General features: G+C 49.8%; 200 protein-coding genes, 6 pseudogenes and 2 riboswitches (2 of these 208 running past the window's edge). Of the genes and pseudogenes, 42 read left to right on the top strand and 164 right to left on the bottom strand.

All coding sequences use genetic code 11. From position 1 onward, the window contains the following. Together J2T14_RS23305 and J2T14_RS23300 are read right to left on the bottom strand one after the other, a co-directional pair. Nucleotides 1–286, bottom strand: partial view of a FecCD family ABC transporter permease gene (locus tag J2T14_RS23305; protein WP_307474642.1) — the 5' end (the start) only. The gene continues 719 nt to the left of window position 1, outside the view; only the first 286 of its 1,005 coding nucleotides appear in the window; the start codon lies at nt 284–286; its stop codon lies beyond the left edge, outside the window. A gap of 137 nt (nt 287–423) precedes the next feature. Beyond that, nucleotides 424–2,055 carry an AraC family transcriptional regulator gene (locus J2T14_RS23300; RefSeq protein WP_307474640.1) on the bottom strand — a complete coding sequence of 544 codons (1,632 nt, stop codon included), beginning with the start codon at nt 2,053–2,055 and terminating at the stop codon, nt 424–426. A 182-nt stretch (nt 2,056–2,237) separates the two neighbouring features. Here J2T14_RS23300 and J2T14_RS23295 point away from each other — a divergent pair, with 182 nt between their 5' ends. The 4 genes from J2T14_RS23295 (at nt 2,238) to J2T14_RS23280 (ending at nt 7,459) form a co-directional block, all read left to right on the top strand. Then, nucleotides 2,238–3,953 (top strand): GMC oxidoreductase, encoded by a 1,716-nt coding sequence (locus tag J2T14_RS23295; protein ID WP_307474638.1) that lies wholly within the window; start codon nt 2,238–2,240, stop codon nt 3,951–3,953. Between the two features lie 200 nt (nt 3,954–4,153). Continuing rightward, nucleotides 4,154–5,044: an SDR family oxidoreductase gene (locus tag J2T14_RS23290; RefSeq protein ID WP_307474636.1), complete on the top strand. Its 891-nt coding sequence runs from the start codon at nt 4,154–4,156 to the stop codon at nt 5,042–5,044. 42 nt (nt 5,045–5,086) lie between these two features. Next, nucleotides 5,087–5,758, top strand: coding sequence for a ThuA domain-containing protein (locus J2T14_RS23285; protein ID WP_307474634.1), 672 nt, complete (start codon nt 5,087–5,089; stop codon nt 5,756–5,758). Nucleotides 5,759–5,797: 39 nt separating this feature from the next. Next, nucleotides 5,798–7,459: a GMC oxidoreductase gene (locus J2T14_RS23280; RefSeq protein WP_307474632.1), complete on the top strand. Its 1,662-nt coding sequence runs from the start codon at nt 5,798–5,800 to the stop codon at nt 7,457–7,459. Nucleotides 7,460–7,528: 69 nt separating this feature from the next. Here the strand turns inward: J2T14_RS23280 and J2T14_RS23275 are convergent, their stop codons facing one another. From J2T14_RS23275 to J2T14_RS23255, 5 genes are all read right to left on the bottom strand, one after another. Further along, nucleotides 7,529–8,671, bottom strand: a complete 1,143-nt coding sequence (locus tag J2T14_RS23275; RefSeq protein WP_307474630.1) for an ABC transporter permease — start codon at nt 8,669–8,671, stop codon at nt 7,529–7,531. Then, nucleotides 8,671–9,765, bottom strand: a complete 1,095-nt coding sequence (locus J2T14_RS23270) for an ABC transporter permease (protein ID WP_307474628.1) — start codon at nt 9,763–9,765, stop codon at nt 8,671–8,673. Before J2T14_RS23270 ends, J2T14_RS23275 begins: the two co-directional genes overlap by 1 nt. Nucleotides 9,766–9,804: 39 nt before the next feature. After that, nucleotides 9,805–10,743 carry an ABC transporter ATP-binding protein gene (locus tag J2T14_RS23265; RefSeq protein ID WP_307474625.1) on the bottom strand — a complete coding sequence of 313 codons (939 nt, stop codon included), beginning with the start codon at nt 10,741–10,743 and terminating at the stop codon, nt 9,805–9,807. A 122-nt stretch (nt 10,744–10,865) separates the two neighbouring features. After that, nucleotides 10,866–11,993 carry a histidine kinase gene (locus J2T14_RS23260; RefSeq protein WP_307474622.1) on the bottom strand — a complete coding sequence of 376 codons (1,128 nt, stop codon included), beginning with the start codon at nt 11,991–11,993 and terminating at the stop codon, nt 10,866–10,868. Then, nucleotides 11,993–12,631, bottom strand: coding sequence for a response regulator transcription factor (locus tag J2T14_RS23255; RefSeq protein ID WP_307205880.1), 639 nt, complete (start codon nt 12,629–12,631; stop codon nt 11,993–11,995). Before J2T14_RS23255 ends, J2T14_RS23260 begins: the two co-directional genes overlap by 1 nt. 184 nt (nt 12,632–12,815) lie before the next feature. Here J2T14_RS23255 and J2T14_RS23250 point away from each other — a divergent pair, with 184 nt between their 5' ends. After that, entirely contained in the window at nt 12,816–12,974 is a 159-nt protein-coding gene (locus J2T14_RS23250; RefSeq protein ID WP_307205882.1) for a hypothetical protein, read from the top strand. Nucleotides 12,975–13,085: 111 nt separating this feature from the next. Here J2T14_RS23250 and J2T14_RS23245 read toward each other — a convergent pair whose 3' ends face one another. Both J2T14_RS23245 and J2T14_RS23240 read right to left on the bottom strand, forming a co-directional pair. Then, nucleotides 13,086–13,316, bottom strand: a complete 231-nt coding sequence (locus J2T14_RS23245) for a substrate-binding domain-containing protein (protein ID WP_307474620.1) — start codon at nt 13,314–13,316, stop codon at nt 13,086–13,088. Then, complete coding sequence (locus tag J2T14_RS23240; RefSeq protein ID WP_307474618.1) at nt 13,313–13,552, bottom strand: hypothetical protein; 240 nt, start codon at nt 13,550–13,552, stop codon at nt 13,313–13,315. The genes J2T14_RS23245 and J2T14_RS23240 overlap by 4 nt, the downstream gene beginning before the upstream one ends. Nucleotides 13,553–13,582: 30 nt before the next feature. On the opposite strand from J2T14_RS23240, the gene J2T14_RS23235 reads away from it, so the two are divergent. Next, the gene (locus tag J2T14_RS23235; RefSeq protein WP_307474616.1) at nt 13,583–13,843 is read left to right on the top strand and encodes an alpha-glucosidase C-terminal domain-containing protein; all 261 of its coding nucleotides are present in this window, start codon (nt 13,583–13,585) and stop codon (nt 13,841–13,843) included. Between the two features lie 126 nt (nt 13,844–13,969). On the opposite strand, the pseudogene J2T14_RS23230 reads toward J2T14_RS23235, so the two are convergent. The 3 genes and pseudogenes from J2T14_RS23230 to J2T14_RS23220 all read right to left on the bottom strand — a co-directional run. Further along, nucleotides 13,970–14,143, bottom strand: a pseudogene (locus J2T14_RS23230) (small acid-soluble spore protein H); the annotation flags it as partial. A gap of 122 nt (nt 14,144–14,265) precedes the next feature. Further along, nucleotides 14,266–14,964 (bottom strand): SDR family oxidoreductase, encoded by a 699-nt coding sequence (locus tag J2T14_RS23225; RefSeq protein WP_307474614.1) that lies wholly within the window; start codon nt 14,962–14,964, stop codon nt 14,266–14,268. 300 nt (nt 14,965–15,264) lie between these two features. Then, complete coding sequence (locus J2T14_RS23220) at nt 15,265–15,843, bottom strand: TetR/AcrR family transcriptional regulator (protein ID WP_307474610.1); 579 nt, start codon at nt 15,841–15,843, stop codon at nt 15,265–15,267. Nucleotides 15,844–16,129: 286 nt separating this feature from the next. Here J2T14_RS23220 and J2T14_RS23215 point away from each other — a divergent pair, with 286 nt between their 5' ends. Next, the gene (locus J2T14_RS23215) at nt 16,130–16,894 is read left to right on the top strand and encodes an SDR family oxidoreductase (RefSeq protein ID WP_307474608.1); all 765 of its coding nucleotides are present in this window, start codon (nt 16,130–16,132) and stop codon (nt 16,892–16,894) included. Nucleotides 16,895–16,941: 47 nt separating this feature from the next. Here J2T14_RS23215 and J2T14_RS23210 read toward each other — a convergent pair whose 3' ends face one another. From J2T14_RS23210 to J2T14_RS23200, 3 genes are all read right to left on the bottom strand, one after another. Next, on the bottom strand, nt 16,942–17,520 hold the full coding sequence (locus J2T14_RS23210; RefSeq protein WP_307474605.1) for a GNAT family N-acetyltransferase: 579 nt from the start codon (nt 17,518–17,520) through the stop codon (nt 16,942–16,944). Between the two features lie 98 nt (nt 17,521–17,618). Next, nucleotides 17,619–18,401, bottom strand: coding sequence for an SDR family oxidoreductase (locus J2T14_RS23205; protein WP_307474603.1), 783 nt, complete (start codon nt 18,399–18,401; stop codon nt 17,619–17,621). Between the two features lie 315 nt (nt 18,402–18,716). Further along, nucleotides 18,717–19,130 carry a VOC family protein gene (locus J2T14_RS23200; protein ID WP_307474601.1) on the bottom strand — a complete coding sequence of 138 codons (414 nt, stop codon included), beginning with the start codon at nt 19,128–19,130 and terminating at the stop codon, nt 18,717–18,719. Nucleotides 19,131–19,331: 201 nt separating this feature from the next. On the opposite strand from J2T14_RS23200, the gene J2T14_RS23195 reads away from it, so the two are divergent. Further along, nucleotides 19,332–20,024, top strand: a complete 693-nt coding sequence (locus tag J2T14_RS23195) for a diphthine--ammonia ligase (RefSeq protein WP_307474599.1) — start codon at nt 19,332–19,334, stop codon at nt 20,022–20,024. Between the two features lie 416 nt (nt 20,025–20,440). Here J2T14_RS23195 and J2T14_RS23190 read toward each other — a convergent pair whose 3' ends face one another. The 3 genes from J2T14_RS23190 to J2T14_RS23180 form a co-directional block, all read right to left on the bottom strand. Further along, a complete protein-coding gene (locus J2T14_RS23190; RefSeq protein ID WP_307474597.1) occupies nt 20,441–21,694 on the bottom strand; it encodes an FAD-binding protein in 1,254 nt (417 codons plus the stop codon). A 433-nt stretch (nt 21,695–22,127) separates the two neighbouring features. Continuing rightward, nucleotides 22,128–22,436 carry a sulfurtransferase gene (locus J2T14_RS23185; protein WP_307474595.1) on the bottom strand — a complete coding sequence of 103 codons (309 nt, stop codon included), beginning with the start codon at nt 22,434–22,436 and terminating at the stop codon, nt 22,128–22,130. A 14-nt stretch (nt 22,437–22,450) separates the two neighbouring features. Next, nucleotides 22,451–22,618 (bottom strand): hypothetical protein, encoded by a 168-nt coding sequence (locus tag J2T14_RS23180; RefSeq protein ID WP_307474593.1) that lies wholly within the window; start codon nt 22,616–22,618, stop codon nt 22,451–22,453. 160 nt (nt 22,619–22,778) lie between these two features. On the opposite strand from J2T14_RS23180, the gene J2T14_RS23175 reads away from it, so the two are divergent. Then, complete coding sequence (locus tag J2T14_RS23175; protein WP_307474591.1) at nt 22,779–24,566, top strand: family 43 glycosylhydrolase; 1,788 nt, start codon at nt 22,779–22,781, stop codon at nt 24,564–24,566. Nucleotides 24,567–24,583: 17 nt separating this feature from the next. Here the strand turns inward: J2T14_RS23175 and J2T14_RS23170 are convergent, their stop codons facing one another. The 16 genes from J2T14_RS23170 to J2T14_RS23095 all read right to left on the bottom strand — a co-directional run bounded on the left by J2T14_RS23170 (nt 24,584) and on the right by J2T14_RS23095 (nt 44,374). After that, nucleotides 24,584–25,489, bottom strand: coding sequence for a hypothetical protein (locus tag J2T14_RS23170; protein ID WP_307474589.1), 906 nt, complete (start codon nt 25,487–25,489; stop codon nt 24,584–24,586). 320 nt (nt 25,490–25,809) lie between these two features. Further along, on the bottom strand, nt 25,810–27,480 hold the full coding sequence (locus J2T14_RS23165) for an ABC transporter substrate-binding protein (RefSeq protein WP_307474588.1): 1,671 nt from the start codon (nt 27,478–27,480) through the stop codon (nt 25,810–25,812). A gap of 42 nt (nt 27,481–27,522) precedes the next feature. Then, entirely contained in the window at nt 27,523–28,422 is a 900-nt protein-coding gene (locus J2T14_RS23160) for a carbohydrate ABC transporter permease (RefSeq protein ID WP_307474586.1), read from the bottom strand. A 14-nt stretch (nt 28,423–28,436) separates the two neighbouring features. Beyond that, a complete protein-coding gene (locus tag J2T14_RS23155) occupies nt 28,437–29,402 on the bottom strand; it encodes an ABC transporter permease (protein ID WP_307474584.1) in 966 nt (321 codons plus the stop codon). 282 nt (nt 29,403–29,684) lie between these two features. Continuing rightward, nucleotides 29,685–31,973, bottom strand: a complete 2,289-nt coding sequence (locus J2T14_RS23150) for an AraC family transcriptional regulator (protein ID WP_307474582.1) — start codon at nt 31,971–31,973, stop codon at nt 29,685–29,687. Nucleotides 31,974–32,186: 213 nt separating this feature from the next. Then, nucleotides 32,187–32,561: a YciI family protein gene (locus J2T14_RS23145; protein ID WP_307205921.1), complete on the bottom strand. Its 375-nt coding sequence runs from the start codon at nt 32,559–32,561 to the stop codon at nt 32,187–32,189. Nucleotides 32,562–32,642: 81 nt separating this feature from the next. Then, a complete protein-coding gene (locus J2T14_RS23140; protein ID WP_307474580.1) occupies nt 32,643–34,214 on the bottom strand; it encodes an ABC-F family ATP-binding cassette domain-containing protein in 1,572 nt (523 codons plus the stop codon). A gap of 194 nt (nt 34,215–34,408) precedes the next feature. Next, the gene (locus tag J2T14_RS23135; RefSeq protein WP_307474835.1) at nt 34,409–35,416 is read right to left on the bottom strand and encodes a FecCD family ABC transporter permease; all 1,008 of its coding nucleotides are present in this window, start codon (nt 35,414–35,416) and stop codon (nt 34,409–34,411) included. Next, nucleotides 35,416–36,423, bottom strand: a complete 1,008-nt coding sequence (locus J2T14_RS23130) for a FecCD family ABC transporter permease (protein WP_307474579.1) — start codon at nt 36,421–36,423, stop codon at nt 35,416–35,418. The genes J2T14_RS23135 and J2T14_RS23130 overlap by 1 nt, the downstream gene beginning before the upstream one ends. Before the next feature lie 111 nt (nt 36,424–36,534). After that, nucleotides 36,535–37,494, bottom strand: a complete 960-nt coding sequence (locus tag J2T14_RS23125) for an iron-hydroxamate ABC transporter substrate-binding protein (RefSeq protein WP_307474833.1) — start codon at nt 37,492–37,494, stop codon at nt 36,535–36,537. A 291-nt stretch (nt 37,495–37,785) separates the two neighbouring features. Further along, nucleotides 37,786–39,126, bottom strand: a complete 1,341-nt coding sequence (locus J2T14_RS23120; RefSeq protein WP_307474577.1) for a glycoside hydrolase family 30 protein — start codon at nt 39,124–39,126, stop codon at nt 37,786–37,788. A gap of 82 nt (nt 39,127–39,208) precedes the next feature. Further along, complete coding sequence (locus J2T14_RS23115) at nt 39,209–40,852, bottom strand: sugar ABC transporter substrate-binding protein (protein WP_307474575.1); 1,644 nt, start codon at nt 40,850–40,852, stop codon at nt 39,209–39,211. Between the two features lie 81 nt (nt 40,853–40,933). Next, nucleotides 40,934–41,821, bottom strand: coding sequence for a carbohydrate ABC transporter permease (locus tag J2T14_RS23110; protein ID WP_307474573.1), 888 nt, complete (start codon nt 41,819–41,821; stop codon nt 40,934–40,936). A 23-nt stretch (nt 41,822–41,844) separates the two neighbouring features. Then, nucleotides 41,845–42,744 carry an ABC transporter permease gene (locus J2T14_RS23105; RefSeq protein WP_373458194.1) on the bottom strand — a complete coding sequence of 300 codons (900 nt, stop codon included), beginning with the start codon at nt 42,742–42,744 and terminating at the stop codon, nt 41,845–41,847. Between the two features lie 175 nt (nt 42,745–42,919). After that, the gene (locus J2T14_RS23100; RefSeq protein WP_307474569.1) at nt 42,920–43,933 is read right to left on the bottom strand and encodes a LacI family DNA-binding transcriptional regulator; all 1,014 of its coding nucleotides are present in this window, start codon (nt 43,931–43,933) and stop codon (nt 42,920–42,922) included. A 75-nt stretch (nt 43,934–44,008) separates the two neighbouring features. After that, entirely contained in the window at nt 44,009–44,374 is a 366-nt protein-coding gene (locus tag J2T14_RS23095; protein ID WP_307205932.1) for a winged helix-turn-helix transcriptional regulator, read from the bottom strand. Nucleotides 44,375–44,491: 117 nt separating this feature from the next. Between J2T14_RS23095 and J2T14_RS23090 the strand changes: the two genes are divergently transcribed. After that, entirely contained in the window at nt 44,492–45,505 is a 1,014-nt protein-coding gene (locus J2T14_RS23090) for a zinc-dependent alcohol dehydrogenase family protein (protein WP_307474567.1), read from the top strand. A 72-nt stretch (nt 45,506–45,577) separates the two neighbouring features. Here the strand turns inward: J2T14_RS23090 and J2T14_RS23085 are convergent, their stop codons facing one another. Continuing rightward, nucleotides 45,578–46,195 carry a DUF1349 domain-containing protein gene (locus tag J2T14_RS23085; RefSeq protein WP_307474565.1) on the bottom strand — a complete coding sequence of 206 codons (618 nt, stop codon included), beginning with the start codon at nt 46,193–46,195 and terminating at the stop codon, nt 45,578–45,580. A gap of 428 nt (nt 46,196–46,623) precedes the next feature. Here J2T14_RS23085 and J2T14_RS23080 point away from each other — a divergent pair, with 428 nt between their 5' ends. Beyond that, nucleotides 46,624–47,190 carry a GNAT family N-acetyltransferase gene (locus J2T14_RS23080; protein ID WP_307474831.1) on the top strand — a complete coding sequence of 189 codons (567 nt, stop codon included), beginning with the start codon at nt 46,624–46,626 and terminating at the stop codon, nt 47,188–47,190. Between the two features lie 79 nt (nt 47,191–47,269). On the opposite strand, the gene J2T14_RS23075 is transcribed toward J2T14_RS23080, so the two are convergent. Then, the gene (locus J2T14_RS23075; RefSeq protein WP_307474562.1) at nt 47,270–48,619 is read right to left on the bottom strand and encodes an aminotransferase-like domain-containing protein; all 1,350 of its coding nucleotides are present in this window, start codon (nt 48,617–48,619) and stop codon (nt 47,270–47,272) included. A gap of 150 nt (nt 48,620–48,769) precedes the next feature. Here J2T14_RS23075 and J2T14_RS23070 point away from each other — a divergent pair, with 150 nt between their 5' ends. Then, nucleotides 48,770–49,429, top strand: coding sequence for a nitroreductase family protein (locus J2T14_RS23070; RefSeq protein ID WP_307474560.1), 660 nt, complete (start codon nt 48,770–48,772; stop codon nt 49,427–49,429). A 138-nt stretch (nt 49,430–49,567) separates the two neighbouring features. Here J2T14_RS23070 and J2T14_RS23065 read toward each other — a convergent pair whose 3' ends face one another. The 3 genes from J2T14_RS23065 to J2T14_RS23055 form a co-directional block, all read right to left on the bottom strand. Further along, a complete protein-coding gene (locus J2T14_RS23065) occupies nt 49,568–50,320 on the bottom strand; it encodes a DUF975 family protein (RefSeq protein WP_307474558.1) in 753 nt (250 codons plus the stop codon). A gap of 105 nt (nt 50,321–50,425) precedes the next feature. After that, nucleotides 50,426–51,928 carry a response regulator gene (locus tag J2T14_RS23060; RefSeq protein ID WP_307474556.1) on the bottom strand — a complete coding sequence of 501 codons (1,503 nt, stop codon included), beginning with the start codon at nt 51,926–51,928 and terminating at the stop codon, nt 50,426–50,428. 19 nt (nt 51,929–51,947) lie between these two features. Beyond that, the gene (locus J2T14_RS23055; protein WP_307474554.1) at nt 51,948–53,708 is read right to left on the bottom strand and encodes a sensor histidine kinase; all 1,761 of its coding nucleotides are present in this window, start codon (nt 53,706–53,708) and stop codon (nt 51,948–51,950) included. A 224-nt stretch (nt 53,709–53,932) separates the two neighbouring features. Between J2T14_RS23055 and J2T14_RS23050 the strand changes: the two genes are divergently transcribed. From J2T14_RS23050 to J2T14_RS23040, 3 genes are all read left to right on the top strand, one after another. Next, nucleotides 53,933–55,249, top strand: coding sequence for an ABC transporter substrate-binding protein (locus tag J2T14_RS23050; RefSeq protein ID WP_307474552.1), 1,317 nt, complete (start codon nt 53,933–53,935; stop codon nt 55,247–55,249). Between the two features lie 105 nt (nt 55,250–55,354). Further along, nucleotides 55,355–56,230, top strand: a complete 876-nt coding sequence (locus J2T14_RS23045) for a carbohydrate ABC transporter permease (protein WP_307474550.1) — start codon at nt 55,355–55,357, stop codon at nt 56,228–56,230. Beyond that, nucleotides 56,230–57,060 carry a carbohydrate ABC transporter permease gene (locus J2T14_RS23040; RefSeq protein WP_307474547.1) on the top strand — a complete coding sequence of 277 codons (831 nt, stop codon included), beginning with the start codon at nt 56,230–56,232 and terminating at the stop codon, nt 57,058–57,060. Before J2T14_RS23045 ends, J2T14_RS23040 begins: the two co-directional genes overlap by 1 nt. A gap of 61 nt (nt 57,061–57,121) precedes the next feature. Here J2T14_RS23040 and J2T14_RS23035 read toward each other — a convergent pair whose 3' ends face one another. The 5 genes from J2T14_RS23035 to J2T14_RS23015 are packed head-to-tail and all read right to left on the bottom strand — an operon-like array spanning nt 57,122 to nt 63,017. Then, nucleotides 57,122–58,831, bottom strand: coding sequence for an ABC transporter permease (locus J2T14_RS23035; protein ID WP_307474545.1), 1,710 nt, complete (start codon nt 58,829–58,831; stop codon nt 57,122–57,124). A gap of 16 nt (nt 58,832–58,847) precedes the next feature. Beyond that, complete coding sequence (locus J2T14_RS23030; protein ID WP_307474543.1) at nt 58,848–59,855, bottom strand: ABC transporter ATP-binding protein; 1,008 nt, start codon at nt 59,853–59,855, stop codon at nt 58,848–58,850. An 8-nt stretch (nt 59,856–59,863) separates the two neighbouring features. Then, a complete protein-coding gene (locus J2T14_RS23025; protein ID WP_307474541.1) occupies nt 59,864–60,976 on the bottom strand; it encodes an extracellular solute-binding protein in 1,113 nt (370 codons plus the stop codon). Nucleotides 60,977–61,028: 52 nt separating this feature from the next. Then, nucleotides 61,029–61,847: an MBL fold metallo-hydrolase gene (locus J2T14_RS23020; RefSeq protein WP_307474538.1), complete on the bottom strand. Its 819-nt coding sequence runs from the start codon at nt 61,845–61,847 to the stop codon at nt 61,029–61,031. Between the two features lie 24 nt (nt 61,848–61,871). After that, complete coding sequence (locus J2T14_RS23015) at nt 61,872–63,017, bottom strand: GntR family transcriptional regulator (RefSeq protein WP_307474536.1); 1,146 nt, start codon at nt 63,015–63,017, stop codon at nt 61,872–61,874. 306 nt (nt 63,018–63,323) lie between these two features. Here J2T14_RS23015 and J2T14_RS23010 point away from each other — a divergent pair, with 306 nt between their 5' ends. After that, nucleotides 63,324–64,445, top strand: a complete 1,122-nt coding sequence (locus J2T14_RS23010; protein ID WP_307474534.1) for a metallophosphoesterase — start codon at nt 63,324–63,326, stop codon at nt 64,443–64,445. A 75-nt stretch (nt 64,446–64,520) separates the two neighbouring features. Here the strand turns inward: J2T14_RS23010 and J2T14_RS23005 are convergent, their stop codons facing one another. Next, on the bottom strand, nt 64,521–65,246 hold the full coding sequence (locus J2T14_RS23005; RefSeq protein WP_307474829.1) for a 3-ketoacyl-ACP reductase: 726 nt from the start codon (nt 65,244–65,246) through the stop codon (nt 64,521–64,523). Between the two features lie 209 nt (nt 65,247–65,455). Between J2T14_RS23005 and J2T14_RS23000 the strand changes: the two genes are divergently transcribed. Further along, nucleotides 65,456–66,400 (top strand): alpha/beta hydrolase, encoded by a 945-nt coding sequence (locus tag J2T14_RS23000; RefSeq protein WP_307474532.1) that lies wholly within the window; start codon nt 65,456–65,458, stop codon nt 66,398–66,400. A gap of 168 nt (nt 66,401–66,568) precedes the next feature. Here the strand turns inward: J2T14_RS23000 and J2T14_RS22995 are convergent, their stop codons facing one another. The 9 genes from J2T14_RS22995 to J2T14_RS22955 all read right to left on the bottom strand — a co-directional run bounded on the left by J2T14_RS22995 (nt 66,569) and on the right by J2T14_RS22955 (nt 75,517). Next, entirely contained in the window at nt 66,569–67,033 is a 465-nt protein-coding gene (locus J2T14_RS22995) for a hypothetical protein (RefSeq protein WP_307474530.1), read from the bottom strand. Between the two features lie 281 nt (nt 67,034–67,314). Beyond that, on the bottom strand, nt 67,315–68,562 hold the full coding sequence (locus J2T14_RS22990; RefSeq protein WP_307474528.1) for an acyltransferase family protein: 1,248 nt from the start codon (nt 68,560–68,562) through the stop codon (nt 67,315–67,317). A 330-nt stretch (nt 68,563–68,892) separates the two neighbouring features. Next, nucleotides 68,893–69,972, bottom strand: coding sequence for a CHAP domain-containing protein (locus J2T14_RS22985; protein ID WP_307474526.1), 1,080 nt, complete (start codon nt 69,970–69,972; stop codon nt 68,893–68,895). Between the two features lie 16 nt (nt 69,973–69,988). After that, nucleotides 69,989–70,465, bottom strand: a complete 477-nt coding sequence (locus tag J2T14_RS22980) for a GNAT family N-acetyltransferase (RefSeq protein ID WP_307205957.1) — start codon at nt 70,463–70,465, stop codon at nt 69,989–69,991. 305 nt (nt 70,466–70,770) lie between these two features. Continuing rightward, nucleotides 70,771–71,757, bottom strand: a complete 987-nt coding sequence (locus J2T14_RS22975) for a BtrH N-terminal domain-containing protein (protein ID WP_307474524.1) — start codon at nt 71,755–71,757, stop codon at nt 70,771–70,773. Further along, nucleotides 71,750–72,313 carry a PadR family transcriptional regulator gene (locus tag J2T14_RS22970; RefSeq protein WP_307474522.1) on the bottom strand — a complete coding sequence of 188 codons (564 nt, stop codon included), beginning with the start codon at nt 72,311–72,313 and terminating at the stop codon, nt 71,750–71,752. Before J2T14_RS22970 ends, J2T14_RS22975 begins: the two co-directional genes overlap by 8 nt. A gap of 287 nt (nt 72,314–72,600) precedes the next feature. Next, the gene (locus J2T14_RS22965) at nt 72,601–73,602 is read right to left on the bottom strand and encodes a hypothetical protein (RefSeq protein ID WP_307205961.1); all 1,002 of its coding nucleotides are present in this window, start codon (nt 73,600–73,602) and stop codon (nt 72,601–72,603) included. Beyond that, nucleotides 73,602–74,387, bottom strand: a complete 786-nt coding sequence (locus tag J2T14_RS22960; RefSeq protein ID WP_307205962.1) for an RNA polymerase sigma factor — start codon at nt 74,385–74,387, stop codon at nt 73,602–73,604. Before J2T14_RS22960 ends, J2T14_RS22965 begins: the two co-directional genes overlap by 1 nt. A gap of 275 nt (nt 74,388–74,662) precedes the next feature. After that, nucleotides 74,663–75,517, bottom strand: coding sequence for an aminoglycoside 6-adenylyltransferase (locus J2T14_RS22955; RefSeq protein ID WP_307205964.1), 855 nt, complete (start codon nt 75,515–75,517; stop codon nt 74,663–74,665). Nucleotides 75,518–76,025: 508 nt separating this feature from the next. Here J2T14_RS22955 and J2T14_RS22950 point away from each other — a divergent pair. Further along, nucleotides 76,026–79,091: an RCC1 domain-containing protein gene (locus J2T14_RS22950; RefSeq protein WP_307205965.1), complete on the top strand. Its 3,066-nt coding sequence runs from the start codon at nt 76,026–76,028 to the stop codon at nt 79,089–79,091. Between the two features lie 625 nt (nt 79,092–79,716). Here the strand turns inward: J2T14_RS22950 and J2T14_RS30970 are convergent. Then, the gene (locus J2T14_RS30970) at nt 79,717–79,863 is read right to left on the bottom strand and encodes a LysR family transcriptional regulator (protein ID WP_373458187.1); all 147 of its coding nucleotides are present in this window, start codon (nt 79,861–79,863) and stop codon (nt 79,717–79,719) included. Between the two features lie 43 nt (nt 79,864–79,906). On the opposite strand from J2T14_RS30970, the gene J2T14_RS30965 reads away from it, so the two are divergent. Then, nucleotides 79,907–80,278 (top strand): ABC-2 family transporter protein, encoded by a 372-nt coding sequence (locus J2T14_RS30965; protein WP_373458193.1) that lies wholly within the window; start codon nt 79,907–79,909, stop codon nt 80,276–80,278. Between the two features lie 580 nt (nt 80,279–80,858). Here J2T14_RS30965 and J2T14_RS22945 read toward each other — a convergent pair. Then, complete coding sequence (locus J2T14_RS22945; RefSeq protein WP_307474519.1) at nt 80,859–81,080, bottom strand: hypothetical protein; 222 nt, start codon at nt 81,078–81,080, stop codon at nt 80,859–80,861. 171 nt (nt 81,081–81,251) lie between these two features. Here J2T14_RS22945 and J2T14_RS22940 point away from each other — a divergent pair, with 171 nt between their 5' ends. Beyond that, the gene (locus J2T14_RS22940) at nt 81,252–81,572 is read left to right on the top strand and encodes a hypothetical protein (protein WP_307474517.1); all 321 of its coding nucleotides are present in this window, start codon (nt 81,252–81,254) and stop codon (nt 81,570–81,572) included. A gap of 194 nt (nt 81,573–81,766) precedes the next feature. Here the strand turns inward: J2T14_RS22940 and J2T14_RS30960 are convergent. From J2T14_RS30960 to J2T14_RS22830, 23 genes and pseudogenes are all read right to left on the bottom strand, one after another. Further along, nucleotides 81,767–81,852: pseudogene (locus J2T14_RS30960) on the bottom strand (spore germination protein); the annotation flags it as partial. A gap of 55 nt (nt 81,853–81,907) precedes the next feature. Continuing rightward, nucleotides 81,908–82,789, bottom strand: a complete 882-nt coding sequence (locus tag J2T14_RS22935) for a carbohydrate ABC transporter permease (RefSeq protein WP_307205967.1) — start codon at nt 82,787–82,789, stop codon at nt 81,908–81,910. Between the two features lie 23 nt (nt 82,790–82,812). Further along, the gene (locus J2T14_RS22930) at nt 82,813–83,739 is read right to left on the bottom strand and encodes an ABC transporter permease (RefSeq protein WP_307206181.1); all 927 of its coding nucleotides are present in this window, start codon (nt 83,737–83,739) and stop codon (nt 82,813–82,815) included. Nucleotides 83,740–83,846: 107 nt separating this feature from the next. Continuing rightward, a complete protein-coding gene (locus J2T14_RS22925) occupies nt 83,847–85,388 on the bottom strand; it encodes an extracellular solute-binding protein (protein WP_307474515.1) in 1,542 nt (513 codons plus the stop codon). Between the two features lie 223 nt (nt 85,389–85,611). After that, nucleotides 85,612–92,067 (bottom strand): pectinesterase family protein, encoded by a 6,456-nt coding sequence (locus J2T14_RS22920; RefSeq protein ID WP_307474513.1) that lies wholly within the window; start codon nt 92,065–92,067, stop codon nt 85,612–85,614. A gap of 90 nt (nt 92,068–92,157) precedes the next feature. After that, nucleotides 92,158–98,070 (bottom strand): pectinesterase family protein, encoded by a 5,913-nt coding sequence (locus J2T14_RS22915; protein ID WP_307474510.1) that lies wholly within the window; start codon nt 98,068–98,070, stop codon nt 92,158–92,160. A gap of 324 nt (nt 98,071–98,394) precedes the next feature. Then, a complete protein-coding gene (locus tag J2T14_RS22910; protein ID WP_307474508.1) occupies nt 98,395–99,897 on the bottom strand; it encodes an extracellular solute-binding protein in 1,503 nt (500 codons plus the stop codon). Beyond that, a complete protein-coding gene (locus J2T14_RS22905) occupies nt 99,894–102,209 on the bottom strand; it encodes an AraC family transcriptional regulator (RefSeq protein ID WP_307474507.1) in 2,316 nt (771 codons plus the stop codon). The genes J2T14_RS22910 and J2T14_RS22905 overlap by 4 nt, the downstream gene beginning before the upstream one ends. A gap of 410 nt (nt 102,210–102,619) precedes the next feature. Continuing rightward, complete coding sequence (locus tag J2T14_RS22900; protein ID WP_307474505.1) at nt 102,620–103,033, bottom strand: DUF1801 domain-containing protein; 414 nt, start codon at nt 103,031–103,033, stop codon at nt 102,620–102,622. Continuing rightward, nucleotides 103,026–103,637, bottom strand: a complete 612-nt coding sequence (locus J2T14_RS22895; protein WP_307474503.1) for a GyrI-like domain-containing protein — start codon at nt 103,635–103,637, stop codon at nt 103,026–103,028. The genes J2T14_RS22900 and J2T14_RS22895 overlap by 8 nt, the downstream gene beginning before the upstream one ends. A gap of 64 nt (nt 103,638–103,701) precedes the next feature. Continuing rightward, nucleotides 103,702–104,655, bottom strand: coding sequence for a helix-turn-helix transcriptional regulator (locus tag J2T14_RS22890; RefSeq protein ID WP_307474501.1), 954 nt, complete (start codon nt 104,653–104,655; stop codon nt 103,702–103,704). A 107-nt stretch (nt 104,656–104,762) separates the two neighbouring features. Then, entirely contained in the window at nt 104,763–106,487 is a 1,725-nt protein-coding gene (locus J2T14_RS22885) for an RCC1 domain-containing protein (RefSeq protein ID WP_307474499.1), read from the bottom strand. Between the two features lie 315 nt (nt 106,488–106,802). Continuing rightward, complete coding sequence (locus J2T14_RS22880; protein WP_307474497.1) at nt 106,803–107,924, bottom strand: TolB family protein; 1,122 nt, start codon at nt 107,922–107,924, stop codon at nt 106,803–106,805. Nucleotides 107,925–108,004: 80 nt separating this feature from the next. After that, nucleotides 108,005–109,462 carry a sensor histidine kinase gene (locus tag J2T14_RS22875; protein ID WP_307474495.1) on the bottom strand — a complete coding sequence of 486 codons (1,458 nt, stop codon included), beginning with the start codon at nt 109,460–109,462 and terminating at the stop codon, nt 108,005–108,007. Then, the gene (locus tag J2T14_RS22870) at nt 109,452–110,147 is read right to left on the bottom strand and encodes a response regulator transcription factor (RefSeq protein WP_307474492.1); all 696 of its coding nucleotides are present in this window, start codon (nt 110,145–110,147) and stop codon (nt 109,452–109,454) included. The genes J2T14_RS22875 and J2T14_RS22870 overlap by 11 nt, the downstream gene beginning before the upstream one ends. A 458-nt stretch (nt 110,148–110,605) precedes the next feature. Further along, nucleotides 110,606–111,451, bottom strand: a complete 846-nt coding sequence (locus J2T14_RS22865; RefSeq protein ID WP_307474490.1) for a sulfurtransferase — start codon at nt 111,449–111,451, stop codon at nt 110,606–110,608. A 322-nt stretch (nt 111,452–111,773) separates the two neighbouring features. Then, a complete protein-coding gene (locus J2T14_RS22860) occupies nt 111,774–113,027 on the bottom strand; it encodes a molybdopterin-dependent oxidoreductase (protein WP_307474487.1) in 1,254 nt (417 codons plus the stop codon). Next, on the bottom strand, nt 113,024–114,112 hold the full coding sequence (locus tag J2T14_RS22855; RefSeq protein ID WP_307474485.1) for a sensor histidine kinase: 1,089 nt from the start codon (nt 114,110–114,112) through the stop codon (nt 113,024–113,026). The genes J2T14_RS22860 and J2T14_RS22855 overlap by 4 nt, the downstream gene beginning before the upstream one ends. After that, nucleotides 114,109–114,846 (bottom strand): response regulator transcription factor, encoded by a 738-nt coding sequence (locus J2T14_RS22850; RefSeq protein WP_307474483.1) that lies wholly within the window; start codon nt 114,844–114,846, stop codon nt 114,109–114,111. The genes J2T14_RS22855 and J2T14_RS22850 overlap by 4 nt, the downstream gene beginning before the upstream one ends. Nucleotides 114,847–114,954: 108 nt before the next feature. Then, entirely contained in the window at nt 114,955–115,266 is a 312-nt protein-coding gene (locus J2T14_RS22845; RefSeq protein ID WP_307474481.1) for a hypothetical protein, read from the bottom strand. A 408-nt stretch (nt 115,267–115,674) separates the two neighbouring features. Then, a complete protein-coding gene (locus J2T14_RS22840) occupies nt 115,675–118,728 on the bottom strand; it encodes a glycoside hydrolase family 2 TIM barrel-domain containing protein (protein WP_307474479.1) in 3,054 nt (1,017 codons plus the stop codon). A gap of 15 nt (nt 118,729–118,743) precedes the next feature. Beyond that, nucleotides 118,744–120,636 carry a DUF2264 domain-containing protein gene (locus tag J2T14_RS22835; protein ID WP_373458186.1) on the bottom strand — a complete coding sequence of 631 codons (1,893 nt, stop codon included), beginning with the start codon at nt 120,634–120,636 and terminating at the stop codon, nt 118,744–118,746. Between the two features lie 30 nt (nt 120,637–120,666). Next, nucleotides 120,667–121,794, bottom strand: a complete 1,128-nt coding sequence (locus J2T14_RS22830) for a glycoside hydrolase family 88 protein (protein WP_373458185.1) — start codon at nt 121,792–121,794, stop codon at nt 120,667–120,669. A gap of 342 nt (nt 121,795–122,136) precedes the next feature. Here J2T14_RS22830 and J2T14_RS22825 point away from each other — a divergent pair, with 342 nt between their 5' ends. Then, nucleotides 122,137–124,371 carry a helix-turn-helix domain-containing protein gene (locus tag J2T14_RS22825; RefSeq protein WP_307474477.1) on the top strand — a complete coding sequence of 745 codons (2,235 nt, stop codon included), beginning with the start codon at nt 122,137–122,139 and terminating at the stop codon, nt 124,369–124,371. A 77-nt stretch (nt 124,372–124,448) separates the two neighbouring features. Here J2T14_RS22825 and J2T14_RS22820 read toward each other — a convergent pair whose 3' ends face one another. The 9 genes from J2T14_RS22820 to J2T14_RS22780 all read right to left on the bottom strand — a co-directional run bounded on the left by J2T14_RS22820 (nt 124,449) and on the right by J2T14_RS22780 (nt 135,677). Continuing rightward, nucleotides 124,449–126,281, bottom strand: coding sequence for an AbfB domain-containing protein (locus J2T14_RS22820; RefSeq protein ID WP_307474475.1), 1,833 nt, complete (start codon nt 126,279–126,281; stop codon nt 124,449–124,451). A 326-nt stretch (nt 126,282–126,607) separates the two neighbouring features. Continuing rightward, nucleotides 126,608–128,188, bottom strand: a complete 1,581-nt coding sequence (locus J2T14_RS22815; protein ID WP_307205998.1) for an extracellular solute-binding protein — start codon at nt 128,186–128,188, stop codon at nt 126,608–126,610. Nucleotides 128,189–128,258: 70 nt separating this feature from the next. Continuing rightward, on the bottom strand, nt 128,259–129,152 hold the full coding sequence (locus J2T14_RS22810) for a carbohydrate ABC transporter permease (protein WP_307474473.1): 894 nt from the start codon (nt 129,150–129,152) through the stop codon (nt 128,259–128,261). Nucleotides 129,153–129,164: 12 nt separating this feature from the next. Beyond that, the gene (locus J2T14_RS22805) at nt 129,165–130,088 is read right to left on the bottom strand and encodes an ABC transporter permease (protein WP_307474471.1); all 924 of its coding nucleotides are present in this window, start codon (nt 130,086–130,088) and stop codon (nt 129,165–129,167) included. 599 nt (nt 130,089–130,687) lie between these two features. Beyond that, a complete protein-coding gene (locus tag J2T14_RS22800; protein ID WP_307474469.1) occupies nt 130,688–131,011 on the bottom strand; it encodes an SUKH-3 domain-containing protein in 324 nt (107 codons plus the stop codon). Between the two features lie 26 nt (nt 131,012–131,037). Continuing rightward, nucleotides 131,038–131,478, bottom strand: a complete 441-nt coding sequence (locus tag J2T14_RS22795; RefSeq protein ID WP_307474467.1) for a hypothetical protein — start codon at nt 131,476–131,478, stop codon at nt 131,038–131,040. A gap of 265 nt (nt 131,479–131,743) precedes the next feature. Then, entirely contained in the window at nt 131,744–132,322 is a 579-nt protein-coding gene (locus tag J2T14_RS22790; protein WP_307206003.1) for a hypothetical protein, read from the bottom strand. Nucleotides 132,323–132,653: 331 nt separating this feature from the next. After that, on the bottom strand, nt 132,654–134,822 hold the full coding sequence (locus tag J2T14_RS22785) for an S-layer homology domain-containing protein (protein WP_307474465.1): 2,169 nt from the start codon (nt 134,820–134,822) through the stop codon (nt 132,654–132,656). Between the two features lie 144 nt (nt 134,823–134,966). After that, nucleotides 134,967–135,042, bottom strand: a riboswitch (cyclic di-GMP riboswitch). Between the two features lie 182 nt (nt 135,043–135,224). After that, the gene (locus J2T14_RS22780) at nt 135,225–135,677 is read right to left on the bottom strand and encodes a hypothetical protein (protein ID WP_307474463.1); all 453 of its coding nucleotides are present in this window, start codon (nt 135,675–135,677) and stop codon (nt 135,225–135,227) included. 293 nt (nt 135,678–135,970) lie between these two features. On the opposite strand from J2T14_RS22780, the pseudogene J2T14_RS22775 reads away from it, so the two are divergent. Further along, nucleotides 135,971–136,259 (top strand): annotated as a pseudogene (locus J2T14_RS22775) (IS66 family transposase); the annotation flags it as partial. Between the two features lie 320 nt (nt 136,260–136,579). On the opposite strand, the gene J2T14_RS22770 reads toward J2T14_RS22775, so the two are convergent. Next, nucleotides 136,580–137,521 carry a zinc-binding dehydrogenase gene (locus J2T14_RS22770; protein WP_307474461.1) on the bottom strand — a complete coding sequence of 314 codons (942 nt, stop codon included), beginning with the start codon at nt 137,519–137,521 and terminating at the stop codon, nt 136,580–136,582. Between the two features lie 143 nt (nt 137,522–137,664). Between J2T14_RS22770 and J2T14_RS22765 the strand changes: the two genes are divergently transcribed. From J2T14_RS22765 to J2T14_RS22750, 4 genes are all read left to right on the top strand, one after another. Beyond that, nucleotides 137,665–138,585 (top strand): MmyB family transcriptional regulator, encoded by a 921-nt coding sequence (locus J2T14_RS22765; protein WP_307474459.1) that lies wholly within the window; start codon nt 137,665–137,667, stop codon nt 138,583–138,585. A 102-nt stretch (nt 138,586–138,687) separates the two neighbouring features. Next, nucleotides 138,688–139,113: a DMT family transporter gene (locus J2T14_RS22760; protein ID WP_307474457.1), complete on the top strand. Its 426-nt coding sequence runs from the start codon at nt 138,688–138,690 to the stop codon at nt 139,111–139,113. Nucleotides 139,114–139,166: 53 nt separating this feature from the next. Continuing rightward, the gene (locus tag J2T14_RS22755; RefSeq protein WP_307474455.1) at nt 139,167–139,865 is read left to right on the top strand and encodes a Crp/Fnr family transcriptional regulator; all 699 of its coding nucleotides are present in this window, start codon (nt 139,167–139,169) and stop codon (nt 139,863–139,865) included. A gap of 81 nt (nt 139,866–139,946) precedes the next feature. Next, nucleotides 139,947–140,405, top strand: coding sequence for a DMT family transporter (locus tag J2T14_RS22750; RefSeq protein WP_307474453.1), 459 nt, complete (start codon nt 139,947–139,949; stop codon nt 140,403–140,405). A 191-nt stretch (nt 140,406–140,596) separates the two neighbouring features. Here the strand turns inward: J2T14_RS22750 and J2T14_RS22745 are convergent, their stop codons facing one another. The 16 genes and pseudogenes from J2T14_RS22745 to J2T14_RS22675 all read right to left on the bottom strand — a co-directional run bounded on the left by J2T14_RS22745 (nt 140,597) and on the right by J2T14_RS22675 (nt 151,685). After that, nucleotides 140,597–140,734: a hypothetical protein gene (locus J2T14_RS22745; protein WP_307474824.1), complete on the bottom strand. Its 138-nt coding sequence runs from the start codon at nt 140,732–140,734 to the stop codon at nt 140,597–140,599. Nucleotides 140,735–140,742: 8 nt separating this feature from the next. Further along, a complete protein-coding gene (locus J2T14_RS22740) occupies nt 140,743–140,889 on the bottom strand; it encodes an RHS repeat domain-containing protein (protein WP_307474451.1) in 147 nt (48 codons plus the stop codon). Between the two features lie 629 nt (nt 140,890–141,518). Continuing rightward, nucleotides 141,519–142,634 carry a sensor histidine kinase gene (locus J2T14_RS22735; RefSeq protein ID WP_307474449.1) on the bottom strand — a complete coding sequence of 372 codons (1,116 nt, stop codon included), beginning with the start codon at nt 142,632–142,634 and terminating at the stop codon, nt 141,519–141,521. Nucleotides 142,635–142,840: 206 nt separating this feature from the next. Next, nucleotides 142,841–143,274: pseudogene (locus J2T14_RS22730) on the bottom strand (IS66 family transposase); the annotation flags it as partial. A 107-nt stretch (nt 143,275–143,381) separates the two neighbouring features. Then, on the bottom strand, nt 143,382–143,927 hold the full coding sequence (locus tag J2T14_RS22725; RefSeq protein WP_307474447.1) for a hypothetical protein: 546 nt from the start codon (nt 143,925–143,927) through the stop codon (nt 143,382–143,384). 11 nt (nt 143,928–143,938) lie between these two features. After that, nucleotides 143,939–144,166: a hypothetical protein gene (locus J2T14_RS22720; protein ID WP_307474445.1), complete on the bottom strand. Its 228-nt coding sequence runs from the start codon at nt 144,164–144,166 to the stop codon at nt 143,939–143,941. 20 nt (nt 144,167–144,186) lie between these two features. Beyond that, nucleotides 144,187–144,360 carry a CDI toxin immunity protein gene (locus J2T14_RS31095; protein WP_444939714.1) on the bottom strand — a complete coding sequence of 58 codons (174 nt, stop codon included), beginning with the start codon at nt 144,358–144,360 and terminating at the stop codon, nt 144,187–144,189. Nucleotides 144,361–144,600: 240 nt separating this feature from the next. Further along, nucleotides 144,601–144,966 (bottom strand): Imm8 family immunity protein, encoded by a 366-nt coding sequence (locus tag J2T14_RS22715; protein WP_307474443.1) that lies wholly within the window; start codon nt 144,964–144,966, stop codon nt 144,601–144,603. A 29-nt stretch (nt 144,967–144,995) separates the two neighbouring features. Beyond that, complete coding sequence (gene tnpC, locus J2T14_RS22710; RefSeq protein ID WP_307474441.1) at nt 144,996–145,841, bottom strand: IS66 family transposase; 846 nt, start codon at nt 145,839–145,841, stop codon at nt 144,996–144,998. A 20-nt stretch (nt 145,842–145,861) separates the two neighbouring features. Then, nucleotides 145,862–146,155, bottom strand: a complete 294-nt coding sequence (locus J2T14_RS22705; RefSeq protein WP_307474439.1) for a transposase — start codon at nt 146,153–146,155, stop codon at nt 145,862–145,864. A 71-nt stretch (nt 146,156–146,226) separates the two neighbouring features. Beyond that, nucleotides 146,227–146,580 carry an IS66 family insertion sequence element accessory protein TnpB gene (tnpB, locus tag J2T14_RS22700; protein WP_307474437.1) on the bottom strand — a complete coding sequence of 118 codons (354 nt, stop codon included), beginning with the start codon at nt 146,578–146,580 and terminating at the stop codon, nt 146,227–146,229. Next, nucleotides 146,574–146,909 (bottom strand): IS66 family insertion sequence element accessory protein TnpA, encoded by a 336-nt coding sequence (gene tnpA, locus J2T14_RS22695; RefSeq protein ID WP_307206008.1) that lies wholly within the window; start codon nt 146,907–146,909, stop codon nt 146,574–146,576. Before tnpA ends, tnpB begins: the two co-directional genes overlap by 7 nt. Nucleotides 146,910–147,194: 285 nt before the next feature. Beyond that, complete coding sequence (locus tag J2T14_RS22690) at nt 147,195–147,416, bottom strand: hypothetical protein (RefSeq protein ID WP_307206009.1); 222 nt, start codon at nt 147,414–147,416, stop codon at nt 147,195–147,197. After that, the gene (locus tag J2T14_RS22685; protein ID WP_307474435.1) at nt 147,416–149,230 is read right to left on the bottom strand and encodes a glycohydrolase toxin TNT-related protein; all 1,815 of its coding nucleotides are present in this window, start codon (nt 149,228–149,230) and stop codon (nt 147,416–147,418) included. The genes J2T14_RS22690 and J2T14_RS22685 overlap by 1 nt, the downstream gene beginning before the upstream one ends. Before the next feature lie 284 nt (nt 149,231–149,514). Beyond that, complete coding sequence (locus J2T14_RS22680; RefSeq protein WP_307474433.1) at nt 149,515–149,835, bottom strand: hypothetical protein; 321 nt, start codon at nt 149,833–149,835, stop codon at nt 149,515–149,517. A gap of 14 nt (nt 149,836–149,849) precedes the next feature. Further along, entirely contained in the window at nt 149,850–151,685 is a 1,836-nt protein-coding gene (locus J2T14_RS22675) for an RHS repeat domain-containing protein (RefSeq protein ID WP_307474430.1), read from the bottom strand. A gap of 26 nt (nt 151,686–151,711) precedes the next feature. On the opposite strand from J2T14_RS22675, the pseudogene J2T14_RS30955 reads away from it, so the two are divergent. Next, nucleotides 151,712–151,825 (top strand): annotated as a pseudogene (locus J2T14_RS30955) (RHS repeat-associated core domain-containing protein); the annotation flags it as partial. On the opposite strand, the gene J2T14_RS22670 reads toward J2T14_RS30955, so the two are convergent. From J2T14_RS22670 to J2T14_RS22645, 6 genes are all read right to left on the bottom strand, one after another. Further along, entirely contained in the window at nt 151,797–151,997 is a 201-nt protein-coding gene (locus tag J2T14_RS22670) for a hypothetical protein (protein ID WP_307206011.1), read from the bottom strand. The pseudogene J2T14_RS30955 and the gene J2T14_RS22670 overlap by 29 nt on opposite strands. 449 nt (nt 151,998–152,446) lie before the next feature. Beyond that, a complete protein-coding gene (locus J2T14_RS22665) occupies nt 152,447–152,965 on the bottom strand; it encodes a hypothetical protein (RefSeq protein ID WP_307474428.1) in 519 nt (172 codons plus the stop codon). 284 nt (nt 152,966–153,249) lie between these two features. Then, on the bottom strand, nt 153,250–153,828 hold the full coding sequence (locus J2T14_RS22660; protein WP_307474425.1) for a hypothetical protein: 579 nt from the start codon (nt 153,826–153,828) through the stop codon (nt 153,250–153,252). A gap of 115 nt (nt 153,829–153,943) precedes the next feature. Continuing rightward, nucleotides 153,944–154,267, bottom strand: coding sequence for a hypothetical protein (locus J2T14_RS22655; protein WP_307474424.1), 324 nt, complete (start codon nt 154,265–154,267; stop codon nt 153,944–153,946). A 497-nt stretch (nt 154,268–154,764) separates the two neighbouring features. Then, nucleotides 154,765–155,598, bottom strand: a complete 834-nt coding sequence (locus tag J2T14_RS22650) for a hypothetical protein (RefSeq protein WP_307474422.1) — start codon at nt 155,596–155,598, stop codon at nt 154,765–154,767. A 12-nt stretch (nt 155,599–155,610) separates the two neighbouring features. Next, entirely contained in the window at nt 155,611–156,873 is a 1,263-nt protein-coding gene (locus J2T14_RS22645; RefSeq protein ID WP_307474420.1) for an RHS repeat-associated core domain-containing protein, read from the bottom strand. Nucleotides 156,874–156,960: 87 nt separating this feature from the next. Here J2T14_RS22645 and J2T14_RS22640 point away from each other — a divergent pair. Next, a pseudogene (locus J2T14_RS22640) lies at nt 156,961–157,134 on the top strand (helix-turn-helix domain-containing protein); the annotation flags it as partial. 280 nt (nt 157,135–157,414) lie between these two features. Here the strand turns inward: J2T14_RS22640 and J2T14_RS22635 are convergent. From J2T14_RS22635 to J2T14_RS22620, 4 genes are all read right to left on the bottom strand, one after another. Next, nucleotides 157,415–158,248, bottom strand: a complete 834-nt coding sequence (locus J2T14_RS22635) for a hypothetical protein (RefSeq protein WP_307206017.1) — start codon at nt 158,246–158,248, stop codon at nt 157,415–157,417. A gap of 143 nt (nt 158,249–158,391) precedes the next feature. Further along, entirely contained in the window at nt 158,392–162,633 is a 4,242-nt protein-coding gene (locus J2T14_RS22630; RefSeq protein WP_307474418.1) for an RHS repeat-associated core domain-containing protein, read from the bottom strand. Nucleotides 162,634–162,884: 251 nt separating this feature from the next. Continuing rightward, nucleotides 162,885–163,814 (bottom strand): hypothetical protein, encoded by a 930-nt coding sequence (locus tag J2T14_RS22625; RefSeq protein ID WP_307206019.1) that lies wholly within the window; start codon nt 163,812–163,814, stop codon nt 162,885–162,887. 158 nt (nt 163,815–163,972) lie between these two features. Beyond that, complete coding sequence (locus J2T14_RS22620; RefSeq protein ID WP_307206020.1) at nt 163,973–165,157, bottom strand: RHS repeat-associated core domain-containing protein; 1,185 nt, start codon at nt 165,155–165,157, stop codon at nt 163,973–163,975. Nucleotides 165,158–165,160: 3 nt separating this feature from the next. On the opposite strand from J2T14_RS22620, the gene J2T14_RS22615 reads away from it, so the two are divergent. Next, nucleotides 165,161–165,415: a hypothetical protein gene (locus tag J2T14_RS22615; protein ID WP_307206021.1), complete on the top strand. Its 255-nt coding sequence runs from the start codon at nt 165,161–165,163 to the stop codon at nt 165,413–165,415. A gap of 80 nt (nt 165,416–165,495) precedes the next feature. On the opposite strand, the gene J2T14_RS22610 is transcribed toward J2T14_RS22615, so the two are convergent. From J2T14_RS22610 to J2T14_RS22545, 14 genes are all read right to left on the bottom strand, one after another. Next, complete coding sequence (locus J2T14_RS22610; RefSeq protein WP_307206022.1) at nt 165,496–165,813, bottom strand: hypothetical protein; 318 nt, start codon at nt 165,811–165,813, stop codon at nt 165,496–165,498. Between the two features lie 37 nt (nt 165,814–165,850). Then, the gene (locus J2T14_RS22605) at nt 165,851–166,054 is read right to left on the bottom strand and encodes an RHS repeat domain-containing protein (protein WP_307206023.1); all 204 of its coding nucleotides are present in this window, start codon (nt 166,052–166,054) and stop codon (nt 165,851–165,853) included. Then, the gene (locus J2T14_RS22600; protein WP_307206024.1) at nt 166,021–166,347 is read right to left on the bottom strand and encodes a hypothetical protein; all 327 of its coding nucleotides are present in this window, start codon (nt 166,345–166,347) and stop codon (nt 166,021–166,023) included. The genes J2T14_RS22605 and J2T14_RS22600 overlap by 34 nt, the downstream gene beginning before the upstream one ends. A gap of 705 nt (nt 166,348–167,052) precedes the next feature. Then, a complete protein-coding gene (locus J2T14_RS22595) occupies nt 167,053–167,466 on the bottom strand; it encodes a hypothetical protein (RefSeq protein WP_307206025.1) in 414 nt (137 codons plus the stop codon). Between the two features lie 10 nt (nt 167,467–167,476). Then, nucleotides 167,477–175,519 carry an RHS repeat-associated core domain-containing protein gene (locus J2T14_RS22590; RefSeq protein WP_307474415.1) on the bottom strand — a complete coding sequence of 2,681 codons (8,043 nt, stop codon included), beginning with the start codon at nt 175,517–175,519 and terminating at the stop codon, nt 167,477–167,479. 99 nt (nt 175,520–175,618) lie between these two features. Next, nucleotides 175,619–175,694, bottom strand: a riboswitch (cyclic di-GMP riboswitch). A 132-nt stretch (nt 175,695–175,826) separates the two neighbouring features. After that, complete coding sequence (map, locus tag J2T14_RS22585) at nt 175,827–176,576, bottom strand: type I methionyl aminopeptidase (protein ID WP_307206030.1); 750 nt, start codon at nt 176,574–176,576, stop codon at nt 175,827–175,829. 884 nt (nt 176,577–177,460) lie between these two features. Continuing rightward, the gene (locus J2T14_RS22580) at nt 177,461–177,649 is read right to left on the bottom strand and encodes a hypothetical protein (RefSeq protein WP_307206031.1); all 189 of its coding nucleotides are present in this window, start codon (nt 177,647–177,649) and stop codon (nt 177,461–177,463) included. Nucleotides 177,650–177,828: 179 nt separating this feature from the next. Continuing rightward, nucleotides 177,829–178,047 carry a hypothetical protein gene (locus J2T14_RS22575; protein ID WP_307206032.1) on the bottom strand — a complete coding sequence of 73 codons (219 nt, stop codon included), beginning with the start codon at nt 178,045–178,047 and terminating at the stop codon, nt 177,829–177,831. A 137-nt stretch (nt 178,048–178,184) separates the two neighbouring features. After that, entirely contained in the window at nt 178,185–178,613 is a 429-nt protein-coding gene (locus tag J2T14_RS22570) for a PaaI family thioesterase (protein ID WP_307206033.1), read from the bottom strand. 5 nt (nt 178,614–178,618) lie between these two features. Beyond that, nucleotides 178,619–180,451, bottom strand: coding sequence for a long-chain-fatty-acid--CoA ligase (locus J2T14_RS22565; RefSeq protein ID WP_307474413.1), 1,833 nt, complete (start codon nt 180,449–180,451; stop codon nt 178,619–178,621). Between the two features lie 15 nt (nt 180,452–180,466). Beyond that, the gene (locus J2T14_RS22560) at nt 180,467–182,269 is read right to left on the bottom strand and encodes an acyl-CoA dehydrogenase family protein (RefSeq protein WP_307474411.1); all 1,803 of its coding nucleotides are present in this window, start codon (nt 182,267–182,269) and stop codon (nt 180,467–180,469) included. A 31-nt stretch (nt 182,270–182,300) separates the two neighbouring features. After that, nucleotides 182,301–183,524, bottom strand: a complete 1,224-nt coding sequence (locus tag J2T14_RS22555) for an acetyl-CoA C-acyltransferase (protein ID WP_307474409.1) — start codon at nt 183,522–183,524, stop codon at nt 182,301–182,303. Nucleotides 183,525–183,564: 40 nt separating this feature from the next. Beyond that, nucleotides 183,565–185,988 (bottom strand): 3-hydroxyacyl-CoA dehydrogenase/enoyl-CoA hydratase family protein, encoded by a 2,424-nt coding sequence (locus tag J2T14_RS22550; protein WP_307474407.1) that lies wholly within the window; start codon nt 185,986–185,988, stop codon nt 183,565–183,567. Between the two features lie 48 nt (nt 185,989–186,036). Further along, nucleotides 186,037–188,277 carry a (Fe-S)-binding protein gene (locus J2T14_RS22545; protein ID WP_307474405.1) on the bottom strand — a complete coding sequence of 747 codons (2,241 nt, stop codon included), beginning with the start codon at nt 188,275–188,277 and terminating at the stop codon, nt 186,037–186,039. Between the two features lie 299 nt (nt 188,278–188,576). On the opposite strand from J2T14_RS22545, the gene J2T14_RS22540 reads away from it, so the two are divergent. Together J2T14_RS22540 and J2T14_RS22535 are read left to right on the top strand one after the other, a co-directional pair. Then, nucleotides 188,577–189,446, top strand: a complete 870-nt coding sequence (locus tag J2T14_RS22540) for an electron transfer flavoprotein subunit beta/FixA family protein (protein WP_307474822.1) — start codon at nt 188,577–188,579, stop codon at nt 189,444–189,446. A 318-nt stretch (nt 189,447–189,764) separates the two neighbouring features. Then, nucleotides 189,765–190,760 carry an electron transfer flavoprotein subunit alpha/FixB family protein gene (locus tag J2T14_RS22535; protein WP_307474403.1) on the top strand — a complete coding sequence of 332 codons (996 nt, stop codon included), beginning with the start codon at nt 189,765–189,767 and terminating at the stop codon, nt 190,758–190,760. 803 nt (nt 190,761–191,563) lie between these two features. Here J2T14_RS22535 and J2T14_RS22530 read toward each other — a convergent pair. From J2T14_RS22530 to J2T14_RS22505, 6 genes are all read right to left on the bottom strand, one after another. Next, nucleotides 191,564–192,235, bottom strand: a complete 672-nt coding sequence (locus tag J2T14_RS22530) for an SOS response-associated peptidase (RefSeq protein ID WP_307206040.1) — start codon at nt 192,233–192,235, stop codon at nt 191,564–191,566. 76 nt (nt 192,236–192,311) lie between these two features. Further along, on the bottom strand, nt 192,312–193,163 hold the full coding sequence (locus tag J2T14_RS22525) for an AraC family transcriptional regulator (protein WP_307206041.1): 852 nt from the start codon (nt 193,161–193,163) through the stop codon (nt 192,312–192,314). A 146-nt stretch (nt 193,164–193,309) separates the two neighbouring features. Beyond that, on the bottom strand, nt 193,310–193,981 hold the full coding sequence (locus J2T14_RS22520) for a hypothetical protein (RefSeq protein ID WP_307474401.1): 672 nt from the start codon (nt 193,979–193,981) through the stop codon (nt 193,310–193,312). Nucleotides 193,982–194,005: 24 nt separating this feature from the next. Next, complete coding sequence (locus J2T14_RS22515) at nt 194,006–194,458, bottom strand: flavodoxin (protein WP_307474398.1); 453 nt, start codon at nt 194,456–194,458, stop codon at nt 194,006–194,008. 23 nt (nt 194,459–194,481) lie between these two features. After that, the gene (locus tag J2T14_RS22510; RefSeq protein WP_307474396.1) at nt 194,482–195,285 is read right to left on the bottom strand and encodes a hypothetical protein; all 804 of its coding nucleotides are present in this window, start codon (nt 195,283–195,285) and stop codon (nt 194,482–194,484) included. Between the two features lie 40 nt (nt 195,286–195,325). Then, nucleotides 195,326–195,484, bottom strand: a complete 159-nt coding sequence (locus J2T14_RS22505) for a hypothetical protein (protein ID WP_307474394.1) — start codon at nt 195,482–195,484, stop codon at nt 195,326–195,328. Between the two features lie 684 nt (nt 195,485–196,168). On the opposite strand from J2T14_RS22505, the gene J2T14_RS22500 reads away from it, so the two are divergent. Beyond that, a complete protein-coding gene (locus tag J2T14_RS22500) occupies nt 196,169–196,747 on the top strand; it encodes an exosporium glycoprotein BclB-related protein (RefSeq protein ID WP_307474392.1) in 579 nt (192 codons plus the stop codon). A gap of 70 nt (nt 196,748–196,817) precedes the next feature. Here the strand turns inward: J2T14_RS22500 and J2T14_RS22495 are convergent, their stop codons facing one another. Beyond that, nucleotides 196,818–197,381, bottom strand: coding sequence for a hypothetical protein (locus J2T14_RS22495; protein ID WP_307474390.1), 564 nt, complete (start codon nt 197,379–197,381; stop codon nt 196,818–196,820). A 117-nt stretch (nt 197,382–197,498) separates the two neighbouring features. Between J2T14_RS22495 and ilvA the strand changes: the two genes are divergently transcribed. Then, the gene (gene ilvA, locus J2T14_RS22490) at nt 197,499–198,767 is read left to right on the top strand and encodes a threonine ammonia-lyase IlvA (protein ID WP_307474388.1); all 1,269 of its coding nucleotides are present in this window, start codon (nt 197,499–197,501) and stop codon (nt 198,765–198,767) included. Nucleotides 198,768–198,816: 49 nt separating this feature from the next. Here the strand turns inward: ilvA and J2T14_RS22485 are convergent, their stop codons facing one another. Further along, nucleotides 198,817–199,794: an aldo/keto reductase gene (locus tag J2T14_RS22485; RefSeq protein ID WP_307474386.1), complete on the bottom strand. Its 978-nt coding sequence runs from the start codon at nt 199,792–199,794 to the stop codon at nt 198,817–198,819. Nucleotides 199,795–199,926: 132 nt separating this feature from the next. On the opposite strand from J2T14_RS22485, the gene J2T14_RS22480 reads away from it, so the two are divergent. The 6 genes from J2T14_RS22480 to J2T14_RS22455 all read left to right on the top strand — a co-directional run bounded on the left by J2T14_RS22480 (nt 199,927) and on the right by J2T14_RS22455 (nt 203,847). Beyond that, nucleotides 199,927–201,096 carry an MGDG synthase family glycosyltransferase gene (locus J2T14_RS22480; RefSeq protein ID WP_307474384.1) on the top strand — a complete coding sequence of 390 codons (1,170 nt, stop codon included), beginning with the start codon at nt 199,927–199,929 and terminating at the stop codon, nt 201,094–201,096. 16 nt (nt 201,097–201,112) lie between these two features. After that, nucleotides 201,113–202,306 (top strand): MFS transporter, encoded by a 1,194-nt coding sequence (locus tag J2T14_RS22475; RefSeq protein ID WP_307474382.1) that lies wholly within the window; start codon nt 201,113–201,115, stop codon nt 202,304–202,306. 14 nt (nt 202,307–202,320) lie between these two features. Next, a complete protein-coding gene (locus tag J2T14_RS22470) occupies nt 202,321–202,929 on the top strand; it encodes a TVP38/TMEM64 family protein (RefSeq protein ID WP_307206052.1) in 609 nt (202 codons plus the stop codon). Between the two features lie 11 nt (nt 202,930–202,940). Then, the gene (locus J2T14_RS22465) at nt 202,941–203,306 is read left to right on the top strand and encodes a hypothetical protein (protein ID WP_307474380.1); all 366 of its coding nucleotides are present in this window, start codon (nt 202,941–202,943) and stop codon (nt 203,304–203,306) included. A gap of 79 nt (nt 203,307–203,385) precedes the next feature. Then, nucleotides 203,386–203,529, top strand: a complete 144-nt coding sequence (locus J2T14_RS22460; protein ID WP_307206054.1) for a hypothetical protein — start codon at nt 203,386–203,388, stop codon at nt 203,527–203,529. Between the two features lie 24 nt (nt 203,530–203,553). Then, entirely contained in the window at nt 203,554–203,847 is a 294-nt protein-coding gene (locus J2T14_RS22455; RefSeq protein WP_307206055.1) for a transposase, read from the top strand. 58 nt (nt 203,848–203,905) lie between these two features. On the opposite strand, the gene J2T14_RS22450 is transcribed toward J2T14_RS22455, so the two are convergent. The 3 genes from J2T14_RS22450 to J2T14_RS22440 form a co-directional block, all read right to left on the bottom strand. Further along, a complete protein-coding gene (locus J2T14_RS22450) occupies nt 203,906–204,946 on the bottom strand; it encodes an FUSC family protein (protein WP_307474377.1) in 1,041 nt (346 codons plus the stop codon). Beyond that, entirely contained in the window at nt 204,943–206,058 is a 1,116-nt protein-coding gene (locus J2T14_RS22445; RefSeq protein ID WP_307474375.1) for a DNA alkylation repair protein, read from the bottom strand. Before J2T14_RS22445 ends, J2T14_RS22450 begins: the two co-directional genes overlap by 4 nt. Nucleotides 206,059–206,223: 165 nt before the next feature. Further along, entirely contained in the window at nt 206,224–206,994 is a 771-nt protein-coding gene (locus J2T14_RS22440; RefSeq protein WP_307474373.1) for a sporulation protein, read from the bottom strand. A 261-nt stretch (nt 206,995–207,255) separates the two neighbouring features. On the opposite strand from J2T14_RS22440, the gene mscL reads away from it, so the two are divergent. From mscL to J2T14_RS22425, 3 genes are all read left to right on the top strand, one after another. Continuing rightward, nucleotides 207,256–207,696: a large conductance mechanosensitive channel protein MscL gene (mscL, locus tag J2T14_RS22435; protein WP_373458192.1), complete on the top strand. Its 441-nt coding sequence runs from the start codon at nt 207,256–207,258 to the stop codon at nt 207,694–207,696. Then, nucleotides 207,689–208,324, top strand: coding sequence for an NUDIX hydrolase (locus J2T14_RS22430; protein ID WP_307474369.1), 636 nt, complete (start codon nt 207,689–207,691; stop codon nt 208,322–208,324). The genes mscL and J2T14_RS22430 overlap by 8 nt, the downstream gene beginning before the upstream one ends. Before the next feature lie 187 nt (nt 208,325–208,511). Continuing rightward, entirely contained in the window at nt 208,512–208,892 is a 381-nt protein-coding gene (locus tag J2T14_RS22425) for a hypothetical protein (protein ID WP_307474367.1), read from the top strand. A 285-nt stretch (nt 208,893–209,177) separates the two neighbouring features. On the opposite strand, the gene J2T14_RS22420 is transcribed toward J2T14_RS22425, so the two are convergent. The 24 genes from J2T14_RS22420 to J2T14_RS22305 all read right to left on the bottom strand — a co-directional run. Then, entirely contained in the window at nt 209,178–209,585 is a 408-nt protein-coding gene (locus J2T14_RS22420) for a hypothetical protein (protein ID WP_307474365.1), read from the bottom strand. A gap of 172 nt (nt 209,586–209,757) precedes the next feature. Then, entirely contained in the window at nt 209,758–210,531 is a 774-nt protein-coding gene (locus J2T14_RS22415) for a DUF3800 domain-containing protein (RefSeq protein WP_307474363.1), read from the bottom strand. Nucleotides 210,532–210,777: 246 nt separating this feature from the next. After that, entirely contained in the window at nt 210,778–211,632 is an 855-nt protein-coding gene (locus tag J2T14_RS22410; RefSeq protein ID WP_307474360.1) for an N-acetylmuramoyl-L-alanine amidase, read from the bottom strand. Nucleotides 211,633–211,644: 12 nt separating this feature from the next. Then, the gene (locus J2T14_RS22405; RefSeq protein ID WP_307474358.1) at nt 211,645–212,214 is read right to left on the bottom strand and encodes a hypothetical protein; all 570 of its coding nucleotides are present in this window, start codon (nt 212,212–212,214) and stop codon (nt 211,645–211,647) included. A gap of 552 nt (nt 212,215–212,766) precedes the next feature. Beyond that, nucleotides 212,767–213,000, bottom strand: a complete 234-nt coding sequence (locus tag J2T14_RS22400; protein WP_307474355.1) for a hypothetical protein — start codon at nt 212,998–213,000, stop codon at nt 212,767–212,769. 3 nt (nt 213,001–213,003) lie between these two features. Beyond that, entirely contained in the window at nt 213,004–217,380 is a 4,377-nt protein-coding gene (locus J2T14_RS22395; protein WP_307474354.1) for a hypothetical protein, read from the bottom strand. Between the two features lie 141 nt (nt 217,381–217,521). After that, complete coding sequence (locus J2T14_RS30950) at nt 217,522–217,755, bottom strand: transglycosylase SLT domain-containing protein (protein WP_373458191.1); 234 nt, start codon at nt 217,753–217,755, stop codon at nt 217,522–217,524. A gap of 152 nt (nt 217,756–217,907) precedes the next feature. Next, nucleotides 217,908–219,284, bottom strand: coding sequence for a hypothetical protein (locus J2T14_RS22385; protein WP_307474352.1), 1,377 nt, complete (start codon nt 219,282–219,284; stop codon nt 217,908–217,910). Nucleotides 219,285–219,319: 35 nt separating this feature from the next. Then, complete coding sequence (locus J2T14_RS22380; RefSeq protein ID WP_307474351.1) at nt 219,320–219,880, bottom strand: hypothetical protein; 561 nt, start codon at nt 219,878–219,880, stop codon at nt 219,320–219,322. 59 nt (nt 219,881–219,939) lie between these two features. Then, nucleotides 219,940–220,737 carry a hypothetical protein gene (locus tag J2T14_RS22375; protein WP_307474349.1) on the bottom strand — a complete coding sequence of 266 codons (798 nt, stop codon included), beginning with the start codon at nt 220,735–220,737 and terminating at the stop codon, nt 219,940–219,942. 9 nt (nt 220,738–220,746) lie between these two features. Beyond that, nucleotides 220,747–222,051, bottom strand: a complete 1,305-nt coding sequence (locus J2T14_RS22370) for a hypothetical protein (protein ID WP_307474347.1) — start codon at nt 222,049–222,051, stop codon at nt 220,747–220,749. Between the two features lie 154 nt (nt 222,052–222,205). Beyond that, nucleotides 222,206–223,834, bottom strand: coding sequence for a right-handed parallel beta-helix repeat-containing protein (locus tag J2T14_RS22365; protein ID WP_307474345.1), 1,629 nt, complete (start codon nt 223,832–223,834; stop codon nt 222,206–222,208). Between the two features lie 2 nt (nt 223,835–223,836). Continuing rightward, nucleotides 223,837–224,406, bottom strand: a complete 570-nt coding sequence (locus J2T14_RS22360) for a phage adaptor protein (RefSeq protein ID WP_307474343.1) — start codon at nt 224,404–224,406, stop codon at nt 223,837–223,839. 8 nt (nt 224,407–224,414) lie between these two features. Beyond that, nucleotides 224,415–224,651: a spike base protein, RCAP_Rcc01079 family gene (locus J2T14_RS22355; RefSeq protein WP_307474341.1), complete on the bottom strand. Its 237-nt coding sequence runs from the start codon at nt 224,649–224,651 to the stop codon at nt 224,415–224,417. Beyond that, complete coding sequence (locus J2T14_RS22350) at nt 224,651–224,908, bottom strand: hypothetical protein (RefSeq protein WP_307474339.1); 258 nt, start codon at nt 224,906–224,908, stop codon at nt 224,651–224,653. Before J2T14_RS22350 ends, J2T14_RS22355 begins: the two co-directional genes overlap by 1 nt. 31 nt (nt 224,909–224,939) lie before the next feature. Continuing rightward, on the bottom strand, nt 224,940–225,119 hold the full coding sequence (locus J2T14_RS22345) for a hypothetical protein (protein ID WP_307474337.1): 180 nt from the start codon (nt 225,117–225,119) through the stop codon (nt 224,940–224,942). Between the two features lie 7 nt (nt 225,120–225,126). After that, nucleotides 225,127–225,447 carry a hypothetical protein gene (locus J2T14_RS22340; protein ID WP_307474335.1) on the bottom strand — a complete coding sequence of 107 codons (321 nt, stop codon included), beginning with the start codon at nt 225,445–225,447 and terminating at the stop codon, nt 225,127–225,129. Between the two features lie 12 nt (nt 225,448–225,459). Next, nucleotides 225,460–226,476 carry a phage major capsid protein gene (locus J2T14_RS22335; protein ID WP_307474333.1) on the bottom strand — a complete coding sequence of 339 codons (1,017 nt, stop codon included), beginning with the start codon at nt 226,474–226,476 and terminating at the stop codon, nt 225,460–225,462. Nucleotides 226,477–226,491: 15 nt separating this feature from the next. After that, nucleotides 226,492–226,887 (bottom strand): hypothetical protein, encoded by a 396-nt coding sequence (locus tag J2T14_RS22330; RefSeq protein ID WP_307474331.1) that lies wholly within the window; start codon nt 226,885–226,887, stop codon nt 226,492–226,494. 11 nt (nt 226,888–226,898) lie between these two features. Continuing rightward, complete coding sequence (locus tag J2T14_RS22325) at nt 226,899–227,696, bottom strand: hypothetical protein (protein WP_307474329.1); 798 nt, start codon at nt 227,694–227,696, stop codon at nt 226,899–226,901. Nucleotides 227,697–227,757: 61 nt separating this feature from the next. Further along, on the bottom strand, nt 227,758–227,889 hold the full coding sequence (locus J2T14_RS22320) for a hypothetical protein (RefSeq protein ID WP_307474327.1): 132 nt from the start codon (nt 227,887–227,889) through the stop codon (nt 227,758–227,760). Between the two features lie 69 nt (nt 227,890–227,958). Then, on the bottom strand, nt 227,959–228,168 hold the full coding sequence (locus J2T14_RS22315) for a hypothetical protein (protein ID WP_307474325.1): 210 nt from the start codon (nt 228,166–228,168) through the stop codon (nt 227,959–227,961). A 2-nt stretch (nt 228,169–228,170) separates the two neighbouring features. Beyond that, nucleotides 228,171–230,168, bottom strand: coding sequence for a hypothetical protein (locus J2T14_RS22310; RefSeq protein WP_307474323.1), 1,998 nt, complete (start codon nt 230,166–230,168; stop codon nt 228,171–228,173). 1 nt (nt 230,169) lies between these two features. After that, a protein-coding gene (locus J2T14_RS22305; protein WP_307474321.1) for a PBSX family phage terminase large subunit crosses the window boundary here: on the bottom strand, nt 230,170–230,686 show its 3' portion. It continues 992 nt past the right edge of the window; 517 of the gene's 1,509 nt are visible here — the last part of the coding sequence; its start codon lies beyond the right edge, outside the window; it ends in the stop codon at nt 230,170–230,172.

The following is a 230,686-nucleotide window of genomic DNA, read 5'->3' as shown; positions in this document are numbered from 1 at the left end:
GAATCCCCGTATCCGCCATTGGATTGCGTGTAACGCCCTGCATCAATGCCCCGGCCGCTGCAAAAGCCATACCCGTCAATACCGCTCCAAGCACTCGGGGCAATCGGTACACTTGCACGATCTGATGTGCCGTGTCGTCCTTATCGTATTGAAAGATCGCCGTCCACACCGATTGCAGCGTAAGCTCCTTGGCGCCGAAAGAGATGGCTGCGAACATGGATAACAGTAACGCCGCAAATGCAACCAAAAACCAAATAACTACGCGCCATCGTTGCCTATCATTCATCCGTTTCGCGATATTCTCCATTTCTAATCGATAATATTGATAATCATTATCACTGTATTATTATAACTTACCCTTCCTTATCGTCCATGACATATTCCAATCTCCGCTCATGGATAAATCAAAGATTCCGTATGAGATTACGAACGGCTCATCATTTCGGCTCCGGCAAGCAAACATGCAGCCTGTTCCAGCTGACGTTCGACCATCTGGGGAGCGTAAACAATCCATTGTTCCCAATCGACTAAAAAAACGTTGCCGCTCCGCACAGCCGAATGCTTCATCCAGCCCGGATCCGACCTCATCCACTGCCGCACCCGCTTGCGATCGTCGCTTGTCTCCACGGCGACGAATAAATAATCGGCTTCGTAATGTTCGATTTCATGCGGATCGATAGCCGTCCAATTAAATCCCATTCCGGCCGGATACAGATTGAGTTGTTCTTGAATCCTTACAGGTGGCTTTAGCTTGAGCGATCGATAAAAAACATGACCGATATTGCGGGCTCCGTACATGCGAAGCCCCATCGCTCTTGCCGAACAAACCGCAACGGTAGCACCGCCGAGTTCCCTCTGAAACTGAAGCCGCAGCTGCTCCGATTTTTCCTCATACCGCTCCAACCATTTATTCGCTTCCTCTGTCCGATGGACGAGCTCGGCAATCTCGAATAAATGAGAGTAAATATCTTTCGTATTCCATGGGATCGATACGATCGGAGCGATGTCGTTAATGTTTTCCAGCGCTTTCTGATAAACATTATCCTTGCACAATATCAGGTCCGGCTTTACATTCATGAAAGCCTCTCTGCTTATTTCCCATAGCTCTGACCTATGCCGCGGAAGAACCATCGCTTGCGACGCATGCGGCTGAATGCCCTGGAACTGCGCAGCGCAAGGCTGTATGCCAAGCGTAAGCAGATGATCCGTATAAGGATATGAAAGCGAGACGATGCGCAAATCCTTTTTTTGCATAAACAGGGTAGGCGAATAACCGCTCGTTTCCTTAAAGCGGCGGCTAAAATAAAACTCATCCCCATAACCGACATCGGAAGCGATGTCCCGGATCGTCTTATCGGTCTGCAGCATCATTTCTTTTGCTTTATTGACTCTCAAATGCGTAAGAAAAGAGACTGGCGTTTTGCCCAACCTACGTTTGAACAGTTGCGAGTAATAGGTCGGATGCAGCTCGGCGATTTCGGCGAGCTTGTCTACCCGAATCTCTTCGCGGTAATGGCTGTGCATATAGTGGATCGTCTGCTTCAGACGGTCCTCGATGTCGTTCATCGCGACCGGCGCAGCCTGCTGCAAAATCCCTCTAAGCAGATCGTATAAAAATTGCTGACCCATAAATCGGCTATGCGATTGTACACGCTTGCCTTCGGTGACCAGCAAATAAAAGTATCGTTTAAACTGACTTATGCTTGATCGTATCTGACCTTGGATCGGAAAATCGGTTTCCCTGCGAAAGACGCGTTCAGTGTCTCCTTGGTTCATTGAACGAAAAATATCGAAAGTCAACCAGTGCAGCTCCGATTGAGTTGAATGGCTTTTTTGCAGCTTTAAGCGCGTACCCGGAAGAAAGAGATGCATCGAATGGCGCTCTAGCTCGGCTTCCAACCCGTCAAGCCTCATTCCCACTTGTCCCTTGGCTATGAATAAAAGCGTATGATGCGCCAAGGGCCGGCTTTCATCCGACCATTCCGGCAACTCGTTATCTATTCGCGCTTCGAATAGCTCGAATATCGCATCGTTTAGAAATTGCTCCCCACCCAATCCGGCTGCACCCCTCTGCTTCATTTTACGCGATTAAGTCATCATAAGAATTATTTCCTTATTGTAGTCAATTCAGACTACCCCCGCAATCCCCTGCCACTGCTTGTTCAGGTATAAAAAGGCCGCTTCCAGCATTATTGTAACAATATGAATCGCGATTTGCGCGTTTAAGCCGGATGGGAGTGGTTGTATTGAAAATATGGGTTGCCAACAGGAATGAAACGCTTAGAACCATCGCAAATATAAACCAATTATCCCTTGACGAGCTTATGTTACTTAATCCCGATGTTGAGCACCCTGATCGGGACATTACCGGTAGACCGATCTATCTTCCTTCCATTACCGAATCCAATAGCGAAAGCCAACCGAGGGAGGAATTAGACAGCGGGCTTGCAGGACTTAGCGGACTCCCGGCTTGCCCGGTCGTACCGGGTCCGACTCTTAGCAATTGGATTCCTCTTACACCGATTGAACAGATGGCCGAGCAGGAATACGATGTTCTGATTATCGGCACCGGAGCCGGCGGAGGAGCTGTCCTTTGGAGATTATGCGAGCAATGGAAACGGGAAGGGAAACGGATTGGGATCATTGATAGGGGAGATCAGGTTATACCGACGCATGCACGCAATTTGGCCACGATGAACCAAGAGCGCCTCGTGGCTTATTTTAATTACTTATCCAACCCCTTGCCGGGCTCTATGCCCGAATATCCGGGCGCCAGGCAGCTATTTGCATTAGGAGGCAGAACGTTATTTTGGTATGCCTTTTCACCTCGTTTGAGCGAGTGGGATTTGGCTAGATGGCCTGTGCCCGTTGCTGAAATGGAAAGCTATTACGGCGTGGCGGAACAGGTTATGAATGTAACCGGATCTTTTGCCGAAGGCTCTTCGTTCACGGAAATTTTGCTGGAACGGTTGTGGATGCGCGGTTATTCCAAAGCGGCGCCCCTTCCGGTCGCTGCCGATATCGTACCTCAATCGTTCGGACAGTTGCATACCGATACGTTTACCAGCTCGATATCCCTGCTTGCCAGAGCACTGAATCAGAGGCCTTTCGATTTGGCCATCAACGCGCGCGCCGTTCAAATTCTCCATGAAGACGGAAATGTCAACGGCGTCAAGGTCGTTTCCCCCGATAGAACGGCTCACACCCTGAGGGCCAAAACCGTCGTGCTGAGCGCGAGCACCTTCGAAACGCCGCGTTTGCTGCTGTATTCGGGATTCCAACAACCGGCGCTGGGACATTATCTGACGAATCAATCCTTCGTGCAAGCGACGGGAAGCATAAGCACGGTCGACTTCCCATTCCCTTGGGGCCCCCTGAACATCATGATCCCGCAAAAACCGGAAACTCCGTACTCCGTGCTAATGACCGGCCCGGAAGCTTTCTATTGGTATCCCGTAACCTTGGAAAGACCGTTAACCGGCGAAACAACGGTCAACTTCTACGGTTACGGCAAAGTCGAACCTAGATACGAGAATCGGGTCACCCTGAATCCGTACAAAGTAGACGAGTACGGCATCCCTGAAATTCAGGTGCATTTTTCCTTGAACGAAAACGATTGGGACGTCGTTCGCCAAATGACGGCCGGGATCAGGCGCATTGCCAGAGATTCAGGCGTGCGTCTGGTTTCCCAAAACGGCAGGCCGCCCATCTGCATGACCCCTCTTGGAGATTTGCATCATGATTCGGGTACATGCCGAATCGGGGATGACCCCGCTACGTCAGTTGCCGATCCAAACGGGCAAATTCGCGGCGTCTCCGGCCTCTATGTGGCCGACAACAGCGCTTTGCCTTATATCGGAGCCGAAAATCAGACTTTGACAACGATTGCGCTCGCCATTCGAACGGCGGACCACATCGTTCGGCGTCATGGGAGTCCAACTGTTGTAGACTAACTCTTTTCAATTGCCGCCCGGTACAGTAAACGGCCCTCAGTGAACGATATGCGGTATTTGCCTAAGGCCGCCTCCGAATCGCCGCTTCATCGATATGCTTCTGCAGGCTAATCACATCCAACCGATTCCGAGCATAGTGTAAACGGTAATCGGCATTCGCCCATTCCGGGCAGACTCATTATCCCCAAGGGGGGCGGAAAATGCAAAAGAATTTCGGAAGCTATACGAAATGCGAGGAAATCCCAATAGCTCACCCGCCGCAGTATCAGCCGCAGCAGCCGGGCATCGAGTCTATCATGGTTCCACGACCGATATCCGAGAAACCTTCCTACACCGGGTCCGGCAAGCTGCTTGGCAAAGCGGCTATTATTACCGGCGGCGACAGCGGCATTGGAAGGGCCATAGCCTATGCCTTTGCCAAAGAAGGAGCGGATATCGCTATCGCTTATTATAACGAGCATGGCGATGCCAAAGAGACGCAGACCCGGGTGGAGCAATTAGGGCGGCGTTGTCTGACGATTGCCGGGGACATCGGCGACGAGGGCTTCTGCAAATCGGTAGTGGAGCAAACGATGCGCAGCTTCGGACGAATCGACACGGTCATCAACAATGCGGCTGTCCAAATTTATCAGACCAGTATCGAATGCATTACCCGAGAGCAACTGGAGTTGACGTTCAGAACGAATATATTTGCCATGTTTTATCTGGTCAAAGCGGCTCTCCCCTATTTAAAGCCCGGCAGTACGATCATTAATACGAGTTCCGAAACCGCGACGGAAGGATTTCGCGATCTGATCGATTATTCCGCTACCAAAGGCGCAATCAGCACTTTTACAAGGTCGTTGTCCCTGTCGCTCACCGCACGAGGAATCCGCGTCAATGCCGTTGCTCCCGGGACGACCTGGACGCCGCTTATTCCGGCATCGTTGCCGCCGAAATACTATATGTCCTCCGGCTACGACTCGCTCCTGAAACGAAGCGCGCAGCCGGCGGAACTGGCGCCGGCTTATGTATATTTGGCATCCGACGATTCCTCCTATGTCGTCGGTCAGGTCATCCATGTCAACGGGGGCTCTAGTTTCGGTTCTTAGATTTATTCGAGCGGTAAGGAGTGTCTGGAAAGGAAGAACTTTATGAAGAACAAAGCTTATGTCCGAAAGAAAGCTTTAATTATTCAAGGCGGTTACGAGCCTCATCATCCCCGCGAAGTGGCCGAGGTGCTCGCGGCGTTGCTGGTCCGGGAAAACTTCGAGGTCGAAATATCGGATACGCTCGGTATATTGGACGACCGGGAGAAGCTGATGCGAATGGATCTGATCGTTCCCGTATGGACGGTGGGATCGCTCACCCCCGCACAGCTGCGCAATCTCTTGGACGCGGTGAGCGGCGGAACCGGTCTTGCCGGGATGCACGGCGGCATGGGAGACGCTTTCCGCTGCGAGATCGAGTATATGCTGATGGTGGGCGGTCAATTCGTCGGTCATCCCGGAGGGGCCGGCATTACGTATGAGGTTCGCATTTGCAGCCGGGATAACCCGATCACGGCGGGCATCGGCAATTTTGTCGTCACAACCGAGCAGTATTATATGATTGTCGATCCGGCCAACGTCGTTCTGGCGGCCACCTGCTTCCCGCGCGCACACTTTCCGGAAGTTTGGAGACCCGTGTCTATGCCGGTCGTATGGATTAAGCAATACGGGAGAGGCCGGGTGTTCTTCAATGCTTTGGGGCACTCTCTCGATATCGTCGCCAGGCCGGAGGTGCTGACGCTTATGCAGCGGGGAATGGCTTGGGCGGCACGTTGACCGGGCCGGTCCCAAAGTCGTTCGAAAGGAAGTGATCTCTTGAGAATTTGTATTGCGAGCGACGGACATACTTTGCGAGCAATCGCGGACTTATACCAGATGCCGCTTGACGAAGTGACAGCACTCAATCCGCATATAGCAGAGCCTGACCGGAACATTGGCGGCAGCGCGGTAAATCTCCCCCCTCTGCATAGAGACAATAGGGAAAGGCTTTACATCCCCCCCGATTGCCAGCCAGCTCCTGAACCTGAAACCGGCTATCTCGACCAATGGATTCCGCTTACGCCGCTTGAAGACATGGAACGCACCGATTATGACGTCCTGATCGTCGGAACCGGCGCCGGAGGCAGCGCCGTACTCTGGCGGCTATGCGAGCAGCTCCGCGCCAAAGGCAAGCGGATCGGCATCGTGGATGCGGGCGGCCTTCTGCTGCCGACGCATGCCCAGAACCTCCCGACGATCAATGTGAAGCGTTACGTGCAGTTATTTACGAATCCCAAATTATCGATCCCGATCGGCAAGCGAATCCCGGACTTCCCTGCCGCGACACTGCTTCATGCGCTTGGAGGGAGAACCCTATTCTGGTCCGGCGTCTCACCGCGCATGCACCCTTCGGTCATTTCGCAGTGGCCGGTTTCGTTAAAGGAAATGAACTATTACTATAACATTGCCGAAGAAATTATGAAGATTTCCAGGGCGTATACGGAAGGCTCTGCGCTGACGCAGCAGCTTGTCAAACGTCTTCGGGAAGGCGGATATACCGAAGCTTCGGGCTTTCCGCTCGCTGCGGACACTTCCCCGACCCGTTACGGGCGCGTACAATCCAATGTTTTTTTCAGCGCCATGAATTTTTTCGGCTACTCCTTGAATCTTAGACCGTTCGATCTTGCCGTCAATGCGTATGCGACCAAAGTGCTGTCTCAGGGCGGAAAGGTTGCAGGAGTAGAAGTGAAATGCCGTAACCAAAGATCGTATTTTCTCCAGGCAAGGAATGTCGTCATTTCGGCAGGCGCGCTGGAAACGCCTCAGCTTCTGCTTCATTCCGGCATTCAAGGCGGCGCGGTCGGCCACTATTTGACCAACCATTCCTTTCTTATAGCGCACGGACTGATGGATAGGGAGAATTTTCCGGAGCAGATGGGTACGCTTGGCGTATTGATTCCCCAGACGGAAGGACAGCCTTTTCAAATTCAGCTTTACGGACCCGGTGAATATTTCTGGTACAGCTACGAGGAGCAGCCGCTGCGCAAAGATGTGGGCGTCCGATTCGAAGGCTTCGGAATCGTGGAATCGCGGTATGAAAATAGAGTATATTTGGACCCGAATCGGCTGAACGAATACGGCGTTCCGGAGATTCAGATCGACTTCTCCTACAGCGATAGAGACCGGGAAATCATAGAGGTGACGGCCCGGGCAATCGAGCGGGTATCCGATATCATTGAGGCGCCTCTGCTTACGGAGAATGGCCGTTCGGATCTGTGCCTTATGCCCGCGGGACAAGACAATCATGTATCCGGAACTTGCAGAATGAGCGTGAATCCCGCCTTGGGCGGTACGGACCCTTATGGCGAAGTATTCGGCATATCCGGCTTGTTCGTGGCCGATAATAGCGTTCTTCCCCCTATCGGCGCGTCCAATCCGACGCTTACGACGGTGGCACTGGCCATGCGTACCGCAGACTATTTGACGTTGCGGCTGTGATCCAGCGCTATCCGATCCAATTGCTAAACCCTTGACTTAAGTCGATGAATTCGACGATCGAGCTGGCCATTAAATAAACGAGTGCAACTCTTTGTTCCTTCCGAACTTGTAAGCGGCCGTCAGCGACAGGGCGAGCGCAAAGGCTAACAAGATGGCTAAGTTCAGCAGCACATCGGAGTCTCCCTGCTGCAGCCGGCTGACCGTGTCGAGCAGCCAGAACTGCGGGAGAAACTGGGCGATTTGCTGCATGAATGCCGGCATTGACGCGATCGGGAATAAGCAGCCGGCAAGCAGGCTGGTCGGAATGATGACCATCGTCTGAATGCCGTTCGCCGCCGCCCCGCTAGTAGAGAACGCCACGATTGTCAAAGACAAGCCAACCGCCACAAAGGAGAACAGTCCTAGCAGCAGGAACAGCTGCATGATCGGTATGCCGGACTCCATATGGAACAATCGGGTCATGACCGCCAGCGTCACAACAATTTGAATCAACATGACGAAGACGTTCACAATGACATTAGCCCCTACATAGGCACGGCCTGTGATCGGCGCGGCGAACAGTCGGAATAAGGTGCGATTTTCTTTCTCCTTCAGAATCATTGACGACAGATTGACGGCCGAGAACAACATGAGCATGACCAAGTAGCCTACGCTTTGCGACGATTGGCGATGCGAAACGGAGCGGTCCTCCACCTGATTGGTCGCAAGGTCAAATTCCGCATGAAGGAAGCTTTTGTACAGCTCGTCAAACTTTTCCTGATCACCGCCGGACGCACGGCCAATGGAGACCAAATTTCCGATGTAGGCATTCGCATACGTTTTGATATAGGGTGTTACCTGCGAGCCTTGAACAGAGGCTAAGGTGACGTTCGCCGGCCCGCTTGTGAGCAGACTATCTGCGAAACCGTTCGGCACAGTAAATGCGGTTTCTATCGCTCCCCTCCGTAAGAGGCCTTCTACCTCTTCCGCCTGAATCGCCTGCACTTCCACCTGTTCGAGCTTACCGATATACGTCACCAGATCTGCGGATACCTCCTCGCCGCTATCGAGATTAAGGACCCCGACCTTCAACGGAGGTTGATCGGCATTGCTATAGATGGATAAGGACAGCAGGATACCGAAGATCGGCAGACATAAGTACAACAACATCATTTTGTAGTTCTTGACCGTGTTCAGCGCCATTCGGCGAACGAGCCAATTCATCTCTTTCATTAAAGCCCCTCCCGTCTTCTCATAAGCACGATTGCCAGGGCGAGCAGCAGCACTGAGCACCCTATATTGAGCAGCATAGCCGGCGGAGCAGCCTCCAGTTTGCCCGCATAAATGATTTGCAGAATAGCGTCATTGGACCAGTGCAGCGGCGAATACGCGGAGAGGGCGTACATGAGACCCGAAGTCGCTTCGACCGGCGTATAAGCTCCTCCTACAAACGCCGCCACTTGAATGATCATCATCAGGACGCTGCCGGCTGCATTGCCCCTCAGGCAATAACCAACGGCGAGTCCGAGGCTGAGCGCCAATACGAGCTCGCTGAATAGGACCAGGAAAACAAGCCATAGATTCTCGCCCCAATTCGCGCCGAACATGTACTTGCTGAGCAACACGATAATGACGACGAAAATCGCATTTAGAACAAACGATCCGGCGATCTTGCCGGCAAAGATTTCACCCTTCGTAACCGGCGACGCCAATAGGCGAATAGCGGTATGCCCGCTTCTCTCCGTTTCGATGAGCTGCCCCGCCGTTAAGGCGCTATAGAGGATAATCATCGTTGTCACGGCCACGGCAAAATAGTCCAAGCTGCCAGGCTTGCTCCCCGTATCGACCGTCGTGTCGGCTACGTAATTGCCGTCTGCACCTGGAATGCCGCTCTCGATGAAAGTCAGCTTGTAACGATCCGTCAGCGGGGTCAACAACCCTTGAACGATGCCGTTCTCCATCGTCCTGCCGCTGTTGCCGTAATAGCTGATTCCTTCGCCTGCGACCCGTGCATAGCCCGTATACAGGCCGTTTTGCACATCCTTCTTCATGTCAGCTTCCGTACCGTCTGCTGCCTCCTCAAAGGTGATGCCGGAAGCTTCGCCTTCCAGAAGCAAAGATTCCCATTTTTCTTCTTCCGCCCCGCTAACCCCATCGAAGCTATAAATGACGCGTATCGGCTCAACCTTCACGGTTGCCTGAAAATTGCCGGACAGCGCCGTCCCCAAAATAAGCATCAGCAGAACGGGTGTCGCCAGCATGAACAGCAGCATTTTGACATCCCTGAGCACCTTCAATTCTTTCCCGGCGATCCGCAATAGATTCATTACTTCTGCCCCCTTCCTCTGTCGTCATAAACCGCTGCCCTATTCATCGCGCAGCGTGCGGCCGGTCAAGGTCAGAAACACCGTTTCGAGACTCGGCTCCTGCGCTTCGACGCCGCGAATTTCCACGCCGCTCGCCACGAGCAACTGGATGATTCTATTTAAATTATTGATCTCAACCGCGGAGCTGATATTGATCGACTGTTCCGCAGCTTCGACCGCGTTCACGCCAACGATGCTCTTCAACTGATCCAACGGGACACCTTCGGTCGAGCGAACGGCAATGCTGATGCTCTTCTGATTCGTAATAATCGCCTTCAGCTCGGCCTTCGTCCCTTCCGCAATGATCTTCCCATGATCGATAATCGCGATTCGCGAGCAGATTTCCTCGACTTCTTCCATGTAATGGCTCGTATAAATGATCGTACTGCCCATGCGATTCAGCTTCTTGACCGAGTTCAGGATATAGCTGCGCGATTGCGGATCGATCCCTACCGTCGGCTCATCCATGATGATCAGCTTCGGCTTGTGGGCAATCGCGCAGGCGATATTCAGCCTTCGCTTCATTCCCCCCGAGAAGTTCTTCGGGAAGCCCCCTTGCCGATCCTCAAGACCAACGAATTCCAGCGCTTCGACCACGCTTCGCTTCAGCTCCGCCCCTCGTAATCCGTATAACCCGGCGAAAAAGTGAACATTCTCATAGGCGGTCATATTTTCATAGATCGCCAAATCCTGCGGCACGAAGCCGATCGCCCCCTTCGCAAACCTGCCGTGCTTGGCGATATTCCGGCCCATGATCGTGATCTCGCCTTTCGTCGCGGAAAGCAAGGAGGCCGCGATCTGAATCGTCGTGCTTTTGCCTGCCCCGTTCGGTCCCAAGAAGCCGAATATTTCTCCCTCCTGCACCGACAGCGACAAATGATCCACGGCCGTATAGTCGCCGAATTTTTTCGTTAACTGATTGATTTCCAGTACATTCACCGTTGTTTCACCCTCCCGTTAACTCCGTTTCTTATGTTCTAATCGTACAAAAAAAGGACGTCCTTGCAGAAGTGCACAAGTTCATCCTTCTCCCCTGAGATTGTTCATGTCTTCTTTATCCTTCATGGGGTATACGGCATTAACGTCGTCACCGAAAAGCCACGCGATCCGTCGACGATGATCTTCCCGCCTACGGCCGCCGTCCTCTCTTCCATGCCAACGATGCCGATTCCCTTCACGATCTTCGTATGTCCCCGGCCGTTGTCGGCGACAGTAGCCTTGATTAGGGTGGGCAATACCTGCACATGAATCGACACGGCGGTAGCCTCGGCGTACTTCATCGTATTGGTGAGCGCCTCTTTCGTATTTTCCTGAATGATTCTCCAATGAATCGGGGTGATGAAATCGATATTCCCCTCATAGGAGAACGCCGTCCGGATCGGATGCTTGGCCGAAAACTCATCGACGAACAATTTCATCCGGTTGACGCCCATCTGTTCCGTTGGCGGCTTCATCCTCTTCAGATCGAACCGGATGCTCTCGATGCCTTCCTTCGAGATATGAATGGCATTGTCCAGCAGCAGCGACGACTTGTCCGGGTCGGTCCGGATTAGGCGCTTCGCCGCTTCCATCTGAATGAGCGCGCTGGTCATGGCATGTCCGATGTTATCATGGATGTCTTGGGACAACCGGTTGCGTTCCTCCAACTTAACCGTATATTCGCTTTGCCGCAGAAACTCATTGTTTTCCTGCAGCTTGACGTGCAGTCGTTCAAGCTCGCCGCGCATTCGTTCCAGCTCGGAACGCTGTCCGCGAAGCTTGCTGCCGTAACGATTTAGCACCATAAAGTAAATGAGCGCCACTGCCGCAATGAGCAGGTAGAGAAACATCAGGTCCCGAGGGATCAGTGCCAACGGGATCAGCATCAGAAGGAAAGAAGCTACCCCTCGTTTGCCTGCAACGACGGACGAGAGTTCGAACAGATGAGCCGGCAGCAGCAGAATCATCATCGGAAAATCCGGATATGAGGCGATAACGACTCCAATGGACAATACCGCAATGGCGGGACGAAGGCTCTCTTTTCGCAAAAGATAGAACAGCAGGTTCGTACAAAGATAGATTAATATGGCTAAAATAAACCAAGGCGTTACGCTTGATTCGGGTAATAGCGATTGGCCTGCCGCAAAAACGAGCAAAGCGGCTTTAAAGCCGATTTCAGGTAGCTCCGATGGCTCTCTTCGTTCGCTCATCAGGTCAATTCTCCGGTTAAATAGTAAATGGCGATTTGCGTGCGATGCGTGAGACCTGTTTTGCTTAATATCGAAGTAATGTGATTGGCGATCGTGCCCTCGGAAATGAAAATCTGTTTGGAAATTTCTTTGTTTGTCTTCCCCTTGGCGATCAGCGCCATGATATCCAATTCCCTCTCCGTGAAGAGGTTCTTGTCGATCACGGGGTGCCGGGTTCCTCCCGGAACCTCCGATTTCAACTTATCCAATACCGAGTCCTGAAGGACGTTATGGCCGTGGTACACCGTTCTAATGGCGTCGCAGATTCGCTCGGGATCGTTATTTTTCAGCAAATAGCCTTTGGCTCCGTATGTAATGGCATCTCTTATATATTCGTCATCGTCGAAAGTCGTTAAGATGAGCGGCCTTGCCGCTGTCCGCTCGGCGATCAACCGGGTCGCTTCCACTCCGTTCATCTCCGGCATCCGTACGTCCAGCAGAGCCACGTCGACCTCATGACGCTCGCAGTAGGATACCGCCTCCAGCCCGTTCTGAACCGTCGCCACGACCTCGAAGCCTTCGAACGTCGTTAAAATAATTTTCATTCCTTCGCGAATGAAGGAATTGTCGTCGGCTATTAGAACTTTAATATTCGGCATTAAGTCATCCCCTTCCATCCTCCCATTATTATGCTATAGGATGGCTGATAACGCTATAATCCTTGGGGATGTTTCAACTTGGCCGCAACGGTTTATTAATAATCAAGCGGACGTCGCTTGGGCTATCCGAAAGCAGATATCTTATCAGCAGTCGTTCGCAAATCCTAAGCAAAGAGGTGTCGTTATGAGTCAGACAAAAACTTCTTTTTACACGGGTGAGCAGGTCGATCAAGCAGGAGAATACATTTGCGAGGCAGGCAGGCGCACCGCACTGAAAGAAGGGGACAAATTCCCGTATTGTCCCGTGACCGGCCTCGATACGAATTGGTATTTGGCGAATTAATCGACTTTTCCGGTACGCTGCCATACGCACGCAAAGAACGGCCCGCAGGCATCTGGAATGCCTGCGGGCCGTATTCGTTCTACTTATGTTCGTCGATGCACCGAAATGGTATTACGAGCGTACGGACTGGCGCCAGACAATGGAGGCCCCTATCTTGACGGTGTCCCGGTTGACATTGCCTTTGATCAGCTCCAACAGCTCCTTGGCCGCCAGAAACCCGCTTTCGTAACGCGGAATTTTGATCGTGGTCAATCCCGCCAGCGCAGCCGCATCCGAATCGTCGAAGCCCGTAATGGAAATGTTATGCGGGACGGATATTTGATGCTCTTCGAAAGCTTTCATCGCTCCGACCGCCATATTATCGTGGCGCACACAAGCACTTCCGGATATTCATTGCTGAGGATCATCAGCTTGGCCGCTTGATAACCGCTCTTCTCGCGGTAATTCCCGTGATAGTAGTAAGTTTGATCAAAAGCGATTCCGTTCGCTTGAAGCGTGTCCGCGAAAGCGGAGAATCTCTCCGTATTGTCGAGCAAGCCTTGGCAGATGTCAGCTCCGTTTATTATTACTATAAACAACTTATCGCATTAAGAAAAAGCAATGAGGTCATGATATACGGTCAGTTCGAAACTTACTTGGATCAGCATGAGCAGATTTACGCGTATACAAGAACGCTCGGAGAAGAAAGCTGGCTGGTGCTTCTTAACATATCGGAGCAGCCTGCGGCCTGCAACATTGCCGACTGCGGCGCGGAGAAGCTGGGCGACATCGTCATCGGCAATAATGCCGATAGAACCAATCGGGAAACAATCATAGAGATGCTGCCTTACGAGGCAATTGTATATCGCGTATTAAAGCGAGGTTTATAAACCGCAAGCGGGACACCTTCGTTAAGGTGTCCCGCTTGCGGTTTTTTTGCACGTATTGCGGTACTAAGTATCGCTTTCAACCCTGCAGGCGACTTGCTCGACATCCATAGCCACTTGCGAAGAGGGTTCGGACAGGCTTCGCAAGGGAACTTCTTGTTCTTGCTCGGGTTGGCCGAGGGGATAGATTCTGGCTGTCTCATTCTCTTCATTCACATGCTGGATATAAATGCGAACCCCGTTGTATTCCACGTTCTCCATGGTCGGCGAAGCCGCAATTTCCCGAGCCCGTTGGACGTTCATCCTTCTAGCCTCCTCTGCTTCTTTTCATTACCAATTACATTGTGCGCGTATGAGGCGTGATCTATTCAGGCGTACAATTTTCAGTTGTACGCCGTTTTTTACTGTTTATTTCTAGTTTCCAATTAGGACAGATGTGGATATAACGCGGATACACCACCGGCAAAACCGCTTTGGATATTTCTGCTCACGTCATCGGCAACAATTTCATAGCTGTCGGCTTCTAATCCATCAATAGCAATTTTCGCGATATCCGCAGGATTGGACTTGGAAACTTCTAAGCCCGACGTCATGTCCGTCTCCATATAGCCCACATGCAATCCAGCTACTCTCACCTTCTGAGGATATAGATTTAAACGCAAGTCGTTCGTCAAAGCCCACTCTGCCGCCTTTGCAGCCGTATAACCACCAACAGCTCCCGAACTAAACCAAGATAATGCGGAAAGAATATTCAGAATCGATCCTCCACCGTTATTTGCCAGTATCGGTGCAAAAGCACGAACCATGGAAAGCGTGCCAAAGAAATGCGTATTAAACTCCAACTGTATTTGATCGAGATCACCGTCCAGCAAAGACGCGCCTGTAGACGATCCTGCGTTGTTGATCAAAAGCGTAACGTCCTTAGCTGCCAAAGCGGCTGCTGCTACCTCTTGAGGGTTTGTAATATCAAGCTTTACAGGTATTGCACCGGGAATGTCAATGGATTCCGGATTTCTTGAGCCGGCATAAACCTTAGCCCCTCTGGATAGAAGTTCAAGCGTAAGATAACGGCCAAGGCCTCGGTTCGCGCCGGTAACAAATGCGACTTGTTCTGAAATTTTCATTTTTTTTGCTCCTTTTATGATTTGATTTTGGTATAACAAAACGGGAAAACCGCACATGTAACGATTTAACGATTTTCTTAAGGAGGAGTTTTGGGAACAGGCAAGTCCGGTATACGGGAATGACCATTCTAGAAAACGCATAAGAATGAGCCATTCATGGAGAAACTTTGAGCAAGGCAAGACTTATATATGAGAACAATCATTCTAGAAACGGTATAAGCAATGATATCTTCTTAGGAATAAGCTTCACTGCAGCTCGGGCCTACTCATTTAAGAACGATCATCCTAAGGATAAGATAATTACTTATCTAAAAGCTTGATGGATAAATTGGCTATTCGCTGCAGTTTTTCTTTGGGAGTGGAGGTTCTTGTCATTACCCTTAACCCAACACATACCGTATGCAGATGTTCCGCCAGTTCGCCGGCATCGGTATTTGAGGTGAATTCTCCATCCTGCTGCCCCCATAGAATAATATCCTTGAGCAACTGCTCCGATAGTGTGAACGATTCAGTGGACTTTAAATCCACATCGGCATCGCGCATTGCCAATTCCACCGCCGAATTCACCATTAAACAGCCTGAAGGCGAGTCCTCTTCACCATCTATCATGAAACTAAAAATCAACTGAAGAGCCTCCGCTGCAGTCTTGGAGCGTTTAACTTCTCCCGTAAGCCCAGCATTGACTTTATCGCGGAACCGATCCATAGCTTTCAGAAACAGCGTATGTTTGTCGCCAAATGTGTCATACAAACTTCTGCGATGGATTCCCATATGCTCGACCAGATCAGTCAAGGATGTCTTCTCATAACCTTGTTCCCAAAAGAGCTTCATCGCCTTATCCAACACTACGTTCTCTTCGAATTCTTTGCTTCTTGCCATTCTTTGTTCCTCCTCCCATCGTCAATATAACATATTGAGAACGATCGGTAAAGAAAGTGGACGCATTTTCTTTGTTTTGACTGCTTTTACTTCTTGATCGCAGTTAATTCGTACAAATCTTGCAATACGCAGCGGCCAAGCTCGAATTTTATTTTAACATCCCCCTGCAAAAAGACCGTCTACCACCATACTAGCCATTTTTCCCGCTTCGAATACGACAGCAACATCTCAAAATCCCTTCTATGTTAAAACTTAAAGTGAAAGAAGAAGAGGAGCTGATGAGAAAATGAATAAGCTGAATGGAAAAGTTGCGCTCGTTACGGGAGCAAGCCGGGGAATTGGGCGCGCCATTGCATTGCGTTTGGCGCAAGAAGGCGCTATGGTCGCCGTTCACTATGGCAGAAGCATGGATGCCGCCGAGGAAGTCGTTCGTTTGATCGAGCAAAATGGAGGAGCGGCTTTCGCGCTCGGCAAAGAGCTTGGCGGTTCAAAGGATATCAAGGCGCTGTACGACGCGTTAGACGACGCGTTGGTTCAACGTACGGGCGACTATCAATTTGATATTCTCGTCAATAACGCGGGGATCGGTCTCGTGACCTCTATCGAGGAAACAACGGAAGACGTTTTGAACGATATTCTAAACGTTAATGTCAAGGCACCGTTCTTCCTCATTCAGCAGTCGCTTCCGAGACTCCGGGATGAAGGCCGCATTATTAACCTCTCTTCTGCTGTCACACGGATTTCGCTGCCTAGCATTCCGGCTTACAGCATGACCAAGGGAGCGATCAATACGCTAACGCTTTCCCTAGCCAATCAATTAGGTCCTCGCGGCATTACGATTAATGCCATCCAACCCGGGTTCGTCGCCACGGACATGAATGCCCCGATGCTGCAGGATCCGGCGTCTCATCAATTCGGCGCCGATTACTCGATTTTCGGCAGATGGGGCCAACCGGCGGATATCGCGGATATCGCTTCCTTCCTAGCTTCCCCGGACAGCCGATGGATTACGGGACAATGCATCGATGCAAGCGGGGGCTCGCATTTGTAAAAATCCGCAAAGAAAGAGGCTTTGCCAAAGGCAAGCCTCTTTTTTTACTAAAACTCCGCGCCTCGGACTTTGGAGAATACGATGGTATCTCTTATTATGCCGTTCACGTCGCACTTATCGCTCCGAAGAATGCCTTCCTTCGTAAATCCTAAACGTTCCGCAACGCGAGCACTCCGTATATTTCGGGCGTCGCAACGAATTTCAATTCTATTCGCTTGCAATTCATCTATTGCAAACCTTGTTATTCCCTCAACCGCTTCCGTCATGTATCCCTGTCCGCTAAAGAGCGTATTGACCCAATAGCCGATTTCAAACTTTCTTGCTTCCCAGTCTATCCGATGCAGACCGCTGCTTCCAATAAACTGACCGGTCGTCTTATGGATCAGATAGAGCCTTAAGTCCGATCGTTCCAGAAAATGAACTCGTCCTTGTCGCGAGATGATCTCCGAATCCTCTACCGAAGGAATCTGCTTCGCCCAGAGCATCCAAGGACGCAGTTCATCTATACTCTGTTTGACTGCCTCGTTGACCATTGCCCCGTCTTCCCAAAGGGGAGCGCGAATGATTAATCGTTTCGTTTCAAAACTCTCGGGTATTTGCAATAAAATAGGATCCGGACCTTTCATGGCTACCCCTCCATCAGGAATATATTCCCTATACTATAGAGCATGGGAATTTTTCCTTCAAGCTTAAAGTGGAGGATGGCCCCGCCCCCGCCCGGTTTCTACAGCAGCGTCTCCGCGCCGTCTATGTAGATTTCCGTTCCCGAGATATGACTGGATTGCTGAGAGGCTAGGAACAGGACAAGATCCGCTACCTGCTCCGGTTGGCCCGGACCGTGTTCCAGCGGCTGGCTGCCTTCCGGATATTCAACGGGAATGGTGATTTTGTCGACCTGCTTCGTACGCTCCGTACTTTCGCCGATATTGGTTTCAATAGCTCCCGGACAAATAACGTTGACGCGGATTTTGTAACGGGCCAGCTCCAAAGCGGCCATCTTGGCGAAAGCGACCTGGCCGGCCTTCGATGCGCTGTACGCCGACATGCCGAATCCGGAGAACTTCCGGCTTCCGTTGATCGAGCTCGTTATAATGATGCTGCCGCCGGCTTGTTTCATATGCGGAATGGCGTATTTGACGGTCAGGAACGTTCCTTTCAAATTGATGGACAACGTCTCGTCCCATGCCTCCGGCGTTAAATCCTCGATCGGGGAAAGCGTACCGTTAATGCCTGCGTTGGCGAATACGACGTCGATCCGTCCGAAGCGCTCGATGACAGACTGAACCGCTTGTTCAACCCGCTTCGGATCCGACACGTCTACGTCAAGGAATAACGATTCCCCGCCTAACTCGTGAATAGCCTTCTCCGCTTCTTCGGTTCGGTCGTCGTTCAAATCGAAGAGGCAGATGCCGGCCCCGTTCCGGGCCAAATGCAGCGCCGCTGCACGGCCTATACCCGAACCCGCTCCCGTAATGACCGCTACCTTGCCTTTCAATAACTCGCTCATACTCGTTGCCTCCTTGGATATCCGAATATAAACCGTTATACCCTTCTTTTGATCGCCGTAATCAAATAATAAGAGAAAGAGTACACCTTAGGTTATTGAGCTTTCCAAGTGAGGCTAGACAGGCTGTTGGATTTTCGAATTAACTTTGTACAAGAAGAGAAAGTTGGCGGGCTATGCTTAATGGTAGCCCGCAAGGACTGCCCGGCCCGCCTGGCGAACCGAGACCGGGGACACCAAGCCATGATTTAAACAAAACGATTCCATGCTTTGCCGCAAACCGTAAAATAGCCACCTGCGTCCGGAAGCTGCATGTTCTTACTCTTCATGCTGGGCAGTAGGGTTGATAGCAAAGAGAGAATGAATGTTACCGTCAGGATCCGCAAAAAATCCCGTTGTGTGCCCCCAAGACATGGACTTCGGCTCCGTAATCGAGGTGGCTCCCTTCGAGACAATATCATGATAGATATCGCGCACAGCTTCTGGCGATTCACATTGAAAATTAAGTTCAAAGGCTTGCCCCCTGCGTTCCTCTACAAAGGAATAATGCCCGTTCGTATTATCAGCCATTAGTGGCTTGGAACAAATCGCGAGACGAATGCCGTCATTTACGAATTCAACATAATGACTTTCCTCCATAACGACTTTAAATCCAAGCACATCACGATAAAAGCCGGCCAACCGGGAGACATCATTCGACAATACGGTTATCCCTTCTAATTGAACCCTCATCCATGCAACTCTCCTTTGTCATTGTTATGATTGCTCCAGATCATTACGGAACGCTTCCCCCCGCATGCAACCATTTATTTCTACTATTTGGAAGTAACCTCAATCATAGGGTAGATACGTTCCTCTGTAAACCTATTTTGTTGTTCCGAAGCAAGTCGTGGTACAATTCACAGAGCATAGTAACAAAGGAGAACGATAGGAATGAAAGAAATCGTGAACTGGAAAGACGGCGCTCATGGGCGTAAATTTATAGCTTCTTTTAGCGGGGGAAAAGACAGCGTCCTGGCGCTGTATAAATCAATGAAGGTTGGAGAGCCGATCGGACTCATCGTTATGATGGAGGAAGAAGGGAAACGTTCCAGATCCCATGGAATGCCCCCGGAGCTTATCCACGCCCAAGCTGAATCTATCGGCTTGCCCGTTTATACCGCGGCTGCAAGTTGGGACGACTATGAAAACAAATTTATGCTCCTTCTAGAACAAGCAAAGCGTCAAGGCGCAGAAGTGTTGGTCACAGGAGACTTGGATATGCCTGTTGAAGGCTGCTGGCATGACAAGGTTACCCAAAATGCCGGCCTGAAGCTAGGAATGCCCCTATGGGAAATGGATCATCATGAAGCTGTCCAAGAGTTTATAGATCTCGGTTTTATATCCACTCTGGTCACCGTAAATCTATCGCTGGGGATGCGGGAAGAAGATCTAGGACGAACGTTAACTCACGACTACATAAAGGAACTGCAAGCTCGCGGCATTGACCCGTGCGGAGAAGGCGGCGAGTTCCATACGACCGTAATCGACGGCCCTATCTTCAAGCATCCTATTCCTGTTCGCAAAGGCAACATAGTCAAGAACGGCGATTATGCCTTTTTGCCTTTGGAGCTGCTAGGCACTTAAAGAAGGTAACCTTGAATTGAAATGCTCATTTCGAAGTTACAACAACAAAGCCAGAAACCTCAGACGGTGAGGATTTCTGGCCATCAATAGGTAACTTTGTTGACTCCATGTTAACTCCACTCACGCACACTTAGAGTGTTGACTTCAATGTGAAAGTGCTGAACAGTCGTAAAGACCAGAGTCCTCAGTTTAGCGAGGTCAGTACACATCATAGTGTAAGATTGTTGACTCCATGTTGACCTCAAACCCGCGTCCGACGCGGCCTTTCGCTCTTACTCTTCTCCCGTCGCGATCGGATTCTCCTCATTACTAATCCAATCGCTCCAATTGTGGAATTGGATACGGTTCACCGCGCTGGCTATAACTCCAAGTTTTAAAACCATCCTTTGCCTGATTGCCTCATATCCTTCTCTTCTTTACCACAGATATAAATCCAAGAACGAATTACGGAACTTTCCCTGCGGATCGCAGCTAGCTGCGAGAATTTGGAAATCAAGGCGCTTCTCATAGAGCGACTTCAATCGCTCAGGCGCCATTGTGAACAGCTTACCCCAGTGCGGGCGCACCTCATATGGCTCGAGCGCTGCTTCTATGATCGGCAACACACGCTCAACCGCCTCATAATACGGCTTCCATGTAAAATGAATTCCGATAGAATCCCGGTTGTAGCTTGGACTCATCCACATCTGATCGGAGGCAATTGTACGTACTTCCGAAATATATAGATGCGGAGCGATATGCTCACGAATCTTGTAAATCGCCTCTAACGCAGCGTAGGCGTGGCTTCGCGGCACAAAGTACTCGCTTTGCAGCTCCTCCCCTGCACTTGGAGTAAACTCCATCCGAAAATGCGGCAGCCGCTCGTGCCAAGGCCCCCTTTTCCCTAGTTGCTCACTGCATGGCTCTGCAGAAATACCCGGTACGGGATGCAATGGCGCAGTAGCCCTTGTCGCCCCGTAGAAGTCATCCTCAACAAACGCATCATCCTCACTGGCGAGACGTTTCAACCACACCTGATTAAAGTGATCACTGCTCCAATCTGTAAATAGGCTGACGCTGTACGCACTCGAGAAAACATCGTCGAAATGGCTTTCCAGCCTTGATAAAGCCAGATTCTCAAACAGCTGTTGGCTAATTTCAAAGCTCGGCACGATGTCTAGTGTCAGCTTCGACACGATGCCTAGCGCTCCGAGAGCGACGATGGCTCCATCTGCTTCCAGCTGTTCACCGCGTGTATAAATAACCGCTTCTCCGCTTGAAGTTACAATCTCGACGGAGCGTACAGCGGTAGCGAGAATGCCATTCCGGTCCCCCGAACCATGCGTACCCGTTGCACATGCGCCAGCAATCGTAATGTGCGGAAGAGAAGCCAAATTATGCAGCCCATAATTGTTTGCATGCAAATAACGAGCCAACTCTCCGTACCGGATGCCGCCTTCCACCGTGACGGTCCCGCGGGAACGGTCAAGCTCCAATACTTGATTCATCTTCTTCAGGGAAAGCAGACTGCCGGGCGTATCGGCAATGCTGTTGAACGAGTGACGCGAACCAAGCGCTCTGACTTTATGGCGTTTCTCCACCCATTCCTGGAGCTGCTCCATTCGCTCAGGCTCGAACAGCTCCGCGGCGCTGTATCTGTAATTCCCCGCCCAATTGCGTGCCTCTTCCATCGTACTTTTCACTCCATTCCACGTTGTGCTATGCTAAACGTAATTCCTTCTAGAACTTGCCCTTCAGTCCATAAAAAAAACAGAACCACGACATCCCTCTCGCCGGGCTCTGTATTTTAATTCGCTTTCTACTCCCTTAACCCTCCCCCACCGCAATCGGATTTTCACCGTAACAGATCCAATCACTCCAGCTGTAACATAACTTATGGTAGGGTTCGCCGTAACATACATTGAGCGAAGTTTGAAGGGCACTCAACCGAGTGCCCTTCGTAATTTAGAATAGATGATGTTGTCTTGCAGTACGTCACTATTGATCTTTGTAGACCAATGAAAATAGCTTGTACAATTGGGTTCGTTAAGACTATCCACGACTTTCTGTAATATGGGCTGTAAAAGGCGTAAGCGATTCGTTGAGTCCTGTAAAACTCTTTAGTTACCTCTCGCGGTCGATCGGCTCGACTTCACCGCGGTAGCGCGGAGCTTCCCGCGAGTCGATGAACGTCGTCCCCCCACTGCCGAGCAGTTCCTTCACCTCGTCCATTTCAACCAGCATGCTGTGCTGCACCGTAGCAATGAAAGTCGCTGGCTGCGCCTCTCCCCGATCGGACGATACCGGCAGACCTTGCTTCGCCCAAGCCGAGATGCCCTCATCCAGCACATAGACCTGCTCATGCCCTAAATACTTCAGTAACCACCATAGCCGGGAAGCCATCGCTCCGCCTTGATCGTCATAAGTGACCACAATCGAATCGTTGCTTATTTCGCCCGGCCGAACGTAACCGTCATTGCAAAAATATCCGGAAGCGGATGGCGTCCGCCATGCTCCTCGACCTCGCCGGACAACTCCTTCTCCAGATCCATATAGACGGCCCCCAGAATATGCGACTCCTCATAGGCTCTGCGCCCCGCATCGGGATCGTCCAATCGGAAACGGCAATCCGCGATGACGAGATTCGGTTCTCCCCTATTCTCCTGTTTGCCAGATTGTGGCTTGGCGGGCGATAATAACTACGTCAGGCACTTATCGAACCGTTCGAAATTCGAAAATGTTCATCATCATCATCGTCATGGAGGTCATTCCTAAATGAGTCATGCACACCTGTACGCCTACATTCAGCTGGGAGATTCCAATCGAAAGTCGGCCCTCTGCCTGGCAGCCAAGAAGCTAGGGCAGCTTGTGCCGCTTAATGAAGGCCAGCCTGTTCTGTTTCCTCTGCAAGGGACGAAAAAGTTAGGCTCGCCCGTCCTGTTCCGGAAGCCGGACGGCAAGCTCGGCCTTGCGGCAGCCGATCATGACGGCTCCGAATACATCTTCGTCTACGATTGCGGCGAGGACTGGACTTTCGTTAACGAGCGTTACATACGCGTCAACGCCTCGGGCATTCCCGTAAGGGATCTGTCCGTATCCTATGACAAGGAGTTCCAAATATACAGACTTATGTGGTCGGACGGAACCGATGGCTACATGGCTGCAACGGAGGACTGGGAACAATTCAGCGAACCCGCGGGGTCGGATTATACGAAATCGCGGTCCGACATAACGGTCGAAGAAGCCGTGCAAGCATCCCGAATTGCGATTAGCGATTTGGAATATGCCGCGTTCCTCCGCCGATACAATAAGCCGCATAACGCCGGAATAACCGAGGTTTTCCCGGACCTTGCAGCACCCTCCGGTTCAAGCCTTCAACAACTTGGCCTGCCGGGTCAAGTAACAGCAACGTACAGCGACGGATCGGTCAAAAAGCTGGCCGTGACATGGGATGCGACTGGCGTCGACTTCGACAAGCCGGGTACGTACCCGCTTACCGGCCGCATCCGGCAACCGCAATATCCGAACCCGTTCATTAGAGAGAGAGCCGATCCGTATATCATCCATGATGCCGAGTCCGGCTACTACTACTTCACGGCGTCCTATCCCACCTATGGGCATGACGGCAACAACGAAGTTCAGCCGGACGGATACGACCGCATCGTGATCAGACGGGCCCGCACGATTGAAGGACTGGCATCGGCCGAGGAAACGGAAGTATGGAACGAAGAAAACTCAAGCGTCAACCATCGGTATATTTGGGCGCCGGAGCTGCACAACATTCAGGGCAAATGGTATATCTTGTGCACGGCCGGCGTCAGCGTGGACAATGTGTGGTCCATTCGCCCGATCTTTATCCCCTGCCATGGGGACGTGATGGATCCTGCCGCCTGGTCGCGCGACGGGCACTGGGCCGTTAACGAAACGAACGACGGCTCGTTCGGCACGTTTTCTCTGGATATGACTTATTTCGAACATCGCGGCACGCATTACGTCATTTGGGCGGAGAAGCCCGCCGGCTCCAGGCTGTACATGGCCACGATCGATCCCGGCCAACCATGGCGGCTGACAAGCCGAAGAATAGAGCTCTCCACGCCGGATTATGCCTGGGAGCAGGCACATGGCGACCAAATCGACGAAGGGCCTGCCGTGATCAAACAGGCGGGACGCATACTCGTCTTCTTCTCCGCCGGTACCGTCGATGCCAACTATTGCATGGGCTATCTGCACGCGGACGAGGATGCCGATCTGATGAATCTGGACAGTTGGACGAAGCACCCGTATCCGGTACTGTCCACCTGCGATTTCTCGGACGGGCAGCAGGGTCCCGGCCACAACTCGTTTACGGTCGATGAGCTGGGCAACGCCGTCTTGTGCTACCACGCCCGTACGGAGGGCGAGCCCGGCGACGGCGGGCTGAATGATCCGGGCCGGCATGCGCGGGTCAAATCGGTCCATTTCGCCCATGACGCCAGACCGATCCTCCATATGCGTGCTGAGGATGAGCTTCATCCCGCTTATGCCGACATCGCCTTCTCCGTCAAAATCATGGAGGCGGAATGAACGCTGGGTGTCGGGAACTAGACTACCTCTTCTATCGCCGCTTGGTATAACAAGTTGCCTTCACGGAACAAAACGCGGTTTTTGCGAAAATCTTGCGAATCCGGTTTAATCGGGTTCGCTTGCCCATTCGCAAAACGAATCTTATGCCCTTTGGTCAAGCTCCCGGGCTTTTCGTTCTTTTTGAGAATAAATGTTCCATGCTTCCCGTAACCCGCGTCGAATAGAAAGTGATAGCCATCCGTACTGAAGCCCGAGGAACCGGAAATCTCGGGATTCATAAAGGTAACCTTGGCCTGCCGAGGGCCGCTCGAGATGCAGCCAAGCGAGAAGTCGGTATAATAATAAAACCAAATCTCCTTCTCGTTAACGACATTAAGCGCATAGCAATCGGCAATGTCCGCCGCACGGTTTTCATAGATTTTGTTTCCGTGCTCATCCCAAGCCAGAAGGCCGCTTGCGCCAATGGGATCATCCCATCCGTAATTCCCGAATACGCCTTCGTCGAAGTAACTCGTCCAGATCGTGCCCTTCTCCGATACCTGCACGCTCTGAATCCCGTCTCCAAGCAGGAACTCTCGAACGCTATTCCCTTCATAATCGTAAACTTTGGCGTTCAGGTCATACTTTCCGGTTCTATAATAAGAGCATCGAGCCCCGACAAGCAGCAGATGATTCTGCAGCGGCTGTACGTAATGATAATGGAAATGCTGTCTGGGAATGACCGCTTCTTCGATTCTTTCATCTTCAACGATCAGCACCTTATAGGTATATGTTTTGTTTATAGCGGCCCGTTCCGGGATCTGGTTAATCAGCAGCACATATACGCGGCCATCCGCTCCGAACTGCGTTGAGATAACCTTGAATCCCTCTGTATACTCAGAAATATCGGCAAAAGGCTGCAACGTCACCGTTTTAGTTAACATTCTTCTTCCCCCTATTCGTTAAATACAACACCGTTCTCCGTAGTTGTTAACTGTATTATGACGGATCAGAACGGCGACTAACATGGCGAAAGTATGGCGAGGTACATAGAGACATAAAGAAAAAAAACACCCAATTGGGTGCCTAGAGAGCAGTGGCGCTGGCCATACGCACCGCGGACTACTTGACGTCCCGGCTGTGATGATCCAATAAAACAGGCCGGCTACCTCTCGAAAAAAAGAGCGCTGCCGGCCTTCTTTAGCAACCTCGTATCAAAAGCCCCTGCGAGACGCAGAGGCTTCGGAAGTCGTTTCGTTAGCCGTTAGTTGAATTTGCCCGCATCGATCGCGGCTTGTTTCTCATCCAGAATCTCTTGATAGCCCGATTCGAGATATGTTTTCTTAGCAGCCTCATAGGTTGCATCGAACTGGTCGGTCGGCGCGAGGACGACCTTCACGTACAGCTCTTGGAAGAGCGAGTTCAGATCGGCCTTGTATTCGCTGACTTTCTCCAGCACGACGCCGAACATAGCGTCCGGCGTGCGATATTCCGCCGTTTGCTCGTAATATTTCAATAGATCCTCAGCCAAATATTCATAGCCTGCAGGCGCCCAGTTGCGCAGATAAGCTTTGCGGGTTACGGCAGGATCGGCATATTGCGGAACTTCGATGACGAGTGCCCAGTAATCCTTGTTGTTGTTCTGCGACAGGACGGATTCGCCTTTGAAATCCGCGTTTTTCACGGCAATCCCCTCGCCGTCGAGCGTATAGTTCTGACCTTCAACGCCGTTCTGCAGGAAGAACAGGTTCTCCGGCTGGCTCATCCATTCGAGGTACATCCAGACCGCCGCGCGTTCCATTTCCGTGGATTCGTAGTTGATGCCCATGATGAAGCCGAAAGGCCAGTACGCGCGTCCTTGCGGCTTATATCCTTCCGGAGTGCCGGCCGTCGGAGGCAGAACAGCGAATTGCGCATCCGGATTGTTCTTAAGGGTCGCATCGATGACATCCGTATTGCTGGCCAGGTAAACGCCGTAAGTGCCGGTCTTGCCCGCAACGAATTCAGCCTTGATTTTGCCGTCATCGTTACGCAGATAGAATTCCTTGTCGATCAGGCCGTTATTGTACTGATAGTTCAAGTTGCGCAAGTAGCGCTCGCTTGCGGGAGTCGTCAGATCCGCTACGCCGAGATCGGAATAAAGCGCGCGTTCTTTCGCGTCGATCGGCCAATCGCGGAAGGCATAGCTGTAGTTGTAGTTATTTTGCAGCAAGCTGCCGCCGCCTGCTCCGAGTCCGGCTTCTTTCCATTTCGTCAGCATCTCGTTGTACTTCTCAAGGGAGGTCAGATCCTCCACTTTCATGCCGACCTTCTCCACCCAGTCTTTGCGAATCAACGTCGTATAGTTATCCGCAGACGGGCGGGCAGCGAAGAAAAATACATTTTTGCCGTCTACCTTGCCGTATTGTTCGATTGTCCCGCTCATGTTTTTCCAGTAGGTAGGAGCGTAATTGGCGATCTCCTCATAATTCAGCGTCTGCATGACGTCTTCGCTGTAGTATGCAAGCGCTTGCGGCATATCGTAATGGAAGAGGATATCCGGCGCCTTATGGGAGGCCAGCAGCTGCTCGAAGTCCGTGACCTCGCTGCTGCGGGTAATCGGGATAAACTTCACGTTTACGTTGTACTTGTCGCCGAATTCCTTCTGAATCCAGCGCGTATAGTAGTTGTCGGTTACATTCCAGCCCTCGAATGCACGTTCATAGACCGGAATTTCGAGATTGACCTTCTCGGGGAAGCCTTTAGAGTAATCGGCAAAGCTGCCTTCAGCGCCGCCTTCCGGGGCATTGGTTGCGGAATTCGTCGCAGACGGAGCATTTGTCGCGCCGTTGGTCCCCTTCGAATTGCCGTTATTGCCATCCGAGCAGCCCGCAAGAAGCGTGGCTCCCATAACTAAAGTCATCAACAAGGATGCGAAGACTTTCCTTTTGCTCATCTCTTATTCCCCCATTATTGTAATTTCGACTTGGGTTCCCTATTACTCTTTGACGGCTCCAAGCATAACGCCCTGGACAAAATACTTCTGAATAAACGGATAGACGCATAAGATCGGCAACGTTGCGAATACAACGCATGAAGCTTTAAGCACCTCCGGGTTGCTCAGCTGCACTTGCGTCGCCTCCAGCTGGAAGCTCTCGCTGGCCTGAATGACAAGATAATACAGCTTCAGCTGCAGCGGCCGCATATCTACATTTTGCTTAATATAGAACAGGGCGTCTTGGTAAGTGTTCCAGCGCCCGACCGCGTAGAAGAGAGCCAAGGTTGCCATGATCGGTTTGGACAGCGGGAGTACGATATTCACGAGAATGCGGAAGTGTCCGGCGCCGTCGATCCGCGCCGATTCCTCCAGGCTGACCGGAATGCTGCTGGAGAGGGCCGTTTTCATAATCAACAGGTTGAAGGCGCTGAATGCCGGAGGCAAAATAATCGACCACATGCTGTCCAACAAACCCAGATTGTTGATCAACATGTATTCCGGAATGATCCCGCCGTGAAAGTACAACGTGAACATAAAGATAACGGTCAGCGCCGTTCGGCCCTTCAATTGCGGGCGGGATAAAGGGTAGGCCGCGCAAATCGTGATGATCATGCCTATAATCGTGAAGAGCACCGTCACGACAATCGATACATACAACGACCGCAGAATGCTCTCGTCTTGGAGAATTTTTTTGTACGCCTCAATGGTGGCGCCTTGCGGCCAGAGAAACACTTTATTCGCGATCACATAAGCGTCATTGCTAAGGGACTTCGACACGACATGAACGAACGGCAGCAAGCAGACCAGCGAGGAGATGATCAGAGAGAGGCGGATCAGCACATCCCAGATATCAAAGCTTTTTTTACGATGCATGGCAAGCGTGCCATTGGATGTTTTCATGGTTCGCCTCCTTTCTATAACAATCCGTCTTCGCCGAGCCTCTTGGCAATACGATCAGCGAGCAGCACCAGCGCTAGCCCGATGAGCGCCTGGAACAACCCGAGCGCCGTCGCGCGGCTGAAGTTGCCGCTCTCGATCCCCCATCGGTAGACCAGTACCGGGATCGTGGTGGTATATTCCGTAGTGGCCTTATTCTGCAGGGCAAATACCCGCTCGAACGAGCCCTCCATCACCTTGCCCAGGTTCATGATCAGCAAGGTTACAATCGTAACGCGGATGGACGGCAGCGTGACATTCCACACCTTCCTCCACCGCCCCGCGCCATCGACGATGGCCGCTTCGTACATCTCGGGGTTGATGCTGCTGATCGAAGCCAAGTAGATGATTGTGCCCCAGCCCATGCTTTGCCAGACTCCGATAGCCAAATAACTGAACAGCCAATGCGTGTCCTCCTGCAGGAACGGGACACGATTCCATCCCATCAATTCGAATAGATTATTGACCGCGCCGCTCCCTTGGCCAAGCAGCTGGTAAGCGATCGAACCGATAATAATCCAGGACAGGAAATGCGGCAGATACAGCAGCGTTTGATTCACGCGTTTGAATTTGACGCCTTTGATCTCGTTGAGAAGCAGCGCAAGCACAATCGGCATTGTGAAACTAAATATAAGGTCGAGGCTGTTGAGCATCAACGTGTTGCGGACAGCGCGGATAAAGTCGGGTTTATCGAATATCTCTTGGAAGATTTGAAAACCCACCCAGTCGCTGCCCCAGAACCCCCTTGCGATCTTATAATCCTTAAAGGCTAGCACGAGCCCCGACATCGGCGCGTATTTGAAAACGCCGACAAAAGACAGTGGAATCAGAAGAAGTAAGTACAGCTGCCAGTCCCGCCGAAGATAATGGGTCATTCTCCGGTTACCCTTATTGTGTTTCTTTAAAGCGATTTCATTTTCAAGTGAAGCGCTTTCAACTTTCATCGTCTCACCTCCTCCGCATTAGGGCTTCCACGGCCGACTGTTTTGTTCAGACATTGGCGGGGTTATGCCTGCATCATATCCTCCCGTCATCCGATCCGTAAATCATGACTATTGATTCCATCCGTCATTTTTGATTTTCCCGTGTTATTACGCGGGATTTGAGACGTAATAATCAATTCCGATTGGCATAAGCAAAAATGGAGCAGTCTCCGTTGGTCCTTAGGGACCGAAAGATCAGCTCCATATCTCCATATCACTTTCTTGTCGTTCTCCGTAAGCGGATTACATCGATTCGGGTTCCGATGTTCTTCCGTGCTTCAATGCCTTGTAGCTGCTAGGCGGCATGCCCTCGTACTTGCGAAAAAAACGATTGAAGCTTTGGACATTGCCGTAGCCGACCTCGAAGGCGATCTGGCCGATGTTAAGCTTGGATTCCAGCAGCAGTTGTTTCGCCTTCTCGATTCGCAGCTGATTGGTGTAGTCGATCAGGCTTTTGCCCGATAGCTCGTACACGATCTTGCGCATATAGGAATAGCTGATGCCGATATCCTTCGCCATTTCTTCAAACACAATCTCTTCGCTGAAATTCTCTTCAAGGTAACGAATGATTCGCTCTCCGTAGTTGACTTCGCTTGCGCTGCGTGTAAAGTACTGAACAATCTCGCCGAAGAAGTCGTGCAAATATTGTTCCAGCTCGTCAAGCGTATCAAAGGAAGCAATGGCGGAATAAATATTTCCACGTCTCGCAAAGAAACGCGAAGTGCTGATATTGTTCTCCCTAAGATGCCTGATCGTAACGCCTACCAATTGGGTATAGATGAACAAGATATTGTCGTAGGAGATGTACTCGACCGACTGGATCTCGCCTCGAATGAGCTCCAGCTCTTTCATAATGCTGCCCTGATCCCCGATGTCCAGAAAATTAAGAATACGCCTCTCGCTGTTCGTTGGATAAATATACTTTTTACTCTGATCGGCTTCCTGCCTCCAGTAGGTAATGCCTCCGCTGCCTTCAATCATGCGATGCTTGATGACTTCCATCGCTTCGGCCACCCGATCGGCGATCATATCGTTTTCCGTCGCCTGGCTGCTGACCCCAATGGTTACGGAGTGGCCGAGCAGCTCCGCCGCTGAGTCCCTGATCATGGCAAGCGTCCGATCGATACCTTCGCAATGGCTTTCAAGCTCCGATGGACCATAATTGATAACGATAGCGAAGCAGCCTTCGCCATGATAGACGCTTCGTGCGTGAATCCCGTCCGTGAACAGGCTCTCGCATTTCCCTATGAGCAAATAGCGATGGTAATTACGGGTCTCCGGATTGGTCTTGCTCACATACCGCCTATACTGATCGATCGAAACAATGGCGACAACGTAATAGGGGTTCGGAAACATCTCGGCGATCTGTTTGGTCACTTCGCCCCTAAGCAAGTTGTGGATCGCGAGGCTGCGGGTATCCTGTTCCCGTTCATGCAGCAGCTTGTAGAGCCCTTCCTCCTCGTCTTGCATTCGTCTGAACGCCGCGTCAAGGAACACAAGCTCATTCTTGTTCCCTATAACTAGATTTTTACTGCGAGCACGGACGGCCCGAACCAGCTCCCGCAGAGGTCTCGACAGCCAGGTCGCGAGCAAGACGGTCAGCACGGTGCCTGCGACGATAATCATGACCGTAAGAACAATAATGTTGCTCTGCAAGGAGTGGGTCTTGGTCATCAGTTCGTCCATGGAATAAATGTTAACATTCCACCACCCGAACTGCGGTGAACGGGACCACGTGTAGATCAGACGCTCGCCCCTAGCCTCATGAAACGAATAACCCTCTTTCGAGCTATTCTCCAGTATCCCTTCAATGTGTGGCTGCTGTCTCCCGTCTGTAAGCAACAAGCTCTTGTCATTGTGCGAGATAATCGCGCCATCCGATCCCATGAGAAGATAATCATGTTTGCCCGGCTCCGAGGTGCGAAGGTAATCCCCGATTTGACTTTCCCGGATGTTGACGACTAAGAACCCGCGTGTCGTGGTCAATAGACGGTTCAGAGGAAGCACATACGAAACAACGTTTACCCCCGAGTCCAGTCTGCGCGGATACCATACGCCGCTGATCCCTCTTCTGCCGACAAACGCTTCCTCCGTCCAATCGATCGATTCATATCGCTCCAACATCGTAATGCCCTTGTCGGTCGAAATCACGTAATCCGAGTCTTCTAAATAGAAGTAAGAGGAATAAACGCCATTCACCCTGTGATTCAAGTTAAGCAGCTCCAGCAGCACGGCCTGCGCTTTGTTGACATTGCTATAATTGCCGTTAAGCTCATCGAAGGTCTCGAAATTACGAATGCGATCGAAGATGTTAGTGGCCGCAAGGCGCACCGCATCCTGAGCCAAATTGTTCAGCGCATTTTCATTGAGCTTGCGGTTTGCGTTCAACCCCGCCAATGAAGATTCCGCGATCGCGCTCTCTGAATTTTGCAGAATCTGCCCGCCGCTATACCAAGTCAGGATGGCCATCGGAATGGCCATGACGCAGAACAGAATCAGCGCCAGCTGCAGCATCATCGGGATTCGTTTCATGGTTTCTCTCCCTCTCCCCTTCATAAAAGCGCTTACAAAAAATCATTCAAGTGTATGCGTCACTCGAATATTCTTAGTACCCGGACCGTCTATCTAAAGACATTCTAACTGTAAGGACTGGAATTTAAAAGAAATTTTTGTCATTAGTTCCAGCTTGTCATATATAAATACAATAACAAAAAGCCGCAGTGCGCGGCTTTTCGACTCCATTAACTATTCCATTTTCTCAAAGTAATGGATCGGGCGAATCTCAATGCCCCACCCGAACTGCTCGCCCGCTGCCACCTGCGTAGTCGGATGCAAGGAAGCGATTTGGATCGCTTCTTCCATGTCCCTCGCCTCGATGAGGAACACGCTGCCGATCCACTCCTTCGTTTCGGTAAAAGGACCATCAATAACGGACACTTTCCCGTTCACCCGTCGCATGCTTTTGGTTTCCAAGGAGAGTCCCGCATCGATAACCACTTGATTGCTTTTGTAGAATTGCTCAAGATGGGGCTGACATTCGCCCATAACGGCGTCGATCTCCTCTTTGGGACGGGCATCCATTTTCTCTGGATCTAAATAACCTAAACACAAGAATTTCATTTTGAAATCTCCTTTCGAAGGGTATTATTCCTGCCTCTATAAAGACAACGAACGGCACCCAACAAAATCGACACATCTTCCCTAAAGATTTTGTTCGCTTATACCCAATACAGGGTCAAAGCTCAGCATTTTCGTCCCGATTTTGTCGATGAAGAACCGATCATGGCTTACCGTAACGACGGCGCCGGGAAAATGGATCAACGCCTGCTCCATGACCTGTATGCTCGTTAGATCCAAGTGGTTGGTCGGCTCATCCAATATAATGACCGCCGCGCCGGAGAGAAGGCATTTAGCAAGCGCGACCCTTGCCTTTTGCCCACCGGAAAGATTGCCGATGGCTTTGCTTAGATCCATCTCCGAGAATTGCAGCATGGATAAGAACTTGTTCACCTTTTTGCGGGGTGCGTCCAGACCTAAACCGTACGTATTGACCGCATGGCTAACGGTATCCTTCGGATCAAGCTCCTCCCACATCCGGTTGAAATAGGCGTAGCCGACGCCTTTCTCCCAGGTCACCTCGCCGGACTCGGGTTTTTCCTGTCCCGTAAGCACCTTAATAAGCGTCGATTTCCCGCTACCGTTAGGGCCCACGATGACTAATCGGTCTTCCTTCTGAATATCGAAGCTGACGTTCCCGAAGATCGTCCGCTCGCCGTAGGTCTGTCCGATGTTCTTCACTTCGCACAACTTATCCGGAAAACGCAGCTTTTCGTAAATATCGGTGATCAGCACGTTCACGGGATGCGGCTCGATCCGCTTCTTGTTGTCTGCCAGTTGACGGGAAAGCCGGTCCTTCGACGTCTTCTTGCTCGCGCGGCTGTCAATCGCTTCGGATTCCATGAGCAGAAGCTCTTCCTCCCACTCGAACTGGCGATCCAGCTCTTTCTTGCGCATTTTCTTTTTGCGGACGTAATCGGTATAATTGCCTTCGTATTCCTGAAAATGATAGTTCTCGATCTCGATCGTTCGCGTAACCACTTTGTCTATAAACTGCCTGTCATGCGACACTAGAATCATAGCCCCATTGAACCGATACAGCCACTGTTCCAGCCACGTTATCCCTTCAATATCCAGATAGTTCGTTGGCTCGTCAAGCAAGACGACATCAGGCAGCTCGATTAACATCTTAGCCAAAGCCGCGCGGTTGCGCCAGCCTCCCGACAATTCGTCAATAGGCTGATTGCGGGATCTATCGTTGAACCCCAGCTTCGTAAGAACCGTGTTAATCTCGACGGAAACGTTCCAGCCGTCCAAATGCTCCATTTGTTCAAAAAGCTCCGCTTGTCTCGCAAGCAGCCGCTCCATCTCGCCATCATCGGTGACTAGACCCAGCTTTTCCCCTACTTCCTGCAGCTCGCGTTCGATAATCGCAACCTGCTCGAAGCACATCTCCAGCTCTTGTTGAACCGACAGGCTGCCCGTCATTTCCGAGAATTGAGAGAAGTAACCTATTCTAACCTTCGGATCTATATCCACTTTTCCGGACGTAGGCTCTTCTTTACCCATGATCAGCCTGAACACCGTCGACTTACCGGCACCGTTCCGACCGATAAGGCCGATGCGCTCTCCTTGGCTCACGCGAAAATAGATATCGCGAAAGATCATGGACTCTTCATACTTCTTAGTAACATTCTCCAAACGAATTACGCTCATAGCTATCAAATCACCCTTCTAACTCCGTCAGTCTACCGTGATTATACCATTAGAGCTCCGAACTAATCTCATCTCTATCCTAATCTCATAGAGGTAGCGGCCATGCTGATCGCACTAAACGTCAAAATGCCACTCCAAGCCGGAGTGGCATTCTTAACGGAACCTCCAATGTTGTGATGCACCCACCGCCCCGACTACTTCTTTAATAGAAGATACAAGAAGTAAGGCCCGCCGATGAGCGCGACCATAATGCCTGCCGGAATGCCGGACGGATCGACGAGATTGCGCCCAACGGTATCGGCGAATAAGAGCAGCCAGCCTCCCATCAGGACGGCGATAGGAACGTAATATTGATGGCGGCGCCCTACGATCGCTTTGGCGATATGGGGGGCCATCAAGCCGACGAACGCGATTCCCCCGGTGACGGATACCGCAGCGGCGGCAAGAGCGACGGCAGTCCCGAGCAGCAGCAGCCGGTTCCGGTTGATGGAGACGCCGGCCCCTACGGCAACCGCTTCGTCCATCGACAGCAGGTTAAGAGCGTTCGACTTGTACAGCGTGAACGGGAGCAGGATGGCAAGCCACGGCAGCAGCGCCCATACGAACGGCCAGTCCGCTCCCCAAATGTTGCCCGCCAGCCACTGCGCGATAAAATCGACCTTCCGATGATCGGCGGAGGAGATCAGGACGATCATTAGGCCGGACAAAGCGAGCGCGAAGCCCACGCCAACGAGCACGAGCTTAACAGGCTGCAGCCCTTTCCCTTTGGAATAGGAGAACATGTAGATGAGTGCAGCCGTAAGCAACGCTCCTAAGAATGCGACAATCGGAAGCATATAAGCGAAAGACTTCGGATCGAGCGGCGCATATAGGAAAAATACCGCTATCGCCACGCCGGCTCCCGCGTTGATGCCGATGATGCCGGGATCGGCCAAGTCGTTCCGCGTAATTCCCTGCAGGATTGCGCCGGACAGCGCTAGAGCCATGCCGGCCAGCAGCGTCACGGCGATACGCGGCAAACGGATGGAGAACAGCACGAGATTTTCCTTGTTGGTGCCGTGCCCGAACAACGTCTGAAACAGCCGATTGATGGACAGCGCCCCTGAGCCTAAACTCATTCCGACAATGATCGTCGCTGCGATGAGCAGCAGCATGACCGCGAAGACGATCATTTGTTTTTGAACCTTCGCGTTCGAGTTCATCACAGCGTCTTCACTCCTTTACGAACAACGAACAAGAAGAACGGGAGTCCGAGGATAGCCATGATCGCCACAACCGGCGTCTCGAATGGCGCATAGAGCGTTCGGCCAAGCGTATCCGCCATCAGCATGAAGGTCGCTCCCCAGATCGCCGACATCGGAATGACCGCGCGATAATCGGTCCCGAACAGCGCTCTTACGATATGAGGAATCATCATCCCGATGAACGCCATGTTTCCGACGAGCGCGACGGAGGCTCCGGCCAGCAAAATAATCATGATATACAATACCGTTTTGACGTATGCCTTGCGAATGCCTAAACCCACGGCGGCTTCTTCGTTCAAGCTTAAAATCGTAAGCGACTTGGACATGGTCATTGCAACGAGAATAGCAACGACGATGACAGGACTCATCGCTTGAACCTGTCCCCACGTCGTGCCGATTAGCCCCCCCGATGTCCACATCGTCACGTCTTTGGACGTCTTGGATAGGAGACTGATGCCGTCCGACACGGCATACAGAAACGCGGACACCGCCGAGCCGGCCAGCACGATCCGGAATGGAGACATGCCGCCTTTCCTCACCGAGCCGATGCCGATAACGAGGAACATGCCGAGCGCGGCCCCGATGAAGCAGACGAGCATGATCCCGACATAATTCATCTCGGGCAAAACGGCGATAGCCAGAGCCAGTGATGCGTTTGCTCCGGCGGTTAGACCGAGAAGCCCGGGATCTGCAAGCGGATTGCGCGTCAAGCCTTGCATGATCGCGCCGGCTACCGCAAGCGCGGCGCCCACAAGCACGGCTGCCACTTCCCGCGGATAACGAATTTCCCGGAGCATCGCGATTTTATCGTTGTCCCCGCCTTGGTTAGCCAAAATTAACCAAAGCTCGCGCAAGGATACATCCTTGGCGCCGAGCAGCATCGCAAGTGCGAACATAGCTGCGAGCGCCGCCAAGCTGATTATGATTTTGAGGGCAAAAGACTTAGGCTTCCGGCTGCCGCTCATATTGCCATTCCTCCTTCAAGGTCATAACGGGCGCGAAGAAGGCCGAGACAGCCTCCATTTCAATCGAGGCAACTCGGCCTTCTTCACCAGCCCGTGCGATAACGCGAACGCTTATTTCAAGAAACCTTCTTTGAAGATGTTCAGCAAATACTCGAGTGTCATCGGATCGCTGTAAGAGGAAGCTTCCGTGTCGATCTCGATAACATGATCGTTTTGGACTGCCGGAATTTTCGTCCAAGTATCGGATTGCATGAACGAATTGTCTCCCGTGGCGCTTCTGCTAAGAACGATATAATCGCCGGCATAGTCGCTAAGAACTTCAGTGGAAAGCGTATAGTAGCCAGGTCCTTGAGCGTCGGCTTTTACCTTCTCCGGCATGTTCAGACCCATTGCCTGATACAGAATTTCCGTTCCGCGAGCCCAAGCATTGCCGAACACGTAGAAGCTTTTCGAATCCGTCTCGAATACCGAAACCGTTGCGTTCTCGCCGATTTTCGCTTTAATTTCTTCGCCGGCTTCTGCGGCACGCTTCGTGAAATCGTCAATCCACGCTTGCGCTTCCTGCTCCTTGTTCAGCAGCTTGCCGATTTCGAGCTGTTGCGTCAAGTAATCCAGTTTGCCCCAAGTATAAACGACGGTAGGCGCAATTTCCTTCATCTTGTCGATATTTTTGTTATGCGTGCCGGCGATGATCAAATCCGGCTCCAGCTCGATGATTTTCTCAAGACTATCCTCGGATACAACTTCTACCCCGGCCAGCTTCTCCGTGAAGTGCGGGCTCTTATTCGTCCACTCGTCCACGCCGACGATCGTCCCTCCCAGCGCAAGGATATTCGGCGCGTTCGTCAGAGCGACGATACGCTTCGGGCTAGCCGGCACTTCTACCGGACCGAGCTCGGATTCATACGTGATCGTACCTGTATCGGCAGCCGGAGCTTCAGTTGCAGGAGTTTCGCTCGCAGCTGGGCTATTGCCCGGCGAGGACGCATTGTTGTTCGCGTTATTGCCCCCGCAAGCACTGATCATGACACACATCAAAACGATAAATGGAAGAAGCAGCTTTCTATTCATCATAAGACCCCTTTAATTGATATTGATTATCATACTCACATGTAGAATCATATATCGATATTCAAAGGATGTCAACAAATCGAAATGCGTCAAATTCATGAACAAACACCGTCACTGAAAGGGAAAAACCCGTTAGTGCGAAAATCCAACATAGCCCACCACCACCATTCATTCCGCCCGAAGTTACTGCGAAAATCCAAAATAGCAGCCAGTGGTTAGCTGCATACCCGCACAGAAGGGCTGTCCCCTAAGCCAATGGCTTTGGGGACAGCCCTTTATCCGAACGCATACCTATTTCTTCATCATAACCGTAACCGCGCTTTTCGGCTCCATACCGATGCCGATCGGCTGCCGATCTCCCGGCAGCTCCAAATCGATATTCACCGAACTCTCGCCATCATTGAACAGAACCACTGCGATCGAGCCGTCCGTATTTCTGAAAGAAACGGATCGAACGCTTTCTTCGCTGGAGGAGCAGCCTAGCCGCACCGCTTTGGGACGGATGACTTTACTGAAATGCGCCAGCGCATAGTAATCCAGCGTATACGTAAGCTCCTTGGTTCCTTGATCGATCCTCACGATACCGCGGCAGGTGCTTCGGCCGAAGCCCGGCACGGCCGGTCCGTTGTTCTCGTCGAGCGCCATGTTCCACAGCACGTACGATTTGCTGTAATTTCTTAAAATCTCGATGCCCGTCCGCATGACGTTGGAGAACGCTTGCTCGAACGGCGGAATCCACTCGCCTCCGGAGCCTTCCGTGAAATGCACTTCTTTGCCCGGAAAAGCATCGTAGATCTCGGTTTGTGCCGACGGCTTGCCGCCGTACCAGTGCCAAGCTACGCCGTCCACCTCGTCCACCGCTTGCTCCAGCACCGTGCGCGGATAGTCCGGCTTATCCCAGTTATGGTCATAGCACAGTATCTTCGTATTTAATTGATGCTTGACGAATTGCGGCTTCAAATGATTTTTAATAAAATCGCTTTGCGACTCCGGCAGCATAATCATGCCGGGGTAATGCACCGGCGAATACAGCGCCTCATTCTGCGGAGTGACGGCATAGATCGCTAGACCGTTCGCGGCATATGCCTCGATGTAACGGACGAAATAGCTCGCGTATGCCGAATAATATTCCGGCTTCAGCTCCCCGCCGATCATCGAGCCGCTTGTCTTCATCCAGCCCGGCGGGCTCCATGGCGAAGCCATCAGCTTCACGTCCGGATTGAGACGGACAGCCTCGGCCAGAAGCGGAATAATGTCCGCTTCGTCGTGCGCAATCGAGAATCTCTCGAGCCGTACATCGGTTTCGCCTTCCGGCAAATCATTGTAGCTGTAGAAATCCCGCGCATAATCGGAGGCTCCCATCGGATTCCGCAATACCGACAAGCCAATCCCGTCCTCCGCGTCGAACAACTTCTTCATGAGCTCCGCACGCTGCTCCGGCTCAAGCACCTGATTGATCAAATACGCGGCGGAGTCCGTAAAAGAAGCCCCGAACCCGTCCATCTCCTGATAGGTTTGGCTGTCGTCCACCGTAATCTTGCTTGTGACCGCCTCCGGAAACCGGGGTAATTGCTGCACGTTTTTCGATACGAACAATTCTTTTTCGCTTTTCGACTGATACAAGCTCAGCATGATGTTTCCCTCCTATGTCTACCGATCCCAAGTTGTCTCATCTTTTGTTTGCCCGGGACATCCTATCCGTCGTTGCCGGCCCCTATTCCAGGCCCAGCTTTTCTTTGTTCGCTTTCATTTTTTCATTGCGGATCTCGACGATTTTTTCCCAGCTGTTGTCGTCTAAGAACTTCTTGTATTCGTTCAGGACGCTTTCGAAACCGGCGTCATCCTTCGCGCGGATCATGCTCACGAGCGAGGAGTTCCATTTCGTATTGTTCGCGCTAAGCGCGCGCGCTTCCGGCGTGCCTTGATCCGGATTGATGTTCTCCAGAATGAAATGCGGCTTCAGCTTGCCCTTGCCCCATTCCTGCATCTGCTTGATCGCCTCCGGGAATGCGTCTCCGCTCAGCGCCTTGTGGCGGTCATGTCCGAAGAACATAAATTCGCCCATCCGGAATTCTTTCTTGAACTTATCCGGATTGCTCTGTTGAAGCTCCTTCACCGCCGGCAGCAGCGCTACCGTTCCGTCCGCGTTCTTCTGGTACGTCTCGCCCTCGATGCCGTAGTTCATCAGCATTTGGCCTTCTTCGCTGAGCAAATACGTGAACACTTGGATCGCTTTCGCCGGATCCTTCGCTTTCTTCGTAATAAAGCTGATCATCCAGCCGGTAATGCCCGATTGATTCAGCGTCGGAGCGTTGCCCTTCGTGCTTTGCGGGCCGTCGATCGCGATGTATTCCTTGCCCCTGTTGCCGCTGAAGAAAATTTGCAGATTGCCGCCTTGCTGCGGAGTTCCGTCGAGCAGCATCGTAGCGTATTTGCCCGCTTTCACCTTCTCCTCGAATGCCGTGCTGTCATCGGCAAAGCTATCGTCGCTGATCAAACCGTCGCGGTGTACCCTATTCAACGTTTTTAACCATGCTAAATAATCCTCGTCCAGGTTGCGGTTATAGAAACCGCCGTCCGCATCCTCAAGAGGCACGCCGATAAAGTCCTGCAGCGTATCGCCAAGCGAGCCTGTTCCTTCGCCGATCGAGTTGAAGCCGAATGGAATGAGCTCAGGGAATTTCTGTTTAATGTCCTTCAGCACGGACTCGAATTGCTCCGTCGTGCCCATAGCAGGCTGACCCAACGCTTCGTACACGTCCTTGCGGACAATGAATGCCGTTTTGGCAGGGATGTTGCCGCTGTTGTAGTCGTCTTGAGTGTTGGAGTAGTTCGGATAGCCGTATGTATTGCCGTCCTGTAGCTTGAACCAGTTCAGCGTATCCTGCGCCGCTACTTTATTGAAATACGGATCATATTTCTCCGCGAGTTCGTTAAGCGGAAGCGCCCATGTCGCAGCCTTCTGCACGATCGGAGAGTTCGAATCGAAGGTCGTTATCAAATCGGGCATGTCGCCGCCGGCAAAGAACGTGTTCAGCTTCGTGTCGTCGCCGGTAATGAACTTAATGTTAATGTTCAAATCTTCTTTGATTTTTTTCGTGACGACATCGTTGCCGAAATCGGTGTTCCACCAATCTGCATTGACATACCAGGTCAGATCCGTCGGCTCTTCCTTGCTGTCCAGCTGCCAAGCCGGCTTCTCCGCGTCCGGCGCGTAGCGGCCTTCAATCGAGGCTAAATCCTTGGAGCCGCCGGAATCCCCGCCCTTTGAGCAGCCGGATACGACCAGTACAATCGCCATCATAGCGGCAATAAACGCAAATCCTGTTTTCGCAAAGCCTTTGTTCAACTTCAACATGTTGTTGCCCTCCTTCGAATTCATGCATTTTGTGTAATGCCCTTGCTCAGATCCCCTCTTGAACGCCTCTTGCCTGCTCTTCTACTCTTTCACCGCCCCCAGCATCATGCCAGAGATAAAGTACCTTTGAAGTATTGGATACATCACAACAATCGGCAGCGTCGTAATGACGATCGTTGCTAGTTGGACCCCTTTTGTAGCCGTCTCGATAACAGCCGAGCCCCCGACATTTTGCATCGATTGGGTTTGCGACTGCACGATGATCTCATACAGCTTCATCTGCAGCGGATAAAGCCATTGATCGGTGACGTACAATTTCGTTGTCATGAAATCATTCCATTGCCCGACGCCGTTGAACAATACGATAGTCGCCATAGCCGGCATGGATAGCGGGATGAAGATGCTTAAGAAAATACGCCAATCGCCCGCTCCGTCGATTTTCGCCGATTCCTCCAACGAGTCCGGCACGTTTCTGAAAAAATTCATGAGAACGATTACATCGTAAAAGCTCAAAAGAGCCGGAATAATATAAACCCAGAAGCTGTTCAACAAACCAAGCGATTTGATCAGCAAGTAAGTCGGAATCATGCCCCCGGAGAAAAACATCGTAATGACGCCCAGCGCGACATAGAACTTGCGGCCGCGAAGCTTGCTCTTGCTGAGGGCGTAGCCGACCATGGCGCAGAAGAACACATGGGTAACGACTCCGATGACGGTTTTGGAAACCGAAATGAAGAACGATTGCCAAATGGTCGAATCCCGAAACACCGCCCGGTAGTTTTCAAACGAAAATTCCGTCGGCCAAAAAATAAAGCCGCCCTCGGCAAGCGCCCTGCCCGAGCTAAACGACGACACGATGACGTTCCACAACGGAACAACGATCAGGATCGTAATAACGACCAGCAAACATATATTAACCGCGTCGAAAACTCGACTGTCCCAATCTCCTCTAACTGCTTTCGTATTCAAAGCGAAACCTCCCCCCAAGATGCCTATAGCACGGATTGATTGTCATTCAATTTGCTCGTAATGCGATTGGCCGTCACTAGCAGAATGACGGATACGATCGAAACGCCAAGCCCGACAGCGGTTGCGTAAGAGAAATCGCCCTGCGTCATACCCATGCGGTACACGTACGAGTTAATGACCTCCGCTTTCTCCCGGTTTTGGGAGTTCATCAGTACCAGCGTCTGATCCAAATTCGAGCCCAACAGACCGCTTACGGTCAAAATCAGATTCAAGCTAATGATGCTCTTCATGTTCGGAATCGTAATATTCCAAATTTGTCTGAGCCGATTGGCTCCATCGATTTTGGCCGCTTCGTAATAGGTCGGATCGATCTTGGCCATGATCGCCAAATACAGAATCGTTCCCCAGCCCGCCTCTTTCCAAATGTCCGACAACGTTGCAATGAACCAATATTTATTGGGGTCGAGCAAAATATTGCTAGGCTGCGAGATGATGCCTAAGCCAAGCAAGATCTGATTGAACAAGCCCGTTGTCGAGAACCACGTAATCAGCATCCCGCCGAGCACGATCCAGGATAGGAAATGCGGCAAATACGAAATCGTTTGCACGAACTTCTTGAAACGTCCGAGGCTCAGCTCGTAGATCATAATGGACAGAATAATCGGAATGATAAAGCCGATGCCCAGCTTCAGGAAGCTGATTCCCAGCGTATTGATGACGGAGTCCCAGAAATATTTGTCCGACATAATAATCTTGAAGTTGTCCAAGCCTACCCAAGGCGCGGAATCCAGCGTATCGATGACGGTATAGTTTTTGAAAGCGATCGATAAGCCGTAAATCGGGATGTAGCAAAAAATAAACATAAATACGATGCCCGGAAGGATCATGGATTGAAGCTCCCGCTGCCGCCAGAAATCGACCATGAACCCTTTTACTCTGATATACACTCTGTTCTGCCTCCTCCACATAAAATGAAATCGTTATCAAAAAACGTTTTTATTTTTGCCGAGAACTCCCCGGTGACTGTTTGGCCAAAAATAATGGCGCCCAGGAAGCCTTCAGCATTACGTTACGTTACACGCGGACAGAGCCGCAGCCTTACTTATTCCGATCCCGTTTTATATGACTCGAGCCGCGAACGACGAGCTCGCCCTGCAGCATCTGGATTTTGCCTTGCTCCTTGTTCTGGATCATTCGAACAAGATGCGCGATGACCATATGGCCTTGCCGCGCGATCTGGTTGCGCACCGTTGTGAGCGGCGGCGTGAAATACTGCGCGATATCGATATCGTCAAACCCTACGACGCTAATATCATGCGGTACCTCGTAGCCCTCGGACTTCAGGGCGCGTATCGCGCCGATCGCGCTCAAGTCGTTACCGGCCAGGAACGCGTCAGGAACCTTGGCGGAATGCTTATGAATACAGGCTTTCACCGCATTATAGGAGCTTTCTTCTTCGAAGTAGCCATGCAAAATATAGTCCTCGTCGATCGGATATTGATGGTCGCGCAGCGCTGCCAAATAACCTTTCTTCCGCTGAACGCTGTCGAACATCGTATCCACGCCGGAAATAAACGCAATTTTCCGATGCCCGAGACTGATTAAGTATTGGGTTGCTTCATAGCCGGCGTTATAGGAATCAAAAGTGATGCTGCCCATCGTCTCGTCCTGCACGTTGCGGTCGAGGAACACCGCTTTGATCTTGTCCGCCTTCATCGCGGCAATGTCGTTCTCGTCGATCTTCAGTTCTTCGAAAATAATGACTCCGTCGACCCGTCCGCCAAGAATATTGCTCATAATGACCTGCTTATCCTTCGTCACGAATACGTTCAAGCCGTATCCCAGACGATCGCATTCGCGCGACATGGCTTCAACAAGCGTATAGAAATACGGTCCGGCGACGCTGGTCGTAAAGAAGCCCAGCATCTTCGTCGTCCCCGACTTTAACAACTTGCCGTTCAAGTTCGGCACGTAATTCAAACGCTTCGCAACGTTCAGCACATGCTGCTTCGTCTCCGGATTCAAGACATCCACGTCATTTAAAGCGTTAGAAACCGTCGAGATGGACACACCAGCCTCTCTAGCGACGTCTTTAATGGTCACTTTCCCCATAATTAGCTTCTTCCTTTACAATAAAAACGTTTTTATGCTTTTCAATTTAGCATAAAAACGTTTTTAACACAATAGTTATTTTTCTTCTCTTATGTCGTACTCTTCTCTGGAAATCTTGACCTGAGGATAGTTCGTCCTAGCCCATTCCTTTAACATCCTAAGCTGCGGAATCAACGATTCTCCTAGCGGTGTCAACGTATATTCAACGACCGGCGGAACCGTAGGAGTAACCTTTCGGCTGACTAATCCGTCCCGTTCCAGCTGCTTCAAGGTTTGGGTCAGCATTTTTTGCGATATTCCCTCTATGCGTCTCTTGATCTCCCCGTACCGGATCGTACCGTCCTCCAGGGCATAGATGACCAGCGCCGTCCACTTATTCGAAATAATTTCGAGCACATGCGTATAGCTGCAGATCGACAGGGATATGTCCGAGGTTTTCATACTTAACCACCCTCCTTGCGCACCTTGAGGTTCGTTAACCACCTTAAAGTGCCGTCTTACTAGATTTTAGAGCATGATTTATTATATGTCTATTCCACCGTAAGGAGAGATGTATAAATGAAAGCCTATGTTATTCAAGGAGGCTTTGGTCTTGATCATATTGTAGAGGTCGATCGCGCGATTCCGAGTCCTGCGCGGAACGAAGTGCTTATTCGAATGAAAGCCGTATCGCTTAATTCGCGGGATCTCGGGGTGATTGACGGGTATTATAACCCAAACTTGAACACGCCTCTTATCCCTGTTTCCGACGGAGTCGGCGAAATCGTCGCTCTGGGGGAAGAAGCGACAAAGTTTCAACTCGGAGAGCGCGTGAGCGGGATCTTTACGCAGAGCTGGAAAACGGGCGAAGCCACGCAAGAAAACTGGGTTTCTACGCTGGGCAGCCCTCTCGACGGTTTACTTGCAGAATACGTCGTGCTGCCTGAGGAGGGACTGGTTCGCGTTCCCGAACATCTGACCGATGCCGAAGCGGCAACCCTTCCATGCGCCGGCGTAACGGCTTGGCATGCAATCGTGGAAGAAGGCAAAGTAAAAGCGGGCGATACCGTTGTCGTTCAAGGCACGGGCGGCGTCTCCTTATTCGCCCTTCAATTCGCCAAGCTGCAGGGCGCCAGAGTTATCGTGACTTCCAGCAGCGACGAGAAGCTCGAGCAGGCAAAAGCGCTTGGCGGAGATTTCGGCATCAATTACAAGCAGAAGATGGATTGGGATCAAGCCGTTTTGGATTACACGGAAGGGCACGGGGCCGATCATATCGTCGATCTGGGGGGCGGAGCCACCCTTAACCGTTCTCTTTCCGCATTGAAGGTGGGCGGGCAAATCAGTATAGTCGGCATTTTAACGGGGGCCAGCGTCGAGGGCTTGGACATTATCCCTGCGATCATCAGAAAGGCGAGACTGCAGGCTATTAACGTCGGAAGTCGTACAATGTTTGAAAACATGAACGCCGCTGTCTCGCATCACCGCTTGCACCCGGTCGTTGATCGAGTATTCCCTTTCTCGCAAGCATTGCAGGCTCTTCAGTATATGGCCAGCGGTTCGTATTTCGGGAAGATTTGCATCGTGTTTTAATATAGTTAACCATCCTGAATCGCACCCCTTAGAATGGATAAAATTCTAGGGGGCGCACTTGGATATTCCATGCTAATTGCCGGCTGTTACTGTACGAATATCTCCTGAAGATGCCGCTGCAATCGCGAGCTGCTCGAACCTCGCCTGGCATCCGTCGCTGATCGGCGCTTGGGCCGCAACGCCTACTTTAATTTCCTCGGGGCAGTCCATTCCGAAATATCGGACCAGCTTCCAATGCTCCCCATCGAGCGAATAATGGAAGGCAAAACAATTTCCGGAACGCGCTGCTCTCAAATAAGGCTGCTTAACCTCTACCGGACTGGAAACGCAGTCGTCCGAGGTGTTTCTGGTGACAACGCTCAGAATGGAAGGCTGATCATCAAAAAATTCGAAGCATACTTTGGCCCAATTGCGGTCATCGGCCATAATCATCAGGCAACCGGAGTCGTACTGCTGATTCATCTCTACGCCGACGCGGGTTACAACGCTGAAATCGCCTTTTTGCAGCGTATATAGATAGGGAGCGGAAGCTTTGCGGGTTTCTCCGGATGGATCGATGAAAAAATCCGCAATTGCAGGCGCAGCGACCGATAAGCTGCCATCCGCTTGAAAAGTCCAATGGCTTGGTTCGTTTATCCAGTGCAAATTCGAAGATAGCGTTTTCTCATAACAGCCCTCAAATAAGTTCATCGTATCCGCTCCTATTAAGTAGTTTATTTCGCTTTAGTTCTCCGACACCATTTAAATATACAACAACGTTCCAATTTGATCCAACTCGATCATATTGACTGCTTGAACGCACATAACTATAATTAAGGTCATCTAACCCTAAGGAGAGATTTGTTGTTCTTAACCCAATAGTCTTATAACGAGTTGCAGAAGCCAACATCCATAGTCGAATCGACTGTGTGATTTGGGTTGTATTTCTCTACTCTACAATTGGTAAAGAACAGCGGAGATCTTTAAAGCCTGGGGTGGGTCTTATATCCTTTGCGCCATGGCGCATCCGGATCCTATTCTTCCAATAGGCGGCAAATGAACTCATGTTCATTTGCCGTTTTTTTCATGGCTTGCCGTTTCATGCGGGTAGCAAAGAATATGATCCGGGAAATCGGAAAATGCAGTGCTGCGGAAAGTCCCAAATCGAAAAAGAAGGAACGGTGAATGAACCCTTGAAATTAGAAACCAAACGGCTGGTTATGCACACCATCGACCTCCCCCTCATCGAGGCAGCGGCTCGGAGGGATACGCAGGCCATAGAAGCCATAGGATTTAAAACGAATGGCGAATGGCCTACCCCGGATTTTTATGAAGCGATCCCCTATTTTCGTGAGCTCCTGGTACGAAATCAAGGAACAAGAGGATTCGATTCCTGGATCATGGTAGCGAAAGATACGCAAGAAATCGTTGGAGGCATCGGCTTTCTGGGCGATCCCGATCCGAACGGCATCATCGAAATCGGTTTTGCTACCAATGAAAGTCACCGCCGCAAAGGATATTGCAACGAGGCCGCGCACGCACTGCTGAATTGGGCTTCGGGACAGGAGAACGTCCAGCGTATCGTCGCCAGATGCGAACCCGGCAATATCGGGTCTGCCGCCGTTTTAACGAAATTGGGTTTCCGCTTGGATCGCAAGGACGCGCAATATGAGTATTGGAATTACGAACCCGACAATCGGCATTAAAGCGCTGACTCGCAAATGGGTGTCGTTGGGTATCTAATCGCTGAAAAAGCCCGCTTTCTGTGCGGGCTTTTTGTCGATTTTAAGATGGGAACTTGACTTCCTGCCTTACTTCTTCAACAATGCTCCGAACCCCTTCCTCGATTTGCTCCGGCTGTACCCGCGAGATGCTGATCCGCAAAAACTTTTCCCGTTCCCTGTAATCCGATAGATAAAATCGCTTGCCGGAGACGACAATGATATTTTTTGCCGCAAGTCGCTCTATCAAGCGTTCCAGATTGACCGCCTGCGGCAGCTTGAACTGAACGTACACACCGGAACGAACATCCGAAACTTCGAGTAATCCTGCATCGTTATGCCGCCGCACCGCCTCGTTCAGAACGTGAATCCGCGAAGCATATTGACTGGATATTTTGCGTTTGTGCCGCTCGTACATACCATTTTTTATATACACTTCGAGCGCCGCCTGGGAAAGCTGCGAGGTATCCGCGTATCTTTTGTATTCGCAGAACGACACCATCAGCTTTTCCGGCAAAACGACGGCGCCGAGCCTGAGACCCGGAAATATGATTTTTGAGAAGCTTTTTAAATAAACGACATGCGACGTACCGTTATAAGAGTAAATGGGGTCGATGCCCGCTTCTTCGCCCAAATCGGCCATGTAATCGTCCTCTACGACGTATATATCATATTTGCTTGCCAGACGGGCGATCGTTTTCCTCTCGTTCGCGCTGTACGAGGTGCCGAGCGGGCTATGGTACCTAGACATGGTGTAGAAAAACTTGATTCCGCCATGTCTGAATTTCTCCTCCAATTCCCGTAAATCGATGCCTGTCGTCGAACGCGCGATTCCGCATACCGGAATGCCCTCCGCCTCAAGAAACCGCATATAAATATCATAGCTCGGCTGTTCGACTAGGATAACCGAATTTCCGTTCGGAAACGGCATTTTAGCCAATATTTCGAGCGCTTGGTTGGCACCTGCCGTTACGATGATCCTCTCCGCTTTGGCAAACACTTGATCTCCGGCCAAATGAGAAACGAGAGTATGACGAAGCGTTTCCATGCCTTTCGAATCGCCGCAGGTGAACAAGTCGAATTTGTAAATGTCTAAAGCTTTGTTCAAGCAGTGCTGGAAATCCAGATACGGAAACACGCTCGGATCCGGTGACGAGGAGGCAAAATCTATCGTCTTGCTCTCCGTTAAGTTAGACCGATTCCCCTGCTTTTCCACCACGTAATAACCGCTTTGAGCAATCGAGTAAATGGCGTGGCGTTTCTCCAATTCAGCATATGCCCGCGTAATCGTGCTGACGCTGCAGTCATACAGCTTGGCGGCATCTCGGACGGACGGAAGCTTTTGACCCGAAACGAATTGTCCTTCATTGATTTTTCGGTCTATATCGGAGAGAATATCCAAATATTTTTTCATTTCGCCCCCTCGCTTTCTATTGCTCATTATATAAGACTCGTGAAAGTGTTACGATACAGTTTGGAAAAAACGCTATGGTTGCGCATCGTGTATTGGATTAACATGTATTTACAACCACACAATAGAAGTATTCAAAGGAGTCGATCGAGAATGTCATCCTCTATTCATACCGATTTTCTCTCCCTATTCCGTGAACGTCATTCCGTCAGATATTTTGATGCATCGTACAAACTCAGCGAACAAGAAATCAAGGAGCTTTTGGAAGTCGCGGGCGCTGCCCCGTCGTCATGGAACCTTCAACACTGGAAGTTCATCGCCTTTACCGAGGCGACAGCCAAGGAAAAGCTGCTTCCTATCGCGAATGGTCAGAATCAAATCGTGGACTCTTCCGTTACCGTCGCCATACTCGGGGACTTGGAGGCCAATCGGAATGCCGAAACCGTATACGGGCCCGTCATTCGGTCCGGACTAGAGGATTCTTACGCAGGCTACACTTCCCATCAAATCCTGTTCGCTCAAATCGAAGAGGCTTATGCGGCAAGCGAATCTTCCTCCTATCGGCGCGACGAAGCCATTCGCAACGCATCGCTGGCGGCTATGCAGCTTATGCTGGCCGCGAAAGCGAAAGATCTCGACTCGGGTCCGATGGTCGGCTTCGATGCCGACGCCTTCGTCAAAGCGTTCAATGTCCCGCCGCGTTATGTTCCGGTCCTGCTCGTAGCCATTGGCAAGGCGGCTAAACCTGCCCGGCCTACCTCCCGCTTCCCGGTAGAGCAAACAATCATCTGGAACGGGTTTGAGTCCGATTGACCATATCTTTCAGGAGCGGAAGAAAAGCTCTTGAATGGAGAACCCGAAGAGGGCTGCGACAGCCTGCCCTACGGCAACCTGTCGCAGCCCCCAAACCCTGTCGTTGCGGACACCGCGATAACGGCAGGTGTACTTGATTTAAAGGACAGGTATCCGTTTGAGCCTCAGTTCTTCTACGGTTGTCAGACCGTCCTTCAGCGCCTGTTCACGTAACCGCAAGTAAAGCTCCGCCTTCGTGGCATTGATATAGGGCATCACAAACAAGACGCCGATGAAGAATACCAACAGGCCGAGAAGGATCCAGCCGAGAAAGCTTAGATCAAGCACGAATATGCGAAACTTATGTCCCCGAGTCATTTGCTTGCTTAAATCCACCGCGCGCCTGTAGCCAATGTTAGGGTTGTCCGCCAAAATGAACGGTACCATGCTGTATGCGTAAGATTTTACGATGCCCGGGATGATGAGGAGCAGAAACCATAAGAAGTTCAGAAAACCTCTCCAGAGCATCGATTTCACGATATCCCAATATCTTTGCTTGTTAAACGCAAAGCCTAAATGGTTGAGATTCACCTCATGTTCCGCCGATTGCTTGAAGTAACGCATCGAACCAACCTCAAGGGGAAAACAGAGAAAGATACGAAACGCAAGCGCGAACACAAAAACAACAATAAAAACGATTATTGCGATAGCAAGGAAAGGCGCCAGGGCTTCCCAATCCACGTCCATGCCGGAGGGGCCGGAGGAACCGGATGATCCAAAGTTTAAGTTAAAGCTCGGAGGGCTGCCGCCCCCACCGACGAATACCAGTATAATACTGACCAAAAAAGCCTTCCAATACGATGTTCGCAGCACCTCTTTAGCTTTTCGTTTTAGTTCACTACGGTCCCACATTGCGATCCCTCTCCCCATGTATACTTCGTCTTCCAGATTAGTAACCATAGATAATATAATACGAAAATCTGCGAATCATTCGTATAATCGTACTATTATGCGCCTTCACGTTTGTGAACGAAGCTTTTCCTTGTACTCGGTCGGGCTGCAGCCTGCATATTCCTTGAAAACACGGGAGAAATAGTGCTGATCGCTAAACGAAAGCGCATCGGACACTTCCTTTACCATTAGCTCCGGCTTGGCTTCCATCAGTCTGCAGGCTTCCTCGATTTTTAACTGCATGTAATAGTGCACAAAGGTGCTGTTCGTATACCGCTTAATAATGCGGCTAATATAGGACGGACTGACATGGAACTTCTGGGCCAAATCGGCAATAGAGAGCTGCGAATATTTGTGAAGCAGCACATAGCCGTTAATTTGCGCGAACAGCTCCTCTCCGCTTTTTCGATTGCGGGCATGGAGCAGTTCAAAGCTTTTCTCCGACCACTTGAGCAGTTCGGAGCTGAAATGGGAGTAGCTTTCCGGCTCGAACATATTCGGAATGTCTGCCGCAAGATTCATCCGCTCTTCCAACTCATCCTCGGGCAATGCTTGAATAAATGCGTTTGTTAATTCGTTCAGCAAATCCTCAAGCTCCCCTATTCGTCTGTTCTCCGTTTGCCACTTTTGCAATTGCTCGGCGAGCTTTAAGGTAAATCGCTCCTTCTGACGCTGATGGATCATATCTATGAAATCTCTGATGAGAGCTTTGTTATCCCAGCGTTGCTGCACGATAGGGAAATCGGTGTCAAGAAGCACGGAAGCCGTAAGGTTAAGCTCGTTATCAAGCTTCCGACCGTATTGCTCGCAGTGCGGCCCCATTTTGTCCCGTTCAACGGTTTGGAAGCTGCCTGCCATTGATAAGTGGACACCGATCTCAAGCAGACGGCTGCGGACGGCATTCATCCAGGCAGCGGCCGTAGGGAATTTTTCTTTGACCGCCTTTTGCAGCAGCACGATAAAGCGATTGGATGCGTTTAACGGGAGCACCCGGCATTTATAAGGGGCGCTTGCAGCAGACAGCTCGTTCTGCAGCAGCTGGGCGTGCCATTTATCGGCTCCTTCCGTAAAAGGCTGCTTGCCAAGCACAAATAAAAAGCTGATCTGCTCAAGGGGATCGGAGCTAAGCTCGAAGGCGTGCAAGTAAGCCGGATCAACCATCCCGCGGAGCGGTTCCAGCTCGCTCCTCTTGTCTTTCTTCAGTTGGTCGATCATGCGCTCCATGACCTCCAGAAGCTGGGGACGCTCCACAGGCTTTAGAAGGTAGTCGAATACTTGTAAATTAAGCGCCTTGCGCGTATATTCGAAGTCACTGTAGCTGCTGATGAGCAGCACTTTAAGCTGCGGATGCAGCAGCTTGGCTTGTTCGATCAGCGCCAGCCCGTCGAGCTTCGGCATCCGGATGTCGGTTAACAGGATATCCACCGGATGTTCATGCAAATAGTCCAGCGCCTCCTCGCCATTGTAGGCGGTCGCGACAACCCGAATCTCCAGCTGGGACGATTCAAGCAGCGCCTTAATGTTGCGCAAGATCGGCTTGCTGTCCTCTGCAATAATCGCCGTAAACATGGCTTCCTCTCCCTCCCGCTTAATAGAAGTCCTTCGTCAGGGATCCGATAATTTGTATGGTTGTGCCCCGCCATTCATCGGTATTGTTGTAAATGTTGAAAAAGAGGCGGTTTTTGTACATCAGCTTAAGCCGATTCACCGTATTAACCACTCCCATATTTCCAAAGCCCGACTTGTGCAGGTGCAGTTCATGCGTTCTTTCATCGGAATTATCGATGTTGTCCATGATTTCCTTTATTTTATCCGCTGCTATGCCTTCCCCATTATCGCTAATTTCAATAGCCCACACGCCATTGTACAGTTTGACGCGAATTTGAATCCGCCATGGCGGATCGGCATTGTCGAAAGCGTGCTCGATGCAATTCTCGACAAAGGGCTGAATGACGAGACGCGGCAGCTGAATGAGCTTGGCCGATTCATCGGCAATAATCTCCCACTCCAGATCGTCCTCGTAATTGTGCTGAACGAGCGACAAGTAATGTCTGGTATGCTCTAGTTCTTCTTCCAGCGTGACATGCTCATAGGGAGAAGACACAATGTAGCGCAGGCTGTCGGACAAATGCTTGCACATATCGGATACCGCATTGTTCTTGCCCTCCTGCGCAGCGATGCTGATCAAGTAGAGAACGTTATGAATAAAGTGCGGCGCGATTTGCGCTTGCAGCGCCGAGTTGCGCGCTTTCACCTCTTCATGAAGCGCGAGCTTCTCGCGTTCGATCGATTGCTGAAGCCTGTCAAGCAGCTCCTGGAAGGATTCGTTCAGCGCGATCAGCTCATTGTTATGAGCACGATTATCCACTTTAATGTTCAGATTGCCGTACTGAATCCGGGAAATTTGGCTGCGCAGCTTGCGAATCGGGAGCAGCAGATTTTTGCTGGACAAATAAATATAGGCGAAAGAAAACAGCATTAAGGCCGTGAATAGCAGAATCGATAGATATTTGACCGAATTGACCGGTCCGAGAACATCCTGGCGCGGCGTTACGACATAGGTTGTCCAGCCCGTGCTTAGCGACGTGCGGTAGGCAATATAATTTCGGGAGTGATCCATATACATGCCGCTGTTTTCATCGCTGGCCGTCATCAGCTTTGGCTGCTCGCTGCCCGTTTTGGCGCCGCTGGAGCTCGAGATGACTTGCTTATCTTGATCGATGATATAGATGTCGCCGGTAGCGATGTCCCTGGTCGGCATTTGCAGATAAGACTTGTCCAGCTCGATTGTCAAATAACCGAAGGTTTGCCCGTTTTGGTTAATAATAGCACGCGTAAAGATCGTCTTGCCGGACGGTTGTTTGCTTAGCATATAACTGCTTTGAAGCATAGACATGGCGTCTGAGTATTCGTTCATATAGGCTTCGACGGAAGGCGCATCCGAAAGGAGACCGATGTAGGAAGCGATGGCTTTGCCGTCGAGATTATAGATCGTCATATCCCTGATGTTCATGCTCGGCCCGATGGCCTCGAACATCATCGCCTTCAGCTCGCGGCTTTGCTTCAAGCCTTCGATGGTGTAGGTCGACTTGTATCCCGCGGATAAAGTATCGAAAATTCGCCTGTTGGATAAAATACGGTGCGATAGCTGATTTTGGCTATTGATATATTCGTCAAGCTGATTGCTTATATTGGCTGCGGTGAGCAGCTTTTCGTTTTCGTTTCGTTCCTTAAGCGGCTTGATTACCAGCCAGTTAACGTAGGCAAGAAAGCAGCAAAGCACGATTAGGAGCAGCACCAGAAAGGTCAGGAAAACCTTGGTTTGCAGGCTTGCGCGAAAAGCGAACAAACCTCTCCTCTTTTGTAAAAACCTCAAAATGATCACCCCAGCCGTCATTAATGCTCCTACTTTACCATTACGCCTCTCGGATGAACAAGCTTAAAGTTAGTTCAGAATATTACACATGGATTGTAAATGGGGATCATGTACCTTGCCTGATCCAGGCCCTATAATCAATCCTGTAAGCAGCTATCTCATGCACGCGGCTACAAACGCACAGAGGGGGAATTACATTGAAAACAAAAACTAAAAAAATGACAGTAAGCATCGTTACGGCATTACTGGCGGTATCGCTCGCAGCCTGCGGTGCGAACAACTTAAGCAACAATGAATCCGGCAACACCGGAAACGGCGGCAAAGGCGAGAAGGTAACGATCGAGCTGGCGATTTCCAAAAGCTCGCAGGATTCAGCGTTCGTAGCGCAATCGCTGCTCGACGAGTTCGAGGCGGCAACCAATATAAAGGTTAATCTTCAACTGCTTCCGGCAGAGCAAACGACAACCGTGCTGCAAACGAAGCTTGCCGTCGATGAAACGCCGGATATTGTCCAATATAACCTGGCAAGCGCAACGACCGACTTGAACCTGGAGCGCAATTTCGAGATTCTTGACAACGAGCCTTGGGTAAGCCGGATTCTGAACAAAGACGTATTGTCGGCTTACGGCCACGTATACAGCTTCCACGTTAGTCAAGATACGGGGATGCAAGGCGTTGTCTACAACAAGGATATGTTCAAGGAATTGGGCCTCGAAATCCCTAAAACCTTCGAAGAGTTCCTCGCCGTGTGCGAAGCGATCAAAGCAAGCGGCGTAACACCGGTATTTATGCCGTTCAAGGATGCATGGGCGGCGAACATTTGGCCGGCGGCAGCATTTGCCGACTATGCCGCGAAAAACGATCCAACGCTGTTCGACGACTTGAACGGCAACAAAAGAAAATGGACCGACGTGCCTGAATTCGAGAAATTTTTGGACCAGCAATACCAAGTGTACAAAAAAGGCTACACGAACGCGGATATTTTGAGCGACAGCTACGACATGGCCGTAGGCAAATTCCTGAACAAGGAAGTTGCGATGATGTTCATGGGCGACTGGCTGATCGAAAGCGTCAGCAAGCAAGACCCGTCTCTGAGCCTTGGCTTGTTCGCGATTCCTTCCGATCAAGATGCCAAACTTGGCGCAAGCCCGCTTGGCGGACAGCTGTTCATTCCTAAAAAAGCGAAACATATGGCTGAAGCGAAAAAATTCCTCGAATATATCGCATCGAAGGAAGTCGCGCAGAAGATCGTTGATCAGCAAGCCTATGTATCCAACTTGAACGACGTCACGACGCCCGAGCTTCCGGCTTACAAGCAGGAGATTGTCGACAACTACATTACGCCTAAGCTGACGACTTTGACGACCGACGCTTTCATGCTGGTTGACCGCAGCGAGCTTTACAGAAGCTTGCAGGATGAATTCACTGGCGCAAAAACGCCGAAGCAAGTGCTGGAAGCATGGAACACGAAATTTGCCGAGCTTATGAAGGATAAAGGCGTAGAAGGCTTCTAAGCTGGAACGTTCATTCATAATGGAGGAAATGCTGCTGCCGCTGCCCGTTAGCGGCGGCAGTTTGCGCTTAATGATCAAAAATATAGACGCTTGGTGGGATGTGCGATGTTGAAACGATCCAAAAGCATGTATGCCTACTATCTGGTCTGGCCCGCATTGCTTATCTATTCCGTGTTTTTCGTAGTACCGGCCATTATCGGCTTCTACTATTCCTTCACCGATTGGCGGCTTGACCGCGACACGATCACGTATATCGGCTGGGATAATTTCAAAAGAATTTTTTCGGATGAAACGCTTCTGCTCGCCATGAAAAACACGCTTATTTTTGCAATCGTAACCGTAATCGGCAAAAACGTTCTCGCCATAGCGCTCGCGGTTGCTCTGAACATGCGCCTAAAAACGCGAAATTTTCTTCGAGCGATCTTCTATTCGCCGTCGATTCTGAGCGTCCTTGTCATCAGTATCGTATTCACTCCGATGCTGCGCACGGAGGGCATGATTAACCGGATGTTCGAGACGATCGGCCTCGGCTCTTTCAGCCAGGCTTGGTTGACCGATCCTTCTATCGTTATTTGGACGGTTGCAGCCGTATCCATCTGGCAGCACACGGGCTTCCAAATGGCGATTTATTTGGCCGGGCTTCAATCCATCTCCAAAGAATATTACGAGGCGGCCACGATCGACGGAGCCGGTTTGTGGAAAAGCTTCATCCATATAACGCTGCCGCTCCTGCTGCCCGCTATCAACATTAACCTGATGCTCACGCTCATCGGCGGCCTGAAAGTATTCTCCGAGGTATTCGTCCTGACGGGCGGCGGCCCCGGCAATGCTTCGCAAGTCGTCGGAACGATTATATTGCGGGCGTTCGGCGAAGGCAGCTGGGGACTTGGCACGGCGATCAATACGCTGCTTTTCATTATCGTTACCATTATTTCGATTCCGCTTCTGATCTTTATGCGGCGCAAGGAGGTTGCTGAATAATGATCTTCAAACGCAAGCTGGCGCTGCGCAACTATGCGGTGGAAATCTTTCTGCTTATCGCTTCTCTAGCCATTATTTTGCCTCTGCTGATGATGATCTTCGGCTCTTTCATGACAAGCGCGGAGGTAACGAAGTTTACGATCAGGCTGCCTGACAAATGGCTGTTCTCCAACTACGTGAAAGTATTCCAGGAGGGCGGGCTGGGCAGGGCGTTCCTGAACGGTATCGTCATAACCGGCGTTTCCTCCATTCTGAATATCGTGACCTCCTCCGCGGCGGCCTTCATTCTGGCCCGCAGGGAGAGCAAGCTGTCGAGCTACTTGTACCTGTTCTTCTTCATGGGGCTGATCGCTCCGATGTCGACGATAACGACGATTCGCGTCGTGCAATGGATGGGCTTCTATGGCAGCGTGACTAGCGTCATCTTTATCTATGCTGCCCTTAATACGGCTTTCAGCATGTTCCTGTACAGCGGGTTTATCAAATCGATACCGAAGGTGCTCGATGAGGTGGCGTTTCTGGAGGGAGCGAATTTGTTCTCGGTCTTCTTCCGCATTATTACGCCGTTGATCGTACCGGTCAACGCAACGGTCGCCATCATGGTATTTATGTCCGTATGGAACGACATCACGATTCCGCTCTATTTCCTGACGGACAGCTCTACGTGGACGATGCCGTTGTCCGTATACAATTTCTACGGCAAATACAGCCGCGACTGGAACCTGATCTTCGCCGATCTGGTCATGACCTCGCTGCCGGTGCTCATCCTGTATCTGTTCGCCCAGAAGTATATCGTAAGCGGTCTGACAGCAGGAGCAGTCAAAGGTTGATTTCATATGCAATAACCCCGCTTCCTTGGAGGCGGGGTTATTCGTACCAATGAAACGCTCTCTAAACCCTGCTTTTTCTTCCATAAACCAAATATAACGTAATCGCGGACATGATCATCAAGATAACGGAATAGACCAACGTTAACGCTTTGGTGTCGGCCAGAGCCTGCGTATCCGTACTGTTCTTGATTACGATGCCAAGCGGCTGGTACAAAGGATGATAAAGGAACACGGTAAGATCGTAATCCGCCAATATACCGTTGAAATTCAAAGCAAGAACGGCAAGCGTTGACGGGAGTATAATGGGCAACAATACTTTTCTGAACGTATAGAACGTTTTGGCGCCCAAATTTTTCGCCGCATCCTCCAGATTGCCGTCCAGACTGAAGAAGGACGCCTTCACCATTCGGAGGGTAAATGGGATGTGCACGATGACATAAGCAAGAAACAGCATCCAAACCGTCCCCACTAAGATCGAATTTCCGATAATAAATCTTGGCGTATTAAACGTTACGATCAGGCCGATCGCGATTAATGTCGAAGGCAGCATCCAAGGGATCAACAGCGAATACTCCAACGCGAATGTCCACTTGTTCTTGTACTTATGCAAAATTCGCGAAGCCGCCAAGGCCAACGCAACAACGGTGACCGATGCCGCGGCCGCGTAAACGATGCTGACAAGATATGGCTTAAACGCCGACATGTCGGAGAACACCGTCATGTAATTGCTCAAGGAGAAGCTGCCAAGGCTGAGCGTTGCCGTTGATATGCTGTGCGCATCCGTGAACGAAAAGACGACAATAAGTACAACCGGAATGATATAAAGGAGAAACAGGCAGTACGCCGCGATATGCGCGGCAATGTTTCCGAACCTATTGTTGATTTTCTGCTTGACCATCTCCGATTTCACTTTGGAAACGGACATGAAATTCCCTTTCCGTTCGAACCGGATCATAATGGTTAACAGCACCAATGTGGCCAGGCCTAGAATGAGCGCCAGCAGCGCGGCTAAATCTCGGGAAGACACGCTGTTCGAAAAAGTGAGGATCATCGGCGTAATCGTTTGAAACTCGGCCCCGCCCAGGATCAGAGGAGCGGACGTTGCCGCGAGGCCCGTCAGGAAGATCAGAATCGTCAGCGCGAACATCGTAGGCTTCAAGACCGGCAGAACAACCCTCCATAAAATATAAAAGGTTGATGCGCACATGTTTTTCGCCGCTTCCACGGTTTGAAAATCGATTTTGCGAATCGCATTGCTTAGAAACAGGACATGGTTGGACGTGCAGGCAAAGGTCATGACGAATAGAACGGCCCAGTAGCCGTGAAACCACGTCGGATCAAAGGCAGGAAACAAACCAACCAACAGCTTGGTCATGAAGCCCGTTTCGCCATAAACGAATTTATACCCGGACACTAGAACGACGCCGCTATAGATCAGGGTCGTAAAATAGCCAAGCCTTAAAATCTTCGCGCCTTTGATATCGAAATACTCCGAGATCAGCACCAGGGCAACACCAACGATATTCACCGTAAAAACAAGGGACACGGCAAGTATAAAGCTGTTATACAAGCTCCTCATCGCGCGTTCGGACGACAGCAGCTTCTCCGCCGCCTCGAGCGAAAAATTGCCGTCCTTAAAGAAGATTTCATAATAGATATTGATGTTCGGATAGATCAGAAAGGCAACGACAAACCAAGCGATCAGACCGTATAACGCAAGCGAGGTCGGATTGACGGATGTTAGCCTTTTCTTCGTTTTAATTGCAATCAACCCGCTTCCTCCTTCCCTAGTACTGCAGAATATCGCTGGTCTTGATATAGATATCAATCTCGTCTCCGACGTTATGCCGGGCAAATCCGCTTTCCTTCTCGATGGTCTTGAGTTCTCCCCCGCCGGCTACCTCGATGACGTATTTGCTGTACAATCCGTAAAACTCCTGATCCGCGATAGTCCCCTTCAATTGCACGGCATCTGCCCCCGGAAGAGGATGCAAGCTCACTTTTTCGTTACGGATATAGGCTATTTTGTTAGGATCGATAGCGTCCTTCAATCGGCTGTTTTGGATCATCTGCCGATCAATCTTATTGATATCGCCAATAAAATTGCATACGAATTCCGTCTTGGATTGATTATAAACTTGCTCGGGAGTATCGACTTGTTCTACGATTCCATTGTTGAATACGGCGATACGGTCGGATAAGGTCAACGCTTCTTCCTGATCATGGGTGACGTAGATCGTCGTAATCCCGAACTTCTTTTGAAGACTTTTCAACTCGTTTCGCAATTGCACCCTTAGCTTGGCGTCCAGATTGGATAAAGGTTCGTCCAGAGCAAGAATGCTCGGCTTTAGAATCAGCGCTCTCGCGATAGCAACGCGTTGCTGCTGGCCGCCGGACAATTCCGATACTTTCTTGAATAGCTGATCCTCCTTCAAATCCACCTTCCGGGCAATGTCCCTCACTTCGCGGTCTATTTCTTCCTTCGAGGCCTTCTTGACGCGCATGCCGAAGGCTATATTCTCATACACGTTCATCGTCGGAAACAGCGCATAACTTTGGAATACCATGCCGATCCCTCTTTTTTCGATGGGCACATGGGTAATGTCCTTGTCTCTTAACCTGATCTGTCCGCTCGTAGGATTGATAAATCCGACCAAACCGCGAAGAATCGTCGTTTTCCCGCAGCCGGACGGACCGAGGAAAGTAAAAAATTCGCCTTCTTCGATATGCAGATTGAGGTTCTTGATCGCATGGAAATCACCGAACTTTATTTGAATATCGTTAAATGTTATCATAGCTGCCTCTATTGCATGATCTGCAATTCGATTTTCTCCACCCATTGTCCGATGTTGTCGGCAATGAAGCCCCAATCCAAAGGCTGTGCTTTCAAACTCGCATACAATTCCTTCACGGACTCATTGGCTTGCTCGGCTGCTTTCGTATTCGCGGGCATGGAGTTGAACTGAGCGGCGAATTCTCCTTGGACTTCGGACGTTCCCATCCACTCGACGAACCGCTTTGCCGTTTCAAGCTTCTTGGTTCCGTTCACGATCGCCGCGTGCTCCACGATCATAGGAACGCCGATTTCCGGACTTACGGTGCCCGCCTTCACTTTATACTGCTCTTCCTTGCTGCCGAGCGTACCGGAAACGACCGCTCCAAGCGGAGTCTTGCCGCTTGCCAGATTGGCGTAGAAATCTTCGCCTTCGACCGCTCTCACTCCGTTGTCGAACAATTGCTTCACTTCATTCCAGCCTTCTTCGGAAATGCCGAGGTCGCCGTTCGAATCCTGGTGTCTGGTCAGTATGCCGGCTACGACGAGCTGCGGCGTAATTTGTCCGAGCAAAGTAGGCGCTTCGTATTTGCCTTTGAACGCTTCGTTTTTGTACAGATCCGTCCAATCCTTAGGCGCGGTTTCGGCCGTGAATTGTTCCGGATTGTAGCCAAGCAGAATCGCTTGCTTCACAAGACCATGATAGAAGCCTTCGGGATCGTTCAAGCCCGTCTCCACTTCTCCGGCCCACTGCGGCACATGTTGAATCAGAACGTTTTCCTTCTTCAAGGTTTCATAGAGCATATTGTTCAAGCCGTATACGACGTCCGCAATCGGATTGTTCTTCTCCGCGATCAACCGGCTCGTCAGATTGGCGCCGCCCGCTCCGACGATTTCAATCTCGAAGCCGGCGCTTTTCGCTTTCTCGATCAGCCATTCGCCGCGGCCGTCGGAGTTCGCGTTCGTGTAGACAATCAGCTTCTCGTTCTTAACCGGTTCTTCGGCTGCCGGTTCCGACGTTGCCGGCGTGTTGGACGATGAGGTATTGTTCTCGGCATTACTGTTCGTATTGCCCCCGCCGCAAGCCGAAACGACTAGACACAGAATCAACAACAAGGATAGGCTTACCATTTTTTTCATCATTCTCTTTAACACTCCTTTAGGTTATAGGTTGATGGCTTTCGTATCCGTATTTCTAGATGTAAACGATTAATCCGTCATGGGCGACCACGATTCCCGCAGGTTTGAAAATGTCTTCGAATTCATCATGAAGCAGTTTGGAATTATGGCTGAAATGCGTAACGATGATGTGCCCTTCCTCTTTCAAAATGTTTTCTTTCCGAAATTCACGCTGAGCCTCCAGCACAGTCTCTATGCACATATGATTGCGGTCCCGGGATTTTCCCGTGTAGCCATGCGTGCAGTCGAGGATGGCGCAATCCACCTGTTTCCCCTTCAGCCATGCCCACGTAGCTTCCGGAAACCAGCCCGAATCATGTCCATACAGCAGCTTTTTGCCCTCCTTCTCGATCACGTACAACAGGCAGGTTTCCATGCTGTCATGATCCGCGAGCAGCGGTGTAACCCGTGCATCGCCCACCGTTATCGTCTCGTAGGGACGCAGCAGATGAAAGTCGAATCTTTCTCCCGCAAATCGGCCGATGGCGACTCGCGTATGGTACATCACCGCATCGTTCCCGTAGATATGCAGAGGATGCTGAAGCTCGTGCGCGATTCCCGTTCTCCGGCACTCCAAATCATAAGCGTTGAAATGATCGGAATGCGTATGGGTAACAAGCAGATGCTCGATAGCGCCCAAATCAATGTCGTCGCGAAGCGCCTGCATATACGAATCCGGCGAATAGTCGAACTTGATGACATCGTCTATGATGGCCGAGCTCCGCGTACGTATGTTTTTTCCTCCAAGCTTCCGGGCTTTGAGGCAATGCTCGCAGCGGCAGAACGCATTCGGAAAACCTTCTGCGGCCGCGGTTCCAAGAAAATGTATTTTCATCTTTGCTCCACCTGTCCATCCGTCCTAACGAACGGATTTCCTCTCTACGATCGTTGTTTGAATTTTTATGGTAATTTGTTTTTCAAGCGAATGATTCACGCGCTTCATAAGCAGGTTGAAGGCCGATTGGGCAAGCTGCCCGGTATCTTGTCTGACCGTTGTCAGGGGAATCGGGCTTAACGCCGATAATTGGATATCGGAGAACCCGACAATCGAAAGCTTGTCAGGAACGGAAATCCCCATGCTCAAGGCTGTATTCAAGGTTGAAATGGCAATATGATCATCCCCGCACAAAAGGGCTGTCATTTGCGGATTGTCATGCATGAAAGTTTCCTGTTCAGGGTCACTCTCGTTAATGCGTCTTGTATCGCAGGGCACGCTCCTGAAATGGATATATTGGTTTTTGACAGGAATCGCATGGTCGAGCAGCGATTGAATGTAACCTTGATACCGTTCCTCCCTGCTGGTAATGTTATCGATCGCGTTCGACGTGTATCCGATTTCCCGGTGCCCCTTCTCGATCAAATACTTGGTCATCTGGTAAGAACCCAAATAATGGTCATGATACACGCAATCAATCTGTACTTCGCGAAATATTCGGTCAATAATAACGATCGGAAACTGTTGCAGCTTTAATCTCAGCACCTGGTCGCTGCATGTCTTGCGTCCTTGGGGAAATAAAATAATGCCGCTTATCCCGCCTTCCACAAGCCTCTGCAGGCAACGATCCTCGTCTTCCTTATCCTTGCTTATTTTCAGAATAAGATCGGAATCGTGCTTTCGCGCTTCGCTTTCGGCCGCCGCGATTATTTTTGATGTGTAATCAGATAGATGCGGCACGATGAGTGCGATCTGCTTGTTCTGCTTCTCTTCTTTTGGAAGCGCTTTACTTTCTGGTGGCAGCGCTCCGATATTCGACGCTCCTCCGTCCTGCTGACCGGAAAGGAAGGTCCCTCTTCTTGGCAATCGGTACACCAGCCCCTGATCGGCCAGTCGCTCCAACGCCAGCTTGCTCGTCATTCGGCTGACGCCGAACAGCTTCGCAAGCTCGCCTTCCGAAGGGACGGGATCATGCGGCTGAAGCCTGCGGTTCTCGATGATGCCTAACACCTTATCGGCAATTTGCAGGTACAGTTGATTCGATTTCTTTGGCGCATGCGCATTTTTCATCTAAGGTTATCCCTCGTTTTTATCAAAATCATAGACTGCAGCGGCTACAACAATCGCCCCCTAATGATTAGTCTACAAAGAGCGTAATTTATGTCACTGACATATTCAATGACATACTCGTTAAGATTGTGTAAATCGGCGTTTTATTTCGGAATTTTTATTTATATCGCCCCTATCTATATCAGTGATATAACCCGCCGGATGAACGCTCATTCCACTACCCGCCACGGCACCAATCAGGAGGTTCGTACGTATGAATTGAAGTTCGAGGTATAATTGAAGGCAGCATAATAAAAGGAGGACCACATGTTTATCATCATCGGGCTCTTATTTCTCGCTTTGTACGCCCTTATCGTATTCTACATCGGTTGGAGCGGTTGGGCGTGGATGAAGCCGGCGGTATCGCGCAGGTTCCGGCTATTCTATATCGTTGCGCTCGTTTTTTTGGCATGTTCTCTCTTTCTCTCCAGAATGGTAGAGGGTTCCGCTATTTTGAGCGTCATCGGCAGCTATTGGCTCGCTCTGTTCAGCTTATTGATCATGCTCCTGCCGCTCGTTCACCTTACGGTCTGGCTGACGAGGCTGACTCGGCTGCCGCGCCATTCCATCCAGAAATGGTCGGGAATCGCCACTTTGATTCTGCTGGCCGGTCTCCTCGGTTATGGCAGCTTCAATGCTTATAGTCCGACAGTACGATCCTATGACATACATATCGATAAGGTTGGCCCGGAGAACGGCGAACTTCATATCGTGATGGCGTCCGATATGCATTTTAGCTATTTATCGGGAAAAAACCATGCGGAACGGATGGTCGAGGAAATAAACGCGCTGGAGCCGGACATCGTGTTGTTCCCTGGCGATATTGTGGATGACGATATTGTGCCTTATAAGGACAAAGGCATCGGCGATATTTTATCGGAGATCGAAGCTCCTCTCGGAGTCTTCGCCTCATTGGGTAATCATGACCGGTTCAAAGGCGAGACGGAGGAGTTAATCGGGCTTATCGAGGAAAGCGGAGTCGGAGTGCTTTATGACGAAACGATCCAGGTTGGAGACTGGCTCACGCTAGTCGGACGGAAAGATTACAGCGATACGGAGAGAGCGGAGCTGTCTAGCTTAACGGAAGACATCGATCGCTCGAGGCCGGTCATTATGCTGGAACATCAACCGGTCGAGTTCGATATCGCGAAGGATCAAGGCATCGACTTGATGGTATCCGGTCATACCCATCACGGACAGATCGCGCCAGGCCATTTAATAACCGATAGGTTGTTTGAAAATGATTGGGGCCACTTGCAGAAAGGGTCGCTGCATTCCATTGTATCCTCCGGCTACGGCTTCTGGGGCCCGCCGATCCGCATCGGATCGAGGGCGGAAATCGTGTCCATACATGTCCGTTTCTCCAATTCGGAAAGTAAGCGCAACTAGAAAGGACAACCCGGATACCCGGGTTGTCCTTTTTTGCGCTTGGCAGCGACTCCGAGTCGGGGTTATGCAACATTATCAATATGGATTTGTTGCGATAAAGCTTGCGGTTTTCACATAAATACGCGGATTTAATCTCAACTGATTGACGATGATTTCCGCAATGTCTTCCGGCTGCATAAATTTTGAATCATTGTTTTCTTTAATCAAATTTAAATCAAGCGCCAAATCCGTTGCAACCGTGCTTGGGTTTAAAGCCGATACGCGAATGTTGTTGCGGCGAACTTCCTGCGCGAGGGATTCCGTAAAACCGATCACCGCAAACTTCGACGCGCTATAAGCGCTTGAGGTAGCCGCACCGCTTAATCCGCTAGTGGAAGAAATATTGATAATATCTCCGCCGTTTTTCTGGATCAATTGCGGCAGCACCGCACGCGTCGCATAGTATGTGCCGAGCAAATTCGTATCGATGATACGTCTCCATTCTTCCGGATCCATTTCCAAAACCGTACCGAATGTCGCAATCCCCGCATTATTGATCAGAATGTCAGCAGAGCCTAGTTCGTTTTTTATGGCTTCGATCGCTGCTTCCACTTGCTCTTTGGATGAGACATCAGCGACTGCATAGGCTGCTTTAACGCCTAGACCTTCCAATTCGGCGGCAACTTGTCGTAAAGCAGCTTCATTTCTGGCAAGCAAACCAACGTTTACTCCTTCTTTTGCCAATGCGATAGCCGTTGCCTTACCGATTCCTCTTGCCGCACCGGTTACAATTGCTACTTTGCCTTTTAACGATTGTGCCATTGTAAGCAGCTCCTCTCCAATCTCTATTTTCTTACTGATTATACTACGGCGGGATGCAGCAATAAAACAAGAAGAGTAAACTGGTCCCCATACTCCGGACACTTTGAAAAGTTCCGATTGCAATTTACCAGAAAAGAAGGGGCATACATTTTTACTTTGAAGAATAAGTGAATTAGCAAATCATGTACGATCTGAAGGGGGGCTGCTTTATGAAACATCTTGTCAAAGCAATCGTGTTAGTGGCAATTTATTTGCTCTTTCTAACCAGCTGTTCAGGATCATCCGTACCTCAGACGGAAAACGACGAATCAGGTAACGATCCAACCGTTGAAGCGGTTGCCCGAACCCCGGAACCACCGGTCTCGAGCTCGAAGGTTGAGCAAATCCAAATCGACAGCCAAGCATTGGGCAAAGAGATGCATGCAACCGTTTATCTGCCTCCCGATTACAGCCCGGATTTCCGGTATCCGGTGCTCTACTTATTCCACGGTTACGGGGGCAGCCATGGCGACTACTTTACCTATCTCCATCTCGATGCCGTTGCCGACCGTCTCCTTCAGGAGGGCCTGATTCACCCGCTCATCATGGTTGCGCCGGAATACAGGAACAGCTTCGGCGTCAACTCCAAGCCGGGCGAAGGCAATGATCCCGGAAGTGTAAGCATCGGCCCCTATGAGGACTATCTGATTCAAGAGATTATTCCCTTTATAGATACCCATTACAGCACGCAAGCTTCCAAAGCGGGCAGGTATATTGGGGGCATATCAATGGGAGGTTACGCCTCCTTGTATCTCGGGCTCACTCACCATGAGTTATTCAGCAAGATCGGAGCACACAGCGCCGCTTTGTGGACCTATACTTCCAGCGACCTGTTTACCGATCAACGGGATTGGCTTTATTCGGATGAACGTTTGCGTTCCCTTCGGGATCCTTTTATACTGGCTGCTCCCGAAAATCTGAAGGAAATGAAGATCTACCTGGATGCGGGTAAGGGCGATGCTCTTGCGGAGAAGGATTACGAGTTCTATACGCTTCTAAAAAACAACAATGCCGTCGTCACTTGGGCAACCGCTCCCGGAGGGCATGATGCAGCTTATTGGACCGGACAGTTGGAAGCCTATTTAGGTTTTTATGCGGGCATCAGCAGAAAATAAAGTATTAGACCGGATGTCTTTATTCTATGCTTCTGTTTGAATAGATTTATCGTCAGATTCCATAATTAAGTTTTAGACTCATCGTAGAAAAAGAAACAGCGACAGCCAAGGACGAGAAAAGTCCTAGACTGTCGCTATTTCATTGAGCTAACGTCTCCCGTTTAGTGCTTACCAAGGAGTGTCAGAAGCTTTCATTATAACTTGTCCTTTTGGCACACCTGTTCCACCGTAAACAGTCACTGTGTAAGTGCCTGAAGGAACAAGTGGATTATAATCATTATTTATAAAATTTACTCCTACTCCATCTGCTGCAACGGTTTTATTAAAGATAATTGTACCCTTAGTATTATGCTTTACTTCAACTCTAAAAGCTGTTGTCCCTGTATTTTTTACATACATATTAATATGTGGATATCCAATCTGTATTGTCCATGAAGTACTTGGGTCTGCTTTAGTATTATTTAATAAATCCCAGTTTAGTGTACTGGGTTGGAGTGCCATAGGAACAATAACTGCCTCAGTTCCTTTTGTGGATGCTGTAGAGCCATTTGCCGAAACAGCACTAGCAGCTCCAGTAATAAGAGAAATAGATAATACACTAGTACCAATAATCTTCATAAATTTGTTTGTCATTCTCTTAACTTCCTCTCAATATAATTTTATATTTTTTTAACACGAAAAGCATCATAACACAATTAGTTTAATTCTACCAAATAACCTATATTAAGACATTTGACGACATTTAAGAATGATGTTTTCTGAGTAATAGGAACTAATTTTACCTTAAGTTTTTCAAAAAAACCTCTTTAGATCGATAATCATACATTATTAGACGAAATTATATAACAATATACCTATATTTTGAATACAAAAATAGGTAATGTACCAACAAAAAAAACGCAGAATTGTTGGTTTCAACGCTGCATTTTTGATGAAGTCATATTTTTCTCAACTTTTCGAGCTAGTTTTAATGCACCTTGATCGGTCATATTTTTCTCAACTTTTCGAGCTAGTTTTAATGCGCCTTGATCGATATATTTCATATAATAATGCGACAAAATAAATAAGGGCACCATGGAAACCAGAAACGTAATTGCATAGGCAAGATTGTAACTAAAATAATGAATTACCTTACTAAACAGAAACGCGGAGAACGTATTTAGAAAAGTGAAATGGATGAGGTAAAGGGAAAATGAAATCTGTCCTAAATAAACAAAAGGTTTCCATCCAAACACCTGCTGCAACACTTTTAAACGAAGTAGAGCAAATAAAATCATAGCAGAACCAAGAGTTCGCGCAAGAAGTCGTGGATCAATGTTAAATTGAATCCATTGATTGATCATTTTTGTCCAGACTTCTATAGGTTCGTACATAGTCCCCATTAATGAAGTATAAGGCGCTGAACCTAAGTAAATCCCAATTAAAAGCACAAGTACTGCCGTTATTTTGCTTTGTATCCATTTGTGCTTAAGCAAATCGGCAAGCAGCATTCCCCACAAAAAAGCGACAAAATAGGTTTGAATCAACGTAATGGATAAGACCACATACACAATCCATCTTTTTTTCACTCGTCCAAATAAAGCAAGAAAACCGAAAATTAAAAAAGAACCTAATAGCTCATAGCCCATTGTCCAAAGGACTGGATTGTAAGGATGCGCTTCAAAACGGAAAAAAGGATCAAAAATAGCAGCCTTAATAACGGTATATATATTTGTATCTAAAGCGTAGTAGTTCTTTTTCATATCCGTCCATGTTGTTCCCCATATTTCTTGGAGATGAAAGGCATTCGTAATAATTGCTAGATACACAAGCAATACGGATACCGCTGCAGGCATGGCGAGGCGAATGTACCTTCGTATGACGCTGGAATGCAACAATTTTTCGAAGGTTTCACTATCGAGCTCTTTTTCAAACATTTTGATACTGAGCACATAACCACTTAGCACAAAAAACAAACAAACGGCAAATTGACCATTATAAAATAAATTAATCGGAGAATGACCGTACCAGATATCCCATTTAAAATGAGCTTGTTGCGGTCTTCCATTTAACGCAGCTGGATAAAACACTTGTATGTAGTGCGAAATAACCACGGCAAATGCCGCGAGGCCCCTAATGCCATCCAAATAGAATAGCTTCTTTTCAAATGTCTCTTTTGTCATTTTTATACCTCATCTTCCATTAATGAGGTTAATTATAACATGCGGGGCTACGCGAATAATGCGTCTAAGTACCTCATTGTCGAATACCTGATATTCAGCTTTAGGAAGTACACCACTAAGTGTTTGATAATTCTTTACATGGCTATTTCAGCTAAAATCAAATAAAGCAAAGCTTCATTTTCAGTCCATTCCGTAAAACGAATATTGATCGCATCGGCTATGCTCCGTGCATAAAAAAATACATCGCCGTGGGCTTTTGACCCACTGGGCGATGTATGTATTAGATGCATTTCTTACGAGACATTCCCCAGCGCTTTATGAAATGCATCCTTAAATAATCGGACTATAGTCGCCGTCAAAATGATAGGTATAGTCGTTGTCGATTCGGATATATCCGAGTATGCAATGCCACCTATCCCTGTTAAAAACGCTAGAGTAGTTTTGATTATCTCTGTTACCTTCAGCAACCCATATTTCTTCCTCATTGCAAGCCAAAATGATCCCAATATGATCGTGTGAGTCATCGGATAGCAGCTTTTCATAAATGACGATATCGCCTCGCTGCGGAGTAAACCCTTCCTGCCCGTCATAACCTAAAAATCCGGTTTCGGCCAACTGAGCCCACTCTAACCAAGCGCCTACGCCAGCGAACCGACAATTACCGTTAGGATATCGAATCGGCATAAGAAATCCGGCTTCCCAACAACAATGATATACGAAAGCAGCGCACCAACTGTTCTGCAATCCTCTATAGATTGCTGCATCCGGCCAATACTTGCAGACTCCCCGATATTGTCGATCTCCTGGCACCCCAACGATGTTGGATCCCGCCAACGTCTCCGCAATGTCGGCTAATTTACTGCGTCTGCCCGTGTCCTGTTGATCCCCTGCGTCGCCACCAAGGGTATATTCTTTTTCCGGTAACTCAAACGGAATTGCCAACTCATGAACCATATTTTGAAGTCTGAGGGCATCCTGCGGCGTAACGTCGCGGCCCGTATCTTGAAAGAAACATTGCAATATGCAGGCATCCTTGACGACTTCCCCAAACGGACCATGAGTCCTATTTCTCTCCTCTTGATAGAAAATCGCCTGCAAGATTGTAATCTGCTCTTCTTTGGTTAAGATATTCATGTCTCTTAACAGCGGCCTCACCGCCTCGGAGCTATTGGGGCCAGGGAAAACAGGAATGCCCGTTTTATAGAAGTAATAGTTGTGAAGCAGCCCCGCGATCGCCGCGAGTTCCTGATTTAGGTTACGTTTCATCGCGAGCATCGAAGCAAAAGCAGACACCCCGTACAAATGTGCACATGCCTCTTGTTTCCAAGTCTCGCAAGGGATTGACATAATCATATCCTGAACAACGAAGCGAACGCTATCTAGCCTCGTATTCCTTCTCTCACCGTTCAACCTGTTCTCCTCCCATTTAGAGACTCAATACGGTTATAGACTCGTTGTTGAAATCTTCCCCATTGTCACGGAAGCCGAAGCTTTCATAAAGCTTTTTGGCATTGACGTTATCGTGTTTATAAGGGATCCAGCAATAATGTGCCGGCCCTGCCGGAAAGGTACGGATAAATTCCAGGATTTTTGTCATAGCTTCCCGACCGTAGCCCCGGTTCTGGTATTGCTTGTCAATCATCAGTCGCATGATGCAATAATTGTCAACTGCGATTGACGGTTCATCGTATCCGGTGATTCCATATGCCAACATAACAAAACCGACCGGCTGTTCATCCGCGTAAATGGCAAACGGAAATGGATGCCCCCCGTTGGTTGCAAGGACATAACACGAGGCCACGCTAGACAGATTGGACGCAACAAAGCTGCGCTGTTCGTCTGCAACCTCTAGGTTAAATATGGCACGTCGGTTTCCCAGCGTGATTTTTCTGAGCGTAATCATGCTAGGCTCTTCCTCTCATTAAACGTAATTGCGCCGCGGTCGCTTATATAACATACAATTTACACAAAAAAAGATATAGACTTATGTTGAATTTTTTTATAGACTATTATGTATCCATGGCTTTTTTAAGGATTACATATAAATGTCCTGTCCGTCTTGATTTGATTTATAGATTTCAAAATTAATCTAATCGCGCAGCCGCCAAACTCTGGCGGCTTTTTTTTGGATTTTAGGCATAAAAAATACATCGCCCAAGGCACGCAGCCCACATGGCGATGTATTTATTTGTGAATCCAAATAAAAAATCAAATGGTCAATAACAACTCCATGGCTACACGTTCCTTATCCGCAACCTCGAGCAACAGCTCGGAAACCTGGTTCAGCTCCTGATGGTTTCCCCTTTTTCCTGCATGGTCGATCATAGAAGAAACGCTTGACCACATCGGAGCGATTTCCTTAAACAACGAGTATGCCTGTTCTACTTTTGACTCTCCAAACAGATCCACGCATTCTTTAAGAAAATCCCGGTATAGATTTCGAAACAAAGCCCCGCCGGTTTCCGCTCTTTCCATTAATAAAGCAGTCAAGCCTAAATCTTTCTCAAGATCTTTGCTTCTAGATGGCCACTTCAGAACTTCACGGCTCATTTTTTTTATCCCTTGATTCCCTAAATTGCGAATGGGCGGATTTAAATAGTTATGTGCATTTTGGGTTATGGATGCTCGTATAGCGGGTATAAGCGGCGGAAGGGTATCTATCGATTCTATCGTAAAGGAGCGATTCCTGGAGCTCATTGGTCCCTTTGCGTTTCTAGCCATGGCCAAATGGGTCAAACGGGTCTTTAGCAGTCCACCCTGTTGTCTTGTATCCGCCATGTAGGCGTATTCGGCATCCGCGCCATATATTACCGCATAGTGGGCTGCAAAGTGCACTTTGTTCGTGAAATAATCCAAATAATAAGAGTCTAATTTAAGTCCAACCGGAATTCCGAGTTCTATGGAACTCCGTACATTCTGCCACGCCTTCTGGGCGGACGAGCTCTCTTGTATCCTGATGGTTAAGTTGAGCCGGGATGCGATGCAAGCAGTCAGCTCATCCGGCTTAACTCTCCCTCCAATGAAAGGAAAGTTCATGTTCTTCGAATCCCAATAAATGAATCCCAAGCCTTGCCCTAATCCGAATAACATCGGCTCGGATAGCCGAACTCCAGCAAATTGAAGCAAGTTGCCCATTGTTGTCGTCTCGCAATGTTCCCCTTGAAAAGGAACGAAACCTTCAATGATTCTAGACATGTTCCTTCGTCTCCTCCACCAATTCATTGATTATATCGTTGACGAACGTTTGCTCACTCTCAATAAGACTCATCGGGTGAAGAAAAAGCGCCCTTACGTAAAGCGGTAATCGAGCGCCGCCTTGCAATTCGTACATCTTCTGTACATTTTTTAATGTCTCTCCAAGAAAATCCAGCCGTTTTTGCAAAGCTTCAATGGCTTCCCCTTTTTTAATATAAGGTAAAGCGGCGAGCCCGAGATCAAACCGGTTATCGCGCTCTCGCGAAGACGATAGGCTGACGATGGCTTCATGTTTTAGAGTTGTCATACCCATTTCCGTTATGGCAAATCGGGTCGGCATAGGTCCCTTCCCGGATTTTTCGGCGAATTCCTCGTGCTCGATCAATTCTTTATTGCTTAACTTCTTCAAACCTGCGTAAATGGAAGTCGTACCGATATTGGCCCATTCCCTGTAGCCACGCTGATCGATTAACTTATTGATGTCATAACCCGAGATTTGATTACGTTCCGCGATAATTTGCAACAGCATAAATTCAACATTCGAAAGTTGATTCATGAATAGACCCCTCGCCTTTAATATTACATATGTACAATATAACATCAGTGAAATATTAGGTCAATGTCGAGAATGCGGGCTTCTTGTTTGCAAGCTGTTGAATGAAAAAAGGGCCGCCACAGTTCATACACCCATAACCCGTTAATGACTTCAAGCATAAAAAATACATCGCCCAAGGCACTTAGCCTACATGGCGATGTATTTAAAACTTTCATACTAGTGGATCGGGAAACAAGCTATAATGCCTTTGTTTGCAGACGGTTGTCATTTGTTTGCAGCAGTAAATTTCAACTCATACTGTCCTTCGCTTCCTGCTCGAGCAGCTCTAGCATTCGCGCAAGCAGCGCAACACCCTCGGTCTCCGCTTCTTTTGCTTCCCTTAGCAGAGAGATTGCCCGGTTCGCCTCCGCATCGTTTCCAGGCTCGCCACCGTGCGGGAATGGGAACATATCGCGCATCATCGACAGGTTGCCCGCAACAATGGCATACTGATCTGCGGCTTGGCAAGCCAATTGACGCAGCGGTTCATCCCCATGCTCCTTCCAACCGCTTGCCAACTCCTGAAGGAACTGCACGGCGAACTCGCGCGCATCGCATACTTTCCCTGTATTGACGGCATTGCCGAACGGACTGGCAGCTCTCCGCTCAAAGGCGTGTATCCAGGCATCGAACGCGGCCAATCCGTTGTAATGTCCCGCACTCTCGTTCTCATGGAACTGCTGTACATGCGCATGTTCGAGTGCTAGCTTCAGCGCGCCCCTGAGCATCGTTCGACGATCGATGGGCTTCGAGTCCATGATCGTAAGCAAATACAGCTCCGTCACCTCGCCGCGACCCAACTTCTCGTACGGCAGTTCGCCATCCCGACGAACATCGCGGCATTGCAGCATACGGGTCTCATCATCATAACCGTAGATGACACCCCATTCGGGTATGAACAAGTCCCAGCTTAATGCCGGGATGCCTGCGTCCAGACTCGTCTGGATCATCTCTAGCGCCGTTTCGAGCTCCTCCGGTGTCGGCGCGATATGATTTTGCCTGCCAGTCGTACGGACGATATACCCCAGATTGCGTAAAGCTTCCGCATGCCGCAGCTGCCAATCGAAAAAGGAGTAGCTGCCTACCTCTACCTCCTCGCGATCGATGATGATGCGGAACGCATGAGCGGTAAAGCCCATAACATCCGTGTGGGACAACCCCTTTTTATCGGTATATTGTATCATGCTGTAAATACTCTCGGTGTCGGTATTGCGGCTCCACGTAAAATCACTTCTTGGACTTCCAGCCATTACTCATCATCCTTCCATGCGATACGAACACAAGGCGGAGCCAGCAGCTTGCGCTTCAGCTTGCCGAGTGCCCTTCGCTTCTCAATATACATACTGACGTGGACACGGAGTCTTTCATGCTGCACCTTCATCCGGGCACGGGATATGCTGTTGTAAATACTGGCAACTGAAGTATCGAGAAGCGCAGCGATGTCCTGGGGCGGCAGTTGGTCCAGGAAAAACCGTTCAAACACGTTCTTCTCGCGACTCGTCAGGCAATGCAGCAGGCTTCGGATGCCGTCGATCAGTTCCTTACGCAGTAAAGCGGAAGTTGGGTCAGACGCCTGCCGAGCTGACTCGAGCGTACTTAAGCCGAGACGGAACAAGACATCGTCGATATCCCAATGTTCCTTCTCCCTGTGTGCGGAGAGGACAGCCATAGCATGGCACGCATTTGTTGGTGCTGTCCTGCGATTCGGGAAACCCGTCCAGACTGTGAACGGCAGTTCCTTGCCGTGGGGTCCTCCCCGGCGCAGCTTCATGTACGCCTCATTGCGTACGATCCGCGATAACCATGGGGCGAAGCGCCTCTCATCCACCAGCGATCCAAGCTTGAGGAATGCCTTCACCAGCGCTTCCTGCACGATATCCTCGGCCATATGCGAATCCCGGGTCAGCGTTTGTGCAACGCCAATCGCTCTTGCCCGATGCCGACGCACCAACTCGCCGAAAGCGTCCGGATCGCCTTCCCTTGCCCTGGCCACAAGCTCCTGATCGGGCTTTGGCTGCTTTTCCGCTTGCAACATGACTCCCTCCTTTAGTCCACATAGGTTAGATGCCGCAGCTTCGGAATTTCTAACTGGAATTACTCAATCCATGTGGAAGCGTCATGCCTTTTTTTGTGGCATGGACGTTCAACTTCAGCCTGACCCGACGCCCATACAGGAGCTGATTTGCCAAACCAGCATCCCACGCGGCCTCTCGGCTCTTACTCTTCCCCCCACAGCCACCCGGAAGGGTGGAATAGACCTGGCAACAGGGCTGTTTGCAGCCTTGTTGGTGGTTGTTGGCAAACCGCAAGTTACGCGCCCAAACGTCGCTCCTTCAACCAACTCCGAATATTGACAACCAATTGTTCCGGATAGGTAAACCCATATGTATTCGCTACTTCTGAAGAGAGTCGGTTGAATAACTCAAAAGTTACGATTAACGCTTCCCAGCTTTTATTTTGATCGTATCCCCCGAACGATTGCTTCAAATCGGCAATTACGCCCTGCTCGGCCCATTGATCCACAAATTTTCCCGCATGCCATGTATCGTATTGCGAACCGTGAATGGATTTGGCGTGCCATTCGATCATCTGAAGCAACATTTGCTTGCAATCCTCATCCCTTTGGTAAGCGATCCACATTTCGCCGCGTAATATTTGCTTCGCCACGTATATACAGCCAAATCCAAATATATTTACGACTTGTAAAAAGGCTGCTTCGGTAATCGGTTGAACCTCAAACTCTGCTGTGTTTTTAGGGAGTAACCGTTGACCTCTCCCTGTTTTGTCCAGAAGAATTCTAGCCCCTCGCTGAAAGCCTTGAGGAATCCGATCGTTCTCGATTAAGCTCTCCAATTCTGAAACATGGCGAAATAAGAAGTCGACTTGTAACGCTTGGTCAAAGAGAACAAGTTTTTCCGGGTCTCCTCCAGCAGTGCGAAATACAAAGTTTGTCCAAACCTCACCAATATCAAGCAACCATTCATCGGTTCGAAAATAGTAATCCGGATTAGAGGCGAAGATAACCACATCCAAATCGGAAAACTCATCGAACGGCTTGTTAATCCTCGCTCTTGATCCCATGACATAAATCGTCATGATCTCGCTGTTAAGGTTGCCCCAGTCATATATTCGCTCTTCAAGCATCTCATAAGATATTATCGTCATTATGAATTTCTCCCCTCCCAAGATTCCAACTCAAATAAGACAAGTATAGGACTGTATAATAAATACTGCCTCTGTCTGAGGATGTATCTTACTTCCTGCATTCACTGTTCCGTTCCCAATGGCTGCACTGTGGCCGACTCCGGATTATTATGTAATCAACTCCGAACGATAATGAACCAAAACAAGCTATAAAAGCTATAAAGCTCCTTGTCTCTTGTCATCATTGCCCTCGTTAAGGAGCCTGGGCGCAGGAAATCCGCTTCGTATTTCTTTTCTTTGTTTTTCCCTTTAGGTTGTGCAGACGCACTCGTATTCCAATGGGTCTTGTGAACTGGCGGCTCGTTAACTATCGTCCCTGGCCTGAAAGGAAGGTCATCAAAATACTCAACACTCATAACGGAAATAAAATTGTTGAGCATTCGACATGGAATAAGTTACTATTAATGTGGGAAAAACGGCCTATCTTTGCCTAATTCGACATCTAATTCATAATAAAGGAGCTTCTCCAATGATTCGAAAGCGTTACAAAACCGTACTGCTTACCCTACTACTCGCCGTTATGTGCGTTACCTCGATAGATGTGAAGGGAAGCGCTGCGGCTCCTCAGGCAACGATCGGGATTAAACGAATCGTAACCTATCACAATTCAGCCTATGCCCTCGACGACAACGGTAAGTTATTCGCTTGGGGTAACTTTCACACAAGGGCAACCAATGAGCCGAGACGCGTTGATAACTGGTTTGAAGGCAAAAGAATTGCCGACATTGCGGTTAATGAACGAGGCTTATTTATTTTACTGTCAGACGGCACGCTTTGGACTCGCAGTGTTGACGTCTATTCCAAAATTCTACCTGCGCAGGTGGCCGGTATAAGCGGTATTACCTCCATTACGGCATCGGATTTAATCCTCTATGCTCAGGATACCGAAGGTTTCGTATGGACTGTCGGAACTCCGCCGCCGAATTTCAAATTAACCGCTCGCAAACGCAGCGCGATCATTCCCGATCTCGCTAAGATCGTTGACGGCTATGCGATTAAAACAGACGGTACCGTGTGGGACCTCGGCGAACAGGGCATGGACGAGCCCGCTCAAATACCGGGATTGACGGAAGTCGCCGATATCGCTAGCGCATTCCACGGTTCGATATACGCGGTAAAATCTGACGGTACGCTATGGGCATGGGGCGGGAAAATATACAACCCCATGGAACTAAGATCGGAAGATGAATTTCAGGAAATGCCGGTTCAAATCGAAGGTGTATCCAACATTCAAGATATTGCCTTAGGCAATGAGCATGGGCTGCTTCTTAAGCGCGACGGAACGGTCTGGACGTGGGGCGCGAACAACAACTATCAACTCGGTAATAGTCAGCAGAAGAATTCCGCCAAGCCGGTTCAAGTTCAATCGCTGCAAGGCATACAGAGCATCGTTTCCGGCCAATGGGCCGACCATTCTTTCGGCATTGATCGTAAAGGGAACGTATGGGCATGGGGAAGCAATGAGTACGGCCAAATCGGCGCGGATCTGAAAGCGGGGCGTGTCGCAAGCGCGCAGACGATATTTTTCCCCCGCGTGGTAGATGGCTCGATCAAGTTCGACAAGGTGAGTTATATGGTCGACGGCGCTGGCGTGTACGATGCGGCCGACAACGACAAAGGCCTCATCATCGCATCAAATGAGAAGGTCCTGCTCATCTCGAAGGATTATGGGCAAACCTGGACGAAGAAGCCCGTGCCTGTTAAGGCTTACTACCACAACCTCGAATACATCAGCCAGAATCAAACGTTCTATTACACGCCGTTCAATGCGGCCAAGCAAGTTACAATGTGGTCGAAAGACGGCCTAAGCTGGTCACCGCTTAAGCTCCAAGGAGCGGATGGCGCCACTTTGGAGATGACGAGCATTCGATGGCTTAATGGTCAGTATCTGCTTACGGGCACGGATGCGAATGCGGATTGGGATTACAGCACCTACGTTCTAGCCTCTAAGGACGGCATCAATTGGAAGCAGCTTGCCGAAGTGCCGATCGGGAACATGGATAATGTACTATGGAACGGCAAACAATATGTCGGTTTAGCGGGGGGCTATTCTTATTACGGAGCTCCGAAATCAAGAAATCAATTTCGCTTAAGCGCGGACACGAGCGGCGAGTTGATTGTGTACACTTCTCCCGATCTGAATACCTGGACCATGCAATCGGGCTCGATCAAATCCTTAAACTATACCGACCCTTTCTTCAACCCGAAGTTTCTTCGCCCGACTTACTTTGCGGAGCTGTATGAAATCAAGACTGACCGAACGATCGTATTGCATGATGATTCCGGCAACATCCTTGAGTCGAAGGACGGCATTACCTTCAAGATAACAAGAAAAGAGCCGCTCTTCATCGGATCTTCCTTGTCGGAGATTTTCTGGAACGGCTCGCAATATCTCATGTATTTGGAATATAACAACTTCGGTTATGTCCTCACCTCCAAGGACAAGATCAAGTGGACGAAGAAGAAAATCCCGAACATTCCGCGAGCAATCAATGTGCATAAGGTCGGCAATCGGTTCGTGGCATTCGGCTTCATGGGAATTGCGGTTTCCAAGGACGGCTTAGAGTGGAAAATCACCTCTTCACCTCCTCAGAGTATCGCAGCCTTCGACGTCATTAAGAACAATGGGCTCTTCATTGCGGTCGGCTCGCAGTCGAAAGACACCGGCGCCTACAACATCAAGAATATCCCTGCCGTTCAAACGAGCAAAGACGGATCCAGCTGGAAAACCGTATTCGCCGCAGATGTGTCCACGCGAGTAAGCGCAGAAATCCGATCCGTGGCAACGAGCGGCAAAAGATATGTTGCCGTTGGCGAACAACATTCATACACGTCTCTGGACGGGGCTAAGTGGACAGCGAACAAAATGCCTTCAGGCATCGATTTTCAGAAAGTCGTTTGGTCCGGTAACAAATATGTCGCATATGGATATGCAATGTCTACGAATGGCGCAGTAGTCGCGTCTAAGGTATTTTTCTCCGCAGATGGGGTGAAATGGACGGAAGCGTATAAGACATCCGGCTATTTGAGAGATATTGCCGCTCATAACGGCACCGTGGTCGCCGTCGGCAGGACTAGCAAAAATCAAGCTTTGGCCGTCTCCTCTTCCGATCTGAAGAAGTGGAAGGAAAGCCAGTTCGCCAACAGCCCCGATATCAAAGTTTGGGACAGCAGCAACGTTCCACATGGATTTACTAACGTTCAGTGGACCAAAGATCGCTTCCTCGTGATGTCGGCAGATATGTATTCGTCCAAAGACGGCGTCACTTGGTCCATTGAAAAAAGCGATTACAGCAAGTACACGAGATACAGTCCCTACGAGTATCTCGGCGGCCATATCATGTGGACCGGACAGGAATATCGACTTTATCATGTCAATTCGATCGGCATATCGACTGACTTGAAGTCGTGGGTATTCTATGAAATCGACTTGGGCGAGAGCTTGGAGCATCTGATCATGAACGACTCGGAGATGATCGGCTTCGGCTCTGAACACAGCATGTTTCGGATTAGAAGTGCCGCTTCGCGTCCTTGATCGCGTAATGGCTTGTGATCCGGAGGAATGCTGGCAATGTACCAGACCTGTACGTGACGTTGATAGATATTCAATCGGAGGAATAGCATCCGCAGCTTTGGGACAGCATGGTATTGACTTTACTGTGAACTAGATAGCTGCTCGAAAATCGAAACAGGCTCCTTCTGCAACACCAATTACTAATAGTAAAGGCCAGAATCCTAGCACGAGGAATTCTGGCCTTCTTTAAGTTTCGAGTGTAGGCTCGTTGCATTACGTATGAAAGCAGATGCGGCTGGTTATTATTTAGCAAACTCCAAAGAAGAACTGATCAAACATTGTAATGAGAGCACCTAAACGCTTTGTTTTAAACGAATTGCTCCTTTACTTTACTAATAAACAATTCGAATAGAATCTTGCATCTGGAGCTGGATGTTGGGAAACTCTTGATGGAATTCAATCATGACGGGTGTCAATAGTTCATCCAAATCACACGGTAGTACTCCCAAAACTAATTTTTCCGCGCTGCATCGTGCTCAAGTCGTTAATCGCATCATGAGCATAGTCCAAGTTTCTGAAAATTCGGCTACACTGTTCGTAAAGAATCTGTCCCGCTTCTGTTATTGCAATTCGCTTGCCCATACGATCAAACAGAGGCGTCCCGATTTTCCTCCTCTAACGCTTTGATTTGCTTACTTAAAGTCAGCTGTGCAATGTTTAGAAGTTCCGCCGCTTTCGTGAAATGCAACTGCGATTCTTTTTCAAACGGTAATTCATGGATATAACATAACACTCCCTTCTAGGTTCTTATTACATACACTCGGAATTGATCGCACATAGCCTTCATTGTACTAACGGTTATCGGAGGCACACTCATTCAGGCGGCCATAATCGTCATCTCAGCGTCCAGTGCGTTCTGGATCGTTCGCTCCGGAACGATCGTTGACATTGCAATCTATACGATCCGCAGCTTCATAAACTACCCGATCAGCATTTATGGAAAATCGATTCAACTGCTGCTTACTTTCGTCATTCCTTACGCATTCGTTAACTTTTATCCTGCGGCAGCGTTTTTGGACAAACTGGAGAGCGGGACGATGGCAGGCTTCTATGCGTATAGCTCAATCATCGTTGGCGCACTGCTCTTTGCGCTTGCATGCTGGGTTTTCAACCGTGGTGTGCTGCGCTATGACAGCTCAGGCTCTTAACGGTTTGGACTGCTTTTGAAGCTTTCCAAGGTTGGTATGACATGGCAAGCCAGCGTCCACGTCTCTCCGCACACGCTCCGGCATTTCAAGAACGGCTAGTATTTTCAGAGAGCAAGTGTTGATACCTTGTTGACTTGAACCCTAAGAGTACATCGCCTAAGGCATAGGACCCATATGGCGGTGTTGTATCCAAATCTTATATCCGGTTATATGCCTTTCAGTTCTTACTCCTCGCTCGGAACTCCAATCGCTCCGGCTGCCGGATTTGCTTCTACAATCCCATTGTTATTCCAAGCCTATTACACTGTAGTTATCGTTACACGATTAACTTATGGTACGGTTCTCCAAATCATCTAAGAGCGAATAGCTCATATATATAACAATTGTTAGAATCGAGGTGAATGCATGAGGATTTGGGTGGCCGGGGAAACAGAACCATTAGAAGTAAGAGTCAACGCCTTGCCGGTCCCCGTGTGCCCGATAGCTCAACCTGGCAAGCTTCTCTACCAATGGGTACCCTCCATATCCTTATTATTGGTACCGGAATCGGCGGTGCCGCCGCGCTATGGAGATTCTACGATCAATTGGGCAACGGCTCCCTCATAATTACGGTCCTTGCTCTTAATAAATACGATGTTTTATCCGGAGACATCACCTTTACGTCGGTGACGCTCCGTTCGTTGGTCAGAATCTGAACGGCTCTGGCATTAACGGCCAAATCAAAGCTTCCAAGACGAAGAGCTTTCCAGAAATACACGTTGGAGCCGTTGCAGTTTATAACTTCAAGTAATAATTCCGACACAGGGTGACCTCCCTGCCAAAGCCGTCTGAGCAGATGCTGATTAAAGGGCGAGCTATACCGGTTTACATGCATGGCCTGCTCTGCGATATGGTAATACGGCTCGATCTCTTTGTAGGTGATCGGCCAGTCAGCAAATTCAAAAGGAGGAATCCGAGGTGTGGTACCCTAGGCATGGTATCTCTATTGATTCCACAAGTGAAGCATCGTCCTTATCAGTTTAAAATTGGAGGAACGAAGACGTACTTTGAGTTCGATGTCTCCGGCAGAATCGTTCCACGATTTGACAATTACGTCTACTTGGATCCAAGCAGAAGGGATGAATACGGTATTCCAAACATCCAGGTGAATTTCTCCTATAATGAGAACGATAAAGCAGTTATGGCGCAAATGATTCAGGCTACCCATCAAGTCGCTTCCGTCATGAAAATGATTTTACCCTGCATCCGGCAGACCGGCGATATGCATCTGGCTTCCGGGGGCGGAGAACCATGATGCCGGAACATCCCGTATGGGGGATGCTGCCTCAACATCGGCATCCGGTCTTTACATGGCGGACAACAGTCTTATTCCCTCATTCGGCCCGGTTAATCCGACATTGACTACTGGAGCATTGGCCATACGTACAGCTGACCATATCGTTAAGCAATTGAATAAGAGATTCATTTAGAAAAACTACTATAATCATATCCTATCGTTTGACCGATTGGCCTCGGCAGACGAATTCCAGCTTCCCGTAATATTCTATTGTTATTTCCATCGGAAGAGCTTCAACTCATGTCTGCTTTTTGATTGGACTCACAATCAGTATCCTTTCGCAGATCAGGAAACTACCCTTTAATCGAACCAAGCAGCGCGCCTTTGGCGAAGTGCTTTTGCAGGAACGGGTATACAAGCAGGATCGGCAGAGTAGCCACAACGATAACAGCCATCTTCACCGTCTGCTCCGGCGGACGCGAGGCGAAGTCGTCCATACTTGACGTGTCTCCCGCTAGTCCGCTTGACAAAACGACAATTTGACGCAGAATAACCTGGATCGGCCATTTGCCGGCATCAGTAAGATATAAGATCGCAGTAATGTAGGTGTTCCAATAGGTTACCGCATAAAACAGCGAAATCGTCGCGATTGCCGGCATAGACAGCGGAATGACGATGCGGAAAAGGATGCCCCAATCGCTTGCCCCGTCGATCTTCGCCGACTCCTCAAGGCCCTCGGGGAGGTTCTGGAAAAAGTTGCGCATAATGATCAGGTTAAATGCGTTAATGGCTGTCGGAACGACCATCGCTGCATACGAATCAATAAGCCCCATCGACTTGACGACCAGAAATGTCGGAATGATGCCGCCGCTGAACAGCATCGTGAACACCACCACAAACATGATAGGGCGGCGCCCAGTTAAATCTCTGCGAGACAACCCGTAAGCCATCAGCGCAGTTAAGAACATACTGAACAACGTCCCCCCTGCGGTTACGCCTATTGATGTAGCCAAACCTGTCAAGACGGTATTCGTCGAGAAAATGTAACGGTAAGCTTCCAGTGACCAAGTCGTCGGAACCAGTACCAATTGCTTCGTTGCCAGCTCGCCGGCCGTCGTGAATGAACCGGCAATGACATGAATAAAGGGCAGGAATGTAACTAAGGCGATGACCAATAGCAGCGAGTAGTTCACAACATTGAATATGCGGCTGCCGATCGTTTTATCTTGCACCATGATGACTCCACCTTCTTCATAAATTAATAAATGCCTTCTTCGCCCGCCTTCTTTGACAGCCAATTTGCAGATATAACCAAAATGAGACCAACAATAGACTTGAAGAAGCCTACCGCCGTACTGTAGCTGAATTGCCCTTGCCGTAAACCGGCCGTAAATACGTAAGTATCGAATATCTCCGCTACCTCGCGATTCATGGAGTTTAAAAGGAGATAAATATGTTCGAATCCAAGTTCCAGCACGTCCCCGATCTTCAGAATCAACAGCACTACGATAACGCTGCGAATGGAAGGCAGTGTAATGTGCCAGATTTGACGCAACCGGCTTGCGCCGTCTATCCGGGCCGCTTCGTACAACCCCGGGTCAATGGCTGCCATAGCCGCCAAATAGATGATGGTGCCCCAGCCTGCTTCTCTCCAAATGATCTGAAGCACATACATGGGCCGGAACCATTCCGTGCTCATTAAGAAATTCACTTTCTCGAAGCCCATCATTACGAACAGTTCGTTTATGATCCCTCTGTCCATAGACAGCATGACAAAGGAGATCGAAACGATGATAACCCAAGACATGAAATGCGGGATATATACCACGGTTTGTACAACGCGCTTAAATATATTGATGCGCACCTCATTCAACATCAAAGCGAGAATAATCGGAACCGGAAAGTAAAACAAAAGATTAAGAAAAAACAACAGAAGCGTATTTCTCAAGATCGTGACAAACATCTGATCGGCAAATAACCGTTCAAAGTGCTTCCAGCCTACCCATGGGCTGTTCCATATTCCGTTGTAAGGCTGATAATCCTGAAAGGCGATTACAAGGCCGCCCATCGGAATGTATTTAAAAATGACGAAGAAAAGAAAGCCGGGAAGAATCATCATATACAAAGCCCGGTTTTTTATAAATCTTCTCCTTAATTCCGGTCTTTGCTTTTCTTTGACGACCATCTCGCTCAAAGCGGCTGTATCACGCATGGTTTCTCTCCCTTTCTGTACAGAAAATGTGGAGGCTGTCAGATGTTTACCGGCAGCCTCCGTCATTTTATAAACGACCTTTATTGCGCTGCAGCGTAAGAAGCGTTGAACTCATCAATAATCTTCTGACCGCCTTGCTTCAACCATTGATCCACAGCAGCCTGGAAGCCGGCCTCGTCGATATTGCCGAGCATGTAATTGTAGGTGGCGTCTTTAATAAGCTCTTGCAAGCGCGCTCCATCCTGATTGAACGCTGCCGAATCAAGCGCCACTGCCGGGTCGTGAATCAAATAGTTGTCGTTATCCTTTATAAGCTCCTCCGCTTTCGCTGGAAGAGGCTCGCGCTTTAGGTCGAGGAAGCCTTCGATTGTGGATATTCCGCCGATTTGCATCGACAAATACGGCTTTACCTCGCGTTCAAACGTTGCGCGTTCACTGATGTCGACGGCCATGCCGTCTTCAACCGTATAGTGCGTGCCCTCAATGCCCCATCGGGTCAGGTTCGCCATTTCTGCACTCATCATCTGATCGTAGAATCCAAGAATGCCTCTCAGCTCTTCCTCCGTTTTAACGGCCGATTTAGGGAAGAGCACGACCGCGCCATATCCCGGAATCGCCCAGACCCCATACTCTTTGCCTGGGGCCGCAACCCGGTTTTGGACGTCAAGCAGCCCACTCGGGTTGAGTTCGGCAATTTTCGGTTGCAAGGCGTTAACATCGCCCAAGGATCCGACATATACGCCTGCCTTGCCCGAAATGATCAAGTTATGTTGATCCGCCTTGACTGTAACCGGAAAGTCTTGATTCATGTAACCCGCGCTATGCAAGCGCTTAAAGAGATTCATCGTGTCCATGTATTCCGGCGTCATAAATTCAGGCACAAGCTTGCCGTCCCGGACCCCCCAATTGTTCGGCGTGCCGAACCAGGAAGCGACCGTCTTGAATGCGCCGTATATGAGGTCGTTTCGGTCCGCAAGACCGATCGTATCGTTCTTGTTGTTGCCGTCCGGATCCTCTTTCGTAAACCTCTCCAGCATGGTGAAAAATTCATCGGTCGTCGTCGGCGCTTCTATTCCAAGCTTATCTGCCCAGTCTTTCCGATAAATGATACCTTGGCGGGACAGTGGACGCTCTTGGTACAGCGCATAAATCTTGCCGTCTACCGAAGTATTCTTCAATACGTCAGGGCTAAGCTTGCTCAAGTTCGGGTAGTCTTGCAGCATAGGGCCAATCTCCCAGAACTGATCGTTGCGAATCGCATCGCGAAGCAAATTAAGGTTCCCGACATACGTCGCTTTCGGAAGCGTGTTAGTTGCGAATGAAGCGTTTATCTTCTCTTCATAGCTGTCTGTCGGCACCCATTGAATATCAAGCTCCGTATTCGTTGCCTCCTCGATCATTTTTTCGATCGTCGGATCCGGAACATCCGTTGTTTGAAGATTCGCCATCATTGTAATTTTTAAGGGCTCTTTCTTCGTATCCTCCGGCGCCTTCGTCGCGTCTCCCGCCGTATTCTGGCTGGCTGTCGGCGTTACCTGATTGCCTGCATTTCCCGAACACCCGGCCATCACTGCAACAGCTGTAACGACTGCCAGTACAGTGCTGACTTTTTTCTTTGGCATTTGTTCGACCTCCGTTTTCATTTAATAATTTTGTTTGCACCATCAGCATAGACTGATTGCGTTTTGTACGTATATAACCCGAAAATAACCAGTCCAGCCGAACAAGCTGTTTTGCCTATAATCCCGCTATTTTATAACCTTCAGTTAACCAGCGCTGTGCCGAATATAACCAGCAGAATGAGCCGGGCACGGCCGCTGTGGCGACAATACCCGGTCTCCAGCATTATTTGTTATGTGGTACCGTAATCTCAACAGTAGCAGTAGATTGGTTTCCTGCAACATCCGTAATCGTATAAGTTATCAGATAGATGCGTCCTTGCCCTTTGCCGGATCGCTCGGCGCTCAACTGAAACTCTGTATCTAAGGTTCCGATGTCGGCACCTACGATATCTCCCTCTGTATTCCCATCGCCTAAACCGTCGTCCGGTTCATTGCTTGTAATCGAGGTCAGCACAATCGTACTGACGCCGGAGCCTTCATCTTGCCCATTGGCGCCGATCGTTACGGTCACCAGCTTGTGGTTCTCTGGCCATAAAGTCTGTGTGCTCGGAACCAATGTCAAGACCGGCGCAATCTTATCGATGTTGGCGACAATCGCCGTTGCCGTTCCCGCGTTTCCTGCTTCATCCACAAACTCAAAGGTAAAGCTGCCGTTTTCCGTGAATGTGTAGCTGCTTGAACCGCCATTGTTCGTAATCGTCACAGCTTCGTTTGGCGTGATGGTCGCTACGACATCCTGATTGGTAGGCGCAGTTGTGCTGTGCTCCACTGTTGCCGTCGGTGCGACATTGTCGATGTTGGAGACAATCGCCGTTGCCGTCCCCACATTTCCTGCTCCATCCACAAATTCAAAGGTAAAGCTGCCGTTTTCCGTGAATGTGTAGCTGCTTGAACCGCCATTGTTGGTAATCGTCACAGCCTCGCTTGATGTGACGGTCGCTACGACATCCTGATTGGTAGGCGCAGTTGTGCTGTACTCCACTGTTGCCGTCGATGCGACATTGTCGATGTTGGCGACAATCGCCGTTGCCGTTCCCACATTTCCTGCTCCATCCACAAACTCAAAGGTAAAGCTGCCGTTTTCCGTGAATGTGTAGCTGCTTGAACCGCCATTGTTGGTAATCGTCACAGCTTCGCTTGGCGTGATGGTCGCTACGACATCCTGATTGGTAGGCTCAGTTGTGCTGTACTCCACTGTTGCCGTCGGTGCGACATTGTCGATGTGACCGGTGAAAAGATCATTTTCAACGTTCACCTCTTGTACGAGCACCCACATAAAATATAGTGCTTTGGCCGCTTTCGCTCTTACAACGATATTCTTCGGCTCAAGCTCTGTGCCGTTAACCATTTTGCCTCTCGCGATTCCTTTCTCTGACCGAATGAGACCCAATTCATAAGCATCCTTAACCTTGTCGGCCAATTCCGGCGATAGATCTGCTGTATCCGTAAGCTGCTCGTAGGAAACGAGCGGATAGTACATGACGCCTTTGGCGCCGGCATCCAGATTCGGATCATACTCCGGACTGCCAGGCACTGCGGTCGTGCCGTTGTAATCCGTCATATACTTCGTCTTTGTTGTGCCAAACCTCGCGCGATAGGCATCGCTCAGAATAGCGCCCATCACCTCACGGGTAAGCTTTCCGTTCGGATATCCCGACAACATCGATGAATCCACGTCCATTATCGCGCTGATAGCTGCAACAAATTCGCCCACCATCATATCTGCATCGGGATTAAAGTTGCCACTCGGATCCTTGTGCATAACGCCAATCTGCAGCAATTTCTCAATCTGGTTCCGATAATATGCACCCGCACCTGTCGTAGTATCGCCCGCCATTTCACGGAACACGTCCGCCCAATCGCCCGTTGCGATGGCCGTCTTGACGTCTTGTTTCAGATACGAAGCAATATTCGCCGCTTTCGGGTCGCCTGCGGATCCTATGCCCGTGATTTCCGTAACAATGATTCGAGCAAATTGTTTCGCAAGGGCTTCTTTATAATGCGTTCCGTCTATTTTGTTCGACGGATGACCGTTAGCGTAGCTTCCATCGTTGGTTTTGCCCGGAGTTTCCCCCGATTCGATGGACATGACGATCGCGGTCGTCGCTTCGACTCCGATGGCGTTGTAATATTTGATGCTTTCCGCGTTCAGATCAATCAGGGTGACTCCCAACTCTTCAGCTGCCTCTTTCATAATATCCGGGAACAGTCTGTTCTTGAAGGAGTTCGTATAGACATGTCCCGGCTGCACAGCGCCGTTGACTCTGGACATCGGCGTAATCAGTACAGGAATCATGCCGCGAGCCCGGATGGCAGGAATGTACACATCCTTGATATAGGTTTCGTACATCTCTTCCGTAGCGCCTCTGCCGAATCTGCTGTTCTCATCCGTACTTTCGTCGTTATGTCCGAACTGAACCAATACATAGTCTCCGACTTTACCCGTCATGAGTATGTCGTTGAACCGGCCTTCCGTATATGCGCTCTTGAACGAACGTCCGCCCATAGAATAGTTAACGACATTGACCTTGCTCAGGTCGAACATATTGTCAAATACCTGACCCCAGCCGCTCATCGGCGTTTCGTCAAAGGTGTAGGATTTGACCGTGGAATCCCCGAGCGTATATATCGTCGGAAGCGTTCCAGCCTGGCGCGGTTGCGGCGCGATCGGCGTAAGAACGATTTCCTGCACACCGACAGGCGTATTCACTTTGTTCGGTTCAATCTCGATATCAATGAAGTTCTGGCCGTTTACATAGTTGTAGGTCCATTCGTTACCGCTTGCAGTAATGAAATTACGGATAGGCACCAGCTTGGCTGCATCCCAGAATCCGCCTTTCAGAATCCGGCTCGTCTCCATACCCGATACCGATACGGTCGTATTCGCCGCATTGGAGGTCGTTTTGACATTAACCTGGTACGCCCCCGGAGGAGCCTGTATCCGAAATGCCATGCCATAATGGTTGTAGTTCGTACTCGACTCGTCAGTAAATTGCGGCTCGCTAATGACAAATCCGGTTCCGTCAGAAGTAATTTGAGCCGTATGCACTTGTCTAGCCGGCATCGCGCTGGTCTCCTGAATAAATCCATAACCAACCGAAGAGTTGTACAGCGGCACTCCGTTATCATAGACCACTGATGTGTATCCGTCTTTGGCCATGTTGGTAAAATTAAATTTGTAGGATGTCTGTTCCTCGACCTGATTCGGTAAGTTCTGAACAAAAGCAGCGATCGCCATCAGATCCTGAATATCGATTTTACCGTCCAAATTGATATCTCCCGCTTTGACCAAATCCCATTCGGAATCGGCAGATGATTTGCCATAATGATTCGTGACCCATCCGATATCCGCGACATTGATATCTCCGTCCTGGTTCACGTCCATCGGATCGTAATCGATATTGACGGCGTTGTTGAATGCTTGAATCGCCTGATTCAGCTCAAGGGCGGCCTGATCGATCTCCTCCTGTGTCGATGCTTCGTTGTTCTGGGCCGCCTTGGCGGCCTGGATCGCCGATTGAAGAATTGCCACCGTTCCGGACGGATACTGCCCTGCGCCCGTTCCTTCCACTGCGGCAAGGGCTGCAGCTTCAGCATTGACAATCAGGGAATGAAGAAGCGATTTATCCGAATTCCCGACCGGGCCTGACGGAACTTGTTTAACGACTTGTCCGGGCAGGGCACTGATTAACGCCGGATCCCAACCGTCCGAACCGGCCAATATTCGCTGCGGCGTATACCCATTTGCCTCATCAGCAGTAAATTGTCGGGTCCAGCTGAACCTCATCTTCGCATTGGCTCCCGGCCCGGTGCTGTTGTATTCCCCGTACCTGGCCGTCTCTTCGTTGCTGGCATTGCCCCAGTTGTCCCAACCGACGGCTTTGATGTGGGCATCCATCCAGGTGTTGATGTATTTGACATTCGCGTATGGCCTCCAAGGTCTGCCCAGATCGGCGGTTCTGTCCGTTGCGCTGATATTGGCATCTATATCCCAGGAGGAATCCCAGGTTCCTACCGTCACGGACGATTTTAAAGCAGACGTGCCTCTTGTTAACCTGGAGTTCAAGAACACATAACCGAATTCAGAAGTCGCATCCGTTGAAGCCGCTGTAACATGTCCTCCTGCTTTGCCGACGAATTTGATCTCCGAGCTTTCGAAGACTGCCTTCGCATTGCCGAAGATATAATCCCCATCGCCCTCAATAATAACGTTCTTAAAGTACTGTCTGCCGTTGCCCGCATATAGCGTGTCTTGAAAGCCAAGAACCTTTAGGTTCGTGAATACAGCGCGGTCTCCTGTTGCAGACAACGCAATCGCCGGAGCAACCACTGTTCTTGGAAACGCTGTATTTTGAATCGTCAAGCTGTCCGCCGTGAAATGGGCTCCTGTCACGCTGACCGAGTAGCTTTTGCCTGTGCCCAAAATGAGCGTTCCTGCTGGCAAGGTGGAGCAGAAGCCCTGAGCCGACGGTGATCCGGTCGGGTCCTCCTTGCAGGCATAGTCGTCGTAGGTCAGCACTGTGCCGTCGCGGCTTTCGCCGACAAAGCTGACATAAGGCTTGTTGACCAGAATCTTCTCCTTATACACGCCGTTCTTGATGTAAATAACGGTCCTGACCGTATTGTTCGACGGGATGGCATTTACCGCATCCTGAACGGCCGTGAAATCTCCCGTGCCGTCCTTCGCAACGACGATCATCGGCGCAGGCGTAGCAATGGCCGGTATAGTGGACGCGCCTTCTCCTTTCGCATTCGTTGCCGATACGATATAGTAATAGGTCGTGCCGTTCACCGCCGTATTATCGACAGCGGCCGTTTCGGTCAAGCCTGCACTCCAAACGGTGTACGGTCCGGCATAGGAGACCGCTCTCTTCACCGTATAGGAAGCAGCCCCCGGAACAGCATCCCACTTCAATTCCACCTTCCTGTCGCCTGGCTTGACGGTCAATCCGCCCGGGGCGGCAGGCGCTCCTGCCGTTATGGAGGCTGGCGAGGCGGCAACTTGCAAAGAGTTCATGCTTTCCATCCGTCCGTCGGAAGCGGAGACCACATAATAATAGGTCATGCCGTTCACTGCCGTCCCGTCCGTATATTCGGTCGGAACGACGTTCGCTGCGATCGTTGCGTACGGACCTCCGGAAATCGCACTGCGCTTCACTGTGTAATGGACAGCACCGCTGACAGGCTCCCATAGTAGCGATACCTGAGAATCGGAGACTGTGGCGGCGACCTTCGCAGGCGACGCAAACGGAGCAGTCGGTTTCGCCATAACAGGCGCACTATCGTCGCCCGGCGTTCCGTCGGGCGCTTGGCTTGCCAACGTATAATAATAAGCCGTACCGTTCGTTAATCCCGAATCATAATAGCTCGTTTGCGTGTAAGGCAAAGTGCTTGAAACCGTTGTGTAGGGTCCTTCTGAAGACAGGCTTCGCTTCAGCGTATACTGGCTTGCGCTTGAAACCTGGTTCCAGGAGATGCTTGCCGCCGAATCGCGGGCAACAACGGCGATGTTCGCCGGAGGCGGAGGAAGCGCCGCCGATGCGGTAGGCGTTACGGATTGCTCCACGGAATCGCTATTGCCGAATGTATTGACCGCGCTAATCTTATAGTAATAGGTCGTCTCATTCGTTACGGTCGCGTCGTAATAATCCAATTGCGACACCGGAATTTCCGATGCAATTGTCGTATACGGTCCTCCGGATGTCGTGCTGCGTTGAATCGAATACGATTCAGCATTCTTCGCGGCGCTCCATAACAATTTCACTTTGGAGTCGTAAGGCGTAAGGCTTTCCCAGACAGGCACATCCGGCAGCGTATTCGCCTTGTATACAATAATGTTATCCAACAAAAGATTTTGTGCCGTCGTGCCGCCGGTAGTTGCCAGATAAGATTTGGCAACCGCATAATCCGTCGACGCATCGCCGAGCGTCCTCATCGAGAACGGCTGGCCCTCCAGCTTGCCAAGCATCGTTCCATCGCTCGCCATGGTAACATAGTAGTCGACACGAAGCGTGGCGAAGTTGACAACCGCTTTCAGATGGTACCATACCCCGTTCGCAACTTTGTTCGCCGTAATATTGGTATAGACTCCGGTACTGTCTCTCCATGCAATATTTGCGCCTTTAAGGTCGACTTGAAAGAGCGTATCCGACGAACGGTTCTCATCATTGATCCCGCCGGACAATGTCAGGACCGTTCGGCCGCGGCTAATATCGTTCGTTCCGTTCGGGACGGTCGTATCTCCGAAGAAATACATATCCTGCTCGATCGTCAGGATGCCATCTTTCACATTATCCCCCAACGGTTTGGTGACGGCCGTGTAACCGCTGCCGTCGCCGACGGTTTGACTAAGGTGGTTTTTGCCGTCCAAGTCCCTCAGCAATAGAGCATCGGATGTAACGGCTTCCCCTCCGTCCATTCCCGATTGGCTGATGCCGACCGAACTGTTTGCGCCCGTAACCGTAGGCTTGTATCCCGCTACCGTCGTCGCAGGGCTTGTCGTTTTCGTCACCGTTGCATCGGTTACTCCATTAAAGTCATCGTTGATTAATGCGGTATTCCCGGTTGGCACGGACACGGCAGCCGATACTTTGCTACCTGTAAGAGGGAAGGACGCAAATATTATAAGTACGGACAACGCAATTATTAGCAATCTTTTCGATCGTTTCAATCTTTTCAATCGTTCCACTTCCTTCCTTATTGTGTGACACCGCGCGCGAGGCTCCCAGCGCGCGGTGTGCATAGTGCCATTCGAATCCATCAGACCCGCTTAGTTGGCAGAAGGAACAACTTGTATCACGGGTTGAACGGTCTGCAACACGGTGAAACTTTGAGCCGCCCCGTTAGAGGCTTTGAAGGAAGTGAAATCAAGCGGCGCTGCAACCGCAACCGAGACCGGCTTCGCTTGAAACTTCAACTCGATGAGTTCGCCGCCCGACGTGACCGCTCCGGCCGATCCCAGACTGGTTGCGATAATCCTGACCCGGCCAGGAACGTCCGTCTTCTGAGCCATTATCCGGAAATCCGATTTGAGCGAATGGGCGGAGACGAATTCAACAGCGTCCGTTCCGAACTGCAGCGTGAAATCAACTGCATACACTGACGTGTATGGAGAGGACGATACATGACTTAATCCAACCCGGTAACTGAACTCCTGCCCCGATGATACTTCCGCAGGTCCGTCAAGTGTTGCCACCGGGAAGTCGGCAAGAATTCCCGTTTGCCCGCTGATGGATACATAGATGCTTCCTTGAGCGCCGCTGCCGTCTTTGGCAGTTGCGACAACCTTGACGATTCCGTTATTTTTCGCAGTAAGCAGTCCGTCCGCAGTAATCATCGCCTTGCTCGTGGGCGTAACTCCGTTTATCTCAAACACTCCCCAAGCAACCGCCGGGTTTGCCGCATTGCCCGGAAGAACCGATGCCTTCAAAGACAGCGAGCCATTCTTCGACGTGATCGCATTCATTCCGCCCGTCGCGAAAACCGAGATGGAGGATACCCGTACGACGGCAATCGGAGCAGTGTCAATCATTCCAATAGACTCTTTCGGATTCCAACCATCGGAACCGCCAAGTGTGGACTCTATCGTATATTGAGCCGCTTCCTCCGCTGTCAATTGCGTCGACCAGTTGACCCGTCCGGCCGGGCCTGCTCCCGGACCGTAACTCGCGTATTCGGATAAGCGAGCGGTCTTCGAACGGCCGTCAACCCATTCGTTCCACCCCGTAGGCCGGATATGCTCCCCAAGGTAGTTATTGATGTACGTTGAGCTACCGTAATCCCTCCATGGTCTGCCGAGGTCTACCGTTCCGGCAGGCGCATCTGCGCTGGCAGTCAGTTGATTGTTGATAAACACGTATCCCGGCTGATCCTTTTCCGTGGATGGCGCCGTGACATAGCCGGGGCCAACGCTGTGAATGATGTTATTCTCGAAAACGATCGCAGAGTCTCCGAAAATAAAGTCCACGGTCCCTTCAATATGGCTGTCAACAAAATATTGCCGTCCCCTATTGGTCTCCAGCGTATCCTGGTAGCCCAACAGCTTCACGTTGCGGTAAATCCCCCGATCGCCTTCCGCATAAAGCGCGACGGCTTGCCCCGCAGTCCGTCCGGCATCGTTCCGAACCGTCATATTTTCCATCGTAAAGTCGGTTCCCTGCACCCTTAGCGTATAGCTGTTGCTTGTACCGAGCGGATTCCCGTCGGGGCCGATTGTACTTGCGGAATCTCCATTGACCAGAACGGTCTCTTCCCTGCTTTCCCCGATCATCGTGATCCTGTTCTTCGTCGAGGGAATAAGCACCTTCTCGTTATAAATCCCGTTCTTCACTTTGATGATCGTAAGCTTCGTGCTGTTGTCCGGAACGGCATTGATCGCATCCCCTATTGTGGTGAATTGCCCGCTTCCGTCTTTGGCTACAATAAGCAATGTGCCCGGTACTGTCTTCACCGGCAAGGAATGATAGCTCATGCCTTTATTATTGCTTGCCGCAACTGCGTAATAATAAGCGGTGTCATTGGCCAGACCTTGATCGGTGAACGATAATCCTGTCACCTGATCGGCGATCACCGAGTACGGACCGTTCTTGTCCGTTGCGCGAACCACTTGATAATCTGCAGCCCCGCTGACCGCATTCCACGACAACTGAACCTCCGAATCGCTCGGGTCCGCCTTGACGCCAACCGGCACACCCGGCTGGCCGATATTCAATACGGGACGAGCCGCTGCAACGCCGGATTCCAAGCCGATACCCGACTCGTTAGCGCCAGATACTTTGTAATAATAAGGTTGACCGTTCACGACTTTCGTGTCGGTGTAATTCGTTCCAGATAAATGTTCAGCGACAATCGTATAGGGACCCTCTATGTCCGTGGCACGTTTCAGCAAGTAATGGTCGGCTTCCGCTGCAGACGTCCAATTTAGCGTTACTTTGGCGTTGCCCCCCTCCGCTGTCAAGCCAGGCGTACCAATATGCGCTAAGGCAGCACCGCTCGCAGGAGCCGAGTCAACGCTCTCTCCCGCTACATTCGTAGCCGTTACAGTGAAATATTGGGTTGCGCCATTCGACACGCCGCCCGCCCGGTAAGCGGTTTCCGTAATATTGGAAGCAACGACCTCGTAAGGCCCCGCAGGGTCGGCCGCCTTCTTCACGGTGTAAAAATTCACGTTGTCCACGGCGTTCCAGCTCAAATCCAACTGCGAATCCCGGCTTTTCAATCTTAGTTCTGCAGGTGCGGCAGGCTTTGGAGCGGATGCCGACGGGGTGACTTGCACCTGGTTGGAATTGGCGGATTCGCCGCCGACACCGCTCGCCGTAACGACATAGAAGTACGTTGTCTCATTCGATACGGTGTTATCGATAAATGAAGATTCCAGCCATTCGGATTGGATGGTTGCATAAGGGCCTCCATCCGTTTCGCTTCGCTTCACGTTGTAAGAGGCCGCCCCTTCTACAACAGGCCATTTCAACTCGACAGCCCCATTGCCCTGCACTGCCTTTACTCCTGAAGGAGCGGCAACCGGCTCTATATACACCTTCACGTTATCCCAATAGGGGCTTCCCGTTCCGGTGCCCGGCGTGGAGAAATGAATGCGGCCGATGCCCTTTGCCTGCGTATCCGAAAGCGCCGTGCTCTCGAAATCAATTTCCGGCGTCACCGAAGGAACGCCATCCACATAAATCTTTGCTTTACCCGTGAGAACATTCGCTTCGATCTTGATATGGATCCATTGGTTGATTGCCGGCTGCTCATTCGTCACCTTGATGTACGTTCCGCGATGGTTGACGACAAATACATTCGTGCTCTCACCGGCCGGTTTACGAATTTCCAAGGACAACGGCGTTCTGGCGCCGTCTTGCGTTTGCAGTTGTAGCAAGCCGGCAGAGCCGATGACCCTCTCCTGCATGTAATCCGCTTCGACAATAACAGTGCCCTTCTGCGGTGCAAAGGTTTTCGCGGCTCTGGTGTTTACCGTACCCATGTCAAAAATCTGCATCGCTTGACTCGAGCCGTTTCCTGTACTCGCCGCTGGTACTGATTGAGCAATCAATTTATTCGTTTCCGTTGCCGGGTTCGGACTAATCAGCGTATAACCTGCCGGTATTTCTCCAATCGCATCTGACTCGAAATCGTCGTCTACGAGCCGTATGGTCTCAGCAGCCCCGGTTGGGGTCACGCTGACCTCCGTCGAATCGAAGCTTTCGCCGCCCGCGTTTACCGCCGTAACGACATAGAAATACGTTTTGCCTGCTATCAGGTTTGTATCGGTAAAAGACGGGGACGTCACGTTGGACGCGATCGTCGTATATGGCCCGCCGGGAACATCGCTTCGCTTAATGTTATAACCGGTAGCCACGCTCACCGGCGACCAGCCGAGCACCGCGCTCTTATCTCCTGCTGTTGCTTCCAACGCCTGCGGAGGCGTCGGGAAATCTGCCGCCAGCGCATGAAGCTCCACCCCGCTGAACAGAGACGTGTTGTATTTATTCACATCGTCTTCCTTTTTGCCGGCGTCCGCCGCCAAACCGATATAGACCGTTTCGGACATCGGCAAGTCGATGGCGGCAACCTGCTTCCAGGTCGTCTTGTCTGCGGATATCAGTCCTGTCAGCTGGTTTCCGATCCGGACAAGCTTCACCCAATAAGGCACCGAAATGAATTCATCCGGCTCCACCCTTACAGATTGACCGCCTGCGGCCTGGCGGCTGATCATGACGCCTTTCCTGCCGAATTTCACATAAGGTATCGCAAGCGTGGCCATATTGGAGGAAGGGTCCAACGTTTCGCGAATCATGACCCCCGCTTTCGCGTTGTCATCCGTTGCCGTAACACGATCGATTCGGGCGATGATTTCACCGTTGCCTGTTAGCGTCTGATACGCGAAGTGAAACGCATCGGCAGTACTGCCCGATATATTCGCGCCAGGGTCGCCGCCGATTCGCCCGGCAGACTTGACCGTTACCGTCTGCGCGTCGCCTTCCAGCTGCGTATGGCCTGGGATGCCGACAGAACCTATATCCTGCGATTGCCACGGATCGATTGGGCCTGTTCGGTTGACGTGGACGGCCACATTGTCCGACTGCGTCGACAATCCGGCATTGTCCGTAGCGCGAACGACCAGGTAATGGGTGCCGTCGGTTACGTTATTCCATTCGAAGCTGTACGGAGCCATTGTATCCTCCGCTATTGCAATACCGTCAACAATCAATTCCACTTTGGCAATCCCGTCGTTGTCGGAGGCGACAGCGTCCACCGTTATATGGCTCCCCTCATCTGTCAATGTGTTGGTAACGGGAGAAGTGATCGAGACAATCGGATTATCCGTATTTTTGTTATCGGCGTTTCCTTTCACGATTAAGTCGTGTAGATATACCTCCAGATTCGTATACCCTTCCGGAGATAAATTCGTCAGGTTTCGGTCGCCCGGATCAGCCGGGGATAAGCCGTTTGCCAATTCCCAGGCGTCATCCATGCCGTCATGGTCCTGATCAACCACGGTAGAGACGACCGTTGGATAATCGGGATACCCCCCCACCTCAAGCGGCGAGTTGATGTGCTGTCCGGTTCGGTTCTTCACATCCTGAACGACCCGGGCGTCGATCGCGTCGCGCTTCGGCAAAGCAGCTCCCGCACTTGCGAGTACACGATGGTATGCGTCTTGAGCGGATACAGGTACGTATCCGCCCTCCACCTGCACAGGCTGAGACAGCTTCGAGGCGGAGTCCTGCACGACGGGCACGCCAAGCCAGTTGTCTGCGGTGACGGCAGCGTCGCCATCCATAATGTTTCCGCTTACATACATTTGGCTGGACGGGCTGACTTCACTGAATATGACGTTGCGCACATTATAGTAAGAGTTCGGACCATATTTATAATAGTTATTATTCAAATTGTACTGCCCCTTGCCGCCGCCATAGGCTGAAAAAAGGCCCCAATTGTAAATCACGTTGTTGGTAGACTCCATGATGTCATACACAGGGTCGCCCCCCGAGAATCTCGGGTTGCGGCTCAGATTATGCGCAATGAGGTTGTTAAGAAAGCTGGCATGATTTCCGCCCCAAATGCCGGCATAGCCGTGACGTCCCTTCTCGTGAGAGCTCATCAGCATGCTTTCCTCGATGATCGACCACTGAACCGTCGTATTGTAATTGTTGTAAAGACTGAGCACCTCATCAACAGACCAACTGAAGGAGCTGTGATCGATGATGATGTTTTTGCGATCGCGCAAGCCGAAAGCATCGTCCTCGCTTGGTACGCGGTCGCCCAAGCGGAAACGCATATACCTGATAATGACATTATCCGCTTCCACAACCGTTGTGTAATCGGTTACCGTAATGCCGTCTCCGGGTGCGGTCTGCCCTGCGATGGTCAAGTTTGAGCCCGCTATTCTCAGTTTCTCCTTCAAGCGGATCGTTCCACCGACGCGGAAGACGACCGTCCGGTTGCCCTGGCTTACCCCATCCCGCAGCGATCCGGGAATCGGCGTTTCGCTGCTCTTGTAATCCTCAAGCGTAGTCACTTCATATACCTCTTGACCGCGCCCTCCAGTTACATATTTGCCCCCGCCTTCAGCGCCCGGGAATGCCGGCAGCGAATCGTTTGCCGCCTGAATGGTAGCGCTTACAGGAAACAAAGCTGCAAGTAAAGATACAATAAGAATACATGACAACCATTTCTTCATAAAATACCTCCCTTATCAAAAATACCTCCAAAAAAACTATTTATATAAACCAGAATTGTTCGCGAATCAGAGCTCATAGAACAATCCTGACAACATTCACCTTTCCTTTCATCTCCTATTTGTCTTCGAGTACGATTATGGGTCAGAATCATAATGGCAAGCTATACCTTATGGTTAACCTCTTTATGAATTCCGGCGATTTGCAGCCCAATAGCCTTCAAGCAACTTCATATGCCGCAAACAAATTAATGCCATTCATCTTCCAAAGTGAACAGAAAAACACCCTGCAGGCCTTTACCAGAACCCGCAGGGTGTGAAAACTTCTTATTTTCCTTTCTGGCGGTACGCTTCCTCATACTCCCGAATCAACTTATCGCCGCCGGACTTCCGCCATTTGTCGATTCCGTTTTTCCAGCCTTCCTCATCCAGCTTTCCGATAATAAATTTGGTCTGCGTGTCCATGATCATGATCTCCAGCTCCCTCCCTCGTTCGGCATAAGTGTCCGAATTCAGCGTTAGCGCAGGATTAGACACGATATACGCTTCGTTCTCCTTGTGAATCTTCTGGTTTTTGCGGAACAGCTCCGGCTGCAGAACCGGCTCTAAGAGCGGATTATGGTCTCCGAGGAACGGAAGCGTATCGCGATAAGGCTTAACTTCCGCAAGAAACAAGTTGCGATCGATGAAATCGGCATATTCGCCTCGATCCGTCCAATGCCTGCCTTCGATACCTTTGGAGAGTAGAGCTTGCATAGGCATCTCCAACAAGGCGTCGAGGAAGCTCAGTATCTGCTTCACTTCTTCTTCGGTACGAACCGAATCCTTGGGGATCGCCAGGAAGCCGGCATTCCCGCTTTCCCCCGGCAACCTGATTCCGTCCGGGCCCATGAGCGGTGCCACGTCGACCACAGCGGAAGGAACTGTATTGTTCAGCTTGTCCTGCCAGGTCTGGGCGTACCCGCCAACGATCTGAATGCCGGCACGGCCTCCATTGTAGAGTTTCACCGAATCGGCAGTACCTACTATCGCAAAATCCTCATTGATCAGCTTTTCCTGATAAAGCCGTCTAAACAGCTTCATTGTCTCAAAATACGGCTCGGTCATAAAATCCGGAGTAAAGCGTCCATCCTCCACCATCCATTTGGTAGGCGCTCCCTGAGATACGGCGATCCGGGTCAGCGTGGAATATATGTCCATATTGTATTGTTTGTCCAAAGCCATCCCATACGTATCGTTCACTCCGTTCCCATCTGGATCATTCAGCGTGAGTGCTCGCACAACCTTATACCAATCATCCAACGTAACCGGCGGTTCAAGCCCCAATTTGTCAAACCAATCCTTGCGGTATTGAACGGAAGCGCGGCCAAGCTCGCGGAACAGCGGTATACCGTATATCTTCCCATCGATAGAGATGTTGTCATAATGCATGGGGCTAGGGGCCGACAAATTGTGGTAGCCATTAAGCAACGGGCCTAATTCCCAGAACTGTCCCGCCTTCAATGTAGCAATAATGGTCGGAGTATAATCGAGTTTGATCAGCTTCGGAAGCTCTCCCGAAGCAATCATCAGCTTCACCTTTTCCTCATAAGCGGAATACGGAATCCATTGAATCTGCAATTCCGTATTCGTAAACGCCTCGATCGCCTGCTTAATTTGGGTGTTTTGGGGGGTAGTCTCCCCTGACAGACTGACCGCCATGGATAAGAAGTAAGCTTTTTCATCATTGTTTTTCTCATTGTAAGCTTCGCCGTGGCTTTTCCACCCGCAAGCGGTTAACGAAATGACAAGCATGAGCATGCCGAGCATACAGACGGAATAACGTTTCATTCGGTACTCCCCTTCATAATCTTTTCCCGATATTGCCCCGGCGTCATATCATACAGCTTTCGAAAGGTTCGTATGAATGCACTTATATTTTTGTATTGGAGCTGCTCCCCGATTTCAGAGATCTTCTTATCTGTTGTTTCCAGCATGACTTTGGCCATCCTCATGCGGTATTCCGATAAATAATCGCTGAACGTCATACCGATTTCCCGCTTGAAAACCCGGCTTAGATAAACCGGATGATAGTTAAGCTCCTGGGCGTAGGATTCCAATGAGATTTCCTGATCGTAATTTTCCTGAATCATCCTTACAATCCTGTCTGCGATCTTAATATACGTCGTTTCCGATTTTTCCGACAACACCTGAATCATCGGCGCGAACAGCACAGACTCGAACCAATGCACAATCTCATCCCTTGTCTGAAGGTACATAAGCCGTTTCACCGCGCCTTCGTCCTGCAGTACCTTTTTCAATGAAATTCCCTGATCCTGCAAAATGTAAAGCAGCCGCGAGACCAGCTGCATCAATAACAATTGATGCTCGTGCAAGTAACCGTCCTTGGGCAGCAGCGCATCCAGATATTGCCGAAAAATCTCCGAGACATTGTTCGGCTGCATCTCGCGGAGAGAATAAACAAGTCTCTCCTCCAACACTTTAAGATGGGAATGTTCATAGTGATCGACTCCGTGATTATTCTCAACATCCTCATAGTGTACAATAATATCCGGACCCAGGCTGATTCTGGTTTTAAGTGCCGACAAGCTTTCCCCGTAGGCTTTAACCGTATCCGTAAGCATACGATAAGGCTTGCTGATGCCAATACTGACCTGAAGATGCAAATATTCCCAGGAATTTCTTTTAATGCGCTCCGCTGCTTCGTACAATACACGCTTCACCTCTGCAGGGTCCGTCTTATCCGCAACGACGATCGTCACCTGAGTTTGATTCAGTATGATTGGCGTGAAGCGGCTGGAAGGCGGCAGCACCTCTTCGGCAATATTGTTGACGGCGTACAGCAGCAGTTCGCGATCCTCCTCCTCATACCGGGTATCCTGCAGATTATCGATCTGAAGCGCAAATACACCCAGATATGCCCATCCTGTCGGCAAGCCATTCAGGGCCGACCGGTAAAAAAAATCGTTCTCCGATATTTGGTCTGTAAACAGCTTAAGCACAAAAAATTCCTTCAGATGGCCTAAATGACCAAGCAGCTGCTGTTCCACCTGATCTCTTGAGAAAGCCAACGACTGCAAGCTGACTTTGATGAATTCAAGCTCATCGTTTCTAGGCGTTGACGGATGCATCTGCACATTACGGCCAAGACCTCTGGCAATATCCTGAAGACGCTGAATCGGACGATACATCCGCCGGCTGCCAAACAATGCGACCGCAAGGACCATCAACAATACGGATGCGCATACAATCATGGTCAGTTTTGCAATTTTTCTACTTTCCTTCGTTAGTTCCCCTATCGAAACAACCGAAACATAGGTCCATCCGTTATAGCCGGAGGAGCGGTATATGACAGCCTCCTCCTCACCGCCGGTTTGCATGCTAAACAGTCCCAGCCGCTCTTCCGGCTCCGATTCCAGCCGCTTGGCGACGGCAGCGTTAATTTCATCGTATCCCCCGGACTCTCCCGCTGCTGCTCCCACTATTTTCGTTCCCGTATGATCCAAAATATAATACCGATCCGAGGGATTCGAGGATGAGAGCGCTTCCCAAATGTCCGATGCTGCAATCCGAATGACAACAAGTCCTTGCGGCTTATCGGTCTGCGGGAGAATCGGAATTTTATGCACAAGAGAAATGGTTTCCTTCGGAACAGCCATGTCATCGCCGCCGGCTATCACCGATCCCGTATACCATTGAATACTTCTCGTCACCTTGGCGTAATCAAGGAATTCACTTGCATGGTTAAGAGAATCCAAGGATTTCAAACCATTGAGGTCTAATGCCCATTTGTGCTGAAGATTAATTAGATAAGCCTCCGTGATGACAACATCGCTGGATTGCAAGTTATAAAGCTCAACGGACAATTTGCGTATTTGCTCGAAGTCTGTTACGGTGTAGGATTCGTCCATCGATGCTTCCACAATAGAAGAATTTGCAAACTGCGTCGCGGATTTCTCAACAGACTTCAGCATTTGTTCCACACTCAGCTGAGTCTGGGCCAGCAGATGCATATTTCCCTCTTTCACCTTATCCACTATATCCCCAGATGCGATCGAATAAGAAAGGATACCGACGAGCACTGCCGGAAGCACCCCTATTAAAAGGCTGAAAGACAGCAATCGAAGCAAATACTTGCTCACGCAATTCCCCCTTCTGCTTTTCAACACTGATGTCAAGCCGTTTACTGGAACTTTCCTACATTCTTTTACTTTCAGTATACATTTGATCACACAAATTTCACAGCAAATATCAGTGTTTCTTTTAGAATATTCGGCCAATTCGGGACATGACGAGGGCTTGGAGCATCTGATCTTGAACGACTCGGAGATGATGGGCTTCGGCTCTGATCACAGCATGTTTCGGATTAGGACTGCCGCTTCGCGTCCAACTTGATGAGTTTACGATGTAACCACTTTCGTAAAGCCAATTGTTGACTTCGCGTTGGTTTCGGCGCACATTAAAAACAGAGCATCGGCATCTCTCTCGCCGTGCTCTGTTTTTTACTTTGCGTATCGCTATGCATTTTCTCGGCTCTCCTTACGTACCTTTATTACAATCCAAGCATTGGAAGTTGTTTTCGGGAATGATAAGTGAGAGACAATGAAATGCATTGTTTTAACTCATCTATTGGTATTTCCTCGTTATCACCGAACACAATTGCCCGATTGCCTTCAAAGTTGAATATATCACTAAAAACTTCCTTGAATGTAGCAACAAGCGTTGTGTTACAGTTAAAATACATTGCATACCGTTGTGGATTTGACTCTTTCCAAGCTATTCTGATCGTGCTTCCACGTTTTGCGATATAGCTAGGCTCACCCCATTTCAGGGTCTCTTTCAGGTGATCAATGCCTTCTATTTCCAATGCTGTATCCAGAATCAATTGGCGTAGAAACAACAACCTCTGTTGAATATGGTCCGGATAATGCTCGAACACGGCTGCTACCTTAGCGTTTTCAATCACACCTATGCTGATCAGCCCTTTCCTGCTGGCGTATGGCGATATATATTTCCACTTGCCCGTCGTTCGGATCGATATTCGGGCCATAATACTCAAAATCGCCTGTGAACGCCCGATCATTGCCGGGCTGTTGCGACCATTGCCAAATATCGGCCCAAGCCCGCTGCACCACCGCTATAATCGGTCCCCGCTCCGTGACGAATACCGCGTATTTCGCGGAGGGAACTGTGAACGTCGAGAGGGACTCGGGATATTGCCCCTGCATATTGTCCCGTACATGTACGCCGACCAACACTTCATATTGTCCGGCATCGCCTTTTTCATAGTTGAAGTAACAGCTATAAAAGCCAGATTGTTGTAAATGAAGAGCCGGATGTTCGCCAATATTGTGCGAGTGGAATTGTTCAAAAAGCTTGCCAATTTTGCCTTCGCCGCCTAATTCTGCTGCATTTGTCGTGACGGCGCTAATTCCGGCCAGCGTGAAAGTTGGAAGTTCCTCGATACGGGCAGGTTCCATTCTTATGCGATTTGCCGCATCTGCGGTCAGCGAGCTTTCAGATGGAGTCGCACTGTTGTGCGCCATTGATTTGAATTCGTTCTGTTTCATCCCTAATCATTCTCCTTATAGTTGAATGAGTTTAGTATAAAACATCAAACTTGACAACTATTTGTCATGTTGGTTTATCAATTCTATATATTTTTGCAGCTTGTTCTGCGCGACTAGCGATGATCTCACGCAGATGGAGAGGCTCAAGCACCTCTGCATGGTGACCCAAGCCGAGAATGAATCTATACAACCATTCATCTTCCGGGTACGCCTTCCTCACTTGCCAGCTACCGTCATCCAAGGGCACAAGCTCCTCGATGCCAAACCATTCCTCCGCTAAATGACGAGAGTCAGCACGGAAACGTAAGACGAATTCTGTCGCCTTTGACGGACTGCTCGGACTCTGACCAGTGGTACCCTCTTGCATTGGCAACTCTCTTCGAATGAATGTCCTCTCCGGAACGATCTCCAGCTCTTTCATTCTTTTCAGTTTGAATAACCGGAACTGCTCTTTCGTCTGGCAATAGGCTTTCAGATACCATTGTCTCCCTTTCATGATGAGCATATGCGGCTCTACAATTCGGTGTGTTACAACACCTTCGGCATTGGAATAGATGAATCCCGCTATTCGGCAGCTATCTACCGCTTCTTTTAATAGTTGCAGTTTAGGGCGCAGCCTCTCGTTGCCATCCCAGGGCGAATAGTCAATCAGCACACGGCTGGCTTTATGCTGGAATTCTTCGGAGTATTGGGGCGGGACAACGCTGTTGATTTTCTCCATTAGATGTCGATGCTGCTCGTTGCCATATGAGGTAGAGATGCTGCGCAGGGCGGTGAAGATGGCAGCGAGCTCGTCGTTGGTCAGCACGTTGCGGTCCAAGCGGTATCCTTCCGCCAGCCCGATGCCTCCGTTCGTTCCCTGGTAGGTGACGATCGGAATTCCGGCCCCATTAATGGCTTCGATATCCCGGTATATCGTCCGTACGGACACTTCGAACCGCTCTGCGAGCTCCTTGGCCTGCACCATACGACGGTTCAGCAGCAAAATAATGATGGATAAGAGTCTTTCCAGTTTCATAGTATGTACCCTCCATCACAATGGATAAGTAATTGCAAAACACTCAGACATACACTTTTACTGGATAATATTTCAATAGCTACAAATGATTATATCATGCCAGTAGCCTATGCCTCCTGGACCCTCACACGTACAGGCTTCTTCATTGACATAAAAGCGCTAGTACCAACCACCCACACAATTCCAGATTCATCTATTGCGTATATTTCAGATGACGTTGTGACGATATCTTGAATCCGGATATGCTCCAAATGCGATTCGGGTATGAAATCTAAATCTGTCTTTTTCATATGAAATCTTGTCTTTTGAAGCCATTCGATTGCCTCTTTATCGCCTACAATGGTTCTGTTTCCTTCCCCAAGCCGATAAAGAGGAGAAGCATGCTTCATCGTATAATATCCATCTTCTCCCGGCTGGTCGTGATCGAGGAAAAAGCTGCAAAGCTCTCCTGTTTGAAACAACACGAAGATTCTGAATGTCGTTTTGGCAATTTTCTTTACATTCTCAAGTAATTTGGTCGGGGCATACCTTTCCTCGTAGTAACTGTCGCTGATGTGAGCGCCCGAACCTCCCCATGCATACAAGTCTCCGTTTTCCGTTACGGCATATACGAAATGATGAGCCTGCACCGCTTGAACGACTTGCTCGAATTCTTTCCGAGGCAGTTCGGGCGATAAGCCGCGCCCTTGCTCATTCCTCCATACGTAAAGATCACCGTTATCGGTAATGGCGTGAACCGAATATCCGTCGCTATCAACGATTTTCACATTCTTCAAGATACAATCGCTTTTGCCATCCGTGATTTTGCCTAGTTGATCGTATGCATTTTTCCCGAAGCCGTAGAGTTCTCCTGAATTCGATATTGCAAATGCATCATACGCCGTTACATGAATGCTTCTAACCTCATCGCGAAGGAGCACAAAATCGTCGCTATTCCATGTCCGGCCATAGCTATATAACTTTCCGGAATTCTGCAAGAAATAGGCATCTCGTGATTTTACACCTATGTCCTTTACGCCTTGCAAGAGCAATTTTTGCGGCGTTGGAGTTCCATGCGGCGAATGCTCGCCCCAGCCAATTAAATCGCCTTTATCGTTGATCGCATACGCCGAATAGCTCCCCATCGCAACTTCGACGATGTGATCCAATATCTTTGCCGGCTTGTTCCTATTTTTAATAGAGTCATCACCCAGAACACCGTAGCTTTTCGAGCCCCAAGTGTAAAGTTCCTGGTCTTTCGTCACCATTGCCATCGTTAAGGAGCCTGGGCGCAGGAAATCCGCTTCGTATTTCTTTTCTTTGTTTTTCCCCTTAGGTTGCGGAGAAGTACTCGAATTCCAAGGGGTTTTGTGCACGGGCAGCTCGTTAACTATCGTCTCTGGTCTGAAAGGAAGGTTGAATTGAATTTGCAGATACTCGCAAAGATCCCATAGATCGAGCTCTTTGCATACCCAGTCCAACTCTTTCGCATTCATACTTATGCTTACAACTTCTTTTAACTTCTCTGCTTGAGGCCGTTTTCTTCTTAATCCGTACCCTTCTAATGCGGCACCTTGAATCAAAGAAGTGATTTTTTTGCCTGCTTGCAGCAAATGGATTTCCAGAACATCATCATCGAAATACTCAACGCTCATAACGGGAAAATGAATGTCCTTCGAAAGCTTCTTGGCCGCTAGAAACGTAGTTCCCCATTGCAGTGAATCGCTATAAATGCTAATCCATCCGGGAGAACGTTTACTGATTTGAATCTCTTCGAGGGTCGTTTGCAACATTGAGATTTCTTCAACGATTTCTTCTGCACGAATATGTATGCTTCCAAATTTGGAGCCCATCAGAATGATCCCCTTCCCATGTTAAAAAGTATATTCAATTAAGTGTTGAGTTTACTAGCCGAACGATCAGTCTGATAATCGTCCTTATACAGCAACAATTACTTATAGGAAAGGCCGGAGGAACTCCGGCCTTCTTTGTGTTATTTCTTAGGGTCAGGTTCGTTGTCGTCATTGTATTGTCGCCCTAGATGATGAAGGGATGTCGTTCCCTACCGCCAAGCCAAAGAGCTTGGTCTGCGGCACGCCAGCGCCATTGATTCTAAAGAGAGAGGCGTGGGCAGGAAGTACAGCTATGTCACGCCTATCGATGTTATATTATGGTTGTAAGGAAGTATGAATCTCGACGACGCTGCTGTCGTAGCTGTTGCCGTTCCATACCGTGTAGGACAGTTCGTTGCCTGAAAGGCTCCACGAAGAACTCACGGCGTTCTCGACGTCGGCTGCGATACGGGTCGCTTCATCGGACAGAAGATCGTGGACGTACAAGCCTTTGACCGTCGCGCCGCTTACCTCCGCTTGCATACTGTATGCGATCAGCCGTTGATCCGCCGACCAGGAAATTCCGCCAAGCTCCGCTCCTTCCGCGATCGTCTTCGCGTTCCCTCCATCCAGATCGCACAGCACAAGCTTCACCCTTGAGCCTTCGTATTGCTTCACCAGCAACTGGTTGCCGTCAGGCGAAGGAATGACGCTGCTCACGGAACCGAGCCCCGTATCTTTGGTCTCCTTGGTATCCAGATTGAGCACCTTCAGCGCTTCATCCGCATTGGTGTTGTAGTAGACGCTGCTGCCGAGCTTGGCTACGATAATCAGTGCGCCTTCGTTTAATTCGTCAAGAGCGGCGATAACGCCATTCGTGGTTGCCGTGTAAGCTCCGCCTGCATAAGAAGCACCGATGATGTTACCATCATCCGCCCATCTAGCGCTCATGGCTCCTCCGATGGGTTCGCCGGCCAGGCCGAACGACATCAGCGTTTCCAGGTTCATGACATAATAAGCGGGATCACCGAGCGTATACTCCTGATAGATGAGATGCTTTTTGTCCGGAGACAAGCTGGCGCCTCCCAAGAACACGTTCTCCTGTTCCTTCAGCGGCACGAGCTCGCCCGTCTTCAGATTGACTCGGTACAAGCTACGCGGATAGGAATCCGCCAGTTCCTCCAGCTTCATCTTCGCCAATGATTCGTTCTCCTTGGATACAATGACCGTATCCTCGTCCAGCCAGCCGAATATCTCCACCTTCTCGTACCGCTTGATGCCGCCCACCGTAATAGCCGGTCCGGCCGCCGGCTTCTTGCTTTCGTTATCAATGACTGTGATGGTTTTCCCCGGCTCCCGAATAACCTCGCGATTTCCTCCGTTATCTCCGCTGCAAGCGGTGATGGTTATCAGTAATGCGGGGACGCATGCCATAATGGCTATTTTTCTTCTGTTCAATGTGATCGCCTCCTTGATGCTTACAATACCAACCGAATGTTGCGAATGAACGAAGAGTTGTTTCCAAGTTGTAAACAATCTTATCGAGATTGAGTCGGGAACGTCATTCTGAACGTCGTGCCGTTGCCATCCGACTTCACGATGGAGATGCTGCCTCCCTGCGTCTCGGCATACCGCTTCGCCAGCGACAGCCCAAGTCCAGCACCGCCATGCTCCCTGGATCTGTTCCTATCCACCGTGTAGAACGCTCTAAAAATCTTATCCGTGACCTCGGCCGGAACGCCGATCCCCGTGTCGGATATTTCGATGACGACCTCATTGTCCCTGACGAAGTTGCTTACGCGGATGCAGCCGTCCGTCTTGTTATATTTGATGGCGTTGTCCAGCAGGTTCGCAAGCACGATATTCATATAATCCTTATCGGCTTCCATGTAGGCTTCGTGCAAATCCGTCTCCAACGCGAGGCCGAACTTGTCCATTTTCCCCTTTAGGCTGTCCAGCACCGACTCAATCGTTCCCCGTACCTCGAGCCTTTCCTTGTTATACTCAAAATCGTATTTCTCCATCGCGGACAATTGCAGCACCTTCTCCACCATTTCGTAGAGCCTCTGCGTCTCTCCGGCGATATGGGTTTTGGCCGTGGCCAACAGCTCCTCGTCATCGGGATACATGTCGAGCAGATCGAGGTAGGCTTTAATGGAAGTCAGCGGCGTCTTGAACTCATGAGTGACATTGCCGATGAACTCCTTCTGCTGCCGATCCAGCTCCGATAGCTTGCGAACCGCAAGCGCCAGCTTCTCCCGCTCCTCGTCCTTATCTCGCATCGTGGCCATGAGACGTTCGCTCATGGCGGCAATGCCTGCGCCGAGCTCCCCGATCTCGTCCCTCCGCTTCATGTCCGGCGTCGCGAACTGTCCCTCCCGGATACGGCCTACCGTATCGTTCAGCTTAATGATGCTGAGGGCGAAGGAGTTGAAAAACAAGTATGCCAAGAGGAAGCTGAGCACGAACACGCCCGCTCCGATATAGATGAACAATCGCTTGATCTCATTGTAAAAGGCTTGATGATCACGAAGGGAATAATAGAATTGGACAACGCCGACCTGCTCGCCCCCCGCGCGCAGCGGGGTTAAATAATACATGGACTCCCCTTCCACCAAATAAGCGATCTTGTTCTCCAGCGCATACGCCAGCGTCTGCTTGATGCTGCCAGATGGAGGAACCGCGGCCCTCCTCCCTATGACGGCGCCGCTCCCATCGTACAGGACGACGGGCTGCCCGCTAATCAGTTCCAGTTGCTCGCCGAACGCCACACCTTTGGTCTCCATGAACGTCTGGGGAACTTTATTGGATTGCTCCATTATGGATTGGATGAAATAGACGTTCGCCGTTTCGGCTTGCTGAGCGAGGAGCCCCTCCGCCTGCACGCGCTGATTCCGTTCGATTCCCTGCAAGACCAGCAGGCTGAGTACGAATACCGTGAGCAACAGAAGGCCGGCGAGGAACAGGCTGAACTTCAGCTTGATGCTAATTCTCACCGTTTCCTCCGGACGCCCTGTAGCCGATGCCATGGACGGTTTGGATGGTGTCGCCATAGTCGGGTCCCAACTTCTTGCGCAGCCGCTGCACATGAATATCTACCGTACGCGTACCTCCGTAATAATCCATCCCCCACACCAGGTCCAGCAATTGTTCTCTCTCGTACACTCTGTCGGGATTGGCTGCCAGCAGCGCCATCAGATCGAATTCCTTGGGCGTCAGCTCCAGCTTGCGTTCTCCCGCCATAACCGTTCTTCTAGCGACGTGCACCTTCACTCCGCCTAGCCGAACCTCATTCGGCTCCTTCTTCTCTCCGGCGGCCTGTATTCTTCTAAGCAAGGACTTGAGCCGCGCGAGCAGCTCCCGCATGTCGAAAGGCTTGGTCATATAGTCGTCGGCCCCAAGCTCCAGCCCGAGCACCTTATTCACGATGTCTTCCTTGGCCGTCAGCATGATTACGCCGATTCCACCTTTGTCCTGCACCTTCTTCAGCACGTCATAGCCGTCCATGCCGGGCAGCATCACATCGAGAATGATGGCGTCGGGACGAGTCTCGCCAAGACGCTTCGCGGCGGTATCCCCGCGATCGATGACTTCCACCGCGTAACCTTCGCGCTTCAAGGCATAGGAGATCGCTTCCGAGATCGCTTTTTCGTCTTCGATGACCATGATCTTTGCTTGCATTGCATTCACACCTGCCCTATGTCGTTATCGTTGCTTCAATTATAAGCGCTTTCCGGCTGGAACCAAAATCCAATCTTGCAGAGTATCGTTACGTGTGTAATTACGTTTGGCAGGACAGACGCTTACAACGGCTTCAGAAGCCATGGCCACGGCGACGGTGCGTATCACGATATCAGCGAATTCTACGAGCTGCTGAACCTGATGGGCGACACCACTGCGCTTATCGACGCCATGTACTTGATGCGTCAATATCAGCTTATTTTAATGAGAAATAGAATTACACAGAGTGTGTCGAGAAGAGGGAACTGTTACGATAACGCAGCACGCTTCAGAGCTTCCTGAAAAAATTTTCAGGCGGCTGAATTTGCTCCGTGTTGACTTTAGACACTTTTAAGTACAGCGCAAAGAGTACATCGCCACATGAGCGATGTACTCCAAGACACATACTAATATGCTGTTTAAGCCTTTTCCTCTCCCCCAACCGCCACCGGATTCCCCTCATAAGAGATCCAATCGCTCCAGCTCCCCGCATACAACCGTACTTTGCTAAAACCCGCCTCCTGCAGTGCGATGACGTTAGGCGTTGCAGTCACGCCCGAGCCGCAGTAGACGATGAGGTCGCGGTCGCGGTCCAGATCGGCGAAGCGCTCCGCTTGTGCGGCCGTATCCTTCCAGATGCCCGCTTCTGTAAGGCCATCCTTCCAGAAGCGGTTGATCGCGCCGGGTATGTGGCCAGCTGCCTTGTCCAGCGGCTCGACCTCGCCCCGGTAACGCGGCGCTTCGCGCGAATCAATCAGCGTCACGCGCTCGTCTCCGAGCAGCTCCTTCACCTCATCCATCTCTACAAGCATTGCATGCTGAACCGTCGCGAGGAATTTCGCGGGAATAAGCACCTTCTGCTCGGATGAGACAGGGAAGCCCGCGTTGACCCAAGCCGTGAAACCTTCGTCCATGACAAATACCTGCTCGTGCCCAAGGTACTTGAGCAGCCACCACAGTCGGGACGCCATCGCGCCTCCCTGATCGTCGTAAGCGACGACGCGCGATTCGTTGCCGATGCCGACGCGGCTGAGCGTGACCGTAAGGTCGAAATTATCCGGCAATGGATGCCGTCCGCCATGCTCTTCGACGGGAGCGGACAGATCCTTCTCCAAATCCAAATATACGGCTCCCGGGATATGCGATGTTTCATATAATTCACGGCCGGCATCCGGCTTGCCCATAAGGAAGCGGCAGTCCACGATCACGATATCCGGCTCGTACATGCGAGCCAGCAGCCATTTTGAAGAAACGATATTGTTCATTCTACATTCCGCCTTCCATCATCCGATTCATGGGTCCTATTATACCAAACAACAAGAAGGGCTGCCTCTATAGGCTACGAGATCCCCTACAAATTTTGTTCCGTTATCCCAAATATAGGGTCAAAGCTCAGCATTTTCGTCCCGATCTTGTCTATGAAGAACCGATCATGGCTTACCGTGACGACGGCGCCGGGAAAATGCTTCTGTCTTATTGTATGGTAAAACCGTTGTTCATCGTCTTTCCCTATTCCCGATAAGCGCTCGGCTTGCTTCATTTCATTCGTTGTTTATGTAAAAGGATACCTAAAAGCAGCAGTTCCCTCTACACCCAAGCATCGTTGGAATAACCCCGCTGCTCCCAATACCCGACATGCTCGCCTTCAATCAGCTCGATCCGGTTCAGCCATTTGACCGACTTGTACGCGTACATCTTCGGTACGATCAGCCGAACCGGGCCGCCGAGGTCGCTCGGGATCGGCTTGCCGTCATGCATGACCGCGACGAGCACGTCATCCATATCGGCTTGTTCAAGCGTGAGCGTATCTGTGTATACGCCGTCGCCTGAGTAGAACTTCACAGTTCGGGCGGACGCCTTCACCCCTGCTTGCTTCAGCAGATCCTTCAGCTTGATGCCCTCCCATGTATTCTTGTACACCGACCAGCCCGTCACGCAGTGGAAGTCGCTCACTTGCACCTCACGCTTCAGCGCAACGAACTGCTTCCAGTCCCACTTGCTGGATTTCTCGACTAGCCCGTCAATCGTGAACGACCAGTTCTCGTTCGTAAAAGTCGGGATCGGCGTGACCGTGTATACGCGGAATTGTCCTTGCGCTCCCCCGCCGAGCGGCGGCGACGATGCCGGGAGCGGCTGCGGGGCGGGAACGAGGCTGTTCGCATCGTTCTCGATCAGCTTGTCGAGCGTCTGACTGCCGCCGACTCCAAGGTTGCCTAGCGAATCTCCGACCCACTTCAGGAAGGACGGCCCGATCGTGACGGCAAGCCCCGCGCCGATAGCGCCTCGAATGAACGACCGGCGCGTATACACCGGCTGAGGCGCAGCAGGATGAAGAGCATCCTTATCGGCATTACGCTCATCTCCCCGCTTAACCGTCCGCCGATTCGGCTCCTTGAGCCATTTGACCCGAGTGAGCGAGTGATAAATGATGTACGGCAGCCCGATCCAAGTAAGCAGATCATGCACGACCAACGCGACGTTCGAGACGCGCGGCCCGACCGCCCGGAACTGCCACAGCAGCACGCCGGACAAAAACCAGCCGAGCAGAAGCCCCAGCACGATCAGCACATTGGCTCGCTGGGCGGGCTTATCCTTAAGCTGCTTCCAATGCTTGCCTGCCAACAACAGGTAATACAGCACGGGCATAATCGAGGCGATGCCTACGACGATATGCAGCCACTTGATCCATACTCGGCCTTCGCCAAGAATACCGCGCCAGAAGCCGCCCACCAAGACGAGTCCCGTAAGCGCCAAAATAACGACGATCCATCCGTTCCACGCATGCAGCGATACGAGCTTTTTGCCGAATCCTTTGCGCAGCCTCTCTAATATGCCACTCACAGGGTCTCCACCTCGATTCGGGTATTTTCAGGCATAACCGATCTTTCATCCGCTTTACGAACCGTAAACCAGAACCTGCTGCCTTGCCCGTTAGCTTGCTCTACGCCGATCTGTCCGAGGTACTGCTCCACGAGCAGCTTCGCAATCGACAATCCCAAACCCGCCCCCCCGCCTTCGCGGCTGCGGGAGCGGTCCAAGCGGTAGAAGCGTTCGAAGATGCGCTCTCGCTCTCGCTGCGGAACGCCTTCCCCTTCATCCGTAACGGTAAAGCGAACAAAGCCGTCGCCCCGCTCTTCTGATTCTATTCGAATAATACCTTCATGAGGGGAATGCCTTACCGCATTTTCGATCATATTTTGAAGGACTCTCTGCAAATGCCGCTCCAGCATGTAAACTTTAAGCGAGTGCTCCGGAAGAAGCACGCGCAGCTGCAAGGACTTCTTCTCGAGCTGCAAGGTAAATCGCGGAAGCAGTTCTACGAGAACATCCTCTGCCACCGCCGGCGAGTATGCAGTGTCTTGCTGCGCGCCTGCGTCCAGTGTCGATAGCTCGAATAAATCTTGAATGAGATCCCCAAGCCGTACGGTTTCCGAACGAATGGTCGATAAATAACGTCGATAAGTCGTTTCATCTTCGATTACGCCATCCTCGAGCGCCTCGGCATACGATTGCATAGAAGCGAGCGGGGTGCGAAGATCATGGGCCATATTGGCGACCAGCTCCCTCTGAGCGGACTCGGCCGCCTTCACTTGCCGGAAGCTTTGCTCCAGGCTGACGCCCATCCGATTGAATTGCTCGGCCAGTTGTTTGAATTCCAACAATCCCGTATCCGCGACCCGCGCTTCCAGATCCCCTGCGGCAATCCGGCCCGCGCCTTCTCCTATGCGCCTAACGGATGCTTCGAGCGGTCTGACGAGCACGAAGAATAACCCGGAAGATACGATACCCGCTCCGACCGTAGCAAGCGCAAGCCAGATGAGCTGCTCCTTGGTCACAAGCATGTATTGAAAAAAGACGAGCAGCAAAAGGATGATGAAAGCGATACTGATCGTGTTTGCCAGTATTAAATAGGATCGCAGCTTCATGAGAGGAATCCTTTTCCGTCCAGCTTATATCCAATGCCCCATACCGTCTTGATCCAGCTTGGATCGGACGGATTCGGTTCGATCTTCTCCCTCAACCGGCGTACATGAACCGTGACGGTTGTCATATCTCCTTCATAGGCAACGTCCCATACGTGATTAAGCAGTTGACTTCGGGAAAACACTTTTCCCGGATAGGCCGCCAGCAGCTGCAGCAGATCGAACTCTTTGGCCGTCAGCTCAACGTTTCTCCCGGCAATCTCTACCCTTCGCTCCGAAGGAAAGATCGATAACCCATCGAAGCGCAGCGCCTCCCGAAGCTGCTCCGCATCCTTTTTTCCATCCCTGAGAGCGGCAGCTTCGTGATCCCTATAGCCCGTTCGCCTTAAAATATTTTTGACTCGGAGCACCAGCTCTCTCGGACTGAAGGGCTTGGTCATATAATCGTCGGCTCCCATCGTAAGACCGAGCAGCCGATCCGGCTCCTCCCCGCGAGCCGTCAGCAATATAATCGGCGTATCCTCTGTCTGGCGAATCGTATCGCAAACCTCAAGCCCGTCTATCTTCGGCATCATCAAATCGAGCACCAGCAGATCCGGTCGATGCTCGCGCCACAGGTTAAGAGCCTCCTCGCCGTCGGATGCAACATAAACTGTGTTGCCCTCGCGTTCGAGATAACGCCGGCACACATCCGTTATATTTCGTTCATCATCGGCCACGACAATGCGAGCGCTCATGCCGATCCCCCCGTTCCTTCTTGCATCTTCCTTCTATTATAACGCCAATCGGCGACGCATTCGACTAGCTTGCAAAACAATCCCCCGCCAGTCAGCGAGGGACGTTTCCTACATTTTGTTGTCTTCCTTCATCTCGTCTTCCTTCATCTCGTCTTCCATCATGCCTTCATCCTTCTTGCCTTCTTCCATCATGCTGTCGTCCTTCATTTCCTTCTCTTCCATCATGCTATCTTCTTTCATTTCTCCTTCATCCATCTTCTCTTCTTCCATCATGCCGTCATCCTTCATTTCCTCATCGTTCATGCTGTCCTTCATTTCCGTGGCCGGCTTCTCGTTCATCATCTCGTTGTCATTCGAATTGCATGCGGAAAGCAGAAGCATCAAACCTGTAACAAGCACAACCCCGTACCTTTTCTTCATTTCGTTTCCCCCTTAGTCAAATGAACTAGCCTACTAATCGAAGCTTAAACGTTAAAGCTAACTATCCAAGAACGATCGTCTTGCGAAAGGATTATAAAAAGCTTACGAAAGTATGAACTCACCATCGTCCCACCTGTTTCACAGCTGTGTTTGAAATAGAGGGAATTTCTCCAGTTATTTATTGGAAATAGAACCGTTGGGTAGAATAACGGGAATTCCTCATGTTAATTTCACCGATATCACCCACCCTATTGAAAACCGAAGATATTAACTGGAGAAATTCCATTTATTTCGTTTGACGCTATTTAACGTATGTCGATTGGTCAGTCATAGAAAAAAACTGTTCCCATCGCACCATACACGCGACAGAAACAGTCTCTTCCCTTAAACCCATACAGTAGTGCTAACCTATGCGTTATACTTCGACAACGTAAACTCAAACACCATATCCCGATTCGCCGGAATCAAATACTCGTCATGAACGGGCGCGCCCCAGCTGTCATCGCCACCGACGCCCATTTGTCTTCCCGCAACGGTTACGACCGTATAGTGAACGTCCGGCAGCTCCCATGCGTGGGCGGCATTTTCAAGCTCGAAAGCCGTGTACGGCGACAGCGTGCATTCGACCGGCGCTTTCGGATCGGCATTCAGCTTCAAGCCCGCGCCGGTAGCATCGGTAATCGATAAGCGCCGAACACCCGTCCGGTTGCCCGACTCCTGCGGTACGAGGTAGCTGGAAGGCAGCTCGTCCACCCGCCGTTCGAACACGCCAAGACGTGCGCCGAACGCGCGATCGATATAGTTTTCTTCCGGTCCCATGGCATACCACTCGGAGCGGTTATAGTCAGCCGGTATTTTAAAAGATAACGCGAAGATCGGCAAATTCGGCAAGCCTTCGGCGCCGATATACTGCGAACGGACGCGCAGGCTTCCATCCGCGAATACCGTATAGGCCACGCTCACCTTTACTTCCGGGTGGATACTGAACGTATATTCGTAAGCAACCGTCGCCGTGTCGGCGGCATCCTTCGTCAGCTCCACCTTCACACAGCGGCGCGCCAAGCTCGCGGCATACCAAGCCCCTGCTTGGAAGCCTTGGTTATACCCTTTGTCGTTATCCGTTGTCGCCCGCCAGAACAGCGGCATCGGAGGCGCAGAGATCAGCTCTCGGCCATCGCCGTACCGCAATGATACAAGCGAGCCCGCCTGCTTCGAGAATATCATCGCGAAGCCTTCGCCGGAAACTCCGATGTTGACGTCGCCCTCGATAACGGTAACCTCCCCGGAAGCCTGCCCCGCAACAACCGATGGCTCCACAACGTAGACATGCTGCCCGAATGCGACTTCATGTCCGGCTTCTGCCCACAGACTACCTTCTGTCAATAGAAGCGACGCATGGATGCAATATTCGCCTGGCGCGGCATCCGCTCCCTCTGGAAATTCCAAGGTAATCATGCCCGACTGCTGTGCAGTTACAACCGCATTACTGGATCCGGCAAACACTTCCGTGCCGTCCCGATACAGGCGGTACTGCAGACTCAAGCCTTCGGTACTCTCGAACAGGTTCTCGTTCCGAACGGCGACCGCATCTCGCGCCACTACGAGCTTCACGTTTTGATACAGGAACTTAACCTCCTGCATCTTCGGCGTTTCCTTCCGATCGGCAAACACGATGCCATTGCCGCAGAAGCTGTAGTCGGTTGGACGATCATCGAAGTCTCCGCCGTACGCTAAGTACTCCTCGCCGTACCGGTTCTTCTTGACGAGCGCTTGATCGATATAATCCCAGATGAAGCCACCCTGATACATCGGGTACTTGCTCTCCAGCTCCGTGTATTTGTGCAACCCCCCTACGGAGTTGCCCATCGCGTGCATGTACTCGCAGCTGATGTAAGGCTTGGCCGGGTCCCCTTGCAAATAAGCTTCGATATCCGCCGGCCTCGCGTACATGCGGCTTTCCATATCGCTCGTATCGTCGAACGCCCGATTGTGGAACACGCCCTCGTAGTGCACCAAGCGGCTTGGGTCCGCCTCGCGGAAATAGTTAGATACGTTAAGGATGACCTCGCCTGCATACGACTCGTTGCCGCATGACCAGATGAGAATGGACGGATGGTTTTTGTCCCGCTCCAGCATCGACACCGCGCGGTCCATGACGATCGGCTGCCATTCCGGCTTATCGCCCGGCACGTTCCACGAAGGCTCGACCGCCCCCATCTTCTGCCAGGAGCCATGCGATTCCAGGTTCATCTCGTCAATAACGTAAACACCGTATTCGTCGCACAGCTCGTACCATAACGTCTGATTCGGATAATGCGACGTACGCACGGCGTTAATGTTATTGCGCTTCAGCGTCGCAATGTCCCAGAGCATATCCTCCTTCGTCACGACCCTGCCGCTGCGGCAGTTGAACTCATGGCGGTTAACGCCCTTAAATACGATTCGCTTGCCGTTTAAGCACATTAACCGATCGATCGTCTCGAACCGGCGGAAGCCGGCCTTCTGCACAATCGCCTCTGCCAACTCACCCTCCGCGTTCAGTACCGAAATACAAACCCGATATAAATAAGGTTTCTCCGCGCTCCATAGCTGCACTTCTCCCGCAGAAGCATTCAATGTCAACGAACCATTCTCGAAATGTCCCGATACGGCAGCCACCGGCTGGCCCGCCGCATCCTTCAGCTCTACTCGCGCCTGCGCCGCCGGATGCACCTTGTCCATCAGCCGCAAATCCACGGTTAAGCTGCCCTGCGAATAGGAATCGTCCAGCTCCGCACGAACGCGCACATCTTGTACATGCAGTTCAGGAATCGTATACAAGTACACATCGCGGAAAATACCCGAGAACCGCCAGAAATCCTGATCCTCCAGCCAGCTGCCCGTGCTCCGCTGATACACCTCGACGGCAAGCTTGTTCTCCCCCTCGCGCACATGTGGCGTCAGCTCGAACTCCGACGGCGTGAAGCTGTCCTCCGCGTAGCCAACGAACTCGCCGTTCATCCAGACGTAGAAGGCCGACTCGACGCCTTGGAACGAAATGTACACCGGATGCCCCTTCATATTCGCAGGCAGCTCGAACGTCTTCACATAGCTGCCGACCGGGTTCACCTTCGGAAGCTCGGGAGGACGTACGCCATCCAGTCCGTCCCACGGGTACATCGTATTGACATATTGCGGCGAGCCGAAGCCCTGAAGCTGAATATGACCCGGCACCACAATGTCCGGCCACCCCGAGTGATCGTAATTTACGTCATAAAATAAAGCTTCTCTCGCTTCCGCTCTGTCCGAATAGCTGAACTTCCAGCTTCCGTTTAGCTCATGCCGAAGCGCCATCGGCTCACCTGCTTCCGCTTCCTCCATCGTGCGGTAGTAGCGGTGATCCGAGTGGGCATCGAGCCGGTTCACGCGAAATACGCCCACATCGCCGAGCCATTCATAGCTTGCTTTCATTCCTGTTTTCATTCCTGCTCCCATTGCTTACGCTTCAATCCTCTCTATGCCAACATTCGTCAGTTTGTAAATGCTCTGTCCGCCTATATGCACGTCAAAGCTATCATTCTCCAAAACGACCCGAGGCGCCTGTTCCCAATCCTCGGTACAATTGTCCCGCTCGTCTCCGGGATTTCCGTATATGCCTGTCGCCATCCAATGGACGCCCGGCTGCAAGCTGGCCGTCACTGTCGGAATAACCGTCCGCGCATACATCACATTCGTATTCGCGTTCGGATGAACAAGCTCGGCTTGCCCGCCGCCATAGAGCAGTCGAATGCCGCTCGCCCCCCGAGCCGATACGGCCAGCGCTCCGCCCTCACCCTTGCTCTCTTGCAGCGTTCGTTTCCCTTTCCGATCTTCAACGCCGAGCGCATACCCGCCGTCGGCGGCGTCCAAATACCTGCTAGACGCGATGCGATGGATACGCACATGCCAAGGCGCTCCGACGACGAGCCACGTCCGTACCTCGACGTCGTGCCACGGCTTCCATACGGTATGAATAACGCCATCCCCGATCGTCGACCGCTCCGCTTTCCGCTTCACCCGGTAGATACGATCGCCTTCGCTAAGCGCAAGAATCGAATCGTACGCGCCCTGCGCAAGCCCCCACTCCGCCCGCGGCACGCTGAAGCCGAACCGATTGGAATACGCGAACTTTTCGTATTTGGCCGCCGTATGCGTATGCTCGTTCGTCGAAGGATGCCCCGCATTGAAGGCGACAATATGATCGCTCGCTTCCTGCCTCTGAATGATCAGATGAGGCGATTGCTGCACGGAGCGCTCGCCCAGCTCCGGCAGCGGCAGCTCCTCCGCCTGCCAGAACGGATGCTCCTCCGGCAGCGCCAGCGGCAGGAACGTCTTGAAGGCCCAGTATGGCGATCCCGGCGCATTGTAATTTTCCGCCATGACGAGATTCGGATACGCGTACCCGATCGACAGTCTGCCGTCCGCCTCGAAGATCGGCTGGGCGAACCACCAGCGCAGATGCCGAAGCACAATGCCCTTCATGACGCCATAAGGAAACACCTCCACGCCTGCATAAGCAAGCACGCTCCAGAAGGCCGCCTGCGAGAACCGGTACGTCAGGCTTCGTCCGTACGGCAGCGCGGAGCCGTCGCCCGCGAACCAGTAGATAAAGTCCTTCGCGAACGCCGCCGCCCTTTCCTTATACAACGCCGCCCGCTTCGGATCCTCCTCCCCCATCCAATCGGCGTAGATCAAGCCGTAATAGTGGATGGCGAAAGGCCCATAGTAGTCGCAATGCCCGCCGATGCCGTCCGAATACCAGCCGTCGGACAAGTAGAACTCGTCGATCCGATCCAGATTCGCGTCCATTTGCTCCCGGTCATACGGCAGACCAAGCTTCTTGAAGCCCAGATTGACCATAACGAGAAAGAAGAGCCAGTTGCAGTCGTAAACGGTGCGCCCGTTAATCTGGTTGAACCAATCATAGAACCGCCCCTTCTCCACCTCGCTCAACGGCTGCCACACTTGCTCCGGCGCAAGCGCCATCGCAAGTCCGAAGGATGCCATCTCCACCAGCTTCTGATCGTAATCGTTCACGACTCCCCAATATTCCGCATGCCCGGGATTCGTTCCGTTCCTGATTCCTTCCCTGTAGATGTCCCACAAAGCGGAATCGCCGCCTCCGGAAGCCAGCGGCGCAAGTCCCCACAACACGCGCGAGAAGCCTTCCATCTCCGCGGTTTCGCTCGTGCAGCCCGAGCCGGTCTCCCCCAGTTTCAGATGCGCCTTGCCCTCGCTGTAATAAGGAACAAGCGGCTCGCACAGCTGACGCATCGCTTCCTGCATATCCGCTCTCGTCGCGAGCGGATTGGATGCGATCGGCAATTGAGCCGATTTTTTCCCCATGCTCATGTTCACTTCTCTCCTCTCCCTAACTGCTCTCTACCAGAACAGCTGCTCATGTCCGTTCAATTGCGCGATTCCTTCGGCGAAGAAATAGTCGCCGTAGATAAGCGGCACATCGATGTTTCGGCCTTCCGGATAATGGCTCGTCCCGTGCAGGATCAGCCCTTCCTCATCGCTCCGGTCCCATGCTCCGTAATTCGTATACAGCGAATAAAGCATACGCTCCCCCGCGTTATAATAAAGCGAACGTTCCTCTTCCTTGACCAGCCTTGCGAGCAGCAGCAGTCCCGAAGCCGCGCAAGCTCCGGCAGAGGAATCACGGTACTTGACGACCTCCGGCGGCGTCCTGAAATCCCAATGCGGCACATGGTCCTCCGGCAAATTCGCGATGAAGAAATGTGCCACGCGCTTCGCCGCGTGCAGGTAACGTTCCTCCCTCGTGTATTGGTAGGCCAAGCTCATGCCGTACAATGCCCATGCCGCGCCTCGCGACCATGCGGAATCGGCCGCATAGCCTTGGCCGCCGTTCACGCCCAGACGTTCTCCGTTCACCGGATCGAAAATAACGACATGGTTGACCGAACCGTCTGGACGGATGAAATGCTCCAGCACCGTATCGGCATGCTCTACCGCCATATGCTTGTAGCGCGGATCGCTCGTCGTTTCCGTCGCCCATTGCAGCAGCGGCAGATTCATCATGCAATCGATAATCGCCCAACCTTCATTCCGGTCGCCGGGCCTCCAAGGATTCCAAGCGCGTATGAACTTGCCTTGTACGTTGAAGCGCCCTCCGAGCAAATTCGCCGCTAGCAGTCCGCGCCGCCGAGCTTTCTCGTCACCCAGCAGCTTATATCTTGCCACGCTTGTCAGCGTCCACATAAATCCGATATCGTGATCCAACCTTTCATAATCTAGAATGACGCCGTCCAGCTGATCCTCGCATGATTCCGCCAGCTCCCGCAGCCGCTCGTCCTTCGTCTCCCGATATACGAGCCAGAGCAGCCCCGGCCAGAACCCCGCCGTCCACCATGAAGCCGGCTCGAGCTTATACGTCCCGTCAACGCTCGCATGGGGAAATCCATCGCGTATCCGCAAGCTGGTGCTTGCGACCTTCTTCGTAATCCGCGACCACGCTTCCGCGTGCCACTCCATAATCGTTTCCATTGCGTCTCCTCCGCTCCAATCTTTTTCTATTGCATCCTCTCTCCATTAAGTTTAAAATCTAAAGCTTCACTGCTCTATAGAAACATGCTGTACTAAGTGTACAAACTTGCGGTTTTCATGTGAAAGGTTGTGTGTATCGTGCAATATAAACCATATTCCTGGCCGGATAAACCCTTTTCGCACAATTGTTCACTCTTAACTGCTTTGTTCACGGAAGGAAGCAGCATTTATGCACAAAGTAGAGAACGGTCTACTACCGTATGCCCCCTGCACAGGCTATAATTGAGCAGAAATGTACACCTTGGTGCAATGGAACAATATAGAGATTAAGGGGGAAATTCATTGCGTTTGAACATGATTAGAAGGAACGGGAAATTATACGTCCGGCTGCTGCTTGGGATCACACTTAGCATCGTCTTGGTGCTGCTGATCAGCTCATCCGTGTATTATTTCTCTTTCACAGGCATACTCCAAGACAAAGCGTATGAGTCCGATCTCAGCAATCTAAGGCAGACGGGACAAGCCGTAGCCAACACGACGGAGAGCGCGCAATCGGTAGCTTTCCAAATTTATCGCAACAGCGCAATTGCCAAAGTCTTGTATTATCAAAATCCGAATGCCTTTGACGCGCAAGCCGTCATGATCGACCTTAACAACTACTTGGCTACCATGCCTTATATCCAGTCCATATACGTATATAATCCTTCCGAGGATCGCTTCTATATATCCGCGCAAGAGGGCCAAAGCGGCATTCTTAAAGGAAACGAAGTCAACGATACGGGCATTATGGAAATACTGGACCATTATCAGGAGTATAAGCCGTTCGCCCCGATCCCAAGAATTATCAAGGCGGACAATCCCGAGATGGAGGATATGGGCGTCTATACCTATCTATGCTACGATGCCATCAGCTCCAACAAACAAATGAATTCTGCCGTAGTCGTCAACATTTCGGCTTCCTGGATCAATCGCGAGCTGGCAAGCAAAACGAATGAAAGCACCTCGCGCACGCTGCTCGTGGACGACCGGGATATCGTGCGTTCCGTAAGCGATCTCAAGCCTTTGCAGCTTAGCGATCAAGACCTATCGCTCATCAGGAGCGAGCTTGGAGAACCGAATGCCAGATACACGATAGCCGACTTTGAAGGGGTCAAATCTTTAATCTCGCGCACCTCTTCCGATCAATATGACTGGCACTACGTCCGCATATCGCCATATGACGAAATCGTCAAGGAAATGAAGTCGGTACGGGTAACTACGCTGCTGATCGCCTCTTCTGTACTGCTAGCGGGGTTGTTCCTGTCTTGGCTGCTCTCCCGCTACTTGTACGTGCCGATCAACAAAATCGAGAGCCGCATGGCGGATCTCGAATCCGAGCGAAGGAACAGCAGCTATACGATACGCCAGAACATTTTGCACAAGCTCGTTCAAATTCAAGAGTTCGATCCCCAGGTGCAGCTTGACAAGCTGAAAAGGGCCGATATCTCGTTCGATTTCACGAAGCCCTATCAGCTCGCATATCTGCGCATCGATCAATTCGAGAAATTGAAAAAAAACAATTCCAAAGATCTGCTGACCTACAAATTCGCCATCATGAATATTGCGACGGAAATATGCTCCAAGCACTTCCGTGTCGATTCGATCGAGCTGGAGGACGATAGCATCCTGATGCTGCTCAACGTCGTAGACCATTCCTTGTCGGAATCCGAGCCGCTTCATGCGATGCTCGGCGAAGTGCAGGCTGCCTGCTTGGAGTACATTCATATCGGCATATCCATCGCGGTAACGCCGGTCACCGATAACCCGCACCAGCTGCACGCGATGTACAAGCAAGCGAAGGAAGCTTCTTACCACCGTTTCTTCCAAGGCAGAAGCGCGATAATCGAGACGGAGTCGCTTCCGTTCACCGAAGTCAGCTACTCCTTCCCGGTCGGCAAGGAGAAACGGATGATCGATGCCCTGGTCGCGGGCAAGATCGATGAAGCCAAGTCGTTGTTCGCGGAAATCATCGGCGAGACCGCTCCGTATCCGATTCGCATCGTCCATTCGGCGGCTACGCATATAACTGTCTCGCTTGGCAATATGCTGAAGGAAATCGAGCGGAACGGATCGCTGCAGCTGGGCTTCAACGCGGAGCTGGCCGTGCCGAGGATCGAGGATTTCGAAACGCTGGAAGAGATGACGGACGCATACTATGCATTCTTCGATTTATTGAAATCCAAGCTCGTCGAGAAACGCAGCGGCAAACAAGAGGATCTCATACGGAAAATCACGCACCTTATTGAAACCCGCTTCACTGATCCGAACCTCAGTCTTAACTATGTGGCCGACGAGCTGAACATGTCTTCCTATCACATCAGCCGCGTCTACCGTCAGCAGACGCTGACAACGATCGTTGATATGATCAATCATGTCCGCATGGAGAACGCGAAGGAACTCCTGACGACGACCGAATGCTCCGTATCCGATATCGCCGAGAAGACCGGCTATGCGAGCAGCTCGTACTTCCATCGCATGTTCAAGAAGATATACGGCGTCACGCCGTCGGAATTCAGAAACGCGCATGCCAAGAAATAGCGCCGCAATAAAGCGCGGCAGCCTGAGGCGGAATCAATCCGCAGAGGCTGCCGCGCTTTTATTTTGCCTGCTTCCGATTATTGCACGCTAAAGGTAGCATCGCTCTTCTCGGTCGCTGTCGAGATTGAGTCAATTCTCAAGTTATAGCTGGAATGCCTAATGTACCGGGTAGGAAAGTTGTAGGATTGGAACGAAAACTTGCCGCTGTCCGCAAGCCCCGCTACTTTGTAGAACGTTGCGTCGGCAGCGAAGGCGCCTCCCGTGTTCGTCTGCGCAACCAACGCATAGTTATAGTGTCTTAAGAAAATCCCGGGATTGCTTTTCAATTGGAAGGAAACGCCCGCAGGGTCTGCCAAGCCGGGAACCATGATCCACTCGGAATTCGCGAGAGTCGGATTTTCCACAATCTTGGCGTTGCCGGCGTCATTGGCGATATATCTCGTCGGGAAGTTATGCGACGTCCATCTCGTCGTCACCGCAGCAGTCGCTGGAGTGCCATATATCTTGGCCTCCCAAAGTCTTGGCGTATACCAGTTGCCGGGGTTATTCCACAGATCGGCGTTCACCATATTAATCCGTACATACCGTGCCGTTGCATAGAGCGAATCCGTAGTAAAGCCGTAAGTCGTATTGCTCGTGCGATCAAGCGCTACCGTCCAATTCACATTGTCGAGGCTCGTCTCGATCTTGTATTGGTAGAAGCCTTCGGAGCCGTTCATCATCCACCAGGAAAGATTAACCGTCTTGATCGTATAGTTCGATCCGAGGTCAACCTGCCACCAGTGCGGCCATGTTACGCTTGTGCCGACCCATTCCGTCTGGTAATTGCCGTCATTCGCATAGCTTGCCGGATTGGTGCCTAATGCGGACTGGGCCGTTGCCGGCTTGCCTTGGGAGATGAGCGTGCCGTTGGATACGCCGGATACGGCCCCCGTAGCGGTATCTATGCTGATTTTCTCGTAATAATCCATCGAGGCCGTCGTACCGTTCAACGTCAGAGGAAGCCACACGTATCTGGAATCGCCTAGGGCGCTTGGATTCCAGCGATCTCCCACATAGATGTAGGAGGTCGTGCCGCTGCCCTGCACCGTTAGGATAAAGGCCGATTGAGAATAGAAGGTGGAGGAGTTGCCTATCGGCTGCAGCGCCGACCAAGGTCCGTTCAGACTCGTAGCCGTCGAATATTTCGCTTGGTTCGGATACCAGCCCGACGCGCCGGAAGTAATCAAGTAATAGATGGAGCCTTTCTTCACGATCGCCGGCGCTTCCCTGTGGTCGCCCTCGTATATCATATTCATCTCGGAGTCAATCGCCAAGTAGTCGGAGGTCAGCTTGTAAATTCTGAGATTGTAGTTGTTGTCGGAAGAGGAGATAAGGTAGGCTGTGCCGTCCGTATCCTTGAAGATCGTCATATCTCTGGACTGCATGCCGTTCGGTTGGAAGCTGCCATGGTAGGTGAACGGTCCAGTCGGCGATGAGGATGACGCAACCGCTACCCGTGCAAGCGAATAGTCCGTTCCGTTCTCGTAATGTCCCCACAGAACGTATTTGCCGGTCGCCACGTTATAGATCACTTTAGGACGTTCGATCTTGGAGCTGGCAAGCTCCGGGGCGGATGCCGTAGTGAGAGCATTGCTTTGGAATGTCCAATTCTTCAGGTCGGTCGAGGAATAGATCGCAACAGCCTTGAGATTAGCACTGTTGTGGATCTTATCCTCGCCATACCAATAATAAGTCGATCCGACCTGAAGAATCGAGCCGGCATGCGCTTGCAGCGAAGCGCCGCTCGTGTCCTTCCAAGGCGTTCCGTTTGTAATGGTTTGCGCTGCAGCTTCAGTGGAGATCGTGCCAAAGTTAAAGATACTAGCAGCAAAAGCGAGGGTTAACAATAATTTGAACACCTTACTCACAACAAATCATCTCCTCTTGGTTTGTAACTGACTCAGCATCAATAGCCGAAGACTTATGTAAGCGTCTTCAAAAATAGCGACACTCCTTTCTTCCCATATTTGTGCAAGCGATTCCTTACATCTATATAGCTACCATAAGCGCGCAAGCAATAACAGTGAACAATCCATGTATCCATGAACAAATCGTAAAACGCCGGGTTGAACAAATCCTATTGCGTTGTAAAAAGCGCAACGGCGTGTGAGGATGGTGTAGTTGACCCATAAAATAAGGGCTGCCCCCAGGTTCATAACCTTATGGGACAGCCCTTCAACTTGATTAATTGCTATTATTGAATACCTGCTTCAGTGAGATAAGCCAGCCATTGCTTCTTGTAGCCCTCTTGAATTTTCTCAAGACCGGCTTGCTTCGCTTTCTCCATGAAAGTATTCAATCCTGCTTCCACGTCTGCCACTTGACCGGCCATCAGAGGGAACAGATATTGTTTCTCCACTTGCTCAAGAGCCGCTCTCTCTGCTTGATATTCCGTGTAGTCTTCTGCAAAGCCAGTGTAAATATCCGGTACTTGAATTTTGTCCAGCTCGTCAAAAATCGCTTTCACGCCGTCATAGCTTGGCTCGAACAACATGAATTCCGGATTACGCCATGCCCAGCCTTGCATGCCTTCACGAGGGAAGCCGTTCGTATTCGCGTCGCCAACCATTTTGTAGTGGCCGTCTTCTACCGTATAGTTTGTACCTTCGAAGCCATATTGCGTAAGCAAGTTATAACGTTTGTCCGTTACGAGCTTCTCGTAGAACGCAAGCGCTCGCTCCGCGTTGTCGCTGCTCTTCGGAACGGCAAAGCCATTGTGGATCGGGTGAACCGGCGTCGCGTAGCCGTTCGTGCGGCCGTAAGGCGTGTAGCCCAGCTCCCAATCCGGATGAAGCGACTTCATTTGGCTCATCGTATTGTTATAACGAGTCGGGTTGTCGCCGATCATAGCGGCTGCCGTTCCGTTAGTCAGCTTGTCTTGGTTCGTATCTTTTTCGTTCAGCTCGTTTTTGGAGAAGTAGCCTTTGTCCGCCCAGCTTTTGAATCGTTTCAAATCTTCCAGATGCTCAGGCGAGCCCCAATATGCCGTAACTTCGCCCGGTTTTTGGTACGTAGCGAATACGCCGTAAGGCATAGGACCGACGATTTTGCGCTCAAAGTCCAGATAGGAATCGGACAACGTCTGGTCGATCGCACCGCCGAGCGCTAATGGCTGCATCGAAGGCTCGTTTTGCTTAATGCCTTCCATATAAGCCTCGAAAGTCTCGATATTTACAGGAGTCGGAAGGTCGTATTTTTTACGCAGATCCTCGCGCCACACGAAGCCGTTGGTTACGTATTCTTTGTAAGTAGCTGGGACTGTGTAGATTTTACCGTCGATGCGAACCGCATCCCACATATCCTTCGGCACGAACGAGTTAAGCGCCGGAGCCGCTGTTGGAAGCAATGGTTCAAGATCCAGGAATGCGCCCTTCTTCGCGTATTGCTGATATTGCGTCCATTCCGCCGTGAAGATCAAGTCGACGTCTTGGCCTGTGGAGAGCAGCAGCTTGTACTTCTGATCCCAGTCCGTCCAAGTCGTGAAGTTGAACTTAACGGTCGCGTTCAAATCTTCTAGCGCCATTTTATTAATCTCTGCTTCGACCTTAGGCAAGTCCTTCGGCGCGTTGCCGAGCATGTAGAACTGCAGTTCCACCTTCTTGGATGTGTCGATGCCCGTTTTTTCGCCGCCCTCTGTGGCTGCCTCTGTCGGACTTGGATTGTTCGTAGCTGCATTGCCATTGTTGTTGCCGTTGCTGCTGCAAGCGGCCATTGTTGATAGGAGCAATACAGATGAAAGCATAATGCCTGCCGCTTTTTTCGATTTTCCTAACATGTGAATCCTCCCTTTTCATGTGTACTATCTATGTTAGCCGATATTTGGCGACCCAAACAACGGTTCTAACCTAACCTTTGACCGCGCCAATCGTTAAGCCTTTGACGAAGTAACGCTGGATGAACGGATACAGCAGCAAGATCGGTCCCGTAACGACGATAGCCATGGCCATCTTCATCGATTCGGTCGGAACGCCGTCCGCCAACACGATGCCCGCGCCCGCTCCAATGTTGCTCAAGAATGCGGAAGTATTGATGATGTTATATAAGTAGAATTGAAGCTGGTAATTCGCTGCGTCGTTAATGTACATCGCCGACGAGAACCAGTCGTTCCAATAGTGAAGCGCAAGAAACAAGCCTACGGTTGCCAGTCCAGGAATTGCGAGCGGCAATACGATTCGGTAATAGATCAAGAAGTCGTTGGCCCCGTCGATCTTGGCCGATTCGACGACCTCGTCCGGCACGGCGGAGCTAATGAAGCTCCTCATAAGGATGATGAGGAACGGCGTCATTAACGACGGCCAAATGAGCGCGGACATCTTATTCGTGAAATCCAAGTAGTTGGTAATCAGCATATAGTAAGGAACGAGTCCTCCGCCGAACAAGGTCGTGAAGTAGATCAGGAACGAGAACAGGTTGCGGTACTTGAAGTCTTTGCGCTGAAGTACATAACCCGCCATTGTCATCAGCAGTAAGCCCAGCGACGTACCTACAATCGTCACGAATGTCGTCACGCCGTAAGCGCGGAACAGCTCGTCCGGTACCTGGAAGATGACTTTATAGCCCTCGAGCGAGAAGTCCGTCGGGAAGATGCTGTAGCCATTTTGCAGAATAGACGCATTGCTCGAAAGCGATGCCGACACGATAAGGATGAACGGCAGAATACATAAGATGCTGCCCACGATAACGACTGTATAGGCGATTAACCGAAACCACTTGGTGGCGCCGTCTTCTCTGATTTTCATATAGGCTCCCTCCTAGAACAGTGCATAATCTTTGTTGATTTTACGGATGATGGTGTTAACGACCATGATGAGCGTGAATCCGAAGATCGATTGGTACACGCCGGCCGCTGTCGCCATGCCCATGTCGAACGTTACGCGCAAGGAGCGGTATACATAGGTATCCAGAATATCCGTTGTGCTGAACAACAGGCCGTTATTGCCGACCATTTGGTAGAAGAGGTCGAATTGGCCTTTCATGATGCTTCCTAGGGCGAACAGCAGCAATATCGCGAATGTGTTCTTCAGCATCGGAACGGTAATATGCCAAGCGCGCTCAAAAATGTTCGCTCCGTCGATCTTCGCGGCTTCATAATATTCTTCGCTGATTCCCGTAATGGATGCTAAGTAGATAACCATGCTGTAACCGAAGTTCTTCCATAAGAAGAATAGGATAATGAAGACAATCCACAGCTTCGGCTTGCTGTATACATCAACCGGCTCTCCTCCAAGCTGCTGAAGCACCGTGTTCAGTACCCCTTGCTCGTAGTTGAATAGGTTAAATACGATAACGCTCAGAATAACGAACGATACGAAGTAAGGAAGGAACAGAGCAGACTGCGTAATCTTCTTGAACCATTTCCCTTTAACCTCACTAAGCAATACCGCAACGGCTATCGATAAGAAGTTAACTAATAAGATGAAAGCGACGTTGTATCCGACCGTATTGATCGTAAGCTCGGTCAGCTTGCCTGACTTCCATAGAAACTCGAAGTTTTTCAGCCCGACGAAGTCCATCTGGAAGAGGCTCGTATTGAAGTCGAATTGTACGAACGCGTAGTAGATCCCGATCATCGGCAGATAGTTGTTGATGAGAAAGTACAGCAGCGTCGGTACCAACATAAGAAACAATATCCGGTTGGTGTATAGCTCCCGCAAAACTCCCTTTTTCTTTAACATGCTTGTTTACTCCCTCCTACTGTTAGTGAAGCTTGTGTCTGTACTTGCGTGCTTAACTTGCGTCATTCACTTGCGTGCCTTTCTTGTGCGCCGTCCGACTGTGCATCGTGCCGCCGTACTGGCCTTGAGACCTACTATAGTTGACCGACAAAGTTCTACATAGTGAAAATCCGCTTCACTGCTGAACAAATCGCAGTTATGGACAGTGAACGAATCTGACATTTCTGCACAATAGCAGCTTTGTGCACCATAATCGGCACAGAAAAAAACAGGCCTTCGAATTGTTCATCTGATTCGAGAGCCTGTTCATAGTCAGTGCCTATGCTGTTTTCTCTTAATGAAAAGTATAAACGTAAATCAATAGCCACCCTTTGATCCCTACTGGATTATCTCTCTGCATGTATTTCTCCCCCCTTTTGCTTGAACATCGATCAATATTCTTAATCGGTATTCCTTACTCTTAAACAAAATGAAATATCACGCAATTTCAGGTGTTTCTTCTCCTTCACATAACGTTTCAATAGCTTCATACCCACTATTACCAATCAACGTTAAAAAGTCATCGAACGCACCATAGACCTTTCCTGAAAAGGGCATCATTAGTAAAAGTGTTCACTATAAGCCTCTCCTATGACTACCACACTTTCATCAATCCGTTCTTCATACGTTTCTACGCGCTCCTTATTTATATGCTCAATGGCACGTACAGGGTCTAAATGAAAGCTATCCAACACATTTGCCATTCGAAATGCAGGATGCGTCACTCTAAGTCCACCAAAGGATGATAAAAACCCTAACACTTTCTCATTAGGATCGTAACTCTCGATTTCGTAACCTTTCTTATATAAAAGAGTGTCTATTCTCCGTATAGGTGTCCAGCCTGACTTTTCTAATAAATCTTGTGTATGCTGACTGAGTTCCAAAAGTTTCACCTCCTTCTTCATCACTTTTACACATCAAAATAGAGTACTCCGTTTCTCAAGTCCATATGAAACTCACCTACAAAATGGCTTGATTTTATATAACTGTTGAACTCTTCACTGTATGCCCACTGTTGTATATCGCCACTGGATATTTTAGATTCAAACGCGGGATTCCAATCAGGAGTCAAATGCCATGTAAAAGACTTCTTAAATTTTTCCATTCCGCCAACAGTTGGATATATATAACCTTTCATCCAATACGAAGTCGGCCCGAAGTCTCCACCGTATGTATCAGCCGCCCAATAACTGTCATTAATTTCGCCGATATTAGGGAACCTGCTGACTAATGGCTCAATATCCGTTTTATATTCGATAGATTTATCATTTGAGTGATTTGTTAAAACTAAAATGCTCGTAGCAGCTATAACGATAATTAAGCAGAAGCAAATAATCATATATTTTTTCAACTTCTTGTTGCTCCTTCCTCATAACTGCTAAATGAAGTCTCTTATTTTATTATCGAACCATTAATGACCAACAGTAAGCTCTCGGATAACGTCGTTGTAAAAAAAAGAAAACCACATGGAGTTGTTACACTCGCATGTGGCTATCTATCCGGGTTGTTCCCGCTTTTTCTCGGTAGCAAATCCTCAAAGTCGCATGAAGCTACCGCCTTTATATCCAGCCACCCATAACGCTTCAAGCAGCAAATCGATCTGTGATATGTATTCGTTAACCTTGTTTACCATCAATTGCAAGCAGCAGAACAGCGGCGGCAAGACCCAGACGGCGATCCAACTGATTAGCAGTATCCAGTGAAAAATCGACATTCAGCTTACCGACAAACGGGTTGAAATTCTGTTTGAAGACAGTAATCGTCCTGTTGTTTATTTCCACGCTGAAGCTTTGTGGAATTAGGTTGGTCAGGAACCTTCTGAGCAGCGCCAACAAACTGTTGTCCTCTTTGATCAGCCCGATCTCCGATTCACTTGGATTCAGAATCACCCACTCATCCTTGAGAATCGACTTCATCCCTTTGCGGCGCAGAGAACCGAGCCTCTCTCCGGTCACAGCATCAACTACATCATACGTCGCCGAGAAATCGATAACGCTGCGCGCTTGAATGGTGACTAACTCCTTACTCATCGTTTCATCGCTGTAAAGCCGAATGTCCTCTTTCAGCTTAAAGGCTTTCATCTGCGAAAACAAAACCAATTGGCCGCTGTTGTCGTAAATATGAAACTTTCCTCCCACAATCGAAAGGATTTTTTTTCTAACCAAATATTGCGATTGACCCAAGTTCGGATTCATTGCTTAGCCTCCACTTTCTCTGCATCCTACATTTTAAACTCATTAAATACTAGCATCTTTAACGGTAGATTTATGTCAAATAATTAGAAAAAGCTGTCACCTGTCCATCCTATAAACGTAAGCGTCACACGTCACTTGGAGGAAGATTTTGAAAATTGTACTTCCATATTAAACCTGCACTGGGTAGCCCCACCGAAAAACATGAAACTATCCAATCCATAAAATGATATCATCTGTTTTTCTTAATTCTATTCCATTCTGAATCCCATAAATTTACAGACAGTTAAGGGCCGGTCAATCCGCCATGGCGGGATCCCGGCTCTTTCTACCTTCAGTTGCTCTTCAATAACTGATAAATGACTTGCGCGCCTTCGGCACGGGTCAGCACTTGCTTCGGCGCAAACCGATCATTGTCCTGACCTCTCACGAAGCCTATTGCCGATGCGGCATCGATGTAAGGCAGTGCCCAAGCTGCAACTGCTTTGCGATCCGAATACGCGTAGGAGGAAACAATCTCGGCCTCTTTACCATTCTTATAAGCATATGCCCTTACGACCATAACCGCCATTTCTTCACGGGTAATCGGATCGTTCGGCGCAAATATCGTCGCGCTCCGTCCAACAATAATTCCCGCTTCATTGACCGCGGCGATAGCGCCGGCAGCGGCATTGTCGCGATCGACATCGGCGAACACCGCCGTATCGGCCGATGTTAATTGGAGCGTACGCGCGATTAGCGTCGCGAATTCCGCCCGAGTCATCTGCTGCTTCGGTGCGAATGCGGCGTCGCTTATCCCACTTATAATCTGCTTCGCGGCAAGTTCTTTGATGACGTTGGAAGCCCAGTGATGTGCGGGTACATCATCAAAGTTCTTGTCGTATTCCAACGCGGCATATGTGCTGAAATGACGAAGCTCGGCAACGAGTTCCCCATCAATCAACTGACCGCCTACATACTCCAGCTTGCCGTCGTCCGCAACGTAATAGACGCCGAGCAGAGCGGGATTGGCATCCGGGCGAACCTTTAGACGAAGAGTGATAGGTTGATCGAACTGACTGAGCGTTGTTTCTTTACCGTCTGCGGTAATCACGGAAAGCTTGAACTCATAAACGTCCCCGGCCGCTTTCAAATTCAAATTAGCCTGATTTGAATTCTTATTCAAAAGCTGTTCCGTATCCGATTCGGATACGCGGTTGATGGCAAATGAGATTTGCGCTCCAGCCAGTTTATCGGCCGGCACCATGCTTTGCAGCTTCTTCAGCACGGCTTCCGGTATTGCAACGGACATCTTATCATTATTTAATTCAAGCTTACGATCTCCTATGATTTCAACGGCTTGGGCCGGTAGAAGCACTTGCTTTGTACCGTTCGCGATATCAACGGTTACTTTATCTTTCGTTCCGTTCTTTAAGCTTTCGCCGTTCACGATCACTTGATCCGGATTGCTAGACGGAGTCGGCACCGGCGGTTCCGGCGTAACCGACGGTTTCTGCGTTGCCGTTGGTTCCGGCGTTGCCGACGGTTTCGGCGTTGCTGACGGTTTCGGTGTTGCCGACGGAACGGCAGACGGGTCGCCAATGGTTAGATTGCGAAAATAAACGCTATTCACATCGTCGATGTCGCCTTCTACGGGAGGCGGATAACCGTTACCGAAAAAGCCAGCTTTGACGCTAGCGGTGTAAACGCCATCCGGCGGCAACATGATTTCGTCGCCCGAACTGGTAGCTGACAGCTTTACGATATATTCATGATCCTGGATAAGCAAGTTACTGTACAAGAAATTAAACGTAAGCAATCCGTCTTCTCCAAGCGAAAAATGAGTGATGTTTACAATCGAATTTGCCGTTACGTCTACAACCTCAAAGTCACTTATCTGCACAACGCCCGAATCGCTATTAAAGGTCGTGCTTGAGGAGTTATTAAATGGAAGTTGAATAACAACTCCCTCTCCTTCCCTGTTGCCCATCTTCGATGGGGTAAAACTGATAATATCAGAACCAGCGGGCAAATAGGTAGATGCCGTTACTGTATTCAGCAAGAGATTCCCAGGCATGCGATACGAACCAAGATCGAGCGACAAGTCGGATTGGTAGCTGTATGAATTGGGTCTATCGGAATCCCAAACCAGATCCAACGTATATGTCGAGCCTTCCAATTCGACTGTTAGGCTCAATGGCGCTTGCACCATGTTGCTATCCGCGAAATAATAGCGGAGGACACTATACTGCGTATTGTTGTCGTCATAAAGCGGTTCACCATAACTTTTCGTCGTAATCAGCGTAACGGAATTGTCGCTATTATTCGCACGGACCGAAACACTCGCAGGATCTTTTGTATATACGTATCCATCTATTACGGGTTCGTATTCATACGGTCCTATGGGCTGATATTTAAAATACATCACTGTAGTCGCCGCGAATGAAGCGCCTGGCATGAGCACCGAAATTACAATCGAGAATACCAACATCATACTTATTTTTCGGATTAGCTTGGACTTCATATCTTGTTCACTCTCCAATGGTTTCTTCTAAGTTATTGCTATAAACCATAACCCGTCGATATTCTTCTCCGCACACTCTCCTTATGGACCGATAGCAGCAAAAAGCCGCATCCCTAAAAAGGATGCGGCTTATATTCGCATCACTTCGGCGGTCTGGCGATCCAACGTGGGACCCATGACTTTGCGCGCACGCCTTGCGACGTGGTTGCCTTTATCGGTAATCGAAAAATAGGAAATATTAACTATGACTACCATACCATCGGTTGGTAGTTTGTTCAAACCATTTATACCCAAATTATTATTTTGTTATAGAATTTTTATAACGAGTACACGAGGGGCAGGTGTCGGATTTTATTTTCTATGCGCATCCCACTCGTATCTCGTATTTGCTGCGGCCGTCCGTCAACAGGTTGCCGGCGTCGTCATACGTATAATCGTATTCCTCTTAACGAATCGCATTCTCCGATGGATAAGCTGATTACGTGCGTTATACGTATAATTCGTGCCGATGATCGTATACCCTTTGCCGACTTCGCGAATTCGTTCAAAAAGCTTCGTCTGCTCGCCCGGCGGCAGGTTGACTTCGCCGTTGACGATGTTGTCGATCGCTGCAAGTAGATGCTCGATTTTACCTGTTTCAAACATCGTGGCTACTTCAACGCTTGCTCCCTCAGAGTCAGCGAAAGCAGCGCCAAGCTTTTTACCGTTTTCCTTTCTTTCCAGTGATTTCAGCCCGCCAAGACCAATTCGGCGATCGACAATGTCATAAAAAAGAAACCTTGAAAGGCATAGCCAATCAAGATCAAGGGCGTTATACGTATAATTCGTGCCGATGACCGTATACCCTTTGCCCACTTCGCGAATCCGTTCAAATAGCTTTGTCTGCTCGCCCGGCGGCAGATTGACTTCGCCGTTGACGATATTGTCGATAGCGGCTGGCAGAATAATTATTCAATTATCAAAAAATGGCCTTGAGGATTTCCCACCCTCAAGGCCAATAGATACCACCAGTCACAAACAAGTTGTATACTTCTTCTCGCAGTAGGTATAAACATGAGATTTTCTTATCTATTCACTTATGACATCAAAATAGATCACTCCATTTCTCAAGTCCATATGAAATTCACCTACAAAATCGCTCGATTTTATTGCCGAAGAGTCTGGTTGGAAAAGCGATTGCTTACAGCCTGAATCAGTGCTCGAGATCGATAATAATCGCAGTGAGCGCTCGATCAAGCCATTCGTAATCGGAGAAAGAACTGGTTATTTGCGAATACGCCTCGCGGCGCGAAGGCAAGTGCGGCGATCTACAGCGTCATCGAGACGGCGAAGGAAAACGGACTTCTTCCATTTCAATATTTAAAGTACCTGTTCGAGCAGCTTCCACAGCTTCCGGATTCACAAAATCCAGAGGCGCTCGAGCCTTATTTGCCATAGTCATCTATGCTTCCGATTACTTGTCGCGTTATGGGATAGGTATCGCAAAACTTTTGGTCTTAGATGGAGATGGAGCTAGTTGTACGTGATGGAAGCTTACATAAAAAGAAGATCCCCCTACCCAGCCAATTTGGCAAGGTGTTTGGTGATCTTCTTCGTTTTAGTGCCTATTCTACGACTTGCTTCCGAGAAACCGGGAGTATATAACCAGCGATCTACTTCTTGGACAGCCAGACGTCCTTACAATTCGGCTAGATATATATGTTTGTCGATTTCGGTTATGGATATAAGTTCGAAGATGTTATCCCTTCTCATCCATCTTACTCGTCTACATGCAGAACGGCCTTTCCGGTATACTGCCGTTCCATCAACCGGGCAGCGATTGATTGAATCTCTTTCCATGATGCTTCCACTTCAATTCGGGGAAGAAGTCTTCCTTCTGCGACCAACTGTGCAAGAAGACGCAAATCATCGGCGCCCGAATAGCGGTTCAATTCCTCCAGTAGAAACAGCCCATACAAAGTAGTCCCTCCCTTATGGATTAAATCTCTAACATCAATGGAAGCGTAAGGAGAGTTGGTATATCCCATCGTCACGCAGATTCCTCCAGACACCAGCGTCGAAAGAAGACCCGCCAGCATGTCACCTCCCACCGTGTCCAAGATCAGTTGAAATGGTCCGAGCCCTCTTGCAGCCGAATAGGATTCTCCCACAATCACTTCGCTCGCTCCGGCATCACGAACCAATTCGGCCCTCTTCTCCGTTCTGGCCGTTCCGACGACATATGCTCCCGCCATAGTGGCAAGCTGATGAGCGAACTGACCAACGCCACCGGTCGAACCTGTAATCAATACCCGCTTATGCAGCAGAAGTCCCCCTTTACGGAGAGCATACAGCGCACTTAACCCCGCAACCGGCAATGTGACTGCTTGAGCAAACGTAACTGTCTCCGGAATTTCGCTTAGCCAAGAAGTTCTGGCCGCAACCTGTTCGGCCCAAGCGCCAATGGGGAGCAGACCGACAACGCGGCTTCCTTTTTTCGGACCGGTTCCGTCTTGCGCAGGCTTCAATACAACCCCGGCAAAATCCCAACCGGGCTTTGTAACTTCTTCCCCGTTTAGCGCGTCTCTCACTTCCCCGCGGTTTAAGGAGATAGCTTTGACTTGAACGATTGCTTCCGATGGGGCAGGTGGAGGCATCTCCACTTCCCTAAATGTAAACCGCCCGAAAACAAGCGGGTCAGATACAATAGCACGCACCATCTCTATCTCCTCCAGATCCTATTTATAATTAAGTCCCGGGTTTGACCGGCTTCTTATAGGGGAAGTATAATATGTCGACAACTTCTGACCAAGTGCAAAACTACACCTGTTTAATATTGTCCTTCTGGAGAGGAGATGGAAATATGGACTTTCACTTGGATCTTCGTTCGGAAGCTAAAGTGTTAAAAACGCTTCTTGGAGAAATCGAAACGATCCGAACAAGCCGCTGGCACAAGTACCGGGAACAATCCCATCCCATGCTAAAACGTTTTACTCAACAAGAACTGAACGACGAGGCATGCGCAACTTATAAAAACTTGCTGACTAACCGTTCGCGACGTCTGCCGAGCAGGGAAACCGTTCTTGCGATTTCCAACTATCTAGAATGTACATCTTCGGAGAGCAACGACTTGCTTCTTGCTGCCGGGTATGTTCCGGAGCATCGCGAGCTTGAAGGGCGCTCGCTGAAGCTCGCGTTGGAACAGTCTCATCTGATTATGAACGCGCTCCCTCTACCGGCGATTATCGCTACCCATAAATTCGAAATCGTTGAAGCGAATAAAGCCTTCGGCCTTTTATATGGGATACCGGTTAAAGAACTTCCCCCTCAGCGCAGGAGTATGATCCATCTCCATTTTAATTCCGAATATCCGATCCGTTCACGTTCTACTTTCGATGCCGCTGCATTTCAACAATGGGAATCGCATGCGGTATATGGTATCCAGACCTTCAAACAGAATAATAAGTATTGCCGTTATGATGCATGGTACCGTAATTTGATCCGGCAATTTAATGAGCTTAACGATTTTAAAACGTATTGGAGCCGGGAAGTAACAGATTCCGAAAGCGATATATCGCAATCAAAGGTCGTGATGGCCCGGATGGGTGAAGGAACCGAATGGATGCCGATTCGTCTCCGACAAATCCATATATCCGTCAGCAGCCGCATGTACCCCCGAATCGAAGCTTTTCTGCCCGAGGATGAGCCTGCCCGAAATTTATTTACCTGGTTGGGATGCCCTGTCGAAGGAATTCTTCATGACAAGTTGAAAAATTACGTCTGAGCGCCTGTTTGGGGTTTTACTGGCTGAGGACATCTGTCCTTTCCCAAGTACCTGAATTTATTATTTAATAATGGTTAAGTCCAAATGAAGGAGAGTGAAAACTTGAGAGGGAGTATATTTGCTTTTTTAGGAGGAGCCTTCATTACATTGCAAGGAGTAGCCAATTCCCGGATTAGTCAGGATATTGGCACTTGGCAAGCGGCGGCGATTACCCAATTAACCGGATTTATAGTGGCCTTACTTATCCTGATGTTCGTCCGAGATGGAAATTGGCAAGGCTTTAAGCAAGTGAAGCCATTATATCTAACCGGCGGTGCTTTAGCTGCGGTCATTATCTTCAGTAATGTCACGGCTATTCAGCGGATCGGTGTTACCTTTACAATATCTGCTCTGCTGATCGCCCAGCTGTGTCTGACTTATTTAATCGATAGTAACGGTTGGTTCGGCGTAGTTAAGCGGAAGATGAGGCTGCCGCAGTTTATCGGTATCGGAATGATGATAGCCGGTGTGGTGATATTAAAATTTTAATTGATTGTACATTCCGGAATTTTCAGGCGAAAGGATGGAGGTTAAACCAAGTAATGAAAGAAATTAAAGATTCTGAGCAATTGAGTCGTTATTTGCATGCTCATCAAATGGAATCTATATTTAATGAATCATTAAAACCGCATTTGTCGCTATACATCTTTGATCAAGGTGAACTTATCTGTTCCCAAGGGGAACCTTTACAGTATCTGTATGTGCTTGTAAAGGGGAAGATTAAGATCTATACCACCTCGGTAGAAGGCAGGACGCTTGTTATTTCTTTTAAAACACCGCTTGAGGTCATCGGGGACATTGAATATATACGGGGTATCGACACGATCAATACGGTTGAAGCGGTATCGCCTGTCTGTATGATCGGTGTTCATTGTCGGTGGTTGAAAAAATATGGCAGCGATTATTCCCCGCTGCTGCAATTTTTATTAGAAATCATTACAAAAAAGTTTTTTATTAAATCCAATTCCATGAGTTTCAATTTGATGTATCCGGTGGAAGTAAGATTGGCAAGTTATCTGCTGTCTGTATCCTTTGATGAATCTGATTCTTTATTTAGAGGACAATTAAGCACATCCAGTCTAACGGATGCAGCGAACTTAATTGGAACCAGCTACAGACATCTGAATCGGGTCATCCAAAAGTTCTGTAAAGAAGGTCTGATTGAGCGAAACAAAGACTTCATCCTTGTTAAGGACAGGGAAGGATTAAGTGCGTTGGCAAATCACAATATCTACAAATAAACTTATTCTTCATGCAGCAGGCAAACCGTGCTATACCGATTATGAATCGGAGTAAAATCAGCAGGTAAGGGAGAAAAGCTTATGATTTCAGGACTAATAATGGCGCTTATCGCGGGTTCACTGGTCGGCTTGCAAAATATTTTCAACAGTAAGGTGAATGAACATGCGGGATCTTGGGCAACAACAACCTTAGTATTGGGGATGGGATTCTCAGCTTCATTGACTATCGGTTTAATTTTTACAGGAAAACAGATGTTCTCCTTTCAAAACATGCAGCCCTGGTATTGGATCAGCGGTTTGATCGGAGTAGGAGTCGTCATTTGCCTGGTACAAGGGATAAGGCTGCTGGGTCCCACCTTCGCCGTCTCTATCGTTCTGATATCCCAGCTAGGGTTTGCTTTATTGTGGGACTCGCTAGGCTGGTTGGGTCTGGACAAGGTTCCTTTTACTTTCAACCAGTTGATAGGTGTGCTGGTCATAGTCGGTGGCATTCTTGTATTTAAATTAAGCGGACGTGAGACCGGAAGTCGACTAAAATGACTTAAAATCAGCAGGCATTTCTCTTGATAGATTCCTCGCAAATCATATGTATGAATTGAAGGGTAGGAAATCACATGAAAATCGAACTAAACCGTCAAGTTCTGCTTATTAATCGTCCGAATGGTGAGCCAAGCGATTCGAACTTCACTATTGTTGAACAACCGTTGAAACGTCCCGGAGAAGGAGAAATGCTAATCCGCATCTTTTTCGCCCTCTATCTGCCTATGACCACTAGAATCAGTATAGCTTAATGGGTTGTTACTTACATACGTATAAAGATTTAACGTAAGAGGGTTCTCAATCTCACCCTCATACGTATCCTCGGAAATAAACCGAGCTAGACGCGGGTCATAGTAGCGAGCTTGCAGGTAATGCGGCGTCCCAGCATGTCATAGGCATATTTCTCGCCAAAACCGTCCGGGAACGTCACTTTCGTCAGCTGTCCGAGCGCATTCCACTCGTATTTGCTCCGACTGTCTGTCAACAGGTTGCCAGCGTCGTCATACGTATAGTCGTATTCCTCGTAACGAATCGCATTTTCGCGATGGATGAGCTGATTACGGGCGTTATACGTATAATTCGTCCCGATGACCGTATACCCTTAGCCGACTTCGCGAATCCGTTCAAATAGCTTCGTCTGCTCGCCCGGCGGCAGGTTAACGTGCGTGATCTTCATGGCTTATTCCTAAAGAATCGTTAGTAAATAACTATAAAATCGAAAAGCTGACATCGGTTAATTACCGAAATCAGCCTTTCAGCAGCCACATATAGGGTCATATTATAGGTAAGTCTGCTATATTCGGCCTCCTTCATGCCTACGGACGAAACGCCAGACAGAAGAAACAAGATCATATCCGACTAACCGCTGCTCAATAGGTGATAAATCATAAAAATCACTGTGAATCATTTCGATGAGTTTAGGATGAGTTCGCCGCAAGGCTTTCGGTTGATGACTAATACCTGACTTACATCCGGATGATTAAGACATTCATGCAGCACTCCCTCACCCACCATTCCCGTTGTGCCTGAAATGATCACTTTCATTTCCGTCCTGTGTTCGCGAAAGTTGGCATGCATAGAAATCCCCCGTTGACCTTATTACGATTATGAATATTAGAGATGGAACACCATCATAAACGTCGTTTCCTCGGGATTCGAGGTAAATAGAATGTCCCCTTTATTTCGATTCATGATCTGCTTGCTTATGGCAAGCCCAAGCCCCGTCCCTTCCTTCTTGCTCGTCACAAAAGGCGTGAAAAGCGAATCTTTCATCGAACTGGGAATTTCCGGTCCGTTGTTGGTAACGGAGATTATATAATTTTCCCCATCAAGCCTGCTGGATACATTAATTTTTCTTCCCCCTTCGATTTGGTACATGGCATCTATGCTATTAATTAAAATATTGGATAAAACCTGTTGAATGGCGATTTTTTGAATATGCAGGGTTGTGTCCCGGATTGAATCAAAAGTAAGCTCGATGTTTTCATCAATGATCCGGGGCTGGATTAATGAAATAACGGTCTCGATGACCGATCTGGATGAAACATCAACAAACGATTCTTCGATTACGTCTTTTTTGGAGAAGCATAAAAAGCCGGTAATATGCATCTGTATATTCTGAAACTCGATTTCGATGATGTCCAAATAGGGAATGAGCTTGTCGTAAGAACGGTTTGATATTTGATGACGGATCATTTTGATAAAACCGAGAACCGAGGTTAACGGGTTTCGTATTTCATGGGCCATGCTTGCAGCCATCTTCCCGATAATTGTCATTCGAGCCTCGTGCAGCTCCGTAATGGTGCTCTCCTTATCTGCCAGGAGACGATCCGTACACTCGTTATAATAAACGAATACGTAGCGTTCGAATTGATCCAGCCGGTGATTGATTTTTCTGACCGCATGCATGGGAATAAGCTGATCGTGCAGCTCCTCCTCAATAAACCGCATCAGCGAATTTCTCCATATGTGGTTGCTGCGGAGCAAGTCGCTGCTTGATATTTTGTTTTCAAAAAGATTTTTATAATAATACGGAACCCGCTTTACATGCTCATGCTCTTCAAAAGGAATATCAGTATCCATCATAAAGGTGAAATAGCTGTGCGCTTCCTGCAAAAAGCTTGTCTCCTCATAAATCTGTAACCCGTTCTCATGAAACTCATGCAGCCAATTATGTATAATTGGATCTCTATTATTTCGTAAAACCGTCATGAATTGTAGTTCATCCATTATTATTAGCTCCTTGAAAGTGTTCTTGTTAGTTTCGATAAATATCGCTCAACTCCTTTTTTTGCAAATAAACTGCACCCCCTGTCCCGAACGACTGAACAGCGAAAAAGCCCCTTACGCCTCAGCATAAGGGGCTTCTCTTCTTCACTTTAAGGAGGGTTTCGCATTTAGTATTCAACGCCGCGAATTTTAGAGTGCTAAAAGCTTCGCTCGGCATATCGTTCTGGCGAAGCATCCTTCAGCTCGCGCTCCATGGCGAAGAGAGCATTGCAGTAAGCCAGTCCTTGACTAGCTACCGAATCCTTGTTACCTCTCGTCGCTGACGGGGCTGCTTTCAACGCTTCATCGTATTTACGCCGCGCATGTGCCCAAACCCCACAAGAGTCACACCAGGAACCTTATGATAGCCCGCATAACCATCGACATGCAGGTAACCTTTGAACCCGGATAAGAAGATTTGTGGATGCTCGCCGCCACTTGTCTTCTGGTAATCGTAGATGACCGCCGTCGATACACCGCTTCCGGTGCGATACAGCCACAAATACGAGGACGATTGAGCAGTCTTCCCAAGCTCACGCAGCACCTGCAGCGTCGTCTCATCTGCATGAAGCACATCCTGCCTTAGTAGATAAGCTTTCATCACATTGCCGGTGCCGAAATAGCCGATCCGCCGATGTCCTCGCGTACGCGCTCGCCTAAGCCATTGTACATGCGCGTAACAAGAACACATACGTCTCATTCGAATCATCATTCTACATCTAAAACAAGAGTTTGTTGGTAAAATTTTTTTATTCTAGCAACTTTACTTGTCACCAGTAATTGTTGATTTAATTTCTTTATTTGCAACAGTAAATCTATTGATTTGTTTTTTATCTCATTTTTATATTGATTATAGTTTATTCTCACATTCCTCCATAATCTTTTTTCAAGATTAGAAAAAGGAATGTCAGTAATAAAACCTACATCATCGTTGCTGGGATTTTGGATATAATTCACTTTCAACACATCTCCCTCTTTAATGTATTCAATCCAGTCATTGTTCTCTACTATATTCATAGCAACATAGGGTTTATTCTCTAATAGATCTAGAACTTCATTTAGTCTTATAAACCATAGAAGTATGAGCTCGTTACCAATTTGTGTTTCCTTATCATAAAAACCTACTACATTATCACTAAAATTAAGCTCAATTTGACCAGATATATCACCAACCTCCCGCTCAAATTGCTCTGCGCTTGATACTGAAAAGTATTCGAGGTCACTGTCCACAAATCTATATAACAAACTGAACATATCCATCCCTCCTAATAACCGAAATCAGAAAGTCTATTTTTATACGTTCCCCATGCTGTTTGAAAAACACCTTTATCAATTGCAACTGTTATACTTTCTCCATTAATTTTTGTTGTATACCTTCCATCAGTGACTCCTTTTTTTAACGCCTCATTAAATGCTTTTTCAACATAAGAAGTAACCTTCTCTTTGCTTAAATTTTTATTAAAGAAACTAACATTTGATAATTGTTTTTCCACTGCTTCTCTTGTTCTATTTTTCAATAAATGTGGGATTTGATTTTTAAAAGCTTCAAATGAATGACCATTCCAAAAATGTTATGGAAAAAATCAATAATTGTTCTATAGTCGGGCCTATAAATCCTTGTATCAAAACTAACTGCAAACACGTCATCTAACGCTTTTAAGATAGTTTCTAATTTGGTTTTAATCACTGGTAACTTAGAAATCCTAATTTAAATCTTTTCTTTCTATTTTTTCCACTTCAACAACTTGATAATTCTTAAACTTTATCTTACCTTCTTCATTCACTTTTGTGTTTTCCAGTAGTAAAATCTCCATATTGGTTTGCATCAGCAATCAACAAAGATAACGCTAAGCCTTTTTCAACAATTCATTATGACTATAAAAAAACCTTGAGGTATTAACCCTCAAGGTCGTAAAAGCTGTTTCTATCACTTTTCATACTCCCAATAGAAGTATGGGCTCAATTTAAGAGCAATCTCCTCCCATGATTCTCCATTACAATTTGAAATTATGCTCACTATCTTTTCTTTAATAATTGCATAATTGAATTCACTAACAATGAAATAACCGCGTCCATAAATAAAGTTTGTTGTTCTTATTTTTTTTTCAAGTGCTTTCGGTGTAATAACAGTGAAATCAAAATAATCACCTGCACTAGACTCTTTAGTTCCAATGCATGCTGTTCCTGATAATAGAAAGTCATCTCCTAAAACGACATTCTCGTCAACTTCTAATTTACCTGTAACCGTAGGGTTCCCTATTAAAACAATATCCTTTAATTCTGGAATAATCAAAACTTATTCCTCCTTCTTCCTCTGTTGTTTTACGGCTGTTGTATAGTTACATGGTAATTTGTAAGTTGATTGTCACGAGAAAAGTCAAACGAGTTCTTGAATGTTTCGTAGTTAGCTTCTAGTTCACCTGGCTTACTAGCTTTTTTACCTACCCTAACCCTTTTTGTTCCACCGCTACTAATGTACCAAGTATAACCATTATGACTCCAGCAACCGAGCTGAGTGATGTTCTTCACTTTGTTGTAACCGCTGTAGCCATCGGTTTGCAAGTAGCCCTTGAATCCTGCGAGAAACGCTTCAGGGTGCTCGCCGCCTCGTCCGGACTGATAATCATAGAGGATAATGTCGGGACCGAATCTGCCCGTACGATAAAGCCATAAGTACGATTTCGTCTGCGCAGCACGTCCTGGTTCCTTGAGTACTTGCAGGGTGGTTTCGTCGGCTTGTGCGATGTCGCGTTGCAAGAATTCTTTATGCATGTAGTTGTACAACGGCGTCAACCAACGCTCGCTGCCGGCAATGAGCCAATTGGCCATCGTCTGACGCGACAGCTCGACACCCAAACGCAAGAAGGCCTGCTCCTGCCGATAAAGCGGCAAGCTGTCTACATACTTCTGGCTCATGATGTAGGCGAGAATGGACGGCGAAGCAAGAGAACCTGCCGCCACAGGCGCTGGCATCGGGGCTGTAATAATGGGCGTGCTTGTTGCTTCCTGTTCGCATCGACGACAGGCATAGACGTGGCGCACATGCTCCATTACTTTCACTTCCGCAGGAATGATTTTCAGCTCCCGCCGCACTTCCGTGCTCATCTCATGCAGTTTACCTTCGCAGCAAGGACATACTTGCTCTTCTTCGCTCAGCTTATATGTCATTGTCTCAACGGGCAGCTCATCTAACTTCGCTTGACGAGCGCCGACCTTTTTCGTGCGCTTGTAGGTGATCTCTTCGACCGTTGGCTCTGGCAGGTCTGGCTTCGCCTCGGTTCTGCTTCATTAAAGAGCTCCAAGGTCAGTTGATCCGGATGTGTCCGCTCGCTGGATGAGCCAAAGCGTTTCTGCTGGGCCAAGTGAAACTGTTCTTTATACCAATTGAGCTCGGCTGAGAGTTCTGCGATTTTCTGAGCTTGTTTGGCTGTTTGTTGTTGTAGTTCATCTATTGTAAGTGAAGTTTCCGATGATTTTTTCATTTGACATATCTTCGCCATGCTCCTGGCCGTTCCCTGCTCGATTAGATGGCGAAATGGCGAACATATGGCTGCTACACGACCGTTTCCACTGCGACTACGGCATGGGCTTGTCGCTGATGAAGCGAAAGTCCATCGAGCAGCCAGCGAAGCTCGCGGGAAGAGATGCTGACGACTTGTTCACTGCTGGTCGGCCACTGAAACGTTCCTCGTTCCAGTCTTCGGTGAAAAAGCCAGAAGCCGTTGACATCCCAGTAAAGGAGCTTAAGCTTGTTGCGTCCACGATTGCAGAACACGAACAGACTCGGAGAGAATGGATTCAAACCAAAACCTTCTTGCACGAGTGCAGCAAGACCATCGATCGATTTGCGCAAGTCGGTAAATCCCGTAGCGAGATAAACCTGCTGAGCATGCGATAGCGTCAGCATGTTTCACTTAAAGCCTTCACAACTTCACGAAGCAGCTTCGGGTTAAAGCCGCTTTGAAGCGAGATGCTAGCGTGCCCAATTTGTACGACTAGCGGCGAGGCAGACATGCGGGAAGAGGCAGACTCTGACACAGAAACAGGGATGAAGCGAGGTGAACCGGAGGCAGTGTCTGTCGCTGCTGCAATTTTTTTGAGTGTTCGGGTCCAATATTTTAATTGTTCCAGGGTAACGTGATTAGCTGTACACCAGGCGGTCATCGTAAGACCGCTTGCTTTGTAGTCTGCTATGCGGGTCATCCATTCACGTCGTCGTTGTTCTTTTTTTGTCATGAGGTAACCTCCCGACTTTCTTAGGATGCCTTTATTTTCTCATGACTCATGAATGAATTGTAGGTGTGCGGGGTTTGACGCTTACGTATTCATAGCCAAATAACTTGTATGAGCTTTCTGTATTCAAAAACGAGCTGTTTGTTAAACTGCTGATTCAGTATGCCTTTTTAGCGCACGAGTTTCGATTTTAGGGCGTTCTGATGTTCAGGGAATAGGAGAATATAGGGTTAAAAGAAAAACCTTGATTGAGTGACGAGCACTCGATCAAGGTTTTCTTCAGATATGTCATTTTTTGAGCAACCAGTCATGAAAATACTGGCAAGCTTCTTCTTCTGATTGGAAGGTCTTAAGGCTTGTTTTACTTCCGCGTTCGCTGTAATAAACTTCCCATATTCCGTTTTGTTGACCTATACAATATGCTTCATTAGGAAGACCTCCTGTTAATGAATACATATCTGGTCTAATGTTTGATGACTTTAGTTTTGATTCCAACTCATGTAATTTCATCAGGGTTCCACTCTCCTTATATAGCCGCCTTTTATTAATTGCTCAATACTCTGATTTAACTTATATTGGGTACCTCCACCAGGTTGGTCAAACCATGGTGCAATTTTCCCACCTTTTGCATCCAATGGCTTTACAACCTCATACACATTATAAGGTTTGTTCTCTGTTCCGGGAGCTAAAGAACGCATATTATATGGCGTTCCCTGAGGAGAAACGAACGTACCCGACTCATAACCATATCTATCAATTTTCGTACCCGGTTGAAGAGTGATATCTTTCGGTGTGCCTGCAAACCCTTCATTCTTTGGCCATATTATATTTCCAGCATCGTCAATCCACTTATTTTCACCCGTACCCTTAGTCAAATTCTTCGCCCAGGTCCATACTTTTTTAACAACGGAAACTGTCGTTTTCACTAAACTAGGAACCTTGGCCAGTTGAACAGATACTCCAGTAATTCCAAATCCCACAAAACCAGAGCAATTGATATCGTAGGCACAACCAATGAATGCATCCGATATACCCGATTTATCCCATGGAAGATAAAATGCATTATTTGGATACCATTGCCCTGTGACCTTACCTGCATTAATTATAGATCTACCAAAGTTAGAGCCGTTGCTATCCTCAATATAATCCACATTAGGGCCGCTACTGTTACAATATCCTGGGTGCGAATAAAGCTTACTATTTACAATTGCTCTACACCATTTTCCAGTTGGATCCTCGTTACTTATAGGACTATTTTCAACATACATATACTGATTCAAGCTTTGTGGGTTCTCAATCTCGCCCTCATACGTATCCTCAGATATAAACCTTGCTGGACGTGGGTCATAATACCGAGCCTGCAAGTAGTAATATTGCGTCTTGCGATCCCAATAGTAACCCTTATAGCGGTATGGATTCTCTTTGACGAGCTCCGTTGTAATATTAGCAGTCGGTTCAATATCTACCTCAGCTAGAAGAGCAGACAACTCATCTTCTGCAACCGATACCGCTTCTACGGCTTCCGTGCCTTCTGTACCCTCAGCAGCATTACCAATACCCAGATGGTAGTCAGGTTCGGTATTTCCACTCTCGTCTTCCGGACCTTGAACGGATCCAGGGCTGCCGTTACCGGTGCCAAGGTCGCCGATCCAGCCGGTGCCCTCGCGTACGCGCTCACCTAAGCCGTTGTACATACGAGATACTAGGCCCCAAGCATCGTACTCGTAACGTGCCGCTACTTTGCCGTCTTTGTCCGTTAACGCCGCAACGTCACCGTGACCGTTGTAGACGTACCAGAACGTTTGACCTTCCATCGTGATAGTCAGCGGTCGGTCATTCGCATCGAACGTATACGACTTGGTTACATTGCCGCTGCCGTCTCGCTCTTCCGTGATAGCCCACGTATCGCCTTTATACGTGTATTGCGTCACTTCCTGCGTTGATCCAGTATGATTGAACTGCGTTTTGCTAATACGACGTCCCAACATGTCGTAGGCATATTTCTCGCCAAAACCGTCCGGGAACGTCACTTTCGTCAATTGTCCGAGCGCATTCCACTCGTATTTGCTGCGGCTGTCCATCAACAGGTTGCCGGCGTCGTCATACGTATAGTCATATTCCTCGTAGCGGATCGCATTTTCGCGATGGACAAGCTGATTACGAGCTTTATACGTATAATTCGTGCCGATGATCGTATACCCTTTGCCGACTTCGCGAATCCGTTCAAAAAGCTTCGTCTGTTCGCCCGGCGGCAGGTTGACTTCGCCGTTGACGATGTTGTCTATATGGGCTAGCAAATGCTCGATTTTGCCCGTTTCAAACATCGTGGCTACTTCAACGCTTGCTCCCTCAGAGTCAGCGTAAGCAGCTCCAAGCTTTTAGCCATTACCATTCAATAGATAATTCAGAGACGCCATTGATTTATTCGACTACGGCTAATCACAAGAAAAAAGCTACATAGAGGTTGTTACACTCCATGTAGCTAGGCTAGTTGAATCCCTTAAGTATCCAGTATATGGGGAATAATTTAACTCACTCTCTTTTTTCAAGTAAATTAATCTACTGAGAAATTAAGTGCCACAAATATCTACTTAAGAAAGCTCTGATTCTATAAAAATTGAAGAACATCATCCATTACTTCTCCATCTAATTCTTGGAGGTAATGGTATTGTGCAATAAGTTGAGCGTTAAGTAGAACATTTACAGTGGATTGAACGAATTCAATCGGCTCTTCAGACCGATAGTGGATAACAAGAGCAATCTTTTCATTTTCGATTGTTATTGAAGAAATATCGTTTGTTTGAAATGCATCATAAAATTCTTCTGGATCATCCTCTTTCCAGGATAATACATACTTCCAGAAACCTCTAGCTGCCTTTTCAAACGATTTTTTTTCAATTAAGAACTGTTTAAGATTTAATGTATCCATATATAGTCTCCTCATTAATGTAGAGCTTTACTAAACCAATCAAAAACATAAGTCCCATCCTTTTTTTGATACCCATAAATTCGATAATCACTAAATTCTTTATTCTTAACCTTAATTTCTACAGTATATTTAATCCCTTTTTTTTGCAATCCTGCTGATGATATATCCTTTACTCCATTTGTACCTTCTTTAGAAACAAAGCCTTTAGCCACGGATTTACTAAAAGCCTGAACAGCCTTTTGACCATTTGTCTTACCCCACTGTTTCATGACTGCATCAATTGCTTCTTTAGTGATGACATATCCCGATCTAAGTTGGCGGGCACCCGTTATAAAACCCATACCAATAAATAATGGATCATCTACTAATCTAATCTCTCTTACATTACCATATAGTAATTCATTATACATATCCAATGTTAATGATCTTACTATTGTTCCCGGTTTAAACAGACTGTCAGCATATATAGTTCTATCAATTCTGGATTGATACTTTAATCTAATAAGATTTGCCTGGGCATGTGCTGCCTGCATTTGGTCCTTATATCCAAGTGATTTGGCAAGCCCAAAGATAGCTTGATAGTAGGCAATTGAGTTTTTATCTTCTTGTGTATAAACCACACCGATGTCTATTTGCTGATGTCCACTAGGATCTATATAGTTAAGTGGATTATTAGTTACATACACATACTGATTCAAACTCAGCGGTGTATCGATCTCACCTTCATACGTATCTTCTGATATGAACCGAGCTAGACGCGGGTCATAATACCGGGCTTGCAAGTAATAGTATTGAGTCTTTCGATCCCAATAGTAGCCTGCATAGCGGTATGGATTCTCTTTGACGAGCTCCGTTGTAATATCAGCGGTCGGCTCGATATCTACTTCAGCTAGAAGAGCAGACAACTCACCATCTACAGTCGATTCTGCCTCAACGGCTTCCGTTCCATCCGTGCTTTCTGTACCCTCAGCAGCATTACCAATACCCGGATGGTAATCCGGATCGGTATTTCCACTTTCGTCTTCCGGACCTTGAACGGATCCAGGGCTGCCGTTGCCTGTGCCTAGGTCGCCGATCCAGCCGATACCCTCGCGTACGCGCTCACCTAAGCCGTTGTACATGCGCGTGACAAGACCCCATGCATCGTACTCATATCTGGCCGCTACTTTGCCGTCTTTATCCGTCAGTGCCACAACGTCGCCGTGACCGTTGTATACGTACCAGAACGTTTGGCCTTCCATCGTGATGGAGAGCGGTCGGTCATTGGCATCAAATGTATACGACTTGGTCACATTGCCGCTACCGTCGCTCTCTTCGGTGATCGCCCATGTATCGCCTTTATACGTGTATTGGGTGACTTCCTGCGTCGAACCCGTATGGTTGAACTGCGTTTTGCTAATGCGGCGTCCCAGCATGTCATAGGCATATTTCTCCCCAAAACCATCCGAGAACGTCACTTTCGTCAGTTGTCCGAGCGCATTCCACTCGTATTTACTGCGACTGTCCGTCAACAGATTGCCAGCGTCGTCATACGTATAGTCGTATTCCTCGTATCGGATCGCATTTTCACGATGGATGAGTTGATTACGGGCATTATACGTATAATTCGTGCCGATGACCGTATACCCTTTGCCGACTTCGCGAATCCGTTCAAAAAGCTTCGTCTGTTCGCCCGGCGGCAGATTGACTTCGCCGTTGACGATGTTGTCGATAGCTGCTAGCAGATGTTCGATTTTGCCGGTTTCAAACATTTCGGCCACTTCTACGCTTGTTCCCGCCCCTTCAGCGTCTGCAAAAGCTTCGCCGAGCTTCTTGTAAAGTCCAAGCTTCTTGCCGTTGCCTTTCTCCAATGCGTTCAGCCAACCGCAACCCTGCTCGTTTTATTTCCGAGGATACGTATGAGGGTGAGATCGATACGCCGCTAAGTTTGAATCAGTATGTGTATGTAGAAAATAACCCGCTTACTTATATCGATCCGACCGGTCATATGAAGTGGACTCAAATTGACGATTTGGGTAGAGGAACGTATAAGACTTGGTCGCATTGCCGCTGCCGTCGCTCTCTTCCGTGATCGCCCACGTATCGCCTTTATACGTGAATTGGGTAACTTCCTGCGTCGATCCCGTATGATTGAACTGCGTTTTGCTAATCCGACGACCCAACCTGACTTTACGAATCCGTTCAAAAGGCTTCTTTTGTTTGCCCGGAGGCAGGTTGACTTATGATAAAATGAAAATAAAAAAAAACCACATGGAGTTATTTAACTCGCATGTGGCTAATAAACGCTTCAAAGAATTGCTTGGCTTTGATCAATAGAACCTTCAGCCAAGTTGACGCTTGATGATGTGGTTCAAAGATTTCATCATGAGCATAAGGGACAATTAATGCTGTATGTCTTTAAACAAGCGATGCAGAAATAGCCGCTGTTCGACGTCATAACGCCCTTAAGACTGCTAACACTATCAGTCTGCCTGATTTAAGTTAGAATAATCAGGTGCATTTGATACTTCATACTCCCAATCTTGGCAAACTCATATAATCCAGATAAATCCAACTTTTTTACAAGAGCATCAATGGCTTGCCCACTGTTTTTATACATCCATCTGATTTTTTAACTGTTATAAATTCCATGCCTCTGTAGATCCATCTTATTTGCTGGTAACATTCTGGCAATACCTCCGTCATATTTAGTTCCATCAGCATTTTCAGTCCATGCACATTCACTGCATTCTAATAATATTTCATCTTTGCTTTCCAATAATAAATACCTTAAACCACCATGTAGGCAGTTTGGGCACTCCTTCTTTGATCTGATGGTAACCATATCCCATAGCCTACTTTCGATCAAGGCGTTTAAATAGTTAATGCTAATATTAGTGGGTTTAATGCGTATATACCAATTCAGCTCAGAATCCAGTTTAAATTCAGGATCATCTACAATATATTTTTTGGGCTCTAGACTCATTAATATGTTCAAATAGCTTTTTGCTAATATATCATTCGTGAAATATCTCCGATGCTTTTTTACCCAAGAGACTAAAGAAGAGTAATACGATTCGTAATTCGTGGTTGATTCCTTAACCATACTCACAAAATCATTCCACAGTTCTTCTTGAATTCGTTTTTTCATGAAGAAACCCCCTTCTTTCTGTAAAATTTTTTTATTCTTTAACAGTATACACTATTATCCATTTAGTCTTATCCCCCAAACTTTAAGTGAAAAATGCAGAGTTTTGCTAAAAAAAAGCTGAGGCCACTTGCAAAAAACAATTGGGACATAGACTGGTGAGCTTGCGGGAAAGTAGCATCCAAAATCTAAAAAACCACATGGAGCTGTTTCGCTCGCATGTGGCCACAAACTGATTACGGGGCATTGTACGTATAATTTCGGTTTATTCAAACATCGAATGTGTGCTACAGATACTTACTCCAAATATTGTATACCTCGTATAACTTTTTGTTATTTAATTGTTCATCGATTGTTTGTAAAGCACAGTTAGTAACAACCCTTATTGGATTTAATGCTCCATGTTTAAATCCAACAATTACTGGTTGATTAACGTCAACATAGTTTCTCGGCTTACGAATTACTCCCCAATTTAAATTGCTATACGATTTTAGAATTACAGCTCCAAAGTAAATTCCAATATCAATAATCATTGTTTCTGTCTCATCACTAAATTTTAGAGTGTCATTTTCAATTTCTTCTTTTAACCATTCTGGAGCATTACTCATTTCTTCTTGAATTTCTTCGGTTGTCTTTGTTACCCGTTGAATATTAGGAACAAACCATTCCCATAACGTAATCAATGAATCTTGTGATAAGTTTAAACCTGATTTTCTCTCCTTACTGGTTTGCTCATAATAGGTAGATAAGATTTCGATTCTCGATGGCACTTGCGAAATAAACCACTGAAAATAATCATCTGTTTCTCTTTTGGTCATTATTTCAAGTGGTATTATTTCGAATGGGGCTTTTATTATAGGATACATTTAATATTAACCTCTTTTATCATAAGCTATGGTTTGTAAAATCTTTAGTCCACTTTTCATACTCCCAATAAAAGTATGGGCTCAATTTAAGCGCAATCTCCTCTCTTACCCTAAGCTATCCAATCCATAAAATGGTATTATCTGTTTTAAAAGCTAATGGTAATTTATTAATACGCAAATCGATCCTAGCGACCATATATTCCAAATCATTATTCTTAAGATTAGATTGTGCCCATATTCTCAATTTTTCTAGATCCAGAAGTGTAGAATCCAACTGCTCTTTTTTTAATTCTATTCCATTCTGAATCCGAGCAATTTTTAACTCCTCAATAGCTCGTTGCCAAAACTTTGTAAAGAATTCTTCGCGAGATATTGGTATTTCAAAGCCTAGTTCAAAAGAATCATCCTCTTGATTCATTCTAAACACACTAACAGACATATTAGCCTCCAAACTGAGTTGAAAATTTATAGCTCGGATATTTGATCTTCAATTGATTAATCTCATTTTGAACCGCTGTTCTTAAACCTAAAAACATAGTTTTTTATGCTCTGAATATCACAGACTGATAGAAAAACCTCGACTTCCATTTGTTGTAGGTCCTGTTGAAGTAGCATTTTAAAAGGTGTCAATTCTATTTACCGTTTTATTATATATCAGTTTTTTGCCCATTGTTTTTCTGTTTATGGTACAGTCGGATCCGATATGCATAAAACAGAATCATTCTTTTCCTCGCCTCCCCATCGAACTCCATCCCAAAACAAAGGAAAACGGCATTAATTTGTTCTTGCATAATAATTTTGAAAATGACGTAAGTGTAGTCGTTCATGTGTTGGAATATCTAAGCTGTAATTGACTTCCCGAATCCGTTCGCCAAAAAGAGAGACCTTGAAGGCATTCCCCCAAGGTCTCAACAAGAGCTGAATAAGCTACGTTATTTACACGAGCTTAACAGGCTCATACTGAAATACTTTAATTTTATTTTCAATCAACACATCCCTCACCCTCGCACTAACAATCGTTCGTTTTAGATTCCCTCCGCCAATTCCATAAAACTCTAAAGATTGATTGAAATCTGCATATGTTGTGACTTTATCGGTATCATATATAATTTCCGAACGCATTATCGCATTGCGGGTGCATATGTCACAATGATTCTCATATTCAATCCTCATGGCATCATATTTCATTTCTGGTAAAATACTCGTTATGACTAACTGATAGAGCTTTTGTGGTAACGGTCTATCCTTATAATCAAACACATCTCGAAATTCGCAGCCAGTAAGTCCACTATTTTCGATTACATTTTTAGTATACTCCGTGACAATTATATCCGGATCATGATGCGCAATGTTTTGCTTCCCCATCCCTTTAGCATCAATCATCAAATCTGTTATTTGCTTTTTTCCTTCTCCGCATTTTGGACAAGCTATAGAATAATCATACAACGTACCTAATTCTTCAGAATCCGTTTTATCTCTATTCTCGTATGGAGCATAAAACTCTGCATCTAATAGAACTGCGCTAGCTATTTCTTTTTTTGTATATTCTCTGCGTTCAAATATTTTATGTTTTAGTCCTAATTCTTGAGATTTTTTTATTATACTTTGATAAATACTATCGCCGACGATAAGATTTCTAATCATAATCCTATTAGAATATGTCTTCAGTTCAATGTCATTTTCAAACGATATCTGTTCTCTGATGATAGGTATTACTTTATCAATTTCACTTATTGTTGTGTGGATGTCTATTCTGGCGAATCTCTTCATTCAAATACCTCCCTAATCAACACTAACTCCTTTTTGTCTAAAAAACGGTTTAAGAGCCTCAATATATTTTTTCCCTTCATCAACATATAAAATAGTTTTGTCACTATATACAGTCACAATTGCATCCCATATATCTTCCGCTTTCGCCGTATTAGTGTTTAATTCATTTTTAGAATTTCGGTACGGAATTAGCTCTCTGAATTTATTTGTAATTTTGGTATGTGTCCCTGGATCAATTGCGGTTGACAAAATATCATCTTGTTTAATACCCAAATTTTTTGCAAACCTCTTTTCAATCAAGTGATGCACTTGTATTCCTGAAATACCCTTAGCAATCTCCTTCAAGGTAGTATAATCTAATATCATTTTTCCCATTTGAATAGTTCCGCGGATTTCAGATTTAGACATTCCCTTGAATGATTTCACTAATGCAGATCTGGCTGCCTTTATCTCCGTTTTCGTCGCTCCTCGAACGATTTGTCCAAGTCCAGTCACACCAGGAGTAAATAAACCAACAACGTCTGCTCCCAACGAGGCCCAGTTCCATGGATTCATTGGATTGGCAGCTATTGCAACAACATCTATTGCAATAAAAACGATATCAGCTATTGTATCAACAATGTGCCCCGTTGGATCAATATAGGTAAGCGGATTATTTTCTGCATACATATATTGATTCAAGCTTTGCGGATTATCAATTTGCCCTTCATAGGTATCCTCAGAAATAAACCGAGCTAGTCGCGGGTCATAGTAGCGAGCTTGCAAGTAATAGTATTGCGTCTTCCGATCCCAATAGTAGCCTGCATAGCGGTATGGATTCTCTTTGACGAGCTCCGTTGTAATATCAGCGGTCGGCTCGATATCCACTTCAGCTAGAAGAGCAGACAACTCATCTTCTGCATCCGATGCCGCTTCAACAGCTTCCGTTCCATCCGTGCTTTCTGTACCCTCAGCAGCATTGCCAATACCCGGATGGTAATCCGGATCGGTATTTCCACTTTCGTCTTCCGGACCTTGTGTCGAGCCAGGGCTACCGTTGCCTGTGCCTAGGTCGCCGATCCAGCCGATGCCCTCGCGTACGCGTTCTCCTAAACCGTTGTACATACGGGTGACAAGACCCCATGCATCGTACTCGTACCTGGCCGCTACCTTGCCGTCCTTATCCGTTAGTGCCACCACGTCGCCGTGACCGTTATAGACGTACCAGAACGTTTGTCCTTCCATCGTGATGGAGAGCGGTCGGTCATTGACATCAAAGGTATACGACTTGGTCACATTGCCGCTGCCGTCGCGCTCTTCCGTGATCGCCCACGTATCGCCTTTGTATGTCCGGACAACTTACAATAGTGACATACCCCGACGGTTTTCCTTCGCGAGTTATCTCGTTTAACAGACATTCGCCATGCAGCGCTTAGTGAATTGGCCAATTATAAACGGCAGAATATAAACTTTGGCCATATTGAGCGGATTGCTGAGGCTTTAGAAATTGAAGATATTCGTAAAATCATTGATTTAATAGATACTGAAGATGAGTGAAGACCGCCCTTGAAAGGCGGTCTTCATTTTATTATGAAAGAAATTAGGTTCTATGGACGTGCTACCCAATTCATTCGGCACTGGGTGGGGGTAAAAGAAAGACCCCATGGAGTTGTTACACTCGCATCTGGTAAAAGAAATTCCCGATTAATTTAATACCTTGAATCTTCTGATGAATCCTTTGCAAAGTCCATGAGATAACCCGTCCTACTTACATTTTCTTCGCTCTTAATCTCCATAAAGATTTATTCTGAAGTTTGTACTATTGGTCATGCTGAACCTATTGAGAGAAACTAGCCTCAATATCATTCCATACTGCACTATTAGGTAATATATTTTGTTTTAAATCCCGAAAATTGATTTCAAACTCCACATGATCCCCCAAAACATGTGGAACTTCTATGCTTACTCCAAGTGAATCCTCTGTATAATAGGTAAAAACATTCGCCCCATTAAGGTCACTTATTTCATCAGAATTACGAAAGTAATTTTTCAACTCCTCGTTCGTGAATATGTTTATTTCGTCTTTGCTTTCCGCACCGACATTTAACTCAGAGTCAAACTGCACATATTTCCCTGTCTTGAACAATTCAATAAAGTTATCGTCAATACGAATTGTATCCTGCAGCCTAATTTTTTCACCTTTCTTAATATCAATATTAGTTGTAAAGAAAATATTGGTCGGATGTGCTCCGTCATTAACGTAGCTAGTTCCTCCATAAATAACGCTCAAAAAATTTTCTCCGATCCACATTGGAGTATAAACTACATCTAATGCAAGATTAGCAACTTCTCCGTCAAAAGTGTCTATTATTTTTAGAGCTTCACTTTCGATTAACTTATTTATTTTTTTCTCCATTTCTGTGTCGCCTGAATTAACGATTTCAGGATATTGAATGTTTATTTCACGATCTGTGTAAACCATCTTTTTAATTTCAATCTTTTTTTCTCCATCTTCTACATTAACCTTATTATCTTTTGTGGTGTTCTCATATTGTTTTTCGGGTTCTTTTCCATTATGTTTATCTGACATAAATGTAGGACCCTGTTCATATTTAATATTGCCGCAAGCTACTAATACAAATGCAAGAAATAACAAAATACTTATTTTCATATGTTTAAAGCCTCCTTCGAAAACTTGAGTTGATTCCCCAGTCTGTGTAGCTTGGTAAGGATGTGTATTTGCAAGCCATAGTAAGAATCATGTTATTGAATACAAAAATTGGTAGTAAAAGAGAGAGCTGTGTTTAAGTGGTATTATTTCCGATTGAAATTCTTAAAAATATTTACAGCAAGATTATAATACCGCTTTCTATCTTCTAGCCCGTTTTTTCCACCATTTACTACTTTAGTAATTTCTTCGACTGTAGCACCTTTATCAACTTTAGCATTTAGTTTTCTCTTATCCCAAAAATATCCTGCGCTTAACCAAGCATAGTTCTTTGCAACATATTCGGCACCTTCCATAATTTTTTGATCACCCATTGCATTTGCAAAATTTTGATAATTAGACCTTCCAGTTAATTGAATGTATCCAGCACCCCTATACTTGTAACCATCACCTTCCTCTGTATTTCCTAATTGTTTGCCTATTTTTGTTCCTGGCTCGTACTTTTTGAAATAAGACTTACCACCAAGTTCTATTGTCCATTTTCCTGCAGCCGATTCGTGACTTACTTGACTTAAAAAGTGGCAAATTCGATTAAAAGTTGTTATGTCATATTTTTGTATAGTTTTGTTTAGTTGATTTATCATTACTGTAGTAACACTATTCCACCCAAGTTGCTTTAATTGAGCAACTGTAACTAAATACTTCTCCTTTTCTTCAGGATATACAGTCCAATAATTCATACGAGTGTTCGTTGACTGTACGAGTCTATCTCCATTGGATCCAACAAACCCATACAAATACTCGTTGTTAAGTAATGGTTTACCAATATAATCACTATCAGGCCCTAAATACACAGATGTATCTGACTTACACTTTCCAGATCTTGCATACTTCCCGTCAATAGAAACACAGTAGTGTCCGGTTGGGTCCTTATAACTTAAAGGATTACTCTGAACATATGTGTACAAATTCAACGTAAGAGGATAACCTGTCTCACCCTCATACGTATCCTCAGAGATGAACCGTGCTAGGCGCGGGTCATAGTAGCGAGCTTGCAGGTAGTAATATTGCGTCTTCCGATCCCAATAGTAGCCTGCATAGCGGTATGGATTCTCTTTGACGAGCTCCGTTGTAATATCAGCGGTCGGCTCGATATCCACTTCAGCTAGAAGAGCAGACAACTCATCTTCTGCATCCGATGCCGCTTCAACAGCTTCCGTTCCATCCGTGCTTTCTGTACCCTCAGCAGCATTACCAATGCCCGGATGGTAGTCCGGGTCGGTATTTCCGCTCTCGTCTTCCGGACCTTGAACGGAGCCAGGGCTGCCGTTGCCGGTTCCGAGGTCGCCGATCCAGCCAGTTCCTTCGCGTACGCGCTCGCCTAAGCCGTTGTACATACGAGATACTAGGCCCCAAGCATCGTACTCGTAACGTGCCGCTACTTTGCCGTCTTTGTCCGTTAACGCCGCAACGTCACCGTGACCGTTGTAGACGTACCAGAACGTTTGACCTTCCATCGTGATAGTCAGCGGTCGGTCATTCGCATCGAACGTATACGACTTGGTTACATTGCCGCTGCCGTCTCGCTCTTCCGTGATAGCCCACGTATCGTCTTTATACGTGTATTGGGTAACTTCCTGCGTCGATCCCGTATGATTGCTAATCCGACGACCCAGCATGTCATAGGAATATTTCTCGCCAAAACCGTCCGGGAACGTCACTTTCGTCAACTGTCCGAGCGCATTCCACTCGTATTTGCTGCGGCTGTCCGTCAACAGGTTGCCGGCATCGTCATACGTATAGTCGTATTCCTCGTAGCGAATCGCATTTTCGCGATAAATAAGCTGATTACGGGCGTTATACGTATAATTCGTGCCGATGATCGTATACCCTTTGCCGACTTCGCGAATCCGTTCAAAAAGCTTCGTCTGCTCGCCCGGCGGCAGGTTAACCTCGCCGTTCACGATGTTGTCGATAGCCGCAAGCAGATGCTCGATTTTGCCCGTTTCGAACATCGTCGCTATTTCTGTGCTTGTTCCTGATCCTTCAGCGTCTGCAAAAGCTTCACCAAGCTTCTTGTAAAGACCAAGCTTCTTGCCGTTGCCTTTCTCCAGTGCTTTCAGCCAGCCGCAACCGCCGCCGTTGTTGCCATTATTTCCGTTTCCATTGTTACCATTGCCGTTGCCATTACCGTTGTTGCCATTACCGTTTCCATTGTTGCCATTGCCATTACCGTTTCCATTGTTGCCATTGCCATTACCGTTTCCGTTATTGCCATTACCATTGCCGTTATTACCGTTATTGCCGTTATTGCCGTTATTGCCGTTGTCGTTCCCGCTATTACCGTTGCCGTTACCATTGTTGCCATTGCCGTTACCGCCGCCGTTGCCATTCTCTTTGGTGGCCGAGTTGCCATTAGACAGAATGGAGACATTGCCGGACGACAAGCTTTTACCATTTCCATTACCGTTGCCGTTGTTTCCGCTGTTGCCATTTCCATTGCCGTTGCCATTACCGTTTCCGTTACCGTTGTTGCCATTATTGCCATTGCCGTTCGGCTCGCAACTAGCCGGCGGTTGTTCCCCACCTGGCTCGGAAGGCTCGGTTGGTTTGCCCGGCTTCATGCCGAACGATTCGAGAACCATTTGCACGAGCTCGTCCGTCGTAATGACTTTGTTTTTGTCCTCGACGGTTCCTTGAAGAATGGCTTTGCGCACGGTACGATTGCCCGCTCCGTCGTATTCGTACAGGATGACGTCTCCGTCAGCCGTCTCTACCCGCTCCAGCTGTTCCCTATTGTCATAGGCGTAGCCGCTCGTATCGCCCTGCTCTTGAACGCCGGTAATGAATTCGCGCTCATTATGCTCGTAATCACTGGAATGGAGCGACTCTTCAGCCAGTGTCGTCTTCTGCGTATCGATGAGATGCCCTGGCTTATAATCGATGGACGTGACAGTACCGTTCGGATATTTGACCGCCATCACATAACCGTCAGCATCGAATTCGTATTCGTACTTGTAGCCTTTGCTGTCCGTATAGCCTGTCGGACGTCCGACAGCGTCATAATCGTACTCGGTGCGAACGCCATTTACGATCTCCGCAGCCTTCTCGCCATTTGCATTATATTCGTAAACAATCGTATCGCCGTTCGGGTACACCGTTTGCTTCAGCTGGTTATTATCATAATAGCTGTAAACGATCGTTCCGTTCGCGTCGGTACGGGTCAGCATGTTGCCCGCATTATCGTAGGTGTACGCGTACCAGGTGCCGTCGCTGTATTCCTCGCGGATTTTGCGATCCATGAAGTCGTACTTAAACTTCGTTGTTAATCCGCCCGGCTTCTTCTCCTCCAACAAATTGCCGTTCGCATCGTATTGATACTCGAATACGTCCTGTCCGTTCTCCGCGCGAATAACAACCTTTTGCAGACGACGTCCAAGCTCGTCATAGTCATACTGCGTCAACTGCGTGTTGCCGTCCTGCTGGCTTGTCCGGTTCAACTCGGCATCGTACGTGTAGGAGGTAGTCATGCCTCCCGCAGCAGCCTGCGACTCGATAATGGAAGTCAAGCTGTCGCGCTCGTCATACTCGTACTGCACCGGTCCGTACACCGGACGGTTCTCTTCCAGCTTATTGCCGACCGAATCGTAGCGATAGCTGAACTCACCGCCGCTTGGCGCTTGCTTCAGCGTAACGCGTCCTTCGGTGTCGTAATCGTATTGCGTAGCCTCGCCGAGCCGGTTGTATTCCGTTTCCGTACGTCCGTCCAGGTCAAGATCATAGAGCTGAATGCGTCCCAGTGCATCCTTCTCTTCCAAAACATTGCCGCGATAGTCGTACTTCCACTCGGTATCCCGTCCCAGCGGACGGCGCTCCGCGGTCATATAACCCGCAGGACTGTACTCATATCTGGTCCACTGTCCTACGGCATCCTTCTCCACCAACTGCTGCCCTTCGGCATCGTAAGCAACCGTCGTCTGGTGGCCGTTGCCATCAATATACGCGATTGGCAAGCCGCGAGGGTCGTACTTGTATTCATTGGCGATTTGTTTGCCGGACAAAGTAGAGCCTTCATAATGTATCTCTTTCGCCAATTGTCCGTTGTCGCCATAGATCGAGCGCGTAACGTTGCCGTTCGGATTTTTCTCCACAACGACATGCCCGACTCCATCGTATACGTACTTCGTTAAAGCCGATATATTCGCTTCGCTAAAGTCGGTAGCGCCTTCCTTGTAGGTGATCGACTCCGTTAACTGGCCGGCCGCATCATAGCGGTATTCGGCAATATTGTTCAACCCGTCGATCGCGAGCACAAGATTGCCGTTCGTATCGTAAACCGATTGCGATTCGGTGCCGTCCGGCTCTACCCGCTTCGTTTCTCTTCCCATGACGTCATACTCGTAGGAGGTGACTCTTTCCTCGAGAACGCCGCCTTCCGTACGAATTATATTAAAATGCTCACCGTCATGAGTCTAGGTGAAAAGAAAACCACATGGAGTTGTGACACTCGCATGTGGTTCTGACCTATCTTGCCATTTAAAAAAATATTAATTTGCTTTACCTTATTTCCACAAGGGGCGGATTTACTTCTTCATTTGTCTCCCCAAACCATGCCATCGTCTACGGACTTTCTGCTCCACTAAAGTTCAAATGATCTGCTTGTGATCTGGACATCAGGGTTTAACTGCTTTAATTGTAAACCATACTCTTTTTTCATCCCCGAAATATGCAATGACTCTATATTCGGAAAGTACTCCTTCAGGTTGATTAAATCGACCTCTACATTGCATAAAATGAAATCAATATGCTTGACGTATTTCAGCCCTCTGATCTCTGATAGATTCATTTCCTTAGTACAGCTATTTACTATTAATACTTCAATTCCCTCGAAAGTTTTTAGCGTACTTAAATCCAGCTTTTTACAGCTATCCACAACCAGCCTTTTAATGTTGCTGTTATCCCCTGTAAAGCGTTCTAGGCTGCGACCTCCTAGTACATTGATATAACTTAAACCTGGTACAACTGCTATGTTACCTAATTCTTTAAATTTGCAGCTTTTAAAAGAAATTCTTTCGAACTGAATTTCTTTCCATTCCGCTAAATTTGGCTCTACCATCGAGCGATAAATATCTATTGTTTTAAGATATTTGCACCCTGCAACAGCCGATATATCCTCGGTTCGTTCCACATAAAGATCAATATGTTTGACTTTGGTTTGAGAAAGCTGAGATATATCCCTTCGTCGATTACGATGGGTTTGAATTTGAATATATACGCCTTTACTGAACCACTCTATGCCTTCAAAAGATTTGATATGTTGTCCATAGACAAACAATTTCTTCACGTTCTTAAACGCTCGCAATACGCCAAGATCAACTAAAGAAGAATTATAGTTAATGGTCAGCGTTTCAACTCGCTCAATGCCCTCCATCAGTCGCAGATGCTCAATTAAAGCATCCGCATCTACCTTTATGTCCGACTGATTGCTTATTTTCAAGCTGTCATATTGCGGTTCTATGTTTACTAATTGAGTAAAAGTGGATTCATCTACAGTAAGCTCAAGCGTCATATTATTTATCCTTTCTTTTTCAGCATAATGGAAAAACGCTTATCCCAAACAAGACAAAAGAAAGTCTTATTTGGGATACTGATATTATTATGCAGAAATTTCATTAGCATTAGGTAATACTGGATTCAATAGTCCTGGTACAAAATTACCCCAGCCATCTAAATATCCCCACAGTGCTTTTCCTTCTGCCTTCCAATAACTAAATTCTTCCTTATCAATATCCACTTTTTTCCCAACAGACGGGCCTGATTGATAGGTTTTAAAATATTTAGTTTTGGCAAAATAATGAGCTTTAGAGTATCCAATAGTAAATACTCCTCCTTCGTCTTGCATATAACAAGCTCAGCTTTTATTTCAATAGCATGTACAGTAGAATCAGGATGCGTGACTATTTCTTTCCATTTATGGTTTCCCATCCGTTTTTTAAGTTCTTGCGCTGTAGAGCCTATATATGTTGAGGTAACACCACTATATGGTCCTTCAATAATATATACGTAACCGATTAAAACTGGAGCCATACCGCTCGGATCCACATAATTCAATGGATTACTCTCGACATACACATACTGGTTCAAACTCAGTGGATTCTCAGTCTCACCCTCATACGTATCCTCGGAAATAAACCGAGCTAGGCGCGGGTCATAGTAGCGAGCCTGCAGGTAGTAATATTGCGTCTTCCGATCCCAATAGTAGCCTGCATAACGGTATGGATTCTCTTTGACGAGCTTCGTTGTAATATCAGCAGTCGGTTCGATATCTAGTTCAGCTAGAAGAGCAGACAACTCATCTTCTGCATCTGATGCCGCTTCATCGACTTCCGTTACATCAGTGCCTTCTGTACCCTCAGCAGCAGCATTACCAATACCCGGATGATAATCCGGATCAGTATTTCCACTCTCATCTTCAGGTCCCTGAGTTGAGCCAGGACTTCCGTTGCCCGTTCCGAGGTCGCCGATCCAGCCAGTTCCTTCGCGTACGCGCTCCCCTAAGCCATTGTACATGCGCGTGACAAGACCCCATGCATCGTACTCATATCTGGCCGCTACCTTGCCGTCCTTATCCGTCAGTGCCACCACGTCGCCGTGACCGTTATACACGTACCAGAACGTTTGGCCTTCCAGCGTGATGGAGAGCGGTCGGTCATTGGCATCAAAGGTATACGCCTTGGTCACATTACCGCTGTCGTCGCGCTCTTCCGTGATCGCCCACGTATCGCCTTTATGCGTGTATTGGGTAACTTCCTGCGTCGAACCCGTATGGTTGAACTGCGTTTTGCTAATCCGACGACCCAGCATGTCATAGGCATATTTCTCGCCAAAACCGTCCGGGAACGTCACTTTCATTAGTTGTCCGAGCGCATTCCACTCGTATTTGCTGCGGCTGTCCGTCAACAGGTTGCCGGCGTCGTCATACGTATAGTCGTATTCCTCGTAACGAATCGCATTTTCGCGATGGACGAGCTGATTACGGGCGTTATACGTATAATTCGTGCCGATGATCGTATACCCTTTGCCGACTTCGCGAATCCGTTCAAAAAGCTTCGTCTGTTCGCCCGGCGGCAGATTGACTTCACCGTTGACGGTATTGTCGATAGCTGCTAGGGTCTAAGGCTATGGTAAAAACAAAAAAACACATGGAGTTGTTTAACTCGCATGTGGTTAAAATCCAGATCATAACAGAGTTAATCAAAATATTTCCCGAATAAATCAGCCATGTAATCTTCAACTTGACCTGCAAGAATAAAAATAGGTTCTGGATAATCTGTATACTCTGCCTCTGAACGAATCTTACGATACAAATAGAACAATAAAGCTACAAATCTCTTATTTACTTCCGTTTTATCTTGCGAAAAATCCTTCATTGACTCTAATAAAATAAATAGTGCCTTAACCGCGATATCATCGATTACTTTGTTACCATTAAAATCTACTCCACGTAATGTGCTAGTAATTCTTTCAACTAAATACTCCATTTCCTGGTTCATTCGATCCATATCCATTTTTACTATCCTCCAAATTATTTATGAAGTGTAAACATTACACATCTTCCGGTCCCTGAGTCGAGCCAGAGCTGCCGTTGCCGGTGCCGAGGTCGCCGATCCAGCCGATGCCTTCGCGCACACGTTCGCCTAAGCCGTTGTACATGCGTGTCACAAGCCCCCATGCATCGTATTCGTAACGAGCTGCTACCTTGCCGTTCTTGTCCGTCAGCTCCGTAACGTCGCCGTGACCGTTATACACAAAACAGACGTCTGGCCTTTCATCGTGATGGTCAAAGGTCGGTCATCGGCATCGAACGTATATGACTTGGTCACATTGCCGCTGCCGTCGCGTTCTTCCGTGATCGCCCATGTGTCGCCTTTGTACTTGTACTCGGTTACTTCCTGCGTCGATCCCGTATGGTTGAACAACGTTTTGCTAATGCGGCGTCCCAGCATGTCATAGGCATATTTCTCGCCAAAACCGTCCGGGAACGTCACTTTCGACAGTTGTCCGAGCGCATTCCACTCGTTTTTGCTGCGGCTGTCCGTCAACAGGTTGCCGGCGTCGTCATACTTATAGTCGTATTTCTCGTAACGAATCGCATTTCGCGATGGACAAGCTGAAGCCCCCGAAGGCAGCCCAACTTCCTTTTTGTAAAGTCCAAACGGGATAGAGTGAAAAGAAAAGGCCGAGTTACGCTTTGAGTAGATTCATTTTGAGGTATTCTCGGCCTTTTAATCTAATTTTCAAACGTGTTCGCAACCCTTTTGGACCGAATAAAATAGGCTATCCATAAGCAGCCCCAGACCAGTCCAAAACATAAAACGATCCAATCCTCTATGTTCTTATTAGAGTCTATAACTTGCATAACCGTTATTCCCATCCTAAAAGCTTCCATTATGATTACGATTAACGGAGCTATCCGCAACTTTAATAAAATCCAAATTACTGAGGCCGACATCAATAGACTTACTAAAGTTAATTGAGCAACTCGGTATATTATTTTTTCAACTGTATTAATTCGTAACAACACGAGGTTTGTCATCATATCTGAAACACTCGATATTAACATAATGACTAGTATAACAGTATAAAACAATAACCACCCTTTCACACCTGCTAGATAACCTCTTGCTTTATTTCCTGTTGTCATATCTACTCCTCGTTTCTTCGTTTCATATTATTTTAGTTAACTTAGAGTAAGAGAAATAGGCCAATCAAGTGATTCTGATTGACCTATTTGTAGTTTCTAATAATTACTCAACTGAAAACGATTTCCAAATCACAATACAATTTAAAATTTCTTTTTTTTCTTTATCCATAGGTGAAAAAAAGAAAGTTATTCCCTTCATGTTATATTCGTTACCCATCGGATCGTATTCTAGATCCCCTTTCACTTGCTTCTTAACATCAGTTAAAGTTGATCCAATTCGTATTTGATTTTGAAATTTACCTCGAAAATCACCAAAAACAGAAATTGTGAACAATTTCCCCGTATGTTTATCGATAAAAAAATCAATATTCTCTGACTCTACATTAATACTATCTGGTGTTTCTTTCATGTTGTATGGAAAATCAATTAATTCAAGTAATTCATTTTTTGTAAGTCCTAATACAAACTTTCCAATGCAATGTCCTGCAATTATTTCTCCATATATAGATTGACTCATATGGTCCTCCTTAGTTCGAAATAACAGGAATACTTACTGTCATTAGTATAGAAGTATAAAAATGTGCGTTTTCATTAGCATTATCATAGCTATTTCTCCAATCTGCAATAGTTCCAAATGCTTTTTGTGCAGCAGTCGTTGGAGCAACTGAAACATGGTTTGTTCCGTCTTTTACTGCTTTTAACATTCCTGTCTCATTAATAGCTTCTAGAGTAGAGACCCAGCCTGGTAACATCATACTAGTTGACCATGATAGCGCTTCATCGTCCTTACCTTTTTTAACCCATTCTCCATTCCTATATTTCAGTACGTTTTTATGTTCTGCTGTTAGACTTTGGGCAGTAGACACATCTGACCTCCTGTAGATGAAAGTAACATCGTCATCATCCATTGCTTTTATGATCTTTTTTAATAATGATTTACTCATTTTCTTAACAACGCTTCTAGCATTAGGAATTGAATCTGCAATGGCTTCGACAAAATCATCATTTAGATCAGCTCGAACTTTATTTGCTTTATTTATAAAATGACTTTTCCTAATCCGAGTTACAGCTGAATACAAATTGTCCTTTAGTTCCTGAGATTTTGCATTTCCCCAGTCTTTATCTAGCTGCCGAACTTTCACTTGATCAGCGGTAGATAATTGACCATCTATCCCCTGTATCCAAAGACTAGGTTTTTCCCCAACTCCATCACATGATCTTGCACCTTCACAAGGCCTATGACCACTCGGATCAATATATCTTAGTGGATTGTTGTTCACATATACGTATTGATTTAAACTCAGCGGTGTATCGATCTCACCTTCATACGTATCTTCTGATATGAACCGAGCCAGACGCGGGTCATAATACCGGGCTTGCAAGTAATAGTATTGCGTCTTTCGATCCCAATAGTAGCCTGCATAGCGGTATGGATTCTCTTTGACGAGCTCCGTTGTAATATCAGCGGTCGGCTCGATATCTACTTCAGCTAGAAGAGTAGACAACTCACCATCTACAGTCGATTCTGCTTCAACGGCTTCCGTTCCATCCGTGCCTTCTGTACTCTCAGCAGCATTACCAATACCCGGATGGTAGTCAGGTTCGGTATTTCCGCTCTCGTCTTCCGGCCCTTGAACGGATCCAGGGCTGCCGTTACCGGTACCTAGATCGCCGATCCAGCCGGTCCCCTCGCGTACGCGTTCCCCTAAACCGTTATACATGCGCGTGACAAGACCCCATGCATCGTACTCATATCTGGCCGCTACCTTGCCGTCCTTATCCGTCAGTGCCACCACGTCGCCGTGACCGTTATACACGTACCAGAACGTTTGGCCTTCCAGCGTGATGGATAGCGGTCGGTCATTGGCATCAAAGGTATACGACCTGGTCACATTGCCGCTACCGTCGCTCTCTTCGGTGATCGCCCATGTATCGCCTTTATACGTGTATTGGGTGACTTCCTGCGTCGAACCCGTATGGTTGAACTGCGTTTTGCTAATGCGGCGTCCCAGCATGTCATAGGCATATTTCTCCCCAAAACCATCCGGGAACGTCACTTTCGTCAGTTGTCCGAGCGCATTCCACTCGTATTTACTGCGACTGTCCGTCAACAGATTGCCAGCGTCGTCATACGTATAGTCGTATTCCTCGTAACGAATCGCATTTTCGCGATGGATGAGCTGATTACGGGTGTTATACGTATAATTCGTGCCGATGATCGTATACCCTTTGCCGACTTCGCGAATTCGTTCAAAAAGCTTCGTCTGCTCGCCCGGCGGCAGATTGACTTCGACGTTGACGATGTTGTCGATAGCCGCAAGCAGATGCTCGATTTTGCCCGTTTCGAACATCGTCGCTATTTCTGTGCTTGTTCCTGATCCTTCAGCGTCTGCAAAAGCTTCGCCAAGCTTCTTGTAAAGACCAAGCTTCTTGCCGTTGCCTTTCTCCAGTGCTTTCAGCCAGCCGCAACCGCCGCCGTTGTTGCCATTATTTCCGTTTCCATTGTTACCATTGCCGTTTCCGTTATTGCCGTTGCCATTACCGTTGTTGCCATTACCGTTTCCATTGTTGCCATTGCCATTACCGTTTCCGTTATTGCCATTACCATTGCCGTTATTACCGTTATTGCCGTTATTGCCGTTGTCGTTCCCGCTATTACCGTTGCCGTTACCATTGTTGCCATTGCCGTTACCGCCGCCGTTGCCATTCTCTTTGGCGGCCGAGTTGCCATTAGACAGAATGGAGACATTGCCGGACGACAAGCTTTTACCATTTCCATTACCGTTGCCGTTGTTTCCGCTGTTGCCATTTCCATTGCCGTTGCCATTACCGTTTCCGTTACCGTTGTTGCCATTATTGCCATTGCCGTTCGGCTCGCAACTAGCAGGCGGTTGTTCCCCACCTGGCTCGGAAGGCGTGGTCGGCTCGCCCGGCTTCATGCCGAACGATTCGAGAACCATTTGCACGAGCTCGTCCGTCGTAATGACTTTATTTTTGTCCTCAACGGTACCTTGAAGAATGGCTTTTCGCACGGTACGGTTGCCCGCTCCGTCGTATTCGTACAAGATGACGTCTCCGTCAGCCGTCTCTAATCGCTCCAACTGCTCCCTATTGTCATAGGCATAGCCGCTCGTATCGCCCTGCTCCTTAACGCCGGTAATAAATTCACGCTCATTATGCTCGTAATCGCTGGCATGAAGCGGCTCTTCAGCCAGTGTCGTCTTCTGCGTATCGATGAGATGCCCAGGCTTATAGTCGATGGACGTAACGGTACCGTTCGGATATTTGATAGCTGTCACATAACCGTCGGCATCGAATTCGTATTCGTACTTGTAGCCTTTGCTGTCCGTATAACCTGTCGGACGACCGACAGCGTCGTAATCGTATTCGGTGCGAACGCCGTTTACGATCTCCGCAGCCTTCTCGCCGTTGGCATTATACTCGTACACAATTGTATCGCCGTTCGGGTACACCGTTTGCTTCAGCTGGTTATTATCATAATAGCTGTAAACGATCGTTCCGTTCGCGTCGGTACGGGTCAGCATATTGCCCGCATTGTCGTACGTATACGCGTACCAGGTACCGTCGCTGTATTCCTCGCGGATTTTGCGATCCATGAAGTCGTACTTAAACTTCGTTGTTAATCCACCCGGCTTCTTCTCCTCGAGCAAATTGCCGTTCGCATCGTATTGGTATTCGAAAACGTCCTGTCCGTTCTCCGCGCGAATAACAACCTTCTGCAGACGACGTCCAAGCTCGTCATAGTCATACTGCGTCAACTGCGTGTTGCCGTCCTGCTGGCTTGTCCGGTTCAACTCGGCATCGTACGTGTAGGAGGTAGTCATGCCTCCCGCAGCAGCCTGCGACTCGATGATGGAAGTCAAGCTATCGCGCTCGTCATACTTGTACTGCACCGGTCCGTACACTGGACGGTTCTCAACCAGCTTATTGCCGACCGAATCGTAACGATAGCTGAACTGGCCGCCGCTTGGCGATTGCTTAAGCGTAACGCGTCCTTCGGTATCGTAATCGTATTGCGTAGCCTCGCCGAGCCGGTTGTACTCCGTTTCCGTACGTCCGTCAAGGTCAAGATCGTAACGCAGAATGCGTCCCAGCGCATCCTTCTCTTCCAAAACATTGCCGCGATAGTCGTACTTCCACTCGGTATCCCGTCCCAGCGGACGGCGCTCCGCGGTCATATAACCCGCAGGACTGTACTCATATCTGGTCCACTGTCCTACGGCATCCTTCTCCACCAACTGCTGCCCTTCGGCATCGTAAGCAACCGTCGTCTGGTGGCCGTTGCCATCAATATACGCGACTGGCAAGCCGCGAGGGTCGTACTTGTATTCATTGGCGATTTGTTTGCCGGATAAGGTAGAGCCTTCATAATGTATCTCTTTCGCCAATTGTCCGTTGTCGCCATAGATCGAGCGCGTAACGTTGCCGTTCGGATTTTTCTCCACAACGACATGCCCGACACCATCGTATACGTACTTCGTTAAAGCCGATATATTCGCTTCGCTAAAGTCGGTAGCGCCTTCCTTGTAAGTGATCGACTCCGTTAATTGGCCGGCCGCATCGTAGCGGTATTCGGCAATATTGTTCAAGCCGTCGATCGCAAGAACAAGGTTGCCATTCGTGTCGTAAACCGATTGCGATTCGGTGCCGTCCGGCTCTACGCGCTTCGTCTCTCTTCCCATGACGTCGTACGCATACGAAGTGACTCTCTCCTCGAGGACGCCGCCTTCCGTACGATTCCGTTCGACTGTTTGCTGCAAACGTCCAAGCTCGTCGTACGTATGGACGTTAACCAAGCCTTCGGACGAAATCCACTCTTTCAGTTCGCCTTCAGGCGTATATTTGTACGAGGAAGTCGCCCACTCGCTGTCATTCAACTGGCGGCGTTCCTCCGTTTGATTGCCCCAGGCGTCCGTCTTATAGGCAAACTTCTGAACCGCTCCCGAGCTGTCTGCCTCTTCCGTACGTTCCTTCACGCGGCCGAAAGCGTCAACGGTCGAGGCAATCGTCTGCCCCTCCTCGTTAACCGATTCGACCTCGTTGCCGAAAGCGTCATAACGAACGCTCGCGACGTCGCCGGATTCGGATACCGTCCGAACGAGCTGGCCGTTCGTATCGTAAGATGCGGTCTGCGTATATTTTACCGCATTTCCATTCTCGTCAAGCGCAGGCGTAATCGTCTCAACCGTACGTCCCGAATAGCGGTACTCGACTTTGTTTCCGCTGCCGTCCGTCAAGCTGACGATACGGCCCATCTTGTCGTAGCTGAACTTTTGGGTGATGAGCGCTTCATGCCCCCCGTACAGGCTGTCCGCCTCACCCGTGCCGAGATCCGTCCCGTTCCACTCCGGAATCGCTCCGCCCGCCGTTTCCTCCACGATCTGTCCGTTGCCGTCATAGACGGAGCGGCTCCACGAGCCGTTAGGCTCTTTGCGCTCGATCAAACGTCCGGCAGAGTCATAGCGATACGCGGTAACGGCAATCTGTTCACTCAGATCATCGGCGCTTGCGACTGTAATGTTATCAGGCAAAACCGTCCGTATGAACTTCTTCTCTTCTACGATTCGGTCCCATGCGTCATACGCATACGCCTTACGGCCGCCGTCCGCATCGACGATCGCCTTCTGGCGTCCCGCCTCGTCGTACTCGACCGTCGTTGTTGCGTTGCCCGGCGACACGACAGTACGGACCAAATCCCCTGCCTCATTGTAAGCCGACTCTGTTACTACGCCGAGCGAATCGGTACGCTTCAGCATAAGTCCTCGATTGTCATATGCGAAGGATTCCTTGATTTGACCCTCTGTGCCCGTTTCCATCGGTACATGCGTAGAAGACAGTACGCGTCCCATGCCATCAAGCGCATAGGTTATTTTCGTAAGGCCGTCCGTTTCCTCGATCAGGTAGCCGCCATCATTGTAACGGAAAGTCTTCGTCATCGACTTCGACGCATCGCCAAGATCACGCTGAACCTGCTTCGTCACGCGTCCCCAAGCGTCGTATTCGAACGATTCCTCCAACCCTTCCGCCGTGACGCGGTTCGTCAGCCAGCCAACGGCATTGAACGTCTGCGTCGTGACGGCTTCATCGTCCGTGCCTGCATCGGTGATGATTTTCGTATGATTGCCATTCTGGTCATTCTCGTACGTTTCCCGTGCGCCATCCGTCATGGCGAATCCGTTCTCGTCATACGTGAATTCGATGATGTTGCCGCCGCCGTCGACCAGCTTTACGAGATCGCCTTTGGCATTGAATGTCTCCGTCGTTACGACGCTCGTCTCAGGATTCACGCCGCTGGGATCGACGGCCTTCTGCGACGTCGTGCGGGTAATGATTTTCCGCTTATCCTTGGTATACGCAATTTGAATTTCATGCCCGTCCGGGCCCGTTTCTCCCGTGAAGTCCAAAACGTCATCGTACGTATAGCGTACGATCCGCCCCGATGGACTTTGCTGCGCGATCAGAACATCCGCGTCATTATACCGATAACGCGTCACGCGGTTCATCGGATCCGTCACGCGGATCAGGTTATTGCCGCTGTATGCGTAAGAGGTGACGGCTTCCTTGTCGCCATCGACGGTGTTGACCGTTTCGATCTTCTGCGTCTTATGACCGTACTCGTCCCATAGCAGCTTGTATTCGCCGGACGGCAGCAGCACCGTTGCTTCGTTCGATCCATACGCTGCCCCGATGAACTCCTTGACCTGGTCCTGCTTGCGCGTCATGCCGATGCGCTCTACGCGGTTGCCTGAGCCGTATGACCAAACCGTCGTTACGGATCCCTCCTGCGCACCTTCCTCTTCGCGCTCGGTGTTGCCGTTGTCGATGACTTTGACGATCCGATGCCATTCGTCATAGACGAACCTTGTAACCAGCTGCGACGGAGCGCGGTAACCGACGAACTGCCCGTCCGCGTTGTACATGAAGAAGAACTTCCGCTTTTCGCCTTTAATCTGGTTGCCCAATGCGTCGACATCGGCAATAACCGTCGAGCTCAGCGTATCTTTCCCCTTCTCGTAATTGAAGGTCACGACTTCATTCCGTTCGACGTCATGGACTATCTTAATGCGGTAATCGGTGCCGTAAGCCGTCGATACCTCTTCCCAATCGAACGACATTTCCGTCGTATAGCGGTCCTGAATGAGCCAGAAACGGCCGTCGTTATGGAATCGGTAGCGCAGCTGATCCGGCCATTCCATGATGAAGGCGTCCGGGTCGGCCGAACTGGAATCCGGATCGAAGCTCAAGTTTGGAAAATGCTGCTCCTGCCCGTTCGCATACGTCACGTATTCGTTATTGCCCGCCGGCTGGAACCAATAGAGCGTTCCGTCGAAGCCGGCCCATGTGATATTGCCGTCCGGCCACTTCGTCAGACGGGAATCGAGGCTGAAGCTCCAGCCGTAGCCGAGTTGTCCGCTCACGCGGTTCTGATGATTATACGTCAGGAAAAAATCGAGATCGGCTCCCGGGCGCTCCTGCGTGAACCCGTTGAAGCGCTGAACGCCGTTGCCCGACGCCAGATTGATGCGCACGTTGTTTCCGGCAACCTGCGATTCCGCGAATGGAATACTAGCCGCATCGCCCGTTCCCGTGACATAGGGATGTACCGGCAGCTCTTCCTCTGTAACATTGCCTGCCGCATCCTCCGCTTTAATGCGAATCGTCTCTCCGCTTGCAGCCTGAATCGGCACCGCGCTGCGCAGCGGCAGCGCATCGTCCTGCCATTCCTTCGTTAAGGAACTCGCCCCGGTTACGGTCAGCTTCTTCAGCCCGCCGACCATGTCGCGCACTTCAACGGCAAGCTTCTCTCCGCCAAGCGGATGAATCGCCATGACCTTCGGACCGCTGCGGTCCAGTCGAATCATTTGTTCCTCGGCCGAATAGCTTGGCGCGGTCAATTGCTTCGTTGTCGGAGCGTCGCCTTCCTTTGCAGGAGGCAGCACGAAAGTGACGGTCGGCGGAACCGCCGTCAGCTTCCAATAATAGACGCCGTCCGGAAGAAGGCTTCCCTGCGCGTCTTTCCCGTCCCATGCGAAACGGTTCTCGCCGCTTTGGTTTTCCTTATTGCTAACGAGCGTATAACTCCCCTTCTCCTCATCCTTCTTCTTCATCTGGATGTTCTCGACGGACACCGTAACTTGATAGCCGGAAGGCGGATTTTTCGCCTCACCCTCCTGCTCGGCTATCCAGTCCTGCAAGCTGTCTTCCCAGGAAAGAACGGCTTGTCCTTTCTGAACGTCGAAGAAAGCGTCCGTGTCGTTCATTTTCAGATTCGCGCCACCGGAGCCCCTACGGTCCGGTCCGAGATCGGACATTTCTTCCAGCACCTGTTCATCTTCAAAAGAATAATAGCGCGGCGTTTCCGTCTTGTCCGGACCGTCCGTCCAGGCTTCCCCCGAATCGCCGTTACCCCCGGCATTTGCCGGAACGAGATTCGTAATAAACTGCCCCGCCGCGCTCGCCGCTTCCGCCCATATGGCGGCCGGAGCCAAGCCCAGCAGCAATGAAACGATTAATACGATCGATAACCCCCGAAATCTTCGAAACCTCATACCATTCTCTCCCGTCTCTCTGTTTGCTTGAACAAAAAAAAGCCGCAGCACCAAAACAGGCGCTCGGCTTGAGAGAAGACTCTAGAGGAGACACACGATTTCGGCGGTCTGGCGATCCTACGAGGGACCCATGACTTTGCGCCCCAGCCTCGCGGCTGGTTAGCCTTTTCGATTCATAGATTTAAACAAGATATGATATATTTGGATATCACTTTGTTCATTATAGTAGAATATGTCGATTTGTGAAATGTTTTTTCGGGACTTTATAATCAATATGCCAAGTCGAAGGAATCAATAGGATTGCGGATTATTCCCACCTTGTCAGAATGACCGGTCCTTCCTTCGTGATCGCCACCGTATGCTCGAATTGCGCCGACCACGCTCCGTCTCTCGTACGCGCCGTCCAGCCGTCATGCGCAATATACACATCGTCGCGGCCAGCCGTCAGAATCGGCTCGATTGTAATGACCATGCCCTCCTCCAAAATCACGCCCGTACCAGGTTCGCCGCGATGCTCGACGGTCGGATGCTCATGGATTTGTCTGCCGATTCCGTGTCCGACGAAGGAAGTCACGACTTGAAAGCCTTCGCGAAGCGCTCTCGTTTGCACGGCATGGCCTACATCTCCGAGCCGTCTGCCGGGATAGGCATGTTGAATGCCCTCCATCAGCGCCAGCATCGTCGCCTTCATTAGCTTATCTGCAGCAGCCGTTGTCCGGCCGAGGGCATACGTCCACGCCGAATCGGCCTTCCAGCCGTCTACGTCGGCGACCATGTCGATGGTCACAATATCTCCTGCCTCAAGCGGGACGCTATCGGGAAAGCCATGGCATACCACATCGTTAACGGAGGCGCAGGTGGCGAACGGGTATCCTTTGTAGCCTTTCTGCGCAGGCGTGGCTCCACGGTCCAGCATGAACCGTTCTACGAAGCGGTCGATCTCCTGCGTCGTCACGCCGGGGGCGATGCGCCCTGCGATCGCCTTATGGCAAGCGGCGACGATGCGCCCCGCCTTCCGAATGCCCTTAATATGCTCCTTGGACTTCAACTCCAGCATGACTGTGCCTCCTAATGGTTTTTTGCGCCAGCAAAAAAGCCAGCATCGTAAGCATTCGCTTAAGTTTTTGCGCCAGTAAGACGAAACGGTTCATTGTCCTTATGTATATACAATGAGTTTCGCGAAAAATATAGGCGTAAGAATAGTAGTGATACTTATTCGTTCCTATATTTCAAAAACCGGCTGCGTAAGCATACCCGCTTAGTTTTTGCCCCAGCAAAAAATCGGCTTTTGTAAGCGTATATATTTAAACGTTATTCGGCGAAACTCCCCTACATGACGGGTATTAGAGAACATTTCGGGTATCCTTCAAACGTTATGATGATGCGACAAATTGCGAGGCGAGGACGCAGAAGTTGCTAGGCGGTAACGAAGGCAGTAAGGGCATATAGGCTCTTACAACAATGGTGTAATTAGCTACTGCGGACGGGTAGGATCGTATGTGATCTTACCGAGCTGAGCTAGGCAGATGCGGGTGATTGGCGGCGGGCTGTAAGTTCGTATGTGCTCTTACAGGGAAGGAGTAACTGGTCACTTGAGCGGGTAAGGTCATCTATGCTCTTACAGGGCTGGGCTGGACGGATGCGGACGTTGGCGGGGGCTGTATGCGCGTATGGGCTCTAACAGCGATGGAGTAACTGGTTACTTCGGCGTGTAAGGTCATATGTGATCTTGCAGGACAGCGCTAGACGGATGCGGGACGCTGGAGGGGGCTGTGGGCGCGTATGCGCTTTAACACCGATGGAGTAACTGGTTACGTCGTGTGTAAGATCATATATGAGCCTATGCGCCGGAGCCGATGTTTGCAGGAGTGTGGCGGCAGACAAAAAAAGCCTTGCCCGTTCCATAAGGAACGGACAAAGCTCTATATTCGATACGTGTGCTCAACTGACCGAGGAGTTCATTCTGCCTAACTCGTCTTCCACCAATGTCGTCAATTCATCCTCGTAGCCACCTGTGATCCGGTACTTTCGAATGTAATCCTTCACAAATTTCCGCGGGTCCTTGGGTTGAAAAATTCTCGTGAGTTCTTTCAGGCTTTCCTTGACTTCATTCTGGCTATGTTTCGCCATGAAATCTCCTCCCTTATACGATGGATGGTCGTCCTAAACAGCAATGTACGAGAACGCATGCGGCTTATTCACCGCAAGACCCCCCTCGGTGCAGGTAACTCCATGGCCAATGAGTCACAATGTTTTAACTTTTCTTACTATTATAACATTTTGGGAACAATTATGAAAGTTAACAATTGTTAATCTAAGCGTTCGGCTTGTTCGGATATGGGCTCCGCAGCGAGCTCCGTATCCGCCGTACGGGCAGAAATCGTGACAGGAGGCGGGATTTCTGCCGATGATCGGGCCGCCGAAGCGAACTTTTCTTTACGAAACATTCTCAAATAGGCGACTACGCCAACGATGGCAACTGCCAGCCCGAATGCCAGCACCAACATCGTTACCCAACCTTCAACCATGATCCCGCCTCCCTCCCATATCTTAGTTATCGGACAAAACGGTCCAAATTATAATCAAATGTCCAAATGTTGACGCTTCCATATATTAGGTATTATAACGAATGCCGCAATGCGAAGCAAACGCCCGCATTGCGCCCTTATACGATCCGATATGCGGCGCTTGCCCAAGCGAGCAGCTTGCCTTCCTCATCCTTCACCTGGCCTTGCAGCGTCAGCGTCCGTTTCGTACGATGAAGCATTTCCGCTTCGCATACAAGCAAGCCGCCCTTGCTGCTCGATAGAAAATGAGTGTTCATTGTCGCCGTCACCGTGCGCTCATTCGGATGAGCAAGCATGACGACGAGTCCCATCGCATTGTCCATTAACGACATCAGCACGCCGCCATGGACGATTCCGATTAAGTTCAAATGCTGCTCGCCGGTATCCAGACAGATCGTCGCTTTCTTGCCGTCCGCCTGCACGACCTCGCAGCCTAGCAACCCCCAGAAGGTAGACTGCGCACGCGCAGCCAGCCGCGTCAAGAGACCGGCATCGTCGGCCTGCTGCACGAACCATTCCTCATCCATGACGCTCACTCCTTCTTATCAGCTGCGGAATCGCCCGTTGCCTTCGAAGCCGCCTCCGCTTCTTCCTCCTGAAGCCTGCGGCGCAGCACCTTGCCGACCATCGTTTTTGGAAGCGAATCTCTGAATATATATTGATGCGGCACCTTGTAAGCGGCTAACCGTTCGCGGCACCAGCGATCCAGCTGCATCTGCGAAATGTTCCAGCCCTCCTTCAGCACAATATACGCTCTTACCGTTTCTCCCCTGTATTCATCCTTCACGCCGACGACCGACGCTTCCTTGACGGACGGATGCTCGAACAGCACCTCCTCCACCTCGCGCGGATAGATGTTGAAGCCGCCGGCGATAATGACATCCTTAATGCGATCCATAATGGTAAAATAGCCCTCTTCGTCCATCGTCGCCAAATCGCCCGTATACAGCCAGCCATCCCGCAGCGTCTTAGCCGTCTCCTCCGGGCGGTTCCAATAGCCCTTCATGACCTGCGGGCCGCGAATGATAAGCTCGCCAAGCGAACCGGCCGGCAAGTGCTCGCCGGTTGCCGGATCGATGACCGATGCTTCCGTATCGGGAAAAGGCAGTCCGATCGTTCCGATCTTGCGCAGCCCCCAGATCGGATTCGCATGCGTGACGGGCGATGCCTCCGTCAAACCGTAGCCTTCGATGAGGCGCCCGCCGGTCAGCGCCTCGAACTGCTCTTGCACCTCAAGCGGCAAGGCAGCCGAGCCGCTTATGCACACATTGATGGAAGAGAGGTCGGTCCGCGGCGCATCCTTGTGGTGAATGAGCGCGACGTACATCGTCGGCGCGCCGGGAAAGATCGTCGGACGCTGCTCCTTGATCGTCCGAAGCACCGTATCCGGCTCGAAGCGCGGCAGCAGCACGAGCATTCCCGCTCGCAAGACCGACATGTTCATCAGCACGGTCAAGCCGAATACGTGGAAGAGCGGAAGCGCCGCGAGAAAACGCTCCTTGCCGTCCTGCGCCTTGTAGCACCAAGCCGACGTCTGCAGCGTATTGGCGACCAGATTGCGGTGCGTCAACATGACGCCCTTCGGCGTTCCTGTCGTGCCGCCCGTATATTGAAGCGCGGCAAGCGTTTCCCCTGTCGGCAGCACAGGAAGCGGTGCCGCCGAAGAGGAAACGGAACCAAGCAGCTTGCGGTACGCAATTACGCCATGCTTGCCGTATTCGATGTTGATGCGGATCCCGTCCTTGCGCTGCTTGAGCGGGTAGAGCAGATTTTTCGGAAAAGGCAATCCGTCCTTGATCGACGTAATGACGACATGCCGCAGCTGCGGCAGCGGTCCGCGCTCCGGCTGTTCGCCGCGAACGCGGGCGATGCGCCCCGCCAGCAGATCGAGGGCGATAAGCGCTACCGCTCCGCAATCGGCAAGCTGATTCTCCAGCTCCCGCTCCACATACAGCGGATTCGTCTGCACGACGATCGCCCCGGCGAGCAGGACGCCGTAATACGAGACGACCGCCTGCGGACAGTTCGCCAGCATAATCGCCACCCGGTCGCCGGGCGAGACGCCGAGTCCCGCAAGACCTTGGGCAAGCTTAACCGCATCGGCATGCAGCTCGCGGTACGTCATCGTTTTGCCCATGAAATGAACGGCTTGATGATTGGGATATTTATTAACCGCGTTTAATAGAAATTGGACGATGCTTTGGTCCGGATAATCGAGCGAAGCAGGTATTTCCTTGGGATAGTGACGCAGCCATGGACGCGGAAGCGGTTCGGATACGGCGGAGTGGACGGATTCAGCATCTGTTTGATCGACAGACGGCTGCTCACTTGGTAGTAGCGGGTCCTGCGGTCCGAGCGGTTCCATTGACGCTCTCCCCCTTTATACGACATAGTGCTCACTTCGGATGACGCGAGCGGCTATCGTCCGCTTCAGCGCGATCGTATCGGCAAGCGGCGCACGCATCAGTTTTTTCAAGACCGACAACTGCATCTGCAGTCCGTCTCCCTGCTCCATCGCCGCAAGGGCAACCTTCGCGATCGACTCGAGCCTCTCCATCGATTCCTGCACGAACACTTCCGTCATTGCGGCTGCATGCCCCCATTTGTCCGATACGGCAGCGCCTCCCGTCTTCTTCAGTTTCTTCGTCCGCAGCAGCGCGCTTTCCATCGCGAACAGCTCGATCATCATGTCTGCCAGCGAGCATAAGATCTCCTGTTCCTGCTCGAGCCGAATGCCAAGCTTCTGTACGGCTAGCCCGCCCACGGCCAGAAAAGCTTTTTTGGCCTGACCGATACGGTACGTTTCCTTGCTGAGCGGCTCGTCGAACGTCGGCAGCGGCATAGGCTGCGTCAGCTCGGCTTGCAGAGCTCGTGCTTTGCGCAGGATCGGAAGCTCGCCTTTGAGCGCTTTTTTCATCAGGGTGCTTGGAATGAGCATGCGGTTAATTTCATTGGTCCCTTCGAAAATACGGTTGATCCGCGAGTCGCGGTATATCCGCTCGATCTTGTACTCCTTGATGTATCCGTAGCCGCCGTGGATCTGGACGCCCTCGTCCGCCACGAAGTCCAGCGCTTCCGACGCGAACACCTTCACGATCGAGCATTCCAGCGCATATTCGCTGATGGCCGCCGCAATTCTGCTGCCTGCATCGGCAGCGCCTTCTCCGGCATCCGCCTCGGCCGAAGCCCCGTGCAGCATGCCGTCGATCCAGCCCGCCGTCCGGTACACCATGCTCTCCAGCACGTAAGTACGAATATTCATGTCCGCCAGCTTCGCCCCGATAAGCGGATACGAAGAGATCGGCTTGCCGAACTGCTTGCGCTCATTGGCGTATTTGGACGCAAGCTCGATCGTTTCCTTCGACGCGCCGAGACAGCCCGCGCCAAGCTTGAAGCGGCCGATGTTCAAAATATTGAACGCGATGCGGTGGCCCTTGCCGATCTCCCCGAGCACGTTCTCTACCGGCACTTGCACATCCTCGAAGAAAAGCGGACAAGTGGAGGAGCCTTTGATGCCCATCTTATGCTCCTCCGGCCCGACGCTGAAGCCCGGCATTCCCCGCTCGACGATAAACGCCGTGAAATATTCGCCGTCCACCTTCGCATAGACGATGAACAGATCGGCGAATCCGGCGTTCGTAATGTAGAGCTTCGAGCCGTTCAATATGAAATTTTTTCCGTCCGGCGACAAGCGTGCCGTCGTCCGTGCCCCCAGCGCATCCGAGCCGGATGACGGCTCGGTCAAGCAATACGCCGCGATCCGCTCGCCCATGGCAAGGCTCGGCAAGTACTTCTGCTTCTGCGCCTCCGTGCCGAAGAACACGATCGGCAGCGTGCCGATGCCCGTATGCGCGCCGACCGACAAGGCGAAGGACGAAGCACGCGACAGCGTCTCGGCCAGCAGCGTCGTGCTCACCTTATCGAGGCCAAGCCCGCCATAAGCTTCGGGTATGTCCGCGCCGAGCAATCCAAGCTCGCCCGCCTTTCGCATCAGCTCTACCGTCAGCTCGTAGTTCAGCGCCTCGATATCCGCATCGCGCGGCAGCAGCTCCGCCTCCATGAACTGCCGGGCGGCGTCTCCCATCATAAGCTGTTCCTCATTGAAATCCTCGGGCGTTACGACCGACTCCGGCGTGCTGTCCTCCACGACGAATCTGCCGCCGAAACGTATCGTTTCCGTCATGCCGATGGCCTCCCCTCAATCGTCCTCATCCTTATTCCGCTTCTCCATACACTTCAATAACGCCGGCTGCCCCCATGCCGCCGCCGACGCACATCGTCACGACGCCGATTCCGCCGCCGCGCCTCCGCAGCTCATGAATGAGCGACACGGTGAGTTTCGTTCCCGTGCAGCCGAGCGGATGGCCGAGGGCAATAGCGCCGCCGTTCACGTTCACCCGCTCGGGATCGATGCCGAGCTGTTCGATGATCGGCACGCATTGCGCGGCGAAAGCTTCGTTCAGCTCGAACAGATCGACCTGTTCGAGCGAGATGCCCGCTTTCGCCAGAGCCTTCGGCACGGCTTCGATCGGGCCGATGCCCATCACCTCGGGCGCAACGCCGGCCACGCTGTATCCGCGGAATGCAGCGAGCGGCGTAAGGCCAAGCTCGGCGGCACGCGCCCGGCTCATGACGATGACGGCGGCAGCGCCGTCGCTCATCTGCGACGAATTGCCCGCGGTCACCGTCCCTTCGCGGGCGAAGGAAGGCTTGAGCGGGGCGAGCGATCCGACCGTCGTCTCTGGCCTGACACCTTCATCCGTATCGAAGGTGAAGCTCTTCTCCCAGGGCCGGCCCGCGTCGTTGACGCCCGATCTCGTCGCGACGATCGGGACGATCTCGTCCTTGAACTTGCCGGCCGCGATCGCCGCCGCGGCCTTCGCATGGCTGCTCGCGGCGAAAGCGTCCTGCGCCTCGCGCGTCACGCCGTAGCGGCGGGCCACCTCCTCGGCGGTGTGGCCCATGCCCATGTACACCTCGGGCATCGCATCGACGATGCCCGGATGCGGCGAGAGCTTGAAGCCGGTCATGGGCACATGGCTCATGCTCTCAACGCCGCCGGCGGCGATGGCATCCGCCTCGCCAAGCCGGATCCGCTCGGCCGCGTAGGCGATAGCCTGCAAGCCGGACGCGCAGAAGCGGTTCACGGTGACGGCAGGCGTCGTCACCGGCAATCCCGCATATAGCGATAGAACGCGGGCAACGTTAAGCCCTTGCTCTCCCTCCGGCATCGCGCAGCCGATGATGACGTCCTCGATCCCCTCCGGCGTCAAGCCGGGCGCGCGCGCCAGAGCCGCTTGCAGCACGGCGCGGCCCATATCCTCGGCCCGCGTCTCCGCAAGGCTGCCTTTCTTCGCCTTGCCGACTGCCGTGCGCACAGCGGATACAATGACGGCATCGCGGTCGCGATCGACAAACAACGGTGAATCAGTCGACATCGTTCCCTCCCCTTCCATATATGGAAATCGCGCAAAAACGCTAATTGCGAAGCGGCTTGCCGGTGCGCAGCATATGGCTCATCCGCTCCTGCGTCTTCCTCTCGCCGCACAGGCTGAGGAATGCCTCGCATTCCAGATCGAGCAAATATGGCTCGCTCACCTCTGCTCCCGCCCGCACGTCTCCTCCGGCCAGCACATGTCCGAGCTTGCCGGCGATCAACTCGTCATGCTCGCTAATATGTCCGCTTAGCCGCATCGCCTGCACGCCCACCTTCAGCACCGCTTTGCCTTCCCGTCCGGCAACCCGGATGGCCTGCTCGGCCGGCGCGGCGTACCCGGCGCGGTCAAGCTCCAGCACCGCCCGCTTCGCCTCGGCAATGCGCGCGTCCTGCCGCATAATGACCGTGTCCTGCGGCCGCATGAAGCCGAGCTTGCTTACCTCGAAGCCGCTCGACGAAGCTTTGGCCAGCGCGATCGTCTCGAACATCGCGTTCAGCTGCGGCTGCAGGTCGCCGCCGGCAACGGTTCGCGAAGCCGCGAGCGCCGCCGCCTCCTTGCTGCCTCCGCCAGCCGGGATAAGGCCGACGCCCGTCTCGACGAGTCCGAAGTACGTCTCCGGCGAGTAAATAATCCGGTCGGCCGGCAAGCATGCTTCCACGCCCCCGCCCAGCGTCATCCGGTGCGGCGCGGCGACGACCGGGCGCTCGAGCCGCTTAAGCTGCAGCATGCTGCTCTGGAAGTAGCGGATGATGTCCTCGACCTCATCCCACTCCCCGTTCTGCGCCTCCATGAGCAGCAGCATCAGGTTGGCGCCGACGCAGAAGTTGCGGCCTTCATTGGCAATCACAAGGCCTCGCCAATTGCTGGCGACCTCCGCCGCGCTCAGGCGAATCGCCGACAAAATATCGCCGCCGATCGCATTGTTCGGCGAATGGAACTCCAGACAAGCGACATCGTCGCCGATGTCGATCAGGCTTGCGCCGGAGGTAGCGAGAATCGTCCGTCCGGAAGCTTTTAACCCTGTTAAGGAAATCGAATCCGATTCCCGTTCTTCCAGTTTATAGGATACGCCCGCCGCATATGACCGAATATTGTCCGCTTCCTTGTAAAAGCTCTCGTGCCCGGCCTCCAGCAGCTCCGACACCCATGCAGGCACGTCTTCGCCTTCCGTCTTCATGCGTGCCACCGACTCGCGCAACCCGATCGCGTCCCATAGCTCGAACGGCCCGAGCTCCCAGTTGAAGCCCCATCTCATCGCGCGGTCTACGTCCGCGATGGAATCGGCGATCGCATGAAGCTGGGCCGCCGAGTAAAGCAGCGTCCGCTTGATCGTCGACCACGCGAATTTCGCATAGCGGTCGGACGGATCGGTGCGCAGCAGCGCTCGCACCTTTGCCGCCGCTCCCTTGGCCGACTTCGACGCGTCGATAATCGGCGAGCTGATCGCCCGCTGCGCGCCGTACTCCATCGTGCCAAGATTCAGCGATTCGATGACGCTGCCTCCCGCGCCCTTCACTTTGCGATAGAATCCCGCTCCCGACTTCTCCCCAAGCCGACCTGCCGCGACCAGCTTCTCCAGTACCGGCGGCCGGGCGAAGACGGCGCGCTCCGCCGCATCCTCGCTCCGCTCCCTCACATTGTCGACGACATGGAGGAGCGTATCGAGTCCGACCAGATCGAGCATGCGGAACGTTGCCGTCTTCGGCCTGCCCATCGCCGGTCCGGTAAGCGCATCGGCCTCCTCTACGGTCAACCCGAAAGCAAGCGTATCCTCAAGCGTGACGAGCATGCCGTAAGAGCCGATGCGGTTGGCGATAAAATTAGGCGTATCCTTCGCGATGACGACGCCTTTGCCCAGCCGCTTCTCGCATACTTCCTTCAACAGCCCCGCGACGGCGGGATCGGTACTGGCGGTCGGCACAATTTCGACAAGCTTCATGTATCGCGGCGGGTTAAAGAAGTGTGTAGCGGCAAAGTGCCTTCGAAACTCCTCGCTAAGCCCCGCCACCATCGCTCCGGCTGACAAGCCGGACGTATTCGTGCTCACAAGCGTACCCGGCCTTCGCACGGAGGCTATGGCCGCTAGCACCTCCCGCTTCACATCGAGCCGTTCAACGACCGCCTCGATAATCCAGTCGGCATCTCCAAGCGCCGCCAGATCGTCCTCCAGATTGCCCGCCTTGATCCGCGTCGACCATGCGGCATCATAGAGCTGCGCAGGCTGCGCCTTCGCCATGCGGGCAACGGCCGCCAACGCCAATCGGCTTCGCACCTTCGCATCGGCAAGCGTCAGGCCTTGCCGTTCCTCCTCCGCCGTTAGCTGCCGCGGAACGACATCGAGCAGCAGGACGCGCATGCCCGCATTCGCCAGATGGGCGGCAATGCCCGCCCCCATAACCCCCGAGCCGATAACGGCCGCGGAACGGATGGAAGCGGCTGTTTTTGGCAGCCCTTTTGTAGACATAGTAGAACCCTCCTCTCATCTTGCACCTATGAACGCGAACCCTTTTCATCAATCTCCGAATACGCTCTCCGCAAGCAGCTCCGCCACGTCCCGCGCACGCACCTTTCCATCGTCGTCCGATAACGACTTAAGGCCGTCCTCCATCATCGTCAGGCAATACGGGCATGCCGAGCCGATGACGGTCGGCTTCACCTCGAGCGCCTGCGCGGTACGGGCGTAATTGACGCGGGTGCCGGAACGCTCCTCCATCCACATCATCCCTCCGCCCGCGCCGCAGCACATTCCGTTCGCGCGCGAACGCTCCATCTCCTTAAGCGCAACGCCCGGTATGGCGCGCAATACGTTGCGCGGCGCTTCATACGTATCGTTATAGCGGCCGAGGTAGCAGGAATCGTGATACGTAATCGTCTCATCAAGCTCGTGCACGGGCTTGATCGCCCCCTCCTCCACGAGCTGCGCCAGCAGCTCGGTGTGATGCTCGACCTTCACGTCCGGGCTTAAGCCGAAGTCCGGGTACTCGTTTTTGAACGTGTTATACGTATGCGGGCAAGCCGTAACGATTCGATGAATGCCGTATTTGGCCAACGTCTCGATATTGCCCTGGCAAAGCTCCTGGAACAGCAGCTCGTTGCCGATCCTTCTCGGCGTATCGCCCGAGTTCCGCTCTTCCGCTCCAAGCGTCGCGAAGTCCACGTTCGCAGCGCGCAGCAGCCTTACGAGATCGAACAGCACGCGCCTGCTGCGGGAATCGTAAGCTCCCATCGAGCCCGCCCACAACAGCATTTCCGGCGTGCGCCCTTGACGCTTCAGCTCCTGCATCGTCGGTACGCGAATGCCGGTCTTCTTCTCGCATTCCTCGATCCAAGCGGCGCGCTCTGCCCGAGGCAGTCCCCATGGATTGCTCTGACGCTCGATATTTTGCAGCGCGCGCTGGCCGTCTTGCGGCAAGCTCCCTTCCATTAACACGAGATGGCGGCGCATATCGATGATTTTGTCGACATGCTCGTTACCGACCGGACATTGCTCCTCGCAATTTCGGCAGGTCGTGCACGCCCATAGCTCCTCCTCGGTCATGACATCCCCGATCAGCGCCACGTCCTCCGGCTTCATCCCTTCCCGCTTCACCCAAGCCTGCTCCTGTGCCGCCATCGTCGGCTCGATCGTCGTCGTGCCCGCCGCAACGGCGGCGTCATCCCATGAAGGGAGAATGGCCCCCATCGTATGAGCAGCGGCCACCGCGTTCCTAGGCTGCCACAGCCCTGCAGGCATCCAAGGCGATTTGGACGTAATGGCCGCGCCTTTCTCCGTCAGATGATCCCGAAGCTTAACGATCATATGCATCGGGGACAGCAGCTTGCCGGTACTTGCGGCGGGGCACACGTTCGTGCATCTTCCGCATTCGACGCAGGCATACAGATCGAGCATTTGCTTTTGGTTCAAATGTTCGATTTTGCCCGAGCCGAACGACTCCGCCTCTTCGTCCTCCAGATTGAGCGGCGTCAGCCGCCCATGCGGCTCTCCTCTCCGATAAAGCAAATTAACGGGCGCGGTCAACAGGTGAAAATGCTTCGACTGCGGCACATAGACAAGGAAGCCCAGCAGCACAAGCAAATGCACCCACCAGAACAGCTCAAATCCCGCATGCGCCAACGCACTTTGCGGCTGCACGCCCATCCACTGCAGCATCCCGGATACTGGCTCGCTTACAGGCGCGTAGACGCCGGGCACGACATGCCCTTCGCTTGCCAGCCTCTCGAACGACAAGGAGAATAGGATCGACAGCATGAGCGACCCGATGAACCACATCACCAGCGACGGCTTCCATCCGCGCTTCAGCCGCGGAAGCCTCTCCCCATACCGCCTGAACGCTCCGTAAAATACAGCCAGCAGAACAAGCGATACCGTTAGCTCCTGCATCCAGGAGAACGGACCGTACACTTCCTCGGGGATCGGCAGCGGCTCCCCGCCTCTCAGCCCTTTCGCAATGAGGTCGACAGCGCCGAACTGGAGCATAATGAAGCCGTAAAAATAAACAAGATGCATCAAGCCGCTCCGCAAATCGCCCAGCAGCCTGCGATGGCCGAATACATGGGCGGAGAAGCCCTCGCCCCTCTCCCGCCTCGGACGATAGCGGATGAAGCGGTACGGCACGCCCAGCCTCATATAGCCGACTCGCCTTAAGACGACGGCAGCGAACAGCAGGGCCGCCAGCACTACAAACGCCGCAAAAAAAGTCCATCTCCCGAAGGTCGCAATCTGCTCCCAGGTCCAAGCGGCGTTTAGCGTCATAAGTCCGCCCCCTCTCTGTGCCGATACAGCACGGCGCAATGAAATTGGACAAGTAATAAAGCGCTTACACAAATAGCCGCGGTGCTCCATGTATATGAGCCTCTTCGCATGAACATGTCTTGATTGGCCGCGGTCTATTCGTCTGCCTGACTTCATATGGTAGCAATGATGGACAATGCCGGGAGCCGATATGGGATAAGCAATGTTCGGCTTTGCCGCTTGCATGCGAACGGCTTCTGCCGTCCCTTTGGCGGCGGCGGCTCGTCTAATAATAGGAATAAGCGAGGGGAGCTTCAATGTTGAAAATCGTGGTGCTGCTCAAGCAAACATTTGATACCGAGGAAAAAATAATCGTAACGGCCGGAAGCGTCGATGACAGCGCGGCCAAGTTCATTATTAACCCTTACGATGAATACGCGCTGGAAGAAGCGATTCGACTGCGGGATCAGCATGGCGGACAGGTCATCGCCGTCACTTGCGGCCCCGAACGGACGCAGGATGCGCTGCGTACGGCGCTTGCCGTCGGAGCGGATGAAGCGATTCGCTTGGACGACGACGGCAGCTTCGGCGATGACGGGTATGCGGCCGCCGCCGCTCTTGCCGCCCTGGTTAAGCCGCTCGAGCCCGATCTCGTGCTGGCGGGCTTGTTCGCGGTAGACAGCGGCGCCGGGAGCGTGGCGCTGCAGGTCGCCGAACGCCTTGGCCTGCCGCATGCTTCGGCGGCGATCAAGGTAAGCGTGATTGCCGCAGCCGAGCGTGCGGGATTGCGCGCTGCGCTGAACGAGGTCGACATCGAGGCCGGCCGCTACGCGCTGGTCGAACGGGATGTCGAGGGCGACACGGAGACGGTAACCATTCCGCTGCCGGCGCTTATTACGGCCCAGCAAGGACTGAACGAGCCGCGCTACCCGTCGCTGCCGGGCATCATGAAGGCGAAGCGCAAGCCGCTCCGAACCGTCTCGCTGTCCGAGCTGGCGGTTAACGGACCAAGCACGGATGCCGCCGCCGCCGCAAGCCTAAGCCCTGCATCCGACCTTTCGACAAGGACGGTACGCACCCGCCTGTCCGCCCCTCCTCCCCGTGCGGCGGGCAAAAAGCTCGCAGGCGCTCCTGCCGAGCAAGCCTCGGCACTAACGGAGCTGCTGCGGACGGAAGCTAAGCTGCTATAAGTCAGTCACAAAGGCGTGGGCTGAAACTTCTGTCCGCCCCTAAGTCACTGAACAATTAAATGAATTTCTCCCGTTACTTTTGTTGAGATTCGCTGATATCGTTGAATAGCCGGAATTTCTCCCGCTAATTCCCCTGGTACACGTCAACTGGCCGGATGAACTAGAATAACTGGAGTTTCTCCATTTATTCCACGCCCTCCGCCCTAACGCGCCGAAATAACGGGATAAACTACCGCTAATATTTTCATTTCTGCTGGCTAGTCTTACTGTGCAACGTCGCTTGCCATTTTTATATTTGCACAAAGGAGCTGCATACCTATGTCCAAAACGATACTCGTTTTTGCCGAGAGCCGCAGCGGCAGCCTGCGCCGCGTCGCGCTTGAGGCGCTTGGCGCCGCAAGGCGGCTGGCGGGCGCGGACGGCGAGGTTCACGCCGTTCTCGCCAGCTTCGGCGGCGCGGCGGAAGAAGCCGCCGCACTTGCTGCGCGGGGGGCGGATGTCGTGCACATCGCCGACGATCCTTCCCTCCGCGCCTATGCGCCCGAGGCGTACATCGCCGCCATCGGCGCAGCCATTGCCGCGGTGCGGCCGGACGCCCTGCTGCTCGGCCACACCGCCATGGGGCGCGAGCTCGCGCCCCGCTTGGCCGCGGCCCATGGCGCCGGCCACATCGCCGACGTCACCGCCATCGAGGACTCCGGCGATGGCGGCGACGTCGGCTTCATTCGCCCGCTCTACGCCGGCAAGGCGTTCGAGCGGCGCAGCTTCGTGCCGGGCAGACCGTGGGTCGTCACGGTCCGCCCGAACAACCTGCCTGCGGCCGAGCCGCTGGACGCGGCCGCGGGCCATACGGCTGCCGTGAAGGAGCTCCCCTTCACGGTGCCGCCGCTTTATACCGCCGTGCGCGGACTCGTCCGCCGCACGAGCGGCCAGCTCGATCTCGCCGAAGCCGACGTCGTCGTTTCCGGCGGACGAGGCGTGCGCAGCGCAGCGGGCTTCGAGCCGCTTCAAGCGCTCGCGACCGCTCTCGGCGGCGCGGTCGGTGCCTCCCGCGGCGCCTGCGACGCAGGCTATTGCGACTATGCCCTGCAAATTGGGCAGACCGGCAAAGTCGTGACGCCGCAGCTTTATATCGCCTGCGGCATCAGCGGCGCCATCCAGCACCTGGCAGGCATGAGCCAGTCGCGCGTCATCGTCGCCATCAACAAAGACCCCGACGCCCCCATCTTCGGCGTCGCCGACTACGGCATCGTAGGCGACCTATTCGAGGTCGTACCGCTGCTAACCGCCGAGCTCCAACGCGCACGCGCATAACGACAATCCACCCCACCCTTATACCTCTTTAGCACACTCTCCCCCTTACTCAGGAAACCTGGGTTAAAGGAGTAGTGTGCTAAAGCCATCTTAAGCATGTTAATCGAACGGCTGTCCGTTCCGTTCGTTCCGAGATCGTGCACCGCTCGCCTCCATTCCACATAACTGCCACATACGCCTCGTTTCGCCGCCTCACAAGCCAGCAATGAACAATCTCACCCATTGCCCCGCTTCTCTGACTTCCATTAATACTCCCTCCCCGCCTAGTCATGGGTTGATGATACGTTTCAACCCCTTTATCACGCTCTCCCCTCTAATCAGGAGCCGCAAAACTAAACCTTCTGAAGATTAAAACCAAGAGAAAAATCCCCAACACTTATGAATAACAGATCACTTACGTACGATAAATCCAGTCCGAACAACCCCTCATTCCTGAATTGCAAATTTCCCAATATCCCATCGCTTCCCGAACGGCAGATCCCAAAAACCTGAGCCAAAGGGATAGTGCGATAAAGCCCATTCGGACACGATCCCCCCAATCCTGCCATTCAAACTCTCCAGCATGAGCTAATGGGATAGTGCGATAAAGGGATTTTAAGGCATCTTGAAGATACCTGAACAAACAAAAAAAACGGTAAAGCCGGCTTATTCCCGCTTGAGGCTTGGCTCACAATGAGCTTTAGCTTCCATGCAAGAAACAACTCGGTTCACCGTTTGGTTCGTTCTTTTCATTCATTTCGTTTCATTAGTTTCGTTTTATTCATTTCGTTTCGTAGCTTCTCGTAACGATTCGCGTTCTATGTCTAAGCGTAGTCGATCCGGACTTCCCGAATGCAATCGGGGGACTCGAACCATTCGTCGTGCACCGCGTTGGTGACCGGATAGGCGCGCATGAGATAGGTATCCATGGCCTCCAGATGTTTGCGCAAGCCGGCGAATTCCGTTAGCTTCGGATTAAGCCAATCCTCGACGCCCTCTTCATCCAATATAACGGGCACGCGGGGCTGCCATACGGACATGGCGCCCGATGAGGCGGCTGTTATAATCGTGAAAGCGCGAACCTCCTGCCCTCTCGCATCCTTCCACGAATCATAGATCGCGGCCACGCCGAATACCGGTTGATTCGGGAGGACAACATGCATCGCCCGCGGATCGCGCTCCTGCCCGATTTGCTTGCGTCCGAAGAAACCGCTGCATGGCAATACGCAGCGCTGCTTGCGCAGCATCCGATCCAGGAACGGCTTCTGGGACAGCGTCGCATGATCGGCATTCACCGAATCCTTCGCCCAGAACGGGAACAGCCCCCATCTCGACTCCTGCATGGTCCGCTGCCCATGGCGATCGTTCATCACGATCGACACCGTTTGCGTCGGCGATACATTGAACCGGTTCGTATACCCTCGAACTACTTTACCTACTTGAAACCTCTCTACAATATCGCCAATTTCCCCCGTTAACGAAAACCGTTCAATCATCGCGCACTCTCCTTCAGCGTTGTTGAAACCAGTTTTTGATTAACGGAGGAAAATTATTCATGAATCCGATTAACTTCTACATCGTGAACCGTTTGCGGAATTTCAGCGGCGGCATGCCCGTATTGGAGGCAAACAGCCTCGAGAAATGCGGCGTTTGCCGGAAGCCCGTCTCTTCCGCTACGCGGGCAATCGTCCAGTCCGTCTTAATGAGCAGGAGCTTCGCCTGATCCAAGCGGTAATAAAGCAAATATTGCTGCGGCGTGCAGCCGAACACCTCGGTCATCGAGCGTGTAATATAGTTCGTATGAAGCTGCAGCACTTCACTAAGCATCGTGTTGCTGATCGGATTGCGGTAATTGAGCTTCAAATACGCAGCCGCCCGTTCCGCGACCGATACGGCTGCTTTCGCCGCGTCCGACCTCCAGCCCTCGTCCAGCATTTGCAATAAATGCAGAAAACGCTGCTGCCGATCCCAGAATGCGCCATGCGATGAGCTTTTAGCCGCCTCGTGCAGCTGCGAGAATATAACTTTAGCTTCGTCCGGATAGGTCAACTTCATATGCTTCGGCAGCCGAATGGCATACGTATAATAGTCGCCGCGAAGCGAGCCCGACTGGCTTCCTTCCGTCTCTTCCCAAGCGCCGACCGTCTGAAAATGAACCCAGTCGAACACCGTATCTTCCGAGCATGGCTTCGTTGAATAATGCCACCGATCGGGTCGCAATATGAGTACATCTCCAGGACCAAGCTTCCATCTGCGATTCTCTTCGGCTACATGAAGCGAGCCCTCATTAACAAACAGCAGGTCAAATACGCCCAAGTTGGAACGGTTCGGATGCTCCTCGCCTACACCATAGGTTAATCGATTCGATTCTATAAAAAAGGGCAGCGGCGGCGAACGAAATGTTAGTAATAATTCCTCTGACAACCTGATCTCTCCCAAGTGGTTCTTCTATGACCCTTCTAACTACTGCCATGTTACTTGAAATCGGATTCAATTGTCTACAACAAATAAGCAGGCTTCCAGCTATCCGGACCGGATAGCTCAAAACCTGCATTTTTTAAACTTGATTCCTAATTCACCAGTTCCACACTGGGAAGGGGCAATAGACTTTTGGCCAAACGCATATAGTCGAGAGATTGCAGGAGAGTTGATTCATCGGGATAACAGACGAAACGTTTGCCGCTAAGCAGCGACAGTACCTCTATCGTGACGGGAAGCACCTCGAACGCATGCGCGCAGAACACCGTTGTCATGTGGAAGAACGTCGAAACCGTTGCTTCATTCTCGTCGATTACGTATTTTTGTACCGTATAGCCGTTCACGGCTGAAACATCCTCGATAATCAGTTGAAAAATTTGCGAAAGCTCCATATCTATGGACGGCACGTAAGCGCTAAGCTGCTCGAATCGAACGATCGGCTCGCATGTCCGGTACTCCCCTGTCAGATACGCCGTTAAATGCGAAATCACTTTTTGCTTCATTTGCAAATAATGCTCGTTTGAATGAAATTTATAATAGCGATTGCTCCATCGCCGCTCGATAATAGCCGTTATCGACTGCTCCGTTCGCGCTTCGATCGGAAGCGCGTAAAATTCGTTCAAACAATGGCTGGCCGCATATTGCGCCAGCTGCTTCCAAGTCACATCCCGTTCACCACCCCGCTCGGCCTGGCCACGAGTGCTGCGCAGCAGCTCTTCCAGCTTGTAGTCCTCTAACCGCAATACTTCATGCATCCGGCTCATCGCAACGGCCGCCCTTCCGTCTGATTATCCTGCAACCGCAGCAAGTCCCGCTACTTGGCGGCCGACTCTCTTGCCTTGCTCCAGCTCTTCGTTCGAAGGATTATATTCGAACTTCATGCTCTCTGCAACGATCTCCGCGCCAAGCTCCCGCAGCTTCACTTCAATCGTATCGACAGCGCCGCAATAAATCGGGTATGACGTATCGCCCGAGCCGAATACGGCTGCTTTTTTGCCAGTGAGATCAAGGCCGTCCATCCCTTCGTAGAAATCGATGAACTCGTCGGGCAGCTCGCCATCTCCCCATGTGTACGCGCCTATAATGATGCCATCGTACTCAAGCAGCTCTGCAGCGGAAGCGTCGAACGCCTCCTTCGACACGACCTCCACCCCTGCTTCGGCCGCTCCTGCCGCGATCGCCTCCGCCATTTCTTCCGTATTGCCAGTCATGCTTGCATATACGACCAATACTTTTGGCATCCGACCAGCCCTCCTATCGTCTTCTAATCCCTATTCAATGTTTGAATCCCTTGAAACAGCGTGGCCATATATATACTGTCGCCCTGCAAATCGACGTCCGTAACCGGGCATCCCAGCTTAACCGAGAGCAGTGTCACCTGCTGGCCGATATAAGCAAGCCGAAACAATCCCTTGTCGGTGCACGCATAAATGTCGTTCCCCTTTGCCAGCACGGAGAAAATAAACGGCTTGCCGAAACGGATCCGATTGAAGCGCCCCTTCTTATCGCCGATAAGAAGCTCGCCTTTGTCGCTCGTACCGATCAGATGGCCTCTGAACACGGCCAAGCTGGTTACGCATGCCTGTAATTCGAAATGCGCCCAATCATCCATGAACCGATCATAGAGCGAAATACCGCTCTCATGCGCAATGACGAGATACTGCGGCAGGTTAATAAAATCGAATACCCTCTTGTCGGAGCATGCCGCCTTCTCCCAGCCTCCCGCTCCTTTCGACCACAGCCCGTATTCGGTTGCCGCGTAGGAAGTGCCGCCGATCAGGCGGTATTGGTAGCACGGTATCGTAAGACCGTCGTTCACCCACTCGCTGCCATCCCATTCATACAAGCCGTCGCTCGTGCAAGCGTGAAGCAGATCATGCTGCAATTGCAGCCGATTGACCGCCGCTCCGTCCGGCATGCCGCTGCCCAGCTTCACCCATTTCTCGGAAGCATCAATGGCATATACGCCATGCCCGACCGAAGCAGCGTACAAAAAGTCAGGCCCAGCCTTGATCGATGAAAAAGGGAACAGCAGCCAGTTCCATGGCCTGCTTGTTTCCGTCTGCATATGTCTCTCTCCTTTGTTTCAGGTATGTATGCTCGCGCATCTATGTCTCATTCTTATCTTCCCGTATCAGGTCAGGCAGAACCCGTCCCTGCGGCGTTAATTGGATTGATTTCATATTGTCTCCGGCAGTCCGGTTCTCCTCATGCAGCAGGACAGTCGCTTCCCGCTTATTCGTTACCATCTCATATAACAAGCCCATTAAAGAAACCTCCTGCCTTGGCTATCACTATTTTCATCCGCATTAACTGATAATGATTATCACTTTCGTATATATGATAACTATTCTCACTCATATTGTCAATCCTTTCTATCCTGTTTGCGGAAGACCAGTCCTTATTACTCAGTCCTATCCTTCAACTACCTACGCCGCCGCCTTAATCCGCCCTTCTCCCCCAGCAAAGGGATTAGTCTGGGTATGAAAGTTCGGGCCTTATCTACTCGACATAGACGAATCTATTGCTAGCAAATAACCATTTTAACAAAAAAAGGTTATTTATTGTAAAATAGCATACAAAATCCCAATCCGCTTCTACCGGGCATACATAATATAGGAACAAATAATAGGGAGGTGCTTCAACTGGGTTATCTAAACGAGAAAAAACGTTGTGCAAAAAAGCGTGTTGTCAAATGTCATCCAAAAAGAAAGAAAGATTGTGTCATCGTTAAGAAAAAAATCATAACCGATAAAATACTAGTTAACGTTCCAACGGGGCTCAGAGGACCCAGAGGACTCAGAGGTCCTAGAGGTCCGCGCGGGTACTATGGCCCGAATGGTGGTGGTGGCGGTACTGGAGGAGGCGGAGCTGTTGGTCCTGCCGGACCTGCTGGACCCGTCGGACCTGCTGGGCCTGTTGGACCCGCAGGGGCTGTCGGCGCTGCCGGCTTGATCGGTCCTATCGGGCCTACCGGTGCTACCGGCGCGACCGGCGCGCCAGGAACGACCGGTTCGATCATTCCGTTCGCTTCCGGTATCCCCGTAGTCCTTACTTCGGTATTAGGTTTAGTGTCGACCGTAAGTCTTGTCGCATTTGGCACAGCCCTTCCGGGAGTTTCCTTGATTGGTGGAACAATCGATTTGACAAGTCTTGCCAATATCGCACTTCTCGGTCCAAATATGGCCTTCTCCGTCCCTCGCGACGGAACGATTACTTCGATTTCAGCTACATTCAGCAACACGGCTACACTCACACTGACGGGACCAGCAACCGTAACTGCGCAGCTCTATAGCAACACAGACTTAACCAATAACGTATTCACCCCTGTGGCAACCGCTCTAGTAAATATGACTCTTCCAGCCGGATTGATTGCGATCGGCGATACGTTTGGCGGCATCACTTCGCCAATAGCCGTTCCGGTAACAGCAACTACTCGCTTGCTGATGGTCTACTCCGTTGCAGGCGACGCTCTTATCGAGCTGATTACGGCGACTGGTTTCGCAAGCGCGGGCATTACGATCAACTAATCGTATAAACTATAGAAAAAACCGCTCACATCAGTGGGCGGTTCTTCGCTATTTATATGAAACTATTAAATTAAAAGTTCAACTTCAGCTGCAGCTTAAAAAGAATACTTATATGATCGCCGCTGAACTGTACGTCTTGTACGGTAACGACGTCCTGCTGCGGCAGATCAAGCGGAATGACTTGCGTCTCTAGCAATCGCAGCGGCAGATGCACCTCTTTGACGGTTAACGCCCGAGGTCTTAGCACGATGTTCGGCGCTTGCCACTCGAGCTTGTACTCCGCCTGCAACTGCGCAGGCACGCGATCCTTGTAAGTAACATTCAGCCGTGCGATCAGCCTGTTGCCTTCAAGCTCGAATACAGCACCATCTAACGTCGTGTCCGGGGCAAGCGGTTCGGCGGACTCGGATAAATGCATTTTGAGCAAATTGTTAATATCCGCTTCGGTCAGCACAAGCTCCGGCTTCAGGTTCTTGATCATATTCAGCGCTTTATCCTTCACGCTAATCGGCTCATAATTCATCGTGAGCGCCTCATCGGGCTCGATATAGGTGATGAGCCACCAACCTCCCCCTGCTAGAAGCAATACGACGATTACGATGAAAACAGCAAGTCTTTTGAGTGCTTTTCGCATGGATGGCCTCCTTCTCGTCTAATTCTTCGACATGAAATGCGTCAGCCGGTAATGAAGATGCTATAATAGATCGATAATAATTATTGATATTCATGCAGATCGAGAGGATGGACGCTTATGAGTCGACACGTTGAACCTTCACCCCGCATCGGGCTTGAAGATATTGTACATGCACAAATGCATTTGAAAGATGTCATTACACGTACGCCGCTGCAATACAATCGCGTGCTGTCCGAGCGTTACGGCTGCAATCTGCTGCTTAAGCGCGAGGATCTGCAGATCGTCCGATCGTTCAAAATACGAGGCGCTTACCATCTCATTCGCTCCCTGTCACCAGAGACGCTCGAGAAGGGCGTTATCTGCGCAAGCGCAGGCAATCACGCCCAAGGCGTTGCTTATTCGTGTCAGACGCTAGGCATTCCCGGCAAAATCTACATGCCCAGCACAACCCCTCGCCAGAAGGTGACGCAGGTATCCTTCTTCGGCGGCTCGCAGGTTGAAGTGATATTGACCGGCGATACGTTCGACGACGCTTACGCAGAAGCTATCGCCGAAAGCCAGCGCAGCGGCATGGCGTTCGTTCACCCGTTCGACGACGCCATGATTATCGCAGGCAACGGTACGATCGGACAAGAGATCATGGAAGCTGCCGAATCGATTCCGGATTACATTTTCTTAACGGTCGGCGGCGGAGGATTGGCGGCTGGCGTTGCTTCTTATATCAAAATCGTGTCGCCTGCGACGAAGCTGATCGGCGTCGAGCCCGAAGGCGCGCCTTCGCTTCGCGTCTCGCTCGAAATGGGCGAAGTCACGCCGCTCGATCAAATCGACAAGTTCGTTGACGGCGCCGCCGTCAAGCGGGTCGGCGACCTCACGTTCGCGATATGCAAGGAGCTGCTGGATGACGTTATCGCCGTGCCGGAAGGCAAAGTATGTACGACGATGCTCGATTTGTATAACGAGAATGCCATCGTCGCCGAGCCTGCCGGCGCGCTGACGATTGCCGCTCTTGAAGCATACCGCGAGCAGATCGCGGGCAAGACGGTTGTATGCGTCGTAAGCGGCGGCAATAACGATATTGACCGGATGCAGGAAATTAAGGAGCGTTCGCTCATCTATGAGGGATTGAAGCATTATTTCATGCTGAGCTTCCCGCAGCGCGCAGGTGCTTTGCGTGAATTTTTGGACCAAGTGCTTGGGCCTAACGACGATATTACCCGGTTCGAGTACACGAAGAAGCATAATAAGGACAATGGTCCCGCTCTCGTCGGTATCGAACTGAAGCATCGCGACGACTACGCCCCGCTAGTGGAGCGCATGTCGCGCAAAGGCTTCCAGTTCGTCGAGTTGAACAAGGACCCCGTCTTGTTTAATCTATTGATTTGATTGGTATCGTGGCGCTCCTGCCGGCTTGCGGCGGGGGCGCTATTTTGTTTTACCAGGCGTAAGCGCGAGGCGCGTCGCCGCCCGGGCCCGGGAAGATTTCGTCGATCCGCTTCAGCTCCGACTCGCCGAGCTTAACCTCGAGCGCGCGTAACGAGCGCTTGAACTGGTCGAGCGTGCGCACGCCAATGATCGGCGCCGTCACGGCCGGGTTCGCGAGCAGCCACGCGAGCGATACGAGATCCTCCGGCTCGCCGAGCTCGTCGCAGAACTTGGCATACGCGTCCAGCTGCTTGCGATGCTGGTCGATCCGCTTCGCGTCGCCGCTGCGTCGTCCGCCGTCCTTGCGGCGATGGTTGCCCGCGAGCAAGCCGCCGTCGAGCGGACTCCATGGAATAACGCCAAGGCCAAGCGCTTGCGAAGCCGGAAGCACTTCGAGCTCAGGCAGCCTGCAGAGCAGGTTATACTTGTGCTGTTCGGACACGAGGCCGATATGTCCTCTCGCCTTCGCCTCTCCTTGGGCCACCGCAATGTCCCAGCCGGCGAAGTTGCTCGAGCCCACGTAGCCGATCTTGCCCTGCGCTTCGGCGTTCTCGAACGCTCTCCATAGCTCGCTCCAATTCACGCTGCGGTCAACGTGATGCATTTGATACAGCTCTATATGATCGGTTTGAAGACGCTTCAGCGAGCTCTCCAGATGTCTGCGAATCTTGTATGCCGACAAACCCGCCTCGCGATTAGGTCCATCATGATCGTCGTGCATATCGCCATATACTTTCGTAGCAAGAACGGTGCGCTCGCGTCTGCCGTCGCCCTGTTTGAACCAGCGTCCGATGATTTCCTCCGTACGCCCCGAGTTTTCGCCCCAGCCATAGATGTTAGCGGTGTCAAAAAAGTTGATTCCCGCCTCCGAAGCGGCATCCATAATAAGAAATGATTCCTTCTCATCCGTATCCACGCCGAAATTCATCGTACCCAGACACAAACGGCTTACGTTAAGACCTGAACGTCCCAGCTTCGCATACTCCATCTTCGCTATCGCTCCTTCAAATTTTAAATAGGCGGATATTAAATCCATTATACAAAAATAATATAAAGGATCAAAACTGAGTTCACGCTCGGATGACAAAAGCCCGTTATACTACCGGCAGGAGGTGTGCCTATGATTCGTTCCGATTATAACCGGCATCCGAAATTATTGATATTGTACGCTTCTTACGGGGACGGACATTTGCAAGTGTCCCGCGCCATTCAAGGCGCGCTGGAGGAGAGGGGCAATTACCGCTCCGTTATGATTGACCTGATGGCCGAATCGCACCCTTGGTTGAATGAAGTAACGAGGCGCTTCTATCAACAAAGCTATACCCTTATGCCTTCACTGTACGGCTGGATGTATGACGTTACGAAGCCGATCAAGCACAACTCGCTGTTAGGCGGTCTGCTGCATTCCTTCGGAAGCGAGAAAATAAGGCGAATTATCGCCGCCGAGCGGCCCGATGCGGTTATCCATACGTTCCCGCTGCTCGCCGTTCCGCCGATCGCCCGCAGGAGGCGCGCGTCGTACCACCCGCCCTCCTATGCGGTCATCACCGACTTCGATCTGCATCGCCGATGGGTCCATCCAAGCATCGACCGCTATTATGTAGCGACTGAAGATTTGAAACAAGAGCTTGCCCATATCGGCGTTCCGGGGGGCCGCGTTCAAGTGAGCGGCATTCCGCTGCGGCGCAGCTTCCGCACGCTCGATGCAACGGATGCGCTGTACGGCCGTTATGGCCTTTCCCCGGATCGGCCTGTCGTTCTTATGATGCCCGGAGCGCAAGGCACGCTGGCTGACCTTGGCGAGATATGCAGCCGCCTGCTCAGTCATCCCGGGCTTCAGATCGCGCTTGTCTGCGGACGCAACGAGCAGCTTCGAACCGCGACGTTAGAACAATTCGCCCTCCACCCCGAAGCCGAGCGGCTGCGGGTGTACGGCTTCATCGATACGATTCACGAGCTAATGTCGCTCGCTTCCTGCATCCTAACGAAGCCCGGCGGCGTTACGCTCTCCGAGGCTATTGCCGCCAAGCTGCCTATATTCGCCTACCGTCCGGTTCCCGGACAAGAGAAACAGAATGCGAAATATCTCTCGTCGAAGGGCGCTGCCACTATAGCACGCGACCCTGCCGAGCTCTGCGCGCAAATTATGAAACTGATTGACGATCCGATACGTTTAACTAACAGCAGGATAGTAATCGAACAGCTTCAGACGGCGCAGACGGCAGCGGACAGCATTGTTTCGGATATTTTATCCAGACACTCTATAATGGGCAGAGCTTCTATCCTATAAAATAAGGAGCTTATCCGTGCCGACAAAACAAAAACGCTGGTTTGGAGCGGAGATGACCCTCATCTCCATCATTATGTTTTTCGTCGAATTCGTCCGCGGTGCCGTGCTCGTCAGTCTGCTTCCGATCTATGGGGCGAAGACGCTGGGGTTATCGCCCGATGTTATCGGTGTCGCTATATCCGCTCACTATATTACCGATACGCTGCTTAAGATTGCCATCGGTTATTTGCTGGATCGTTTCTCGATGCGTCTTATCGTTCAAGTCGGGCTGTTCATATCGCTGATCGGCGTTTACCTGCTCCAATTCGCCGATCTTCCATGGATGTTCATCGGCGCGGCGGCTATATACGGCATCGGCATGTCGCCGATCTGGATCGTTTGCTTGACCAAAGTAACCGAGGGACAGCGCGGCACGCAGATGGGTTTCCTTTATACGATATGGTTTGTCGGACTTGGAAGCGGACCGATCGTATGCAATATTTTGCTCGATTACAGCTCCTCTTTCACCTACACATTGCTCGTCAGCCTGTCGGTGCTCGCCTGCTTGCTCTCCATGTTCATGAGCAAGCAGCGCGCGCAGAAGCGTGAACGGATGCCGATACGCGAGCAGCTTGGCGTCCTTCGCAGCAGAATGAGTCAGATGAAGCTGCTGCTGCCGGGCATGATTCTGCAGACGATGGGAGCGAGCATGCTCGTTCCTATCCTTCCTGCCTTCGCGGAAAACCGGCTTGGCATAACCGGCACGCAATACTCCGTGCTGCTGACGGTCGGCGGCGCATGCGCCGCGGCCGGCCTCATACCGATGGGCAAGCTGTCCGACAAGCTTGGCGGCAGGAAATGGTTTCTTGTATTCGGATTCGGATTTTTCGCCTTCGCGTTGTACATGCTGGCATGGGGACTTCCCTTTTGGTATTGTTTACTTATAGCGGTTGCGCTTGGTCTGTCTTACGCCTCCGTGCTGCCTTCGTGGAATGCCCTTCTCGCGGCCTACGTGCCGCCGAAGCAAGAGGGGCTCGGATGGGGTATCCTGTCTACCGTCGAGGGTGTCGGCGTTATGATCGGCCCCGTAGTCGGGGGTCTTCTTGCCACTTGGAACGGCGAGACGACCGTCGTATGGTTTAGCGCCGCTCTGTTCGGCCTTATCGGCCTCTTTTACCTATGGTTTCCATTCCATGCGCTTAGGGCAGGCGGGACTGCAACAAACAAGTAGAACGGAGTTAGATTATGAACGAATGGCAGGAATGGCTGCATAATTTGAGATATATGGATCTGGACCAAATTCAACGAACGCTGGAGAGCTACTCGCAGCTTGGGCCGTTGCCCGGGCTGCTCTTGCCGATGCTGGAATCGTTCCTGCCTTTCTTGCCGCTCATCGTCATCGTAGCCGCGAACGCCAACATTTACGGTCTGGGGCTCGGCTTCTTGTTTTCCTGGATCGGCGTGACGGCGGGATCGTTATGCGTATTCTGGATTAGCCGCAAGATAGGCAGACGATTCAAGGGATGGGTCATGCGCCGCTTCCCGAAGTCGGAGCGCTTCTTTAACTGGGTGGAGCATAGAGGCTTTACTCCTTTATTCCTGCTGGCATGCTTCCCGTTCACGCCTTCGGTTATCATTACGGTCGTGTCGGGCATCAGCAATATTCCGTTCAAGACGTTCCTGCTCGCTACCCTTCTCGGCAAAGCCGTTATGATCTTTAGCATATCGCTCATTAGCTTCGATATTGGCAATCTCATCGATGAGCCGTGGCGCATATTCGTTACGATTACAGCCGTTCTCGTCATGTGGTTCGGCGGCAAAAAGCTGGAGTCGCGCTATCAAGTAAACGGATGAGGTGAGCGTTAATGACAAGCTTATCGTTTACGGCGATGCACATACAGCTCATGTTCTCATGGCTCGGCTTCGGCGCCACGGCAATTGTCCTGCTCGTGGCGCTTCTGCTGCTTGCGGGGATGATCTTCTTCATTCGCATAGCCTCGAGCGGCGAGGACAAGCATGCCGAAATTCGCGAGATGGTCGAGACGTTATTCGGCACGCCTGCTCATCTTCGCCCTACCCAGCCGGGCGCAACCTCGCCACCCTCTTCGTCCTCGGCGCCGTCTTCCCTCTCCAAATCCGCAGCTCCGTTCTCCGAGCCTTGTCCGGCCTGCGGCGAGACGGTAACCGAGAACGACGCGCATTGTCCTTCCTGCGATCTCCGTTTGTTGTAGCCGGCTTAAGCGGCATTCATACAATGACTCCTTTTGTGGCAAACTGTTGATGATCTTCTGCCGAAGGGAGGATGCCGCCATGTCCGGATCACAACCGTCCAATCAGCAACTGGCAGCCAGCAAAGCGCAATCGAAAGCCGATCGCCATCTCGCCAGCAAGCAAGCCGCCAGCGAACAGCAATCGACCGCCGACCGCGCCGCAGTGCCGAAGCACGGACTTTGAACATAGGAAGGTAGGTATTATACGATGAGCGACAATGAGAAGCACAATGAGATGCATCCGCTCTCCCATGAGCCGGTTGAGGTAGACGGCGTCTACAGGAACGAAGCGGGACGCGAGGAGAAGTTGAAGCGCGGAGACGTTTTTCCCGCCGATATCATACTCGGAAATACCGAATGGGAGCTCGTTGAGCTTGACTTCAGCAATCATCACCAAGGTACGACCGATCCGCGCTTTGTGCCGCATGATGACGATGACGATCCGGAAGCTCACATGCAGCATCCGCGTCGTCACAAGGGCAGCAACAAGACGGACGATTAACTAGAAGAAGCAGGCTCTCAGGCGTCATCCGGACGCCTGAAGCCTGCTTCTTTCACCATTAACCTTCCTTAACCTCACCCGCTGCCGTTCGCTGCTGTACTTGATCAACCAGCTTCTCCAGCCTGCGAAGGTGGTACGCATATTCGAATAAAGCCGCAGCGACGAAGACGAGTCGCTTGTTCTCGTCCGGATCCTCTATAATATAAGCGGTCAGATCCTTTACAAGACGCGCCTCGCGCTCTTCCTCCGGCTCGATCTGCGCATTCGGCTTAATTTTCTCTTCATGCTTCAGCAAAATATGCTCATGGTATTTGCTCATATCCTCGATCTGACGGTCGAACCGGACCGCCCATTCATTCGCGCTTGGCGATGCAAAATAATGCTCCTCGACCACGTCAAGCAGATCGGCGCCCTTCTGCAGCGTCTTGATCATCTGCTTGGATACGAGCAGCTTGCGGGCATGGCTCGTCTTCGTGCGCGCCAATATTTTGCGTTCCTCCTCGAAGACGAGATAGCGCTCCTCCAGCTTGCGAAGCGTTCCATGCAGCTTATCCTTCTCCTGACGGAACACTTGCTCCTTCATCTCGTTCGAAATTGCCGTTCGAAGCAACAGCGACAGCTGCGTGTACGCCCCGCTGACCTGCTCATTGAACTGCTTCTTCGGGCGCGGAGGAAAGACGAGTACGTTAACCGCGAAGGATGCCCCGATACCGGTAAGCACCATAAGGAAGCGTTCAATTGCCACATCCCAGCCTTGTCCGGTCGCCTCCATGATGGCGACGACGGTGACGAGCGTCAGGCTGATCGTGCTTTCCATTTTGAGCCGAATGCTAATTAATATAACGACGATACTGACAAGGCCGACCGCGATCGGCGTATGTCCGAACAGTCTGACCGCCGCAAGCGCGATAAGGGCTCCTAGCAGGTTCGTCTGCAATTGATCCGCGACCCGCTGCCAGGAGCGATAGATAGACGGCTGAATGGTGAAGATCGCTGCGACGGCGGCAATAAGCGGCGTTGCGAAGCCGAAGAGGCTGCTTAAGTAGATCGAGAGCGCGACGGCCATACCGGTCTTGAGCACTCTTCCTCCGATAGTCATTTCTTCACTTCCCCTTTCACGAGCAGCTCGCTGCTCGCCGCGCAGGCGCCGTTCACCCATAAGGTCAAGCGATGAAGCCCTTCATAATGCTTGCGCGTCGTCAAATCGGCGAACCGATGCTTCCTCTTGCCCTTCGCCACGGCTCCGCCCGCATATTCGCGGTCCGATAGCAGAAACCGCTTCTGCGACGTCTTGCCGCCCGACTTGACGAAGTCGATCCCGTACTCGATACGCACCTTCGTACGCGCAGTCTGGCGAAGCTGGACCTCGTAGCTCAGCTCTACTTCCCCGCCGATCGCAACTTCGGACGGCGTCACCGTAAGCGACGCCGCTGTGAATAGCTTCTGCTCATCTGCGGCTGCCGAATAGCCGAACAGATGCATGACCCGCGGCTCTGCGCGCTTAATTAAGGTGCGGCAGCCATGCCTGACGATCCAGTCCGTCCATTCATGGCGGCCATGCCATCTCTCCGCAAGCTCGATGACAAGCTCCGGGTGATCCTTGGCTATATCGTTCAGGTTGTTCGCCACGCTTTTGCGTACATACAACGATGAGTCCTGCTTCAGCTTCTCCAGGATCGGCCATATCGGCGATGGATCGCGCTTGAATAACGGAAGCGCCTGCGCCCATGGCAGACGCGGTCTTGTCCCCTCGCTGGCCAACCTTCTGAGATGCTCGTTCGGATCGTCTGCCCAAACGAGCATTTGTCGCATAGCACGCGCTTGATCCGACAGTATGAATGCCCGTATCGCGAACTCTGCGCTTGAACGCTGGGTGAATCTTGCGAGCGCCGTGAACGACAGCTCCCAATCCGGCTGCTCCAGCCCGTATACCTCGACGAAGTCAGGGAAAAAAATATAAGGCAAGCCCGTACATTGCTCGTCAATCTGGAACAATACCGCTAACGCCTCTTCATATTTGCCCGGCAGCTCTGCCCCGAGCGCCAGCGTAATCGCTCTGGCACGCGCTTTCAGCTCCAGGCGCTCCCACTCGCCTCCGCGCACCCGCTCCGCGAAGGAACGCTCGTCGAACGGCTGCCATGCGGCCTGCACCTTGGCTGCGAATTGTTCGATAAATAGTCCGTCGTATAATGCTTTTAACGGTTCGGCCAACTGGTTATCCTCCCTTATTGCTCTGTTATGATGAATTATAACGTTTGTCCGCGGGAAATGACACAAGCGCAGAGACTGCCTAGGTTGTTTCGCAGCAAAAAAAAAGCCCGAAAGACGCTCCAAGCGGAACGTCTTCCAGGCTACGGCTGCCGTCTCGATACGCTATTAACGGGCGAAACGCGAAATAATGTCTGCCAGCTGATGCGATACCGTCGCCGGTCCTTGGCTAAGCTGTTCGTGCGTATATTTGACGCGAACGAATGATTCGTCCATGTTCATGGCTTCGGCGAACAGGCTTGAAAGTCCGCGCGCGCGGCGGTCGATCTGAAGCACGATCTCCAGCTCCCGTTCAGACGGGAAGAACATCACTTCAACCTCGTCCAATTGGCCGCGGAATTGCGTCGTTGGCACGAATTCGATCTCCTGAACGAACGGCATGCTGCCGCCAAGGCGGGATGCGTATTCGCAGTCCGCTTTGCGCAGTTGGAAGCCGAGGTGGTTCATCGCTTCAAGCACTGTATTCATCTGCGGAGTCGGCACAACCTCGATCTTGTCGTTATCGCTTGGGTCAACGCCGCCGCGAACGTCAAGCTCCGTCTTCACCCATACCGGCGTACGAGCGAACGTGAGCGGCGTTTGGTGCGGAAGGTTGAACGAGAATGGCACCTCGCGATTCTCCCCTGCCTTCAGCAGGAACGGCGCGCTTACATGGTAGCGGCCGACTTCGCCGTTCTGGGTATGCTTCTGGTCGTTGCTCTCGCGCACGTATTGGGTCATGACGGCCAAGTGAATCGTCTCGATCTGCTGTTCCACGTTGCCTCCGCGAATCCTCACGACGCCGCGAACGACCTCTCCCGGCATGTAGCGCGACTTCTCCAAAACCGTATCGATTGTTGCGTTCCCAATCCCGATGCTGGCTAGAAAACGATTGAACATATGAACATCCTCCTATAAATTGGCTTTCGATTATCCATGCTGCTTCAAGTCTGTATGGTGAGTTTTTATACGTACGCCGTTCCGAACAGGTTTCAGCTAAAGTTCCCACTCCGTCCGCGTGCGGTTCTCCCGGCACTTTTCACTTTCGATCATTTTAGCTAGAATGATAGAATACATTTGCTAGATTCAGGGCAAACTATAGTTAATGAGGAGCAGGAGGAAGCTGTGTTGAAAATCATCAAAGAGTTCAAAGAGTTCGCCATGCGCGGCAACGTCATCGACCTGGCTGTCGGTGTCATTATAGGGGGAGCGTTCGGCAAAATCGTCACGTCGCTCGTCAACGACGTCATTATGCCGCCGATCGGGAGAATATTGGGCGGAGCCGATTTCAAGCATTTGAAAATTCAGCTTTACTCGCAGGAGAAGATCGATCAGCTCAAAGTAGCCGATGACAGTTTTGTCCCTCCGGTCATCGCTTACGGACAATTCATTAACGTGCTTATCGACTTTCTAATCGTCGCATTCTGTATTTTCATGTTGGTTAAGGTTATTAATATTTTGCGTCGCACCGAGAAGAAGAAGGATGAAGCGCCAGCTGAACCAATGGAGAAAGAGTGCCCGTACTGCTTGTCTATGATTCCGATCAAGGCTACCCGCTGCAAGCATTGCACTTCCCAGCTTGAGGCCGTTTCGCATGGCTGATGAGCTGTTCGACATTTACGATGAGCATATGAACCCGCTCGGCACGGCAACAAGGTCCGAGACGCATGCGAAGGGCTATTGGCATCGAACCATTCATTGCTGGCTGACACGCAAGGAGGGGGATCATCGACTGGTCCGCTTCCAGCTTCGGCAAACGACGAAGGATACGAACCCAAGCTGCTACGATATTACGGCAGCAGGCCATCTAACGGCAGGAGAGACGCTTACGGAAGCGGTGCGCGAGCTGGAAGAGGAGCTTGGCGTGCAAGCTCCTCTCGAGCAGCTCATTCCGCTCTGCCAGGTTCGCGAGCAATGCGAAGGGGTCGTGAACGGCGTTCCGTTCATCGACCGCGAGGTTAGCGATGTGTTCGGCCTCGTGTGCGAGACGCCTCTGGCCGAACTGCGGCTGCAGCCCGAAGAAGTGGCCGGGGTGTTTGAAGTAGAACTGGAGGAGCTGCTTGCTTTGTTCGAGGGCTCGCTGCCTGAATTGTCGGCTTACGGCGTGGAGCTGCCTCCGGGCGGCGGCCCGCTAATCGAGGCACATGCTGTTGTAAGGGCGGATCAATTCGTTCCGCGCGATTTTTCTTATTATACGAACGTCCTTCGCTCGCTCCGCAATTGCACGTAGAGCGGGTTTGCTTCCCTTTTGCGCGGTCCGTGCCCGGTCCGCGCATTCCCCATGCACGCTCCCAATTCCGGAACCATCCGTCAATCATGAAATGAATGTTATAGAACTCGGTGTTCCGCGGCGCCATATCGAAGTCGTTCAGCTCCGGGTTATTCCATAGCTGTGCCGCCATCGGGTGCAAGCAGCCATGCAGATTGACCTCGATGAAGCTGCCGAGCTCATCCACCGAACGAAACGATTGCGGCTGATAGGTAACGCGCTGCTCCGCTGCCGCATTATAGCAAGGCGCCCGTCTGATCGCATCCGGTATCCCGTTCCACCCGGCAATCGCATTCATGTCGTATCCTTGACCCGCGTACCAGTTGGCGACACGATAAATGAAATCGCGGTGGAAACGCAGAAAACGTTCCCCAAACCCCGGCGGCGGCATGGAACCGGGCGCCAAATGGTTCGTATGATGCCATATGCGATGCTCCTCCAGCAAGGCCGGAGGAAAATTCGGTATGCGCGGCATATTCTCACTCCTCGCTGCTCATTGCTTGTTCATCCCAGCTTATTTTTGCTGTAATAGAATATGCGCCGTAAAGGAGGTTGTGCCTGTTCCCATGGCAGGGAAGAGTAGATCCGGCAAGATTGTTTCTATAATAGAATTCATCACGGACATATTAGTAATCGTATACGCCATTTTGAAATTCTGGAAGTAAGCTTTTTTCTTATCTACATAACACAAAAACAGCCACCCATTAAGGTGGCTGTTTTTGTACTTTGATGCTGGTGAAGGGCATTACTACCTTTAAAGTACCTACAAAAGTAACTGTTTGGACAAATAAAAACCCCCTCTTATTTGAGGGGATCATTTCACCGGCGGCTGCAACGTATAATAAACCGGCCTATTACATTTAATGCACGCATATACGCGAGTACGTCCGATCGTCCTCCATCGAAAGCGCCCTTCAGCTTTACACTCGCATATGCCATTCTTCACAAACTCGGCTATCTGCTCACGATCTGATTCCCTTTTTTCCATATCATCGGAATGATACACATAAATAGGGCCCGTTTTTGGAATCTTAATCTCTTCCACTCGACCGTCTTTGTAAAAGTATAGATCAAGCACGCGGCCATCTCTGACGTTGTAGGTGTAGATATGTTTCTCACCATTTTCGCCAACTCGACCGCCCGGGGTTAGCTGTCCATATTGTTTGTAAAATGCGAGGGATTCCGCGAGAGAGTTAAATTGAGGAAGAGGTTTTTTAGGCATGTTAGTCCTCCAATTAAAAAAGTGCTGGACGCTAGACCCTGATAATCATCCAACACGGATGACGTTAAGGATACAACTGCCAACACTTAAATTCAATAAAATAAAAAGAGGCCCGGGTTAGCCCAGTCCCCTTTATCTCTTGCTTTTATAATATACCCTAACTATTTCAAAGTCAATCAGCTTCCGCCTTAATTCGAACATATGTTTGACCCGGGAAAGCCTTTAAACCGTAACCCCAGAAGTCTCCGTTTAGTCTCGAATAAAATTTAGTTTTAATTGAGTGGTATGGTTCATAGCCTCTAGCTCGACTAATAATTTTCCTTGCTATTGGATAGACAGCTAAGTCAGATATTTGATTCCCGTTCTCGTTATTAACCTTAGGAATAAATTTAAGATCAGTTATGTTAGCTTGAAATTCAGCAGCTGATACATTACCATTACCATTCCTCATTAGCCTACTAAACACCTGATACAGCCTTCTGTTATCCGCATCATCTCTTGACTCCGCGATTAACAGACACTTTGATGGCGAACCTTTAAAGTAGAAAAATAAACGTTCCATAATAAACTCAAGCGTCAAATTATATGGATTTTCAGGCGTTGTGTACTGCCTCATATGATCTGCTTTGTGAATCCCTGAAGCAATAATTTTATAATCAAGAGCATTCATCATTCCTGTCATATCATCCAAAAATGATTCTCTTACTTCCTTTTGGCGGAGAATACTAAAAACATCTTTCTGTTTTCTGATGTCTACTGAGTGGAATATTATATTCCGATGCCCCCAGTATTTATATTTTAACCCATCTATAATGGGGTTGGCCACATTGTAGTAATAATTGCTCTCAAAAATAATACCTGCTAGAGCGAAAACTGGGAACTGGATGTCAATGTGCTGCATACTATGGTCACCTGATTCATCTAAAAAAACTAAATGAGTGTGCATATATAGTCCTCCCTTCGGAGGGTCATTTTATCTAAATTAGACAATTAATCTCCGCCTTTCTATGGAACTTCTTTCCTATTTCCATAGATTAGCACTATTCTCCCGTTCAATACAAGAGAACCGATGTTCACTTTTTAAATAAAAAAAGGACTCCCCGCATTCCCAGCGAAAGGAGTCCCGTAGGTAAATCAACCGGAGAACTGTTACGCTCTCCCCCAATAAAATTATACCACATACGGTCTCCCATTACAGGAGGCCGAGCTGCTTTGCGAAGTTATATCCGATCAGCAGCTTTCGTATTCCCTCTTTATTGTTCTTTTTGACTAAAGAGTTATTGTATACTTCGCTCACTTTCTCAGCTATTCGTTCAGGAGTTACTTCTCCAGTGAATCCTATCTGCGGCAAAATAGGAGTAAGCATCAACACTTTATTCTTAGCGTTTTCCTTTAAAGATTCGATTTCGAATTTATTGCGCAAGTCTTTGACTCGGTTTGAAAATGCATATGCATTAACAACCTCAGAAGCTGTTGACTTCAAATATTCCAATCTCTCACCATACACTTCTAATGAAAGAGAATCCGCAATGGCCAGCTCAGAATACAACCGCGCCCACGGGAATGCTCGTCCAGGACATAACGGTTTGCCGATTGAATCGATCTGATAATGACCTAATACCTGATGCGAGTTGAGCGGTATTTTAACGCCGTATTCGGCTTCTACTACGGTTTGAATGTGCTTGTGTAGCCAACAGGTAGCATAGAATTGCTCCTCTGTTAGATCGCCATCTAGACCGTGACCGGGGTATCCTTCATGCTCAATGGATACGCCGTATTTGTTGGGATCGCCCATCAACTGCTTGATGATTGAAGCCGTAGGAGCTTGTATACGCCCTTGTGTCCATGCAGCCTTGTTAATGTCCACATATTGCACGATAGATCCGTCACGACCTACTCCGAAGTGGGAGGACGCTCTATTAGCCTTATTCGCAAATGTATTGTACATGCTTCCCATTGTGCCTACTGATATGTGATTGACGATGATGACCGGCACCTTCCCATTACGCTCGTTAAAGCTGGGTACTGGCTTGTCGATAATGTCCATCGTTGTACCCTCCTAGTGGTAATACGCCTCGGTATCGTCTTTCTGTACGTCTTTTTTCTTCTTGAAGTTCATAAACAGTCCGGCCGCCATGATCAGATATAGGATAATGTTAGCAGACATATCGATAAGCTCCGTCGAAATTTCGTAACCGAATGCTTCTTTCACAAATAGCGCGATAGCCGACAACAGCGGAATTAAGATTCCTTTATTAATGTTTGACATTTTGAACCTCCAATAGTTGATGTATTGTATTGCAGCGCGGACAGGAGATAACCCCACCCAATGCGGTAAGAACAACCTTCTTCTTCTCGTCGCTGTATCCGCTGAATCTAGCGGTGACGTAGGCGCATGCCATGTGATCCCTTCTTTCTGCAGCAATAGTTCCAATTTCTCTTCTATTCGCTGCTGGTTTTGTACGTATTGTTTAAATTCCGTTTTATCTTCAACGTGAAATAGCCGCTTTACCTGATCAGTAATGAGCTTGCGGCCAAAGCGGTCGATTAGAAATACAAAAGCCGCTAGGATGATGTACCCTAACGGCTTGTTCCTGTTTTCGATAAACCAATCGATGAAGTCGAACATGCGGCATCATCCTTATATAGTAGCGAGTCTTTGACGTCTTGACCGTAAAATAAAAGGACGATGCGTAATGTCTCATCGTCCAAAGCAGATTTCAGGTATTCATCTTCATGAAACTCAATAATAGGCGGATCGGTCATAGTTCCTCCTAAAGAAAAAGAGCCGCTGGGATGCTTTCCCGCGACTCTCTTCACCGATGCTTTCGGATTTGAGATTATTATATATCATAGGCGACAGACTTGTAAATAATAGATATAATAATACCAGTACACGGTTGGCTATATGGGCGGTCGGCTAATCCTCTGTGAAAGGAGGATGATGCTATGACAGTATTCGAGACGATGTATCTTATGATCGCATTCGCTACTCTCGTGTTGCTTGTCAGAAAAGACAAATAGACCGCCCCCGGCAAGGTTCGGTCTATCTCTAACCAATCTTCCAAAGCCTCCCGCTCTTTACGCGGCTGTGTACCAAGGGCGTAGATGCTTCCAACATCTGCGCTCTTTCTTATTTTAAGCATATCATGGTTGTTTTAGACGTGCAATATAACTTCTTCTACCTGATATCCCACTCAGTGCTGTCCGGATCAATGTTCGGAAAGATAGATCCGTCAAAGATACCAGAAATAATCGCCCAACCAAACAATAAGCAGAATATTGCAGAAGGTATTGCGATTAAAAATCCAGCAATAACAAGCGCATATGCGCCTATCTTACGGCTAAGAGGAAAACCGTTAATTTCAACAATGAATCCTATAAACCTTCTCGCTACTTCGATAAAATCGCGCATAAATCACCTCGTTATTCTAATTCCTAATTCACGTTTAATTTGATCGCTGTATCTCTTCTCTTCAATCTTATAAATCTTAAGTACTCGCTCCGCTTTTTGTTCGTCAGTTAGGCCGTTAGGGATTGATACAATACGACTAGTGATTGCATTTCCTAGTTCCTCTTGATACCTTGCGTACCGGTCCGCAGGTATTGTTATTTCTACACTCTCACCAGCGCGATTCGTACCATCTATCGTTTTAGATGGAGCGCTAGGCGCAAGCTTCTGATTCCCTGTACTATCGATAAGCTTCGAAACAATTTCAGCAGCCTCACTGTACGGAGCCACTTCAGAACGATAAGGATTCAAATAGCTACCGGCAATGCCTTTTGCATTTTCTTTCGTCTTACCTAGTGTTGTCTTGTTCGGCGGTAACGATTGAGATAGACCAGGAGTGCGTGTTTTGAAGTATGAACCGGTATCCTCTAATATGCCGTTGTTGTAGCTCGTCTTACGTTGGAAAGGATCTTCTCTCCGCGCTTCTTGAGCCAAAGCACTCGGGCTGAAACTCTTCAGGAACGATGTGAGTACCCGTGTAGGAGCGCCCAACGCTTTCTCACCTAATGTACCGCCGTATGATGGCTGGAATACGTCCTGTACACCCTTCAAGGTAGACATCCCATACAATGAGCCGTAAGCATCTTTGCCAGCTCCAGAAATCATTTCCGTGGCTGTTCCGTCGCTCTTGTTTTCTAGCCCAGCACCAATAGCGAGAGGGAATGCCAATGGTTGAAGCTTGTTATAATCGAACTGTTTATCTCCCTCACGGTATTTGGCTGCTTTAGCTGCTTCATCAGCACCTTTACCTGTTCCCATGGCTTGGAGATAACGTAATAGCGCCGATGTGTTAAAACGGTATTTGCCATGTCCAGCTTGTTCACGTACTGCATCTACGTCTTTATTTCCGCTATCATTAGCACCTGTAATTATGCCAATGTTGCTTAAATAGTACCCCAATGCAGACAACCCCGTACCAGTTAGGCCGAGAGATAGCGTTCGGATAGCTTCACGACGAGACGCATCAGATTTGCTTGTGAGCTGATACAGACCTTTGATAATACCGGCAGGTGTCATTGTGACCGCTGTTGATGCAATGTTAACTGGCGTTCGTACAAACGGGAAGATCGCACCTATAACGGGTTTAAGCACCTTAGCTTTGCCAGGAGGATTAGAAAGGAAGTTCGCTACGCTACCGCCTAGAGTATCATTCCGTTGGAACGTTGTGTTTTTCCCGATCCGGTCAGCTTGCAGAATAGCTTTATCAGGAGGATTATTCATGAAGTCCTCTATATGACGTTGAATGTTTTGCTTGCCTTTAATGCCGTTGTTAACTGCATCAAGATAAGCGATTTTCTTCATTTCTGACTGTTGGACCGATTTATACGTGCCATAGTCAGCGCCCTTTGCAACCGCCCCTAAAGACCGCTCTGCAATACCTAGCACGTTTTTAAGACTCTTATACGTAAGCCCTCGAATCTCGTTCGGTCCGGCAATACCCGATGGATTCACACCCTCCCAACCAGCTTTTGCACCTACTTTTGCGTTCTTCAACCAATTTGCAATAAATTTTAACGGATTCGTTCCGTATAAAGTGGTCGTTCTTGGTTGTTTAAGCAGCTTACTCATCGAAATGTCAATCATTGTGCCGAATACATCAGCTACGGTTCCCGTAGACGCCATAATCGGTCCGGATACGGTATTAACAAGTTGCGTATGAGTATTGAGCAACATTGAAATGTAACGCAGTGCCTGTATGCGATCCCACCAATTTGCCTTTTCATAGCTGTTAAGAATCTTCTGCATGGCCATATCAGCTCTAGCAGCATCATCACCCGATAATTCCGTTACCTGACGTGCCAGTTCACGAAGCTTGGATATATCTTCCGTCTTAACTGGGTTGTCTTTGATGTATTTCTCAACTATTTTTTCTTGAAGACTCGTTGGTTTCGGTGTCGGTCTAGTTTTCTCAAGAACATCATGAGCAATATCACTAAGCGCTCTTGTATCTACTTTAACTTTGTCAGCAGGAGGTATCACTTCATCAGTCAATTTAGCAACCTGTCTAAGCAACCCCTCAACCTCTTTGTTAGCCTGTGGCCTTATAACCTTTTCGCTTTCAACTTGAGCGATCTTTTTAGCCAACGACTTTACCGTTTGCAAGTATTTTTGTTCATCTGACACAACTTTTGAAGGCTTGACGAATTCCGCTATTTCATCCGAATAGTCGCGTAGCTTCTGAACATCCGCTTGGTCGAGAATTCCAACTTTGGCATCATCAATTAATTTACGTACTAAAGTAGCAGTTTCTTGAACGATTACCTTTTCTTTTGCCTCTTCTCCTGATAACTTGCGGAATGCTCTATTAGCTTCTTCAACCTTTCCAGCGCCGATATTTCGTGTTGTCCTATTAGCCAGTTTTTGAGCCTTGGCGAATATTTCAGCAGCGTGAGGGCGTACTTCATTACCAAAAAGACGAACCATATCATCAACATGAGATGCCGCTTTTACCCCGCCCTTTATGATCTGTGAAGCTACAACAATAGCGTGATCTGCCCATTCGTCGATTGGGAGTGCATTCAAACGATTCTTACGCGCTTGGATACGTGCTAAAGCTTGGCTCTCAGCATCATCAAAGAACTTAATGACCTTATCCCGTGTTCGAACGTCCTTTAGTTCTTTAGGAATCTGATCTTTTGGGGCTTTTGTTTTTACGTACTTACTTGCACGATCGAGCAGGTTGCTCAGCTGCTTCATATCCTCATTGGATACTGTCTTACCTTGTTCGAGATTATCCAATATCTCATTGAGCTTATTAGCTCTGATGCCGGATCCAATATTATCTTGAACTTCGGCAGCGAGTTCTTTAAACTTTATTTGTTCCGCAACGGTAACCGGTTTATTATTCTTTGCTGCCACACGTGCTAAATGAACTAACTGGCCTTCAGGGCTAAGACGCGATATGATCTTTGCCGCTTGCATGGATTGACCGATCTTTGTCAAGTCTTTGGCTAACTTATCCGCGATATTAAAAGCCCTATCATGCTCTCCTAACGCGTCTAACTCCTGCATTAAACGATACCCTGTAGCGATATGATTATCATCGACTGCTTCAGCAGTTATAAAGTTAGCTTCTGCTCTAGGCAGATCGCTGACACGCTTATTCGCTTCTGCAACTGCATCGACATTATGAACGATATCATACGTCTGATCTGTGTCCCTAATGCGCTGCTGGAGCTCGGGTGAAAAGTTCCCGTTGTTCAGTTGATTTTGATAGTTAGCACGCACTCCACGATTTTGTGGAGTCCCCGCAGTAACAGGAGCTTCAGCAGCAGATGATAACGTTGGCAACGATGGTTCTTGGAACTCGGGATCAGCACGCTTGATATAATCAATCGTCTGTGCTCGATCATTCAAGAGTGACTGCGCCTCATCCCCATACGATCCGGCTTTGTTGCCTCTCGACCCTAGACTTGCAATCTGCTCGTCAATGTCTGCCAATCGAGCTACAGCATTATCTATTTGAAGCCCTTCACGTCCTACTTGGTCGATTTGATTAATTGCATTAAGTTGGCTTCCTAAGACTCGTTTAGGAGCATCTGCAATACTCTTGATACCTTTGCCGATAAGCGGCACTGCCGCGCCTGCTGCGCCGCCTATTCCTGCGCCAAGAGCAATGTTAAGCGGATCAAATTCACGTTGTCTGAATGCTACATCGCCGGTTTCTTGACCTAACATATCCAGCGCACCTGCTGCACCGCCTCTAATAGCACCCCGTGCAATAGTCGGAAGTCCCTTAATGAGTGGTTTAAGCGCCATAGATGCTAATTTCTCTGCTGCTAGACCTGGTGCAAGGTATCCGGCGAACTCGCCAACTTTAGCAGCCGTGCTATCCTTGCTTTGCTCATACATCTGATTTAACCGATCGTCACCTAATAGGTTCAGCGCTCCACGTTCTAACGGCCTAGAAGCCCCAAAGGTAGCCGTATCTAGTGCGCCCTTCTTGGCATCAAACACAGCCTTATCGGCTCTCTGTAAGCCTGTGAGAGCCTTACCAACCCATGTATCTCCGATGGTATTCTCGTAGGCATCGGCAATATCCGTTAATATGCCTAAGTCTACTTTAGGACGCGGATCGGATCTGAACCGCTCATTGTCCGATTTCAACAATTGTCCCGCACTTGGAAGAGTTACGTTAGGTGCAGGACTTGCCGCTGTAACAGATGGTTTTGAAATTGGTGATAGTGTTGATCTTACGGCATCCATCTGCTTAAACGGATCAAAGACGTCCGGATCCATCGCTCGTACATTACTATCGATACCTGAAGCTGATTCGCTTACCACTTCCTGTTTCAGCCTGTCTCTGCGCGTGCTAGGAGCGCTAGAGGTAGACGTGCTACCTCCAGCAGACAGACGAGCCATGACACGCTCTTTTGCATCTTGTCCTTGTTTTAAACGGTCACGCCGTGCCATCTTCACCACTCCCTAGTACCATTTGTTTTTATCCCAGAAAGCGAGTGCTTTCTCAGGACTTCCGTATCTATCTTTCACATACTGAATACCGGCAACCGCCTGTTGGTACGGATCGCTCCAATCGACCTTATTACCGCCGTAGTTCTTGCGTGTGTCGTCAAGGAACTGGAACAATCCTGCAGCCGTAGAATTAGGGTTCTTAGCGTTGGCGTTAAAGCTCGATTCCCTTGCAACTAGCTCCATCAGAGGCTTGAGCCATGAGGAGTCGTAACCGCCGTCAGAGAGCGCTTTTGATACCGCTGCATTAGCTGAAGCAAACGCCTTCGGATTTCCTTTAGCATCTTTCTCAGCTTTGAAATAATTGTTGTAAGCCCCTCCACCATTAGCAGAGGGGCTATTCAGTTTCCCGGGGATAAGAATTTCTTATCAAGATCGGCTATTTGTTTGTCATTTAAGCCAATGCTGCGTAAAATGTCATTCTCCGCTGCCTCATCCAATCCGTATCCAATGACTGACTGGTACATCGATTCAAGGTCGGTTGCCGTTGGCTTTGCAATCTCTCCGTAATCATCCGGCTTAAAGAATTGCGGGAACCGCTGTTCAATATCTGAACGAACTTGGCTAGGTGTGAATGTGCTGTCTGCTGCTTTGGTATCGGCATTAGCCATATCGAAATCAAGTCCAGCCCAGCCTTGCGCGCTTCTATCTTCAAATTCCTCACGGTTAAGAGCCTGACCAGCCCAACCTTGGGCAATACTTTCAGCCTGTGCAATGGCATTTTGTGTCTTTGTACCGCGTGGAATGCCGTACATATCAGCAAGAGCGTCAGGTATCGTTCCGGTTTGCGATGCAGCCGTCCATAGATTTGAAAGTTGTCGTTGTTGCTCTGCGGTAGTCTTCTGCCCGTTAGGCAATGTTCCCGTAAGATCAGCCATTGTAATTCCTTGATTGAATGTCCGATCCATTGTATCAGCAACTTGATTGTAATCTTGCGCTTCACCAGCTAGCGTTCGTACTCCTGCTTTTCCGATGTTGGCCATACGTCCCTCAGTGCTGATGTTAGCTCCGAATAATGAAGGATCCACACCTAAACCAGAAAGCCTTGCTCGTAGCTGATTAGCTTGTTCGTGGTAGATATCTTTCTGCTCCGGCGTGCCTGTTTTCCAAGCTTCGCCAAGTTTAACGATTTGGTTAGCTATGCCGCGAGCTTCAGGTGAGAGGTAATTACCCGTCAATCCAGCCTCAGTGACGGAATTGTTGAAGGCCGTCTGTTCATCGTTGCTGTACATATCAGATACACCGAACAGATCAGAAGCATGTTGACGGTTCATATTCGCGCTATCAACGTACCGTTTGTACTGGTCCTCTATAAGACCTGGGAGCAGTTCGCGGTTAACTCTACCGTATTCTGCTTGTGCTGCATTAGAGGCAGCGTTGGCGTTTATAGTGCTGTTCATGATCCCGCGTCTATTCATCGCTGCGGATATGTCACCCTCTGCAACTTGCGTAGCCTCTTTTGCGCTCTGCATTGCTGCTTGGTATGTTGGATCTGATTGAATCGAAGCTAGGTCCATCTTGAACGGTTCGGGCGGCTTTAGAGCGTCTATTCCCTGCTGCCGGTACTTCATTTTAAGATTGTTATCGTACGCTGTACCGAGATCAAACGGCTCTGTTTTAACTGTATTGGTAGCTACTTTATTAATTCTGTCGAGTCCGGAGCCTGCTGTCTTGTGTGGGCTCTTCTTATGTGCGCTGTATAGATCTGCTATCGCCATAACGGTTCCCCTTTCTTGGCATAAAAAAGAGCCGGCTATTGAGCCGACTCTAGTTCTGCTATTTGTTTGTCGATTTCAGCAAGCTGTGCTTTTAGGTCTACCAGAAGCACTTCATTTTCTGCGATTATAGCATTATTGCTTGTAATTTTTGCTCGTTGGATATCCTTTGCCCACTCTTGGGTAATACCTTCAATATCTTTTTCAATTATTGCATTATCATTTAACAAATTGGTGTTTGCAGATTCTCTTCTTGTAATTTCTTCAGCAACTTTCCCACGCTGTTCATTTAGTATAACAAGTTTATGGGCCGCCGGCATTTCGCTACCGTCTGTTGTAGTAATCAGTTTAATCACCGCCTTTGACTCTTTTGTAGCCCCTTCAAACTCCACATCCGCGCCAAAAGATTCAGCGATATCACGAACAGGAGCGTAAGACTTTCCATCTACAATAATAGCGTTGCTTAACTGTGTATCATTCAATTCTACAATCGCTTCACCGCCAACCTTCTTACCTACCTGCGATATAGATTCAGCCAATGCTTGACCGGATACCATAAGTAGCGCCCCTGCTACAAATGCAATAACAACCTTTTTCATTTCCCGACCTCATTTCCAATTTTTGAGATCATTATATCACTAGATATGATATTTGGAAATTAAGTTGTTCGTATTCCATTGGAAAATGATATAGGCGTAGTTGCTGGCCCTCCTGATGTTGTCGCGACATAGACGGTACTTGTAGCTCCAGAGAAAGAATTAGCTTTTGCGTTTAGAGCTGTCTGCAATGATTGAATGTCACCAGTAGAATATAGTTTTGTCCACGATGGAACAGTAACCCTACCACTAGCACCGGTTCCTGGTTTTAAAGTGATTGTCGATGACGTACCAGTACCTTGTATCGTCAAGTTATCTGTCGCGGCTAAGTCGAAATTCCCTACTACACCTAAATTATAGGTGTTACCTAGTAAGGCGTGTCGAATTAGATTTACCCCGTTATCAAAGTACAACAACGGCTCTCCCGCATCACTGGCTTTTATATTTATGAAATTAGTTGCTGTTGCATAAGCGCCAAACAAATCTGAATCAGGATCAAACACAACGCGAGGGTACGAGTCGTCAGAGCTTTGTATCAGAGCCCCTGTGGCCGTCATTTTACCGCTTTTCGTAACACGCCATGGGGCTGTATCCTTGTCGGGGCTTCCAGCCCAAAATCTAGTGTCGTCAGCAGTAGTATCCTCGGTAGACATCCCGACATCTTTATCGATTGAAGACATATCCTTACTGTTTACTCGCCATCCCCCGACTTCGAAGACGTTCTTACTGTTGATGTAACCATTGATCTCAGACAGATTCTTTATGAGAATCCCGACCGTGTTGACTAGCTCCTCGAACCTCTTATCGGGGTCTTTGATCTGCAAAATAGAGTCAAGGTTAGGCAAACTAACTGTTCCCATAATACCCTCCTATATAAGCGGAAATTCGCGTTGATCCCTGTCCAGCTCGTAAACTGTGACCGGTCCGCTGCCGCTGAATTTTATTCGTACGTAGTTGCTGTTCGCGATCTGAGTTGGTGTTAAGATGATCCGCTTGCTCTGATAGTTTGTCGCTGGGTCGATGTATCCGACGAGTGTCCAGTCAGAATCGCCAGTAGCTGACGGGCTCAAGTAGATATTTAATGTGGATCCGGACGGCACATCACACATAATCCATAGCTTGAACCATCTAATCAGCTTATTGAGCGATGCGGATCCAAAAGGCTTGGAAACGCGCTCGAATGATATCGGCGTTCCGTTGTCTGTCGTACCGCCCAATTGAACTACCCTTCCATCATTGAACCCCATGTAGGCATTGAACGATGATTGCGCCATATGAAGCGCTGAGAAGTCCTCCCATACGGTCCACATGTCATACTTAGGGTCATAGACAAGAACGGTATCAGGAGCTGTTGAGGACGTTACTGGGATGCTACAGTAGACCTTCTCGCCGTCCGTGCCAATGCAGCATTTACTCCTTGCCGCTGTGTTCATTTGATCGATATAAGCCTGAACCGGTTGCGAGAAGTCCCTAGACGGTCTTGTACCTCCTCCGTATCGGTAGATACCTGTACGATGGATCATGAACACAATGCCGTTCAGCGTGACTACACACTTGTTATTGATTGCTCCAACCTCTAGATCAATCGGCTCAATGCGTACATTGGAGATATCCTCACCGAACAGTTCGTACATGGAATTCGGCTTGAAGATAGTTAAATGTCCAATGCCAGGACGCAGCGCATTTATCGTCTCGCCATCAGTAGAACTAACAATGATCTGAAAAGGGTCTGCATCGCTCCCTATGGTCGTTGTCCAGTTCGTTGGTACATTTAGCTCAGATGCGTGTACCGTGTTCCCTACAGCGGCAAATAAGCGGTTAGAATAGGTCGTGATGTAGTTGGCGCTTGACGGTGCTCCTGTTAATGTCTGTACGGTTGTGCCGTTATACCTTTGAACAGCATCTATTCCGTTTGATCCAATCAGATTGATCTCCGTTAAATTCCCCTTGAAGTTGGTGAACGACCACTCTGCTGCCGTGGATAGCCCTGTTTTAAGCGCCGCCCCCCACGATCCACTCACGAACCTGTGCCAGTTGCCGTTAGACACGGTGTGTAGTTCGCTGTTCTTCCAAGAAGCTAGACCGAGTATCGGATTCGCAAAGGCGCTGCCGAGCAATGAAAAACCCGACCTCGTCGAGAAGGCCGGGTAATTATCAGATGTTAAGTTTTTCATGTCAGTTGCATACTCATCAGCTATCGCGAATTGATCTAGCCGATTTATGCCACGGAATTCCCTCAATACGTGAGATGGCGCTACTTCTCTAACGCTGGGCCAGCCTCTCATTTAGGTCCTCCTTTCTGTGTCGCAGTATGGTCCGACTTGGACATTACGACAAACCGCCTCTTGCGATTTTTAGGACAAAGAATTTCCGTGTGTCTGCTGCGTTAGTGGATTTTATGATCATCGTATCTAAACTAGCATTTTGCTCGGCCACATATAATGCCCCGCAGTTTGCCGCGACTGCATAAGACGTTGGAATCACGACGAACGCATCGCCGTCATCGATATTAAAGAAAGTAATCGTTGCGCTTCCTGCTGTAAGTGTACCGGTCGCGTAAGGACTTGTTGCCCCTGTAGTGGTCTGCATATCCCCATAAACCGCAATGCCATTTGGGGCTGTTGTTTGACCGCTGATCATGTTTCCAGCAACAAATGCGAAATCAGCATTTAGCACCTTGTTTAGCGGTGTCGTGCAGTCCGCTATGTTATTTCCTGATATTTTGGCGCGTTGGCAGTTTTGATAGGATATACCTGTCGTGCATTTGACGATCTCATTGTTAGAGCAGTCACCACCCAAAAAGTCAGCAAAGAAAATTCCGATTCCGACATTGAAAATGTGATTGTCTTTTACAATATTGCTATTTGGCGTGCTTCCGACGTGAATCCCTGTTCCAATTGTTCCGACACCCGTTTCTCTTCCGAGAATGGTGTTATCTACGATGGAGGATTTGTTCATCATTTCAGTATAGATATGGAACCCTGGATCAAGCGTTTTAGACTGGAACGTATTGTTAGATATTTTCACGTTCGTACTTGTTGCGCTGTCCGTGCTCATGTAGATCGCTAGCCCAGTACCGTCATAATCCCTCATCGTATTGTTCTCGATGGTTACATTTTCTGTAGGTAGTGTTGATTTACTGAAAATAGCCATCGCTTCCGCTGTGACATTTTCAATCGTATTACCGATTATATCCAAGTCTCTAGCTCCACCATCGAACACGTAAATGCCCATTGATGTATCTTGACCCAAAGGGCTAGAACATTTGATGTAGTTATCAAGTAATTTCGTCTTTGTAACGTCTCCGAATACGGCGATACCTGAGTAGTATTGATTTTCGATCCAACAGTTGCTTACGATATTTCCATATCCGCCTATGATATTGATAGCACCAAAGTCGGCTCCTGCGATGGCGTGATTGTTGCAAGTATCAAAGTTTGATTCGGTAACAAGGTTTTTATTTCCGTTGAAGTATAATGCGCCGCTATTTCCCTCGGCGAAGTTGCATTCGATAACTTTGTTGAGATTTCCGATGATGGCTAAAAGATCCCCGAATCCGTAAAGTGTGGATCCTTGATCGGCGTGGTATCCAAGAAAGGATAACCCGCGAAACACATTATTGTTACCCGTTACCGTCATTCCGCCACCTTGACCATTTACACCAGGAATATCGCTTGTTCCTCTGCAGTCGATCGTTGCATTAACACCAGTAAACTCAGAATTACTAATCGTGAATTGTATAGGGATATCCAGCTTATACGTTCCAGGTGGAAAAAAAACTGTCCCTCCACTAACTTTAGCAGCATTAATCGTGACAAGTATCGACGTGCTGTCGTCTGTTACTCCGTCACCTTTAGCTCCATACACTTTTACATTGAAAATAAGGTCTCCCCAAATCTTTTGATTGTTGACGGAATTGTTTTGTTTATTTATCTGCTCCGATACCTTCAAAACCATTGCTACCACCCCGATTCGCTTAGAACCGATTCCGGCTCAGGTAATATTTGAAACACTTCTGCCAATTCAGCTTCTAAATCGGTGTATTGAATAGCGAATCCCGATGCTACGTCATAACGTTGATCGTCTTCAGCCAGTTCTTTGCATGGTCCATACATCAATAAATCATGGAAATCCTCGTCCAGCTGCGGTATAACGCCGGCCGATGACAGAGTTACAGGAGTTTCATAGTAGTAAATTGTCATCGTTGTATCTTCCAAAGGTGTTGGATAGATGCGTAAATACTCGTCGATGAACGTATGATATTGGCTCGATCCCGAAGAACCGCCAGTAAGCTGTTTTTTTGGATAAGACACGCCATCGATTAGCACATCGAATATCAGACGAGGCTTGATGCCCACGATGTAAGCGTAGGTGTCGGCGTAAATTTCATATTCGGAACTAGTCGGAATGCGATATTTGCGGAATATTCGCTTCTGCCATGTATCGATTAGCGCGATAATTTCAGCATCAGTTGACCCGTTAGGGTACTTCTTGCGTATTTTCGTTACAATTTCTTGTACACTAGGCATGGCATCACCTAGTAAAGTGCAAGGATGCCGGTCGCGGCCGTCCCTGTACTCAATACTTTAGTTACAGCAAACGGATATACAACGCCGGCAATAGCGCTTGCTATGGTAGCTGTTGAACCGTCCTCGAATTGGACCGCTACGTCTCCTGCAACGGATACCATTAATCCGTGTGTTGTCGCTATGACCGTGCTGTCGCTCGGCGTAACTGACGCTACTCCCGTCATTGGTGCTGTTATTACTCTCATTACGACACCCCTTTCAAATGTTCAATGATTTCTTCGTTGCTCCACTTATTCCATCCTTGAGGCTTATTAGCAAGCTTTGCCATGCGTTTCATCAACTCAGGGCGCTTGATTTCTTCCCTCGTTTCTACGCCTTTACTTGATTCACTGATTTCGCGCAGCAAACGGTTGGTTTCTTGCTGCTCTAAGATAAGGTGAAACATCAGATGATGCTCTGTCTTGACGAGATTTCTTTCGACTTGATCAAGTGGATTTAGCACTGTATCCCCTCCTAAATAAAAAAGGGGAGCATCAGCCCCCCTTCTTGTCCTCCATCAATCCGTTTTCTTGCAGTATATCCACGAATAAATTCCAATGTTCAACGAATTTTCTTTGTCCTTCATTCATTTCCTTGGTTGCTTTTTGCTTCTCCGTATACGGAGCTTTCCGTTTTTCATGCGTTACCGGTACACCCCACTGACTATTTGCCATAGGACACCTACCCTTTCAGCAACTTAATCTTCCAAGTGCCGGAAGCAAGGTCGATTGTCCCAGCAGTTGCATTAAACACGGTGATTTTCACCGCATTAGCCGCACTCACACACCCAACTGCAATAATGCCAGTAGCATCGTATGGAGCTGAAACAAGCACATAGTCACCAAATGCAGCACCAGTGATCGTTACAGCACTTGATGCTGTACCCGTATAAGTCGTTAAAGAAGCAGGGTCGAAAACGGATGAACCGTTAACGACCGCTGTAAATAGATCATTATCTCCAAGGGCTAAACCCGAGTAGCTTGTTGTATTTGAACTCGCCATGCTATTCCCTCCTTAGGACAATACTGTTCCTAGTCCCGGATTAACTTTCGCGATTGCTCTCCAGTTGTTTGGAGCAGCACCGTAGCGGCTACGAGCCTTGAACACGTTGTTATCAGTGTTCTCGTCAACGTACGACTTGATAGTAAGCGCCACGCGCTCAAGCCATACAAGGCCAGCGTACGCTTCGTTAAACGACGAATCCATCAAATACCACGAATCCGTACCCGAAGTAATGCCGGATGCATTCGTAAGGTATGGCGACATGATTACGTTCCAGCGTCCGAATTGAACGTTGAAGGAGTTGTTTGCCGTACCAGGAGCGCCGCTATCCGCGCCGATTACATCGAACACTTGCTTTTTGATGCGAGCATTCGCCGGAATGATGATCGTATCAGGCATAACATTGAGGATGTTGCCGTCATCGTCCGTAAACTTCTGCATGGCTTCCTCGACATAGGATAGCGCATCGTAAGAGAACGCATTGCCGAAGTAATTCGACTGTGCCGATGTGCCGCCTGTGATCGACGGGTGGTCCGTAGCGAAGAGCGCCTTGCCATCAGCTGCAGCGATATTGAAGGATGCATTGTTTTTACCGAAATTAATGCTTGTCGATGTGCCAGAGTTCAGCAAAGAAGTCGCAAACTTCTCACGGCCGCGATTGTAAGCCAGTGTGAACTGGTTTGCGCGTTGCTTGATCTTGCCCATCTTGGAATCCTCGATCATTTGTTGCGTAACTTCGAACGAGTTCTTCCACTCTTCTGGCTCGATAACCTTCGAGAAGCCTTCTTGGAAGGTGTTTCGCGGGTATGCACCGCCCTCACCGACTGCTTCAAAGTCGCCCAAAGCCGTTTCAGACGTGTATTTCTCAGCGTAATTGCTTGTTTCGTCCATCATAAATACGTTGTCGACGATGGAATACGCTTGGAACGCCTCGATTCCTTGCTCGACCATTAACTTAATCGGCTCTTGCGACTTACCATAGATAGAATCGTTGAGTCCCGATGCTTTATTAAATACAATACCAGCCATGTATTAGCCCTCCTCTTAGCGTCTAAAATACCCGCGCACTGTTGAATTTGTTGTTGCTCCGTCTGTTGCAGAAATCAAAAACACACCACTGGTTGTCGTCGCTGTGACGTTCAATCCATCGGTGTGCAAGGTAACCTTATTACCAACGAGCGTTGACGCAACGGTGGCCGTTGATTTAACTTCAAACTCGCGCTGCTCATCCAACCGCACAAACGGAATTTTCACGTCTGTACCGGCTGCTTTGGTTGCTAAAGCGATTGCTTCGGGAATATCCGTACCCGATGCTTTCGTTAGCCGGCCGCTTGTGAATTTCAAGGCCTCGTTAATTGTTACTGCTTCAGCGTTTGTCATCAAACCGTATTCAAACGGATCGGATGCGCCATCCATGCTTTTTACTGGAACAAATCCCATGTGTAACCCTCCTATTTGCTTATTGATTTACGATAATGTGTGATTAGATCTTTTTCCGTCATCTTCCCTTGGCGAAGTTCCTTCCTGAACATGGACCTGTAATTCGCCATAACCTCAGGATCCGGTGTGAATGTATCAACATCACTGCCGCCTTTGGTCGTTTTGAGGTGCGCCTTGCTTTGCTGGTTATTCAATGCAGATTGTTTAGCTCTAGAAGCTAAGTTCTGCGTGATGTGGTCCTGATGCGTTACAAGGTACGCTTCATCCCACTCGTAACCGGCTACGATCTTTTGAATCATCGCTTCCGCATTAGGAAGGTTCTGAATGTCCTCTACGGTCTTAATATCCAGTCCGTAGGTTTTATTCAACTTTTCCATTTGCGTGGCTCTGAACGACTCCTGTTTGCTCTTCTTAGCAGCTAGCACGTCTGGATGGTTCTCAAGCTTTTCGTCAATGAGCTTTTGAACCTCGTCAGGCTCTAACCCCATATCACGCCAGCGTTCTTCCTCAGCTTGACGCGCTTCTCTTTCCAGGTGCTGTTCTAATTGTTCGACGGTTGTGACTCCGATATGGCCCCATTGCTTGGCTACCACATCATCAGCCTTCTTAGCGCGAGCATCAGCTGCTTCGGCTCTCCGGCGCATCTCCGCGAACTTGGAATTTAACTCCGGGTCCTGTTTCTGCTCGGCGGGGACAGAATCTTTTACGCCTTCGTCCAGGTCGGCTTCTTGTTCGATTTCAACTTCATCCTGAGGGTCCACGACTTCCTCAAATCCTGCGTCTACAGTTGGCTCTATTGCTTCACTCATGCTTTACCTCCATCAAGAGTTTTTTGCGCGATCTCACGCGAAGTACTCGTCTTTCCGAGTGTCATTTGCTACCTCTTGCACGAAGGTCGCCGCCTTTTGTCACCTTAGGCTTTTTGGAGTCCTTGATGATGTTTTGCGGAGCCTTAACCATTGCGCTGGATTGGTTAGGAATCTTGTAATTTTCCTGTTTCATACTGTCACCACCCTTCGTTGTGCCCAAAATGGCATGAGAAAAGGCCACCGCTGCTCTGCGAATGGCCTGCTATAAATCTTTTGAAGTGTAACTATTATCTAGATCCAGCCTTGTTCCCACATTGTAGATATATTCTAATTGAGCCAAAGGACTGCGAACCTTAGCCAACTGAACAAGTGATTCGATGGCAATACAAACTGATCTACATTCTTTGTCATGAGGACACATTCGGCATAGGTCATGATCAACTTCACGAGAAACCTCGATTACACCACTCATAATCAGCCTCCCATTGCCTGCTTCATAATCTGCGCCCTAGCTTCAGGCGGAAGCTTCTTGTACATGTCCTGCATCGGACCAGGCAGGCTTCCAACTTCGTCATCAAATGATGCCGGCTGATTAGCTTGCTCTAACTGAGCTTGAGCGTTTTGTTCATCGATCATTGCTTTCTGTTGCTGTGCTTGTTGCTCCGCTTGTTGCCGTTCCTCTAACTGCTTCTTAATCAGCTTAGCGTTAGGGAATCCAATCTGCTCCATGATGCCCCAGAACTGAATAGGATCGATTAGACCGGCTGCAGACATCTCTTTCGCTTGGTTGAAGATGAATATCTTATCCTTCGGCAACCCTTGAGCGCTATCAGCACTGAATATGAAGTCCGTGTTGTAGTAAAGCTTGCCCTCCCCATCACGAAGGACGAAAGCATACTTATCAAACACCTGCAGCATTTCCTTGCCTTCTTGATCCTTGGGAAGATACGGCCTTAGCTCATCATAGAACGCAAGCTTGAACTCCCACATGATCTCGAATAGCTCTTTGAAGGCTTCATACTTGTTCTTCTGCTTCGATTGCATCCTGCCGCTGGCTTGCTGGACCTGAATCTGCTTAGCAACGCCTGACTTAGCCGTAGGATCTTCCTTACCTTGGAAGCTATCCGTTATGCCTAGCATGGACTGAGCCTTCTTATAGGCATCTTGTATCCACATTAGCTCGGGACCGATGTCAGCTTGAAGATTTTCTACGCCAAATACCTGTTTTTGTTGAGGGGTCATTCGTATGATTTGGTAGGTTTCATCCGTTATCTGATTCGCTTGATCCTCGGCTAACGTAAAGACACTACCGCCTTTGATGATCTTCTCTTCAGCCTTTGTAGCAGCCTTCTTAATTGTGTCTTGCTGATCGCGTATAACATCAACATCACTCTGCCCTTCGAATGAGAAGTTTTTCGGGACGTTGATGCGGATAGAAAACGGGTATCTGGTAGGAACGAAATATGGAACCTGCGTACCTACTGGAAGAAGCTCTTTATTCCCGATCCTCATAGGCGCGGCAAGCGTCTCTTCCTTCTCAATCGTTGATTCAAACTTAGTTGAACCACACATAGCGCATTGGCCTGTTTCCTCGAACACTTCCAAATCCTTGACCTCGTTACAGCTTGTGCAACGATCCAACCGCCGGTAAAAGAATTTCGGATAATCTTCAAGTACCGTATGCTCAACCCAACTGAATTTACTAATGTCGTCGTCTTCGTCCTTGTACCAGCACGTTATTTTGGTGACTTTCTCGTTCTCGTTATTGAAAGAGTTTTCGTTTCCGGAAAGATTCGTTACGTCAGAGTGTTCCTCGCCGGCGTAATCAACATCTTTGCCGTAGTCTCTCATGATCTGCTCTTTGGTCATGCTCTCTAGCACAAAGAAGTAATCCATCTCCTGTAACCGGTAAATCCCCTGTTGAGGTATCAGTTGCTTTGGATGGCGGCTTATTAGCTGTATTTCGCCTCTGTGGAGCTTGTGCTTATAATCAGGGTTCCAAGCTACCTCGATGATAGAAAGTCCCTGTACAGGCGTTATACGCTCGTTATAGTCGTTGATGCGTTCAATGCCCAACTCTGCAATGTCATTCGCTAGGCTATCCTCGATCATCGTCGCCAACCAAGAATACTCCGGACGCTTACTCTTGACCGATGGCTGCGGTACTGTTGGATCAACCTGCGATTCCGTAAATTCGTATGCGATGTTATAGACCATGTTTGCCATCTTACTGGGCCGCTGCTTACTATTCACGTTCGCATCCACGCCACGCGAGCCAAGGTAGATGTATTCGCGCTCATCCATCGCATCCAGCGGATAACTGGCTTTCGATACTTCAAGCTTATTTTGCCAGTATTGCAGTCGCGCTTCTTGCTCAACCTCATCGGCTGCACTCTCTGCTACTTCACTGACGGTATCTAACATCTCTTTCACCGCCTTTCCAGCCGCTTTAAATGGCTTGAATATGTCCATATTATCCCGCCTTTACTAATCCCCATTTTTTGAGCAGATACGGTCGCTTATCAGCCGGCGCGTTCCAGTAGTCTTCACGCAAATCCTCAGGCAGCTTAGATAGATCAAACTTCTCAGTCATTTCATGACCATAGCTTTGTTGATCCCTAATCTGATAAGTAATCGCGAGACCCATTAGCAAGTCATCGTGTGCGCCATCCTGCGCCTCTGCTCTGCCGTTTTCGTTCTTCACGAAGGTTAGCATCTCTTCCAGCGTTGGAATGTCGTTAATGAGGTGTACAGACTCTTTAACGATAGTTACGAGATTCGCAATGATAAGCGGTCGTGTGATCTTCCCTGTGAGGAATCCGAAACGCTTCTCAAGCTTATGAGTGTAGCTGTCCTGAACCTCGCGAACATAAAGCTTCGGATACTTCCACTCCTCGAACTTCCTAAGCGGATAGGTGGAAAAGTTAACCTCGATGCCTACGAGAGCTGTGTTGTAATACTTAGCCAAGCAATACATCTGCCTTGCATAG

This window comes from Paenibacillus harenae (assembly GCF_030812415.1).
GTDB classification, from domain to species: Bacteria; Bacillota; Bacilli; order Paenibacillales; family Paenibacillaceae; genus Pristimantibacillus; species Pristimantibacillus harenae_A.
This window is presented reverse-complemented; position numbering and strand designations above follow the sequence as displayed.

What these genes read in the sequence shown, in the direction of transcription:
- J2T14_RS22995 (WP_307474530.1), bottom strand. Translation starts at nt 67,033, where the DNA reads ATGACAAACAAATTTATGAAGATTATTGGTACTAGTGTATTATCTATT.
- J2T14_RS23115 (WP_307474575.1), bottom strand. Translation starts at nt 40,852, where the DNA reads ATGTTGAAGTTGAACAAAGGCTTTGCGAAAACAGGATTTGCGTTTATT.
- J2T14_RS23245 (WP_307474620.1), bottom strand. Translation starts at nt 13,316, where the DNA reads ATGAAAGCTTTCGAAGAGCATCAAATATCCGTCCCGCATAACATTTCC.
- J2T14_RS22415 (WP_307474363.1), bottom strand. Translation starts at nt 210,531, where the DNA reads ATGCACACTCATTTAGTTTTTTTAGATGAATCAGGTGACCATAGTATG.
- J2T14_RS22735 (WP_307474449.1), bottom strand. Translation starts at nt 142,634, where the DNA reads ATGGATGAACTACAATTCATGACGGTTTTACGAAATAATAGAGATCCA.
- J2T14_RS22450 (WP_307474377.1), bottom strand. Translation starts at nt 204,946, where the DNA reads ATGACTATCGGAGGAAGAGTGCTCAAGACCGGTATGGCCGTCGCGCTC.
- J2T14_RS23025 (WP_307474541.1), bottom strand. Translation starts at nt 60,976, where the DNA reads ATGATGAAAAAAATGGTAAGCCTATCCTTGTTGTTGATTCTGTGTCTA.
- J2T14_RS23010 (WP_307474534.1), top strand. Translation starts at nt 63,324, where the DNA reads ATGTTTATCATCATCGGGCTCTTATTTCTCGCTTTGTACGCCCTTATC.
- J2T14_RS22635 (WP_307206017.1), bottom strand. Translation starts at nt 158,248, where the DNA reads ATGAAAATAAGTATTTTGTTATTTCTTGCATTTGTATTAGTAGCTTGC.
- J2T14_RS22915 (WP_307474510.1), bottom strand. Translation starts at nt 98,070, where the DNA reads ATGAAGAAATGGTTGTCATGTATTCTTATTGTATCTTTACTTGCAGCT.
- J2T14_RS22935 (WP_307205967.1), bottom strand. Translation starts at nt 82,789, where the DNA reads ATGGTGCAAGATAAAACGATCGGCAGCCGCATATTCAATGTTGTGAAC.
- J2T14_RS23015 (WP_307474536.1), bottom strand. Translation starts at nt 63,017, where the DNA reads ATGAAAAATGCGCATGCGCCAAAGAAATCGAATCAACTGTACCTGCAA.
- J2T14_RS23125 (WP_307474833.1), bottom strand. Translation starts at nt 37,494, where the DNA reads ATGAATAGAAAGCTGCTTCTTCCATTTATCGTTTTGATGTGTGTCATG.
- J2T14_RS22330 (WP_307474331.1), bottom strand. Translation starts at nt 226,887, where the DNA reads ATGGGATTTGTTCCAGTAAAAAGCATGGATGGCGCATCCGATCCGTTT.
- tnpA (WP_307206008.1), bottom strand. Translation starts at nt 146,909, where the DNA reads ATGACAAAAAAAGAACAACGACGACGTGAATGGATGACCCGCATAGCA.
- J2T14_RS22320 (WP_307474327.1), bottom strand. Translation starts at nt 227,889, where the DNA reads ATGAAACAGGAAAATTACAAGATTCCTAACCAATCCAGCGCAATGGTT.
- J2T14_RS22925 (WP_307474515.1), bottom strand. Translation starts at nt 85,388, where the DNA reads ATGCCAAAGAAAAAAGTCAGCACTGTACTGGCAGTCGTTACAGCTGTT.
- map (WP_307206030.1), bottom strand. Translation starts at nt 176,576, where the DNA reads ATGCTGGAGTTGAAGTCCAAGGAGCATATTAAGGGCATTCGGAAGGCG.
- J2T14_RS22480 (WP_307474384.1), top strand. Translation starts at nt 199,927, where the DNA reads ATGATTCGTTCCGATTATAACCGGCATCCGAAATTATTGATATTGTAC.
- J2T14_RS23290 (WP_307474636.1), top strand. Translation starts at nt 4,154, where the DNA reads ATGCAAAAGAATTTCGGAAGCTATACGAAATGCGAGGAAATCCCAATA.
- J2T14_RS22855 (WP_307474485.1), bottom strand. Translation starts at nt 114,112, where the DNA reads ATGAAGCTGCGATCCTATTTAATACTGGCAAACACGATCAGTATCGCT.
- J2T14_RS23190 (WP_307474597.1), bottom strand. Translation starts at nt 21,694, where the DNA reads ATGGAAGAGGCACGCAATTGGGCGGGGAATTACAGATACAGCGCCGCG.
- J2T14_RS23040 (WP_307474547.1), top strand. Translation starts at nt 56,230, where the DNA reads ATGATCTTCAAACGCAAGCTGGCGCTGCGCAACTATGCGGTGGAAATC.
- J2T14_RS22460 (WP_307206054.1), top strand. Translation starts at nt 203,386, where the DNA reads ATGTCCGGATCACAACCGTCCAATCAGCAACTGGCAGCCAGCAAAGCG.
- J2T14_RS22840 (WP_307474479.1), bottom strand. Translation starts at nt 118,728, where the DNA reads ATGAAAACAGGAATGAAAGCAAGCTATGAATGGCTCGGCGATGTGGGC.
- J2T14_RS22765 (WP_307474459.1), top strand. Translation starts at nt 137,665, where the DNA reads ATGGACTTTCACTTGGATCTTCGTTCGGAAGCTAAAGTGTTAAAAACG.
- J2T14_RS22545 (WP_307474405.1), bottom strand. Translation starts at nt 188,277, where the DNA reads ATGACGCTAAACGCCGCTTGGACCTGGGAGCAGATTGCGACCTTCGGG.
- J2T14_RS22770 (WP_307474461.1), bottom strand. Translation starts at nt 137,521, where the DNA reads ATGGTGCGTGCTATTGTATCTGACCCGCTTGTTTTCGGGCGGTTTACA.
- J2T14_RS22360 (WP_307474343.1), bottom strand. Translation starts at nt 224,406, where the DNA reads ATGCCTAGTGTACAAGAAATTGTAACGAAAATACGCAAGAAGTACCCT.
- J2T14_RS22495 (WP_307474390.1), bottom strand. Translation starts at nt 197,381, where the DNA reads ATGCGAAAAGCACTCAAAAGACTTGCTGTTTTCATCGTAATCGTCGTA.
- J2T14_RS23045 (WP_307474550.1), top strand. Translation starts at nt 55,355, where the DNA reads ATGTTGAAACGATCCAAAAGCATGTATGCCTACTATCTGGTCTGGCCC.
- J2T14_RS23060 (WP_307474556.1), bottom strand. Translation starts at nt 51,928, where the DNA reads ATGTTTACGGCGATTATTGCAGAGGACAGCAAGCCGATCTTGCGCAAC.
- J2T14_RS22535 (WP_307474403.1), top strand. Translation starts at nt 189,765, where the DNA reads ATGTCCAAAACGATACTCGTTTTTGCCGAGAGCCGCAGCGGCAGCCTG.
- J2T14_RS23145 (WP_307205921.1), bottom strand. Translation starts at nt 32,561, where the DNA reads ATGAAATTCTTGTGTTTAGGTTATTTAGATCCAGAGAAAATGGATGCC.
- J2T14_RS23175 (WP_307474591.1), top strand. Translation starts at nt 22,779, where the DNA reads ATGAGTCATGCACACCTGTACGCCTACATTCAGCTGGGAGATTCCAAT.
- J2T14_RS23130 (WP_307474579.1), bottom strand. Translation starts at nt 36,423, where the DNA reads ATGAGCGGCAGCCGGAAGCCTAAGTCTTTTGCCCTCAAAATCATAATC.
- J2T14_RS22910 (WP_307474508.1), bottom strand. Translation starts at nt 99,897, where the DNA reads ATGAAACGTTATTCCGTCTGTATGCTCGGCATGCTCATGCTTGTCATT.
- J2T14_RS22940 (WP_307474517.1), top strand. Translation starts at nt 81,252, where the DNA reads ATGGTATCTCTATTGATTCCACAAGTGAAGCATCGTCCTTATCAGTTT.
- J2T14_RS22930 (WP_307206181.1), bottom strand. Translation starts at nt 83,739, where the DNA reads ATGGTCGTCAAAGAAAAGCAAAGACCGGAATTAAGGAGAAGATTTATA.
- J2T14_RS22515 (WP_307474398.1), bottom strand. Translation starts at nt 194,458, where the DNA reads ATGCCAAAAGTATTGGTCGTATATGCAAGCATGACTGGCAATACGGAA.
- J2T14_RS22620 (WP_307206020.1), bottom strand. Translation starts at nt 165,157, where the DNA reads ATGAAAGTGACGTTCCCGGACGGTTTTGGCGAGAAATATGCCTATGAC.
- J2T14_RS22485 (WP_307474386.1), bottom strand. Translation starts at nt 199,794, where the DNA reads ATGGAGTATGCGAAGCTGGGACGTTCAGGTCTTAACGTAAGCCGTTTG.
- J2T14_RS22755 (WP_307474455.1), top strand. Translation starts at nt 139,167, where the DNA reads ATGAAAGAAATTAAAGATTCTGAGCAATTGAGTCGTTATTTGCATGCT.
- J2T14_RS23160 (WP_307474586.1), bottom strand. Translation starts at nt 28,422, where the DNA reads ATGAAAACATCCAATGGCACGCTTGCCATGCATCGTAAAAAAAGCTTT.
- J2T14_RS23065 (WP_307474558.1), bottom strand. Translation starts at nt 50,320, where the DNA reads ATGTGGGACCGTAGTGAACTAAAACGAAAAGCTAAAGAGGTGCTGCGA.
- J2T14_RS22520 (WP_307474401.1), bottom strand. Translation starts at nt 193,981, where the DNA reads ATGAGCCGGATGCATGAAGTATTGCGGTTAGAGGACTACAAGCTGGAA.
- J2T14_RS22630 (WP_307474418.1), bottom strand. Translation starts at nt 162,633, where the DNA reads ATGGGAAGAGAAACGAAGCGGGTAGAGCCGGACGGCACCGAATCGCAA.
- J2T14_RS22430 (WP_307474369.1), top strand. Translation starts at nt 207,689, where the DNA reads ATGGCTGATGAGCTGTTCGACATTTACGATGAGCATATGAACCCGCTC.
- J2T14_RS22510 (WP_307474396.1), bottom strand. Translation starts at nt 195,285, where the DNA reads ATGCAGACGGAAACAAGCAGGCCATGGAACTGGCTGCTGTTCCCTTTT.
- J2T14_RS22325 (WP_307474329.1), bottom strand. Translation starts at nt 227,696, where the DNA reads ATGAGTGAAGCAATAGAGCCAACTGTAGACGCAGGATTTGAGGAAGTC.
- J2T14_RS22835 (WP_373458186.1), bottom strand. Translation starts at nt 120,636, where the DNA reads ATGAGCATGGGGAAAAAATCGGCTCAATTGCCGATCGCATCCAATCCG.
- J2T14_RS22970 (WP_307474522.1), bottom strand. Translation starts at nt 72,313, where the DNA reads ATGAATCAACTTTCGAATGTTGAATTTATGCTGTTGCAAATTATCGCG.
- J2T14_RS23100 (WP_307474569.1), bottom strand. Translation starts at nt 43,933, where the DNA reads ATGGGGAAAGTGACCATTAAAGACGTCGCTAGAGAGGCTGGTGTGTCC.
- J2T14_RS22680 (WP_307474433.1), bottom strand. Translation starts at nt 149,835, where the DNA reads ATGGATACATTAAATCTTAAACAGTTCTTAATTGAAAAAAAATCGTTT.
- J2T14_RS22750 (WP_307474453.1), top strand. Translation starts at nt 139,947, where the DNA reads ATGATTTCAGGACTAATAATGGCGCTTATCGCGGGTTCACTGGTCGGC.
- J2T14_RS23220 (WP_307474610.1), bottom strand. Translation starts at nt 15,843, where the DNA reads ATGGCAAGAAGCAAAGAATTCGAAGAGAACGTAGTGTTGGATAAGGCG.
- J2T14_RS22570 (WP_307206033.1), bottom strand. Translation starts at nt 178,613, where the DNA reads ATGGATGAGGAATGGTTCGTGCAGCAGGCCGACGATGCCGGTCTCTTG.
- J2T14_RS23095 (WP_307205932.1), bottom strand. Translation starts at nt 44,374, where the DNA reads ATGAAAACCTCGGACATATCCCTGTCGATCTGCAGCTATACGCATGTG.
- J2T14_RS23165 (WP_307474588.1), bottom strand. Translation starts at nt 27,480, where the DNA reads ATGAGCAAAAGGAAAGTCTTCGCATCCTTGTTGATGACTTTAGTTATG.
- J2T14_RS23000 (WP_307474532.1), top strand. Translation starts at nt 65,456, where the DNA reads ATGAAACATCTTGTCAAAGCAATCGTGTTAGTGGCAATTTATTTGCTC.
- ilvA (WP_307474388.1), top strand. Translation starts at nt 197,499, where the DNA reads ATGAGTCGACACGTTGAACCTTCACCCCGCATCGGGCTTGAAGATATT.
- J2T14_RS22870 (WP_307474492.1), bottom strand. Translation starts at nt 110,147, where the DNA reads ATGCAAGCAAAGATCATGGTCATCGAAGACGAAAAAGCGATCTCGGAA.
- J2T14_RS22725 (WP_307474447.1), bottom strand. Translation starts at nt 143,927, where the DNA reads ATGTTCAGTTTGTTATATAGATTTGTGGACAGTGACCTCGAATACTTT.
- J2T14_RS22575 (WP_307206032.1), bottom strand. Translation starts at nt 178,047, where the DNA reads ATGGTTGAAGGTTGGGTAACGATGTTGGTGCTGGCATTCGGGCTGGCA.
- J2T14_RS22990 (WP_307474528.1), bottom strand. Translation starts at nt 68,562, where the DNA reads ATGACAAAAGAGACATTTGAAAAGAAGCTATTCTATTTGGATGGCATT.
- J2T14_RS23235 (WP_307474616.1), top strand. Translation starts at nt 13,583, where the DNA reads ATGATATACGGTCAGTTCGAAACTTACTTGGATCAGCATGAGCAGATT.
- J2T14_RS22955 (WP_307205964.1), bottom strand. Translation starts at nt 75,517, where the DNA reads ATGACGATAATATCTTATGAGATGCTTGAAGAGCGAATATATGACTGG.
- J2T14_RS22810 (WP_307474473.1), bottom strand. Translation starts at nt 129,152, where the DNA reads ATGAAAATCAGAGAAGACGGCGCCACCAAGTGGTTTCGGTTAATCGCC.
- J2T14_RS23170 (WP_307474589.1), bottom strand. Translation starts at nt 25,489, where the DNA reads ATGTTAACTAAAACGGTGACGTTGCAGCCTTTTGCCGATATTTCTGAG.
- mscL (WP_373458192.1), top strand. Translation starts at nt 207,256, where the DNA reads ATGCGCGGCAACGTCATCGACCTGGCTGTCGGTGTCATTATAGGGGGA.
- J2T14_RS22365 (WP_307474345.1), bottom strand. Translation starts at nt 223,834, where the DNA reads ATGGTTTTGAAGGTATCGGAGCAGATAAATAAACAAAACAATTCCGTC.
- J2T14_RS22895 (WP_307474503.1), bottom strand. Translation starts at nt 103,637, where the DNA reads ATGAAACAGAACGAATTCAAATCAATGGCGCACAACAGTGCGACTCCA.
- J2T14_RS22960 (WP_307205962.1), bottom strand. Translation starts at nt 74,387, where the DNA reads ATGTTGCAAGCGGAAAAGCAGCCAAAGCCCGATCAGGAGCTTGTGGCC.
- J2T14_RS22980 (WP_307205957.1), bottom strand. Translation starts at nt 70,465, where the DNA reads ATGATTACGCTCAGAAAAATCACGCTGGGAAACCGACGTGCCATATTT.
- J2T14_RS23070 (WP_307474560.1), top strand. Translation starts at nt 48,770, where the DNA reads ATGTCATCCTCTATTCATACCGATTTTCTCTCCCTATTCCGTGAACGT.
- J2T14_RS22550 (WP_307474407.1), bottom strand. Translation starts at nt 185,988, where the DNA reads ATGTCTACAAAAGGGCTGCCAAAAACAGCCGCTTCCATCCGTTCCGCG.
- J2T14_RS22405 (WP_307474358.1), bottom strand. Translation starts at nt 212,214, where the DNA reads ATGTTCGACTTCATCGATTGGTTTATCGAAAACAGGAACAAGCCGTTA.
- J2T14_RS22660 (WP_307474425.1), bottom strand. Translation starts at nt 153,828, where the DNA reads ATGTATCCTATAATAAAAGCCCCATTCGAAATAATACCACTTGAAATA.
- J2T14_RS22555 (WP_307474409.1), bottom strand. Translation starts at nt 183,524, where the DNA reads ATGTCGACTGATTCACCGTTGTTTGTCGATCGCGACCGCGATGCCGTC.
- J2T14_RS22625 (WP_307206019.1), bottom strand. Translation starts at nt 163,814, where the DNA reads ATGACGCTTGAGCTTACTGTAGATGAATCCACTTTTACTCAATTAGTA.
- J2T14_RS22505 (WP_307474394.1), bottom strand. Translation starts at nt 195,484, where the DNA reads ATGGGCTTGTTATATGAGATGGTAACGAATAAGCGGGAAGCGACTGTC.
- J2T14_RS22315 (WP_307474325.1), bottom strand. Translation starts at nt 228,168, where the DNA reads ATGAGTGGTGTAATCGAGGTTTCTCGTGAAGTTGATCATGACCTATGC.
- J2T14_RS22420 (WP_307474365.1), bottom strand. Translation starts at nt 209,585, where the DNA reads ATGCCTAAAAAACCTCTTCCTCAATTTAACTCTCTCGCGGAATCCCTC.
- J2T14_RS22455 (WP_307206055.1), top strand. Translation starts at nt 203,554, where the DNA reads ATGAGCGACAATGAGAAGCACAATGAGATGCATCCGCTCTCCCATGAG.
- J2T14_RS23205 (WP_307474603.1), bottom strand. Translation starts at nt 18,401, where the DNA reads ATGAGCGAGTTATTGAAAGGCAAGGTAGCGGTCATTACGGGAGCGGGT.
- J2T14_RS22965 (WP_307205961.1), bottom strand. Translation starts at nt 73,602, where the DNA reads ATGGCTGGAAGTCCAAGAAGTGATTTTACGTGGAGCCGCAATACCGAC.
- J2T14_RS22975 (WP_307474524.1), bottom strand. Translation starts at nt 71,757, where the DNA reads ATGTCTAGAATCATTGAAGGTTTCGTTCCTTTTCAAGGGGAACATTGC.
- J2T14_RS22565 (WP_307474413.1), bottom strand. Translation starts at nt 180,451, where the DNA reads ATGGAACCGCTCGGACCGCAGGACCCGCTACTACCAAGTGAGCAGCCG.
- J2T14_RS23215 (WP_307474608.1), top strand. Translation starts at nt 16,130, where the DNA reads ATGAATAAGCTGAATGGAAAAGTTGCGCTCGTTACGGGAGCAAGCCGG.
- J2T14_RS22340 (WP_307474335.1), bottom strand. Translation starts at nt 225,447, where the DNA reads ATGGCGAGTTCAAATACAACAAGCTACTCGGGTTTAGCCCTTGGAGAT.
- J2T14_RS22470 (WP_307206052.1), top strand. Translation starts at nt 202,321, where the DNA reads ATGAACGAATGGCAGGAATGGCTGCATAATTTGAGATATATGGATCTG.
- J2T14_RS22560 (WP_307474411.1), bottom strand. Translation starts at nt 182,269, where the DNA reads ATGACGGAAACGATACGTTTCGGCGGCAGATTCGTCGTGGAGGACAGC.
- J2T14_RS23140 (WP_307474580.1), bottom strand. Translation starts at nt 34,214, where the DNA reads ATGAGCGTAATTCGTTTGGAGAATGTTACTAAGAAGTATGAAGAGTCC.
- J2T14_RS22410 (WP_307474360.1), bottom strand. Translation starts at nt 211,632, where the DNA reads ATGGACATTATCGACAAGCCAGTACCCAGCTTTAACGAGCGTAATGGG.
- J2T14_RS22610 (WP_307206022.1), bottom strand. Translation starts at nt 165,813, where the DNA reads ATGGATATGGATCGAATGAACCAGGAAATGGAGTATTTAGTTGAAAGA.
- J2T14_RS22850 (WP_307474483.1), bottom strand. Translation starts at nt 114,846, where the DNA reads ATGAGCGCTCGCATTGTCGTGGCCGATGATGAACGAAATATAACGGAT.
- J2T14_RS22665 (WP_307474428.1), bottom strand. Translation starts at nt 152,965, where the DNA reads ATGAAAAAACGAATTCAAGAAGAACTGTGGAATGATTTTGTGAGTATG.
- tnpC (WP_307474441.1), bottom strand. Translation starts at nt 145,841, where the DNA reads ATGACATATAAGCTGAGCGAAGAAGAGCAAGTATGTCCTTGCTGCGAA.
- J2T14_RS22380 (WP_307474351.1), bottom strand. Translation starts at nt 219,880, where the DNA reads ATGAAAAAGGTTGTTATTGCATTTGTAGCAGGGGCGCTACTTATGGTA.
- J2T14_RS22345 (WP_307474337.1), bottom strand. Translation starts at nt 225,119, where the DNA reads ATGGCAAATAGTCAGTGGGGTGTACCGGTAACGCATGAAAAACGGAAA.
- J2T14_RS22890 (WP_307474501.1), bottom strand. Translation starts at nt 104,655, where the DNA reads ATGAAACTGGAAAGACTCTTATCCATCATTATTTTGCTGCTGAACCGT.
- J2T14_RS22385 (WP_307474352.1), bottom strand. Translation starts at nt 219,284, where the DNA reads ATGGCGATAGCAGATCTATACAGCGCACATAAGAAGAGCCCACACAAG.
- J2T14_RS23200 (WP_307474601.1), bottom strand. Translation starts at nt 19,130, where the DNA reads ATGAGGGTTCAATTAGAAGGGATAACCGTATTGTCGAATGATGTCTCC.
- J2T14_RS22815 (WP_307205998.1), bottom strand. Translation starts at nt 128,188, where the DNA reads ATGTTAGGAAAATCGAAAAAAGCGGCAGGCATTATGCTTTCATCTGTA.
- J2T14_RS22355 (WP_307474341.1), bottom strand. Translation starts at nt 224,651, where the DNA reads ATGAGAGTAATAACAGCACCAATGACGGGAGTAGCGTCAGTTACGCCG.
- J2T14_RS22370 (WP_307474347.1), bottom strand. Translation starts at nt 222,051, where the DNA reads ATGAAAAACTTAACATCTGATAATTACCCGGCCTTCTCGACGAGGTCG.
- J2T14_RS23210 (WP_307474605.1), bottom strand. Translation starts at nt 17,520, where the DNA reads ATGAAAGGTCCGGATCCTATTTTATTGCAAATACCCGAGAGTTTTGAA.
- J2T14_RS22785 (WP_307474465.1), bottom strand. Translation starts at nt 134,822, where the DNA reads ATGAAGTCCAAGCTAATCCGAAAAATAAGTATGATGTTGGTATTCTCG.
- J2T14_RS22440 (WP_307474373.1), bottom strand. Translation starts at nt 206,994, where the DNA reads ATGTTCAATCGTTTTCTAGCCAGCATCGGGATTGGGAACGCAACAATC.
- J2T14_RS22425 (WP_307474367.1), top strand. Translation starts at nt 208,512, where the DNA reads ATGCAGATTGACCTCGATGAAGCTGCCGAGCTCATCCACCGAACGAAA.
- J2T14_RS23030 (WP_307474543.1), bottom strand. Translation starts at nt 59,855, where the DNA reads ATGATAACATTTAACGATATTCAAATAAAGTTCGGTGATTTCCATGCG.
- J2T14_RS22705 (WP_307474439.1), bottom strand. Translation starts at nt 146,155, where the DNA reads ATGAAAAAATCATCGGAAACTTCACTTACAATAGATGAACTACAACAA.
- J2T14_RS22885 (WP_307474499.1), bottom strand. Translation starts at nt 106,487, where the DNA reads ATGGGCTCCAAATTTGGAAGCATACATATTCGTGCAGAAGAAATCGTT.
- J2T14_RS23195 (WP_307474599.1), top strand. Translation starts at nt 19,332, where the DNA reads ATGAAAGAAATCGTGAACTGGAAAGACGGCGCTCATGGGCGTAAATTT.
- J2T14_RS22790 (WP_307206003.1), bottom strand. Translation starts at nt 132,322, where the DNA reads ATGAATCCGAACTTGGGTCAATCGCAATATTTGGTTAGAAAAAAAATC.
- J2T14_RS23150 (WP_307474582.1), bottom strand. Translation starts at nt 31,973, where the DNA reads ATGAAACGAATCCCGATGATGCTGCAGCTGGCGCTGATTCTGTTCTGC.
- J2T14_RS23275 (WP_307474630.1), bottom strand. Translation starts at nt 8,671, where the DNA reads ATGAAAGAGATGAATTGGCTCGTTCGCCGAATGGCGCTGAACACGGTC.
- J2T14_RS22335 (WP_307474333.1), bottom strand. Translation starts at nt 226,476, where the DNA reads ATGGCTGGTATTGTATTTAATAAAGCATCGGGACTCAACGATTCTATC.
- J2T14_RS22685 (WP_307474435.1), bottom strand. Translation starts at nt 149,230, where the DNA reads ATGTTTGAAACGGGCAAAATCGAGCATTTGCTAGCCCATATAGACAAC.
- tnpB (WP_307474437.1), bottom strand. Translation starts at nt 146,580, where the DNA reads ATGCTGACGCTATCGCATGCTCAGCAGGTTTATCTCGCTACGGGATTT.
- J2T14_RS22310 (WP_307474323.1), bottom strand. Translation starts at nt 230,168, where the DNA reads ATGGACATATTCAAGCCATTTAAAGCGGCTGGAAAGGCGGTGAAAGAG.
- J2T14_RS23075 (WP_307474562.1), bottom strand. Translation starts at nt 48,619, where the DNA reads ATGAAAAAATATTTGGATATTCTCTCCGATATAGACCGAAAAATCAAT.
- J2T14_RS23285 (WP_307474634.1), top strand. Translation starts at nt 5,087, where the DNA reads ATGAAGAACAAAGCTTATGTCCGAAAGAAAGCTTTAATTATTCAAGGC.
- J2T14_RS22590 (WP_307474415.1), bottom strand. Translation starts at nt 175,519, where the DNA reads ATGAGGTTTCGAAGATTTCGGGGGTTATCGATCGTATTAATCGTTTCA.
- J2T14_RS23270 (WP_307474628.1), bottom strand. Translation starts at nt 9,765, where the DNA reads ATGAATCTATTGCGGATCGCCGGGAAAGAATTGAAGGTGCTCAGGGAT.
- J2T14_RS22375 (WP_307474349.1), bottom strand. Translation starts at nt 220,737, where the DNA reads ATGGGAACAGTTAGTTTGCCTAACCTTGACTCTATTTTGCAGATCAAA.
- J2T14_RS22580 (WP_307206031.1), bottom strand. Translation starts at nt 177,649, where the DNA reads ATGGCGAAACATAGCCAGAATGAAGTCAAGGAAAGCCTGAAAGAACTC.
- J2T14_RS22595 (WP_307206025.1), bottom strand. Translation starts at nt 167,466, where the DNA reads ATGAGTCAATCTATATATGGAGAAATAATTGCAGGACATTGCATTGGA.
- J2T14_RS22690 (WP_307206009.1), bottom strand. Translation starts at nt 147,416, where the DNA reads ATGAAATTACATGAGTTGGAATCAAAACTAAAGTCATCAAACATTAGA.
- J2T14_RS23105 (WP_373458194.1), bottom strand. Translation starts at nt 42,744, where the DNA reads ATGGTCGATTTCTGGCGGCAGCGGGAGCTTCAATCCATGATCCTTCCG.
- J2T14_RS23120 (WP_307474577.1), bottom strand. Translation starts at nt 39,126, where the DNA reads ATGCTGAGCTTGTATCAGTCGAAAAGCGAAAAAGAATTGTTCGTATCG.
- J2T14_RS22530 (WP_307206040.1), bottom strand. Translation starts at nt 192,235, where the DNA reads ATGATTGAACGGTTTTCGTTAACGGGGGAAATTGGCGATATTGTAGAG.
- J2T14_RS23085 (WP_307474565.1), bottom strand. Translation starts at nt 46,195, where the DNA reads ATGAACTTATTTGAGGGCTGTTATGAGAAAACGCTATCTTCGAATTTG.
- J2T14_RS23155 (WP_307474584.1), bottom strand. Translation starts at nt 29,402, where the DNA reads ATGAAAGTTGAAAGCGCTTCACTTGAAAATGAAATCGCTTTAAAGAAA.
- J2T14_RS22865 (WP_307474490.1), bottom strand. Translation starts at nt 111,451, where the DNA reads ATGAACAATATCGTTTCTTCAAAATGGCTGCTGGCTCGCATGTACGAG.
- J2T14_RS23005 (WP_307474829.1), bottom strand. Translation starts at nt 65,246, where the DNA reads ATGGCACAATCGTTAAAAGGCAAAGTAGCAATTGTAACCGGTGCGGCA.
- J2T14_RS23135 (WP_307474835.1), bottom strand. Translation starts at nt 35,416, where the DNA reads ATGAACTCGAACGCGAAGGTTCAAAAACAAATGATCGTCTTCGCGGTC.
- J2T14_RS22650 (WP_307474422.1), bottom strand. Translation starts at nt 155,598, where the DNA reads ATGAAGAGATTCGCCAGAATAGACATCCACACAACAATAAGTGAAATT.
- J2T14_RS23250 (WP_307205882.1), top strand. Translation starts at nt 12,816, where the DNA reads ATGAGTCAGACAAAAACTTCTTTTTACACGGGTGAGCAGGTCGATCAA.
- J2T14_RS22950 (WP_307205965.1), top strand. Translation starts at nt 76,026, where the DNA reads ATGATTCGAAAGCGTTACAAAACCGTACTGCTTACCCTACTACTCGCC.
- J2T14_RS23255 (WP_307205880.1), bottom strand. Translation starts at nt 12,631, where the DNA reads ATGCCGAATATTAAAGTTCTAATAGCCGACGACAATTCCTTCATTCGC.
- J2T14_RS22400 (WP_307474355.1), bottom strand. Translation starts at nt 213,000, where the DNA reads ATGCGCGATTTTATCGAAGTAGCGAGAAGGTTTATAGGATTCATTGTT.
- J2T14_RS22845 (WP_307474481.1), bottom strand. Translation starts at nt 115,266, where the DNA reads ATGAAGAAAAGGTACGGGGTTGTGCTTGTTACAGGTTTGATGCTTCTG.
- J2T14_RS22655 (WP_307474424.1), bottom strand. Translation starts at nt 154,267, where the DNA reads ATGTCTGTTAGTGTGTTTAGAATGAATCAAGAGGATGATTCTTTTGAA.
- J2T14_RS22465 (WP_307474380.1), top strand. Translation starts at nt 202,941, where the DNA reads ATGACAAGCTTATCGTTTACGGCGATGCACATACAGCTCATGTTCTCA.
- J2T14_RS23080 (WP_307474831.1), top strand. Translation starts at nt 46,624, where the DNA reads ATGCAGTGCTGCGGAAAGTCCCAAATCGAAAAAGAAGGAACGGTGAAT.
- J2T14_RS23260 (WP_307474622.1), bottom strand. Translation starts at nt 11,993, where the DNA reads ATGAGCGAACGAAGAGAGCCATCGGAGCTACCTGAAATCGGCTTTAAA.
- J2T14_RS23225 (WP_307474614.1), bottom strand. Translation starts at nt 14,964, where the DNA reads ATGAAAATTTCAGAACAAGTCGCATTTGTTACCGGCGCGAACCGAGGC.
- J2T14_RS23020 (WP_307474538.1), bottom strand. Translation starts at nt 61,847, where the DNA reads ATGAAAATACATTTTCTTGGAACCGCGGCCGCAGAAGGTTTTCCGAAT.
- J2T14_RS22805 (WP_307474471.1), bottom strand. Translation starts at nt 130,088, where the DNA reads ATGTTAAAGAAAAAGGGAGTTTTGCGGGAGCTATACACCAACCGGATA.
- J2T14_RS22830 (WP_373458185.1), bottom strand. Translation starts at nt 121,794, where the DNA reads ATGGAAACGATTATGGAGTGGCACGCGGAAGCGTGGTCGCGGATTACG.
- J2T14_RS23090 (WP_307474567.1), top strand. Translation starts at nt 44,492, where the DNA reads ATGAAAGCCTATGTTATTCAAGGAGGCTTTGGTCTTGATCATATTGTA.